This is a genomic window from Megasphaera jansseni, assembly GCF_047974155.1.
Classification (GTDB): domain Bacteria; phylum Bacillota; class Negativicutes; order Veillonellales; family Megasphaeraceae; genus Megasphaera.
Map to the genome: position 1 here is coordinate 1 of NZ_JBHYRR010000001.1, position 165,777 is coordinate 165,777.

General features: G+C 54.3%; 152 protein-coding genes, 2 tRNA genes, 1 other RNA gene, 1 riboswitch and 1 other annotated feature. Of the genes, 139 read left to right on the forward strand and 16 right to left on the reverse strand.

All coding sequences use genetic code 11. From position 1 onward, the window contains the following. Positions 1-241: 241 nt before the first annotated feature. Complete coding sequence (locus ACE418_RS00005) at positions 242-646, reverse strand: thioesterase family protein (RefSeq protein WP_014016087.1); 405 nt, start codon at positions 644-646, stop codon at positions 242-244. 161 nt (positions 647-807) lie between these two features. On the opposite strand from ACE418_RS00005, the gene ACE418_RS00010 reads away from it, so the two are divergent. After that, positions 808-1,485, forward strand: a complete 678-nt coding sequence (locus ACE418_RS00010) for a hypothetical protein (RefSeq protein WP_416448558.1) — start codon at positions 808-810, stop codon at positions 1,483-1,485. A 45-nt stretch (positions 1,486-1,530) separates the two neighbouring features. On the opposite strand, the gene ACE418_RS00015 is transcribed toward ACE418_RS00010, so the two are convergent. Further along, positions 1,531-3,186, reverse strand: a complete 1,656-nt coding sequence (locus ACE418_RS00015; RefSeq protein WP_416448559.1) for an acetolactate synthase large subunit — start codon at positions 3,184-3,186, stop codon at positions 1,531-1,533. Positions 3,187-3,470: 284 nt separating this feature from the next. On the opposite strand from ACE418_RS00015, the gene ACE418_RS00020 reads away from it, so the two are divergent. The 5 genes from ACE418_RS00020 (at position 3,471) to ACE418_RS00040 (ending at position 6,111) form a co-directional block, all read left to right on the forward strand. After that, entirely contained in the window at positions 3,471-3,896 is a 426-nt protein-coding gene (locus ACE418_RS00020; protein WP_416448560.1) for a 2-thiouracil desulfurase family protein, read from the forward strand. 62 nt (positions 3,897-3,958) lie between these two features. Next, positions 3,959-4,519, forward strand: coding sequence for a signal peptidase I (gene lepB, locus ACE418_RS00025; protein ID WP_298588287.1), 561 nt, complete (start codon positions 3,959-3,961; stop codon positions 4,517-4,519). A gap of 145 nt (positions 4,520-4,664) precedes the next feature. Beyond that, entirely contained in the window at positions 4,665-5,156 is a 492-nt protein-coding gene (locus ACE418_RS00030; RefSeq protein ID WP_416448561.1) for a QueT transporter family protein, read from the forward strand. 1 nt (position 5,157) lies between these two features. Continuing rightward, on the forward strand, positions 5,158-5,652 hold the full coding sequence (queF, locus tag ACE418_RS00035) for a preQ(1) synthase (RefSeq protein WP_416448562.1): 495 nt from the start codon (positions 5,158-5,160) through the stop codon (positions 5,650-5,652). A gap of 72 nt (positions 5,653-5,724) precedes the next feature. After that, on the forward strand, positions 5,725-6,111 hold the full coding sequence (locus tag ACE418_RS00040; RefSeq protein ID WP_416448563.1) for a hypothetical protein: 387 nt from the start codon (positions 5,725-5,727) through the stop codon (positions 6,109-6,111). Between the two features lie 124 nt (positions 6,112-6,235). On the opposite strand, the gene ACE418_RS00045 is transcribed toward ACE418_RS00040, so the two are convergent. Further along, positions 6,236-7,342, reverse strand: a complete 1,107-nt coding sequence (locus ACE418_RS00045; RefSeq protein ID WP_416448564.1) for an acyltransferase — start codon at positions 7,340-7,342, stop codon at positions 6,236-6,238. Between the two features lie 88 nt (positions 7,343-7,430). Here ACE418_RS00045 and ACE418_RS00050 point away from each other — a divergent pair, with 88 nt between their 5' ends. Genes ACE418_RS00050 through ACE418_RS00080 form a run of 7 tightly spaced genes read left to right on the forward strand, consistent with a single transcriptional unit; the run spans position 7,431 to position 12,010 of the window. Then, positions 7,431-7,943, forward strand: coding sequence for a hypothetical protein (locus tag ACE418_RS00050; RefSeq protein WP_416448565.1), 513 nt, complete (start codon positions 7,431-7,433; stop codon positions 7,941-7,943). Positions 7,944-7,957: 14 nt separating this feature from the next. Continuing rightward, a complete protein-coding gene (locus ACE418_RS00055) occupies positions 7,958-8,365 on the forward strand; it encodes a DUF3592 domain-containing protein (protein ID WP_416448566.1) in 408 nt (135 codons plus the stop codon). Between the two features lie 21 nt (positions 8,366-8,386). Then, positions 8,387-8,962: a GTP cyclohydrolase I gene (gene folE, locus ACE418_RS00060; protein ID WP_416448567.1), complete on the forward strand. Its 576-nt coding sequence runs from the start codon at positions 8,387-8,389 to the stop codon at positions 8,960-8,962. Further along, positions 8,955-9,320: a dihydroneopterin aldolase gene (gene folB / locus ACE418_RS00065; protein WP_416448568.1), complete on the forward strand. Its 366-nt coding sequence runs from the start codon at positions 8,955-8,957 to the stop codon at positions 9,318-9,320. Before folE ends, folB begins: the two co-directional genes overlap by 8 nt. Further along, the gene (gene folK, locus ACE418_RS00070; protein WP_416448569.1) at positions 9,313-9,795 is read left to right on the forward strand and encodes a 2-amino-4-hydroxy-6-hydroxymethyldihydropteridine diphosphokinase; all 483 of its coding nucleotides are present in this window, start codon (positions 9,313-9,315) and stop codon (positions 9,793-9,795) included. The genes folB and folK overlap by 8 nt, the downstream gene beginning before the upstream one ends. Before the next feature lie 2 nt (positions 9,796-9,797). Continuing rightward, a complete protein-coding gene (locus tag ACE418_RS00075; RefSeq protein ID WP_298588271.1) occupies positions 9,798-10,463 on the forward strand; it encodes a response regulator transcription factor in 666 nt (221 codons plus the stop codon). Further along, positions 10,460-12,010, forward strand: a complete 1,551-nt coding sequence (locus ACE418_RS00080; RefSeq protein WP_416448570.1) for a sensor histidine kinase — start codon at positions 10,460-10,462, stop codon at positions 12,008-12,010. The genes ACE418_RS00075 and ACE418_RS00080 overlap by 4 nt, the downstream gene beginning before the upstream one ends. A 346-nt stretch (positions 12,011-12,356) precedes the next feature. On the opposite strand, the gene ACE418_RS00085 is transcribed toward ACE418_RS00080, so the two are convergent. From ACE418_RS00085 to ACE418_RS00095, 3 genes are read right to left on the reverse strand one after another with little or no spacing between them, the layout of a single operon-like run. Next, entirely contained in the window at positions 12,357-12,587 is a 231-nt protein-coding gene (locus ACE418_RS00085) for a hypothetical protein (protein ID WP_416448571.1), read from the reverse strand. Next, a complete protein-coding gene (locus ACE418_RS00090) occupies positions 12,584-13,312 on the reverse strand; it encodes a metallophosphoesterase (protein WP_416448572.1) in 729 nt (242 codons plus the stop codon). Before ACE418_RS00090 ends, ACE418_RS00085 begins: the two co-directional genes overlap by 4 nt. Before the next feature lie 23 nt (positions 13,313-13,335). Next, positions 13,336-14,124, reverse strand: a complete 789-nt coding sequence (locus ACE418_RS00095) for a DUF4931 domain-containing protein (RefSeq protein ID WP_416448573.1) — start codon at positions 14,122-14,124, stop codon at positions 13,336-13,338. A gap of 105 nt (positions 14,125-14,229) precedes the next feature. Here ACE418_RS00095 and deoD point away from each other — a divergent pair, with 105 nt between their 5' ends. Genes deoD through ACE418_RS00115 form a run of 4 tightly spaced genes read left to right on the forward strand, consistent with a single transcriptional unit; the run spans position 14,230 to position 16,751 of the window. Beyond that, positions 14,230-14,937: a purine-nucleoside phosphorylase gene (gene deoD / locus ACE418_RS00100; RefSeq protein ID WP_416448574.1), complete on the forward strand. Its 708-nt coding sequence runs from the start codon at positions 14,230-14,232 to the stop codon at positions 14,935-14,937. 6 nt (positions 14,938-14,943) lie between these two features. Continuing rightward, complete coding sequence (locus tag ACE418_RS00105) at positions 14,944-15,768, forward strand: amidohydrolase family protein (protein WP_416448575.1); 825 nt, start codon at positions 14,944-14,946, stop codon at positions 15,766-15,768. A gap of 31 nt (positions 15,769-15,799) precedes the next feature. Further along, positions 15,800-16,129 carry a 6-carboxytetrahydropterin synthase QueD gene (gene queD, locus ACE418_RS00110; protein ID WP_416448576.1) on the forward strand — a complete coding sequence of 110 codons (330 nt, stop codon included), beginning with the start codon at positions 15,800-15,802 and terminating at the stop codon, positions 16,127-16,129. Then, complete coding sequence (locus tag ACE418_RS00115) at positions 16,119-16,751, forward strand: radical SAM protein (protein WP_370836014.1); 633 nt, start codon at positions 16,119-16,121, stop codon at positions 16,749-16,751. The genes queD and ACE418_RS00115 overlap by 11 nt, the downstream gene beginning before the upstream one ends. A gap of 19 nt (positions 16,752-16,770) precedes the next feature. Here ACE418_RS00115 and ACE418_RS00120 read toward each other — a convergent pair whose 3' ends face one another. From ACE418_RS00120 to ACE418_RS00130, 3 genes are all read right to left on the reverse strand, one after another. After that, positions 16,771-17,403: a 3'-5' exonuclease gene (locus ACE418_RS00120; RefSeq protein WP_416448577.1), complete on the reverse strand. Its 633-nt coding sequence runs from the start codon at positions 17,401-17,403 to the stop codon at positions 16,771-16,773. Between the two features lie 65 nt (positions 17,404-17,468). Further along, entirely contained in the window at positions 17,469-17,597 is a 129-nt protein-coding gene (locus ACE418_RS00125) for a hypothetical protein (RefSeq protein ID WP_416448578.1), read from the reverse strand. A 26-nt stretch (positions 17,598-17,623) separates the two neighbouring features. Continuing rightward, positions 17,624-19,102 (reverse strand): aldehyde dehydrogenase family protein, encoded by a 1,479-nt coding sequence (locus ACE418_RS00130; RefSeq protein ID WP_416448579.1) that lies wholly within the window; start codon positions 19,100-19,102, stop codon positions 17,624-17,626. Positions 19,103-19,305: 203 nt separating this feature from the next. On the opposite strand from ACE418_RS00130, the gene ACE418_RS00135 reads away from it, so the two are divergent. From ACE418_RS00135 to ACE418_RS00345, 43 genes are all read left to right on the forward strand, one after another. Continuing rightward, positions 19,306-19,953 (forward strand): HAD hydrolase-like protein, encoded by a 648-nt coding sequence (locus ACE418_RS00135; protein ID WP_416448580.1) that lies wholly within the window; start codon positions 19,306-19,308, stop codon positions 19,951-19,953. A gap of 46 nt (positions 19,954-19,999) precedes the next feature. Then, on the forward strand, positions 20,000-22,921 hold the full coding sequence (locus ACE418_RS00140) for an insulinase family protein (RefSeq protein ID WP_416448581.1): 2,922 nt from the start codon (positions 20,000-20,002) through the stop codon (positions 22,919-22,921). Positions 22,922-22,933: 12 nt separating this feature from the next. After that, positions 22,934-23,857, forward strand: coding sequence for a tRNA glutamyl-Q(34) synthetase GluQRS (gluQRS, locus tag ACE418_RS00145; RefSeq protein ID WP_416448582.1), 924 nt, complete (start codon positions 22,934-22,936; stop codon positions 23,855-23,857). A gap of 297 nt (positions 23,858-24,154) precedes the next feature. Beyond that, positions 24,155-24,595, forward strand: a complete 441-nt coding sequence (gene mraZ / locus ACE418_RS00150) for a division/cell wall cluster transcriptional repressor MraZ (protein WP_416448583.1) — start codon at positions 24,155-24,157, stop codon at positions 24,593-24,595. Positions 24,596-24,603: 8 nt separating this feature from the next. Further along, positions 24,604-25,536, forward strand: coding sequence for a 16S rRNA (cytosine(1402)-N(4))-methyltransferase RsmH (gene rsmH, locus ACE418_RS00155; protein ID WP_416448584.1), 933 nt, complete (start codon positions 24,604-24,606; stop codon positions 25,534-25,536). Positions 25,537-25,575: 39 nt separating this feature from the next. Next, positions 25,576-25,944 (forward strand): cell division protein FtsL, encoded by a 369-nt coding sequence (gene ftsL / locus ACE418_RS00160; protein ID WP_416448585.1) that lies wholly within the window; start codon positions 25,576-25,578, stop codon positions 25,942-25,944. 101 nt (positions 25,945-26,045) lie between these two features. Continuing rightward, complete coding sequence (locus ACE418_RS00165) at positions 26,046-27,551, forward strand: UDP-N-acetylmuramoyl-L-alanyl-D-glutamate--2,6-diaminopimelate ligase (protein ID WP_416448684.1); 1,506 nt, start codon at positions 26,046-26,048, stop codon at positions 27,549-27,551. After that, positions 27,551-28,921: a UDP-N-acetylmuramoyl-tripeptide--D-alanyl-D-alanine ligase gene (locus tag ACE418_RS00170; RefSeq protein WP_416448586.1), complete on the forward strand. Its 1,371-nt coding sequence runs from the start codon at positions 27,551-27,553 to the stop codon at positions 28,919-28,921. The genes ACE418_RS00165 and ACE418_RS00170 overlap by 1 nt, the downstream gene beginning before the upstream one ends. Before the next feature lie 5 nt (positions 28,922-28,926). Beyond that, positions 28,927-29,892, forward strand: a complete 966-nt coding sequence (mraY, locus tag ACE418_RS00175) for a phospho-N-acetylmuramoyl-pentapeptide-transferase (protein WP_416448587.1) — start codon at positions 28,927-28,929, stop codon at positions 29,890-29,892. 57 nt (positions 29,893-29,949) lie between these two features. Continuing rightward, positions 29,950-31,317 carry a UDP-N-acetylmuramoyl-L-alanine--D-glutamate ligase gene (murD, locus tag ACE418_RS00180; protein WP_416448588.1) on the forward strand — a complete coding sequence of 456 codons (1,368 nt, stop codon included), beginning with the start codon at positions 29,950-29,952 and terminating at the stop codon, positions 31,315-31,317. 33 nt (positions 31,318-31,350) lie between these two features. Continuing rightward, positions 31,351-32,472 (forward strand): undecaprenyldiphospho-muramoylpentapeptide beta-N-acetylglucosaminyltransferase, encoded by a 1,122-nt coding sequence (gene murG / locus ACE418_RS00185; protein WP_416448589.1) that lies wholly within the window; start codon positions 31,351-31,353, stop codon positions 32,470-32,472. Between the two features lie 28 nt (positions 32,473-32,500). Next, entirely contained in the window at positions 32,501-33,889 is a 1,389-nt protein-coding gene (murC, locus tag ACE418_RS00190) for a UDP-N-acetylmuramate--L-alanine ligase (RefSeq protein WP_416448590.1), read from the forward strand. 4 nt (positions 33,890-33,893) lie between these two features. Then, complete coding sequence (locus tag ACE418_RS00195) at positions 33,894-34,832, forward strand: D-alanine--D-alanine ligase (RefSeq protein ID WP_416448591.1); 939 nt, start codon at positions 33,894-33,896, stop codon at positions 34,830-34,832. Then, on the forward strand, positions 34,832-35,743 hold the full coding sequence (locus tag ACE418_RS00200) for a cell division protein FtsQ/DivIB (RefSeq protein ID WP_416448592.1): 912 nt from the start codon (positions 34,832-34,834) through the stop codon (positions 35,741-35,743). Before ACE418_RS00195 ends, ACE418_RS00200 begins: the two co-directional genes overlap by 1 nt. A gap of 119 nt (positions 35,744-35,862) precedes the next feature. Further along, positions 35,863-36,900, forward strand: a complete 1,038-nt coding sequence (gene ftsZ, locus ACE418_RS00205) for a cell division protein FtsZ (protein WP_416448593.1) — start codon at positions 35,863-35,865, stop codon at positions 36,898-36,900. 78 nt (positions 36,901-36,978) lie between these two features. Further along, positions 36,979-37,443 carry a transcriptional regulator NrdR gene (nrdR, locus tag ACE418_RS00210; RefSeq protein WP_416448594.1) on the forward strand — a complete coding sequence of 155 codons (465 nt, stop codon included), beginning with the start codon at positions 36,979-36,981 and terminating at the stop codon, positions 37,441-37,443. 22 nt (positions 37,444-37,465) lie between these two features. Next, on the forward strand, positions 37,466-38,947 hold the full coding sequence (rfaE1, locus tag ACE418_RS00215) for a D-glycero-beta-D-manno-heptose-7-phosphate kinase (protein ID WP_416448595.1): 1,482 nt from the start codon (positions 37,466-37,468) through the stop codon (positions 38,945-38,947). Next, positions 38,944-39,909 carry an ADP-glyceromanno-heptose 6-epimerase gene (gene rfaD / locus ACE418_RS00220; RefSeq protein WP_416448596.1) on the forward strand — a complete coding sequence of 322 codons (966 nt, stop codon included), beginning with the start codon at positions 38,944-38,946 and terminating at the stop codon, positions 39,907-39,909. Before rfaE1 ends, rfaD begins: the two co-directional genes overlap by 4 nt. Then, positions 39,906-40,427 carry a D-glycero-alpha-D-manno-heptose-1,7-bisphosphate 7-phosphatase gene (locus ACE418_RS00225; RefSeq protein WP_416448597.1) on the forward strand — a complete coding sequence of 174 codons (522 nt, stop codon included), beginning with the start codon at positions 39,906-39,908 and terminating at the stop codon, positions 40,425-40,427. Before rfaD ends, ACE418_RS00225 begins: the two co-directional genes overlap by 4 nt. Then, on the forward strand, positions 40,414-41,445 hold the full coding sequence (locus ACE418_RS00230) for a glycosyltransferase family 9 protein (RefSeq protein ID WP_416448598.1): 1,032 nt from the start codon (positions 40,414-40,416) through the stop codon (positions 41,443-41,445). The genes ACE418_RS00225 and ACE418_RS00230 overlap by 14 nt, the downstream gene beginning before the upstream one ends. After that, positions 41,442-42,491 carry a glycosyltransferase family 9 protein gene (locus ACE418_RS00235; RefSeq protein ID WP_416448599.1) on the forward strand — a complete coding sequence of 350 codons (1,050 nt, stop codon included), beginning with the start codon at positions 41,442-41,444 and terminating at the stop codon, positions 42,489-42,491. Before ACE418_RS00230 ends, ACE418_RS00235 begins: the two co-directional genes overlap by 4 nt. 26 nt (positions 42,492-42,517) lie before the next feature. Further along, a complete protein-coding gene (locus ACE418_RS00240) occupies positions 42,518-43,096 on the forward strand; it encodes a porin (protein ID WP_416448600.1) in 579 nt (192 codons plus the stop codon). Between the two features lie 545 nt (positions 43,097-43,641). Continuing rightward, on the forward strand, positions 43,642-44,022 hold the full coding sequence (locus ACE418_RS00245) for a PaaI family thioesterase (protein WP_416448601.1): 381 nt from the start codon (positions 43,642-43,644) through the stop codon (positions 44,020-44,022). Beyond that, on the forward strand, positions 44,015-44,458 hold the full coding sequence (locus ACE418_RS00250) for a PaaI family thioesterase (protein ID WP_416448602.1): 444 nt from the start codon (positions 44,015-44,017) through the stop codon (positions 44,456-44,458). Before ACE418_RS00245 ends, ACE418_RS00250 begins: the two co-directional genes overlap by 8 nt. A 42-nt stretch (positions 44,459-44,500) precedes the next feature. After that, positions 44,501-45,640 (forward strand): acyl-CoA dehydrogenase family protein, encoded by a 1,140-nt coding sequence (locus ACE418_RS00255; protein WP_416448603.1) that lies wholly within the window; start codon positions 44,501-44,503, stop codon positions 45,638-45,640. Between the two features lie 277 nt (positions 45,641-45,917). Further along, complete coding sequence (pheS, locus tag ACE418_RS00260; RefSeq protein WP_292295930.1) at positions 45,918-46,943, forward strand: phenylalanine--tRNA ligase subunit alpha; 1,026 nt, start codon at positions 45,918-45,920, stop codon at positions 46,941-46,943. Positions 46,944-46,956: 13 nt separating this feature from the next. Beyond that, complete coding sequence (gene pheT, locus ACE418_RS00265; RefSeq protein WP_416448604.1) at positions 46,957-49,383, forward strand: phenylalanine--tRNA ligase subunit beta; 2,427 nt, start codon at positions 46,957-46,959, stop codon at positions 49,381-49,383. Between the two features lie 181 nt (positions 49,384-49,564). Beyond that, positions 49,565-50,908: a trigger factor gene (gene tig, locus ACE418_RS00270; RefSeq protein WP_416448605.1), complete on the forward strand. Its 1,344-nt coding sequence runs from the start codon at positions 49,565-49,567 to the stop codon at positions 50,906-50,908. A gap of 41 nt (positions 50,909-50,949) precedes the next feature. Beyond that, on the forward strand, positions 50,950-51,546 hold the full coding sequence (gene clpP, locus ACE418_RS00275; RefSeq protein ID WP_416448685.1) for an ATP-dependent Clp endopeptidase proteolytic subunit ClpP: 597 nt from the start codon (positions 50,950-50,952) through the stop codon (positions 51,544-51,546). A gap of 17 nt (positions 51,547-51,563) precedes the next feature. Further along, positions 51,564-52,802: an ATP-dependent Clp protease ATP-binding subunit ClpX gene (gene clpX / locus ACE418_RS00280; protein ID WP_020310508.1), complete on the forward strand. Its 1,239-nt coding sequence runs from the start codon at positions 51,564-51,566 to the stop codon at positions 52,800-52,802. A gap of 72 nt (positions 52,803-52,874) precedes the next feature. Then, on the forward strand, positions 52,875-55,208 hold the full coding sequence (gene lon / locus ACE418_RS00285) for an endopeptidase La (RefSeq protein WP_416448606.1): 2,334 nt from the start codon (positions 52,875-52,877) through the stop codon (positions 55,206-55,208). Beyond that, complete coding sequence (yihA, locus tag ACE418_RS00290; protein WP_416448607.1) at positions 55,208-55,843, forward strand: ribosome biogenesis GTP-binding protein YihA/YsxC; 636 nt, start codon at positions 55,208-55,210, stop codon at positions 55,841-55,843. The genes lon and yihA overlap by 1 nt, the downstream gene beginning before the upstream one ends. Positions 55,844-56,107: 264 nt before the next feature. Beyond that, positions 56,108-56,479 (forward strand): thioredoxin family protein, encoded by a 372-nt coding sequence (locus ACE418_RS00295; RefSeq protein WP_416448608.1) that lies wholly within the window; start codon positions 56,108-56,110, stop codon positions 56,477-56,479. Positions 56,480-56,515: 36 nt separating this feature from the next. Further along, a complete protein-coding gene (locus tag ACE418_RS00300) occupies positions 56,516-57,442 on the forward strand; it encodes a glycosyltransferase family 2 protein (protein WP_416448686.1) in 927 nt (308 codons plus the stop codon). A gap of 41 nt (positions 57,443-57,483) precedes the next feature. After that, positions 57,484-58,227, forward strand: a complete 744-nt coding sequence (locus ACE418_RS00305) for a C40 family peptidase (protein ID WP_416448609.1) — start codon at positions 57,484-57,486, stop codon at positions 58,225-58,227. Between the two features lie 158 nt (positions 58,228-58,385). Continuing rightward, complete coding sequence (gene alaS, locus ACE418_RS00310) at positions 58,386-60,986, forward strand: alanine--tRNA ligase (protein ID WP_416448610.1); 2,601 nt, start codon at positions 58,386-58,388, stop codon at positions 60,984-60,986. Positions 60,987-61,030: 44 nt separating this feature from the next. After that, positions 61,031-61,291, forward strand: coding sequence for an IreB family regulatory phosphoprotein (locus ACE418_RS00315; RefSeq protein ID WP_020310502.1), 261 nt, complete (start codon positions 61,031-61,033; stop codon positions 61,289-61,291). A 7-nt stretch (positions 61,292-61,298) separates the two neighbouring features. Then, complete coding sequence (gene ruvX, locus ACE418_RS00320; protein ID WP_020310501.1) at positions 61,299-61,715, forward strand: Holliday junction resolvase RuvX; 417 nt, start codon at positions 61,299-61,301, stop codon at positions 61,713-61,715. Positions 61,716-61,726: 11 nt separating this feature from the next. Next, positions 61,727-61,999 carry a DUF1292 domain-containing protein gene (locus ACE418_RS00325; RefSeq protein WP_416448611.1) on the forward strand — a complete coding sequence of 91 codons (273 nt, stop codon included), beginning with the start codon at positions 61,727-61,729 and terminating at the stop codon, positions 61,997-61,999. 152 nt (positions 62,000-62,151) lie between these two features. Then, a complete protein-coding gene (locus tag ACE418_RS00330; protein WP_416448612.1) occupies positions 62,152-63,045 on the forward strand; it encodes a LysR family transcriptional regulator in 894 nt (297 codons plus the stop codon). Between the two features lie 119 nt (positions 63,046-63,164). After that, complete coding sequence (locus tag ACE418_RS00335) at positions 63,165-64,370, forward strand: MFS transporter (RefSeq protein ID WP_416448613.1); 1,206 nt, start codon at positions 63,165-63,167, stop codon at positions 64,368-64,370. Positions 64,371-64,684: 314 nt separating this feature from the next. Beyond that, positions 64,685-65,233, forward strand: a complete 549-nt coding sequence (locus tag ACE418_RS00340) for a TlpA family protein disulfide reductase (protein ID WP_416448614.1) — start codon at positions 64,685-64,687, stop codon at positions 65,231-65,233. A gap of 73 nt (positions 65,234-65,306) precedes the next feature. Continuing rightward, positions 65,307-65,383: transfer RNA gene (locus ACE418_RS00345), tRNA-Val, on the forward strand. A 209-nt stretch (positions 65,384-65,592) separates the two neighbouring features. On the opposite strand, the gene ACE418_RS00350 is transcribed toward ACE418_RS00345, so the two are convergent. Continuing rightward, the gene (locus tag ACE418_RS00350; protein WP_416448615.1) at positions 65,593-65,946 is read right to left on the reverse strand and encodes a MerR family transcriptional regulator; all 354 of its coding nucleotides are present in this window, start codon (positions 65,944-65,946) and stop codon (positions 65,593-65,595) included. A gap of 136 nt (positions 65,947-66,082) precedes the next feature. On the opposite strand from ACE418_RS00350, the gene ACE418_RS00355 reads away from it, so the two are divergent. The 36 genes from ACE418_RS00355 (at position 66,083) to sufU (ending at position 104,382) form a co-directional block, all read left to right on the forward strand. Continuing rightward, positions 66,083-66,159: transfer RNA gene (locus ACE418_RS00355), tRNA-Val, on the forward strand. A gap of 479 nt (positions 66,160-66,638) precedes the next feature. Beyond that, complete coding sequence (locus tag ACE418_RS00360; protein WP_416448616.1) at positions 66,639-67,535, forward strand: Rossmann-like and DUF2520 domain-containing protein; 897 nt, start codon at positions 66,639-66,641, stop codon at positions 67,533-67,535. Further along, entirely contained in the window at positions 67,504-68,343 is an 840-nt protein-coding gene (gene panB, locus ACE418_RS00365; RefSeq protein WP_416448617.1) for a 3-methyl-2-oxobutanoate hydroxymethyltransferase, read from the forward strand. Before ACE418_RS00360 ends, panB begins: the two co-directional genes overlap by 32 nt. A 289-nt stretch (positions 68,344-68,632) precedes the next feature. Next, positions 68,633-69,454 carry a transketolase gene (locus ACE418_RS00370; protein ID WP_416448618.1) on the forward strand — a complete coding sequence of 274 codons (822 nt, stop codon included), beginning with the start codon at positions 68,633-68,635 and terminating at the stop codon, positions 69,452-69,454. After that, entirely contained in the window at positions 69,454-70,389 is a 936-nt protein-coding gene (locus tag ACE418_RS00375) for a transketolase family protein (protein ID WP_416448619.1), read from the forward strand. Before ACE418_RS00370 ends, ACE418_RS00375 begins: the two co-directional genes overlap by 1 nt. A 430-nt stretch (positions 70,390-70,819) precedes the next feature. Further along, complete coding sequence (locus tag ACE418_RS00380) at positions 70,820-72,271, forward strand: nicotinate phosphoribosyltransferase (RefSeq protein WP_416448620.1); 1,452 nt, start codon at positions 70,820-70,822, stop codon at positions 72,269-72,271. Between the two features lie 12 nt (positions 72,272-72,283). Further along, complete coding sequence (locus ACE418_RS00385) at positions 72,284-73,123, forward strand: ADP-ribosylglycohydrolase family protein (RefSeq protein WP_416448621.1); 840 nt, start codon at positions 72,284-72,286, stop codon at positions 73,121-73,123. After that, positions 73,092-73,925 carry an ATP-dependent sacrificial sulfur transferase LarE gene (gene larE, locus ACE418_RS00390; RefSeq protein WP_416448622.1) on the forward strand — a complete coding sequence of 278 codons (834 nt, stop codon included), beginning with the start codon at positions 73,092-73,094 and terminating at the stop codon, positions 73,923-73,925. The genes ACE418_RS00385 and larE overlap by 32 nt, the downstream gene beginning before the upstream one ends. 1 nt (position 73,926) lies before the next feature. Next, entirely contained in the window at positions 73,927-74,559 is a 633-nt protein-coding gene (gene nth, locus ACE418_RS00395; RefSeq protein WP_416448623.1) for an endonuclease III, read from the forward strand. A gap of 79 nt (positions 74,560-74,638) precedes the next feature. Next, positions 74,639-74,737, forward strand: a riboswitch (SAM riboswitch). Positions 74,738-74,834: 97 nt separating this feature from the next. After that, positions 74,835-76,157, forward strand: a complete 1,323-nt coding sequence (locus ACE418_RS00400; protein ID WP_416448624.1) for a branched-chain amino acid transport system II carrier protein — start codon at positions 74,835-74,837, stop codon at positions 76,155-76,157. 155 nt (positions 76,158-76,312) lie between these two features. Beyond that, complete coding sequence (locus ACE418_RS00405; RefSeq protein WP_416448625.1) at positions 76,313-77,725, forward strand: aldehyde dehydrogenase family protein; 1,413 nt, start codon at positions 76,313-76,315, stop codon at positions 77,723-77,725. Between the two features lie 26 nt (positions 77,726-77,751). Continuing rightward, positions 77,752-79,005, forward strand: coding sequence for an NAD(P)-dependent malic enzyme (locus tag ACE418_RS00410; RefSeq protein ID WP_416448626.1), 1,254 nt, complete (start codon positions 77,752-77,754; stop codon positions 79,003-79,005). Between the two features lie 336 nt (positions 79,006-79,341). Then, positions 79,342-80,064 carry a glycerophosphodiester phosphodiesterase gene (locus ACE418_RS00415; protein WP_416448627.1) on the forward strand — a complete coding sequence of 241 codons (723 nt, stop codon included), beginning with the start codon at positions 79,342-79,344 and terminating at the stop codon, positions 80,062-80,064. 1 nt (position 80,065) lies between these two features. After that, positions 80,066-81,433, forward strand: a complete 1,368-nt coding sequence (locus ACE418_RS00420) for an alanine/glycine:cation symporter family protein (protein ID WP_298590998.1) — start codon at positions 80,066-80,068, stop codon at positions 81,431-81,433. A gap of 322 nt (positions 81,434-81,755) precedes the next feature. Next, entirely contained in the window at positions 81,756-82,661 is a 906-nt protein-coding gene (gene nadA / locus ACE418_RS00425; RefSeq protein ID WP_416448628.1) for a quinolinate synthase NadA, read from the forward strand. A gap of 15 nt (positions 82,662-82,676) precedes the next feature. Beyond that, complete coding sequence (locus ACE418_RS00430) at positions 82,677-84,020, forward strand: L-aspartate oxidase (RefSeq protein WP_416448629.1); 1,344 nt, start codon at positions 82,677-82,679, stop codon at positions 84,018-84,020. Further along, positions 83,989-84,840 (forward strand): carboxylating nicotinate-nucleotide diphosphorylase, encoded by an 852-nt coding sequence (nadC, locus tag ACE418_RS00435; RefSeq protein WP_416448687.1) that lies wholly within the window; start codon positions 83,989-83,991, stop codon positions 84,838-84,840. Before ACE418_RS00430 ends, nadC begins: the two co-directional genes overlap by 32 nt. Before the next feature lie 131 nt (positions 84,841-84,971). After that, a complete protein-coding gene (locus tag ACE418_RS00440; RefSeq protein ID WP_416448630.1) occupies positions 84,972-85,124 on the forward strand; it encodes a hypothetical protein in 153 nt (50 codons plus the stop codon). A gap of 89 nt (positions 85,125-85,213) precedes the next feature. Beyond that, a complete protein-coding gene (gene mutY, locus ACE418_RS00445; protein ID WP_416448631.1) occupies positions 85,214-86,272 on the forward strand; it encodes an A/G-specific adenine glycosylase in 1,059 nt (352 codons plus the stop codon). Between the two features lie 30 nt (positions 86,273-86,302). Beyond that, entirely contained in the window at positions 86,303-87,505 is a 1,203-nt protein-coding gene (locus ACE418_RS00450) for a metallophosphoesterase (RefSeq protein ID WP_416448632.1), read from the forward strand. A 16-nt stretch (positions 87,506-87,521) separates the two neighbouring features. Beyond that, the gene (locus tag ACE418_RS00455; protein WP_416448633.1) at positions 87,522-88,523 is read left to right on the forward strand and encodes a nucleoid-associated protein; all 1,002 of its coding nucleotides are present in this window, start codon (positions 87,522-87,524) and stop codon (positions 88,521-88,523) included. An 11-nt stretch (positions 88,524-88,534) separates the two neighbouring features. Further along, entirely contained in the window at positions 88,535-88,816 is a 282-nt protein-coding gene (locus ACE418_RS00460) for a hypothetical protein (protein ID WP_416448634.1), read from the forward strand. Positions 88,817-88,827: 11 nt separating this feature from the next. After that, positions 88,828-90,945, forward strand: coding sequence for an excinuclease ABC subunit UvrB (gene uvrB, locus ACE418_RS00465; protein WP_416448688.1), 2,118 nt, complete (start codon positions 88,828-88,830; stop codon positions 90,943-90,945). A gap of 96 nt (positions 90,946-91,041) precedes the next feature. After that, positions 91,042-93,897, forward strand: a complete 2,856-nt coding sequence (gene uvrA / locus ACE418_RS00470) for an excinuclease ABC subunit UvrA (protein WP_416448635.1) — start codon at positions 91,042-91,044, stop codon at positions 93,895-93,897. A 3-nt stretch (positions 93,898-93,900) separates the two neighbouring features. Beyond that, the gene (uvrC, locus tag ACE418_RS00475; RefSeq protein WP_416448636.1) at positions 93,901-95,727 is read left to right on the forward strand and encodes an excinuclease ABC subunit UvrC; all 1,827 of its coding nucleotides are present in this window, start codon (positions 93,901-93,903) and stop codon (positions 95,725-95,727) included. A gap of 36 nt (positions 95,728-95,763) precedes the next feature. After that, on the forward strand, positions 95,764-96,417 hold the full coding sequence (locus tag ACE418_RS00480; protein ID WP_416448637.1) for an RsiV family protein: 654 nt from the start codon (positions 95,764-95,766) through the stop codon (positions 96,415-96,417). A gap of 106 nt (positions 96,418-96,523) precedes the next feature. After that, positions 96,524-96,685 carry a rubredoxin gene (gene rd, locus ACE418_RS00485; protein ID WP_298590966.1) on the forward strand — a complete coding sequence of 54 codons (162 nt, stop codon included), beginning with the start codon at positions 96,524-96,526 and terminating at the stop codon, positions 96,683-96,685. 200 nt (positions 96,686-96,885) lie between these two features. After that, on the forward strand, positions 96,886-97,281 hold the full coding sequence (locus ACE418_RS00490; RefSeq protein ID WP_416448638.1) for a hypothetical protein: 396 nt from the start codon (positions 96,886-96,888) through the stop codon (positions 97,279-97,281). Positions 97,282-97,353: 72 nt separating this feature from the next. Continuing rightward, a complete protein-coding gene (gene scfA / locus ACE418_RS00495; protein ID WP_014017076.1) occupies positions 97,354-97,494 on the forward strand; it encodes a six-cysteine ranthipeptide SCIFF in 141 nt (46 codons plus the stop codon). A 69-nt stretch (positions 97,495-97,563) separates the two neighbouring features. Further along, entirely contained in the window at positions 97,564-98,997 is a 1,434-nt protein-coding gene (gene scfB / locus ACE418_RS00500) for a thioether cross-link-forming SCIFF peptide maturase (protein WP_416448639.1), read from the forward strand. Then, the gene (locus ACE418_RS00505; protein ID WP_416448640.1) at positions 98,990-99,196 is read left to right on the forward strand and encodes a hypothetical protein; all 207 of its coding nucleotides are present in this window, start codon (positions 98,990-98,992) and stop codon (positions 99,194-99,196) included. The genes scfB and ACE418_RS00505 overlap by 8 nt, the downstream gene beginning before the upstream one ends. A 165-nt stretch (positions 99,197-99,361) precedes the next feature. Then, a complete protein-coding gene (gene sufC, locus ACE418_RS00510; protein WP_298590960.1) occupies positions 99,362-100,099 on the forward strand; it encodes a Fe-S cluster assembly ATPase SufC in 738 nt (245 codons plus the stop codon). A 131-nt stretch (positions 100,100-100,230) separates the two neighbouring features. Further along, positions 100,231-101,595: a Fe-S cluster assembly protein SufB gene (gene sufB, locus ACE418_RS00515; RefSeq protein WP_416448689.1), complete on the forward strand. Its 1,365-nt coding sequence runs from the start codon at positions 100,231-100,233 to the stop codon at positions 101,593-101,595. A 15-nt stretch (positions 101,596-101,610) separates the two neighbouring features. After that, positions 101,611-102,747: a SufB/SufD family protein gene (locus tag ACE418_RS00520; RefSeq protein ID WP_416448641.1), complete on the forward strand. Its 1,137-nt coding sequence runs from the start codon at positions 101,611-101,613 to the stop codon at positions 102,745-102,747. Then, the gene (locus ACE418_RS00525; RefSeq protein ID WP_416448642.1) at positions 102,710-103,930 is read left to right on the forward strand and encodes an aminotransferase class V-fold PLP-dependent enzyme; all 1,221 of its coding nucleotides are present in this window, start codon (positions 102,710-102,712) and stop codon (positions 103,928-103,930) included. Before ACE418_RS00520 ends, ACE418_RS00525 begins: the two co-directional genes overlap by 38 nt. 14 nt (positions 103,931-103,944) lie before the next feature. Continuing rightward, positions 103,945-104,382: a Fe-S cluster assembly sulfur transfer protein SufU gene (gene sufU, locus ACE418_RS00530; protein WP_020310466.1), complete on the forward strand. Its 438-nt coding sequence runs from the start codon at positions 103,945-103,947 to the stop codon at positions 104,380-104,382. A 362-nt stretch (positions 104,383-104,744) separates the two neighbouring features. On the opposite strand, the gene lgt is transcribed toward sufU, so the two are convergent. Beyond that, positions 104,745-105,533, reverse strand: a complete 789-nt coding sequence (gene lgt, locus ACE418_RS00535) for a prolipoprotein diacylglyceryl transferase (protein ID WP_416448643.1) — start codon at positions 105,531-105,533, stop codon at positions 104,745-104,747. 126 nt (positions 105,534-105,659) lie between these two features. On the opposite strand from lgt, the gene ACE418_RS00540 reads away from it, so the two are divergent. From ACE418_RS00540 to ACE418_RS00580, 9 genes are all read left to right on the forward strand, one after another. Then, positions 105,660-107,414, forward strand: coding sequence for a glycosyl hydrolase family 18 protein (locus tag ACE418_RS00540; RefSeq protein ID WP_416448644.1), 1,755 nt, complete (start codon positions 105,660-105,662; stop codon positions 107,412-107,414). 87 nt (positions 107,415-107,501) lie between these two features. Continuing rightward, positions 107,502-109,982 carry a leucine--tRNA ligase gene (leuS, locus tag ACE418_RS00545; protein WP_416448645.1) on the forward strand — a complete coding sequence of 827 codons (2,481 nt, stop codon included), beginning with the start codon at positions 107,502-107,504 and terminating at the stop codon, positions 109,980-109,982. 259 nt (positions 109,983-110,241) lie between these two features. After that, on the forward strand, positions 110,242-110,856 hold the full coding sequence (locus tag ACE418_RS00550; RefSeq protein ID WP_416448646.1) for an NUDIX hydrolase: 615 nt from the start codon (positions 110,242-110,244) through the stop codon (positions 110,854-110,856). A gap of 349 nt (positions 110,857-111,205) precedes the next feature. Beyond that, positions 111,206-112,357: an acyl-CoA dehydrogenase gene (locus tag ACE418_RS00555; protein WP_416448647.1), complete on the forward strand. Its 1,152-nt coding sequence runs from the start codon at positions 111,206-111,208 to the stop codon at positions 112,355-112,357. Between the two features lie 73 nt (positions 112,358-112,430). Then, a complete protein-coding gene (locus ACE418_RS00560; RefSeq protein WP_292260351.1) occupies positions 112,431-113,243 on the forward strand; it encodes an electron transfer flavoprotein subunit beta/FixA family protein in 813 nt (270 codons plus the stop codon). A gap of 20 nt (positions 113,244-113,263) precedes the next feature. Next, positions 113,264-114,280, forward strand: a complete 1,017-nt coding sequence (locus ACE418_RS00565; protein ID WP_292260348.1) for an electron transfer flavoprotein subunit alpha/FixB family protein — start codon at positions 113,264-113,266, stop codon at positions 114,278-114,280. Positions 114,281-114,616: 336 nt separating this feature from the next. Next, positions 114,617-114,836 (forward strand) — a binding site (T-box leader). A gap of 35 nt (positions 114,837-114,871) precedes the next feature. Continuing rightward, the gene (thrS, locus tag ACE418_RS00570) at positions 114,872-116,779 is read left to right on the forward strand and encodes a threonine--tRNA ligase (RefSeq protein WP_416448648.1); all 1,908 of its coding nucleotides are present in this window, start codon (positions 114,872-114,874) and stop codon (positions 116,777-116,779) included. A 151-nt stretch (positions 116,780-116,930) separates the two neighbouring features. After that, entirely contained in the window at positions 116,931-117,794 is an 864-nt protein-coding gene (gene ylqF, locus ACE418_RS00575) for a ribosome biogenesis GTPase YlqF (RefSeq protein ID WP_416448649.1), read from the forward strand. A gap of 2 nt (positions 117,795-117,796) precedes the next feature. Beyond that, a complete protein-coding gene (locus ACE418_RS00580) occupies positions 117,797-118,585 on the forward strand; it encodes a ribonuclease HII (protein ID WP_416448650.1) in 789 nt (262 codons plus the stop codon). On the opposite strand, the gene ACE418_RS00585 is transcribed toward ACE418_RS00580, so the two are convergent. Then, a complete protein-coding gene (locus tag ACE418_RS00585; protein WP_298590507.1) occupies positions 118,577-119,530 on the reverse strand; it encodes a magnesium transporter CorA family protein in 954 nt (317 codons plus the stop codon). The two genes, ACE418_RS00580 and ACE418_RS00585, sit on opposite strands and share 9 nt — an antisense overlap. Before the next feature lie 247 nt (positions 119,531-119,777). Between ACE418_RS00585 and smc the strand changes: the two genes are divergently transcribed. The 8 genes from smc (at position 119,778) to ACE418_RS00625 (ending at position 131,129) form a co-directional block, all read left to right on the forward strand. Further along, a complete protein-coding gene (smc, locus tag ACE418_RS00590; RefSeq protein ID WP_416448651.1) occupies positions 119,778-123,332 on the forward strand; it encodes a chromosome segregation protein SMC in 3,555 nt (1,184 codons plus the stop codon). 2 nt (positions 123,333-123,334) lie between these two features. Continuing rightward, complete coding sequence (gene ftsY / locus ACE418_RS00595; protein ID WP_020310457.1) at positions 123,335-124,279, forward strand: signal recognition particle-docking protein FtsY; 945 nt, start codon at positions 123,335-123,337, stop codon at positions 124,277-124,279. Between the two features lie 12 nt (positions 124,280-124,291). Further along, entirely contained in the window at positions 124,292-124,756 is a 465-nt protein-coding gene (locus tag ACE418_RS00600) for a YhcH/YjgK/YiaL family protein (RefSeq protein WP_416448652.1), read from the forward strand. A 7-nt stretch (positions 124,757-124,763) separates the two neighbouring features. Beyond that, complete coding sequence (gene thiM / locus ACE418_RS00605) at positions 124,764-125,582, forward strand: hydroxyethylthiazole kinase (protein ID WP_416448653.1); 819 nt, start codon at positions 124,764-124,766, stop codon at positions 125,580-125,582. Next, complete coding sequence (thiW, locus tag ACE418_RS00610; RefSeq protein ID WP_416448654.1) at positions 125,575-126,078, forward strand: energy coupling factor transporter S component ThiW; 504 nt, start codon at positions 125,575-125,577, stop codon at positions 126,076-126,078. The genes thiM and thiW overlap by 8 nt, the downstream gene beginning before the upstream one ends. A gap of 121 nt (positions 126,079-126,199) precedes the next feature. Next, a complete protein-coding gene (locus ACE418_RS00615; RefSeq protein ID WP_416448655.1) occupies positions 126,200-126,790 on the forward strand; it encodes a TetR/AcrR family transcriptional regulator in 591 nt (196 codons plus the stop codon). A 2-nt stretch (positions 126,791-126,792) separates the two neighbouring features. After that, on the forward strand, positions 126,793-127,965 hold the full coding sequence (locus ACE418_RS00620; RefSeq protein ID WP_298590524.1) for an efflux RND transporter periplasmic adaptor subunit: 1,173 nt from the start codon (positions 126,793-126,795) through the stop codon (positions 127,963-127,965). 11 nt (positions 127,966-127,976) lie between these two features. After that, positions 127,977-131,129 carry an efflux RND transporter permease subunit gene (locus tag ACE418_RS00625; protein WP_416448656.1) on the forward strand — a complete coding sequence of 1,051 codons (3,153 nt, stop codon included), beginning with the start codon at positions 127,977-127,979 and terminating at the stop codon, positions 131,127-131,129. Between the two features lie 287 nt (positions 131,130-131,416). Here ACE418_RS00625 and nadE read toward each other — a convergent pair whose 3' ends face one another. Continuing rightward, positions 131,417-133,318 (reverse strand): NAD(+) synthase, encoded by a 1,902-nt coding sequence (gene nadE, locus ACE418_RS00630; RefSeq protein WP_416448657.1) that lies wholly within the window; start codon positions 133,316-133,318, stop codon positions 131,417-131,419. Positions 133,319-133,483: 165 nt separating this feature from the next. Here nadE and ACE418_RS00635 point away from each other — a divergent pair, with 165 nt between their 5' ends. The 7 genes from ACE418_RS00635 to recO are packed head-to-tail and all read left to right on the forward strand — an operon-like array spanning position 133,484 to position 140,652. Then, positions 133,484-135,235, forward strand: coding sequence for a B12-binding domain-containing radical SAM protein (locus tag ACE418_RS00635; protein WP_416448658.1), 1,752 nt, complete (start codon positions 133,484-133,486; stop codon positions 135,233-135,235). Next, positions 135,232-136,182, forward strand: a complete 951-nt coding sequence (locus ACE418_RS00640; RefSeq protein ID WP_416448659.1) for a TIGR01212 family radical SAM protein — start codon at positions 135,232-135,234, stop codon at positions 136,180-136,182. The genes ACE418_RS00635 and ACE418_RS00640 overlap by 4 nt, the downstream gene beginning before the upstream one ends. 14 nt (positions 136,183-136,196) lie before the next feature. Beyond that, the gene (locus ACE418_RS00645; protein ID WP_416448660.1) at positions 136,197-137,159 is read left to right on the forward strand and encodes a PhoH family protein; all 963 of its coding nucleotides are present in this window, start codon (positions 136,197-136,199) and stop codon (positions 137,157-137,159) included. 15 nt (positions 137,160-137,174) lie between these two features. Next, positions 137,175-137,648 carry an rRNA maturation RNase YbeY gene (gene ybeY, locus ACE418_RS00650; protein ID WP_416448661.1) on the forward strand — a complete coding sequence of 158 codons (474 nt, stop codon included), beginning with the start codon at positions 137,175-137,177 and terminating at the stop codon, positions 137,646-137,648. A gap of 19 nt (positions 137,649-137,667) precedes the next feature. Then, positions 137,668-138,561, forward strand: coding sequence for a GTPase Era (era, locus tag ACE418_RS00655; protein ID WP_020310928.1), 894 nt, complete (start codon positions 137,668-137,670; stop codon positions 138,559-138,561). A gap of 11 nt (positions 138,562-138,572) precedes the next feature. Beyond that, positions 138,573-139,919, forward strand: a complete 1,347-nt coding sequence (locus ACE418_RS00660) for a hemolysin family protein (protein WP_416448662.1) — start codon at positions 138,573-138,575, stop codon at positions 139,917-139,919. Next, a complete protein-coding gene (gene recO / locus ACE418_RS00665; protein WP_416448663.1) occupies positions 139,909-140,652 on the forward strand; it encodes a DNA repair protein RecO in 744 nt (247 codons plus the stop codon). The genes ACE418_RS00660 and recO overlap by 11 nt, the downstream gene beginning before the upstream one ends. 279 nt (positions 140,653-140,931) lie before the next feature. On the opposite strand, the gene ACE418_RS00670 is transcribed toward recO, so the two are convergent. Next, on the reverse strand, positions 140,932-141,414 hold the full coding sequence (locus ACE418_RS00670) for a hypothetical protein (RefSeq protein WP_416448664.1): 483 nt from the start codon (positions 141,412-141,414) through the stop codon (positions 140,932-140,934). A gap of 189 nt (positions 141,415-141,603) precedes the next feature. On the opposite strand from ACE418_RS00670, the gene ACE418_RS00675 reads away from it, so the two are divergent. Then, on the forward strand, positions 141,604-142,941 hold the full coding sequence (locus ACE418_RS00675) for an MATE family efflux transporter (protein ID WP_416448665.1): 1,338 nt from the start codon (positions 141,604-141,606) through the stop codon (positions 142,939-142,941). A 45-nt stretch (positions 142,942-142,986) separates the two neighbouring features. Here the strand turns inward: ACE418_RS00675 and ACE418_RS00680 are convergent, their stop codons facing one another. Further along, positions 142,987-143,472 (reverse strand): MarR family winged helix-turn-helix transcriptional regulator, encoded by a 486-nt coding sequence (locus ACE418_RS00680; RefSeq protein ID WP_416448666.1) that lies wholly within the window; start codon positions 143,470-143,472, stop codon positions 142,987-142,989. Between the two features lie 296 nt (positions 143,473-143,768). On the opposite strand from ACE418_RS00680, the gene ACE418_RS00685 reads away from it, so the two are divergent. The 3 genes from ACE418_RS00685 to ACE418_RS00695 all read left to right on the forward strand — a co-directional run bounded on the left by ACE418_RS00685 (position 143,769) and on the right by ACE418_RS00695 (position 147,701). Further along, a complete protein-coding gene (locus tag ACE418_RS00685) occupies positions 143,769-144,980 on the forward strand; it encodes a MalY/PatB family protein (RefSeq protein WP_416448667.1) in 1,212 nt (403 codons plus the stop codon). 6 nt (positions 144,981-144,986) lie between these two features. Then, positions 144,987-146,411 carry an amino acid permease gene (locus ACE418_RS00690; RefSeq protein ID WP_416448668.1) on the forward strand — a complete coding sequence of 475 codons (1,425 nt, stop codon included), beginning with the start codon at positions 144,987-144,989 and terminating at the stop codon, positions 146,409-146,411. A gap of 66 nt (positions 146,412-146,477) precedes the next feature. Further along, on the forward strand, positions 146,478-147,701 hold the full coding sequence (locus tag ACE418_RS00695; RefSeq protein WP_416448669.1) for a MalY/PatB family protein: 1,224 nt from the start codon (positions 146,478-146,480) through the stop codon (positions 147,699-147,701). A 502-nt stretch (positions 147,702-148,203) separates the two neighbouring features. On the opposite strand, the gene ACE418_RS00700 is transcribed toward ACE418_RS00695, so the two are convergent. Beyond that, positions 148,204-149,766, reverse strand: a complete 1,563-nt coding sequence (locus ACE418_RS00700) for a nitrite/sulfite reductase (RefSeq protein ID WP_416448670.1) — start codon at positions 149,764-149,766, stop codon at positions 148,204-148,206. Positions 149,767-149,944: 178 nt separating this feature from the next. Between ACE418_RS00700 and ACE418_RS00705 the strand changes: the two genes are divergently transcribed. From ACE418_RS00705 to ACE418_RS00775, 15 genes are all read left to right on the forward strand, one after another. After that, positions 149,945-151,426: a sensor histidine kinase gene (locus ACE418_RS00705; RefSeq protein ID WP_416448671.1), complete on the forward strand. Its 1,482-nt coding sequence runs from the start codon at positions 149,945-149,947 to the stop codon at positions 151,424-151,426. After that, a complete protein-coding gene (locus ACE418_RS00710) occupies positions 151,423-152,109 on the forward strand; it encodes a response regulator transcription factor (RefSeq protein ID WP_416448672.1) in 687 nt (228 codons plus the stop codon). Before ACE418_RS00705 ends, ACE418_RS00710 begins: the two co-directional genes overlap by 4 nt. A gap of 118 nt (positions 152,110-152,227) precedes the next feature. Continuing rightward, on the forward strand, positions 152,228-153,766 hold the full coding sequence (locus ACE418_RS00715; RefSeq protein WP_416448673.1) for an ArnT family glycosyltransferase: 1,539 nt from the start codon (positions 152,228-152,230) through the stop codon (positions 153,764-153,766). An 81-nt stretch (positions 153,767-153,847) separates the two neighbouring features. Then, positions 153,848-154,144, forward strand: coding sequence for a hypothetical protein (locus ACE418_RS00720; RefSeq protein ID WP_416448674.1), 297 nt, complete (start codon positions 153,848-153,850; stop codon positions 154,142-154,144). A 416-nt stretch (positions 154,145-154,560) separates the two neighbouring features. Then, positions 154,561-155,250 (forward strand): tRNA (adenine(22)-N(1))-methyltransferase, encoded by a 690-nt coding sequence (locus tag ACE418_RS00725; protein WP_416448675.1) that lies wholly within the window; start codon positions 154,561-154,563, stop codon positions 155,248-155,250. After that, entirely contained in the window at positions 155,235-156,353 is a 1,119-nt protein-coding gene (locus tag ACE418_RS00730) for a Nif3-like dinuclear metal center hexameric protein (protein ID WP_416448676.1), read from the forward strand. The genes ACE418_RS00725 and ACE418_RS00730 overlap by 16 nt, the downstream gene beginning before the upstream one ends. Before the next feature lie 322 nt (positions 156,354-156,675). Then, positions 156,676-157,320, forward strand: coding sequence for a thiamine phosphate synthase (thiE, locus tag ACE418_RS00735; RefSeq protein WP_416448677.1), 645 nt, complete (start codon positions 156,676-156,678; stop codon positions 157,318-157,320). A 790-nt stretch (positions 157,321-158,110) separates the two neighbouring features. After that, an RNA gene (gene rnpB, locus ACE418_RS00740) (RNase P RNA component class A) lies at positions 158,111-158,458 on the forward strand. 253 nt (positions 158,459-158,711) lie between these two features. Beyond that, positions 158,712-159,935 (forward strand): aspartate kinase, encoded by a 1,224-nt coding sequence (locus ACE418_RS00745; RefSeq protein WP_416448678.1) that lies wholly within the window; start codon positions 158,712-158,714, stop codon positions 159,933-159,935. 9 nt (positions 159,936-159,944) lie between these two features. Continuing rightward, positions 159,945-160,244: a hypothetical protein gene (locus ACE418_RS00750; protein WP_020723737.1), complete on the forward strand. Its 300-nt coding sequence runs from the start codon at positions 159,945-159,947 to the stop codon at positions 160,242-160,244. A 342-nt stretch (positions 160,245-160,586) separates the two neighbouring features. Further along, positions 160,587-160,952 (forward strand): holo-ACP synthase, encoded by a 366-nt coding sequence (gene acpS, locus ACE418_RS00755; RefSeq protein ID WP_416448679.1) that lies wholly within the window; start codon positions 160,587-160,589, stop codon positions 160,950-160,952. A gap of 333 nt (positions 160,953-161,285) precedes the next feature. Beyond that, entirely contained in the window at positions 161,286-162,938 is a 1,653-nt protein-coding gene (locus ACE418_RS00760; RefSeq protein WP_416448680.1) for an NAD(P)H-hydrate dehydratase, read from the forward strand. 1 nt (position 162,939) lies between these two features. Next, the gene (locus tag ACE418_RS00765) at positions 162,940-163,872 is read left to right on the forward strand and encodes a ComEC/Rec2 family competence protein (RefSeq protein WP_416448681.1); all 933 of its coding nucleotides are present in this window, start codon (positions 162,940-162,942) and stop codon (positions 163,870-163,872) included. 1 nt (position 163,873) lies between these two features. Then, positions 163,874-164,095, forward strand: coding sequence for a DUF3006 family protein (locus ACE418_RS00770; RefSeq protein ID WP_416448682.1), 222 nt, complete (start codon positions 163,874-163,876; stop codon positions 164,093-164,095). Between the two features lie 549 nt (positions 164,096-164,644). Beyond that, positions 164,645-165,777, forward strand: a 1,133-nt coding sequence (locus ACE418_RS00775; RefSeq protein ID WP_416448683.1) for a transposase, incomplete at its 3' end; no start/stop codon positions are given.

Below are 165,777 nucleotides of genomic sequence, written 5' to 3' on the forward strand. Positions count from 1 at the left end.
AATCCCATACGACAAACGATGAACGACCTACGATCAACGTAAAAAGAGGCTGTCTTAATGCGACAGCCTCTTTTTTAAGCTTGCAGTTGCAAGTTTGATGTGGGTGGAGCAAAAATTTAAAAGCCCGCCGCTAACTGCTAATCCCTAGCTGCTAACAGCTTAAACGCGTCGGCGGGCCGCCTTGGCAGGACGGCCCCTACTAGCCACGAGCCACTAGCCACTAGCCACGAGCCACGAGCCACTACTTCGCTGCAGCTTTTTTGGCTTCGGCTTTGGCGAGGAACGGTGCCGATTCGATGATGAAGCGGTCGTGGGTGGCTTCGCCTACGAGGCCGGCTTCGTCGTGGGCTTCGATTTTGAAGGTCAGTTTTTTGCGGTCCTGTTCGACCAGGGTGGCTTTGGCCGTAACGGTCAGGCCAATCGGGGTAGCGGCGACGTGTTTGACGTTCATGGCGATGCCGACGGTGTTATAGCCTTCCGGGAGCTGGGGGTCGCAGGCGTTGATGGCTGCGTTTTCCATGAGAGCTACCAGAGCCGGTGTGGCATAGACCGGGGATTTGCCGCTGCCTAATTTAATAGCGGTGTTGTTTTCCGTGCATTTTTCAGAAACTTCTGCTGTCGAGTTGGCTTTGATGTTGAATTCCATAGTGGTATAACCTCCTAAGTAAGTGGAAATATGCCTGAACCTTATAGATTGAGGCGATTTACATAACTATATCATATCATACTTTCCTCTTTTTTGACAGAAAAAGCACCATGAGATACAATGAACATGTTACTGTTTGAGAAAAAACGAGGAGTGAAACCATGAAAATCAAAGCTATTTTACTGATGGCAGCCGCGGTCCTGTCGATTGGGACGGCCGCGCTGGCCAAGGATAAAGGGACGCTGACCAAATTCCCTAACTGGGGTGTCATCACCGTGCCCGACGATATCTATATGCAGTCCGGGCAGCAGCCCATGCTGACGGCTGCCGACGAAGGCAACGATGTCATCGCCCTGTTTGAGCAGATCTTTCCCCTTCAGCCGGAAACGTATCAGGTCGTCAAGAAGGACGATGCCGATTTCCAGTACGCGTACCTGCTGCATTATACGGCGACCATCTGGGACGTCAAGGCCGCTGTCTACGGCGAGAACCGGGAAAATTCTTACCTGCGCGACATTGGCAGCCGGCCGGATATGCGGATCCTCATGAACCGGCTGAACCAGAATATGCCCGGACGCCTGCCGCAGGGCTTCCGCGTCGTCTCGCCGGTGACGGCAAAAAAGACCAATGGCCATCTCTTCTATGAATGGACCATTGCCAAATCCCTGGTCATCAACGGTAATCCCTTCACGGAAACCATCCACTGCCTGGCCTGGCAGCACGGCGATACGATGGAAGTCGCCGCCATCCTGGGCAACATCGCCAAAGAAGGCGATGACGACATCATCAGCGCCGTCACGGATATGTTGAAAAACGCAGAAAAAATGCCTAAGAAATAGTTTATAAGAAAAAGGGCTTGTCGCACATGCGACAAGCCCTTTTTCTTATAACGTTTTCATCAGTTCTTCCAGATGTGCGGTGAGTTTCATGTTTTCATCGTAGTCGATGGGGCAGTCGATGATGACTGGTTTGTCCTGCTGGAAGGCTTTTTTCAGTGTCGGCAGGAGGTCTTCAGTCTTTTCGATGCGGTAGCCGATGGCGTGGAAGCTTTCGGCCATCTTCACGAAGTCCGGGTTGGTGAAGTCGACGTACTGGTGATGGCCGTACTGCATGTCCTGTTTCCATTTGATTAGGCCGTAGCTGCAGTCGTTAAAGATGAGGGTGACGAAGTTCGTGCCCAGGCGGTACGCCGTTTCGAATTCCTGGACGTTCATCAGGAAGCCGGCGTCGCCGGTGATGGCCAGGACTTTCTTGTCCGGATGGACGAGTTTGGCCGAGATGGCGCCGGGGACGGCGATGCCCATGGTGGCGAAGCCGTTGGAGATGAGGCACGTATTCGGTTCGTAGCAGTTGTAATGGCGGGCAATCCAGACTTTATTGGCGCCGACGTCGGAAATGACGATGTCGTCCTTGCCCATGATGCGGCGGCAGTCGATGAGGGCTTTCTGCGGTTTGACCGGGAAGGACAGATCCTTGGCATAGCTTTCGTGTTCGTCGACCATCTTCTTGCGGATGTCCAGGAACTGTTTCGGTTCAGCCAGGCGGGCGGCTTTGGCCATGATGCGTTCCAGCGAGTTGGGGATGTTGCCGACGACTTCGACTTCGGGCTGGTAGTTCTTGTTGATGTCGGCCGGCATGGTGTCGATGTGGATGATATCGGCATTGGTCAGGTGCCATTTAGCCGGGGCATATTCGATGATGTCATAGCCGACGGCGATGACCAGGCTGGCCTTTTCCAGTATTTTTGTCTGATAGTCGTCCATGGGGATGCCGACGGTCCACATGGAATATTTATTGTCAAAGGGGATGGCGCCCTTGGCCATCATGGTGTTGATGACGGGGAGCTTCAATTTTTCGGCAAAGGCCGTGAGCTGTTTGGCCGCTTTGCTGCGGATGACGCCGCTGCCGGCCAGGATGACCGGGTTCTTGGCGTAGGAAATCATGGAAGCCGCTGCTTCGATTTGCGATTCCAGGGCTGTTTCCGGCTGGATGGTCTTATGCTGCAACGGTTTTTCATCGTCGGCGACGGGCATCTTGCTGATGTTGACCGGCAGGTCGATGAAAGTAGCGCCGGGCTTTTCCCGTTCGGCATATTTGAAGGCCAGGCGGGTGATTTCAGCCATCGTGTCCGGGCGGACGACGGTGTAGGCCCGGCGGGTGATCGGTTCGAACATGGCCCGCAGGTCGAGGTACTGATGGGCTGTGATGTGCATTTTATCGGTGCCGACTTGGCCGGAAATAGCGACCAGCGGGGCGCCGTCACAGTCAGCATCGGCGACGCCGGTAATCAGGTTGGTGGCCCCAGGGCCGAGGGTAGCCATGCAGACGCCGGCCTTGCCGGTCAGACGGCCATAGACGTCGGCCATGAAAGCGGCACCCTGTTCGTGGCGGACTGTGATGAATTCAATCTTTGAATGTTCCAGGGCATCCATGACGGCGAGGTTTTCTTCACCGGGGATACCGAAAATATAATGGACGCCTTCTTCTTCCAGACATTCGACGAGAAGGTCGGCTGTGTTGCGCGTCTTCTTTTGTTCCATGGTGTGCACTCCTTTGACGATAGATGGATGAGTTAAAATTCGTGTTGCAACCTGTATTATAATATGGTATAGCTTGTTTTTCAATATATTTACGGGAGCCGATGAGCTTGCCTTTTTTTGAATTTCACGTTATACTAAAAACAGAGATAGTCCGATGGCTGCACATCGGCTCTCCTCTAGGTTAACGATGTTGAAGAAGGCCGTGTACCGCATTGGTATACGGTTTTTTTCAGATATCGTACTTATTAAAAATTTCAATGACTCTCTTTGACTAAGGTGAAATTATGAACGTTCTGATCAGTGCCTGCCTGCTCGGCCAGTACTGCCGCTATGATGGTCAGGTGAAGGGCTATCGCCAGGTGCAGGCCCTGCTCGGGCGGGACGACATCCACTTGATCCCCATCTGTCCGGAACAGGCCGGCGGCCTGGCGACGCCGCGGCCGCCGGCGGAACGGAAAGGGGACCGGGTCGTCACGGCGGATGGCAGCGATGTGACGGCGCAATACCGGCGCGGTGCCGAAGCGGCCCTATACTTGGCCCGCTTGTTCCACTGCAGCCGGGCCATCTTAAAAGAGAAAAGCCCGTCTTGTGGGCACGGACAGATTTATGATGGCACTTTTTCACGGACCCTGACGGCTGGCGACGGCGTGACGGCGGCGTTATTGAAGGCTGAAGGCATAGACATCATCGGCGAAAGCGACCTGCTCTGACTCTTGCTTTTATACCCCTGGTTTGCTACAATATACGAGTACGCAAGTGAGGAGGTTTCAGCGTGAATACGTTTTTACATGAAGTTTACGAATGGATTTATTCCATCATCATCGCGTTGGCCATTGCCATGGTCATCCATATCTTCTTCTTCCAGCCGACCCGCGTTTCCGGTGAATCGATGATGCCGACCCTGCACAACGGGGAATACCTCATCGTATCCAAATGGAATCACGTCCTGGGGGAAGTCCCGAATTATGGGGATATTGTCATCATCGACAGCCGCGTCCAGTATCCGCGTACGTGGAAAGATGACGTCGCAGAACCGATGAACAATTACATGGCTTTCTTTAATCATGATCTGCAGACCAAGAACATCTGGGTCAAGCGAGTCATCGGCCGTCCCGGCGACACGCTGGCTTTCCATGACGGCAAGGTATGGCGCAACGGCCAGCCTTTAGATGAACCGTACATCAATGAACCGATGGAATACAGCCGCAAAGGGGAAATCAAGGTCCCTGAAGGCTATGTCTTCTGCATGGGCGACAACCGCAACCACAGCAGTGATAGCCGCTTCATCGGCCCGGTCCCCATCGACCACGTCCTGGGCCACGTCATCTGGTAGGCTTCAAAAAAAGCATACGACAGTTCGCAATCCATCCTGTCGGTAAACAAAACTAGGAAGCATTACAATGGTATCTTGCAATGCAGACGGGATTGTTTCGGCAACCCCGTCTTTTTTTTGCTCTCAGTTGAAAGGAGGAACGCCTATGTATAATTTTCTAGCGAATACGAAACGCATGACCGTCGCTGCGATGGTCATGGCCTTGTACATCGTCATCTTGTATGTCACCCAGGGGATTTCCTTTGGTCCCTATCAGATTCGCATCGCCACGTCGCTCTATGCATTGGCCTTTGTATATCCTTTCCTGGTGGTCCCCCTGGGGCTTGCGAACTTCATTGCCAATTTCCTCTTTGGCGGCCTGGGTTTCATCGACATGATCGGTGGCTGCTTCGTCGGCATCGTTACGACATGGCTCATCGTCCAGGTCCGTCAGCGTCAGTATCCTCTCTGGCTGGCCGCCCTGCCCATCTGGTGGGTGCCGGCCCTCTGCGTCAGCGCCTGGCTGTCGTACCTGCTCCACTTGCCGTATGCCGTCCTGGTCAGCAGCCTGGCTGTCGGTCAGCTGCCGCCGGCCATCTGCGGCGTCCTGCTCATCCAGGCCCTGAGCCATCGTTATGTCTTGAAAAAGGAGTTTTGATATGAGCCGAAGTAAAGAAGAACTACAGGGTGTGACCCAGCTGGGCAGTCAGCACACGACGTACGCCCAGGACTACGACCCGTCCCTTTTGGAAACGTTCGTCAACAAGCATCCCGACCGGGATTATTTCGTCAAGTTCAACTGCCCGGAATTCACCAGCCTCTGCCCCATGACGGGCCAGCCGGACTATGCGACGATTTATATTTCCTATGTCCCTGGAGAACGCATGGTAGAAAGCAAGTCGCTGAAACTCTATCTGTTCAGTTTCCGCAACCACGGCGATTTCCATGAAGATTGCGTCAATATCATCATGGACGACCTGATCCAGGCGATGGACCCGAAATACATCGAAGTATGGGGGAAATTCCTGCCCCGCGGCGGCATCAGCATCGACCCGTACTGCAACTACGGCCGGCCCGGTACGCCCTGGGCTGACGTGGCCTGGCAGCGCTTGTCCCAGCACGATTTATATCCTGAAAAGGTAGATAATCGCTAAATCTTATTACCTTTTACGGCTGTTTCATGATATAATAGACCTAAAAAACAACAGAAGTAAGGGGTGTTACCTGTGAAATTCAAAAAAATGCTTTTGGCCCTGGGGTTCTCCCTGGCCTTGTCGGCATCGGTCTTCGCAGCGGATAATATGTGGCAATATAACCAGTATACATCGATCGACATGAACTCGGCCAAGCTCTATTACGATATGGGCCGCCAGATCCTGTCCTTCGATACGGTGGAACAATCCGGCGAAACGACGGACTACTGTACCTACGTGTACAACATCGATGACCAGACGATCCAGCTGAAAAAGATGATTACCAAGACGAAGAAGCATAAGTATAAGAGCAGCTTCTATCCGGAATCCATCAAAGACGGCAACGCCGTCATCAAGGCCAGAGCCCGCATGGCCAATGATGTACTGGCCAAAGTAAAGGAAAAGGATGAGAAAAAATAGTGTTAGGAGTTTGTAGTTTTCAGAGAAAACCTTTAAATTTAAAGCCATCCGCTAACAACTAACTGCTAGCCGCTAACAACTTAAAAGGGCTTGTCGTCGTGCGACAAGCCCTTTTTATACGATGTTATTTCCCTTTGACGCAGATGCTGAGCCATTTCGGCAGCCTGTGTTCGACGACGACCCAGGAATAGGCCGCGGCGCAGGCGGTGACGATGACGTAGATGGCGATGATGTGGACGGCCCGCAGGTAGATGTGCCAGTGGGCGGCCAGTCCCGTGCAGGCACTGAGGAAGACGGGATGGACTAGGTAGATGGGATACGAGTAATCGCCCAGGAGGGAGAAGACTTTGTGGATTACCTGCGGGACAGGCCGGCATTCCCACCAGTAGAGGAGGAAGAGCATCGTCGACAAGGTATAGGCCATGCCGATGGGGCTGAGCTGATGGATGGTGAAGACCGCTGATAAGGGGTCATAGCCCAGGTAATGCATGACGCCGTAGTAGGCGGCCAGCATGCCTGCCGTCGTCGCTGCCTGGAAGACGTTGACCACGATGCCGTGTCGTTTCAGCCAGGCCGTCACGGCGGTGAAGTGTTCTGCCGTAAAGGCGCCGAACATGAAGATGAACAGGTAGTGCAGGACGACGTAGTTCAGGCGGAAATTGAAGGCGTCCTGGATGAGGGGATTGTCGGAATGGACGGTCCAGATATAGCTGGAATAGAAGTTAAAGACCATATTGGCAAAGAAGAGAAGCGTAAAGGACAGCCATGGTGCCTTGTCCATGAAGCGCAGCAGCGGCCGCCAAAGCGGCATGAGGAAGTAGAACCATAAGAGGATGACCAGAAAGTAAATGTGATACATGGCCAGGCCGTACCATAAGGTGCGGAAAAAGGCGTAAGGCTGGAAGACACTGAAGTTGTGGCTGATGACCGATACGTAGACCATGTAGAACAAAGACCAGGCCAGGTAGGGGACGAAGACCGTCCGCAGGCGGCGCCGCAAATAGTCTTTATAGACGAAGGGCTGATCCAGGGGCTGGCTGTAGAACATGCCGAAGGCCGACAGGAAGAAGAAGGCCGGTACGGAAAAGCGGGATAGGATTTCCAGGATGGCCACCAGCCCCAGATTGGGCGACGGGTTGACGATAGCGACGGATCCGACGTGGATGGCAATGACGCCGAGCATGCAGAGACCGCGCATATAATTGATGGAATGAATGAATCGTTTTGACATCTGACACCTCGAAAGATACAATAAAGATAATTAGGATAATGACATATCCTATTATAACAAATTTTTCCAGCTTGGACAGGGAGGCTTTATGACAGAAGAGATAAAAAACGTGACCCGCACGGGGCTCATCTTGGCCGTGACCTTGATTTTGCAGGGCCTGCGCCTGGTCATCCCCATACCGCCGCAGATCAGTATGTTCGTCGTCGGATCCCTGGTCAATGCCTGCCTCATGGTGGCCGTCCTCACTATCGGCCGCCGCGCCGGACTGGTCGTCGCCGCCTGTACGCCCGTCTTTGCCTGGCTCGAAGGGATGCTTCCTTTTTTCCCTTTTGTCTTTCCCGTAGCCTTGGGCAACAGTTTCTACGTCTGGGCGGCCTGGCGCTGGCAGCGCTTCGGCCTGCCGGCCTTCTGCGGCGGTGCCCTGGGCAAGGCGGCTATCCTCTATGGTTCTTTTTACCTGCTCTTTGCCTGTATCGCCTTTCCGCCGGCTGTGCGGCATATGCTCTTGTTTGCCATGAGCTGGCCTCAAATCGTGACGGGCATCGTCGGGGCTGTCCTCGGCATGGAAGTGAGCCGCTTCCTGGGTTCTCGTCCTGAATAGAAAGGAAGGTATGTATGTTATTGCAGATCTTTTATTATCTCCCGGCCATCCTCGGCGTGCTGTTCATCGCCGTCGGGACCTATCACGGCTGGAAATTCCGCGGCATGACGCGGCGCTGTAAGGTGGCCGCCGTGGGGACGCTCTTGGGATTTGAAGAAAAGAAGATGAAGAGCGGGACCTTGTATTATCCCGTCGTCCGTTTCCAGACGAAAGAGGGCCAGACCTATGAAGCACGCTACGCCTTTGGCGATGCCGAATGGGACTATACGGCCGGCGATGAACTGGATCTTCGCTATAATCCGGCGGATCCCCAGGAAATCTATCTCGATCATGTACAGAGTGTCTGGCAGCAGTATGCCAGTCCTTTTTTCATCATCATCGGCGGCCTTATCTTTATCGCTGCGTATTACTTCATTTTATAAATAAAGGAGGAGCTAGTTACGTTGGAAGAAAATGAAAAAGCCGTGGCTGCGATGCGGCAGTTTTTAGAAGCCCTGGGACTGGATCTCCAGGCCCTGGGGATGGAAAAGACGCCGCACCGCGTGGCCCGGGCTTTTGCTGAGTTTTTTTCAGGCCTCAAGGAAAATCCCGATGACGAGTGGCAGGCTCCCATTGCGACCCAGACCGATGGCCTGGTCGTTGTCCGCAACATCCGTTTCCATTCCATGTGTGAACACCACCTGCTGCCCTTTTTCGGTTCCGTCCATGTGGCGTATTACCCGAAAAAGGGGAATATTGCCGGCTTTGGTCATTTTGTCCGCGCCGTCGATATCCTGGCCCGGCGGCCCCAGCTCCAGGAACGGATGACAGAAGAACTGTGCCAGTCCATCGGACGCGGCCTCGACCCGGAAGGCATTCTGATCGTCGTCAAGGCGACTCATCTGTGCCTGACCATGCTCGACCGCCTGGCCATCGATTCCAATATCGTGACGACGGCGTCATCAGGCTGCCTGAAAGAAGGGACGGCCGCCTATGCTCAGGCTTGGAAGCTGCTCATGGAGGAGGAAAAAGATGGATAAGATTGTCCTGACGGGACTTCATTTTTATGGCTATCACGGCTGTCTGCCTGAAGAAAAACGCCATGGCCAGCCCTTTCACATCGACCTGGTGCTGGAAACGGAGCTGGAACGGGCGGGACAGACCGATGATTTGACGCAGACCGTCGATTACAGTGCTGTCTATGGCGTCGTCAAGGCCGTCGTCGAAGGGCCGTCGTATGACCTCATCGAACGGGTAGGCCAGGTCATTGCCGACCGCATCCTGGCACAGTTCCCGCTGGTCCAGGCGCTGACCGTGACCGTCCATAAGCCGCAGGCGCCGATTGGCGGGCCTTTTGAAGACGCTGCCGTCGTCCTGGAAAGGCGGCGCCATGGCTAAGTTCTATCTCAGCATCGGCGCCAATCTGGGCGACCGGATGGCGACGCTGCACCAGGCCGTCCGGCTCCTGGCCGATACGCCGGGCGTGACGGTCACGGCCGTTTCTCCTTTTTATGAAACACCGCCCTGGGGCAAGACCGATCAGCCAGCCTTCATCAACGGGGCTGTCGCTGTCGACACGGAATTGTCCGGACAGGAGCTGCTCGATGCCTGTCTGGCCATTGAACAGCGTTTAGGCCGCGTGCGCCATGAAAAATGGGGCGCCCGGACTATCGATATCGACCTCGTCTACAGCCCGGACGAGACGTGTCAAACGGAAACGCTGACCCTGCCCCATCCCTATGTAACACAAAGGGCTTTCGTCCTGGTCCCCCTGCGGGACCTGGCGCCGGACCTCATCCTTTGCGGCCGGCCGATTGGCGACTGGCTGGACCGGTTGCCGGATACAGACTCTATCAGAAAGAAGGATAACTAACTATGGAAAAAATACTCATTGCAGATGATGAACAGCTCATGCGCCAATTGGTCATTGACTTCTTGAAGCCCGAAGGGTATGAAATCCTGGAAGCATCGGACGGCAAGGAAGCCCTGGACATTTATGACAAGGAACATCCGGACCTCATCCTCCTGGACGTCATGATGCCCGGCTATGACGGCTGGACGGTGTGCCGCGAAATCCGCCGCGAATCGACGGTCCCCATCATGATGCTGACGGCCAAAGGGGAAGAAATCGACCAGCTCTTCGCCTATGACCTCGGCGCCGATGAATACATCACCAAGCCCTTCAGCCCGAAGATCCTGGTCGCCAAGATCAAGGCCCTCCTGCGCCGTTCCCAGAATGAACAGGAAACACACGAAGCCGACGATGGTGTCGCTATCGACCGCGATGCCCGCCAGGTCGTCCTCGACGGCAAGAACGTCGACCTGAGCCCGACGGAATATAAGCTCCTCAACTACCTCATGAGCAATACCGGCAAAGCCCTGAGCCGCCGCCAGATCCTCAACCAGGTATGGAATTACGATTACTACGGCGATCTGCGTACCGTCGACACGCACATCAACCGCCTGCGCATCAAACTGGGTGACAAAGGCCGCTATATCCGCACGGTCCGCGGCTACGGTTACCGCTATGATGGCAAATGAGACAGGGACGCTGGTCGTTAAAATTTAAGGCCGGCCTCTATGTCGGCTGCTTTACGATTTTCTTCATCATCACCCTCATGGCCGCCGTCGGCTTTGGCTTCGACCGCTACTATTATTCCATGAAGAAAGATGCCATGGTCGAAGCGAGCCAGAAAATCAGTGCCATTTATCGGGAAAAAGGCGGTTCTGATGAAAGTTCCCTGGATAACCTGAGCCAGCAGTACGCCTTGGACGTGCTCATCGTCGACCATGGCCAGCTGGCTTACTCGTCCCGGCCGGGACGGAAAGTCCATCTGCCGTCGGGGAAAAATATCAAGGATGAAGAGGTCATCGTTACGGGAAAAGAACACGAAGCCAACGAGGCAGATCCCGGTTTCCGCCTGCCCATGCATATTGAAGAGCTGCGGAACCTGCTCGATGGCAAAGAGCCTGAAGAAGATATATTGGGCAAAGTCCAACTCTATAAGGATATGCCTGATTTCGAGCATTTCAACCTCATCGACCGCATCCAGGACGGGGCGTACGTCATCATCAGCCAGTCCGTCGCGCCCATGCGGGAGAATATCTACATCGTCCAGCGCTTCATCATCGTCTGCGGCCTCATCTGGATGATCCTGGCCATTATCGGTACGATCCTTTTGACAAAACGCATGACCGAGCCCCTGCTGGAATTGAAGGACCTGGCTGTCGCCATGGCGCATCTTGATTTTTCCAAGCGCTGGAAAGGGGATTTCAATGATGAAATCGGCGAGCTCGGCGACAGTATCAATACCTTGGCCAACCAGCTCAACGTCGCCCTGACGGCGCTGCAGCAGTCCAACACAGAACTGCAGAAACAGCTCGACAAAGCCAAGGAAGTGGAACACATGCGCAAATCCTTCTTGTCGGCGGTCTCCCATGAGCTGAAGACGCCCCTGGCCATCATCCAGGGCTATGCCGAAGGGCTGGACACCCTGGAAATCGACAAGGAGACGCAGCAGCGCTATTGTGCCGTCATCCGCAGTGAAACCCAGAAAATGGACAAACTCGTCAAGGACCTGCTCAATTTGTCGCGTCTGGAAACGGGGTCCTTCAAACTGGAACAGACGGTCTTCGATTTCACGGCCCTGGCTGAAGAAAGCAAGGCCCGCTTTGCCAAGGTCATTGCCGATAAAGGCATCACAGCGGATTGGGAACTGCCGGCTGAAATGAACGTTTATGGCGACCCGGAACGGATCGATATGATCCTGACCAATTACCTGAACAATGCCATCGACTATACGCCGGCCGGCAAGGCTATCCGCGTCTTTGCCGATGACTTGGGGATGCGGTACCGTGTCTGTGTCTACAACGAAGGCAGCCACATCGACGAAGAGTACCAGCAGCGCATCTGGGAGCCGTTCTATAAGGTCGACTCGTCCCGGGCCCGCAGCCCGAAACGCATCTTCGGCGGCCACGGCCTGGGCCTTGGCACCGTCGCGGCCCTGGTGAAGCTCCACGGCGAACAATACGGCGTCCGCAACGAAAAAGACGGCGTCACCTTCTGGTTCACCATTAAAAAGAGTTAGTTCGGCGTTTATCGTAGGTCGTTCGTCGTTGTAAGGGATAAAAAAAGGGATCTCGCATGAAGGTTTTTGCCATCATGCGAAGTCCCTTTTGCTTTATAGTTTGTAGTACGGAGTTTGTAAAAAATGGCTTTAAATTTGAAACCATCGGCTAGCCACTAACCACTCAAAAGGGCCTGTCGCACGAAGTCTTTTGCTTTCATGCTAGGCCCCTTAAACTTAAAAGTTTTTCGTTCATAGTTCATCGTTCATCGCGATGGATTGATATTTTTAATCCCATACGACAAACGATGAACGACCTACGATCAACGTAAAAAGAGGCTGTCTTAATGCGACAGCCTCTTTTACATCAGAACGACCGCTTGCCCAAGGTAGGGTGGCTGCATTTTTTCAGGGTCAGGTGATCGACGAGGTAGCCGGCCTGTTCGAGGTCGATATCTTCTTTCTGGCCGTCGTGTTCAAAGACGCAGAGCGGCTGGTCGGTACCGACTTCGCCGCCAGGGAGATAGATGTATTCGCCCGTTTCGGCGTCGCCGAAGATGATGCCGGCTAAGAGGTGTTTTTTAGCTATTTGACTCATCGCAGGGCCTCCTGTCCGTCGAATTTGATTTCTAAGAGCTTGCAGTCCCGGTAGTCTGCCGAGACGAGCTGGAGCAGCGTGCCGTTATAGCGGCGCGGGAACATGGTCCCAGGCTGCATGCCGTGGAGATGGCCGAAGACGCAGAGCGGGACGTGGTATTTTTCCAGGAGGTCCGTAAAGCCGCTGGGCTTGGTCAAATCGCAGACCGGCGGGTAGTGGAGCAGGAGGATGGTGTGTCTGCACTGCAAGGCTTCGGCTTCCTGCAAGGTCCGTTCGACGCGCAGGAGTTCCCGCCGGTAGGGCTTGGCGTCGCGGTCTTCCTGGTAGTGGATGTCGCCCGGGCAGACCCAGCCGTGGGTACCGCAGATGGCGATATCCTTGTCACCCAGGACGGCCGTCGAGCCGTAGAGGTACTGCATATTATTCTCGGCGTCCATCCGGTTCAGCTTGCCGGCACTTTCCCACCAGTAATCGTGGTTGCCGCGGATTATGATTTTTTTACCCGGCATGGCCCGTATCTGGTCCAGGTCTTCTTGGGCCTCCTTGAGGTGCATGGCCCATGACGTATCGCCGGCGATGAGGACGACGTCGTCGTCTGTGACGCGGCTCTTCCAGTCGGCGGCGATGCGCTGCCAATGGTTCTTCCAGCGGCTGCCGAAGACTTCCATCGGCTTTTTGGGAGGATTGCCTGATAAATGTAGATCACCGATTGCAAATAAACGCATAGAGTTGTAATAACCGTCCTTTCTTATTCTTCATGCAGGCGCTGCTGCAAGGCATGAATGAAGCGCGCTGAATGGCCTCCATTGGCTATCTGGGGAATCATATAGCCTACGTAGAGGGGGTTGGTCAGAAAGCGCGGGATAATTTTGACATACAAGGCATCGTCAGCCGGGAAGTCATAGAAGAAGATATTATAACTGTCGTTGAAGCTGACAAAGGAGTGCATGAAATAATCTGCCGTCAGCTGCATATAGCGGACGAATTTCCCCAGCTTTCCCTGGTCTTTGAGGATGAGGTTCACTTCATAAAAACCGATGATCGGCCGCTGGGATAAGTTGACCGTCAGGCCGTCTTCTTCGACGATGGAAGGGCCGACGAAGTGGAAGGGCTTGATGTCGTCGTGATAGTCGTAGTCCTTGAAGCCGACAATCTGCGAATGGGGGTGGTGGATTGTGCCGCCGGCCATGTAACCGTGGTTGCGATAGAAGACGACGGACCGGAATTTTCCCATGTCTTTGACTTGCTGCCATTTTTCCAGGCCGAATTCGATGAGCTTCAAGGCGTATTCCGGCGTATACGATGAAAATTCGCCATCGCAGTCATCGCTTTCGATGATCAGCGTCTGCCACGAATCCTTGAGGACGGGGTAGGCATTTTCCAGCCAGATCATAGATCCCCGTTTTTCCATGACGTTCTTCAAGTGGGCTACGTCGCAAAAGGGACAATACTTTTCATCGCGATGGACCGTGTCGGGCTTCGTCTTGCCCAGGTCCAGATTATATTCCAAAATGTGAGATAAGGGATTTTCATTCATGATGACCGCTCCTTTTGATACCTACTATACATTGTAGCATAGAGATAGCCATTTTCAAACCATGTGGTATAATACAGATATGCTATTTTTAAGGAGGAATTTATCATGAGTCTTCATATTGCAGCTCGCAATGGTGAAATCGCCGACCGCATCCTGCTTCCCGGCGATCCGCTGCGGGCCAAATATATTGCTGAAACTTTTTTGGACGATGCCGTCTGCTACACGGATATCCGCAATATCCTCGGCTATACGGGGACCTATAAAGGCGTCCGCCTGTCTGTCCAGGGGACGGGTATGGGCATCCCGTCCATTTCCATTTATGCGACGGAACTCATGCGCGATTACGGCGTGAAGAAGCTCATCCGCGTCGGTACCTGCGGGGCCATGCGCAAAGATATCAAGCTCCGCGACGTCATCATCGCCCAGGGGGCTACGACGGACTCGTCGATTATCCGCAACATCTTCGGCGGTTCCATCAACTATGCGCCGCTGGCCGATTTCACACTCCTGCGCCAGGCCTACGAACAGTCGGTCCAGCAGGGCATCCCGGCACGGGTCGGCAATATCGTCTCTGTCGACCGCTTCTATGATGACGAAATCGACAACGACAAGCTGACCCAGTACGGCATCATGGCCGTCGAAATGGAAACGGCCGGCCTCTACACGCTGGCTGCCAAGTACGGCGCCCAGGCCCTGGGATTGTTCACGGTCAGCGACCACCTGCTGACGGGCGAAGCCTGCACGCCGGAAGAACGGCAGACGTCCTTCGACGATATGATCCACATTGCCCTGGAAACGGCCATTCAGGAGTGATTGCCTATGAAAGCCAAAGAATTACGGGTCATTGACAGCCATTTCCATTTCTGTGACTACGTCGGCTTCAACCAGATCGCCCTGGCTGCCGGCTATACCAATACGGAAGAATGCCTGCACAAGGCCTTTCAGGATAACAACATCGTCCATGGCGTCGTCATGGGCAACAAGACCCTCGACCCGGCAGGTCATCACTATCCCGACTATATGAGCTACTGCATCGGCCTGGACAGCAACGTCTTTTACGATGACATGGACCTCATGACGGCCCAGGTCGAAGAGAACCTCAAGCGCAGGCAGTGCTGCGGCATCAAGCTCTATCCGGGCTATAACCACGTCTACGTCTACGATGAGCTCTACGACCCCATCTACGAGCTGGCCCGGAAGTATAACAAGCCCGTCGCCATCCACACGGGCCTGACGGCGACGGCCAATGCCCTCTTGAAGTACAGCCATCCCATGACCCTTGATGAAGCGGCCGTCAAATATCCCGACGTCCAGTTCGTCATGTGCCATATCGGCAATCCCTTCCTGCAGGATGCCATCGCCGTCCTGGAAAAGAACCACAACGTCGCCGTCGACTTGTCAGGCCTCCTGGAAGGGAAGATCCCCGACATGGTCACGTTCCTGCGGGATAAACAGGGCTACATCTCCATGCTCCGGGACTGGCTGAACTATCTTGGCTCCTATGACCGGGTCATGTTCGGGACGGACTGGCCCCTGGCTAATTTTGCCGATTATATTACCTTTGTCAAAGATTTCATCCCGGAAACGTATTGGGATGACGTCTTCTTTAACAATGCCAACCGCATCTACCAGCTGGGCTTATAGCCGGTCTGGCGCGGCAAGGGAGGAACGCTTTTTGTATACTGTAACCAAGCGGATGGAAATATCCGCTGCCCATCATCTGGTCCTTGATTATGAGAGCAAGTGCGAACATCTCCACGGCCATAACTGGATCATCTCGGTGACCTGCCAGGCCGAAACACTGGACCGCAACGGCATGGTCGTCGATTTCAAGAAAATCAAGGAACTGGTCCACGCCAAGATGGACCACCAGAATCTGAACGATGTCTTCGACTTCAATCCGACGGCGGAAAATATCGCCAAGTGGATCTGCGATACCGTTCCGCATTGTGTCAAAGTGACGGTCCAGGAAAGCGAAGGGAACGTGGCCACTTATGAATTATAGCCTCTGTGTCAATGAAATTTTCGACAGCATCGACGGCGAAGGTAAGAAAGCCGGCCAGCTGGCGACGTTCATCCGCCTCTGCGGCTGTAACCTGCGCTGCTCCTACTGCGATACGGCCTATGCCTTTAACGAAGGCCAGCACATGGATATTGCCGATATCATCGCCCAGGTTTCGTATCCCAACGTCACCCTGACCGGCGGTGAGCCGCTGTGCCAGGATATCCACGCCCTCTTGGAAGGGCTCAAAGGGCACAGCGTCAATATCGAGACCAATGGCAGTATGGACATCGAACCGTATTTCAAGTACGATCACGTCTGGTTCACGGTCGACTATAAGAGCCTGTCTTCGGACATGGCCAACCGCATGCTGCCGGAGAACTTCGAAAAGCTCCGGCCCCAGGACGTCCTGAAGTTCGTCGTCGGCGATGAAGCCGACCTGCGCCAGGCCCTGGGTGTCTATCAATTATACCGGCCTAAGTGTGCCGTCTATGTCGGCGCCGTCTTCGGTAAGATCGAGCCGCGGCGCATCGTCGAGTTCATGAAGGAACATCGCCTGACGGACTGGCACATGCAGCTCCAGCTCCACAAGATCATCTGGAACCCTGACGACCGGGGCGTCTAGCTGAGACGACGAAACGCCGTTATCCGCTGATTTGCGGGTAACGGCGTTTTTTGAAGATGGCCTGGTCGTCGTCGAGCATCTGTTGGAAACAGAAGAGCGTCGCGTCCGTATCGGTCAGGCTGTCGTGCCAGTTACGGCCGTGGTAGCCGTAGTGGGCGGCGCAGTTCATGAGCTTTTCATAGGTAATGGTCTTCGTTTCCTGATAGTGGATGAGGGAGAAGGCTTCGGCCAGGTCGAGATAGATGTCCTTGTCCGGCAGGACGACACCAGAAGCATGGAGCTTGGCGATGTCGTTGAAGGTACTGTATCCGACGATGAGGTCTGCGTCCATGAAAAGGTTGCTGACCGTGTCGGCCCAGAGGATGAACGGGTCTTCCTGGGCGACCTGTTCCGGCGTGATGTGATTGACTTCCATCGCTTCGTCCCAGCGCTCCGTATAGAGGGGCTTGAAGTAGCGGTTCATGAGGACGTCGCCGCAGCCGTTCATGATGGACAGCTGGATGATTTCGGCGTCGGCTGTGAGGCCCGTCGTCTCCAGGTCCAGCGTCAGGATGCGGGCCGGGTCGAGGCGGCGGATGGCCTGTTTGATCTTCGGAGACCGGCGGATGCTCTGGCGCCGGGCTTTTTCTTTTTTCGACAGTAACTTTTTCATGGAAAAACCTCCTTTCTTCTCTGCAATGGTTTCATTATAGGAAGAAAGGAGGCCCTTGTCAATCGTTATTTCTTGGTGCTGGCACTCGTCGTGGCCTGCGGCGCTGCCGGCCGGTCGACGGTAGTAAAGCCGTAGACGGCCGTACAGGCCAGGAGGAGCATGAGCAGGAGAGAGAGGATTTTTTTAGCTGTCATAGGGAACGCTTCCTTTTAGGTTGGGATTATTCGTATAAGCCGCTCGGCTTTTCCGAGAGGTTGATGAAGATGTTCTTGGTCTGCATGTAATGACGCATGGTCGTCTTGTCCGTTTCGCGGCCGATGCCGGACAGTTTGTAGCCGCCGAAGGGGGCGCCGGCAGGCAGGGCGTTGTAGGTATTGACCCACATGCGGCCCGTTTCGACGCCTTTGGCTACGCGCAGGGCCCGGTTGATGTCGCGCGTCCAGACGGCACCGCCTAAGCCGTATTCGCTGGCGTTGGCCAGGGCGATGACTTCGTCTTCCGTTTCAAAAGGCAGGATGCAGACGACAGGGCCGAAGATTTCTTCCTGGGCGATGCGCATGTCGTTGGTGACGTCGGCGAAGATCGTCGGCTTGATGAAGTTGCCCTTATCGAGGCCGCCTGTCATAATCTTTTCGCCGCCGCAGACCAGGCGGGCCCCTTCCTGTTTACCGATTTCGATATAGCTGAGAATCTTTTCGACCTGGCGGCCGTCGATCTGGGCGCCCATCTGCGTGTCTTCCAGCCAGGGCAGGCCGACTTTGACGCGGTTGAAGCGTTCAGCCAGTTCGTTTACGAACTTGTCGTAGATCCCTTTCTGGACGAAGATACGGGAGCCGGCGCAGCAGACCTGGCCCTGGTTGAAGAGGATGCCCAGCTGGGCGCCGTCCATGGCCATGTCCCAGTCGCAGTCGTCGAAGAAGATGTTCGCCGACTTGCCGCCCAGTTCCAGCGTCGCCGGAATGAGTTTTTCCTGGGCTGCTTTGTAGACGTCGCGGCCGATTTCCGTAGAGCCTGTGAAGGCCAGTTTCTGGATATCCGGATGGTCGAGGATGTACTGGCCGGAACGAGAGCCCTTGCCGGTGATGATGTTGACGACGCCGTCAGGCAGGACGCCTTCTAAGAGGTGCATCAGTTCCAGGACGCTGAGGGACGTCGTGCTCGATGGCTTGAGGATGATCGTACAGCCGGCAGCCAGGGCCGGTGCCAGTTTCCAGGCGGCCATGAGGAAGGGGAAGTTCCACGGGATGATTTGGCCGACGACGCCGATTGGTTCGTGGATGACCAGGCTCAGCGTGTGGTCGTCCAGCGTCGAGGCCCGGCCGTCTTCGCTGCGGACGACGCCGGCGAAGTAGCGGAAATGGTCGGCAGCTGCCGGGATGTCGACGGCCTTCGTTTCCCGGATGGGCTTGCCGTTGTCCAGGGTTTCGATGAGGGCCAGTGTGTCGGCATTCTCTTCGATGATGTCAGCGATTTTCAGGAGGATGGCCTGCCGTTTGATGGGCGATACGTTCTTCCAGGCCGGGAAGGCAGCCTGGGCGGCGCGGACGGCGGCATTGACATCGTCCTGCGTCGCTTCGGCACAGACCGACAGGACTTCACCGTTAGCGGGATTGATGGCTTTGAAGGTAGAACCGTCGCTGGACGGGACCCAGCGGCCGTTGATATATAAATCGTAAGAGGGGCGGATGATATTTTTCATCAGGACACTTCCTTTCTACGCAATGAATATAATAGAAAATGATTCTTTGTTAATGTGGATTCATTATACCACAAGTATACTAAAAGGGTCAACAATGGGAAAAATTTCACGGTCTCTGTGCGAGTCAAATGATTGCAAATATCGGCAAAGCAGGCTAAAATAGATAGGGTACACAATAAGTATAGTTTTACAGGAGAAGTTACATGTATAAATACGTTTTATTCGATCTCGACGGGACCTTGACCGATTCCAAAGAAGGCATCATCAAGTCCGTAGCCTATGCCCTGGAACAGATGGGCGAATCGACGGAAGGCCGTCTGGATCAGCATACTATCGTTGGGCCGCCGCTGCTGACGACCTTTGAAGAGGTCTACGGTTTTTCGCCGGAAAAAGCACGGCAGACCTATGCCTATTTCCAGGAACGCTATAGTACCATCGGCAAGTTCGAGAACCGGGCTTTCGATGGCATCGTCCCCATGCTCAAAGCCATGAAGGAAGCGGGCATCCGCTCTTTTGTCGCGACCTCCAAGCCTCAGGTCCACGCCGAAGCAATCTGCCAGAAATTCGGCATCGCCCCTTATGTGGAAGCCATTGCCGGCCCGGCCGTCGGTGGCACCGATACCAAGGCCGACGTCATGCGGCGCATCCTGGCGGGCCTGGGTCCTGTGGAAAAGGGCGATGCCGTCATGGTCGGCGACCGCCGTTTCGATATTATCGGCGCCCACGAACTGGGCCTGCCCGTCATTTATGTCACTTATGGCTATGGCGACGAAGCCGAACGGAAAGCCTTCCAGCCCGATTATACGGCAGCGACCGTCGCTGAATTGGGCCGATTACTTTTGCAAGCATGATACTAGTTATAATACATTATATACTATGAAATGAAGGAGCGTTTTTATGAAGTTACAAGAGAAACAGATGATTCACGGCTTTGCTGTCGACCGGTCCCGCTACGTACCGGAACTGCACAGCCAGGCCTATGAGCTGCACCACGTCCAGTCCGGTGCCCGCCTGTTATATATCCAGAATGACGATGACAACAAAGTCTTTTCTATTTCGTTCCGGACGACGCCGTCGGACAGCACCGGCGTACCCCATATCTGCGAACACTCGACCCTCTGCGGTTCCCGGAAGTTCCCTCTCAAGGAACCCTTTGTCGAACTGGTGAAGGGCTCGCTCAATACTTTCCTCAACGCCATGACCTTCCCGGATAAGACCATGTATCCCGTAGCCAGCCGCAATGCAGCCGATTTCAAGAACCTCATGGATGTCTATCTCGATGCCGTCTTCTTCCCGAACATGATCAGGGACAAACAGGTCCTCATGCAGGAAGGCTGGCATTACCATCTCGATTCGGCCGATGGCGAACTGACTTATCGCGGCGTCGTTTATAACGAAATGAAAGGCGTCTTCTCGTCGCCGGACTCGCAGATGGAACGGCACGTCATGGATGCCCTCTTCCCGGATACGACGTACGGTGTCGAATCGGGCGGCAATCCCGATGACATCCCGAACTTGACGCAGGAAGCCTTTGCCGCTTTCCACGCTAAATATTACCATCCGTCGAACAGCTATATTTTCCTCTACGGCGATATGGATATCGACCAGACCCTGGCTTTCATCGATGGCGAATATTTGAGCCAGTTCCATGTCGAAACGATTGATTCGGCCATCGGCCGCCAGTCCTGCCCGGGGAGCCAGGTCAAGACTTATCCCTACGGCATTGCGACGGGAGAAAAGACGGACCATAAGACGCTGCACAGCCTGACCTATGTCATCGACGATGCCCTGGACCCGACGGTAGCCATGGCCTTCAAGGTCCTGACCTACGTCCTCCTGCAGTCGCCGGCGGCGCCGCTGAAGAAAGCCCTGGTCGACGCCGGCCTGGGCAAGGATATTTCCGGCGACTTCCAGGACGGCCTCTTGCAGCCCTTGTGGGGCATTTCCGTCAATGGCTCGGACCCGGATAAACAGGACAAAATCCTGCCCATCGTCCGCGACGTCCTCAGCGGTATGGTCCGCGACGGCCTGGACAAGACCCTGCTCACAGGGGCCCTGAACCGGACGGAATTCATCCTGCGCGAAGCCGATTTCGTCGGCCGCCCGAAGGGCCTCATCTACGGCATCCGCTGCATGGATACGTGGCTCTACGATATGGATCCTCTGGCTGCCCTGTCCTATGAAGGGCCGCTGGACGTGTTGCGCCGCGGTATCGACAACGGCTATTTTGAAGGCCTCATCCAGAAGTATATCCTCGACAACCCCTATTATGCCCTGGTCTCCTTAGTCCCGGAACCGGGCCTGACCGAAAAGCACGATAAGGCCCTGGCCGACAAGCTGGCAGCCTATAAGGCTTCACTCTCTCAAGAAGAAATCGATGCCATCGTAGCCGATTCCCAGGCCCTTCAGAAGCGGCAGGCCACGCCGGATTCGCCGGAAGCCCTGGAAACGATTCCGACCCTGACCCGGGACGACCTGGAAAAGAAGGTCGATACGATTGTCATGGAACAGCAGGCTATGGACGGCGTCACCGTCTGCTATGTCCCGGATGAAACCAATGGCATTACCTATGTCAATGCCTACTTCGACCTCCACGGCCTGACGCGGGAAGAAATTTCCTATGTCTACCTGCTGAGCGACCTTATCGGCGATATGGATACGACCGATCATACGTATGGGGAAATCGCGTCGCTCATCGACTTGTACACCGGCGGCATCGACTACAGTGTGTCGGCCTTCTCGAACCGGACGGACAACAAGGACTACATGCCGGTCTTCCGTTTCAAGGCCAAAGGCTTGACGCAGAACCTGGACAAGCTCGTCGATTTATTGAAGGAAATCTCCCTGCACACGGTCTTCACCAATAAAGACCGCCTGATCGAACTCGTCGAAGAAACGAAGGCCGGCTGGGATATGGACGCCTTCCGCCGGGGCCATACCATCGTCATGCACCGCGTCTTGTCCTACGTTTCGCCGGTAGAAGCCTTCTGCGACGCCGGGGAACTGTCGTATTACGAATTCATTACCGACATCGCCGGCCGCATCCATACCGACGCCGAGGCCATCGCTGCCAAACTCGCTGCGGTTATGAAAAAAATCTTTACCCGTTCGGCCCTGACCCTGGAAGTGACGGCCAGCCGGGACGACTGGCAGACGGCGAAAGTCGTCGTACCGTCGTGGATCACGGCACTGCCCCAGGGCGAAAAGCCCCAGGGTCTGTGCGATTTCGGCCTGTCCCGGAAGAATGAAGGCATCATGACTAGCGGCACTGTCCAGTACGTCGCCAAAGGCGGCAACTTCCGCAGCCACGGCTATGACTATGACGGCTCGCTCATGGTCCTCGATACGATCCTCCAGTACGGGTACTTGTGGACGAAGATCCGCGTCCAGGGCGGAGCGTACGGCGCCTTTACCCGCTTCTATGACAACGGCGACATGGTCTTCTGCTCGTACCGCGACCCCAACCTCCGCTCCAGCGTCGAAGCCTACGATGCCCTGGCGGATTATCTGGAATCCTTCGACGTGTCCGACCGGGAAATGACGAAATACGTCATCGGGACCCTGAGCCGCGTCGACGTGCCTTTGACGCCATCCCTGCGGGGCGCCAAGACCATGACCCGGTATTTCACCGGGACGACCGATGCCATTGCCCAGCAGCGCCGGGACCAGCTGCTGGCGACGACGGCTGCCGACATCCGCGCCCTGGCTCCGCGCATCCGCGCCGTCATGGACGACAATAACCTCTGCGTTATGGGCAGTGAAGCGAAGATACGCGAAGCGAAGGACTTGTTCACCTGCCTCGTTTCGCTGCCTGATTAGGATGTGAGTGCCATGCGCGGACGTTTTGCGCCGAGCCCGACAGGGTATATCCATTTGGGCAACGTCTGGTCGGCCTTCCTGGCCTGGCTGCAGGTGCGCCAGGCCGGCGGGACGCTGGTCCTGCGTATCGAAGATATCGACGAACAGCGGTCGAAGCCCGTCTTTACCAAGGCCCTCATGGAAGACCTGCGCTGGCTGGGCCTGGATTGGGATGAAGGACCGGACATAGGCGGGCCTTATGGGCCATACATCCAGCAGGAACGGTATGACCGCTATGATGCGGCCCTGGAGAAGCTCCGCAAGGCGGGCCTCTTGTATCCCTGTTATTGCAGCCGCGCCCGATTGCAGGCCGTCGGCGCCCCTCATGCCGGTGAGCATACCGTCTACGACGGCCATTGTTACGGCCTGAGCGAAGCCCAGCGGAAACAGATGACCAAGAAGCCGTCGTGGCGGGTCCATGTGCCGGGACGGACCATTTCCTTTACAGACGGCGTTTACGGGACCTTCCACGAAGACCTGACGCGCTGCTGCGGTGACTTCGTCGTCCGCCGGGCAGATGATATGTATGCCTATCAACTGGCCGTTTCCGTCGACGACGGGGCCATGGCCATTACCCATGTCCTGCGTGGTGAAGACCTGTTATCGTCGACGGCCCAGCAGATATGGCTCATGGAGATATTAGGCTATACGCCGCCGGTGTACACCCACGTACCCATGCTCGTCGACAAAGACGGGAACCGCCTGTCCAAGCGTCAGCACGGCATCACCATCCGCTCCCTGCGGGAACGGGGCCTTACGGCAGAAGCCATCTTGTCCTATCTGGCCTATGTCGGCGGCCTGGTGCCGGAACCGCGCCGCTACAGCCGGGAAGAACTCGTCCAGCGCTGCGATTTCCATAAATTGCGGACCGAGCCCATCGTCATAAAAATGCTGTAGGGGCCGCCCCAAGGGCGGCCCGCAGACCGCAGTTCGCAGGTCGCAGACCGCTCCGTAGGGGCCGTCTTGTCAAGGCGGCCCGCCAATCGCAGGTCGTTAGCAGTTAGCGGTCAGCAGTTAGCCGTTAGCCGCTACGAACCACTACCCACGAGCCACTGACCACGAACCACGAACCCCCAAGAAGTTTTGCTTGAAAGAAGAAACTTTCATGCAAAACTTCTTTTTTTTACCATTGTGTTGTCACGGCGTGTGGAAATGTGGTAAAATGTGGTGAAAAGTGAAGGGAGTTGCGGCCTTATGTTTATGGGTGAATATGAACATACCATTGATGCAAAAGGTCGCGTTATTTTGCCTGTCAAATTTCGGGACGAACTGGGGCCAAAGTTCGTCGTTACCCGCGGTTTGGAAGGCTGCCTTTCTGTCTATACGATGGAGGCGTGGATGCGCTTGGCCGGCAGTTTGAAGAAACTGCGGGCTTCTAAGGAAAATGTCCGCGCCTTCAAGCGGTTTGTCTTCGGCAGTGCTGCCGAAGTAGAATTCGATAAACAAGGCCGCATCCTGATTCCGGCGACATTGAGGGCCTATGCCAAGCTGGTCAAGGATGTGACTGTCCTGGGGACAGGGGATAAAGTCGAAATCTGGAGCAAAGAAGCTTATGAAGCCTATGCGGCCAAGACTGTACCGGTCATGGAAGAAATTGCAGAAAGCCTCGACGATTCCCTGGACTTGGACTTTTAGGAGGAATTATGAATTTTCATCACGTCAGTGTGCTTCGTAAAGAAACCATAGATAATTTGATTACCGACCCTGACGGAATCTATGTCGACTGTACACTCGGCGGCGGCGGTCACTCCCGGGCGCTGGCTGAACGCTTGTCGTCCAAGGCGACGCTCATCGGCCTCGACCAGGACCGGGACGCCATTGCGGCTGCGACGGAACGGCTGAAAGATACGGCCTGCCGGCGCATCCTGGTACAGCGGAATTTCCGCTATCTGTCAGACGTGCTCGATGAATTGGGAATCGAAATGGTAGATGGCGTCATGTTCGACCTCGGCGTCTCCAGTTATCAGCTCGATACGCCGGAACGGGGCTTTTCCTACATGCAGGACGGCCCTCTGGACATGCGCATGGATCGGGATCAGAAGCGCAGTGCTTACGATATCGTCAATGGCTACAGCCAGGCCGACTTATACCGTATCATCAAGACCTACGGCGAAGAACGCTGGGCTAAGCGCATTGCCGCTTTCATCGTCGAGGCGCGGCGGGAAAAGCCCCTGGAACGGACGGAAGAGCTGGTCCAGGTCATCAAGAAGGCCATCCCGGCCGGTGCCCGCAAGGACGGCCCCCATCCGGCCAAGCGGACTTTCCAGGCCATCCGCATCGAAGTCAATGATGAACTGGGAATCCTTCACGATTCCCTGGAACAGGCCGCCCAGCGCCTGAAGCCGGGCGGACGGCTGTGCGTCATCACCTTCCATTCCCTGGAAGACCGCATTGCCAAACAGACGTTGAGGCTCTTGGCGACCGATTGTATCTGCCCGCCGGACATGCCAGTTTGTACGTGCCATCATCATGCCATCTTAAAAGTGAAGCGCCAGCCCATCCTGCCGTCGCAGGAAGAACTGGATACGAATCCGCGGGCCCGCAGTGCGAAGCTCCGCGTCGGCATCCGTAAATAACGGGGCCGGGCTATGATCATGGAAATGGATGTGTTGCGTATGCTGGTGAGGAAGGCCGGGAATATACATGGTGATAAGAGCATACCCTTATGGCGGACGGATGCTGTAAACGCGATCCGGCGGGGGGCGGCTTACGTCTTGCTGCCGATTGGAATGATTGCGGCTATCGTAATCATATCCAACCTGCTGACCTCCTGGGCATATCAGCAGAGTGGAGAACTCATGGAGGTGAAGCGCGAGACGCAGCAGTTGCAGCGTGAAAACGATGAATTGCGCGTCGAGATTTCCAAATTGGAAACACCGGAACGAATTTACACGACCGCGACGAAGCGACTGGGCATGGTAGCGCCGTCACGGATCCTTTATGGGAACCAGACGGACCAGGCCGCAAGGGGAAAACGTCGATAATTGCTTAAAACCGAGAGGTCGACGCACTTCGTGCGACGACCTCATTGTTGTTTCGCTTATAGAGAATACAAAAAAAGAATCATCAAGGAGGACCTATGATTATGACCAAAACGGTAGGAGAACTTTGTAAACAGATCAAGGGCATTTATAATCTCAATGGCAGTGCCGATACGGTGATCACCGGTATTTCATCGGACTCGCGCCAGATTGAAGCGGGCTATCTCTTCGTCTGCATTTCCGGTGTCCACGTCGATGGTGCCGCCTTTGCAGCCCAGGCTGTCGAAAAAGGGGCCGTCGCCGTCTTGACGACGAAACACCTCGACCTGCCTAAGAGCACGGTCCAGATCCAGGTGCCGGATATCCATCACGCCCTGGAAGACATGGTTCCGTTCTTTTACGATTATCCGGGCAAGAAGATGCGCATGATCGGCGTCACCGGCACCAACGGCAAGACGACGACGACCCACATCATCGCCCATATCCTGCGGGCAGCTGGCTATCATGTCGGCGTCATCGGCACCATTCACGCCCTCATTGACGATGAAGAACTGCCGATCCACAATACGACGCCCGATGTCGTCGAACTCCAGCGCTTCCTGGCCCTCATGCAGGAAAAAGGCATGACCCATGTCGTCATGGAAGTCTCCAGCCATGCCCTGGCCTTGAACCGCGTCGCCGGCATCGAATACGATACGGCGGTCTTCACCAACCTGACTCAGGACCACCTCGATTTCCACAAGACCATGGAAAATTACGTCGCCGCCAAGGCCAAGCTCTTCCAGAGCTTGACCGCTGCCGACCACGTCAAGGATAACAAGACGGCCGTCGTCAATATCGACGACCCCTGGTCCAAGGATATCCTCAAGGCCTGCCACTGCAAAGTCCTGACTTACGGTGTCGAAAAGGATGCCGACCTCAAAGGGTCCAACTTGAAAGTCGAATTGAAGAAATCCTCTTTCGACGTCGTCGGCCCTTTCGTCAACGTCCACCTCAACATGAACATCACGGGCTTGTTCAACGTTTACAATACGCTGGCCGCCATCGGGGCAGCCCATGCTGAAGGCGTCGATGAAGCGACAATCGATAAAGCCATCCAGACCTTCCATTCCGTACCGGGCCGTTTTGAACTCGTCGAAGCCGGCCAGGATTTCGCCATCGTCGTCGACTATTCCCATACGCCGGACAGCTTGCAGAAAGCCTTGGAAACGGCGCGGGCTATGAATCCGAACCGCATCATCGCCGTCTTCGGCTGTGGCGGCGACCGCGATAAGACCAAGCGCCCCATCATGGGCCGTATCGGTGCCGAACTGGCCGATATCCCTATCGTCACGTCGGACAATCCCCGCTCGGAAAATCCGGAAACCATCGTTTCTGAAGTCGAAGCCGGCGTCAAGGAAGGCTTGAAACCAGGCCAGCACCATGAAGTCATCGTCAACCGCCGCGACGCTATTTACCGCGCCGTCGAACTGGCTCAGACCAATGACATCATCGTTATTGCCGGCAAGGGCCATGAAACGTATCAGATCCTCAATGACGGGACCATTCATTTCGACGACCGCGAAGAAGCGCGCAACGCCGTCCATGCACTGCACAGAGGAGATAAATAATGGCTTCTTTTACGAGTGAAGAAATAATCCAGGCCACAGGCGCCCGGCTCCTGAAGCCGGCCGCCTCGGTGGCTTTCAGCGATGTCTGCACGGATACGCGGGCTATCGCCCAGGGCTCGTTGTTCGTCGCTTTCAAAGGGACGTCTTTCAACGGCCATGATTTCGTCGGCCAGGCTCTCTCTGCCGGCGCTGCCGGGGCTGTTGTGTCGGAAGTGCGTCCGGAATATGAAGGGCTGACGGCACCGATCTTCGTCGTCGCCGACACCCTCAAGGCTTATCAGGACCTGGCCCGCTTCCACCGCCGCCGTTTTGCCATTCCCGTCGTGGCCGTCACCGGCTCGGTCGGCAAGACGTCGACACGCAATATGATCGCCACCGTCCTCGGCGAAAAGTACCGTGTCTTGCAGACGGAAAAGAATTTCAATAACGAAATTGGCCTGCCCAAGACGCTGTTGCAGCTGACGCCGGAACACGAAGCCTGCGTCGTAGAAATGGGCATGCGCGGCTTAGGGCAGATTGCCGAACTGGCGGCTATCGGCGAACCGACTATCGGCGTCGTCACCAACGTTGGCAAGAGCCATATCGAACTGCTCGGCTCCCAGGAAAACATCGCCAAGGCGAAATCGGAACTCGTCCAGGCCCTGGATGAAAAGGGGACGGCCGTCCTCAACGGCGACGATCCCTTTGTCCGCCAGATGACGGATGTATGCAGGGGCACGAGTGTCCTCTATGGGACCACAGACGATGCAGCTGTCCGGGCCGATCATATCGTCTGTGATGAACAGGGCGTCCGCTTCCACTGCAGCGGCGCAGGCCAGGATTTCGACGTCTCCGTGCCCGTCATCGGCGGTCACAACGTCTACAATGCCCTGGCGGCCATTGCTGTCGGTCAGCTGACCGGACTGAGCGCCGCTGAGATACAGCGCGGCCTGGCGTCGTATCATGGCATGGCCATGCGCCAGGAACTGCTTCATATCGGGCCTTATACCTTCATCAATGATACGTATAATGCCAATCCGGCGTCCATGGCCGAAGCCATCCGCACGCTGGACCTGCTGACGAAAGGCCGCAAGATTGCCGTCCTCGGCGGCATGGGGGAACTGGGCGACTGGGCGAAAAGGGAACACGAAGCCATTGGCCGTCTCGTCGCCCAGACCGGCCTCGATGCCCTCATCACCATGGGTGATCTGGCCCAGGATATCGCCCAGGCGGCGAAAGCCGAAGGCATGACGGCCGTCTACACGACGGATACGCATGAACAGGCGGCTCGTCAGCTGAAAGACCTTCTCCATGATGGCGACACGGTCCTCTTGAAGGGCTCGCGGAGCTTTGCCATGGAAAAAATACTGCCCTATTTCGAAAGGAAGTAATGTGAATGTTTAAAATGCTGATTCTCAGCTTTGTCGTCAGCCTGGTCATCGGCCTCGTCTTTGGACCGCTGGTCATCAAGGAACTGAAAAAATTCCACGCCCGCCAGTCTGAAAGGGAAGAAGGGCCGCAGAGCCATAAATACAAGGCCGGGACGCCGACCATGGGGGGCATCCTCATCCTGGCGGCGCTGACCATATCGTGCCTCATCTTCGATCCTATGGATCTGCGCAAAGGGCTGGCCTTATTCCTGGCCCTGGGCCATGGTGTCATCGGTTTCCTCGACGATAGTATCAAGGCTATCAAGCACCGTAATCTGGGGCTTACGGCCAAACAGAAATTAGCTGGCCAGTTCGTCATGGCAGCCATTTTCTGCTATATCCTCGATGCCTTCCTCCATTTCCCGACGACCTTGTGGATTCCCTTTACTTCCACCACCGTTGATTTGGGCATGTTCTACTATCTCTTCGTCTTCGTCATGATCGTCGGCACGAGTAATGCCGTCAACCTGACCGACGGCCTCGACGGCCTGGCTGCCGGGTCCTGCGCCATTACGTCCGTGGCTTACGTCGTCATCGCCGTCGCCCTGGGCTATAGCCATTTCGCCATTTTCGGCACGGCCCTGACCGGGGCCTGCCTGGGCTTCCTCTTCTATAACCAGCATCCGGCCAAGATGTTCATGGGCGATACGGGGTCCCTGGCCCTGGGCGGTGCCCTGGCGGCTATGGCTATCCTGACCAAGACGGAACTGCTCCTCATCCTGGCTGGCGGCTTGTATGTCATCGAAGCCCTGTCGGTCATCATCCAGGTCATTTCCTTCAAGACCCGCGGTGTCCGCGTCTTCAAGATGAGCCCGATTCACCATCACTTTGAGCTGTCTGGCTGGAGTGAAGTCAAGGTCGTCACCGTATTCTGGAGCTTCTCGGCTATCATGGCGATCCTGTCCATTATCGTCGTATTGGCCTGCAAATAGGGCCTGCGGCTTTTCTGATTGAATTACGATATTTTTTATATAAAGCAGGTGTTGGCAATGAGCATCATGGATTTTTCTGGAAAACATTTCTTAGTTATCGGCGCAGGCATCAGCGGCCGCGCTGCCTCTTTGGCCCTGGCAGGCCATGGCGGGTCCGTTACGCTGAATGATATGAAGGCCATCGACACGGCCGAACAGCCGTGGCCAGATCTGGCGGCTGCCGGCGTCAAGCTGGTCTTTGGCAGCCAGGAAACGAACCTTCTCGACGGCATGGATGTCGTCGTCCCGTCGCCGGTCATTTCTCCGGAAATCCCAATCATGAAAGAAGCGGCCCGCCGCGGCCTGCCGATCTGGAGTGAAGTCGAAGTGGCCTGCCGGGTCACCGATGCCGATATGATCGGCATTACCGGGACCAATGGCAAGACGACGACGACGACCCTGGTCGGTGAAATCATGAAAGCCACGGGCCGTCAGACCGTCGTCGGCGGCAACATCGGCTACGGCCTGTCCGCTCAGGCCGACAACCTGCCTAAGGAAGCCGTCGTCGTCGCCGAATTGTCCAGTTTCCAGCTCGAATTCACGCACAGCATCAAAGCCAAAGCGGCCACCATCCTCAATATCACGCCGGACCATCTGGACCGCCACCATACGATGGAAGGCTATGCTGCCGCCAAGGAACGTATCTTCCTCAACCAGGATAAGGGCGATTACGCCGTCCTCAATTACGATGATGAACGGGTGCGGGCCATGGCTGCGGATATGACCGGTACGGTCGTCTATTTCTCGACGTGCGGCGAAGTCCCGGAAGGGGCCTTTTATCAGGACGGACAGCTTATCCTGCGCCTCCATGGCCAGGATACCGTCGTCTGTGCCGAAACGGACCTGCACCTCTTCGGCAAGCATAATATCCAGAATTGCCTGGCCGCGATTCTCCTGACCTATGCTGCCGGGGCGCCGCTCGACGTCATCCGCCAGGTCCTCAAAGATTTCAAGGGCGTCGAACACCGCCTGGAAAAAGTACGGACCATCCATGGCGTCACTTATTACAACGACTCCAAGGGGACCAACGTCGATGCGTCCATGAAGGCCCTGGAAGCTTTCCCGCAGGGACACCTCATCCTCATTGCCGGCGGCTATGACAAGAAGACGCCCCTCGATGATTTCATGGCCCTGGCGGCGAAACGCGTCGATACGCTGATCCTCATCGGCGATGCGGCAGAACGCTTCGAAGCCGCTGCCAAGAAGGCAGGCATCCAGGATATCCGCCGCACGGGCTACAGTATGGAAGGGGCCATCATGCTGGCCCGCAAGATCGCCAAGGCCCCGCAGGCCGTCCTTTTGTCACCGGCTTGCTCCAGCTTTGACATGTATGATAATTTTGAACAGCGCGGACGTGTCTTTAAAGGCATCGTCAACGCCATTTAACGATATTTAGAAGAAACAACAGGAGGCAGGAACATGCGTCGAGTCATTATTTCCGGAGGTGGCACAGGCGGCCATATCTACCCGGCGATTACCATTGCCCGGGCGATTGCCGACATCGAACCTACCGAATTTCTCTACGTCGGCTCCAAAATCGGCCTGGAAAATACATTGATCCCTAAAGAAGGCTTGCCTTTCGTCACCCTTGACGTGCGGGGCCTGGAACGGAAGATTTCCGTCCGCAACTTCGTCACCCTGGGCAAGACGGCAGCCAGCCTGATCAAGGCAGAAGGTATTATCCACAAATTCAAACCGGACGTCGTCATCGGGACGGGCGGTTTCGTCTGTGGGCCGGTCCTTTTGGCAGCCAGCCTGAGCGGTGTGCCGACACTGATCCAGGAACAGAACGTCATCCCCGGCGTTACCAATACGATTTTGAGCCGTTTCGTCAACCGCGTAGCCCTGGGCTACGAAGAAGCCGCTGCCCGTTTCAAGCGCAAGGACATCCTGGTCTATACGGGCAATCCCGTCCGCAAGGATATCCTCACGGTGACGCGGGAAGAAGGGCGCAAGGCCCTGGGACTGGACCCGGATAAATTTACGCTCCTCGTCGCCGGCGGCAGCCGCGGCGCCCGCAGCATCAACACGGCGATGATCGAAGTCCACAAGTATTTCCGTAACGACGACCGTATCCAGATCCTTCACGTCACAGGGGACCATGAATACGACCGCGTCGTCAAGCAGCTGCCGGGCATCGAATGCCGCGGCCGCTATGGCAAGGGAAGCCGCATCATCCCGTATCTGCACCATATGCCTGACGCCCTGGCCGCCTGCGACCTGGCCGTATACCGGGCCGGTGCCGTCGGCCTTGCCGAACTGACTGTCCGCGGCGTGCCGTCAATCCTCATTCCCTATCCCTATGCAGCCGAAGACCACCAGCGCTATAATGCCCAGGCCCTGGTCATGTGCGGCGCTGCCAAGATGATCCTCGACAAGATGCTGACAGGCCGGGAATTGTTAGAAGAAATCATTCATTTAAAAGACGATCCGAAGGCGCTGGCAGCGATGGCGAAAGCCAGCCGCTCCATGGGCAAGCCCGAGGCGGCACACGATATTGCCGAACTGGCCTTGTCGATTGCCCGCAAACGTCGTCCGTAACAGGAAAAGAAGGGTGTGGAATAAACCTATGGTTAATCTGAACGATGTCACAAACGTTCATTTTATCGGCATTGCCGGCGCCGGGATGCGGGCAATTGCCAATGTTTTCATTGAAAAAGGATATCATGTATCCGGTTCGGACCTCAAAGCCTCGCCGGTGACCGAACAGTTCGCCCAAAAAGGGGCCCGTATCTGTATCGGCCAGCGTCCGGAAAATCTGCAGGATGCCCAGGTCGTCGTCATTTCGTCGGCTATCCGCGACACCAACGTCGAGCTGGCCGAAGCACGCCGCCGCGGTATCCCTGTCATCCATCGGTCCGATGCCCTGGTCCACATCATGAGCTGGGGGAAGGGGATTTCCGTAGCCGGTGCCCACGGCAAGACGACGACATCGTCCATGCTGGGCCAGGTCTTTGAAGAATGTCATCAGGACCCGACCATCGTCATCGGCGGTGAAGTCGATTACCTGCATAGCAATTCCATCCTGGGGAAAGGCGCCTATGTCATTGCCGAAGCCGATGAAAGCGATGGGACTTTCCTCAAGCAGAACCCTTATATCGCCGTCGTCACCAATATTGACGCCGACCATATGGACCATTACGGCTCGCTGGAAAACGTCATCGCCGCGTTCAAGCAGTTCATCCAGAAACTCGATCCGGAAGAAGGCCTGGCTGTCCTGTGCTTTGAAAACGACAAGATCCGGGCCCTGGCCCCGCAGACCGGCCGCCGTTACGTATCGTACGGCATCGAACAGCCGGCGGACTACCAGGCCAAAGACCTGCATTACATCAAGGGCAGGCTCCATTTTTCCGTCTATAAACATGGCCAGAAGATGGGGGATATGGTCCTCAATGTACCGGGACGCCACAACGTCCTCAACGCCCTGGCGACGACGGCTGTTGCCGATGCCTGCGGACTCCCCTTTGACGGCATCGCTTCGGCGATGAGCCATTTCCACGGCGCCAAACGGCGTTTCCAGACCAAGGGCTTCGTTGGTGATGTCTGGGTTGTCGACGACTATGCCCATCATCCGACGGAAATCAATGCGACCTTGACGGCGGCCCGCGATATGGGGACGCACCGCGTCGTCTGCCTCTTCCAGCCACACCGCTATACGCGGACGAAACTGCTCCTCGACCAGTACGGCAGCGCCTTTGCCAAAGCCGATAAGCTCATCGTCACCGACGTCTACAGTGCCGGCGAAGATCCCATCCCCGGCGTATCGGGCGAACTCATTGCCAGGAAGGTCAGGGAAACGACGGGCCAGGATGTGACCTATATCCCGCATAAAGAAGATTTAGTGGCTTATTTGAAGGAAAATTCCCGTCCCCTCGACCTGGTCATCACTATGGGGGCCGGAGATATTTACAAAGTCGGCGAAGCCTATCTCGCTGAAGCTAAAGAAATGGAGAAATAAGGAAATGGAAGACATGAAAGATAAAAAAATTGCCGTCGTTGTCGGCGGTCCCTCGACAGAAGCAGAAGTATCGCGCCGCACTGGGGCTGCCATTGCGGAGGCGCTGACGAAAAAGGGATACCATATCGAAACGATCGAACTCGTACCGAAAGAATTCGCCAAGACCCTGACAGAAAAGGGTATCGATATCGTCTTCAATGCCCTTCATGGCCGCTACGGTGAAGATGGCGTCATCCAGGGCTTATGCGAAATGATGGGGATCCCTTACACCGGTCCAGGCGTCATGGCCAGTGCCGTCGGCATGAACAAGGTCATGAGCAAGGCCGCTTTCCAGGGGGCCGGCATTGCCACAGCGCCTTTTGCCTACTATTTCGCCACCCAGGACCGCGAAGCCATCGCTGCCGACATCGAACAGCGCTTCGACCTGCCCGTCGTCATCAAGTCGTCCGGCCAGGGCTCGAGCATCGGCACAGTCATCGTCCAGTCGAAGGAAGAACTCCGTCCGGCCCTGGACGAAGCCTTCAAGTACAGCGCCTCGCTGGTCGCCGAAGCCTTCATCGATGGCGATGAATTCACCGTCGCCGTCATGGACGACGTCGCCTTCCCGGTCATCCAGATCGTATCCAGTACGGGCAAATACGACTTCTATTCCAAGTATGCGCCTGGCGTAGCCAAGCATCTCTGCCCGGCGCCGATTTCGCCGGAACTGACCAAGGAAATGCAGGATTTGGCCTTGAACGTCTTCCATCTCTGCCACTGCAGCGGCGTATCCCGCGTCGATATCATGACCGACAAGGAAGGTCATCCCTTCGTCCTGGAAATCAACACCGTCCCGGGCATGACGGCGACCAGCCTGGTCCCCGATGCTGCCCGGGCTATGGGTATGTCCTTTGAAGATTTGTGTGAAAAGATTTTACTGGAAGCATCGGTAGGTAAGTTTTAATGGGAAAGAAATCATATCATACGGGGCAGCGACGGGTCGTGCTGCCTAACGATCCTCATGATGTGTTTGTTCCTCCTCATCTTGAGAACGACCCGCTGAACGAACCGGACCGGGAAGCCCTGGCTGCCAAGAAAGAAGCCCAGCGCCGCCGCAAGGCCCGCCAGGCGGCACGGCTGAAGAAGAAAAAGGCCCGGCAGAAACAGATTTGGGCCCGGCGCCGCCGCGTCGGCTGTATCTTTACGATCCTCGGTGTCTTCGTCATCTGGCTCTTCCTGCGCCTGGCGCCGGTATCTTTCGGAGCCATTATCGTCGATGGCAACGAGAACATGTCCTTTGAAGATGTCTATCGGGCCTGTGGGGCTTATTCCTATGTCAATGTCGTCCAGTTGTCGACGGACGATGTCGAAGAACGGCTGAAGAAGGACCTGCGCATTGCCGATGCGACGGTGACGCGGGAATTCCCAGCGACGATCCACGTCACACTGACGGAACGAAAGCCAGCTGCTGTCATTACGACGCTCTACGGGTTCGCCTATGTCGATAAGACCGGCCGGGTCATCGAACTGGGGCCGCAGATCAAAGGCGTATCTTTACCGATCATGACTGGCAAGAAAGTCGATAACCTGCTCTTAGGCGATACGGTGACGGACCCGACCCTCCATTCGGCTATGGTCTATCTCCAGAGCCTGCCGCCGGATATCCTCAAGAATATTGCCGAAATCAACGTCGGCAATCCGGAAAGCATCGTCGCCTACACGACCGATTCCATCCCCATCCATCTGGGCAGCGGCGATGAACCGGCAGAACGGGCGAAGCTGACGGAAACGCTGCTGGCCGAAGTCCAGGAAAATCATCTGGCCGTCCAGTACATCGACACGGATGTGCGCTCGCCCCTTGTCAAGACGAAATAAGGCGCATAGGGCCTTGATTTTCAAAAACAGGTAGATAAATTTTCTAAGATAGTGTAAAATAATAAGGAATCCTACTGCACAGGGTGTGCGTTATAGAGTCTGAAGGAGGAAAATGCGATATGGCAGAGTTTGCAAACATAAAAGTAATAGGTGTCGGTGGCGGCGGTAACAACGCTGTCAACCGTATGATAGAAAGCGGCTTGCAGGGCGTCCAGTTCATTTCGGTCAACACGGAAGACCAGGTCCTGGAAGTCTCGAAAGCCGATGTCAAGATCCAGATCGGCGAAAAATTGACGCGCGGCCTCGGTGCCGGTGCCAATCCCCAGGTCGGTGAACAGGCTGCCCTGGAAAGCAAAGAAGAAATCGTCAAAGCCCTGCAGGGTGCTGACATGGTCTTCGTCACAGCCGGCATGGGCGGCGGTACCGGTACCGGTGCAGCTCCTATCGTTGCCGAATGTGCCAAGGAAATGGGGGCCCTCACGGTCGCTGTCGTTACCAAGCCCTTCTCTTTTGAAGGGAAACGTCGCAAGGAAGTCGCTGATAAAGGGGCTGACTACTTGAAGGAAAAGGTCGACACGATCATCACCATCCCGAACGATAAACTGCTCCAGATCATCGACAAGAAGACGCCCTTGAAGGACGCATTCCTCGTCGCTGACGATGTCCTCCGCCAAGGCGTACAGGGCATCTCCGATTTGATTACGACGACAGGCCTCATCAACCTCGACTTCGCCGATGTCAAGACCATCATGTCCGACCAGGGTGAAGCTATCATGGGTATCGGCGTCGGCTCCGGTGAAAACCGTGCTGTCGAAGCTGTCGACGGCGCCATCCACAGCGCTCTCCTGGAAACGAGCATCGACGGTGCCCAGAGCATCTTGCTCAACGTTACCGGCGGCCCGGATATCAGCTTGTACGAAATCAACGAAGCAGCTGAAAAAGTGGCTGAAGCTGTCGATCCGGAAGCCAACATCATCTTTGGTTCCGTCATTGACCCGGATATGGAAGACTCCATCCGCATCACTGTCGTGGCTACAGGTTTTGGCAAAGAACCGTCTTCGATTCCCGCATTCGGCCAGGGCACTGGTACGGCAGCCAAACCCGGCGATACGAAAGACAATGCCGGTGGCGTAGAAATTCCTACGTGGATGAGATAATCAGCATGAAAAAAGCGGATCCCGGCGGACCCGCTTTTTTTTGAAAATATCGTCGAGAAGAAGGCAGGAGGAAGAAACATGAGATGCCCATTTTGCCAATGTGCAGATACAAAAGTAACGGATTCGCGGGCTACTGATGACGGCAAGGCCATCCGTCGCCGGCGAGAATGCCAGCAGTGCGGCCGCCGTTTCACGACTTACGAAATGGTCGAAGAAGTGCCGCTCATCGTCGTCAAGAAAGATGGCCGCCATGAATTATTCGACCGCAACAAATTATTGAACGGCCTGCTCCGGGCCTGCAACAAGCGGGAAGTCACGCGGCAGCAGCTGGAGGATATCGTCACCAAGGTCGAGCGCAATATCCGCAACACCCTGGCCCAGGAAGTGTCCAGCGAAAAGATAGGGGAAATGGTCCTCAGCGAGCTGCGTTCTGTCGATGAAGTCGCGTACATCCGCTTTGCTTCTGTATACCGCGAATTCGCCGATCTGGACAGTTTCATGGCTGAACTGCAGCATCTCATGGGTACGAAAGAAAAGAAATAAGAGACCGGAATCGAGGAACATTATGACAGAAAATTATATCGATCATTTTTTGAACCATGTCCTGCCGGAATTGCGTATCGCCGTCATCGGCGACATTATGGTCGACCGCTATGTGTTCGGCAAGGTAGAACGCATTTCACCGGAGGCACCGGTGCCTGTCAATAAAGTCGACCACATGACATCCGTCCTGGGCGGGGCTGCCAACGTAGCCTCGAACTTGGCCAATCTCGACTGTCACGTCTTTCTGGGCGGCCTCATCGGCGACGATGAAAACGCAGCGCTCCTACACCAGCTGTTGGAAGACGCCCATATCGACGGGTCGGGCCTGGTCGTGCGCCAGGACCACGCGACGACGACGAAAATGCGCATCCTCGGCGCCCGTCAGCAGATGGTACGCCTGGATTTTGAAGAAGTGACGCCCCTGGCTGTTACGGAAGAGGAAAAGCTCATGACCTGGCTGTATAACTGCGTGGCAGCCGGCCTGGACGGCATCATCCTGTCGGATTATCAGAAAGGCGTCCTCACCGATTCCCTGGCCCAGAGCATCATCAAAGAGGCCAATCGGGCCGGGATCCCCGTCCTGGTCGACCCCAAGGGCAGCGATTGGACAAAATACAACGGTGCCGATTTCGTGACGCCGAACATGAAAGAACTGAGCGACTGCCTGGGACGGCCCGTAGCCAATGAAGGTCAGGCTGTCGTAGCGGCAGCGGAACTCCTGCACGAACAGTACCAGTTCGCCCACCTCATGGTAACCCGGTCGGAAAAGGGCATCACCGTCATCGGCCGGGACGGCAAAGTCTGGAATAATCCGGCGACGGCACGGGAAGTCTTCGATGTATCCGGCGCCGGTGATACGGTCGCCGCCGCTTTCCTGTCGGCCATTGCCGGTCACTTGTCGATCCGCACGAGCCTGCAGATCGCCAATGCCGCTGCCGGCATCGTCGTCACCAAGGTCGGGACCTATCCCATCCATCGCCATGAACTGCTCAAGCTGTGGCAGGAATGGCAGCCGGCCCACTGGCATCCCTACCAGCCCCTGAGCCGGGAAGAGGCGGCTGAAAAGATACGTCAATGGCAGAAAAAGGGCGATACCGTCGTCTTTACCAACGGCTGCTTCGACATCCTCCATCGCGGCCATGTCCTCTACCTGCAGCAGGCGGCCATGCTGGGCCAGCACCTCGTCGTCGGCCTCAATTCCGATGCGTCCGTACGGCGCCTGAAAGGGGAGACGCGGCCTCTGGTCAAACAGGAAGACCGGGCTATCCTTTTGAGTGCCCTGGCCTGTGTCGATGAAGTCGTCATCTTCGAGGAAGATACACCGAAAGAACTTTTGCAGGTCCTGCGTCCGGATATCCTGGTCAAAGGCGGCGATTACAAAGCCGATGAAGTCGTTGGCCGAGAATCGGTCAAGCGCGTCGAAATCATTTCCTTTGAAGATGGCTATTCGACGACAGGCCTGATCCAGAAAATAGCTGATTTAGTAAAGAAGGGGAAACTATGAAAATTGTAACAGGTGGTGCCGGCTTTATCGGCAGCAATATCGTAAAACAGTTGAATAATCGGGGCATCAACGACATCCTCATCGTCGACGACCTGACGGACGGCCGCAAATGCCGCAACCTCCAGGGCCTCGATTTCTTTGATTATATGGACTATGCTGACTTTGATGAACAGATGGCTGACGATACCTTCGACTGCGGTTACATCGACGTCGTCTTCCATGAAGGGGCCTGCTCGGATACGATGAACTACGACGGCCGCTACATGATGAAGAACAACTACGAAGGCAGCAAGAATCTCCTGCGCTACTGCATGCAGCGCAAGATTCCCTTCCTCTATGCTTCGTCGGCGTCCACTTATGGCAGCGGCAGGCATGGCTTCCGCGAAGACCCGGCCTGCGAACAGGCTCTGAATCCCTATGCCTATTCCAAGCTCCAGTTCGACCGCTTCGTCCGCCGCGTCCTGCCCCTGGCCAAGAGCCAGATCGTCGGCTTCCGCTATTTCAATGTCTTCGGGCCCCAGGAAAACCACAAGGACCGCATGGCATCACTCATCTTCCAGAAGTATCATGAACTCCAGAAAACAGGGAAAGTTACCCTCTTCGAAGGGACGGCAGGCTATGAAAACGGCGGCCAGATCCGCGACTTCATCTACGTCAATGACGTAGTCAATGTCATCTTCTATTTCTGGGAACATCCGGACCTGTCGGGCATCTACAACTGCGGTACCGGCATCGGCCATACGTTCAATGAATTCGTCCAGGGCGTCATCGATTACTGCGGCAAAGGCCATATCGAATACGTCCCCTTCCCGGACATCCTCAAGGGCAAGTACCAGAGCTATACCCAGGCCGATACGACGAAGCTCATGGAAGCCGGCTATGACCGCGGCTTTACGCTGCTCCCGGAAGCTGTCAAGGAATACTGCAGCATCCTGGAAAAGAGCGACGGGTATTACGAATGAGGAAGGCCGTCTTTTTCGACCGCGACGGCGTCCTCAACGTTGACAAATCCTACTTGGGCTTCATCAAGGATTTTGAGTGGATGGACGGGGCCAAAGAGGCCCTGGCCTATCTGACGGAGGAAGGCTATGCCATCATCGTCGTCACCAACCAGAGCGGCGTCGCCCGCGGCTATTATACGGAAGACGATGTCAAGGCCCTCCACGACTGGATGTGTCAGGAAGCGGCCAAAGCCGGCGGCATCATTACGGCTGTCTATTACTGTCCTTATCTCGAAGGGGCACCGGTCAAGGCCTATGACAAGAAGAGCGACTGGCGTAAGCCGGCACCGGGCATGGTCCTGCAGGCGGCGAAAGATTATGATATCGATTTGAAACGTTCCTTCATGATCGGTGATATGCCCCGCGATGTAGAGTGCGGGCAGCGGGCCGGCATGGATGGCTATTTATTTACCGGCGGCAGACTGGACGACTTCGTCCGGGCCATTGTCGCAGAAAGGAAGGGCCGTGAAAGCATATAAGAACATACTGGTCATCAAGATGAGCTCTCTCGGCGACGTCCTCCATGCCCTGCCGACGCTCTACGCCCTGCGCCAGAACTGCCCGGACGCCCGTATCGTCTGGGCCGTCCATGAACAGTTTGCGTCGGTCCTGCCGGGCAAGCCTTACATCGACGAAGTCATCTATATCGACAAGAAACGGCTGAAATCCCTGTCGTACTGGAAAGAGCTGCGCCAGACGCTCCATGCCTATCATTTCGACGTATCCTTTGATCTCCAGGGCCTGGCCAAGAGTGCCATCGTCGCCTTCTTGAGCGGTGCCAAAGAGCGCTATGGCTACTGGGAAATGCGCGAAGGCAGTTTCCTCGTCAGCAAAGGCCTTACAGGACCTCATAAGTACGACCACGTCATCGAACGCTATCTCGATACGGTCCGCGTCCTCGGCGGCCGTGTCGATGCCATCGAATTCCCGCTGCCCGATATTACCGGCGAAAGACAGGCCTGGCGCCAGCGGCTGGCAGCAGACGGCCTGACCGGTCCCTATGTGGCTATCGTGCCCGGTGCCCGCTGGAGCGTCAAGGAATGGCCCTTGTCCCACTGGCAGGCTTTCCTGCAGCGCCTGACGGATTCGGGCATGGCCGCCGTCCTCTTGGGGAGCGGCGACGACGTGCCCAAGGGAAAGGTCCTGAAAGGCCACGATACGTCGGGCCGGGTCTTCGATTATACCGGCCGTACCGATTTACGGCAGCTCATGGCAGCCATTGCCGAGAGCACGCTCTATATCAGTGCCGATACGGGGCCGCTGCACATGGCCAATGCCTTGAAAAAAGAACTCATCGCCCTCTTTGGGCCGACGTGTCCCCAACGGACCGGCCCTTACGGCGGAAACGACGACGCCTATATCCACATGGTCCTGTCGCCGACGTCCCAGGCGACGCCGGAGCAGCCCCTGGTCGATGATCCGGACTGCATGGCCCAGATCACGCCCGATGCGCTGTGGCAGGTCTATGAAGGCGTCCTGAAGAAGGTGGAACTATGATTAATCTGCGCAACAAAAAAATAATCGTCACCTTTCTCATGCATCTAGGCGACCTCATCCTCATCACCCCGTTCCTGCAGGTCCTGCGCCGTCATGCCCAGGGCTCGGAAATCACCCTTGTCGTCGATGAGAAAGTGGCCGACGTCGTCCGCTACAATCCGAATATCGATCACCTGGTCACGGTCGATAAGAAGGGCAAAGACAACTCCGTCCGTGCCCTGTGGCATATCGGCCGGCGTCTGCATCAGCATCACTACGATACCCTCATCAACCTGCATCCCAATGAACGGACGTCGTTCCTGGCGGCGGTCATCCATGCCAAGCAGTTCGTCGGCATGAGCCATTTCCTGGTGCGTCCCTTGATGGACCGCTATACCCGCCTGGACCGCATCCATCTCCATGCAGCTGATATGTACATCAACGTCCTGGCCCAGCTGGGCATCGACGACTATCGCAGCGACGGCCTGCAGTTCTTCACCTGTAAGGCCTGGGACGACAAGGCGACGGAATTCTACCGTTCCCAGGGCGTCCACAACAGCGATGCCCTCATCGGTTTCAATATCGGCAGTGCCGTCCCGCAGAAGCGCTGGCCGGCCAAGCGCTTTGCCGCCGTCGCCGACTATTTTGCCCGCCGCGGCTTCAAATGCGTTTTCTTTGGCGGCCCCATGGATGAAGACATGGTCAAAGAAGCGACGTCCCAGATGGAATCGGACCCGATCATCGCGACGGGGAAATTCACGATCGGCGAACTGGCATCGGCTATCCGCTGTTGTTCGCTCTTCATCACCAATGACAGCGGCCCCATGCATGTCGCCGTCAGCCAGGGCGTTCCCCTGGTCGCCCTCTACGGGCCGAGCAACCCGAAACTCTACGGCCCCTATACGGATCGGGCCATCGTCCTGGAATCGACGAACCACTATGAAGTGGGCAAGAGCATGAAACAGATCATCCGAGAAGGTAACTACAAAGGTATTTCGGTTATTCCCATGAGCCAGGTCATCGCCGCCGGCGAAGAACTCCTGAGCCGTTATTATGGAAGAAAATAACCCGTATTATATGGAGGTGGAAGGTTATGAAAAAACTTATTATTGCAGCGACCCTGGCCGCACTGGCTATGACTTCGGCTGCCATGGCAGCTCCCTTGCGGGATCCCCAGCCCGGTGACTTGAAGGCCAATGCCAACTATGGTTTCGACCAGAAAGAAGGGGGACGCAGTGCCAAGAGCCGCCTGACCGGCGGCGATGTCACCTACGTCTTGAACAACCGCTGGGATATCCAGTACGTCAACAACTACACCAAGGGCGACAACGACAACAAGATCAACGAAAACTATCTTATCGGCAATTACCGCTTTACGCCGTACCTGTCGGCCTTTGCCGGCGGGTCCTATGTCAAGACCGAAACGTATAATACGACCAAGTCCTACGGTTATCAGGTCGGCCTCAAAGGCCAGATCCCCCTGGCAGCCCGCTGGCAGGGATTTGCGTCGGTCGGTGTCGGCGATGACGTCAATACCTATGAAGTCGGCGTCGGCTACGACATCACGCCGAACTGGGATGCCCACATCAAATACCGCAGCAGCAGCGTCGACGTCGATAACTACGACGACGATGTCAAAGGCTGGCAGGTCGGTATGGGCTATAAGTTCTGATATTGACAAGGGGCGGATCCGTCCCGTATAATGTATCAATGACATGTGCTGTGGTTGAAAGTCGATGTCAGTCGCAGACCAAGCGATCCACGTAAGGCACCCAAAGCGGTGCTGATCATAGTGCGGCCTAGAAGTAAGACCTGCCGCGCAGCAAGCGCGAGAGGGCTAGTAGTGGGGGACAGACGTCTATGAGCAAACGTCCCAGCAGGCGAGTGTGGGGGTAAAGACCAGGTCAGGCATGTCAGGAAAGGGGCTGTCGCATGAAGGTTTCTGCCATCATGCGAGGCCCCTTTCTCTTTATAGTTTGTAGTATAGAGTTTGTAGAAGATGGCCATAAATTTCAAACCATCCCCTAGCCCCTAGCCCCTAACCCCTTAAAAGAGGCTGTCTTGATGTGACAGCCTCTTTTTTGCATTTTCGTTTGACGGATGATTGTTCGTATAGTAAAATGTAAGGGTATTTATGTTATTGGCCTAAGGAGTGGAGTCATCATGGATGTTGAGCAGTTGGAACGAGAAATTCACAGGAATCCTTTTGATACCTTTATGGATTTCCACGTTGAAAAGGCTGAACCAGAGAGCACGATCCTCACTTTTGAGAATCAAGGCGCGAAATGGGATAACCCTAATGGGACCATGTACGGCGGTGTCCTCTATTCTATGGCCGACTCGGCGATGGAGGCTGCCTGCGCTGTCTGCGGCAAAGCCGTCCTCACCTTGGACTTGGGTATGAATTACCTGCGCCCGGCTTTTGCCAACACGACGATCCGGGCCGAAGCCAGGGTCATCCATAACGGCCGTACGACGATGGTAGCCCTCTGTGATTTTTACGATAATGACCAACGCTATTTAGCTCATGGCAAGGGCACCTTCTTTGTGACAGGGACCTATGTCTTTGATGAAGAAAGGGGGCATACGGATGAATGAACCAGAAAAAACAGTGAGCCCGGAAGTGGCAGAGCGGCTGCACCGTATGCTGGATAGTATTTATTCTCAGACACCTTATTTCCAGAGTATGCCCTGCACGGTAGAAAAACTCGATGTCGGCCGCGTCCGCGTCGGCTTCGACATCAGCCGTCATTCCTGCAATTACCGGGGCATTGCTTCCGGCGGTGTCCTGGCTGCTTTCTGCGATACCCTCATGGGCATGGCCAGCCGGACCTTGGGCTTCCAGGTGACGACGCTGGAAATCAACATGAATTATATCCGCAGTGTCAAAGGCGGCGAGCATATTACCGGCATCGGTCAGGTCATTCACCACGGCAGGAAGACCATTGTCGTCGAATGTGAATGTTACGATGCCAGCGGCAGTGTTATCGTAAAAGGGCGGTCGTCTTTTTATATTTTGAAAAAACTCGATTGATAGGATAATCACGTAATTCTAGGGAAGGTTGGTTAATACAAGATGGATTTTGCTTATAACGACGAACAGAAAGAAATCATCAAGGTTGTCCGCGACTTGGTGGAAAAAGAAATCGTCCCCTACGCTTCAGAAATGGATGAAACGGGAAAGCTCCATGAAGGGCTCCTCGACAAATTGGCAGCCCAGGGCCTGCTGGGCGTCGCCATTCCGGAAGAATTCGGCGGTGCCGGCCTTGACGCTATCACCATTGCCGCTATTTATGAAGAATTAGGCAAAGGCTGCGCCGGCGTCGCTACGACAGTCGCTGCCAATGCCTTGGCATCGTATCCGGTCATCATTGCCGGCAACGACGACCAGAAGAAACGCTATTTCGATATCATCAATGAAGACAACCTGGCCGCTTTCGCCCTGACCGAACCGGGAACGGGTTCCGATGCCGGCTCCGTTTCGACCCGTGCCATGAAGACGGAAGACGGCAAGGGCTATATCCTCAACGGTACGAAATGCTTCATCACCAACGGCGCTTTGGCTGAAGTCTTCGTCGTCTTCGCCAATACCCGCAAGAGCGGCGGCATCCGCGGCTTGACAGCCTTCATCGTCCGCAAGGGGACGCCGGGCTTCACCGTCGGCAAAGCCGAAAATAAAATGGGCATCCGCGCTTCCAACACGACGGAACTCATCTTCCAGGACTGCTTCGTCCCTGTCGAAGACCGTCTCGGCCGCGAAGGCCATGGCTTCCGCATTGCCATGGATACCCTGGACGCAGCCCGTCCCTTCGTCGGTGCCGTTTCTGTCGGTATCGCCGAAGCCGCTTTCCGTGCCTGCTGCGACTATGCCAAGGTCCGTGTACAGTTCGGCAAACCCATCGCTTCCTTTGAAATGGTCCAGGCTATGATTGCCGATATGGCCATGAAAGTCGAAGGCGCCCGTCTCCTCGTCCACCGTGCCTGCTGGATGAAAGACCAGGGTATGGACTTCAGCCGTGAAGCCGCTATCGCCAAGTGCAACGCCTCCGACGTCGCCATGCAGGTCACGACCGACGCTGTCCAGGTCATGGGCGGCTATGGCTACATCAAGGAATATCCTGTCGAAAAATACATGCGTGACGCAAAAATCATGCAGATTTACGAAGGCACGAACCAAATTCAGCGCTTAGTTATTGCAAATAAGACACTTTACTGATACAATAGATAACAAATCCATAGAGGGATTTATGGCAATGATAAAGAGGGGATGGGACTGACTCCGCCTACAGGGAATCGAGGCCGCAGATTGAGAGCCTCGTGCCGGATGTTCCATGCGTTCACTTTAGAGCCTCCTGCTGAACGGAGTAGGCAGGACGGGGGTTCCCGTTACAGGACAATCGAGAATCAAGTAGGGTGGTACCGCGAATCAGACTTTCGCCCCTTAGGGGGCGGGAGTCTATTTTTTTTGTACTTGCCAGTAGGAGGAAGAAAGTATGATCAGTGATAAGATCGAGGCCATTAAAGCGGCCGTCAATGAACAGCTCGCCAAGAGCGAACATCTTCAGGACGTACAGGATATCCGCGTCAAGTTCCTGGGTAAAAAAGGGGAACTGACGGCGATCATGAAGGAAATGAAGAATTTTTCCAAGGAAGAACGGCCTAAGATCGGCCAGCTCGTCAATACGGCCCGCAATGCCATCGAAGAACAGCTCAAGGCCAAGATGGAAGAAGTCAAGGCCCAGGAACTGGCTGCCAAGATTGAATCGGAAAAAATCGACATTACCCTGCCGGGGCGCAAACCGGTCATGGGGCATGAACATCCCCTTCATCAGACGTTGCGCCTCATGGAAGATTCCTTCCTGCGCATGGGGTTCTCCATCGTCGAAGGGACGGATATCGAATCGGACTACTATAACTTCCAGTGCCTGAACCTGCCGGAAGACCATCCGGCCCGGGATATGCAGGACTCCATGTACATTACAGATAACATCCTCCTGCGGACCCATACATCGGGCATGCAGGCTCGTACCTTGCAGGCCCATAAGCCCAATGAACCGTTCAAGATCATCGCACCGGGCAAGGTATACCGCTGCGACTACGATGCGACCCATTCGCCGGTCTTCCATCAAATGGAAGGCATGATCATCGACAAAGACATCCGCTTCTCCGACCTTAAAGGGATGCTGGAAGACTTCCTGCGTGATATCTTCGGACCCCAGACGAAAGTCCGTTTCCGCGCCAGCTACTTCCCCTTTACGGAACCGAGCGCTGAAGTCGATATTTCCTGCGTCATGTGCGGCGGCAAGGGCTGCCGTGTCTGCTCCCACACGGGCTGGCTGGAAATCCTCGGCTGCGGCATGGTCAACCCCAGTGTCCTGCGCCTGAATGGCTATGACCCGGACGTCGTCACGGGCTTTGCCTTCGGCATGGGCGTCGAACGCATTGCCATGCTGAAATACGGCATCGATGATTTGCGCTTGTTCTATGAAAACGATATGCGGTTCTTGAACCAGTTCTAGGAGGGTATGAATAATGAAAAGTTCTTTAACTTGGATGCAGGATTATGTCGACGTCGACATGAACCAGGACATGCAGGCATTTGCCGATAAATTGACCATCGCAGGTATCCCTGTCGAACAGGTGGAATACTGGGGTACAGAAGTCAAGAAAGTAAAGACCGGGAAGATCCTTCAGATCGACAAGCATCCCGATGCCGATAAACTTGTCGTCTGCCAGGTCGATATGGGCGACGAACAGCTCCAGATCGTCACGGCTGCGACCAACGTCCGCGTCGGCCAGATCGTCCCCGTCGCCGTCCACGGCGCTCATCTGCCGGGCGGTACGAAAATCAAGCGCTCGAAACTGCGCGGCGTCTTGTCCAACGGCATGTTCTGCTCGGCCCATGAATTCGGCTTCGATGACAGCCTGCTCCTGCCGGAAGAACGGGAAGGCATCTGGATTTTGCCGCCCGATACGCCCCTCGGCGTCGATGCCGCCGACTATCTCCAGGTCCGCGACGTCGTCTATGAATATGAACTGACGGCCAACCGCGCCGACTGCTTCTCCATGGTCGGCCTGTCCCGTGAATTTGCCGTCCTCAGCGGCAAAGAAGCCCGTTACCCGTCCATTTCCGTCAAAGAATGTGACACGCCCATCGACGGCAGAGTCAAGGTATCTATTGACGATGACGAACTGTGCAGCCGTTATACGGCCCGCCTGCTCCTGAACGTCAAGATCGGCAAGTCGCCCATGTGGATGCAGCAGCGCCTGCGCAAGTCCGGCGTCCGTCCTATCAACAACGTCGTCGATGCCACCAACTACACGATGATCGAACTGGGCATCCCTCTTCATGCCTATGACTATGATAAAGTGGCCGGCCATCATCTCATCGCCCGCCGGGCCAAGGCCGATGAAACCATGAAGACGCTGGACGATGTGGACCGCCAATTGAACGATAACATGCTGGTCATTGCCGATGAAGAAAAAGCCTGCTGCATCGCCGGCATCATGGGCGGCATGGACTCGGAAGTCACGGACCAGACGACGACGGTCATCCTCGAATGTGCTTCCTTCAAAGGTTCCAACATCCGTCATACGGGCCGCATGCTCGGCCTGCGTTCCGAAGCCTCGGGCCGTTTCGAACGGGGCCTCGATTCCGACAGCTGCATCCATTCTATCGACCGCTGTGCCCAGCTCCTCCAGGAAATGGGCGCCTGCGACGTAGCTAAAGGCGTCGTCGATGTCTACCCCAAACCGGCAGCTACGACGCGCATTGCCTTCACGGCAGCACAGGTCAATAAATTCCTGGGCACGGAAATCCCCGAAGCCGACATGGTCCATATCCTGGAAACGCTGCAGTTCGGCGTGGAAAAAGACGGCGAAACTTTGACGGCTGTCGTTCCCAGCTATCGCGGCGACTGCACGGAAATGCCGGATATCGCCGAAGAAGTGGCCCGCGTCTATGGCTATGAAAATATCCCGTCTACGCGCCCGTCTGCGCCTATTTCCAAAGGCGAAGCCGGCTTCCACCACGACGTAGGCGAAAAGATTTCGTCCATCCTCAGCAGCAGCGGCCTCAACGAAACGGTCACCTTCAGCTTCATGCATCCGGACCAGCTGAAGAAGCTCCTCTTTAAGGACGGCGATCCCGTATACAATGCCGTACCTATCCTCAACCCGATTACAGAAGACTTCCCGCTCATGCGGACGACGCTGGTACCGACTTTGATGGATGTCCTGGTCCGCAACCAGGCCGTCAAGAACCCGTCTGTCGGCATCTACGAAATCGCACCGGTCTATCGGCCGAAACAGCTGCCGCTGACGGAACTGCCGGAACAGGAATTCTACGTTACCGGCCTCCTCTATGGCCAGCGCACGGCTGCTGAATGGCCGGCTAAGGCAGAAAACTATGATTTCTATGACGTCAAGGGCCTCGTCGAAGCCGTCCTCCAGGGACTGGGCATCCAGGCCGACCTGGAAGTTTCCGACTGGGCACCGCTCCATCCGGGCAAAGCCGCCCGCTACGTCAAAGACGGCAAAGTCCTCTGCGACTTCGGCGAACTCCATCCCAAGGCCATCGACAATTACGACGTCGCCGGCCCGGTCTACATCTTTGAAATGCACATGGACGCCATCCTGCCCCTGGTCAATCTCCTGCCGGACTACCATAAAGTTGCCAAATTCCCGGCATCGAGCCGTGACCTGGCCTTCCTGGCACCGCTGGCTACGACCAATGCCGACATCGTCGATGTCATCAAAGAAGACGGCGGCGACAACCTGGAAGCGGTCCACCTCTTCGACATGTACACAGGCAAACAGGTCCCGCAGGGCTACAAGAGCCTGGCTTATTCCCTGGTCTTCCGTTCCGAAGAAGGGACCCTGACCGATGCCGACATCCAGGCCCCGGTCGACGCCATCGTCAAAGACCTGAAAGAAAAATTCGGCTGCGAATTGCGGTAAATTTCAAACCATCCGCTAACCACTAACTGCTAGCCACTAGCTACTTAAAGAGGCTGTCTTCATAGGCAGCCTCTTTATCCCATATTGTAAAAAAAGTAAAGTTGTGGTATGATGTAGAGCGTAATATGGTATTTTAGAGATATTCAGGGCTCTACCGGCCCATAAGGAGGACATACTTAGAATGAACGTAACAGTGAATGAAGTAGACCAGCACAAAGTAACCCTGCACATTGAAGTGCCTGCTAAAGACGCTTCCAAACAGGCTGCAGCAGCTTGCAAGAACTTGGCAAGCCGTGTCAATATCCCGGGCTTCCGTAAAGGGAAGGCACCGCGCATGGTACTGGAAAGCTTCTTGGGCAAAGATGCTGTCAAACAGGAAGTCTTTGAAGCTATTGCCAATAAAGCTTACAGCGACGCTCTCGATCAGGAAGGCATCGTCCCTGTAACGGAACCGGAATTGAACGTCATTACTGACGAAAAAGGCAAAGACGTCGTATTTGAAGCTACGGTCACCAAGAAACCGGAAGTCAAACTCGGCGAATACAAAGGCATTACCGTTGCCAAAGACAAAGTCAACGTAACTGACGAAGACGTATCTAAAGAACTGGCTAACCTCCAGAAACAGCATGCGAAACTCGTCGTAGCTCCGGAAGGCACGGAAATCGCAAAAGATGACTTCGCTGTCATCGATTTCAAAGGCACTGTCGACGGCGTCGCATTCGAAGGCGGCGAAGGCAAATCCTATCCGCTCCAGATCGGTTCCGGCAGCTTCATTCCGGGCTTTGAAGATCAGCTCATCGGCTGCAAAGCTGGCGACGAAAAAGACGTCAAAGTCACGTTCCCGGAAGATTACTTTGAAAAATCCCTGGCTGGCAAAGAAGCTGTCTTCGCCGTCAAAGTCAATGACGTAAAACGCAGCGAACTCCCGGCCATCGACGATGAATTCGCTAAAGAAGCCGGTAAATTCGACAGCGTCGACGACCTCAAAGCCGACATCCGCAAACGCCTCGAATCGAAGGCATCTTTCCAGGCTTTGGAAAAATTCAACTCTGAAGTCTTGAAGACGGCTGTCAACAATGCCGAAGTCGATATCCCGCAGGTCATGATTGATGACAAGATCGACCAGATGATCGAAGAATTGTCCATGAAATTGGAAACACAGCGCATGAGCCTCGACGATTACCTCAAATACATGAACCAGGATATGGACAAACTCAAAGAACATTATGCTGACCCGGCTAAAGAAAACGTAAAGATGGACCTCGTTCTCGAAGCTATCGCCAAAGCTGAAAACATCGAAGTCAAAGACATCGATCTCCAGGCTGAAATCATCACGATGGCTCAGAACTTCGGCGCAGACCCGAAAGAAGTCTACAAGATTATTTTGAAAGAACATCGCGTTCCCATGCTTGTACAGTCTGTCGGCCGTAAAAAAGCAGCCAGCTTCATCCTGAAAAATGCCATCGACCCGAACGAAGACAAAAAAGAAGAAGCTAAAGCTGAAGAAGTTAAGGCTGAAGACTAATCCCGGAAACGCATTCTCCGGAGGTGTTAGTTTTGACAAATATGTATGTACCGATCGTCGTCGAACAGACGGCGCAAGGTGAACGGAGCTATGATATTTATTCCCGCCTCTTGAAAGACCGTATCGTCTTCCTCGGCGGCCCCATCGATGATACCGTTGCCAACAGCATCATCGCCCAGCTCCTTTTCCTGGAAGCAGAAAATCCTGACAAGGATATCCATTTATATATCAACAGTCCTGGCGGCGTCGTCACGGCAGGCATGGCCATCTACGATACCATGCAGTACATCAAGCCGGATGTCTCGACCATCTGTGTCGGCTCCGCTGCCAGCATGGCGTCGGTACTCCTGACGGCCGGTGCCAAGGGCAAACGTTTCGCCCTGCCGCACTCCCAGGTCATGATTCACCAGCCTCTCGGCGGTGTCCAGGGCCAGGCCACGGAAATCGAAATCCATGCCCGCGAAATCCTGCGCATGCGCAAGGAATTGAACGGTATCTTGTCTGAACACACAGGACAGCCCATTGACGTCATCCAGAAGGATACGGAACGGGATAATTTCATGACCGCTGAAGAAGCCAAGAAATATGGCCTCATCGATGAAATCCTGACCCGTCCGCTGCCGGATGAAACGAAATAGGACAGGAGGAAGACAAGATGAACGATAGGAATGACGAACCGCGCTGCAGTTTCTGCGGCCGGCCCCAGAGCGAAGTCCAGAAGCTTATTGCCGGCCCGGGTGTCTACATCTGCGACGAATGTGTTGCCGTAGCACAGCACATCATGGAAGAAGAAAAGGCGGAAGAAACGCCGGACTTTCAGCTGAAAGACCTGCCGACACCGCATGAAATCAAGGCTACCCTTGATGAATACGTCATCGGCCAGGAAGCAGCCAAGAAGACCCTTTCCGTTGCGGTGTACAACCACTACAAGCGTCTCCAGACCAATTTCAGCGCCTCTGATGATGATGTAGAGCTCCAGAAATCGAATATCGTCATGGTCGGCCCGACCGGGAGCGGCAAGACCCTCCTGGCCCAGACACTGGCCCGTCTCCTCGATGTGCCCTTTGCCATCGCCGATGCGACAAGCCTGACCGAAGCCGGCTATGTCGGCGAAGACGTCGAAAACTGCCTGCTCAAGCTCATTCAGGCTGCTGATTACGATATTGCCAAAGCGGAACGGGGCATCATCTACATCGACGAAATCGATAAGATTGCCCGCAAATCGGAAAATCCGTCCATTACCCGCGACGTTTCCGGTGAAGGTGTCCAGCAGGCCCTTTTGAAGATCCTCGAAGGGACCGTTGCCGGCGTTCCGCCTCAGGGCGGCCGCAAGCATCCTCATCAGGAAATGCTCCAGATCGACACGACGAACATCCTGTTCATCTGCGGCGGCGCTTTCGATGGCATTGACAAGACGATCCTCAACCGTACGACGGATAAGAATATGGGCTTCGGTGCGGACATCCATTCCAAGTCCGAACACTCCATGGAATCGCTCCTCAAGGAAATCATCCCGACGGACCTCCAGAAGTTCGGCCTCATCCCGGAATTGATCGGCCGCCTGCCCGTATTGGTTACCCTCAATCCTCTCGATGAAGATGCGATGGTACACATCCTGACAGAACCGAAGAACGCCCTGGTCAAACAGTATCAGAAGATGCTGTCCATGGACGACGTAGATCTCGAATTTACGCCGGAAGCTCTTCAGGCCATTGCCAAGGAAGCGCTGCGGCGCAATACCGGTGCCCGCGGGCTTCGCTCCATCATCGAACGGATCATGCTCGACGTCATGTTTGATGTACCGAGCCGCGACGACGTCGCCAAGTGCATCGTCACGGAAAAATGCGTCAAAGAAGGCGCTGAGCCCGACCTCGTATTGAAAGAGGCAAAATGATATAATGTACAATAAAACTCATTTCTCAAACCGGAAATGAGTTTTATTTTTCCATAGAAGAAGGTGAAATGTATGAACGAAAACGTTGTGCTCAACGAACAAGATATCCTGGCCCTGCCTTTTGTCCCGCTCCGGGGCATCGTCGTCTATCCGAAACTGGTAAGCCACATCGACATCGGCCGCGATACGTCCCTGGCTGCCGTCGATTACGCCATGGAACACGACCGCCAGCTCCTGGTAGCGACCCAGGTCGATGAAAATGAAGATAATCCGGGTTTTGATGATGTCTATACCATCGGCTGCCTGGTCAAAATCGAGCAGCTCCTGCGCATGCCTGGCGGCCTGGTCCGCATCCTGGTCAACGGCATTTCCCGCGTCCGCATGCAGGGCTTTTCCCAGAAAGCTGATTACCTCGAAGGGGCTGCCGTCAAAGTGGCTGAAATCAGCCGCAACGAAGTCGAAGAAGAAGCCCTGCGCCGGGTCGTCCTCAAGCGGCTCCTGGACTGGCTGGGCAATCTCCGCGATGGCGAAGAAGCCAGCGAAAATGCCAAGAACATCGATGAACCGGGTGTCCTGGCTGACTTTGCTGCGTCCCAGCTGCCCCTGCGTCTGGTCATCCGCCAGCAGCTCCTGGAAACGGCCGATGTCGAAGCCCGTTTGCGCCGCATCGCGTCGCTCCTGGATACGGAAGTCGACATTGCCAACCTGGAATCGAAGCTGAACATGGAAGTCCGCGGCAAGATGGACCAGCAGCAGAAAGAATACTACCTGCGGGAAAAGATCAAGGCCATCCATGAAGAATTGGGCGATAAAGTCGATAAGGATACGGAAGTCCAGGAACTCCGCGACAAGATTAAGAAGATGAAGCTTGATAAAGATATCGAAACGGCCCTGCTCAAAGAAGTGGACCGCCTCGACTCCATGCCGCCTATGATGGCGGAATCGGCCATCATCCGCACCTATCTCGACTGGGCCATGGCCCTTCCCTGGAAGAAGGAAACCAAGGACCGGCTGGACCTCAATGAAGCACAGCGGGTCCTTGATGAAGACCATTATGGCCTGAAAAAAGTCAAAGACCGCATTATCGAATATTTAGCCGTCAAACAGCTGACGCACAGCCTGAAAGGGCCGATTCTCTGTTTCGTCGGACCTCCTGGCACGGGCAAGACGAGTATTGCCAAATCCATTGCCCGGGCCATGAACCGCAAGTACGTCCGCGTATCCCTGGGCGGCGTCCGCGATGAAGCTGAAATCCGCGGCCATCGCCGGACCTATATCGGTGCCCTGCCGGGCCGCATCCTGGCTGGCATGAAACAGGCCGGCGTCAAGAACCCGGTCTTCCTCCTCGATGAAATCGACAAGATGACTTCCGACATGCGTGGCGACCCGTCGTCGGCCCTGTTGGAAGTCCTCGACCCGGAACAGAATAATACTTTCAGCGACCATTTCCTGGAACTGCCTTTTGACTTGTCGAAAGTCTTCTGGATTACGACAGCCAACGTCCTCAGCGATATTCCCCGGCCCCTCCTGGACCGCATGGAAATCATCGACTTCACGAGTTATACCGAAGAAGAGAAGGTCCAGATCGCCAAGCGTTACCTGGTACCGAAACAGATTAAAGAAAATGGCCTCAAACCGAGTCAGGCCAAGTTCTCCGACGCTGTCCTGCGCCATATCATCGAAGGCTATACGCGCGAATCCGGCGTCCGCAGCCTGGAAAAGACTATCGGCACGGTCTGCCGCCGTATCGGCAAATCCCTGCTCATGAACGACGAAGTCCCGCTCAGCGTCTCCGTCAAGAACCTGGAAAAACTGCTCGGCCCGGTCAAATTCCTGCCGGAAACGGTCCACAAGGATGATGAAGTCGGTATCGTCACCGGTATGGCCTGGACCCAGGTCGGCGGTGAAGTCCTGGAAACAGAAGCCGTTGCCGTCAAGGGCAAAGGCCGCCTGCTGCTCACGGGGCAGCTCGGCGATGTCATGAAGGAATCGGCAGAAGCCGGCGTGACCTATGTCCGCAGCCGCGCCGATGTCCTGGGCATCGACGCCGATTTCTACGCCAATATGGACTTGCACATCCACCTGCCTGAAGGGGCTATCCCCAAAGACGGTCCGTCGGCAGGCATCACGATGGCCACGGCCATTACGTCGGCCCTGACGGGTAAAGCCGTCCGCCACGACGTGGCTATGACCGGTGAAATCACGCTGCGCGGCACTGTCCTGCCCGTAGGGGGCATCAAGGAAAAGGTCATCGCTGCCCATCGGGCTGGCATCAAGAAAATCCTCCTGCCTGAAGAAAACAAGCGCGACATGGATGAAGTGCCGCAGTCGGTCAAAAAAGACGTCAAATTCGTCTTCGTTCACCATATGGATGAAGTGCTGGCTCAGGCACTGGTGAAGTCCTGATGGCTTCGTATGATATCATCAAGGCGGCCTATGCTACGACGGCTGTCCGCCGCGACCAGTACCCGGAAGGGGATGTGCCGGAAGTCGCCTTTCTCGGCCGTTCCAACGTCGGCAAATCGAGCCTGATCAATTCCCTGTGCAACCACCGCGGCCTGGCCCGCGTCAGCGGCGCACCGGGGAAGACCCAGACTATCAACTACTTCAGCGCGGCCCTGCGGCGGCGCGATGAAGTAGAAGGGGAGCAGCGCCTGCCGTTCTACTTAGTCGACCTGCCAGGCTATGGCTTTGCCAAGACTGGCGGCAAGAACCGCGACATGTGGAGCGCCTTCATCGGCGAATACGTCACGCAGTCGCCGAACCTCTGCGTCCTCTGTCTGCTCGTCGACCTGCGTCATCCGGGCCTGGCCATCGACCAACAGGCCTATGACTGGCTGGCCAGTGCCGGCGTTCCCTTGCAGATCGTAGGGACCAAGGCGGACAAGCTCAAAGCCAGTGAAAAGAATCGCAACCTGGCCCAGCTCAATAAACTTTTCCCGTCGGACCGGCCGGCCATGGCCTACTCGTCGCTCAAGCGCGACGGCTTCGGCCCCCTGGCCAAGAACCTCTTCGAACGGGTGCTGGCCGTCAGCGGCTAGCTGTCATGGGGGATTCTCTCAACAAACAGGTTAGGGAATCGTACATTTCTTAAGCGGGCCGCCCTGTGGGACGGCCCTTACGAACCACGAGCCACGAGCCACGAACCCCTAACCACTAACCCCTAACCCCCAAAAGGGGCTGTCTTCAAAGGACAGCCCCTTTTTTGCGCCCTTTACAAAGAACAATCTTTCTGGTTGGCTTCATTAAGCGAAAGTGGTATAATGAATTTGATTTACATCGGCCAGATAGGAGGTTGTATAATCATGGCAGTAGTTTCGATTGACAGTGATGCCGATTTTTCTGTGAAAGTCCTTCACCAGCCGGGCATTGTCATCGCAGACTTCTGGGCTCCCTGGTGCGAGCCGTGCAAGATGGTTCATTCAGAAATCAGCCAGGCTGCCGCGAATTTTGGCGATGCTGTGAAAGTGGTACGCATCAATGTTGATACGATGCGGAATATTGCCGAAAAATATGAAATCATGGCAGTTCCGACATTATTGTTCTTTAAAGGCGGTAAGCCACTCAAACGCATTATCGGCTATGCTTCGCAGACAGAAATCAGTAAGTTCCTGGCGTCTGTCGTAGCAGAAAACAAGGCTGCCGGTTTTGACAACAAAAATATTGGGATGATATAATTGAATTTAGAAACAAGAGGGACGGGACGACAATTATTGTCTATTGTCGTTCCTGTATACAATGAACAGCCGAACATTGAGAAATTCTATGAAGAGGCGACGAAAGCCGCAGCGACACTCGATATGGATTATGAAATCATCTTTGTCGACGACGGTTCTAAAGATGCAACGCCCCTCATCCTCAGCCGCCTGACCCAGCAGGATGAACACGTACGGGCTTTTATCCTGGCCCGCAACTTCGGTCATCAGCTGGCCATTACCTGCGGCATGGATCATGCTCTTGGCGACGCCGTGATTACCATGGATGGCGATCTGCAGCACCCGCCGTCGATGATCCCCGAATTGGTCCAGAAATGGCGTGAAGGCAATGACGTCGTCCAGACCGTACGGGAAGCGACCGATGATGCCGGTTTCCTCAAGCGCATGACATCGAAATGGTATTACCGTATCCTGAATGCCGTATCCCCAGTCCACATCACACCGGGCGGTTCTGATTTCCGCCTCATCGATAAGAGGGTCCTGGAAACGTTCAAGCGGTTCCGGGAACACGACCGTTTTATCCGCGGCATGATCGGTGATATCGGTTATACCCAGACATTCATTCATTTCGTAGCGCCGAAGCGTTATGCCGGGAAATCGAAGTTTTCCGTGCGCAAGATGCTTCATTTTGCCCTGGACGGGATCATGGCCTATTCCAAGATCCCTCTGCGGGTTTCCTTTTATGTCGGCATGTTGAGCGGCTTGTTGAGCCTGCTCATGATTTTGCATGTCATTTATTGTAATATAATGGGCGAAGCCGTGCCGGGATGGACGACGACGATGATCGTCGATTGCCTGTTCAGCGGGTTCCAGCTCATTTTTATTGGTGTCATCGGAGAGTATATAGGACGTATATTTGAAGAGGTGAAACACAGGCCTCTGTATTGGCTGCGGGCTGAACTCGGCCAGCATAAAGACAGGTAAGGACTTGCGTTGTATGGCCTTCGAGACAGAGAGGAGTATTTATGTGGAAAAAAATCAGTAAAGTTTGGATATTTGCCGCACTTTTCGTTTTTGCCGCACTGCCGGCACTGGCAGCTTCTCCGCTAACCATCGGCAGCCGGGGCGATGAAGTCCGTTCTATTCAGCAGATCTTGCGTAACAAGGGCTACCGGGTCAATGTCAACGGCGTTTACACCAACGATACGGCACGGGCTGTATCGCAGTACCAGAAGGATAAGAAAATCCAGGTCAGCGGTAAAGTCGGCGGCTGGACCTATTATCTCCTGACAGGCAATCGCTCCATGCTGCCGCCCAAGCCGGTCATGAAGAGTGGCCAGGGCACGCGCTTCAACAATGGGGCTATCAGCAAATACCGTCATTTCAGCGGCGGCGATGCTTTCGGCAACCAGCTGGTCAATTCAGCCTATAAGTATCTGGGTGTCCCCTATGTATTCGGCGGGAATACACCGGCTGAAGGCTTCGACTGCTCGGGCTTTACGAAATATGTCTTTTCCCATAATGGCATCAATCTGCCGCGCCTGGCCGATGAACAATACGAAGTGGGCCAGCGGGTCCGCCGCAGCGAACTCATGCCGGGCGACCTGGTCTTCTTTACGACGTATGAACCGGGCGTATCCCACACGGGAATCTATGTCGGCAACAACAATTTCATCAGTGCCACCAGTAGTGGCGGCATCCGCGTAGACAGCCTCGACAGCGGCTATTGGTCGCCGCGCTATGTCGGTGCTACACGGGTCCGGAGATAGGCAAACTGGCTAGGGAACAGTCGTCCTCTAGCCTTTCCTTATACAACCGGTCTGTGAGATAAAAAATAACAAGAAAAGGTTGCCGAACAGGGGGAAATGAGCGTATAATTTTCCCATGTAGAAAGATATTTAGAGGGAGTGTTTACTATATGAAGTACATGACGGGTAATGAAATCCGCAAAGCCTATTTACAGTTCTTTAAGAGCAAGGAGCATTTGATCCTGCACAGCTTTCCGCTCATTCCGGAAAACGACCCCAGCCTGCTCCTCATCGGCGCCGGCATGGCACCGCTCAAACCGTATTTCACGGGTAAGCTCGTACCACCGTCGTACCGCGTCACGACGAGTCAGAAGTGTATCCGCACCGACGATATCGACAACGTAGGCCGTACAGCCCGTCACCATACGTTCTTTGAAATGCTGGGCAATTTCTCCTTTGGCAATTATTTCAAGAAAGAAGCCATTTCCTGGGCTTGGGAATTTTTGACCAAGGTCTTGGAACTGGATACGGATAAATTGTATGTCACCATCTATCCCGATGACAAAGAAGCCTATGACTACTGGCATAATATGATCGGCCTGGCTGATGAACGGATTTTCAAATTCGACGATAACTTCTGGGAAATCGGTGAAGGCCCGTGCGGTCCGGACAGCGAAATCTTCTATGACCTCGGCCCGGAACGGGGCTGCGGCAAACCGACGTGCACCGTCGGCTGCGACTGCGACCGCTACCTGGAAATCTGGAACCTCGTCTTCACCCAGTACAACCGTACCAAAGACGGCAAGTATGAACCGCTGGCCAAGAAGAACATCGATACGGGCTGCGGCCTGGAACGACTGGCTTCGGTCATCCAGCAGAAAGAATCGAACTTTGAAACGGACCTCATCTTCCCGATCATCGAAAAGGTCATCGCCATTTCCGGCGGCGACTACAACGATCCCCGTCAGAAGATGGCCATGAAGGTCATTGCCGACCATATCCGCGCCATTACCTTCATGATTTCTGATGGTATCCTGCCGTCTAATGAAGGCCGCGGCTACGTTTTGCGCCGTATCCTGCGCCGTGCTGTCCGCTTCGGCCGCCTCTTGGGCATCAAGGACCTCTTCCTGGCAGACCTTGTCGATACGGTATTGGACATCCTCGGCGATGAATATCCGGAAACGCGGGAACACGAAGCCCTCATCAAACAGATCATCAATACAGAAGAAAAGCAGTTCAGCGCTACCCTGGCACAGGGCATGGAACTGCTCAACGATATGATGGCCCATGTCGGTGATGATAAAGTCCTCACCGGGGCTGAAGTCTTCAAGCTCTACGATACGTATGGCTTCCCCATGGAACTGACCGAAGAAATCGCCGGCGAACAGGGCTTCACCGTCGATAAGGACGGCTTCCAGGAAGCTATGAAGGAACAACAGGAACGGGCCCGTGCTGCTCATACCAAAGTATCGGCCAAAGTCGCTACGCCGGATACGACGAAACTGGATCAGTCGAAACTGGTCAATGATGAATCGGCTGTCAAAGCGACGATTGCCATGCTCGGCAAGGAAGGCGTCGAAATCAGCGAAGCCCGCGATGGTCAGGAAGTGACGATCATCCTCGACGACAATCCCTTCCATGCAGAAGGTGGCGGCCAGCTCAGCGATACGGGCGTCCTCTGTGCAGCAGAAGGCAAGGCCCAAGTCACCGATGCCCAGGCACTTCCGAATGGCCTGGTATACCTCATTGCGGAAATCACAGAAGGCGTCCTGCGTACGGGTGATGCCGTCGACATCGCTGTCGACAAGCAGCGCCATATGAACCTGGCCCGCAACCACACGGCAACGCACCTCTTGCAGGCAGCACTGCGCAAGGTCCTGGGCAATCACGTCAACCAGGCCGGTTCGCTGGTCACGCCGGACCACTTGCGTTTCGACTTCACCCATTTCTCGCCGGTTACCCAGGATGAACTGGATAAGATCGAAAACTTGGTCAATGAAGAAATCCTCAAGGCCGTTCCCGTCACTATCGAAGAAATGGCCCTTGATGCGGCTAAAGAAAAGGGCGCTATGGCCTTGTTCGGTGAAAAATACGGCGACATCGTCCGCGTCGTCTCCGTTGACGACTTCAGCTGCGAACTCTGCGGCGGCTCCCATGTGGCCAACACGTCGGTCATCGGCACCTTCCGCATCACCAGCGAAACCGGGACGGGTTCCGGCGTCCGCCGCATCGAAGCTGTTACCGGTCCGGCAGCCCTCAAGCTGGCAAAGGATGAATCGCAGGAACTGCAGCAGCTGGCAGGCCTCATGAAAGCCAAGGTCAGCGATGCGCCGGCCAAACTGGAAGCCCTCCTGGCCCAGCTCAAGGATACGGAAAAAGAATTGGCCCAGCTCAAGAAAGATGCAGCCCTGTCCGATATGGACAGCATCCTGGCAGCCAAAGAAGATATTGGCGGCGTTCCCGTCGTCGCAGCTGTTGCTCAGGCTGATTCCATGGATAACCTGCGCGACCTGGCCGATACGGTCCTCGACAAGCTCGGCAGCGGCGTCGTCCTCTTGGGTATGACGAATGGCGATAAAGTCAACTTCGTCTGCAAAGTCGCCAAGAGCGATACCAAGAAAGGCCTCCATGCCGGCAAGATCATCAAAGCAGCCGCTCAGGCAGCTGGCGGCAATGGCGGCGGCCGTCCCGATATGGCCCAGGCCGGCGGCAAGGAACCGGAAAAACTGGGCGATGCCCTCAAAGCCGGTGCTGCAGCGGTACGCGATATGTTAGCATAAATTTTGGCAGTCATGCCAGTTGAATAAAAAGGATGTGAGTGAACATGGCAGTAAGCGACGAAACGATGATTATGCAAAACCGAAGTGAAGAACAGACCGTTGCATCCATGATTCTGGAAGATGTATATCATGCATTGGAAGAAAAAGGATACAACCCGATTAATCAGATCGTAGGCTATCTCCTGTCCGGTGACCCGACGTATATCACGAGCCACAACAATGCTCGCAGCAATATCCGGCGCATCGAACGGGACGAACTCATCGAAGAATTAGTCCGTTCGTACGTCAAACAACACAATTTATAGGAGACATATGAGAATTTTAGGACTCGATGTCGGTTCCAAGACCATCGGTGTCGCCTGCAGCGATGCCTTGCTGATTACGGCACAGGGCGTAGAAACGATCCGCCGTAAATCCGATGAAGCAGACTTTGCCCGTCTGCGCGAACTGATCAAAGAAAAAGAAGTACACCGCATCGTCGTAGGCAAGCCGCGTCATATGAACGGCGACTACAGCGATAATATGAAGAAAATCGAAGAATTCGTCGAACGATTCCAGCAAACCGTCCCGGATATAGACATTGTCTATTGGGATGAACGCCTGACGACCGTTATGGCCCAGAATGTATTAAAGGAAGGCAATGTGCGGCGCGAAAAGCGCAAGCAGTTTGTCGATAAAATGGCAGCAATCCTTATCTTACAGAATTATTTAGACGCTCATGCTCATTAAGGAGGACTACTATGTCGGAAGAAATGAACAACGAATTGGAAGAAGTCATCATTGTCACTGCAACCGATGACGAAGGCAACGAAGTGGAATATCAGGAAGTGCAGCGCATCGACCTCGATGGTAAAGTCTTCGCCCTGCTCGTCGAAGTCACAGAAGACGAAGAAGGCGGCGATGCCATCATCGCCCGCGTCGACCAGGAAGACGGAGAAGACGTCTACGTCGCACCGACGGATGAAGAATTCGACGCAGCCAATGCGAAATTCGATGAACTCTTAGATGAATAAGTAATTGAAGGGGCCCTGCATGAAGGTTTCGGCCATCATGCAGGGCCTTTTTGCTTTATCGTTCATAGTTCATCGTTCGTCGTTCATCGTGATGGGATGTTTTTTTCGACCTACGATGAACGACCTACGAGGAACGAAAAAAAGGAGGCCCCATGGATTTACCGTCGATACAGCAGCTGCGGAATTTCGTCATTTATGGGAAGTATGGCAATTTCACGACGGCTGCCCATGCTGCCAACATCACCCAGTCGGCTTTCAGTGCACAGATGAAGAAATTGGAAGACCTCGTCGGCGTCCGCCTCATCGAGCGATCGAACCGGGGAAGTCACCTGACGCCGGCTGGCAAGATGTTCTACACGAAAATAGCCCACATTTTAGGTGAATTAGAAGAGGCCATGAGCGAACTGCCCGGCCAGACGGGGAAGACCCAGCCCTTGGCTGTAGGTATCATGCTGTCCTTAGGCGACGTCCACATGAACCGCCATCTCGCTTATTTCCAGGAGCACCACAGCGGCGCTTCTTTCCGGGTCTATAACCTGGAAGTCCGGGAGATGATCCAATGGCTGAAAGACGATAAACTGGATATTATATCCCTTTTTTATCTGCCTGACCTGCACCTGGAAGACTATGAGAAGGTCTTTTTTGGCATCGAAAACCTCGTCTATTACGGACCGAACCTGGATCTGCCGGAACATTCCCTGACGCCGCAATATGTGGCGTCCCAGCCTTTGGCGCAGTATTCTCCGCAATATGAGATGAATAATTACATCAATCATTATTTTACGGCCCATGCCTGTCCATCTCAGGAGACGCAGGCCTGGTTCTCCACGCCCTATGCCATGATGAATTATTGCCAGCAGAACCGCATCGGGGCTATCCTGCCGGAACGCTTCCTGCAGGCCATGGGCATTGATGAGGGTTATGGCGAGCTGGACCCGCCTATGCGCCTGCCGTGCTATCTGGTTTATAAGAAAGACAACCCGAAATACGCGACGATCCAGGTCTTCGTCGACTATATCCGCCGCGTGTATCATATCAAAAAATAATGATAAAGGTATCTGCCATCGTAAAAAACGATGACAGGTATCTTTTTTTTGCGTTATACAAGATAGGGGAGATGGTGTAGAATCTAGCTTGCAAATACGAAAGGAGCAGTGAATACACAATGTCGAATCAATCCCTTTGGAACAAAGACTTCCTTCTCGACACAGGTATCAATTTTGTAGTCTATCTCATTTATTATTTATTGATGGTCATCATTGCCGTCGTCGCCAAAGACCAGCTGCACGCCTCTCTCGGTGAAGCCGGGCTGGCTTCGGGCATCTTCATCGTTGGCACCTTGCTGGCGCGCTTGCAGTTCGGCAAGGCCATTGAAGTCTATGGCCGCCGCAAATCGCTATATGGCGGGATCCTCTTTTATTTCGTAACGACGTTATTATACTTTTATATCCCGAATCTCGCTATCCTCTACGGCATCCGCTTCCTCAACGGCATGGCCTACGGCATCGTCTCGACGGCGACCAACACCATCGTAGCCTCCTGCATCCCAGCAGAAAAGCGGGGCGAAGGCATCAACTACTACGGTCTGAGCACTAGCCTGGCTGCGGCTGTCGGTCCTTTCTTGGGCATGTTCCTCATCGTCGTCACGAATTTCACAATCATCATCACCCTCTGTGCCGTCCTCGTCGGCTTGTGTATGCTCGGCTGCATTGCCCTCCACATCGACGAAATCAGCCTGACATCGGAACAGGTGGCTCGCATGAAGGCCATGACCCTCGACAATTACGTCGAATACCGCGTCCTGGTCATCTCCGTCATCGGTTTCTTCATGGGCTTCGCTTATTCCAGCGTCTTGACCTTCCTGGCCGCCTATGCCCGTGAAATCAACCTGGTCCAGGCCGGCACGTTCTTCTTCGTTGTTTATGCCGTCGTCATTACGCTTACCCGTCCGATGACGGGCGTCATCTTCGACCATAAAGGCGAAAATTACGTCCTCTATCCCTGCTACATCTGCCTGGCCATCGGCTTGTTCCTCCTCAGCATCACCGGTGCTTCGTGGCAGCTGCTCTTATCGGGCGTCTTCGTCGGCCTCGGCTATGGCACGTTCATGTCCAACGGCCAGGCCGTCTGCATCAAGCTGACGCCGTCGTACCGCATCAGCGTCGCCTTGTCGACGTACTTCGTCGCTCTGGACCTCGGCATCGGCGTAGGCCCCTATGTCCTCGGCAGCCTCCACGGCCTGCTCACCTTCCCCCAGCTCTATGCCGTCGCTGCCATCGTCGCCGTAGCCTGCTTCATCATGTACCATGCCTTCTACGGTCGCAAAATCGACCTCATCAACCGGGCCGTCCGCATCTACATCCACGCATAATACGCAATTACAATAGATCCTATCCCCAGATTCGAGGGCTTGTCGCACGACGACAAGCCCTCTTTTAGGTTCATCCCTAAGAGGAATTAAGCGGGCCGCCCATCCTCAGCTGTCCGTTCCAGCAACCGTCTTGCGCCTTCCGTCGGTCGGCACCTGACGGGCTGGAAAGGCTTTGGGACGGCCCCTACAAACCGCTAACCCCTGGCCACTAACCCCTGACCCCTAACCCCTAGCCCCTAGCCCCTAGCCCCTAGCCCCTAGCCACGAGCTACTTTTTTCAGTTATAATGGATAGGAAAAAGGGAAAGGGGAGAGATGATGAGCATCAAGACGAGAATCCTGGCTGGCCTGGCCTGTATCTGTCTGATACTGACGGCCTTTTTCTGGCCAGGGAAAGAAGAAGATGCCTATAGTTCCGATGTGGTTAGGGAAGCGGAGGAAGTGAGCGAGCGGGAGACGGAAATGATGGCTCCTGATGAAGTCTTGCAGGCACCTGACGGGGACATACGACTTCAGGCTTTATATAACCAGAAACCGGTCTGTCTCTTTTTCTGGGCGTCCTGGAGCGGCGACAGCCTGCGCCAGCTGGCCATTTTGGAAAAGGCCTGCGACCAGTACGGCCAGGACGTCTATTTCGTGACCATCCCCGTCGGACCAGATACGGCAGAGAGCCAGGCCTATGTCCGCCAGCAGGAGTATAGCCTGCCGGTTTACGGCGCCCAGGAACAGATGCTCCGTGAATACGGCGTCCATCAGGTTCCGCAGCTTATCTTCATCGCTCGCGGCGGTCAGATGACGCGCCCCTTTAATACCGTATTGAATGAGCGCCAGGTAACTTATGAAATCAAAAAAATATTAAAATAATTTTTCCATACCCCTTGCCAAAAAAGAGAAAGTAGGTTATAATAAACAAGTCGCACAGAGATGTACAAAATATGGGCGGTTAGCTCAGTTGGTTAGAGTATCTCGTTGACATCGAGGGGGTCGATGGTTCGAATCCATTATCGCCCACCATATTGTGCGGAAAAGAGGCTGTCGTATTAAGACAGCCTCTTTTTGAGTTTTAAGTTTATAGTTTTTAGTTTGCAGTAAGTGGTAAAAAAATTAAAACCATCTTCTACAAACTATAAAGCAACCTCTCAGACCGCCTGAGGCGGCCAGCTCCCCTAAAAAGGGGAGCCTTTGCGAACTGCTACCTGCGAACTGCTACCTGCGAACTGCTATTAGAACTTCCCTTCATCGTACATCTTGATTTTCCAATTCAAGTGCTGCAAGGCTTCTTGGATATCTTTTATGCGGCTTTCCAGGTGGTTCCGTTCGTCTACCAGGATTTGACGGCGCGCTGCGCGGGTCGCATCGCCCTGCTGGAAGAGTTCCATGTAGCGTGACAGGCCATCGATGGAAACACTGGCTGCGCGCATACATTTGATGAAGGCGATGGTGTCGCAGTTATCTTCGGTATAATCGCGGATGCCGTTCTTATCGCGCGGGACATTGCGGATGAGTCCGATTTTTTCGTAGTAGCGCAGCGTATCTGGCGAAATCTGAAATTTTTCACTCACATCTTTTATCTTCAAAGCAATCCCTCCTCGCCTTTATTATACGAGCTGGAGTGGAGTTCAAGTCAATAGGGTAAAAATATTTAAAAATAGACTTGCCAAAACAGGCGAAGTAAGTTATAATAAACAAGTCGCACAAAGAAATACAAAATATGGGCGGTTAGCTCAGTTGGTTAGAGTATCTCGTTGACATCGAGGGGGTCGATGGTTCGAATCCATTACCGCCCACCATATTGTGCGTGAAAAGGGGCTGTAGCATGAAGGCTTTTGCTTTCATGCTAGGCCCCATTTACTTTATAGTTTGTAGCAACAGAGTTTGTAGTTTGCAGAGAAAACCTTCAAATTTAAAGCCATCCGCTAACAACTAACTGCTAGCCACTAACAACTTTAAAGGGCTTGTCGTCGTGCGACAAGCCATTTTTTGTGGCTAGTACTTAGTGTTTTTACGAATCACGAGCCACGAACTACGAACCACTATCATACTCTATTCCCAAATGTTATTGGTAAAAGTTTCACAATTGTAGTATCCTGTAGATGTGATTCGGGTTGGACGGAATCTTTTGGGATCCGTACCGTAGAGAATCTGGGTCACCTATCATCATAATTTTATAGCATATCGCTTGGATCGAAAGACCGGGACGAATTCTTGTAAACGTAGGCTTTTTACGCGCATTCCCGGGAGGAGTGCGCTTTTTTTTGAGGGAGTTATCATGCGTTTAGGTATTATCGGCGCCGGCAGAGTCGGCGCTTCTTTTGTTTTAGCTTTTCCTTCGGATGTCGAAGGAATCCTTTGTTCCACAGAAGAACATACACGACAAATGGCCTGCCGTCTCCACGTCAACGCCTATACCGACGGCGCCGAACTCGTACGGCACTGCGATGTCCTGCTGCTCACGGTGCGCGACGATGCCCTGGCTCCGGTGAGCCGGGACTTGGCCGCGTCCCTGGCAAAGGATGCGCTGCCGCCTCGGACCTGTATTTTTCACTGCAGCGGTGCTATGGATTTGTCGCCTCTTCAGCCCCTTTCACGGTTGGGATATCCTGTTGGCAGCCTTCATCCGCTGCAAAGTTTCGCCGAACCGTCGGCAGACCGCCTGAAAGGAATCTATATGGCCGTCGATGGCGATGAACCGGCAAAGGCTGTTGCGGCAGAATTAGTCCGTACATTGGGGAGTACGCCTTTTTTCGTACCCCCTGAAGACCGCATGCTCTACCATGCCGCAGCCTGCTTCTGCTCTAACTACGTCGTGACAGCCCTGGCTATCGCCCAGAAGCTCATGAGCCGCTGGACCGGCAGTGCCGGCGATGCAGCCCAGGCGCTGCGGCCCCTCGTCGAAGGGACGATGGAAAATGTGCGCCAGCATCCGCTGTGGCAGACGGCTTTGACTGGACCCGTGTCCCGCGGAGATGCCGGGACCGTTGCCAAACATCTGGCCGTCATGCCTGAGGAATGGGTACAGCCTTATTGTGCTTTTGGCTGCGCCGCTGCAGAATTAGCCTTAGAAAACGGAACGATTACAGAGAAACAGCACGACACGCTGACAAGAATCCTTGCGATGGCGGAAGGAGTTCACCATGAACAAGAAAGTAACCAATCTGACCATTAAGAAAATGAAACAGGAAGGCACGCCGATTTCCATGATTACGGCTTATGATTATATCATGGCCCAGAACGTCGATGAAGCCGGTATTGACATGATCCTCGTCGGCGATTCCCTGGGCAATGTCGTCATGGGCCATACGTCGACGCTGCCTGTAACCATGGAAGATATGATCCATCATACGGCCGCTGTCGTCCGCGGTGTCAAGCGGGCCCTGGTCGTCGGCGACATGCCCTTTATGAGCTATCAGGAAAGCACCCAGCAGGCCCTGCATAATGCCGGCCGCCTTATGAAAGAAACGGGCTGTGACGCGGTCAAGCTCGAAGGCGGTGCCAGTGTCTGCGAAGCGGTCAAGGCCATGACGACAGCCGGTATCCCCGTCGTCGGCCACATCGGTCTGACGCCGCAGTCCGTCCATCAGCTCGGCGGCTTCCGCGTTCAGGGCAAGAACAGCGAAACGGCCAAGAAATTGATTGCTGATGCCTTGAAACTGGAAGAAGCCGGCGCTTTTGCCATCACCTTGGAATGTGTCCCGACGGACATTGCTACGGAAATCACCAAAGCCCTGCACACGGCGGCCACTATCGGCATCGGTGCTGGCAATGGCTGCGATGGCCAGGTCCTGGTCTGCACGGACCTTTTGGGCATGAGCAGCGGCTTCCGCCCGAAATTCGTCAAGACCTATGCCGATCTCCATCAGACCATCGTCGATGCCGTAGGCCAGTACATCCACGACGTCAAAGACCGCAGCTTCCCCGACGAAGCTCACAGCTTCGCCGTAGACCCGGAAGTCGTCAAAGCCATGAAAGAATAGGGGAAGGCAGCCGTCAGCAGTTAGCGTTGTAGGGGCTTGTCGTCGTGCGACAAGCCCTTTTTTATACCATTTATTTATATCACGAAAGCACGTCTTGCTATACAGTCATGAAGCATATCCAGATGGTATATTCTGTTTGACTTGTGTGTATAATCATTGTACAATAAACTCAAGAAATGGAAACGAACAAAAGAGGTCGTATGTCCGAACGCACGCGTATCGCCGCCAGACATAAACGGGGGTATGCGGCGTTTTTTTCTTGACGGCCTGACATAGGAGGCTATGCTTCATGAAGCATGATCTACATGACGTGTGTACGCAAATACGGCGGGACACGGTGCGCTCTATTTACCGTGCCGGTTCCGGTCATCCTGGCAGTTCGCTATCAGCTGTCGAAATCATGGCCACACTTTATTTTACAGATGTCTTTACGTGTTTTCCTGACCGGCCTCATGCGCCGGAACGGGACCGTTTTGTCTTGTCCAAGGGCCATGCTGCCCCGGCTTATTACAGCATCCTGGCCCATAAGGGCTATTTTTCCCTGGCCTTGCTCGATACGCTGCGGACGGTCGGCAGTGCCCTCCAGGGCCATCCTAATTTAGAAAAACTGCCCTGTCTCGACTGTGCTGTCGGTTCATTGGGCCAAGGCCTGTCCATTGCCAACGGCATTGCCCTGGCCTTGAAAATGCGCCATGAAACACCGGAAGTCTTCTGCCTCATCGGCGATGGGGAACAGCAGGAAGGCCAGATTTGGGAAGCTGCCGCTTTTGCGTCGCAGCACCATTTGGATAATGTTTGTCTGATTGTCGATTGTAACGGCCTGCAGCTCGTCGATTCCCTGGTGTCGATCAAGAATATGGAACCGATGGATGCCAAATGGGAAAGCTTCGGCTGGCATGTCCTCCGCGTAGACGGCCACGATACGGATGCCTTGTATGATGCGTATGGCGCGGCCAAGGCCTATCGCGGCAAGCCGACGGTCATCCTGGCCCATACCGTCAAGGGGAAGGGTGTATCATATATGGAAAATCAAGCGAAATGGCATGGTGCAGCACCGGATGAAGCCCAGTACCGCCTGGCCATGGATGAATTGACAACGGAGGTGCCGTAATGGAACGAGTACCGATGCGCGACGGCTATGGGAAAGCCCTGCTGGAACTGTGCCGCCTTCATGACGATGTCCTCGTCCTCGACGCGGACGTCGCCAAATCGACGCGGACCGAATGGATCCGCCAGGAATACCCTGAAAAATATATCAATGTCGGCATATCGGAACAGGACCTGGTCGGTACGGCAGCCGGCCTGTCGCTGACGGGGTTCGTCCCCTTCATTTCGACATACGGCGTCTTTTTGACCGGCCGGGCGTGGGGACAGATACGCAATACCGTCTGCTATAACAATCTCAACGTCAAGCTCGGCGGCGCCCATGCCGGCATTTCCGTCGGCCCTGATGGCGCTACCCATCAGGCCTTGGAAGATATTGCCCTCATGCGGGTCATTCCCCATATGATGGTCATTACGCCGTGTGACTGGTGGGAAACGTATAAGGCGACATTGGCCGTCTACGATATAAAAGGGCCGTCGTATGTCCGCTTCGGCCGCAATCCGGCCCCGGTCGTCACCGATAAGGATACGCCTTTTGACCTCTATAAGGCGGCTATCTTCCGGGATGGGAACGATGTGACCCTCTTTGCCAACGGCCTCATGGTCCATGAAGCCCTGACGGCAGCCGATGAGCTGGCTAGGGAAGGCATTTCGGCCCGTGTCGTCAACATCCATACCGTCAAACCGCTGGACCTGGATACGGTCTGTACCTGTGCGGCTGAAACGGGAGCCGTCGTCGTCTGCGAAGAACATCAGGTCATGGGCGGCCTGGGTGGCGCCATCTGCGAAGCCCTGGCCCAGCACTGCTGCGTCCCAGTAGAACTCGTCGGCATCCAGGACCGCTTTGGCGAATCAGGGAAACCGGATGACCTCCTGAAAGCCTATAACCTCTCAGCCAACGACGTCATCCAGGCCGTCCACCAGGTGCTGAAACGGAAGTAGGGGCATGGCTAGTGGTTCGTGGCTCGTAGCCTCCCCTTGATAGGGGAGGTGGCCTGAAAGGCCGGAGAGGTTGAATCTAAAACCATCCGCTAGCAAGGGACTAGAACGGGCCGCCCTTTGGGACGGCCCCTACGATAAAAAAGGGGTTGTCGCACGAAGGTTTTTGCCATCATGCGAGGCCCCTTCAACTTAAAAGTTTTTCGTTCGTAGTTCATCGTTCATCGCGATGGATTGATATTTTTAATCCCATACGACAAACGATGAACGACCTACGATCAACGTAAAAAGAGGCTGTCTTAATGCGACAGCCTCTTTTTGCCATGCCAAGTCCGTATAGAATTTTGTGATGTATGCAAAATCGGTAATTCGTTGTTCCTTTATCGTTAACTGATGTATAATAGGAATAACTACTTTTTGGAGGCGAGTTATCTTGTATACGAAAGCATTATTGACAGACCTGTACCAATTGACCATGATGCAGGGCTTATTTTTTGAAGGCAAGCACGAACAGCAATGCGTGTTTGACCGTTATTACCGGACCAATCCCTTCCGAGGGGGCTATACGGTCGTCGCCGGGCTGGAACATCTCATCGATTATGTACACAATATACATTTTAGTGAAGATGACCTGGCTTATCTGAAGAGCACTGGCTTCTTCCAGGACGAATTCCTCGACTACCTGAAGGACCTGCGCTTTACCGGCGACATCTATGCCATGCCCGAAGGGACCGTCGCCTTTCCCCAGGAAGTGCTCCTGCGCGTCCAGACCAAGAAGGACGAAGCGTTATTGTTAGAAACGTGCATGTCCATGATCATGAACCATGAAAGCCTTATCGCCACCAAGGCTCGCCGCGTCCGGACGGTGGCAGGCAAGGATAATCTCATGGAATTCGGCCTGCGCCGGGCCCAGGGGAAATCGGCCGGTGTCTACGGTGCCCGCTCAGCCATGATTGGCGGTTTTAACGGGACCAGCAACGTCCTGGCTGGCGCCAAGTTCGGCATGCCCGTTTTAGGGACTATGGCCCACAGCTGGGTCATGAGCTTCTCGTCGGAATTGGAAGCTTTCCGCGCCTATGCCCGACAGTACCCGAACAACCTCATCCTCCTGGCCGATACGTATAACACGCTGAAACAGGGCGTCCCCGATGCCATCACGATTTTCAAGGAAATGAAAGCCGCCGGCACCCTGCCCAAGGCTTATGGTATCCGCCTGGACAGCGGCGACCTGGCGTATTTATCGAAAGAAGCGCACAAGATGTTTGCCGACGCAGGCTTCCCGGATGCCATCATTGCGGCCTCGAACGACCTCGATGAAAACCTCATTTCTGAATTGAAAGCCCAGGGCTGTGCCATCAATTCCTGGGGCGTCGGCACCAACCTGATTACGGCCAAGGACAGCCCGTCCCTGGGTGGCGTCTTCAAACTCGTCGGTCAGTATGACGATGGCAAATTCGTACCGAAGATCAAGATGAGCGACAATGCGGAAAAGATTTCCAATCCGGGCTTGAAGAATGTCCTGCGCATTTACGATAAAGATACGGGCAAGATGAAGGCCGATATCATCATCCTCGAAGGCGAAAGCATCGACGAATCGAAAGATTTGCTCCTGCAAAGCGACAAGGCACCCTGGCGCTCGCGGACGATTCCCGGTGGGACGTACCGGGTTCAGAAAATGCTCGTCCCTATTTTCCAGAAAGGCGAACTGGTCTATCAGAAGCCGGCTCTCAAAGACATCATGACCTATGCAGACCAGCAGATCCAGACTTTGTGGCCCGAATACCTGCGCCTGGTCAACCCCGAAGAAATGTGGGTCCAGCGCAGCCGCAAGCTGTCGGCTCTGCGCGATAAAGTATTGAAAGAAGAATCGGCGCATTTCTTTTAGGGAGATGATTCCATGAAAGGTGCCATCATCGGCGATATCGCCGGCTCCGTCTATGAATTCGATGAAACCGCACAATCCCTGGATTTCCCTTTGTTCGCCAAAGGAAGCCGCTTTACGGATGATACGGTGACGACCGTGGCCGTGGCAGCGGCATTGATGGAGGGGAAGGCGTCCCATTGCGGTTATATCGACCCCTTGCGGCGCCAGCTCCGATACTGGTGCCGTAAATATCCCGATGCCGGGTTTGGCGGCATGTTCCGCCGCTGGTTCCTGGCCGACGAGGCTCCGGCTTATGGCAGTTATGGCAATGGGGCGGCTATGCGCGTCAGCCCGGCCGGCTGGGTCGCGGATACGCTCGATGAAGCCCAGGAACTGGCGGAACTGACGGCTGTCATCAGCCATGACCATCCTCAGGCCATCAAAGGGGCCATTGCCGTGGCCTCGGCTATCTTCCTGGCCCGGCAGGGGACGGGGAAAGAGGCGATTGCCGCTTATATGCGGACGCATTTCTATGATCTGTCCCGGACACTGGCGCAGATACGCCCGGCTTATGGCTTTACCTGCACGACCGAGGGCAGTGTGCCCGAAGCCATCGAGTGTTTCCTGGAAGGGACCGATTATGAAGATACGATCCGCAAAGCGATTTGGCTCAACGGTGATACAGATACACAGGCTGCCATTGCCGGCAGCATCGCCGAAGCCTATTACGGCGTGCCGGATGCTTTGTGGCAGCAGGCCCTGCCGTATGTCGATGACGAAGAAATGAAGGGCGTCATCCGACAATTCTACGAAAACTATATTCGTTCGAGGGGGAACTCTTTTGATTTCAACAGAGACAAGCAAGAAATATGAAAAACTCCAGCAGATATTAAAGGACATGGGCAGCGTCGTCGTCGGCTTTTCCGGTGGCGTCGACAGTACTTTCCTGACCTATGCGGCCCATCAGGCTCTGGGGGACAAGGTCCTGGCCGTGACGGCCGTTTCGGCGACCCTGCCGGGCAGTGAAGCGGCTGATGCCAAGGCGATGGCCAAGGTCATCGGCGTCGAACACCGCCTGGTCCATTCGACGGAATTCGAGGACCCGGAATTCGTCCAGAATCCGCCAGAACGCTGTTATATCTGCAAAAAAATACGCTTTACGTCGCTCGTAGCGCTGGCCAAGGCCGAAGGCTATCAGTGGGTCGTCGACGGGGGAAATGTCGATGACCTTGGTGATTACCGGCCGGGCATGAAAGCTTTGCAGGAACTGTCAGACTCCGTCCGCAGCCCCATGATCGAAGCCGGGCTGGCCAAAGCGGATATCCGGACCTTGTCGAAAGAATTCGGCTTGCAGACCTGGAATAAGCAGAGTGCGGCCTGCCTGGCCAGCCGCGTCCCGTATGGTGTGGAACTGACACCGCACCGCCTGGCCCAGATCGATGCGGCTGAAGCCGCCGTAGCGCCTTACGTCCAGGGTTCCCTGCGCGTCCGCTATCACGGCGATGTAGCCCGCATCGAAGTGGCTGTCGATGAAATCCCATCCATCCTGGCCCATCGGGACGAAATCGTCCGGGCCATCAAGGATACGGGCTTCACCTATGTCACCCTCGATTTGGGTGGCTATGAAATGGGCAGCCTGAACGACGTGATCCATACCAATGAGGAAGTAAAATAATATGGCTATTTCCAAGAAAGTAAAAGATGAAATGCTGCAGCGGTTCCAGGACCAATATGGTATCATGAAACCGGCCCTGCACTATAATTCGCCTTTTGAACTGATGATTGCCGTCATTTTGTCGGCTCAGTGCACGGACGAACGGGTCAATATCGTGACGGCCGGCATGTTCCCGGAATACAATACGCCGGAAAAGATGCTGACCCTGGGAACGGCCGGGCTGGAAGAAAAGATACGGACCTGCGGCCTCTATCGCAGCAAGGCCAAGAATATCCTGGCCAACTGTGCCATCCTTTGTGAGAAGTACCATGGCGAAGTGCCGCAGACTTTCGATGAACTGGTGAAACTGCCCGGCGTCGGCCGCAAGACGGCTAACGTCCTGGTCAGTATCTTGTTCCATACGCCGGCCATTGCCGTCGATACCCATGTCTTCCGCGTATCCAACCGCCTGCAGCTGGCCGAAGGGACGACGCCGCTGGAAGTCGAAAAGGGCCTGCAAAAAGCCATCCCCAAGGAATGGTGGAGCCGGGCCCATCATTGGCTTATCTGGCATGGCCGCCGGGTCTGCAAAGCCCGCAAGCCTTTATGTGACAACTGCTTTTTGGCCGATCTTTGTCCGAGTTGTCAGAAGTAAAACGTTAAAATAAAATAATAGTATTGACAAACCGCTAAAAATTTTATAGAATGTTGCCAATACATACAAAATTTCATAAGTTATATCAAGAGCAGCTGAGGGACGGGCCCGATGACGCTGCGGCAACCTGCCGATGGTAAGGTGCCAATTCCTACAGGCTAATCCTGAAAGATATCATTATGACTGAGGCGCAGCTTGGAGGCAGCGCCTCTTTTATTTTGGCGTATTATGTACTTATTTTCACATCATTTACATCATTCTTAGGGGGTATTTTCATGAACAACAACTCTTCTGGCGGCAAGGCTATCCGGGGGCTGGATGTACTCATCCTGGGGTTTGCCTTCTTTGCCACCTATTTTGGCGCCGGCAACTTGATTTTCCCGCCCCAGCTCGGTTTGAACAGCGGCAGCGATTTCCTGTCCGGCCTGGCTGGCCTGACCCTGTCCGGTATCTTTCTTCCTATCTTTACGCTCATCGTCATCGGCCTCAACGGCGACGTCCACTCCATTACCGAACGGGTAGGGAAGAATACGTATAATGTCCTCCTGGCCGCCCTCATGCTGGTCTGTACGTTCGTTTCCATTCCCCGTACCTGTGCGACGGCTATCCAGCTCGGCATCCAGGGCAACCTGCCGTCGGCCCCGTTCATTCCCTTAGTCATCGCATATTTCATCATCAGTTTCTTTTTCGTCGCCGACCAGAATAACGTCATGGACCGCATGGGGAAATACCTGACGCCGCTCCTGGCCCTGATTTTGGTCATCATCGCCTTCGTCGGCATCTTTAATCCCCTTGGGACGCCTGTAGCTCCGGCTGTGGATCATCCTTTTGTCAATGCCTTCCTCGGCGGTTATAATACCGGCGACGTCCTGGTCAGCTTCATCATGGCTGCTGTCTTTATCAGCTCCATTTACGGCAAAGGCTATACGGCGGTAGGCCAGCGCAATAAAGTGCTCATCTATTGTGGCATCGTATCCTTTGTCCTGCTGCTCATCATCTACGGAAGTCTGCTCTATATGGGGGCCTGCGTCAGTGGCGATTATCCTCAGAGTATCGGCCGTGCTGAACTTTTGGTTGCCATCATCCAGCGCGTCGGCACCTGGGTCATGGTCCCCATGGGGATTGCCGTCGTCCTGGCCTGCCTGACGACCGCTATCGGACAGATTGCCGCTGTTGCTGAATTCACCAGCTCGGCTACGGGCCATCGCGTCAGCTATAAACAAGTTGCCATTGGCTGCTGCATCTTGTCGGCTTTGACGGCACTCCTCGGCGTCGACGGCATCGTCACCTATATCGGCTGGATCTTCGGTGTCTGCTATCCGCCGTGCCTGGCCCTCCTGGTCCTGGGCATCATCGGCCGCTTCATGCCCAACAACGGCGCTTATAAAGGCTCTGTTTACCTGGTCACGCTCTTTGCTCTCCTGGAATCCCTGCCGGGCCTGAGCAGCCTGGGCTTTGCTAAAGCCATCGTCGCCGCTACGCCGCTGTCGACATACGGCTTCGGCTGGATCGTTCCTTTCATCGTCGGCCTCATCGGCGGCTCTATCATCGGCCATTTCGTATCCGCCTCGGAACCGGTAGAAGCCGAAGCGAAATAACACTAGCCGCTAGCCACTAGCCACTAACCACTAACCACTAGCCACTAGCCACTAAAAACAGACTACCTTTTAGGTAGTCTGTTTTTTTCGACTTGCATAATCCATGACTTCTCTCTATAATTAAAGAATAATCTCGAGTAAAAGGGGGTAATTTCATGGATTTGAAAAAATTATACATCGATGGCCAGTGGGTTGCGCCGTTATCTGGTCAATATATTGACGTAGAAAATCCGGCGACGAAAGAAATCTTCGCTACTGTCGCTGCGGCTGGTGCTGATGATGTCGCAGCCGCTGCCAAGGCGGCTGCCAAGGCTTTCCCGGCCTGGGCCGCGATGCCGCTGGAAGACCGCATTACTTTTATGAAGAATTTGCTGGTCCAGATGATCAGACTGGAACCGCAGTTCGTTGACGCTGTCGTCAAGGAATTAGGGGCACCCGTGGCTTTTGCCCGGACCAACCATATTGGGTATCAGTTCGTGCGGACCCAGTCGTACATCGACTTGGCACCGGAATTGCCACTGGTCGAACATCTGTCCCAATCCGTCGTTTACCGCCGGCCTTTGGGCGTCATCGGCTGCATTACGCCATGGAATTATCCTTTAGGGCAGATTATCCAGAAAGTCGTGCCGGCCTTGCTCGTCGGTGCGACAGTCGTCCTCAAGCCGAGCCAGCATACGCCGGTGACGGCCTACTATCTGGCCGAAGCTTTCGACCGGGCCGGTTTCCCGAATGGCGTCTTCAATCTCGTCGCCGGCCGGGGCAGCCAGGTGGGCAATGCCATCTGTGACGATCCGAATATCGCCATGGTATCCTTTACGGGTTCGACAGCAGCCGGCATCAAGGTATCCCAACGCGCTTTAGGCTCTATGAAGCGCATCAGCATGGAACTGGGCGGTAAGTCGCCTTTCATCCTCTTGAAAGGGGCGGATTACGAAAAAGCCATCCGCATGTGCTTCAACTCCATCTTCCTCAACAGCGGCCAGACCTGTACGGCTTTGTCGCGCCTGATTATCCCGCGGGAAGAAAAGGAAAAGATCGAACAGCTCATGCTGCAGATATTGCCGGAATATACCGTCGGCGACCCGGCTTTGGAAACGACGAAAATCGGTCCTGTCGCTTCGTATGACCAGTGGCAGACCGTCGATGCCTACATTGCCAAAGGGCTGGAAGAAGGGGCGACCCTCTTGGCGGGCAGCCGTCCGGCGGTACCGGAACATGGCTATTATGTCCAGCCCGTCATCTTTACCGATGTGACCAATGACATGACCATTGCCCGCGAAGAAATATTCGGCCCTGTCCTCAGCGTCCTCGCTTATGACAGTGTCGAACAGGCCCTGTCCATCGCCAACGATACCCCTTACGGCCTCAATGCGGCTGTCTGGGGCCCCGATAAGGCAGAAGCCTCGAAGGTGGCGGCTGCCATTTTGTCGGGCAACGTCTATGTCAACGACAGCCCGCGCGACGTCACAGCGCCTTTCGGCGGCTTTAAGGACAGCGGTATCGGCCGCGAAGGCGGCAAGGATGGAATGCTGGAATTTACAGAACCCCAGGCCATTTTCAATGCATAATCAGTTATAGGAGGAGTTTGAGCACTATGAATTTCGATGAAGAAGCCATGAAAATCCGCCGCGGCAAACACGGCATTATTGAAACGATTCCCCGGGAAGTCCTCAAGACCCACGACGACCTGAGTATCCTCTATACGCCTGGTGTTGCCCAGCCGTGCCGGGAAATCACCAAGGACCCGGATTTATCTTTTGATCTGACCTGCCGCGGCAACATGATTGCCGTCGTATCCGATGGGACCCGTGTCCTCGGCTTGGGCGACATCGGTCCGGAAGCGGCCATGCCGGTCATGGAAGGGAAATCCATCTTGTTCAAGGTCTTTGGCGGTGTCAATGCCGTTCCTATCTGCCTGGATACGAAGGACCCGAAAGAATTCATCGAAACGGTGAAACGCCTGCAGCCGTCTTTTGCCGGCATCAATCTGGAAGATATTTCTTCGCCGAAATGCTATGAAATCGAACAGACGTTGAAGAAAGAAATGGACATCCCGGTTTTCCATGACGATCAGCACGGCACGGCTATCGCTGCCCTGGCCGGCGTCATCGGCGCTTTCCGCTATGTCCATAAGGACTTGAAGACGGCCCGTATCGTCATCAATGGCGCCGGTGCTGCCGGAGCTTCTATTGGCCGTCTCCTGGTCCGCGCTGGGGCTCAGAACGTTACTATGGTCGACCGTCCGGGGATTCTCTATGATGGCATGGAAGGGCTGAACCCGATTCAGGCAGAATTGGCTTCTTTGACCAATCCGTCCCATGCTCATGGGACGCTGGCTGATGCCGTCAAAGGCGCCGACCTTCTCCTGGGCGTATCGGCTCCGCATATCTTCACCAAAGAAATCATCCAGTCCATGGCCAGCGATGCCGTCGTCTTCGCCATGGCCAACCCTATTCCGGAAACGGATTACGCTTCGGCCAAAGCGGCTGGAGCTAAAGTCGTCGGCACGGGCCGGTCGGATGCACCGAACCAGATCAACAACGTCATGGTCTTCCCGGGCATCTTCCGCGGCGCCCTGTCTGTCCGGGCCCGCAGCATCAACGAAGACATGAAACTGGCTGCATCTTATGCCATCGCGTCTCTCGTCAGTGATGATGAACTGGCAGAAGACCACGTCATTCCCGATGCCTTCGACAAACGCGTCGCTCCGGCTGTCGCCGCAGCCGTCGCCAAAGCCGCCATGGAAAGCGGCGTCGCCCGTATCACCCGCGACCCGGAAGAAGTACGCCAGGAAGCGGCAGAAACCATTGACAAACTCCACGCCATGCTCGACTTGATCCATGGATGAGGGTAGCCGTTAGCAGTTAGCAGCTAGCGGTTAGCAGTTAGCGGTTAGCAGTTAGCAGTTAGTGGTTAGTGGTTAGTGGTTAGTGGTTAGTGGTTAGTGGTTAGTGGCTAGTGGCTCGGTGACATTATAAGCTGAAAAAATAACATTATTGTGAAACAGGGTATTGTGTGAATTTTTTTATTATCATGCAACACCCTGCTTTTATTTATTGCAAAAAATGATATAAATATTATAATTTGTAAAACATTGTAAATCATATTATGAAAATATTTTCTTGATTCACTGGGCCAATATACTCTATAATGAACACAGAATCATTATTCAGGAGGTTTTTTCATGAAGAATTTTGCACATCGCGGATTTAGCGGCAAGTACCCAGAAAATACGATGCTCGCTTTCCGCAAGGCCCGGGAATGTGGTGCCGATGGAATTGAAATGGATGTACAGCTGACCAAAGATGGCGAGCTCGTGGTCATCCATGATGAACGAGTCGACCGGACAACGAATGGTACCGGTTATGTCCGCGATTATACGCTGGATGAGTTACAGAAACTCGATGCATCGTATATCTATTCAGCCGAAGCGGGATTTCAGACCATCCCGACTTTTGACGAATATTGCCGGTGGGTAGCTGAAACTCCCTTGGTGACGAACATTGAATTGAAGACGGGCGTTTATCCCTACCCGGGGATTGAAGCCCAGGTATGGCCTGTTTTGCAGCGCTATCATTTGGAAGGTAAAGTCATTATTTCCAGCTTCAATCATGAAAGTGTCTTGCGCATGAAAGCTTTAGCGCCAGACTTAAAGTATGGATTGCTGACAGAAACGTGGCTCATCAACCCCGGTGCTTATACAGAAAGCGTCGGTGTTCAATGTTATCATCCTTATTATGGCAGTTTGACTGCCGAAACAGTAGCCGAAATCAAAGCCCATCATATCGAAATCAATACGTTTACCGTCAATGATGAAGCCAGTGTCAAGCAATTGCGTGACTATGGCGTCGATTGTGTCATCGGGAATTTCCCCGATATGGTAAAGCGCGTCCTGAAAGGAGATTGACATGGAAAATTTAGAAGCGATTATCCAATTGATTGATTCCTGGTTATGGGGGAGATGGCTGGTCTTCGTTTTGCTCGCCTTAGGGATTTTGTATACTATTTCTAACGGATTCATCCAGGTCCGCCATTTTGGTTTCATTATCCGCCGGACCCTTATTGATTCTTATAAGTCTCGTCACGAAGATAAGGGAAATGGTTCCATTTCCACGTTTAAGGCCATGATGGTCACGCTGGCTGGCAATGTCGGCGGCGGCAATGTCGTCGGCGTAGCTACGGCCATCCTTTCCGGCGGTATGGGTGCCGTTTTCTGGATGTGGGTAGCAGCCTTTTTCGGCATGGCCCTGAAATACGGGGAAATCGTCTTATCCCAGATGTATCGCGGTAAAGACGAAAATGGCAATCTCCTCAGCGGGCCTATGTATTACATCCGCGATGGCCTCAAGATGCCCTGGCTCGGTGTCGTCATTGCCGTACTGATGTGCACGAAGATGATGGGGGCTAACCTGGTACAGTCCAATACGATTTCCGGTATCCTTTATTCCAACTATGGTGTCCCGACGTACATGACCGGCGTCGTTCTCATCATCTTGCTGCTATGCATTACCCTGGGCGGCTTGAAGCGCCTGGCTAACCTGGCCATGAACCTCGTACCGGCCATGTCCATCTTTTATATCGTCATCGGCCTGTTGGTCGTCTTACTGAATATCCAGCAGCTGCCGCATGTATTTGCCGAAATCTTCACACAGGCCTGGTCTTTTGATTCTGTCGCTGGAGGCACGGGCGGCTATGTCATTGCCAAAGCGATGCAGTATGGGATTGCCCGTGGTATGTATTCCAACGAAGCTGGGGAAGGCACTGCGCCTTTTGCTCACGGCTGCTCTATTGTACCGCATCCTGTTGACGAAGGGATTACCGGCGTTACAGAAGTCTTTGTCGATACCATCGTCATCTGCAGTATTACAGCCCTGGTCGTTGGCGTCACGGATATGCAGAATTCTGGCCATTCGGCGACCGTTCTGGCCCTCAATGCCTTCGGTACGGTTTGGGAACCGTTGAAACATGCCGGGACATTGGCTCTGCTCATCTTCTGCTTTACGACGTTGATGGGCCAGTGGTGGAACGCCGCCAAGAGCTTTACCTATGCTTTTGGAAATAAAGTCACCAATGTCGTAAAATACATTTTCCCCTTCTTGTGCCTCATCGGATCCTTAGGCAAAATCAACCTCGTCTGGGGCATCCAGGACGTCGCCATGGGCTTAGTCGTCATCCCTAACATGATTGCCCTGCTCATCCTCTTCCCGCAGGTACGGGCTAAGACGAAAGAATATTTCAGCGACCCGAAATACTACGACCACACCACTAAAAACTAGCTGCGAACGTCTTTATAGTTTGTAGTACGGAGTTTGTAGTTTGCAGCAGATGGCTTTAAATTTAAAACCATTCGCTAACCACTAGCCACTAGCTACTAACCACTTAAAAGGAGCTGTCGCATGGGCGACAACTCCTTTTTCACACCTCACACTGTCTTGACAGTAGTATTGTCAAATCTTTACCGATACGGTATAATAGGGTAAACAAAAAAAACGGTCTATCTCGTAAGGGATGATGAGCCGCTATGTACTTTAAATAAAAGAGGTTGTCACATAAAGGGGGCTTTGTGGGGCAACCTCTTCACTGAAAGGATGAAGTTTGGTGTATATCGAAGATGAGATTGCAGCTCTGAAGAAAGAGAAGCAGGCTATTATCCTTGCTCATTATTATGTTCCTGATGAAGTGCAGGAATATGCTGATTTTGTCGGTGATTCTTTTGGCCTGGCCAAGAAGGCGATTGAAACGGATGCCAAGATCATCGTCTTTGCCGGTGTCGATTTTATGGGCGAAAGTGCCAAGATGCTGAACCCGGAAAAGAAAGTCCTCATGCCCGATGCGACGGCCAGCTGCCCTATGGCTCATATGGCGGATGTAGCGACGATTGAAAAGGTCCGTTCCCAGTACGATGATCTGGCCGTCGTCTGTTATGTCAATTCGACAGCGGCTGTCAAGGCCGTGTCTGATGTCTGCGTCACTTCGTCCAATGCCGTCAAGATTGTCCGGAAACTGCCGAATAAGCATATTTTCTTTACACCTGACAAGAATCTGGGTCATTACGTTTCGACACAGGTCCCGGACAAGCACTTCATCCTCAACCAAGGCTTCTGTCCGCGCCATGATACGGTCGACCCGGCTTATGTGAAAAAAGTCCAGGCAGCCCATCCGCAGGCTTTGTTCCTGGCTCATCCGGAATGCCGAAAAGAAGTCCTGGCCTTGGCCGATTATGTCGGCAGTACGTCGGGAATCATCGATTATGCCGGTCAGTCCGATGCCCAGGAATTCATCATTGGTACGGAAGGCGGCGTCTTCTATGAATTAGAGACGCGCAATCCGGATAAAACTTTTTATCCGGCTATGGAAGATGCGTACTGTATCAATATGAAAAAAGTGACGCTAGAAAAGGTCCGCAACTGTCTGCGCGATGAAACGAATGAAGTCTGCGTCGATCCGGACGTCGCCAGTAAAGCTGTCCGTTCGCTGGAACGGATGCTGGAATTAGCCAAATAGAAGAAGGTATACACTATGGAAACAGAAAAAACAGATATCGTCATCGTCGGTACCGGTGCCAGCGGCCTTTTTGCCGCCCTGCATCTGCCGCAGGATAAACGGATCCTGATGATTACCAAAGATGAAGTAGAAAACAGTGATTCTTTTTTAGCCCAAGGGGGCATCTGCGTCCTTCACGATAAGGATGATTACGACAGTTTCATGGAAGATACGCTCAAGGCCGGGCATTACGAAAACCGGCGCGAGTCCGTCGATATCATGATCCGCTCGTCACGGCCGGTCATCAATGAACTCATCGGCTACGGCGTCGATTTTGCCCGCAAAGCCGACGGATCCCTCGATTATACCCGCGAAGGCTGCCATTCGCGGGCTCGTATCTTGTTCCATGAAGACATTACGGGCAAGGAAATCACCAGTCATCTCTTAGCGGCTGTCCGCCAGCTGCCCAATGTGACTATCCGTGATTTTACGACCATGGTCGATATCGTTACCGACGGGAACCGCTGCCTGGGCATCATCGCCCGCGACAGCCACGGCCAGTACCGGGCCATCCAGGCCGATGAAACGATCCTGGCCAGCGGCGGTGTCGGCGGCTTGTATGACCATTCGACGAATTTCCCGCACCTTACCGGGGATGCCCTGGCCATTGCCATGCGCCACGGTGTCGAATTGGAACATATCGACTACGTCCAGATCCATCCGACGTCGCTCTATTCCAAACAGCCCGGACGGAGCTTTCTCATTTCTGAATCCGTCCGCGGTGAAGGCGCCAAGCTGCGCGGCAAAGATGGTCAGCGTTTTGCCAACGAAGTCCTGCCCCGCGATTTGATGACGGCAGAAATCCGTAAACAGATGAAGAAAGACGACCGCCCCTTTGTCTGGCTCGATATGACCGTCCTCGGCGAAGACGTCATCAAGCATCATTTCCCGCACATCTATGAACGCTGCCTTGAAGATGGCATCGATGCGACCAAAGACTGGGTCCCGGTCACGCCGGCCCAGCACTACTTCATGGGCGGCATCCATGTCGACAAGTACAGTAAGACGACGATGGACCATCTCTATGCCGTCGGCGAAACGAGCTGCAACGGCGTCCACGGCCGCAACCGCCTGGCCAGCAATTCGCTCCTGGAAAGTTTGGTCTTTGGCAAGCGCGCAGCCCAGCACATCGCAGCAGAAGAAAAGAAGCCGCAGCAGGTGGTCAGCGAAGCCGATTTTGCCCAAGCCTGTGCATCGTCAGAAGCCTTTATCTGCAGCCATGAAGATACGCTGGCTGAAGAATACCGCCGTCATGTCCTAGATGAAATGGAAAGGGAGCGTGAATGTGATGAACAGCGTAACCATGAAATTGCAGGCTGATCCCTTGATCCTGCAAGCCCTGCAGGAAGACATCACGGGAGAAGACGTGACGACCAATGCTATCTTGCCGGAAGACTGCCAGGGCGAAGCGGAACTCCTGTGCAAACAGGACGGTATCATTGCCGGCCTCGACGTCTTTGCCCGGCCTTTTACCCTGCTGGATGATAAAGTCTGGTTCGAATTCTTCGTCAAAGATGGCGATGAAGTCCATCGTGGCCAGAAGCTGGCCAAAGTCGTCGGCAGCATGCGGGCCATCTTGTCGGCCGAACGGGTAGGCCTGAACTATTTGCAGCGCATGAGCGGCATCGCAACCTATACTCATCAGGTTGTATCCCTGTTGGAAGGGACGGGGATCACCCTCGTCGATACGCGCAAGACGACGCCGAACATGCGGGTCTTTGAAAAATACGCCGTCACCGTCGGCGGCGGCAAGAACCATCGCTATAATCTGTCCGATGGTATCCTGCTCAAGGATAACCATATCAGTGCAGCCGGCGGCGTAGCCAAGGCCATTGCCCTGGCCAAAGCGTATGCGCCGTTTGTCCGTAAAATCGAAGTCGAAACGGAAACACTGGACATGGTCCGTGAAGCCGTCGAAGCCGGTGCCGATATCATCATGCTGGATAACATGAGCCATGACATGATGAAGCAGGCCGTAGCCCTCATCGATGGCCGGGCCGAAACGGAATGTTCCGGCAATGTGACCAAAGAAAATATCGCCGCCCTGGCCGATATCGGCGTCGATTACATCTCCAGCGGTGCCTTGACTCACTCCGCACCTATCTTGGATTTATCCCTGAAACACCTGCACCGGATATAGGGGTCCGGGGTTCTTGACAAGGGATGAATCCGCGATATAATAGAGTCAAAGAAAAAGACAACGAGGTCATGAACGATGTCGTTGTCTTTTTTGTTTTTTTTAACATCGTGTCTCGAGAGGGGGGCCTTCTTATGTATGTATGGCGAATGGAAAAGATTATGGCAGAAAATTTCCGCGAATGGAAAATGCTGCAGCAGTATGAAAAGTATCAGAAAGGACGCAAAGCCGTGCAGCCGAAGAAAGAGGACCTGCCTCTCCGGGATGGCGTCCATTCGGAAACGTGATGAAACTTGAGAGAACGAGTGTTTGACAAAAAGCCTCTGGATTCCTATACTAGTAGTGATACAGTGTAGAAAGAAAGAGGCTTATTTATATGGATATAAAGAAGGAACATTGGAGCCAGCTGCTCCTCGACTGGTTTGCCGCCCACGGCCGGGACCTGCCCTGGCGCGATGAATCGCCGCGGGATCCCTATAAGGTCTGGGTGTCGGAAATCATGCTGCAGCAGACGAAAGTCGAAACGGTCCGTCCCTATTATGACAGCTGGATGGCCCATTTCCCGACGATTCCCGCCTTGGCGGCAGCGTCCCAGGATGAGGTCCTGCGCCAGTGGCAGGGTTTGGGGTACTACTCGCGGGCCCGCAACCTGCATCAGGCCGTCCAGGAAGTGCAGGCTAAATATGGCGGTCATGTGCCGGAAAATAGAAAAGAGGTACAGTCCCTGAAAGGCGTTGGCGATTATACAGCCGGCGCCATTTTAAGCCTGGCTTATGGGCAGAAAGAAGCTGCTGTCGATGGCAATGTCCTGCGCATCTTTGCCCGGCTCTATGATATTGAAGAGAATATCTTGTCGACACCGGTCAAGAAAAAAATTACGGCCCTCGTAGAAGCACAGCTTCCCGATGAAACCCCAGGGGCTTTTAACGAAGCGCTTATGGACTTAGGGGCCATGGTCTGCATCCCTAAGCATCCCCGTTGTCAGGACTGTCCCCTGGAAAAACTCTGTCTGGCTCACCAGACTGGGAAAGAATGTGACTTACCCATCCGGCTGGTCAAGAAAAAATCGCCTGTCGAAGCGATTACGGTCGTCGTTGTCCGCCATGGAGACCAATGGCTTGTCCATCGCCGTCCCCCCAAGGGACTCCTGGCATCGATGTGGGAATTTCCCAATGCGCAGGGGAAGGGGGAAGCCGGTATGGCCGCCGTCTGTCAGCTCTTGGCGCAAAAGGGGCTGACCGTGGCTGTCGATGACCAGCCCGCAGGCTCACTGAAGAGCGTCTTTTCCCATAAGACCTGGCAGATGACCGTCTATGAAGGCCGTGTCACCCAGGGGAAACTCAGAGAAGAGGAGGATTGGCAGTGGATCGACTGCAAGGACTATGCATCTTTGCCCTGGGCCGGACCGCACGGCAAGATCACTGCCATGGTATAATTGATGAAAGGGCTTTTTTTTATTAACTTCATGATCATAACGTCCTGTATCTGCGTCGTGGCGGCGCTGTTATGGGACTACGTCGTCCGTACGGGTCATCGCTGGCTGCTGCTCCTGACGGCGTTGCTGCTGGCCCTCTTATCCGCAGCCGGTCTCTATCGTTATGAAGACCTCTTTCCCGGCCTCATCGCGTCGGGCTGGGATGGGCTCTATGACCGCAAGGCCATGGCCGGCCTGATTTGGCTGTTGGCCTGTCTCTTGGCCTTTCCCTGCCTGGTCGTCGTGGCCATTGCCCGCTTTTTTTGCCGTCCCAGGCGCCGGAAACAGCGTCGGCGGCGCTCATCGGGCGTGACGCGCCGGTCTTTCCTCAAAGGCTTGGCGGCGCTGATCCCCGTGGCCGCTTTCGCCACCAGCGGAGCCGGCAATTTCTTAGGCGAACGCGACTTGGATACGACCTATCATGTTTTGAAATACAAGAATCTGCCGGATTATCTCGACGGTTATAAAATCGGCCAGCTCTCCGATTTGCACATGGGGCTCTTTTTCAGTCCCCGAAGATTGCAGGAGGCCCTGGATGCCGTAGCCGAACAGGGCGTGAACCGCCTGGAAATCACAGGCGACCTCATTGACGAACTGGCCCTGCTGCCCAAGGCCCAGGCCATCATCGAAGCCAATGCCAGCCGCTTTCCTGACGGCATCGACTTCTGTTATGGCAATCACGAATATTACCGCAGTTTTGAAGCCATTACCACTATGCTCGATGAGACACCGGTCCGGGTCCTGCGCAATTCCGCTTTTCAGGCCAGCCGCGGCTGCGGACAGGGCCTGAAGGGCTGCAATGGCCGTGACGGCCGGGCTTTCTATATCGCCGCTGCCGATTATAGCTTTGCCAAGGGCGATGAAGCCTTTGCCAAAGAACGGGAGCAGTATGTCCGGGAAACGCTGGCCAAGGTTCCGGAAGACGCTTTCGTCGTCATGCTGGCCCATCATTCGGCTTTCATCGATGAAGGCTTTGCCCATCACATCCCCCTGACCTTGTGCGGCCATACGCACGGCGCCCAGTTTGCTCCTATTGGTCCCTTGGTCACGGCCCTGGGCTTCAAGTACCTCCGCGGCATGTTCCAGAAAGGGGACTGCCGGGGCTATGTCAACCGCGGCACGGGCCACTGGCTGCCTTTCCGCGTCCTCTGTTCCCGTGAGGCCAGCGTCTTTGAATTACGAAAACAAGCGTAAAGGATGAATATTCATTATGATGATCAATACAGCTGTACTCCATATTTTTGATTTCAATACCAATGTCTGCATCGTATCCCAGAAGGACCTCGATTTCAGCAGTGATGTCGTCTACGAATACGTTAGCAAGCGGTTGAACCGCATCATCGGCGACGCGGCCCAGAAGACAGGCGTCTTCTACGCGACCAGCGCCTTTCAGATGAAATTACAGGCCCTCGTCGACGGGGCGATGACCTTTGATGACCTGGCGTCCCAAATCGCCCGCGAGCTCTATCAGCTCGTGTCCCATTGCGATGAACCGGAATCGGCGGACCTTCTGGTCATCGACTTCCAGGATGATGACGATGTCCGCAATTTGGGCATCCTCATGCTGGACAACAAGACGGCCTATACCCATCAGATCCTCGATGACGAAGGGACCGTGTACAATAAGCTCATCAAACATTACGCCATCCTGCCTGGGACGGCGCAGAAAGCCGAGGCCTATGCCCTCATCCGGCTAAATGATTTTTCAATCCATTTCGTCGACAAGAAGCGGAAGATGGATGGCGAAGACGTCTATCTCCTGCCGGATAAGCTCCTGCAGTGCACGTCGGTCATTTCCAGCAAGGAAGCCGTCAAAGTCGTCAGCAAGATTGCCGAAAAGGTAGCGGAAGAACACGGGGCCAGCACGGTCGAAGCCTTATCCAAGGCCAAGACGTATCTGGTGGAAAACGCTGAAACAGCGGATTCCTTCTCGCCGCAGGATTTGGGCAGCGACGTCTTCGGTGATTCGCCGGTATTGCAGCGGGAATTTGAAGAACAGGTCAAAGAAGCGAAACTGCCGGAAGCCGTAGCCATTGAGAAGGAATATGCCCAGAAGGCCGGCCGCAGCCATAAGATCAAGACCGATACGGGCATCGAAATCACGTTTCCATCGGAATATATCGAAAATACCGACTTCATCCAGTTCATCAACAACCCCGATGGGACGCTGTCCATTGAGTTGAAGAATATCGGGAAAATCGTCAATAAATAAGGGGGAGTATTATGTCACGCAAGAATCGACGCAAAAAAGCTAAAAATATGGCAGCGGCTCCGGCCGGGATGGCTGGAACGGCAGCACCTAAAAAGAAGAAAGGCCCTGTCCACGGTCTGGATACGAAGACCTGGGTCTTGTATCTCGTCGGCTTTGCCGCCCTGGCCTGGTCGTATTTTGTCTTATTCACCCGTAACTGGTCGGATGTCGGCTTTGCCTTTACCGTCCTGGTTACGCTTCTCTGGCCCTGGTCCTTGTATAAGAACTGGAAGAAGGGCCTGAAAAAGAGGTAACGCTTATGGATATGTCCCATTACAATAAAGATTACGATACATCCCATCCCTTTCACGTCGTCGCTCCCTATGAACCCATGGGCGACCAGCCCGAGGCCATCGCCTCCCTGGCAGACGGCATCCGTTCCGGCCAGTGGGCCCAGGTCCTCCTCGGGGCTACCGGGACGGGCAAGACCTTCACTATGGCCAAGCTCATCGAAGCCGTCCAGAAGCCGACTCTGGTCATTGCTCACAATAAGACCTTGGCTGCCCAGCTGTGCAGTGAATTCAAATCGTTCTTTCCCGATAACGAAGTCGGCTATTTCGTCAGCTATTACGATTTCTATCAGCCTGAAGCCTATATTGCTTCGACGGATACATACATCGAGAAAGATGCGTCCATCAATGATGAAATCGATAAATTGCGCCACTCGGCGACGATGAGCCTCTTTGAACGGCGCGATGTCATCATCGTTGCCTCCGTTTCCTGCATCTATGGCTTGGGCGACCCGGAAGACTACAGTGAACTCGTCGTATCTCTGCGCCTGGGCCAGGAAAAATCACAGGAAGAGATACTCCACAAGCTCGTCGACATCCAGTACAGCCGCAACGACATGAACCTCGAACGCGGGACTTTCCGCGTCCACGGCGATACAATCGAAGTCTTCCCGGCTGCCTTTGACAACTCGATCATCCGTATCGAAATGTTCGGTGATGAAATCGACAGGCTTACCGAAGTCGACGTCCTGACGGGAGAAGTCATTGCCGAACGCAAGCACGTCGCCATTTATCCGGCCAGCCATTATGTCACGACTAAAGACAAGATGGAACGGGCCTTGGGGACGATCAGCCAGGAACTGGACGAACGGCTGAAAGTCTTGAAAGACGGCGGTCATTTGCTGGAAGCCCAGCGGCTGGAACAGCGCACGCGTTATGACATGGAAATGATGGAAGAAATGGGTTACTGTTCGGGCATCGAAAACTATTCGCGCCACCTGGCCGGCCGCAAACCGGGACAGGCTCCGTATACGCTCCTCGATTATTTCCCCGATGACTTCCTCATCCTCGTCGATGAATCGCACGTCACCCTGCCCCAGTTGCGGGCTATGTACGCCGGCGACCGGTCGCGCAAGGAAAACCTCATCGAATACGGCTTCCGCCTGCCGTCGGCCTTGGATAACCGGCCGTTGAAATTTGAAGAATTTGTCGAACGCATCAACCAGATTGTCTACGTCAGCGCTACGCCGGGGCCGTATGAAATGGAAGTCCAGACCAATCTGGCCCAGCAGATCATCCGGCCGACGGGCCTGTTGGACCCGAAAGTGGAAGTCCGTCCCATTGCCGGACAGATGGATGACCTGTTGGGTGAAATACGTAAGCGCGCGGAAAAGGACGAACGGGTCCTGGTGACGACACTGACCAAGAAGATGGCGGAAGACCTGACGGATTACCTGAAAGAAATGGGCGTCCGCGTGCGCTATCTCCATTCGGATATCGCCACCATCGAACGGGCCGACATCATCCGCGACCTGCGGGCCGGCGTCTTCGACGTCCTGGTCGGCATCAACCTTTTGCGTGAAGGTCTGGACATGCCGGAAGTCTCGCTGGTAGCCATCCTCGATGCCGATAAAGAAGGCTTCCTGCGGTCGGAAACGTCGCTCATCCAGACTATGGGCCGGGCGGCGCGCAACGTCGGCGGTACGGTCATCATGTACGCCGACAAGATTACCGATTCCATGGCTAAGGCTATGGAAGAAACGCAGCGGCGCCGGGAAATCCAGGATGCGTATAATAAAAAACATCATATTACGCCGAAATCAGTCAAAAAAGACGTCGTCGACCTCATCGAACTGACGAAAGTCGCAGAAACGGAAGCGGCTTATGGCAGCCAGAAGGGGAAGAAAGGCGGCAAGATGACCCGCGAGGCACTGAACAAGGTCATCAAGACCATGACCTTGCAGATGAAAGAGGCGTCGAAGAACCTGGAATTTGAAAAAGCCGCCGAACTGCGCGACCGCCTGGGCGAGTTGCGCCAGCAGCTGGCCGATATGAGCCATGACGACACGCTGCCTAAAGAGATGCAGGGCGAAGACATGCCCAAGCGCCGCTATCGCCGCAAGATAAAGCGGCCGGATGCGAAGAAGAAGTAAACGTAGTTCGTAGTTAGTGGGTCGTTCCTCGAAGCGGGTTTTAAATTTTAGCCCATCACGACGAACGATGAACGTTATGATAACGGGAGGCACGAAGTGCAAGATAAATATATTGTCATCAAAGGTGCGCGTCAGCACAATTTAAAGAATATCGACGTCAAGATTCCCCGGGATAAGCTCGTCGTCTTTACGGGTCTGTCCGGATCGGGGAAGTCGTCCCTGGCTTTTGATACGATTTATGCTGAAGGCCAGCGCCGCTACGTCGAATCGTTATCAGCCTATGCCCGGCAGTTCCTGGGACAGATGGACAAGCCCGATGTCGATTACATCGAAGGCTTGTCACCGGCCATTTCCATTGACCAGAAGACGACGAGCCGCAACCCCCGGTCGACAGTCGGGACGGTCACGGAAATCTACGATTACCTGCGCCTGCTCTACGCCCGCGTCGGCGAAGCGTACTGCCCGAAGTGCGGCAAGCCTATCCGCCAGCAGACTATCGAGCAGATGGCGGATGCCGTCATGGCCCTCGGCGAAGGCGAGAAGGTCATGGTCATGGCACCCGTCGTCGACGGGCGCAAGGGGACCCATCAGAAACTCCTGGCCCGGCTGGTCAAAGACGGCTATGTCCGCGTCCGCGTCGACGGTGAAGTCTATCTCCTGTCCGACGATATCCCCCTGGATAAGAATAAAAAGCACACCATCGACGTCATCATCGACCGCCTGGTCATCAAGGACAGCATCTTGACGCGCCTGACCGATTCGCTGGAAACGGCGGCTAAACTGGCCGATGGCATCGTCCATATTTTCCGCATGGCTACGAAGGAGGTCCTGACTTTCAGTCAGCACTTCGCCTGCCCGGACTGCCACGTCAGCCTGCCGGAAATCGAGCCGCACCTCTTTTCTTTCAACAGTCCCTTTGGGGCCTGCCCGGCCTGTTCGGGTATCGGCAGCACCATGGAAGTCGATGCCCATCTGGTCCTGCCGGACCACAAGAAGTCCTTTGCCGACGGCGCCGTAGCGGCCCTCAGCAGCAACCCTGATTCATGGTTCATGCGCCAGCTCGGCGGCTTATTGCGCCCGTATGGCTTTACCCTGGACAACTGCTACGATGACTTGCCGGAAGAACTGCAGGAAAAACTGATGAACGGCTCAGACGATACGTGCGTCTTTGAATACGAGAACCTGCGCGGTGAAGTGAAGCAGTTCTCGACATCTTTTGAAGGCGTCCTGCCCATGGTCCGCCGCCGTTACCGCGAAGCGTCGTCGGATATGATGCGTGACCAGTTCGGCCAGTTCATGACCGTCAAACCCTGCTCGACGTGTCATGGGACGCGCCTGCGCCATGAAGCGCTGGCCATCAAGCTCGGCGGCCTGAATATCGCCGAATTGACGGATTTGCCCGTCAGCGACATGATTCCCTTCTTCGACAATCTGAAATTGACGGAAAAACAGCAGCTCATTGGCAAACAGATTTTTAAAGAAATCAAAGCCCGCCTGAATTTCCTGCAGACCGTCGGCCTCGATTATCTGACCCTGTCGCGGACGGCCGGGACATTGTCCGGCGGCGAAGCGCAGCGCATCCGCCTGGCGACCCAGATCGGGTCGGGCCTGGTCGGCGTCCTCTATATCCTGGATGAACCGTCTATCGGCCTGCACCAGCGGGATAACGACAAGCTCCTGGAAGCTCTCAAGCGCCTTCGCGACCTGGGCAATACACTCATCGTCGTCGAACACGATGAAGACACCATGCGGGCTGCTGACTATATCGTCGATATCGGTCCGGAAGCGGGGGAACATGGCGGCAGGATTGTCGCCCAGGGGACGGCAGCCGACATCATGGCCTGCCCCCAGTCCTTGACGGGCCAGTATCTGAAGGGGACCAAGTACATCCCCATTCCGGCAGAACGGCGCAAGGGAAATGGCACCTTCTTGGAAATCATCGGGGCGGCCGAACATAATTTAAAACATATCAACGTGTCCATCCCTATCGGGACTCTGACGGTCGTCACCGGTGTGTCCGGTTCGGGTAAATCGACGCTAGTCAATGAGATACTCTACAAGGGCATGGCCGAAGCCGTCTACGGTACACCGCACCGGCCAGGCAAGTTCAAGGCTCTGAAAGGCATCGAATACATCGATAAGATCATCAACATCGACCAGTCGCCGATCGGCCGGACGCCGCGGTCCAATCCGGCGACATATACGGGCGTCTTCGACTCTATCCGCCAGCTATATAGCCAGACGGCAGAAGCCAAGGTACGCGGATACAAGGCAGGGCGGTTCAGTTTCAACATCAAAGGCGGCCGCTGCGAAGCCTGCAAGGGCGACGGCATCATCCGTATCGAAATGAACTTCCTGCCCGACGTCTACGTGCCCTGCGAAGTCTGCCACGGTGCCCGCTATAATCGGGAAACGCTGGAAGTCAAATACAAAGGCAAGAATATTTCCGACGTCCTCAACATGACGGTCGACGACGCCTGCCAGTTCTTTGAAAACATCCCGCGCATCGTCAATAAGCTGAAGACGCTGCAGCAGGTCGGCCTGGGGTATATCCGCCTGGGGCAGCCGGCGACGACGCTGTCCGGCGGTGAAGCCCAGCGCGTCAAGCTGGCGACGGAATTGTCTAAGCGCAGTACCGGCCGGACCTTGTATATCCTCGATGAACCGACGACGGGCCTGCATACGGCGGACATCCACAAGCTCATGGATGTCTTGCAGATGCTCGTCGACGGCGGCGATACCGTCGTCGTCATTGAACACAACCTGGACGTCATCAAGACAGCGGACTATCTCATCGACCTCGGCCCCGAAGGCGGTGCCGGCGGCGGCACCGTCGTCGCTACGGGGACGCCGGAAGAAATATGCCAGGTACCGGCTTCATATACGGGAAAATTCCTCAAGCCCGTCCTGGAACGGACTAAGGCCCTCATGGCCGGAAAGAAGGGGGTATAACCTATGGCCGTCAGCGATGCCGTCCGGGAAAAGGTACGCAATCTGCCGACTCAGCCTGGCGTCTATCTCTGGAAGGATGAAAAGGGCAAGATCATCTATGTCGGCAAAGCCGTCAACCTGCGCAACCGCGTGACCAGCTATGTCCGCCACGATGCCAATAGGGCGCCGAAAGTCGCGGCCATGGTCAGCCATGCCGTCGATTTGGAGACGATTGTCGTCGCTACGGAAATGGAAGCCCTGATCCTGGAAAATACGCTTATCAAGAAGTATCATCCTCATTACAATATTATGCTCCGCGATGACAAGACCTATCCCTATATCAAGGTCACCATCCAGGAGGATTATCCGCGCATCTTCATGACCCGCCGTGTAAGCCGCGACGGGGCCCGCTATTTCGGTCCCTTTGCCGATTCGACAGCCGTCCACCGCGTCTTGAAGCTTATGCAGCGGGCCTACCATATCCGCTCGTGCCGGATTATGCCGACAGACCGGCCTTGTCTGCAATATCACCTGCATCACTGTGATGCGCCGTGTGTCCATTATATTACCAAAGTCGATTACGGCGCGCTGGTCCGCCAGGCTCTGGATATCCTGGAAGGCCGGGACAGTGGCGTTTCCAAGTCGCTGCAGCAGAAGATGGAAGCGGCGGCGGAAGCCATGGAATTTGAAAAGGCCGCCATGTACCGCGACCAGCTCAAGGCCATTGCCGTCATCCAGGAACAGCAGAATATCGTCAATACGGCTGGTGGCGATATGGATGTCATCGGCCTGGCCCGTCAGGCCGGGCAGACTTGTGTCCAGATTTATACGGTCCGTATGGGCAGGCTCATGGGACGGGAAACATTCTCCCTGGACAACAGTAGTGATGAAGAGGTGCCGTCCCTGATGGAAGCCGTCGTCGACCAGTATTACAGCGACGGTACCTTTATTCCCACCGAAATCGTCGTCCCGGCACTGGCAGATAGAGAAGGCTGTGAGCGCCGCCTGAGCCAGCAAAAGGGGAAGAAAGTCGATATCGTCATCCCTCAGCGGGGGACGAAGAAACAGCTCCTGGACATGGCTGCTGAAAATGCAGCCGGCCTGTTGGAACAAAAGCGCCTGCAATGGCAGCACGATGTGGACAAGACGACAGGCGCCGTCGAAGGGCTGGCACGTATCCTCAACCTGCCCTGCCTGCCGGAACGGATGGAATGTTTCGATATTTCCCATACCCAGGGTATCGAGACCGTCGCTTCCATGGTCGTCTTCGAACACGGCCAGCCGGCTAAGAAGGAGTACCGCCGCTTCAAGTTGAAGACCGTCCAGGGCAAGCCCGATGACTTCAAGTCCATGGCAGAAATCATGGAACGGCGCTATGGTGAAAAAGACTGGCCCGTACCGGACCTGATCATCATCGACGGCGGCAAGGGACAGCTCCATGCGGCCCTGCCGGTCATCCGCCAGGCAGGCTGCGAAGCACCGGTCATCAGCCTGGCCAAGCGCATCGAAGAAGTTTTCGTCGAAGGGCGCAGCGATTCCATCATCCTCAGCCATCACACGCCGGAACTGCAGCTCTTGCAGGCCATCCGCGACGAAGCCCACCGCTTTGCCATTACCTATCACCGCCACTTGCGGGGCAAGCGCAGCCTCGTGTCCATCCTGGACCACGTCGAAGGTATCGGCCCCAAGCGGCGCAAGGCTTTATGGACGGCTTTCAAGACCTTGGCCGATATGAAGGCCGCTTCTATCGACGAACTGGCCGCCGTGCCGGGCATGAATCGTCAGGTTGCAGAAAATGTCTATTATTTCTTCCGCCTGGGAACGGATGAAAAGAGGAAAATGACCCAATGAATGTGATATAATAGAAAAAATGAAAGAGGAGGGATTATGATGATGAAAAAGAAAGTCCTCACCGTTTTATGCGGCGCCTGGCTCATGGGGGCCGCCGCCATGGCCGCTTCGCCGGCTGTCATCCAGGATGCGCCGAAAGCCGTGTATACCCATAGCGATGGCAGTGTCCTCAGTATCCAGTACCCGGCCATTACCATGACGAATAATGCCGGAGCGGCCCAGCTGATAGCGCAGTATTTTGCCGACGAACAGCAGCAGGCCAAGACCTTTTTCGACCAGCAGGGCGATAAGGGCGTCAAATTGACGGAAGAGAAAACCTATACCGTTACCTTGAACGACGGCAAGTATTTGTCCTTCCTCGATGAAGGCTATCTCTATTTCGACAGGGCTGCCCATCCGACGAGCTGGAAGACGGGCGTCGTCTTCGATATGGCGACGGGAAAGCGCATCACCAACTGGCGGGACCTGGTCAAACCGGGCGATGAAAAGTATTTCACCCTCAAGAAGATCACCAATAAACTGACCCTGAGCGGCCATGTCTTGTCGACATATTTCAATGGCCTGACCGAAGACCCGAAGAACTTCTACCTCGACAAGAGCCGCAATATCCACTTCGTCTTCGGCCAGTATGAAGTCGCACCGTATTCGTCGGGCATCATCGATATCAATATGGGCAGACAGGCAAAATAAGTCATAAAATAATCTTGCTTTTTTTGGCCCAATATGATATTATAAACGTGTCAAAAATAATTAATAAGAATTATTCGTTAATATGTCGATTCAGGAGGAAAAGAACATGGATAAGTATGAATGCAGCATTTGTGGTTACATTTATGACGAAGCTGAAGGCGATGCAGACAACGGTATCGCAGCAGGCACGAAATTCGCTGATCTCCCGGAAGATTGGGTATGTCCGACCTGCGGAGCTGACAAAGACTCCTTTGTAAAAATGGACTAATTAATGTTTGAGGTTTGAGGCGATAGCTTTAAATTTAAAACCATCCACTAACCACTAACAGCTAGCCACTAACAACTAAAAGGTCCTGTCGCGATGCGACAGGACCTTTTTATTGACAATCTCCCAGAAGCACGATACAATGATTACTGTTAGACATAAATATTCGTCATGTTTCACATGATTTTGCAGGGGGTGCTTCTGTGAATTTAAAATATGTCAAAGGCAGTTACATGGATGAAATCATGTTTGAAGGCCGGCCTGTCTTATTTACGCTTGATGGTCTCGATGAAGGCCATGACGAAGAAGCGCAGCAGTACGGTGAAGAGGTTTGGAACTGGGTTTTGGCGCACCGCTCCCGTGTCATCGCTCATGCGCCGCTGATTGCGAATTTCAAGAACAAGAAATGGCGTTCTGACGGCGAACCGGAAGTGACGGCAGAGGAGATCCGCAGTTATTTAAGTCGCATCACTTCGATTTATGCCACCTATAAGAAGGGCTTCGACGTATTCTTCGATACCAATGACGTATTTGACGAACGGTCCATCGTCATCAGCATGGGCAAGAATTTCTTCTTTGAAGGCTTTAAACTCTTATAATCCCTATCATATTGTAGAATCACCGAGAATATGGTAAAATAAGGAATAATCATTGATAGCGAGGTGAATATCATGGCAAAACACATCATTACGATCAATACAGAATCGATTCAGAAGACGGCACAGCACGCTGGCTGCAGCGAATGCCAGACGTCCTGCCAGTCCGCTTGCAAAACTTCTTGCACTGTTGGCAATCAGATCTGCACAAAATAAGTTACGTGAAGGAAAAGGGGCGTCGCTCGCGCGGCACCCCCTTCTTTTTGTATGGAGGAAACATTATTCATGGCTGAAATTAAACCAATGATTCATAAATACTGTCAGAATGGCACCTATATGCTCCTCGACGTCAACAGCGGCATCATCAACGTCATCGACAAGATGACCTACGATGTCCTCGATGTCTATGACGGTACGAATAAAGAGGCTGTCTATCAGGCTTTTGCCGGGACTTACGATAAAAAGGATTTAGACGAAACACTGGGCGAATTGGACGAACTCATCGAAAAGGAAATGCTCTTTGCGCCGATGACGGAAAACTTCAAGGTCGTTGCCGAAGAAGAACCGGTCATCAAATCGCTCTGCCTGAACATCGCCCACGATTGCAATTTGCGCTGTAAATACTGCTTTGCCTCCCAGGGCGATTACGATACGCACAAGCGCGAACTCATGAGTTTCGATGTAGCCAAACGCGCTGTCGACCTGCTCATCAAGAGCACCGAAGGCAAACGCCAGCACTGTGAAATCGACTTCTTCGGCGGCGAACCGCTGATGAATTTCGACGTCGTCAAACAGACCATCGAATATATCCGGGAACAGGAAAAGATCCACGATAAAGTCTTCAAGTTGTCCCTGACGACGAACGGCATGCTCCTCGACCCGGCCAAGGTCAAATATTTGACCGAAAACCATATCAGCCTCATCCTGAGCCTCGACGGCCGTCCGGAAGTCCACGACCGCATGCGCCCCGATGCCGGCGGCCACGGTTCGTATAAGACCTGTGCCAAGAACCTGGTCTATGCGGCGAAACACCGCAACGGCGAAGAATATTACGTCCGCGGAACGTATACAAAATACAACCTCGATTTCACCAAAGACGTAGAACACATGGCCGACCTCGGCTTTGAAGGCCTGTCTATGGAACCTGTCGTAGGCGACGACTTGTCCTATGCTATTACCGAAGAGGACCTGCCCCGCATTTATGAAGAATACGACCGCCTGACTGATTTTTACTTGAAACGCATGGATGAAGGCCGGCCGTTCATTTACTACCACTTCATCATGGACCTCTATCGCGGCCCTTGTATCGCCAAGCGCCTGCGCGGTTGTGGTGCCGGCCATGAATACATGTGTGTCGTCCCCAACGGCGATATCTATCCCTGTCATCAGTTCGTCGGCCAAGACGACTATGTCATCGGCAATGTCTATGACGGCGTGACCAATACGGTACTGCCGCCGCTCTTCCGCGACATGCACGTCCTCAACAAGCCCACCTGCTGCGACTGCTGGGCCAAGTTCTTCTGCAGCGGCGGCTGCCATGCCAATAACATCAAGTACGGCGGCGATATCCAGACGCCGTATGCACTGAGCTGCCAAATCCAGAAGAAGCGCATCGAATGTGCCATGTACATCCAGGCCGTCCTGGCTATGCGCGGTCAGAAAGCCCGCCTCTTCGGGGATCCGGAAGAAAATTGTGAAGGATGCGGCGCCTGTGAATAAGCTGACCAAGCTCATGAAGCTCAAGGTCTTCTTATGGATTGTCGTCTATGCCTATTTACTCTATGCCATCGTCGTCGACGGCCCGTCAGCCGGTCTCTTAGGCCTGCTGGCGGCAGCCATCGCCGTCTGTGTCATGCAGGTATGGATGCACAGCGAGGCCCGGGCCCGGTGGATGCATAATAAATTTGATAAAAAATAACCAGAAACGCTACTAAATAGGTTGACTTTGTGGCGTTTATGGAGTACATTAAGAACAGTCCAGTAAGTGTATCTAAATGGTACACTTTATCAATACAGAAATTCGCATTCTGCCCTGCCGTGCAGGGGAGAGGTGAAACGTATAACTTATGTAGGAGTGATACTGATGAGTGAATTATTAAGAGTAGAAGGCTTGCATATCGCTGTCGAAGGCAAAGAAATCCTCAAAGGCCTCGACCTGACGATCAACACAGGCGAAACACATGTCATCATGGGTTCCAACGGCGCCGGCAAATCGACGCTGTTCAATGCCATCATGGGCAACCCGAAATATGTCGTCACAGCCGGCAAGATCTTCTTTGAAGGCAAAGATATTACGGATGCTCCCGTCAATGAACGCGCCAAAGCGGGCATCTTCATGGCATTCCAGCAGCCCATCGCCGTCCAGGGCATTTCCGTCGAAAACTTCATCCGCAACGCCAAGAGCACCGTATCGGGCCAGCAGCAGCGCATCATGCCCTTCCGCAAGAAGCTCCACGCCCAGATGGAACAGCTGAAGATGGATAAGTCCTATGCCGAACGCTATGTCAACGATGGCTTCTCCGGCGGTGAACGCAAGAAGACGGAAATCCTTCAGATGTGCATGCTCGAACCGAAACTGACCATGCTCGATGAAATCGACTCGGGCCTCGACGTCGACGCCGTCCGTATCGTATCGGAAACGGTAGCCCAGTACCATAATGAAAACAATTCCATCCTGGTCATTACCCATCATAGTGAAATCTTGCAGCACTTGAAACCGGATTTCGTTCACATCCTCATCGACGGCAAGATCGTCAAGACCGGCGATGCATCGCTCATCCAGGCTATCGAAGCCAACGGCTACGACGCATACAAAGGATAGTAGGAGGTACAGCTATGGCTGATAATAAAGAAAAGCTGGTCGATCAGGAAAAAGAAAAACTGGTCGAACAGAAGGAAGAAAAAATCGCTGAAGAACGCCAGAAGATCGATACCTTCGCCGACTTCGGCAACATGTATAATTTTAAGAAAGATTTTACCTATTCGTATAAGACCGATGCCGGCCTGACGGAAGACATCGTCCGTGAAATTTCGGAAAAGAAACATGAACCGCAATGGATGCTCGATTTCCGCCTCAAATCGCTGGATATCTTCAATCACATGGAATATCCCGACTGGGGCCCGGACATCAGCGAACTCGATATGGACAACATCGTCACTTATGTCCGCCCGAACGCACAGATGAAAGCCGACTGGAACGACGTACCTGACGATATCAAAGACACCTTCGACCGCCTGGGTATCCCGGAAGCCGAAAAGACATCCCTCGCCGGCGTCGGCGCCCAGTACGACTCGGAAGTCGTTTACCACAGCATCCAGGACGAACTGGTCCAGCAAGGCGTCGTCTATACCGACTTCGACACGGCTCTTGAAAAATATGAAGACATCGTCAAAGCCCATTTCATGAAGCTCGTCCCGCCGACGGACCACAAGTTCGCCGCCCTTCACGGTGCTGTCTGGTCGGGTGGTTCCTTCGTCTATGTACCGGCTGGCGTCGACGTTTCCATCCCGCTGCAGAGCTATTTCCGCCTCAATGCACCGGGCGCAGGCCAGTTCGAACATACCATGATCATCGTCGAAAAGGGTGCGAAAGTCCACTTCATCGAAGGCTGTTCCGCTCCGAAATACAATGTCGCCAACCTCCATGCCGGCTGCGTCGAATTGTTCATCGGCGACGATGCATCCTTGACCTATTCGACCATCGAAAACTGGTCCAAGAATATGTACAACCTCAACACCAAGCGGGCCATCGTCGGCAAGCACGGCACCATCAACTGGGTCACCGGTTCTTTCGGCTCCCATACGTCGTGCCTCTATCCGATGAGTATCCTCAATGGCGAAGGCGCACACTGCGAATTCACGGGCGTTACCTTTGCCGGCAAGGGCCAGTACCTCGATACGGGCTCCAAAGTCGTCCACAATGCACCGAATACGACGAGCAATATCAATTCTAAATCCATCAGTAAGAGCGGCGGCGTCTGCATCTATCGCGGCAGTGTCGTCATCAATCCGCCGGCAGACGGGGCGAAAGCCAACGTCAGCTGCGAATCGCTCATGCTCGATGAAGAATCGCAGTCCGATACGATTCCGGCTATCGTCGTCAAGAACGACAATATCGACCTCGGTCATGAAGCTTCCATCGGCCGTATTTCCGACGAAGCTATCTTCTACCTCATGAGCCGCGGCCTCAGCGAAGATGAAGCGCGGGCTATGCTCGTCCGGGGCTTCGTCGAACCGGTATCCAAGGCTTTGCCGCTGGAATATGCCGTTGAAATGAATAACCTGATCAATCTCGAACTCAAAGGTTCGTTGAAATAGGGGAGGAGGAACACCATGGCAGCAAAGACAGAAAAAATCCAGTATAACCAACTCCCGCGTCCGACCTTCCGCTGGATGAAGGTCAATCACCTGGAATTAGATCCCCTGAAAGCCCAGGCCGCTCCGGCTTATACGCCGGAAGAACGCCACGACGGCGAAGCCGCTGTAGCCTTTTATGAAGGCAATCAGGTGCCGGACCTCGGCGATTTCCAGGGTTCCAATGCGGAAGAACTCCAGAAAGCCTTGAACCAGGCCAATTCCGGCTGCGCCGTCAGCGTCGGCGAAAGCCAGAAAGGATCGGTCCATTTGAAATACAGCCTCAGCGAAGGCATGCCTCAGCTCACGGCACAGCTCAAGATTGAAGCCGCAGCTCACAGCGACTTGACGGTCTTCCTGGAATTTGATGGCGATGCTGAAGACGGCGCCGTCAACTTCCTGACCTACGTCAAGACCGGCGAAGGCGCCCATGTCAAAGTCAGCAAGGTCCAGCTCAACGGCGAAAACGTCCGCCACGTCGAACACCGTTATGGCGATGCCGGCAAGGAAAGCACCATCGACTATGTCAGTGCTGAATTAGGTGGCAAGGCAGCCATCGTCTACTACAAGACGGACCTCATGCAGGACGAAAGCAATTTCAACAGCCAGGCCATGTACCTCGGCCATGACGACCAGATTGTCGATTTCTCTTATTGGGTCCCGACACAGGGTATCAAGACCAATACGGACATCTTGACGACCGGCGCCCTCCTCGATACGTCGAAGAAGTTCTTCCGCGGTACCATTGATTTCCTTCGCGGCGGCAAGAAAGCAGTCGGTTCCGAATCGGATACGTGCATCCTGCTCAGCCCTAAGGTCCATTCCATTTCCGTGCCGCTCCTCCTCTGCAAAGAAGACGACGTCGTCGGGAATCACGCTTCCAGTGCCGGCCAGATTGATAAGGACAAGCTCTTTTATCTCATGAGCCGCGGCTTTAACGAAACCGGCGCCCAGCTGATCATCGTCGAATCGAATATCCGCCCGGTCATCGATGCCCTGGGTGATAAAGATTTAGAAAATAAAGCGCTCCAGGCTGTACGCGAAAAGATGCAGTTCTGCCGCAAGAAAGGTGATTGCCATGCTAAATGTACGCAAAGATTTCCCCATCTTGACTAAAGTCCATAATGGACATCAGATCGTTTACTTCGATAACGCTGCGACGACGCAGAAACCGTACCAGGTCATCCACGCCATCGTAGACCTCTTGGAACACCACAACGGCAATCCCCATCGCGGAGCCCACATCCTCAGCATCGAAGCCGGCGAATTATATGATGAAGCCCGCGAAGCAGTCCGCAAATTCATCAACGCCGCTTCGACGGAAGAAATCATCTTCGTCCGCAATACGACGGAAGCGCTGAACCTCGTAGCCCGCAGCTATGCAGAACCGCGTCTGAAAAAAGGCGATAAGATCGTCATCCCCATTTCAGAACACCATTCCGACCTGGTCACATGGCAGCGCGTCTGCCAGAAGACTGGCGCTGAACTCGTTTACATGTACCTTGACGAAGAAGGCCATTTCACAGAAGAAGACCTGGCTAAGATCGACGACAAGACGAAAATCGTCGCTTTTGCCGCTGTCAGTAACGTCTTCGGCATGAAGCGTCCGGTCAAGGAAATCGTCGCCAAAGCCCACTCTGTCGGAGCTATTGCCATCGTCGACGGTGCCCAGTCCGTACCGCACATGAAGACGGACGTCCAGGATATGGACTGCGATTTCTTCGCCTTCTCCGGCCACAAGATGTGCGGCTCGGCCAGCACGGGCGTCCTATATGGCAAGAAAGCCATCCTGGAAGACATGGAACCGTTCCTCCTCGGCGGCGACATGATCGAATACGTCAAGGAACAGTCGACGACGTTCAACGAACTGCCTTTCAAATTTGAAGCCGGCTCCCAGAACGTTGAAGGCGCCGTCGCCCTGCACGCCGCCATCGACTACTTGGAAGACCTGGGCATGGACAACATCGAAGCCCATGAAGCAGCCCTGACCCGCCACTGCCTGGAAGGGATGAAGAAAATCCCTCACATCCACATCATCGGCAGCACCGACCCGGCTGAAAAGACGGGCGTCATCACCTTTACCATCGACGGCGTCCATCCCCATGATGCTGCGACCATCCTGGACAGCTTCGGCATCGCCATCCGTTCAGGCCACCACTGCGCACAGCCGCTGGGGGCTCACCTGGGCGTAGAAGCCTCCAACCGCGCCAGCTTCTATATCTACAATACCTTGGAAGAAGTCGACTACTTCCTGGAAAAACTGCCCCTCGTCCGCAAGCAGATGGGCTTTAAAGATTAAGGAGATAGAAAGTCATGGAAAATATGAACGAATTGTATTCCGACATCATTTTGGAACACAATCAGTGTCAGGAAAATAAACATCCCCTGGAAGATGCTAACCTCAGCGAACACGGCCACAACCCGAGCTGCGGTGACGACATCACGCTTCAGGCCGACATCCAGGATGGCGTCATCAAAGACGCTGCCTATACCGGTCACGGCTGTGCTATCAGCCAGGCTTCGGCCGACATCATGATCGACCTCATCAAAGGCAAGACCGTCAAAGAAGCCCTGCGCCTGGTCGACCTCTTCCTGGATATGATCAAGCGGGAAGTCACCGACGACGATCAGCTGGAAGAACTGGAAGACGCCATCGCCCTGAAGAACATCTCCAACATGCCGGCTCGTGTAAAATGCGCCGTCCTGGCATGGCATACCCTGAAAGATGCTCTGGAACGGGAAGAAAAGTAGGAGATAGCGGCTAGCAGTTAGCAGTTAGCAGTTAGCCGTTCGTAGGGGCCGTCCCAACGGGCGGCCCGCCTGAATCTTTGTATACATAAAAGAGGCTGTCGCACGAAGGTTTCTGCCATCATGTGATGCCCCGTTTACTTTATAGTTTGTAGCACAGAGTTTGTAGTTTACAGAGAAAAGCTTTAAATTTAAACCCATCTGCTAACAACTAACAACTAGCCACTAACAACTTGAAAGGAGCTGTCGCGATGCGACAGCTCCTTTTTGAATATTAAGTTTGTAGTTTTTAATGAATGGTTTTAAATTTAAAGCCATTTTTACGGGGTTCTCACAGCGGCTTGCGGCCTGCGAACCACGAGCCACTAGCCACTGATTTTTTCATCCACATTCCCCTTGAACTGGAGGATGATGAAGGCGACCAGAGCGATGGCAAAGGCGATGACGCTGGTCATCTGAGCCGATTTCAAGCCCAGGGTCAGGTTGACGTAGTCGCCGCGGAGAAATTCCAGGAAGAAGCGTTCGACGGCGTAGAGCATGACGTACAGGCAGAAGACCTGGCCTTTCTTATGGGGAAAGCAGCTGTAGAGGAGCAGGGCGACGAAGACCAGGATGTCAATCTGGCCTTCCCAGACTTCGGCCGGCCACAAGGGCTGATTGCCATAGGTGTGATAAGCCAGGGTCGTGTCGGGATAGACGATGCCGAAATCGCCGCCAGTCGGATGGCCGAAGGCGTCGCCGTTCATGAGGTTGGCCATGCGGCCGATGGACTGGCCCAGGATGATGGCTGGTGCCAGGAGATCGGCAAAAGCCCAGGTATCGATATGATGGTACTTCGTGTACAAGATGCCGGCGACGGCGCCGAAGAGCAGGCCGCCCTGGATGGCCATGCCGCCCTGCCAGACATAGGGGATTTCCGTCAGATGGTTGTGGTAGTACGCCCAGTCAAAGAAAAAGACATCCCACAGACGGCCGCCGACGATGCCCGCCAAGCCGCAGTACATGGTGAAATCAAAAATGTGGACGTGCCAACCCCGGCCGTCGCGTTTCATGATATAGTAAGCCGTAATGCCGGCAGAGACGATGCCCAGCATGAATAACAGCCCATAAGCCCGGATCGGGAAGGAGCCGATAAAAAATAGATATTGATGCAATATAAAACACCCCTTTGTTGTGGTATAATGGAACAATGTGAACGGAACATGAAAAGGTTCACGGTTACCATAGAATTATACAGGATTGAGGACTTTTTTTCCAATCCTCGTGAGGAGCAAATGACGATGAAATACAACCATGTTATGCGGACGTCCTGCCTGGCCGCCTTGATCTGCCTGTCCCTGAGTGCTGTTTCCTGGGCCAATGGGCCGGCTGCGGACAGTGCCAAGGCGTCGGACCCGGCTTTCAATGTACCTACTGTAGCCAATCCTATTCCTGATGAAGCCATCAAAGATCTGGAAATCGTCGAAGACCAGGGGCGCTGGCTCGTCTCCGACAAGGCGCTGGAACAATACGGCATCCGTGAAGCCGACCATGCCAAGGGAACGTACTGGTTCCGCCTGCCGAAAGCACAGGACGGCTCGACAGATTGGCAGAATGAAAATGTCCAGCTGACATTGCCGGGCCGGGCTGTCAGCGGTGGCCGGACTATCAATATCCGGAATGTCCGCCGTCCCTTGGGCATCAGCTATGTCCTGGGCAACGGGACGACGGAAAAGAACGAACTCCTGCCGCCAGCCCAGCCCATCCATACCGTACCGGAACTCCGCCAGGTCCAGGATACAGCACCGGCAGCCGCTAAAGAAGGGAAGATGGGGACCGTCCTCTTTTGGGACCCTGTTATGAAGGAAGACGACAGCCTGCCGTCTTTGCAGACCCATCAGCCCGTCATGTCGCCCTGTGCCTTCCGCCTGACGGAAAATGGCGTCGAACTGCGCAACCCCGACTTCGATATGCTGGCTTCGACGTATACCAGCAAGGGATACGCTATGTGGCCTTTGATCGACAATAATTTCAACCCCAAGCTGACCCATCAGGTCCTGAGCAACAGCCGCCTCCAGGATACCATGGTCCGCCAGCTCGTCGGCTATGCCTTATTATATGATTTCAAAGGCTATAATATCGACTTTGAAAACGTCAATTACAGCGATAAAGATGCGCTGACTGCCTTTGTAGCCAAGCTTTCAGCGGCCTGCCATGCGTATGGCATCAAGCTTTCCATGGATGTCACGCCCGTTTCGGACAGCCCGAACTGGTCGCTTGTCTATGACCGGGCCGCCCTGGCACCGCATCTCGATTACCTCATGGTCATGGCTTATGACCAGTTCGGCCGGGCCAGCGCGACGGCGGGACCGGTAGCTTCCTATCCCTGGGTCGAACGGGCTGTACAGAATACGATCGACCTCGTACCGCCGTCGAAAGTCCTGCTGGGCATGCCCTTGTACATGCGCTTGTGGTATGAATCCAGCGATGGCCGCGATTTGCCGAAGAACATCCACGACTGGCCGGCTGTCGTCGGTGCGCCGCCGGCAAAGGGCGTGAAATACAGCGAAGCCAGGGAAGAAGCTGCGGAAGAAGCGGCCGGGCCGATGCAGGTCCAGGTTGTGACGGCGGAACAGGAAAATGCCCGCCGGGCCAAACAGCCGGTCATCATGCCTGTCGAACTCGATGGGGAAATGTATAAGCGCCGTGTCCTGCCGCGCCGCATCAAGACGGCACCGAAAGCCGTTGCGACAGCTCCTGCGCGCAAGAGCAGCGGCAAGAGCAAGCTCTTCGTCCGCACCCTGACCATGGCCGACAGCGAAGATATCCTCAAGGCTTATAAGGATTATGTCGTCTGGAACGATGACCTCCAGCTCTATTACCTGGAACTGCCGCTGACGACGGGGACCGTCAAGATCTGGTTTGAAGATGAAAAATCCCTGAAAGCCAAGGCCGGACTGGTCCAGACCTATGGCTTGGGCGGCGCTGCCTTCTGGCGCAAAGGCTTTGAACCGGCACATTTTTGGCAGCGTTTTGCAAAACATGAATTGACTTGATGACGCCCTGCCACTATAATAATACTCAAGACGCTGTAGTACAGACTGTCTGTATTTTGACTGGGGCAGGATAGGAGGCTCTCACAATTGGAAAAGTATATTCCACAGGAAATAGAAAAGAAATGGCAGCACGTATGGGAAGAAAGTAAATGCGACTGCTGCACCGAAGACAACGGCAAGCCGCCGTACTACGTATTGGAAATGTTCCCGTATCCGTCGGGTAACCTGCACATGGGTCATGTCCGCAATTACACGATTGGTGACGTCATTGCCCGTTATCGCCGCATGAACGGCTATAACGTCTTGCATCCTATGGGCTATGATGCTTTCGGTATGCCTGCAGAAAACGCAGCTATCAAGCACAATATCCCGCCTGCAGAATGGACATACAGCAATATCGCAAACATGACACGCCAGCAGAAGGCGCTGGGCCTGTCTTATGACTGGGACCGCGAAGTCGCTACGTGCCACGAAAAATATTATAAATGGACGCAGTGGATCTTTGAACTGCTCTACAAACGGGGGCTGGCTTACCGCAAGGAAGCCAAAGTCAACTGGTGCGAAAAATGCAACACCGTATTGGCCAACGAACAGGTCATCGAAGGCAAATGCTGGCGCTGCGACACACCGGTCGTCAAAAAGGACCTGAAACAGTGGTTCTTCAAGATCACCGACTATGCAGACCGCCTGCTCGACGATCTGAAACTCCTGCCGGGCTGGCCGGAACGCGTCAAGACCATGCAGAAGAACTGGATCGGCCGCAGTGAAGGCCTGGAATTCAGCTTCGACATTCCCAGCCTGAATGAAAAAGTCGCCGTCTATACGACGCGTCCTGACACGATTTACGGTGTCACTTTCGTCGTCCTGCCGCCGGAACATCCGCTGGTCCACAAGATTTTGGAAAACAATCCCAAGAAAGCCGAATTGGAAGCATTCTGCGAAAAAGTACGCAATACCAGCGATATCGAACGGACGAGCACGGAATCGGAAAAACTCGGTATGTACACGGGTATCGATTGCGTCCATCCGCTGACGGGTAAGAGTGTCCAGATCTGGATCACCAACTACGTCCTCTATGATTATGGGACCGGCGCCGTCATGGGCGTACCGACCGGTGACCAGCGTGACTGGATGTTCGCTACGAAATACAACATTCCGAAGATCATCACTTTGCAGCCGAAAGACCATGAACTGAAGCTGGAAGAAATGGATCATGCCTATGAAGACAAGGACGGCGTCCTGGTCAATGCCGGTCCTTTCACGGGCATGGAAATGCATAAAGCCATGAAAGCCATCATCGACTACATGGAAGAAAAGGGATTGGGGAAACGCCGCGTCAACTATCGTCTGCGCGACTGGCTCATTTCCCGTCAGCGCTATTGGGGCGCTCCTATCCCTATCATCTACTGCCCGAAATGCGGCGAACAGCTCGTACCGGAAGACCAGCTGCCGGTCAAACTGCCGGAAGACGTCAAGTTCACGGCTGGCGCCGTATCGCCGCTGGCTACGAGTGAACACTTCGTCCACTGCACGTGCCCGAAATGCGGCGGCCCGGCTACGCGTGAAACGGATACCATCGATACCTTCGTCTGCTCGTCGTGGTACTATCTCCGCTATACCGATGCCCGCGATGATGAAAAAGCCTGGGATCCGAAGAAGGCTAACCATTGGATGAATGTCGACCAGTATATCGGCGGCATCGAACATGCTATCCTGCACCTCATGTATTCTCGTTTCTTCATGAAGGTCTTCTATGATGCCGGCTTGGTCAACAATGTCGAACCCTTTGAACGCCTCTTGACACAGGGCATGGTTCTCCTCGACGGCAGCAAGATGAGTAAGTCTAAGGGCAATATCGTATCGCCGGAAGAAATCATCGCCAAATACGGCGCCGATACGGCCCGCCTCTTCATCCTCTTCGCCGCTCCGCCGGAACGCGACCTGGCCTGGTCCGACCAGGGTGTCGAAGGCTCTTACCGCTTCCTCAACCGCGTATGGCGCATCGTCCATCAGTTCCAGGATCTGGTCAAAGACGGCCTCGATGGGACGGACTACACGGAAGCTGAAAAAGAACTGCGCTTCCAGGAATACAAAGCCATTGCCAAGGTCACGGAAGACGTCCGCGGCACAGATGGCAACTACGGCCTCAACACGGCTGTTAGCTCGATCATGGAATACGTCAACGCCATGCATGCCTATGTCGGCGCTAACAAGACCATCCATAAAGCGGTCGCTTTGGAAGCCAATAAGAACCTGCTCAAGATTTTGGCTCCGTTCACACCACACATTACAGAAGAACTCTGGCAGATCTGCGGCTTTGAAGGCAGCGTCCATGCCCAGGATTGGCCGGAAGTCGATAAATCGGCCCTTGTCGTCGATGAAATCGAACTGCCTGTCCAGATTAATGGCAAAGTACGCGACCGCCTGACCGTAGCCGTCGACATCGACAAAGATGCCTTGCAGGAAAAAGTCCTGGCATTACCGCACATCCAGGAATTCATCGGCGATAAGAAAGTCGTCAAGTTCATCGTCGTACCGAAGAAAATCATCAATATCGTCATAAAATAAGTAGGGGCTCGCACGTGGCGAGCCCGCCGGCCGCAGTCCGTAGTTCGCAGTTCGCGGTTCTGCCTCTCCTGATAGGGGAGGTGGCCTGAAAGGCCGGAGAGGTTGGATTTCGCTATAAGCTAACAACTAGCCACTAGCCACTAACAGATACGGGCGCCCCACGTGGCGCCCCTACAGCAAAAGGAGCTGACGCAATGCGACAGCTCCTTTTACTTTGTACTTTCTGTAACGTAGTCTTTTCACTAGAAAGGAGCCTTATATGAAAGCATTTAAGCCATGGCCGGACCGCATCGTCCGCCAGAATACCTGTATGAACACGCGGGCTTGTGCTGTCTTAGTGCCGATTATTTACAAAGATGGGCAAGAACAGGCCGTGTTTGAAGTGCGCAGCAGCAAGCTGGGCTGGCAGCCTGGCGACGTCTGCTTCCCGGGCGGACGCATCGACGATGGCGACGACAGCGCCCTGGAAGCTGCCCTCCGTGAGACGAAGGAAGAACTCGGCGTCGACCCGTCCCATATCCACGTCTGGGGCCCCCTGGACTACATGGAATCGCCCGTAGGCGTCACGGTATGGCCCTTTGCTGCCTATATGGATACGGATGACTTCGTCCTCAGCCGTGGCGAAGTGGACCATACTTTTTCGGTCCCCCTGTCCTGGTTCGATGACCATGAACCGGAAATCGGCCGCGTCGAACTGGCTACCCGGCCGGCACCGGGCTTCCCCAAAGGCCTGGATATCTCCGGTCAGAAGGAATGGAAACAGCGCCGGACGTATAACGTCAAGATTTATACGTATGAAAATTATAAAATTTGGGGAATCACAGCACATATCCTTGACAACTTCCGGGGTATCCGTGCTATAATACAACAGTAAGCTTTCCTTAATATTTGTAACCATCATAGTTAGGTATACGTACAAAAAGCGCATACTGAAAAGCAAGGCGTACTCTGTCAAGAAGATTTTAATCTTTTTGTCTCCATTAGTACAAAAAAGTCTTGTTAAAGTTTTAGGATGAGAAAATGGAATAGTGATATTGTGTTTTATAGGCTTTTTGCTATTGATTTAACATGTGAAAAGTTGTACAATGCATTTGTAAGCACTGAGGCGGTGTGAATATATATCCAGACAGAATTTACTGCCCGGAAATGTATCGCCTCGATGTTCAGGTTTTTATCTTATGGCTTTACTAAACTAACTATACACTAAGGAGAGTGGAAACATCATGGATTTTAACTTAACAGATATTCAACAGGACTTCTTGAAACTCGCTCATGATTTTGGTGAAAAGAAATTAGCTCCGACCATTACGGAACGCGACCACAAAGGTATCTATGACAAAGACCTTATCAACGAACTGCTCAGCCTCGGTATTACCGGCGCTTACTTCGATGAAAAATACGGCGGTTCCGGCGATGACGGCGGCGACGTTTTGAGCTACATCCTCGCTGTTGAAGAATTGGCTAAATATGATGCTGGTGTTGCTATCACCTTGTCGGCAACGGTTTCCCTTTGCGCTAACCCGATTTGGCAGTTCGGCACTGAAGCTCAGAAAGAAAAATTCCTCGTTCCTTTGGTTGAAGGCTCCAAACTCGGTGCTTTCGGCTTGACCGAACCGAACGCTGGTACTGATGCTTCCGGCCAGCAGACTGTTGCTGTTAAGAACGACGACGGCACTTACACGCTGAACGGCTCCAAGATCTTCATCACCAACGGCGGCGCTGCTGATATCTACATCGTCTTCGCTATGACCGACAAGAGCAAAGGCAACCACGGCATTACAGCCTTCATCCTCGAAGACGGCATGCCTGGCTTCACCTTCGGCAAGAAAGAAGACAAAATGGGCATCCATACTTCGCAGACCATGGAACTCGTATTCCAGGACGTCAAAGTTCCGGCTGAAAACATGCTCGGCGAAGAAGGCAAAGGCTTCAAGATTGCTATGATGACCTTGGACGGCGGCCGTATTGGCGTTGCTGCTCAGGCTCTCGGCATTGCAGAAGCTGCTTTGGCAGATGCTGTTGAATACTCCAAACAGCGTGTACAGTTCGGCAAACCGCTCTGCAAATTCCAGTCCATTTCCTTCAAACTGGCTGACATGAAGATGCAGATCGAAGCTGCTCGTAACCTCGTTTACAAAGCTGCTTGCAAGAAACAGGAAGGCAAACCCTTCACGGTTGACGCAGCTATCGCAAAACGCGTTGCTTCTGACGTCGCTATGCGCGTAACGACTGAAGCAGTCCAGATCTTCGGCGGCTATGGCTACAGCGAAGAATATCCGGTTGCTCGTCACATGCGCGATGCTAAGATCACTCAGATCTACGAAGGCACGAACGAAGTTCAGCTCATGGTTACAGGCGGTGCTCTGTTAAGATAAGTGAAGTTTATGATGCAGGCTTGGCATCAGCCAAGCCTGTTACATAAAAAAAGATTTTAGGAGGCAAACGTAAATGGAAATATTGGTATGTGTCAAACAAGTTCCGGACACAGCAGAAGTTAAGATTGACCCCGTAAAACATACCGTCATTCGTGCTGGTGTTCCTAACATTTTTAACCCCTTCGACCAGAATGCTTTGGAAGCAGCTCTTCAGATGAAAGATGCTGACAAAGACGTAAAGATTACATTACTCTCGATGGGTCCTGATCAGGCAAAAGACGTTCTTCGTGAAGGCCTCGCAATGGGCGCTGACGATGCATATCTTCTGTCCGACCGCAAACTCGGTGGTTCCGATACGTTAGCTACGGGCTATGCTTTGGCACAGGCTATTAAGAAATTGGCTGCTGACAAAGGTATCGAACAGTTCGATATCATCCTTTGCGGCAAACAGGCTATCGACGGCGATACCGCTCAGGTTGGCCCGCAGATTGCTTGCGAACTCGGTATTCCTCAGATTACGTATGCCCGCGACATCAAAGTCGAAGGCAACAAAGTTACTGTTCAGCAGGAAAACGAAGAAGGCTACATCGTAACAGAAGCTAACTTCCCGGTATTGATTACCGCTGTTAAAGACTTGAACGAACCGCGTTTCCCGACCATTCGTGGCACGATGAAAGCAAAACGCCGCGAAATCCCGAACTTGGACGCTGCTGCCGTTGCAGCTGATGACGCTCAGATCGGTTTGTCTGGCTCTCCGACTAAAGTCCGCAAGATTTTCACACCGCCTCAGAGATCCGGTGGTCTCGTTCTCAAAGTTGAAGATGACAACGAACAGGCAATCGTCGACCAGGTTATGGAAAAACTGGTTGCCCAGAAAATCATTTAATCTAAGGAGGAACAGTGAAAATGGATTTAGCAGAATATAAAGGCATTTATGTAATTGCTGAACAGTTCGAAGGCAAATTACGTGATGTATCTTTCGAATTGTTGGGCCAGGCTCGTATCTTGGCTGACACCATCGGCGACGAAGTCGGTGCTATCCTCATTGGTAAAGACGTAAAACCGTTGGCTCAGGAACTCATCGCTCACGGTGCTCATAAAGTATACGTTTATGATGATCCCCAGCTCGAACATTACAATACGACGGCTTATGCAAAAGTCATTTGCGATTTCTTCCATGAAGAAAAACCGAACGTATTCCTCGTTGGCGCTACCAACATCGGCCGTGACCTCGGCCCGCGTGTTGCTAACTCCTTGAAGACCGGCCTCACCGCTGACTGCACGCAGCTCGGCGTTGACGACGACAAGAAGACCATCGTATGGACCCGTCCGGCTCTCGGCGGCAACATCATGGCTGAAATCATCTGCCCGGACAACCGTCCGCAGATGGGTACAGTTCGTCCGCATGTCTTCAAAAAACCGGAAGCAGATCCTTCTGCAACTGGCGAAGTTATCGAAAAGAAAGCTAACCTCTCCGATGCTGACTTCATGACCAAATTCGTCGAACTCATCAAATTGGGCGGCGAAGGCGTTAAAATCGAAGACGCTGACGTTATCGTTGCTGGCGGCCGTGGCATGAATGGTGAAGAACCGTTCAAGACCGGTATCCTCAAAGAATGCGCAGACGTCCTCGGCGGCGCTGTTGGTGCATCTCGTGCAGCTGTTGACGCTGGCTGGATCGACGCTCTCCATCAGGTTGGCCAGACTGGTAAAACTGTTGGTCCGAAGATTTACATTGCATGCGCTATTTCCGGTGCTATCCAGCACTTGGCAGGCATGACTGGTTCTGACTGCATCATCGCTATCAACAAAGACGAAGATGCTCCGATCTTCAAAGTCTGCGACTATGGTATCGTAGGCGATGTCTTCAAAGTTCTCCCGCTCCTCACAGAAGCTATCAAGAAACAGAAAGGCATTGCATAAGTTATCTAACCGTGCATAATAAAAAGGGATTGTCGTCTATGCGACAATCCCTTTTTTTTGCAATTAGCAGTTAGCAGTTAGGGGTTAGCCGTTAGTGTCTGACCGCTAACCCCTAACCCCTAACCCCTAACCCGTAGGGGTTCGCACGTGGCGAACCCGTTTCAGCATATGTGTGATTTCCTATTCAAGTTGCTAGAAGCATCATACAAATACCTGGCGGGTCGCCCACGGGCGCCCCTACAAACTCAAAAAGAGGCTGTCGCTTTAAGACAGCCTCTTTTCTCCCTTGACAACCCCAATTTCCTGCCGTATAATTTACGCATACATAGAGATATGTAATAAGCTTTGAAAAGGACAATACTTGCTAGTTCCTTTATTCCAGAGAGAGGCACGATGGTGCGAGCGCCTTATAGAGTCTAACAAGTTACCGCCTTGGAGCTGAATCTCCGAACGGAGTAGGGGATTCCGGCCGCCCCGTTATCGCGCTTGAGTACATCGGATGTTTCTTTCCGGTGAACTAGGGTGGAACCACGTGAGTTATGCTCTCGTCCCTTGAGGACGAGAGCTTTTTTATTAAGGAGGATGTTTGTAATGGCAGAATTAGTGTTAAAAGACGGAAGCAAAAAACAGTTTCCCGATGGCATCTCTCTTGCCGAAGCTGTCAAACAGCTCAGCAACAGTCTTGCAAAGAAAGTTTTAGTCGCAAAGGTCAATGGTGAAGTCACGGACCTCCGTGAAGCCATCGTCGACGGTTCGACCGTTGAATTCCTCACCTTTGCAGATCAGGAAGGGAAAGATACGCTTCGCCATACAGCATCTCATGTCATGGCTCAGGCTATCCAGCACCTCTTCCCGGGCGTTAAATTCGCTATTGGCCCGTCTATTGAAAATGGCTTTTACTATGACCTCGATACGGAACACCGTTTCACACAGGAAGACTTTGCCGCTATTGAAGCTGAAATGGCTAAGATCGTCAAAGAAAACCTTCCCATCACTAAGGAAGTCGTTTCCCGTGCCGATGCGTTGAAACTCTTCAAAGACGCTGGCCAGGATTATAAAGTAGAACTCATTGAAGACCTTCCGGAAGATGCTGTCATCTCCCTTTATCGCCAGGGCGATTTCGTCGACCTCTGTGCCGGCCCGCACTGCGCTTCGACCGGTGCCGTCAAGGCCTTCAAGCTGCGTACGGTTGCCGGGGCTTACTGGCGCGGCGATGAACACAACAAGATGCTCCAGCGTATTTACGGTACCGCTTTTGAAAAGAAATCGGAACTCGATGAATACTTGAAGATGATGGAAGAAGCTGAAAAGCGCGACCATCGTAAATTGGGCAAACAGCTCGATCTGTTCAGCTTCCACGAAGAAGGTCCTGGCTTCCCGTTCTTCCATCCCAAGGGAATGATTTTGCGCAACAACCTGCTCAAATTCTGGCATGAACTTCATGACGAAGCTGATTATGATGAAATCATGACCCCGATGATCCTCAACCGTCATCTCTGGGAACAGTCGGGCCACTGGGATCACTATCGCGACAACATGTACTTCACCACGATTGATGACCAGCCCTATGCCATCAAACCGATGAACTGCCCGGGCGGCATCCTGGTCTATAAGAGCAACGTCCACAGCTACCGCGATTTCCCGATGCGTATGGCTGAACTCGGCCTGGTCCATCGTCATGAACTCCACGGGGCCCTCCACGGTCTGTTCCGTGTCCGCTGCTTCACTCAGGACGATGCGCACATCTTCATGCTGCCGAGCCAGATGAAAGAAGAAATTTCCGGAGTCATGGACCTCTTCGACAAAGCCTATAAACAGTTCGGACTGGAATACCACGTCGAATTGTCTACCCGCCCGGAAGATTCCATGGGTTCCGACGAAATCTGGGAACTGGCTACCAAGACCCTGCATGATGTCATCGAAGAACGCCACATCCCGTACGTCATCAACGAAGGCGACGGCGCATTCTACGGTCCGAAACTGGACTTCCACCTGAAAGACTCCATCGGCCGTACCTGGCAGTGTGGTACGATCCAGCTCGACATGCTCATGCCGGAACGCTTCGACATGACTTACATTGGCGAAGATGGCCAGAAACATCGCCCGGTCATGGTCCATCGTGCCTGCTTCGGCAGTATCGAACGCTTCCTGGGCATCATCACCGAAAACTATGCCGGTGCTTTCCCGGTATGGCTGGCTCCGGTACAGATCAAGTTCCTGCCGATTTCCGACAAACACCTGGCTTACTGCAAAGACCTGGCTAAGAAGTTCAAGAAATTGGGCATCCGCGTCGAAGTCGATGAAAGCAGTGAAAAGATCGGTTACAAGATCCGCAAGGCACAGATGGAAAAAGTACCGTACATGGCTGTCGTCGGCGATAAAGAAATGGAAAACGGCACCCTCGGCCTGCGTGACCGCTCCAAAGGCGATTTAGGTGCCAAACCGATCGACGAAGTCGTCGCCCACATCCAGAAACTTACCGAAACAAGAGAAGGTTAATATATCGTTCATTGTTTATCGTTCATCGTTCATCGCGATGAAGCGTTATTTCTAGAGCCCATACGAAAAACGATGAACGACCTACGACGAACGTAAAAAAGGGGCTGTCTTAATGTGACAGCCCCTTTTTTTATTACAAAGGAGATTCACTATGATAATCAACTGGTATCCCGGCCATATGGCCAAGGCTAAGCGCCTGATTCAGGAAAATCTCAAGGTCATCGATGTCGTCATCGAGCTCGTCGATGCCCGCATCCCTATGAGCAGTACCAATCCTATGATCAAGTCCCTCATCGGCGATAAGCCGTCCATCGTCGTCCTCAACAAGGCCGACCTGGCCGACCCGGCTATCCTCGACGAATGGGTCGCTCATTACAAACAACAGGGCCGCAAGGTCATGGCCCTGAACAGCAAAGGCGGCAAGGGCGTGAAACAGCTCATTTCCCTGGTCCGTTCCCTGGCTGCGCCGAAGCTGGCCCGCTGGAAGGCACGGGGCCTCAAGAACCGTGCCGTCCGCACCATGATCCTGGGTATCCCCAACGTCGGCAAATCGACGCTCATCAACAAGTTGTCCCGCCGCAGTGCCGCCAAGACCGCGGACAAGCCTGGCGAAACCAAGGGCAAGCAGTGGGTCCACATCGGCGACCAGCTCGACCTGTTGGATACGCCCGGTGTCTTGTGGCCGAAACTGGAAAATCAGGTCAGCGCCTACCGCCTGGCCGCTACCGGGGCTATTTCCGATACGGTCTTCGACATGGAAACGGTCATCATGCAGCTCATCGAACAGCTGTCGGCCCAGTACCCGGATGAATTGAAGGCCCGCTATAAACTGGAAGCCCTCTGTGAAAAGCCGATGGATACGATCGAAGCCATCGGCCGCAAGCGGGGCTGTATCGTTTCCGGCGGCGTCGTCGACCTGGAAAAGACGTATAAGCTCATCCTCAAAGAATTCCGCGAAGGCAAGATCGGCGCCATTTCCCTGGACCGGCTGGGCGAATGGGAAGGGGAGGACTGACCATGGACATCGAGAAACTCCGCGTCGCCGACCTCAAGGCCCGCCTGGCTGCTGGCGGTGACGTCCAGGACCTCCTGGCAGCCATGAAAGAAGACGGCCGCGTGTCAGTACGCAAACTAGCCGCCGCCTATATGCGCCAGAAAATCCGGGAAGAAGCCGAACGGGAACGGGTCCTGCACCTGTACGCCCAGGAAACGGCTTATTATAACGAAGGGCTGTACCACGTGGCCGGCATCGATGAAGCCGGCCGCGGTCCGGCTGCCGGCCCGGTCATGGTAGCCGCCGTCATCCTGCCTCCGTATTGGGAATGTCCCGGCCTCAATGACAGCAAAAAAGTCCCGCCAGCCAAGCGGGACGTACTCTACGATAAGATCATGGCCGAAGCCGTCGCCGTATCCTGCGTGGCCAAGTCGGAAAAGGAAATCGACGAACTCGATATTTACCACGCTACCATGCAGGGCATGTACGACGCCGTGCATGGCCTGGCCGTGCCGGCTGAAGCTGTCCTGGTCGATGCCATGCCGCTCCGGGCCCTGGCCGTACCTCATAAGTCCCTGGTCCACGGCGATGCCCTGAGTGCGTCCATCGCCGCGGCTTCGATCATCGCCAAAGTCACGCGTGACCGCCTCATGGTCGAATACGACAAAAAATATCCCCAGTACGGCTTTGCCGTACACAAGGGATATTTGACGAAAATGCATATGGAAGCGTTGCAGAAATACGGGCCCTGTCCTATTCACCGCCGTTCTTTCGAACCGATAAAGAGCATGGTGAAGGGCCTTTCAGAATAAATCTTTCCGCCAGAGCATGATGACAGCGACAATGGTACAGAACATGGCGATGCCTACGACATAGTAGAAGCCGGCTGTCGTGTCCTGGAAGGGGACGGGGACGTTGATGCCCCACAGACTGAAGATGATCGTCGGGACGGCCAGCATGATCGTAATGGAGGCCAGGAATTTCATGACCAGGTTCAGGTTGTTGGAAATGATGGACGCAAAGGTATCGGACATATTCATGAGGATATTGGAATACATCTCGACCATTTCGATAGCCTGCTTGTTCTCGATGATGACATCTTCCAGGAGGTCTTCGTCTTCTTCATACATCTTGATGAGATGGTGGAGCGACGTATTGCGGCGCAGGCGCATGAGCCGTTCCATGACGATGCCGTTGCTGCGCAGGGCCGACGTGAAGTACGTCAAGGATTTCTGTAACTCCAGGAGCAGGAAGAATTCCTTGTTGCGCATAGAATGGCGCAGGATTTCTTCGATGTCATCGGTCCGGCGGTTGATCTGCATTAAGTAGCGCAGGAACAGCGTCGCCGAACGGTACAGGATCTGGAATAAGAAACGCGTCTTCTTGAAAGTATAGAACAGGGGGTACTTGTTCTCCGTAAAGGCGCGCATGACTTCTGTTTCTTGAATACAGAGGGTGATGATGAAGTCCGGTGTAATGAAAATGCCCAGCGGCAGGGTGTCATAACTGTCCGTTTCCAGGATGATCGGGATGTTGATGACGACGAAGATGTAGTTGTCTTCGATTTCGACGTGGGAACGTTCTTCCGTGTCCAAGGCGGTTTTCAGCACATCAGTGGGGATTTCCGTGACCATGGATACGAGCTGTAAATCTTCGGAATCGGGATTTACGACGTGGATCCATGAACCTTTTTCAGCCGATGCCAAGGAAATATTGTCTTCCAGATGGCCGTTGCTGTGTTTATAAACTTGAATCATTACGGTACTCTCCCTTTCTGCAGAATGAGGGCCTTCAAACCCAAATTCTAATATAATCCATTAAGACAGGACTCGTCAAGGCTTTCCTGGAGATTTTACAGAAACTTTGCCCAGCGCCTGGCATGGCCCGTCATAGTAGCGGCAGGCCGGTAATTATGGTATGATTAACTGTACGAGTAAATAAGCAGGGCTGCCGCACAGACGGGAATGATGTCCGCCCCGGCAGTCCACAGAGAGAGTAGACATTATGCAATTATTGAAAATGGAACTGCGGGGATTCAAGTCCTTTGCAGATAAGACGACCCTGACCTTCGACAAGGGTATTACGGCCATCGTCGGGCCCAATGGCAGCGGCAAGAGCAATATTTCCGATGCCGTCCGCTGGGTCATGGGCGAACAGAATGTCCGCCAGCTGCGGGGGCAGAAGTCGGAAGACATCATCTTTGCCGGGACCCAGACCCGTCGGCCTCAGGGGGCAGCGGAAGTCTCGCTGTACTTCGACAACAGCGACCACGCACTGGATACGGAATTCACGGAAGTCGTCGTCACGCGGCGCCTCTTCCGCTCCGGCGACAGCGAATATTATATCAACCGCCGGCCGTGCCGCCTCAAGGACATCCACATTCTCTTTGCCGATACGGGCATCGGTCAGGATTCCATGGCCGTCATCGGTCAGAACCGCGTCGACCGCATCCTCAACAGCAAGCCTGAAGAACGGCGGGTCATCTTTGAAGAAGTGGCCGGTATCAGCCGCTTCAAAGGCCGCAAAGCCGATGGTCTGCGCAAGATTGCCGAAACCGAGCGCAACCTGGAACGTATCCGCGATCTCATGAGCGTCCTCGAAGAACGGCTGGAACCGTTGCAGGAACAGGCAGAGACACTACAGAAGTTCCGCTGCCTAGACAGCGAGCGCCTGGCCTATGAAGGCACGGTGACCTTGCAGGAGCTGCGCAACAGCGAACGCCTCCTGGCCAAAGCCGAAAACAATCGCATGACGGCGGCGGCAGAAGAAGAAAAAGCGGCTCAGGAATTAGCGGCTGCTGAAGGCAAACGCAAAGCCTTATTGGACGTCATGGCTGCGGGCGATGAAAAACTGCGCCGTCTCGATGAAGAAGCGATGGCCGTCCATAATGAGTTGGACAGCCTCATCCACCGCCGTGAAGCCTGCCGGCAGCGGCAGGCCGAACTGGCTGAGAATGAGTCCCAGGCCGCAGACGATGCGGCCCAGCTGCAGCAGCGCCAAGCCGCCTGGCAGGAACAGAAAGAGACCTTGCAGGCCCAGAAGGCCCAGAAAACGGCTGAACTGGCTGCGGCCCAGAAAGCCCTGGCCCTGACCCAGACCTTGTTCGGCCAGGCTGAAGCCAAGGCCGAAGCGGCGGCCAAAGCCCTGCAGGAGCGGGTCGATGCCAACTCCAAGCGCAGCCGTGACGCTTTCATGCTGCGCCGGGACAGCGAAGACCTGCGCCGCCGGCTGGAAGAAAATGCAGCCGCCTGCCAGCAGGCCCTGACGCAGTGGGAAGATAAGAAACAGGCCCTGAAAGAAGCAGAAATCCGCTATCATGAAGCCCTGTCGCAGCAGGAAGCGTGCCAGAAAAAAGCAGCTGATTTTGAACAGCAGGCCGCTTCGCTGCGGCAGACGGCCCAGGAAAAAGGCCAGCGCCTGAAAAAAGGGGAAGACGAATACCGCTGCCTGCGCGGCGATGTCGACGCCGCTTCCCAGCGCATGCGCGTCCTCCAGAGTATGGAACAGGAACATGAAGGCCTGGGACGGGCGGTCAAAGTCGTCCTGACGGCCAGCCAGCCCTGGCGCAGCCATCTGTGCGGTGCCGTCGGCGAGCTCTGCCAGATCCCGTCGCGCTTTGCTGTCGCCATCGACGTCGCCCTGGGCGGTGCCGTCCGCTACGTCGTCGCCGAAGACGAAAGGGCGGCCAAGCAGGCTATCTCTTATTTAAAAGAAAGGAAGGCAGGCCGGACGACGTTCCTGCCTCTCGATACGCTGCGCAGCCGGCCGCGGACAGCCGATGAAGAACGGGCTGCTGGCGAACCGGGCATGCTCGGCTTTGCCTCGGATGTCATTACATATGAGGCTAAATATGAAAAGGTCTTTTCGTCCCTCTTAGGGCGGACCCTCCTGGCCGATACCATGGATACGGGCTCGGCAGTGGCAAGGAAATACGGCCATCGCCTGCGCATCGTCTGCCTCGATGGGACGCAGTTCAACGCCGGCGGGTCCCTGACCGGCGGCAGCTCCCGCAATCAGGAAGGCTCCCTCATCAGCCGGCGGGCCCTGCTGCAGGAATTGCAGGAGACCTGCCGTCAAGGGCAGCAGCGCCTGGAAGCCCTGGTGGCCGAAGGAAAGGCATTGCGCCAGCAGGCCGAAGAGGCTGCCCGGAAACTGGCCCAGGCTGAAGATGCCTGGCGCAAAGCCGGCCAGGCCGCGGAACAGGCCCGCTGGCAGGGCGGCCAGGAAGAGAAGAACCTGGCCGATATCCGTCAGGCCCTGGCTGATTTTGACCAGCGTGTCGAAAGCTTAGAAAAGGACCGGGCCGATATGCAGGCCCGGCTGGTCGCCAAAGAAGCCGCCCTGGCGGATATGGAAACGGGGCCGGCTGCCGATGTCCAGCAATGGCAGGACGCCTGTGATGCCGCCAAGGCGGAAGCGGCCCAATGCCGCCAGACCCTGACGGAAAGGCAGATTGCCGTAGCCAAACTGACAGAACAAGTCAGCCATGGGGACGACCAGCTGCGCCAGCATGACAAATGGCAGCAGGAATTGACGGATCAGGAGCAGGCTCTGGCCCAGCGCCGCCGGGATTTGCGGCAGCGCCAGGAAGAGTCGGCCCGCCTGTTGACAGAACTGTCGAAAAATATTACTTTGAAAGAAGCCGATACGGTCCGCTGTGACCAGGCCAAAGAAGCTTTTTACCGGGCCCGCAATGAGTCCCTGAAACAGAGTCAGGACTTGGACCGCATCACAGGCGACCTGCGCCAGCGCCATCAGGATTGGCAGCAGCGCTGCAACGCTGCCGACATCCAGCGGGAAAAGTACAAGAATGATATCAGCCATCATGAAGAACGGCTGGCCATGCAGGGCTTGAGCCGCCAGGAAGCCATGGAGCGGCGCCGCGAAGGCTCGCTGAAAGAACTCCATGATAAGGTGGCTTCCCTGAAGGGACAGATTACGGCCCTGGGGACGATCAACCCGGCAGCCGAAGATGAATATAAGACGGCCCTGGAAAAGCGGGATTTCTACATCCGCCAGTGCGATGACCTGAAAGAATCGCGGGAAAAACTGCGGACTGTCGTCGCTGAAATCGATGCAGCCATGGCCGAACAATTCGCCAAGGCCTTCAAGGAAATCGGCGTCCATTTTCAGGATATCTTCAGCCGTCTCTTCGGCGGCGGCACGGCCCACCTGGCCCTGACCGACAAGGAACATATCCTGGAAGCCGGCGTAGAAATCTATATCCGTCCGCCTGGAAAGAAGCAGCAGTCCCTGACCCTGCTCTCCGGCGGCGAACGGGCCCTGACGGTCATCGCCCTGCTCCTGGCCTTTCTGGCCTATCATCCGGCGCCGTTCTGCCTGGTCGACGAAGTCGACGCCGCCCTGGACGAAGCCAATGTCGAACGCATGGCCCGATACCTGAAGAATTACAGCGGTGCCACGCAGTTCATCGTCATCACTCACCGCCGCAAGACCATGGAAGCGGCCAATACCCTCCTGGGCGTGACGATGGAAGAAAAAGGCGTGTCGCGTCTGCTGACTGTCAAAGTAGATGAATTGTTAAAGGAAGGAACATAACTATGGGATTTTTTTCAAAACTTCGCAAAGGCTTAGAAAAGACGAAACATTCGCTCATCCAGAATATCGAGACCGTCGTCCGCGGCTACGCCAAAATCGATGACGACATGTACGATGACCTGGAAGCGGTCATGCTCACCGGCGACATCGGTGTCGAAACGACGGAATACCTCCTGGACCAGATCCGGACCGGCGTCAAGTCGAAGGAAATCAAAGATGGCAACGACGTCGTCCCGTATTTGGAAAAGTGCATTGTCGCCCTGCTCAATGAAAACGATGAACCGCTCCCGGAAACAGACGGTCCGCGGGTCATCTTCATCGTCGGTGTCAACGGCGTCGGCAAGACGACGACTATCGGCAAGCTGGCCAAATATTATAAGCAGCAGGGGAAATCGGTCATGCTCGCCGCTGGCGATACCTTCCGTGCCGCTGCGTCGGAACAGCTGACCATCTGGGCGGACCGTGTCGGCGTACCTATCGTCAAGCATCAGGAAGGGGCCGATGCGGCAGCTGTCGTCTTCGATGCGACGGCGTCGGCCAAGGCCAAGGGCATGGACATCCTCCTCGTCGACACGGCCGGCCGCTTGCAGACCAAGTCCAACCTCATGGAAGAATTGCGGAAAATGGCCCGCGTTGCCAGCCGCAACATTGAAGGGGCTCCTCAGGAAACCCTTCTCGTCCTCGATGCCACGACGGGGCAGAATGCCGTCAGCCAGGCCAAACTCTTCGGCGACGTCGTCCCCCTGACGGGTGTCGTCCTGACCAAGCTCGACGGGACGGCCAAAGGCGGCGTCATCTTGTCGGTCAAACGGGAATTGGGCGTCCCCGTCCGCTGGGTTGGCGTCGGCGAAGGCGTCGACGACCTGCGTCCCTTCGATGCGGCCCAGTTCGCCGATGCCCTGTTCGATAAAAACGTCGCAGCCCGCGAAGCCAGCGACGAAGATTAGGAGGGAATCCCCATGTTCGTAGGTAATATTTCCCAATATGAAAAGGAAAGCCGGTTCCTGCCGGAATATATCCGGCCGTGGATCGAGAAACTGTCTTCCCTGGTCAAATCGGATTTGCAGCCTGGGCGCCACACCTTCGATACCGTGAATTACATGAACGTCGACGTCACGGAAACGGCTCCGGCCGGCCAGCGCCTGATGGAAGCCCACCGTGATTACATCGACATCCAGTACGTCCTCGAAGGCGAAGAGAACATCGGCTGGCAGCCCTTATGCCAGGCCGGACCCGTCGTCGACGACAGCCGGGCTGATAGCGATGCCTGGTTCTATAATCCCGACGTCGCTGCCGATACAGTCATTGCCATGGCGCCCGGGACGTATGCCATCTTTACGCCGGCTGACGGCCATCGCTGCCTCTGTGCACCTGACGGCCAGGGGAAGGCCATCAAGAAGGCCATCCTCAAGATCCATGTCTGAAGGAGGGATGATGATGGAACTCATTCCGGCCATTGCCAAGGCGCTTCAGGAACTGCGCCGTCAGCGGCCTCTCATCCACCATATCACCAATTTCGTCACCATGACTGACTGTGCCAATGCGACCTTGGCTATCGGTGCGTCGCCGACCATGACCAATGCCGTCGAAGAAGTCACTGAAATGGCAGCGGCTGCCAAGGCCCTGGTCCTCAATCTGGGGACACTCCAGCAGTGGACGCTGGAGGCCATGCTGGCAGCGGGGAAATCCGCTGCTGCCCACGGCGTGCCCATCGTCTTCGATCCCGTCGGCGCCGGCGGTACGACGTTCCGGACTCAGGCGGCCCTGCGCCTGCTGGATGAACTGCCTATGGCCGTCATCCGCGGCAACGCGTCGGAAATCACCTGCCTGGCAGCCCATAAGAGCGGCCAGGACTTCGGTGTCGACAGCCGTGTCCGTACTGCCGACCCGTCCCTGGCCTCGTCCCTGGCCCGTCATCTCGGGACGACCGTCGCCATTACCGGCGCTGTCGACGTCCTTTCCGATGGCCGCCAGACGGCCGAAATCCACAACGGCTGTCCCATGCTGACCTATGTGACCGGCACGGGCTGCATGACGACGTCCCTCATCGCTTCTTTTGCCGCCGTGGCCGATCCCTTCACAGCGGCTGCCGGTGGTATCCTGTCTATGGGCATCGGCGGCGAGCTGGCCCTGGCAGGGGGAGGGCAGGCCGGTCCTGGGACCTTTCATGCCCGCCTCTTCGATGCCTTTTATCAATTGAATGATGCTCTGTTACAACAATATGGAAAGGTTTTGGTACATCGTGAATAATGCTGAACTCAAGAAAATGACAGTAACGGCGATTTTCATCGCCATCGGCGTCCTCCTGGCGCCTTTCGTATCCTTTCCCTTCGGCGGTGCCCGGGTCTTCCCGCTGCAGCACCTCATCAATGTCCTCTTGTCGGTTCTCGTGGGCTGGCGCTATTCGACAGCCGGTGCTTTCTGCATTTCATCCATCCGCATTGCCATGGGCGTCGGTACTGTCCTGGCTTATCCCGGCAGTATGATCGGCGCCGCTTTATCCGGTGTTTTGTATAAAAAAACAAATTCCATCTGGGGCGCCGTCATCGGGGAAATCGTCGGGACCGGCCTTTTGGGCGGCCTCATCGCCTATCCTGTCGCCGCTTTCGTCCTCGATTCCAAAGTCGTCGCTTTATGGTTCTTCGTCGTTGCCTTTTTGCCCAATACCTGCATCGGTGCGGCTTGTGGTGCTGTTTTATACAAAATCCTGCCGATCCGGAAATTTGCCGAAGAATTGAGAAAATAATAATATGAAGTTGTTTATTGACTTATAAGGTGCTGTATATTAAACTATAAATTGGTACTGAGTTTTATAGTTTGAGTTTCAAGAACAGCACCTTGTATTTTTTTGAGTAGGACGTGTTTACATGACAGAAAATATCCGCGCCAGGATTCTGGCAGAGGCTCTCTGTGAAATCAACCGCCATGGTGCTGATTTCCATATGGATGACTTAGCCCGTAATCTGCGCATCAGTAAGCGGACTTTATATGAACATTTTTCGTCGAAACAGGAAATCGTCGAACAGGCCATCATCGACTTTACCGATAAAATCTATGCCTATCATCAGCGTATCGTCAGTAATCCGGATATGACCTGTGAAGCCAAGCTCATCGCTTATTTCGACGTCCCCAGTGACAACTGGCAGGTCCTGTCCGTGCGGAAAGCATCGGACCTGCTGACGAAAATGCCCGATGTTTGGGAACGCTTGCAGTCCCGCTACGAAAAAGACTGGCACCTCTTGGAACAGCTCCTCGATGAAGCTCAGGAAACAGGGGAATTCAAACCTTTTGATAAGTTCCTGTTCTTGCGCCTTTTGCATAGCGCAGCCGATGACATTATCGATTATTTTAATGATGTCAATCACGATTCCACTTTTAGTGACTATATGAAGCGCTGTATCAAGGTCTTGCTCTATGGCATTAAAAATCAGGAATCGAAAGAAATAGGAGGAAAGTGAAGATGATACAAAAACGCAAACTTGCGACGATGAGCGTGACGGTCCTGACCGTCGCCGCGCTCCTGGCCGGCTGTGGCGCCAACCAGAGCGCGACCAAGGCCCCCGTTGCGGTCAACACGTACAAAGTCGTCGCGACGGACACGCCGGTCAAGGCCGAGTACAGCGGTACCGTTACGGCCACGGATAAGGTACCGGTTCAGCCTAAGATTTCTGGACGCGTCGTAGAAAAATACGTCCAAGGCGGTCAGGAAGTCACACAGGGACAACCGCTGTTCCGCCTCGACAGCCGGACCTATGACGCCGCCCTGGCCCAGGCCAAGGCTACCCAGGCCCAGTCTGAAGCCAATCTGGCCAATCAGCAGCTGAACCTGCGCCGTTACCAGACCCTGGCCAGCCAGGACGCCATCCCGCAGCAGACCGTCACCGACCAGGAAGCGGCTACACAGCAGCAGCAGGCTGTCGTCGAAGCTAATGCCGCCCAGGTCGACGCCGCTCAGGATAACGTCGACGATACCATCGTCTATGCACCGTTCAGTGGCAAACTGAACGTCGATGACGTACCTATCGGTACCTTTGCGACGGCCGGCTCGACGGCATTGGTCACCATTTCTTCGACCAATCCGGTCTATGTGGAATTCTCCATCAGCGAATCGGAATACCTGCAGATGACCAAGCAAGCTGCGGACAATGCCGGGAGCTGGGGCGACCATCTCCTGCTCCGTCTGAGCGATGGCACCATGTATCCCTATGAAGGCCGCGTCACCCAGGTCAACCACGGCATGGATGGCAACTCCGGTTCCATCATCGTCAAGGCTGTCTTCGACAATCCGGATAATCTCCTCATCCCCGGCCTTTATGCGACGGTCGTTTCCGATACCCAGATCCAGCGCAATGCCCTGTCCGTACCGCAGCGCGCCGTCCAGCAGACATTGGGTAAATATTACGTTTCCGTCATCGATGGCGATGGCCAGGCTCAGAACCGCGAAGTCACGCCGGGCCAGAAAGTCGGCAAGTTCTGGATCATCACCGATGGCCTCCAGGACGGCGATACGATCATCGTCGACGGCTATCAGAAGGCCAAAGGCGCTACCCTGGACCAGCATTTGCTGACTAAAGCCGATATCGATAACGACAGCTCCGATACATCGTCTGACACATCGTCGTCAAATAGTTAGGAGGCAGGATTGTGATATCTAAGTTCTTTATCGACCGGCCTATCTTCGCCATCGTCATTTCGCTGATCATTTCTATCTTCGGCTTGTTGTCGATGGCTACCTTGCCGGTTGCTAAGTACCCGCAGGTTACGCCGCCGCAGGTCCGTGTATCGGCTACCTATACGGGTGCCAATGCCGAAGTCGTCGGCACGACTGTCGCCAGCGTCATCGAACGTCAGATGGTCGGGGTCGATGACCTGGTCAATATGGAAAGTTCTTCCAATGATACTGGGTCCTATTCCATGACGGCTCAGTTTGAAACGGGCAGTGACGACGACATGGACACGGTCAATACCCAGAACCGTGTCAGCCAGGTTTCGTCCACCCTGCCGGCCGAAGTCACCCAGACCGGCGTTACCATCCAGAAGTCGACGAGTTCGACGGCTATGGTCTTCGCCTTGATTTCGCCTAATGGCTCGTACGATGCGACGTTCATGAAGAACTATGCAACCCAGTACTTCATGGATGAATTGAAATCCGTCCCCGGTATCGGGAACGTCCAGGAATTCGGTTCTGACTACGCTATGCGTATCTGGCTCAATCCGATGAAGATGAGCATCCTGAAAGTCACGCCGACCGACGTCATCTCGGCTATCAGCGCCCAGAACCAGCAGGCTGCTGTCGGCACCATCGGCTCCCAGCCGTCGCCGAATAACCAGACTTACCAGTACACCATGCGTACGGACGGCCGTCTGCAGACTGCCGAACAGTTCAAGAACGTCATCGTCCGCACCAACTCCGACGGCACCATGGTCCGCGTCGGCGACATTGCCGATGTCAACCTTGGTTCCAAGGACTATACCGTTACCAGTAACCTCAATGGCGGCAACGCTGCCGGCTTCATGATCAGTCTGACGGCTGATGCCAACGCCATGCAGTCCGTCGAAGGGGCCCGTAAGGTATTGGAAAAAGCCAAGGCTTCTTTCCCGTCCGATATGGACTATGAAGTCGTCTACGATAGTACGACCTTCGTCAAGGCTTCCATCGAAGAAGTTATCAAGACCTTCATCGAAGCCCTGCTGCTGGTCGCCCTCATCGTTTACATCTTCCTCCAGAGCGGCCGGTCGACGCTGATTCCGCTCATCGCCGTCCCTGTCTCTTTGCTGGGTACCTTTGCCTGCTTTAAGGTCCTGGGCTTTTCCATCAACACACTGACCTTGTTCGCCATGGTCCTGGCCATCGGCCTTCTGGTCGACGATGCTATCGTCGTCATCGAAGCCGTCGAATACGAAATCAAGTATAACGCCCGAAGTCCGCGGGAGGCGACGATCATCGCCATGGAAAACGTACAGAACCCGGTTATCGGTGTCGCCTGTGTACTGGCGTCGGTTTTCATCCCGGTCGCTTTCATCAGCGGCATGAGCGGTATCCTCTACCGCCAGTTCGCCCTGACCATCGCCGTGTCGGTCCTCATTTCGGCTTTCGTCGCTTTGACCCTGACACCGGCTATGTGTGCATCTATCCTGAATATCCACAAGCCCAATGAAAATCCCAAGGGCATTTACAAGTATTTCCAGAAATTCAATAATGGCTTTGACCGGCTCATCGCCTGGTACGGCATCCGCCTGGCCCATTTGCAGCGGCATCTCAAATGGTGTGTCGCTTTCCTGCTCATCATCACCGCTGCCACGGCCGGCGTCTTCAAAGTCATGCCGACAGGCTTCGTCCCGTCGGAAGATAACGCCTTCGTCATGATGACCATGACCCTGCCGGAAGGTATTTCCCAGACGGAAACGAAAAAAGCCAGTGAATCCATGAGCAACTGGCTGCAGCAGCAGCCTGGCGTTTCCCAGGTCATGAACGTCGTCGGCTTCAGTATCCTTGCCGGCGGCCAGAAACCGAACGCAGCGACGGCCTTCATCGGCATGGATGACTGGGATGCCCGTCCGACGAAAGACTTGTCGGCTGATGCCCTGGTCGGTAAAATCATGGCCCGTGGCGCCCAGATGCCGCAGGCTACGGTCATCGCCATGAACCCGCCGCCAATCGACGGCATGGGCACGTCGTCAGGCTTTACGATGCAGCTGGAAAACCGCGGCAGCCATTCGACGGCTGAACTGTCGGATACAGCTAATAAATTCATCGCCGCTGCCCGTCAGCGTCCGGAAATCGGATCCATTTACACGGCTTTCGCCGCCGATACACCGGGTTATGAACTGGACATCGACCGCGACAAGGTAGCCCGTGAAGGCGTTACCCTGAGCAACTTATATTCGACGCTCCAGTCCTTCTATGGGTCCTATCAGGTCAATGACTTCACCATTTTTGGCCGTAACTTCAAGGTCATCATCCAGGCTTCGCCTGAATTCCGTGAAACTGTTGACGCCAATAATCACATTTACGTCCGCAATTCCAATAACGACCTCGTACCGGTATCGAACTTCGTCCGTCCGAAACCCATTGGATCGGCGTCGATCATCAACCGTTTCAATGACTATCCGGCCATCAAAATCCAAGGGGCTCCGGCCGATGGCTACAGCTCCGGCGATGCCATCAATGCCTTGAAAGAAGTCGCTGCCGACACCTTGGGGGAAGGCTATGCGTACGAATGGAGCGGCATGAGCCGTGAAGAAATCGAAGCCGGCAACAAGACGGTCTACGTCTTCGCCCTGGCTATCCTCTTCGTCTTCCTCGTTCTGGCTGCCTTGTATGAAAGCTGGAAAGTACCGTTCGCCGTACTCTTCAGCCTGCCGGCAGGCCTCTTCGGGGCATCGGCCTTTGCTTATCTCCTGAATCAGCAGAATAACTTGTACTTCCAGATCGGTATCCTGGCCGTCATCGGCCTGGCCGCCAAGAATGCCATCCTGATCATCGAATACGCCAAAGTCCGTGTCGATGAACGCGGTATGGATCCCGTATCAGCTGCTATCGAAGCCGCCAAGATCCGTCTCCGCCCGATCATCATGACGTCCCTGGCCTTCGTCGTCGGCTCCATCCCGCTGGCCATCGCCACCGGGGCAGGCGCCGCGTCGCGAGTCACCATGGGCATTACCGTCGTCTTTGGTACATCCATTGCGACCCTCTTTGGGGTATTCCTCATCCCCATGATGTTCATCATCGTAGAAACGTTCGGACATAAACGAGTCCGTCCCAGACAAGAAGTTGGAAGACTGAAAGATATGTAGTATGAAAAAGGCGCTGTCCCATGAAGACAGCGCCTTTTTCAGTGGTTAGCAGCTAGTGGCTAGTGGTTAGCGGTAAACTATGTTGAAAGAGCAACCTCTCAGTCAGCTTCGCTGACAGCTCTCCTATCAGGAGAGCCAGGCGGGCCTCTGACCACGAGCCACGAACCACGCGCCACGAACCACGAGCCACGGACCACGAGCCACGAGCCACAAGCCACGAACCACGAACCACGAACCACTAGCCACGAACCCCTAGCCCCTAGCCCCTAATCCCTAACCCCTAACGGCTAATCTCCCGCCAGCAGCCGTTCTTTCATTTCTAAATAGCGCGTCGTGTAGTACGGGGACAGCTGGGCTTCGCGCAGGTCGCTGCCGAAGGGGCGGCGGCTGATGGAGAGGATTGGCGGGCTCTGGATGCGCTTGGCGACGGCAAAGCCGGCGATGAGGCGCCACCACCGTTCTAAATCGTCGATGAAGGCTTTGGCCGTCGGGAAAATCTGATGGACGTCGACGCTGCAGCCGAGGTTCTTTTCCAGGGTGCCGTTGATGTACCATTCGAGGATGGTTTCCGGTGTTGCCCGCTGCCAGCGTTCGACGAAGGCGGCGAAGAGGTAGTCGTGATAGGGGTAGATGATCGGGTCGCCTTGGCCCTTGGTGATATCCTGTTTGTCCGACAGTTCGGCGCTGGGGACGATGTCGATGCTGCCCTGGGGGACGACTTCGCGCTGGAAGACTTCGTCATTGAGGTAGCGGGCCAGGTCGTAGACCTGATGCTTCCACAAATCCGCCGTGGCGGCCAGGTAGCCGGCGCTGTCGCCGTAGAGGGTGGCATAGCCGACGGACAGTTCAGCCTTGTTGGCATTGCAGGTAAAGACGCCGCCGAAGGCTGCGGCCGCTGCGGCCAGGATACGGCTCGACCGGTCGCGGGCCTGGATGTTTTCTTCGATAAAGCTGGTCAGTTCCAGATGGCCCTTGTCCTGGCCTTTCTGGCTGAGTCCGGCTTCTGCGAACTGATGCCGCGTCAATTCCAGGCTGTCCTGGACGGGGACGACGGTGTACAGGCAGCCGATGTTGTCGGCCAGGTCTTTGGCCAGGCTCTTGGTCATGTCCGAGTTATAGCAGCTGGGCATGTTGACCAGCAGGATGTTTTCCGGCGGCAGTACCGTCGCATAGAGGGCCGCGTTGACCGCCGAGTCGATGCCGCCAGAGACGCCGAGGACGACTTTGTGGACGCCGATGGCATCCATGAAGGATTTCAGGCCGTAATGGAGGCTGGCGTAAATATCTTCGATAGGGGACTTTTCCGGCTGCAAGTGCGACGGCGAGACGAAACGCTGTGCCTTTTCATCGAAGTCGACGATGACCATTTCTTCCGTAAAAGGCGTACATTCGACGTGCTGTGAGCCATCTTTCTGGTAAGTGCTGCTGGCGCCGTCGAAGGTGTAGATGTTCTTGCCGTTGTTCTGGATGCCCGTGCAGTTGACGTAGACAGCCGGGCAGTGGACCTTGTCGATGGCCTGGCCGAAGAGGCGGTGGCGGCGCTGGGTCTTGCCCAGGGTGAAGGGCGAATTGGAAATGTTGATGAACATGTCGATGTCATACATTTTTCCTAAATAGCTCATGGGCTTGAAAGGATAGTTTTCATCCCAGCTGTCTTCGCAGATGAGCGGTCCCATGCGGAATTTCCGGCCGTCGTCGAAGGGAATCTGGACGGGCGACAGAAAGTCTTCCGGGAAGGCATGGCGTTCCTGGGCGACTTCGATGAGCGACGTGAAGTAGCGGATATCGCTGAATTCCCGGTAATTGGGAAGGAGCGTCTTGATGTAGAAGGGATAGGGCGAGCGGGCCGGCGAGATCCAGCGGCCGTTGTAAGCGATGAACATGGCATTGTACTTCCGCGTCCGGCCGTCGAGGTTGACCCGGTCCGTTTCTTTGGCGACGTTGCCGAAGATGATGGCTATGCCATCCGACAGGGCTTTGATTTCTTCGCCGAAGCGGACGCAGTCATCGATGTAGTCGGGCTGGTCCCAAATATCACCGATGAGATAGCCCGGGATGGCGAGTTCCGGGAAGATGATCAGGTCACAGCCGGCCGCTTTGGCCTTGGCGATATGGTCTTTCATGACGGCTGTGTTCTGCCGTGGATTGCCAGGATGGACATTTGTCTGGGCAAGTGCTATTTTAAACAAGGAAAAGCCTCCTTTTCATAGGGGAAAAACTATATACTATCTCATCTTATCATAAAAAGGGGCAGGCGAAAAGGCTGTCTCCGGCCCGGGGCGGAAAAGACATGACAGAATGCCGCCCTTGCGGTATACTTATATATACATATAACAATTAAAAGAAGGGCTTCCATGAATACACTGCTTACCATCCTGAATTCCAAATTCATCCAGTCTTCCCTGGCCCTGCGCTGTCTGTCGACGGCGTGTGACCACCAGGGCGTCACTGTGTCCGTCGCCGAATATACGATCAACCAGAACAGCTATGACATCCTGCGCCACATCGCATCATTTCAGGCCGACGTCATCGGTTTTTCCTGCTATATCTGGAATATCGAAATGACCTGTCATCTCATCGACCTGGTGAAACAGGTCTTTCCCCAGACCAAGGTCTTCGTCGGTGGCCCGGAAGTGTCCTATACGGCCCGGCAGATACTGGAAGACTACGGGAATATCGATTATGTCCTGCAAGGCGAAGGGGAAGAGATGGTACCGGCCTTCCTGAAATCCCTGGCAGCCGGCCGCGATGGGACCGAAGTCCCCGGTGTCCTCGGCCGCGTCGGCGGCGTCATCCAGGGCGACGAGACCTTTCAGGAAGTGGAAGACCTGGACAGCCTGCCTTTTCCTTACGAACATCAGGACTTCCGTGAACTGGACCACCGCATCATGTATTATGAAAGTTCCCGGGGCTGCCCCTTCCACTGCCAGTACTGCCTGTCGGGTATGAATGACCGCGTCCGCTTCCGCTCGGTTCCGCTGGTCCTGAAGGAACTGCAGGCTTTCGTCGATGCCGGCGTCCATCAGGTCAAGTTCGTCGACCGCACCTTCAACTGCAGCCCGGCCCATCATCGGCCGCTCATCGAATACATGATCGGCGTCGATAAGCCCATCAATTTCCATCTGGAAATCGAGCCCGGCGTCCTTACCGATGACGACATCGACCTCCTGGCCCGGGCGCCGAAAGGGCGGATCCAGCTGGAAATGGGCATCCAGACGACGTATGAGCCGACGCTCCAGGCCATCCACCGCCATAATGACTGGCCACGCATCACGCATATCATGGAGCGCCTCGTCGCCTTGGGGACGATGCACCTCCATCTGGACCTCATCGTCGGCCTGCCTTATGAAGACTACGGCCATCTGCGCCAGTCCTTCAACGATATTTATGCTCTGCACCCCCATAAATTGCAGATCGGCTTCTTGAAGCTCCTCAAGGGCTCCGGCATCCGCCGCGACTACCCGGACGATTACCGTTACGACCCGCAGGGGCCCTATGAAGTCCTGGCGACGACGTGGCTGCCCTATGAGAAAGTCGCTTATCTGAAAGTCCTGGAAGACGTTTTTGAACGGACCTATAATTCCGGAAAATTCCAATATCTCTTTAACTGGCTCGGCCGCCTTTATGCCCCGGATTATATGAAACTCTACGAGGCCTTGACAGATGAGTGGCTCGTCCTGCATAATGACCAAAAGGCCCTGTCCGATGAGTCCTTGTGTCATTTCCTCTGCCACAGCATCGAAGAGGTCCTGCCGTTGACGGCAGATCAGAAGGCCTTGGCCAAAGAACTGCTGGCCCTGGATATGCTGACCTTTTTCCGCTTCCGCCTCCATCCCGACTTCCTCGGCTGGTGCGAAGCGCCGCGCAGCCAGACTGACGATATTTTCCGCGACGAAGCCTGGCTGCAGCCATATGCCAGAGGCTATCGCTTTACCAACTGGCGCGACATCAAGATGCGCTATCGTATCTGGCCGGCCAGCCCGGCCCTGAAGGAAGAACTGCGCCGTTACGGGCCCGTTCCCGATGGGGACGCCTATGTGCTGGCCGAAAAAAAGAAAGACCGGGCCGGCTGGTGCCTTATCCCGGTCAAAGGAGAAACACTGTGAACGAACGTTACCGCGTCTATTCGACGTATTTAAAAGAGACCTATGGCGAAAAGGTCTATAAACTGCCTATCAGCATTCCCGATACCTGTCCCAACCGCGACGGGACGCTGGGCGTCCGGGGCTGTGCCTTCTGCGGTTCCATCGGTGCCGGGTACGAGAACCTGCCGGCGACGGTGACCATCGGCCAGCAGATCGAGCAGAATATGGCCCACATCAAGCCCAAGTACAAGGCCAACAAGTTCATCGCCTACTTCCAGAATTTCACCAATACCTACCTGCCGCCGGAGCGCTTCCGGGACTACCTCATCGCCGCCTGCCAGCCCGACATTGTGGCCCTGGCCATTGCGACCCGGCCGGACTGCCTCAATGAGACCTATCTGGATATCATGGCCGAAGTCAAAGCAGCGTACGGCGTCGATATCCTCGTCGAACTGGGCCTGCAGACGGTCAACTACAAGACCCTGGCCAAGATCAACCGCGGCCATACGGTGGCGGAATATATCGACGCCATGGTCATGCTCCGGGCTTACCCTTTCCGGACCTGTACGCACGTCATCCTCGACCTGCCCTGGGATACCATGGAAGACACCGTCGAGACGGCCAAGATCATCGCCGCTCTCGGTTCGGACGAAGTCAAGCTCCACGCCTTGTACATCATCAAGCACACGGCCATGGCCGAATGGTATGCCCAAGGCCAGATTAAGCTCTGGACCTGTGAAGAATATGTTCGCCGCGTCGTGGCTTTCCTCGAATACAGCCGGCCCGATACGGTCTTCCAGCGCCTCATCGGCCGGGCGCCGAAGGAAGCGACAGACTTCGCCAACTGGGGCATGGGCTGGTGGCGCATCCGCGACATGATCGATGAAGAACTGGAAAGACGCGACACCTGCCAGGGAGCCCGCTGTGACTACCTGCACGGCAAGGCCGTCCGTAAATTCATGAAATAAAGGAGTATCTCACTTTGGTAGAAAAGAAACTGCAATTTTCCGATTTGCGTGAAGCCCGGGCCGTCCTGGGCATGAAAGACGAATTCCTCAAGACGATGCAGCGCGAATTCCCGGACTGCCGCATTGCCGTCCGCGGCGATACGGCCATGATTGCCGGCAGCGAAAGCGATGTAGCCTATGTGACCGAAGTCTTCCGCGTCCTGCGCTATTTGTTCCGGGAAAATACGTACCTGACGACACAGCACGTCCGCTATTCGGCGAAACTCATCAAAGAAGGTCAGTCAGAGGCCCTGCACAACCTCTATGAAGATACGGTCGGCATTTCTGCCCGGGGCCGGCTCATCAAGCCCAAGACGCTGGGCCAGAAACGCTACGTCGATTCCATCCGCAAGAACCTGGTCACCTTCGGCATCGGCCCGGCCGGGACGGGCAAGACCTACCTGGCTGTAGCCCTGGCGGCCTTTTATCTCAAGAACCGCGAAGTCGAACGCATCATCCTGACCCGGCCGGCTGTCGAAGCCGGTGAAAAACTGGGCTTTTTGCCCGGCGACCTGCAGGAAAAAATCGACCCGTACCTGCGTCCGCTGTACGACGCCCTGGCCGACATGTTCGGCTATGACCAGTTCCAGAAGATGATCGACCGCAACATCATCGAAGTGGCGCCGTTAGCTTACATGCGCGGCCGGACCCTGGAAGAATCGTTCATCATCCTCGACGAAGCCCAGAATACGACGCGGGAGCAGATGAAGATGTTCCTCACCCGGATGGGCAATCATTCACGGGTCGTCGTCAACGGCGATGCGACCCAGATCGACCTCGTCGACCGGCGCATGTCGGGCCTGACAGAAGCCGAAAAGATACTCAAAGACGTCCGCGGCGTCGGCATGGTCTACTTCAGCGATGAAGATGTCGTCCGTCACGATATGGTAGGCCGCATCATCAGGGCCTATGAAAATTATTATAATCACGATCACTAGATTGGGGGAATTGCCATGAATATCAACATCAATTACGAAGATCCATCGTTCCAGCATGATGAATATGAAAAAGTCATCGACCGCGTCTGTGAAGAAGCGGCCCTGGTCTACGGACTGGGACCGAAGGCTGAAATCAGTATCCTTTTGTGCCATAACGACTATATCCATAAATTGAACAAACAGTATCGCAACATCGACCGGCCGACGGACGTCCTGTCCTTTGCCCTCAACGAAGGGGAAGAAGACGGCTATGACGGTCCCGATACGGCTCTCTTGGGAGACATCATCATTTCCCTGGAAAAAGTCCAGGAACAGGCCGACGAATACGGCCATTCTTTTGAACGGGAACTGGCCTATCTGACCATCCACGGCATGCTGCACATCCTGGGCTATGACCACATGGAACCGGACGATAAAGCAGAAATGCGTAAAGAAGAAGAATTCATTTTACAGCGCCTGGGCTATGTCCGCGAAGGCGAAGCATTATAAGGGAGGAATCACTATATCTATGGAATCATTTAAATCGGGGTTCGTCGCCGTCGTCGGCCGCCCGAATGTCGGCAAGTCGACACTCATCAACCGCATCATCAAGCACAAAGTCTCGATTGTCTCGGATAAGGCTCAGACGACGCGCAACCGCATCCTCTGCATTCATACGGATGACGAATGTCAGATTGTCTTCCTCGATACGCCGGGCATCCACAAGCCGAAACATAAGTTAGGCGAATTCATGGATGAAGCGGCCTATCAGTCCCTGCGCGACATCGATGCCGTCTTATTCCTCATCTCCGGGAATGAAAAGAAAGGCCCTGGCGACCTCTTCGTCCTGGATAAATTGAAAGACGTCGGCGTCCCGGTCTTCTTGATCATCAACAAAGTCGATCTCATGACGAAAGAAGAGATATTGCACAAGATCACTGAATATGCCGAGCTCTATCCCTTCGCCCAGGTCATCCCCATTTCCGCCTTGAAAGGGGACAATGTCGATGCCGTCGTCGACGAACTGCGCAAGATTTTGCCGGAAGGGCCGAAGTATTTCCCGGATGACATGATCACGGACCAGCCGGAACGCCTCCTGGTCGCTGAAATCGTCCGGGAAAAGCTCTTCCGCTGCACCCGCGACGAAGTGCCCCATGCCATCGCCGTCTATGTCGAAGAAATGAAGGACCGCGGCCACAACAAGGTCTATATCCGGGTCACGGTCTACGTCGAACGGGATTCGCAGAAACGCATCGTCATCGGCAAGAACGGCACAGTCCTCAAAGAAGTCGGCAACCTGGCCCGTCAGGAAATCGAAAATCTCCTCGGTTCTTCGGTCTACCTGGACATCTGGGTCAAAGTCAAGCGGGACTGGCGCAATAAGTCGGGCGCTCTCAGCGAATTAGGCTATAAGAACGAGTAGGGGGCAGCACGATGGAAGTACAATCGATTGTCCAATGTTTGCTCGTCTTCCTCATCTGCCTGGCTGTCAGCGCCATCTGTGTCACGGGTAAATTCGCCTTTGCCCAGCTGCGCCGGGAATACCTGGAAGAACTCGTCCGCGATGGCGATACATCGCTGAAACCGCTCTTGTCCCTTTACGACAAGCCTATCGTCTTTTTAGGGACGGCCCAGCTCGGCATGGCCTTGTCCGGCCTCATCGCCGGAGCTGCCGGCTTCTGCGGCCTCTATGGCCTCTACGGCCTGCTGGCCCCGTATATTGGGCATACTTGGCTCATCTGGCTCATCGAAATCTGCGCCGCCATCGTCCTCTGTTTCATCCTCTGGGTCTTTGGCGAACTCATCCCCAAGTCCATCGGTCTCCAGTGCCCGGAAAAGAGCCTCAAGGCCCTGCGCCGCTTCATCCAGCCCTGGAGCCGGCCCTTCATGCCGTTCATCCTCTTCGGCAACTGGCTGGGACGGGCTATCCTGGCTGACCGCAACCTCGACGTGACCAACGAAATCGATATGGCCCATTCGGAAGATGAAATCCGCATGCTGGTCACGGCCAGCCACAAGGAAGGGAAAATCGACCAGGTCGAAAGCGAACTCATCGGCAACGTCTTCGATTTCGCCGACCGCCTGGCCAAGGAAATCATGGTGCCCCGCCAGGACATCGTCTGTCTCTATACAGAAGAGACCATGAACCAGCATTTGCAGACCATCCGCCAGTCGCGGCATACGCGCTATCCGCTCTGTGAAGACGATAAGGACCACGTCCTGGGCCTGGTCCACATCAAGGACATCATGGACCTTTATATCCACAAGCGCAGCAACCTTAACCTCATCAAGCGGCCGATCCTCATGGTACCGGAAATCATGCCGGCATCGAAGCTCCTGCAGCTCATGCGCATGCGCCGGACCTACCTGGCCATGGTCGTCGACGAATACGGCAGTACCGTCGGCCTCATCGGCCTGGAAGACATCCTGGAAGAACTGGTCGGCACGATCCAGAACGAACATACCCAGGAAAAAGAAGAAATCCAGCCCCTGCCTGACGGCGCCTATGAATTCGCCGGGACCGTCCTCCTCGACGACGTCGAAGAATTGCTGCACATCCCCGTCGAAGACGACGTCGATACCGATACCATCGGCGGCTACGTCTTCAATGCCCTGGGCCATACGCCGAAAGTCCACGACGAAGTCACTATCGGCTCCTACGGCTTTACGGTCCTGGAAATGCAGCGCTTCCGCATCGTCCGCCTGAAAGCCGTGCCCCTGCCGGAAGCGGCTGTCGATGGGGCAGACAGCGGGGAAGAAGATACAGCCCATGAATCGTAGCGGCTACTATGGACGCAAGCCGTCGCGGTCTTATGAAGGCATTATCCTGACCGTCCGCAAGACCAGCGCCAAACAGCTCGTCGTCACTGTCCTGACCCGGCAGGCCGGCATCCTCCACGTCCTGGCCCGCCGCAGCACTCAGGGCAAGATGGGTTACGGCGCCTTGGCGCCTCTGGCCGAGATGACCTTTGACGTCTTTGAAAAAGACGGCGTCTATACGCTGACGGAATACGACTGCCGCAGTAACCAGCGCCTCCGTGAGCTGACCTGGGACGGCTATGTCTACTCGCAGATCTTCGTCGAAATAGTCCTCTTCATGGCCGGCGGTGGAGCTGATGAGGTCCTGTACAACCTGGTCCGCCTCTATGGCCGGGCCATCGAACTCAAGGACATCCGCATCGTCACCATCATCGCCGGCTGGCAGCTCATGGCCTTGACCGGTTTCCTGCCGGACATCGACACGGCCCGCGTCTTCTATCAGGGCCAGGGCTATTGCCAGCAGCCCGTCTATTATATCGACGATGAAAGGCCGGAAAACATGAAAGAACTCCCCCTGACGCCGTCCGTGCGCCAGACCTGGAAGACCCTGGTCCACTATCCCTGGGGAACGAAGGAAACAGTGAGCCTGCGCATGGCCGACCTGAAATTCCTGGAAGCCCTGCTCTACAACTACGTCAACCAGTGCAGCGAACGCCAGATGAAGACGCCTGGGTTGTTAGTGGCTAGTGGTTAGTGGCTAGTGGTTCGTGGCTTGTGGTTAGTGGTTCGTGGCTCGTCGGGGCGGCCCGCCTGGCTCTCCTGATAGGAGAGCTGTCAGCGAAGCTGACTGAGAGGTTGCTCTTTTAAATAGTTTGTAGTTCGTAGGGGTCGCCACGTGGGCGACCCGTTAGGGATTTGCGTGATTTTTCTAGCAGACCGGTCGGGAAATCGTACATATTTCAGAGCGGGCGCCCCACGTGGACGCCCCTACAAAAAAGGGCTTGTCGCACTGCGACAAGCCCTTTTTGTCCCCTCACCGCTTATGCAGCGGGTCGTATTTCCAATGATGGGCGTATTCTTTTAGACTTTCGGCGACGGCGTATTGAGCCGTATCGGTGTAAATCATCTGCGTCTCGACGGCTTCTTCCCAGACGGGGACGGGCCGGTTGCAGGGCGGTTCGATGTAATAGAGCAGGAATTCTCTGGCTTTTTCGATGAACCATTCCGGCAGGCGGGGATGGAATTTCTTATAAAAGATGAACAAGTGGATGTGATTGGGCATGACCGTGAACTCTTTGATGATGGCAATCTGGTTATTCCGCTGCATGGCCTTGAGGGCTCGCGTCGCCGCCATGCCCCAATCGGTCGGCCGCCAGATATGCTGGCCCTGATAGCGCAGGACTTTCCCCAGTGTCTCTTCCTTATGATACGTACAGAAGGTGATGAGCTGGTACCGGGGAACGGTAGAGAAAGGTTCCTGCCAGGTCGGCATAGAGAAGAACGGTTTGCGATACATGGGCAACACCTCCGAAATAACAAAACGTTTAAAACAAGATGTGTGTTACACCTATTGTACCCTGGAAATATGAAAAGGCCATTAAAAAATCAGCAGCCTTGATTAAAAAATGATTAAAACTTGTTTTTGTGCCCTGGCATGCTATAATAAAGCTATTTCACTCCTCTTTATGAAAGAAAGGACGATTCTATGGTTCGCAGTATGACTTCGGGCAATCCCATCCGCCTCATCCTGGCATTTACCGTGCCGCTTTTGATCGGCAATGTTTTCCAGCAATTCTATAATATCGCCGACATCATCATCGTCGGCCGGACGATCGGCGTCAATGCCCTGGCGGCTGTCGGCGCCGTCGCTCCTGTCTTTATGGCCGTCTTTGGCCTGACTATCGGCTTATCTTCCGGCTTTTCCGTCATTACCGGTCAGCGTTTCGGCGCCGAAGATATGGACGGCGTGCGCCGGTCCGTAGCGACGTCAGCCATACTGGCCCTGATCATCACCTTGATGCTGACGGCCTGCGTCAGTCTGGCTATGCCGCTCATCATGCAGCTCATGAATATTTCCGACGTCTTGTATGACGATGCCTATCATTACATGCTCATCGTCGTCCTCGGCCTGGTGGCCATGATGAGCTATAATCTCCTGTCCTGTATCTGCCGGGCCCTCGGCGACAGCCGGACGCCGCTTTATTTCCTCATCGTGTCGTCTCTCTTGAATATCGCCCTGGCCCTGTTGTTCATCGTCGTCTTTGGCTGGGGCGTCCCCGGTTCGGCTATCGCCCTGGTCATCGCCCAGGCCGTATCGGCCGTGCTCTGCCTGTGCTTCATGCGCCGCCGCTTTCCCATGCTGCGCCTGACCCGGGCCGACTGGACTTTCGACTGGCCCTTTGCCTGGCAGCATCTGCGCCTGGGCCTGCCCATGGCTGTCCAGTTCCTCATCATTTCCATGGGCATCCTGGTACTGCAATCGGTCTGCAATACTTTCGGCCCGGAAACGATTGCCGGCTTCGTGTCGGCGACGAAAATCGAACAGCTGGCCTTGCAGCCCATGGTTTCTTTTGGTATCGCCATGGCCGTCTATTCGGCACAGAACTACGGCGCCAGCCAATACGGCCGTATCCGGCAGGGTGTCCGCCAGTGTTCCCTCGTATCCCTGGCTTTCTGCCTGGTCGCTGCCGTGGCTATGTACAGCTGTGGCCGGGAACTCATCGGCGTCTTCACGACCGATCACGATGAAGTCCTCATGGAACAGGCCTTCCTCTACTTGAAGATGTCCGTCCCGTTCTATCTCTTCCTGGGCCAGATTTTCGTCTACCGTAATGCTTTGCAGGGCATGGGCATTTCCAGCGTGCCTCTCATCAGCAGCATCCTGGAACTGGGCGGCCGCAGTATCTCGGCTCTGGTTCTGGCGGCCATGTGGGGCTATTTCGGCATCTGCTGTGCCAGCCCGATTTGCTGGGTCCTGGCCTGCCTGTTCACAGGCGGATCCTATTTCTGGGTCATGCATACGATGAAAGCCAAAGGTCGTTGATTTTTAGGGCAGCCCGTCTTTATGGGTCAGCAGAAGAAAGGGGAGCTATTCTTGAAGCAACAATTTAAGGTAGACGTCAATGACCTTATAAAAAGCGTCGATTTCTTCTGCAGAACATTCTTTCATCAGAGCCGCTGTTGTCGATGTGATATCATTGATATCAAAGATTTTATGAGCTCGGGAAATCTGCTTTCCTTTTTCTGTTGCGTAAAGAAGCTGGTTCTTTTTGTTGCCAGCTTCTTTTTCTTTATAGATATAGCCGCCTTTTTCGAGTACCTTTACCGCTTGGGATAAGGCCGATGTCGTGCGGTTGCGTCGGGCTGCCAATTCGGTAATGGTCAGGCCCGGCGTCTGTTCAATCGTCGTCAGGGTATGGACCAGGGGGGCTGTCAGGCAGTCACCCGTACCGTAATCCCTTGGTTCTTTCATATACTTATTATAATAATAGACAAAATCATAAAGCTTTTCAGCGCGGATATCGAGTTTTCGGAATAACGCATCGATGGATGTCAGTTCTTGGGCTATTTTCATGGTTAATAACTCCTTACATAGTTACTTGTATTAGACAAAGTTTTCAGTTTTTTTTATTATATCATAGGCGATAATAAAGTTAAACAACTTTATTATTATATAGGGAAAATATAATATGGTCGCATTATTATTAAGTAACTTAATAATAATTACAAAATCGAATAGACACAGAAAAAATCATGATTAAAGAGTATTTGATGAATGAATGAAGAAGTGCTATACTTTAATTAAAGTTAAACAAACTTAATAAACGCGCGTATTATAATTAAGCTACTTAATAAAAAGGAGAGAAGAACATGAAAGAAATAGGAGCTATGACAACGGAAGAATTTATTCAGGCATACAGTGTCGAACGCCATGGGACGGATTCGTTGAAATGGGACGATTTACAAGCTCGGTATGGCAATGCCGATTTATTATCCATGTGGGTAGCCGATATGGAATTCAAGACCTGCCCGGAAATCATCGAAGCCATGACTCAGCGGATCCAGCACGGTGTCTTTGGATATTCACGGATTGACGATGGCTATTTTGCAGCTTTTTCTCATTGGATGGAACGTCACTTCCACTGGCCCATCCAGAAAGAATGGGTCCGCTTTTCACCAGGCGTCGTTACGGCACTATATTGGATGGTCAACTGCTTTACTCAGCCAGGTGATGCCTGCCTGATTCTGACCCCGGTCTACTATCCGTTCCACAACGCCATCAAAGATACAGGCCGCAAGCTGGTTACGGTGGACCTGGCTTATGACCATGGCTATTTCACCATGGATTTTGATGCGATTGAAAAAGCTATCGTCGACAATGATGTTAAACTGTTCATTCAATGTTCGCCACACAACCCGGCCGGCCGCGTCTGGACGGAAGAAGAACTGGACCGGATTCTTGATATTTGCCAGCGCCATCACGTCCTCGTCGTCAGTGATGAAATCCACCAGGATATCGTGACGGGAGATAAGAAACAGATTCCTGCCGCCATCGTTCACGGTGGAAAATATCTCGATAATTTGATTGTCTGCTCGGCAGCGTCGAAAACCTTCAATCTGGCCGGTCTGCTTCATGCTCATATCGTCATTCCGGATAAAAAACTGCGCGATGCCTATGACGCTTATGCCAAGACGGTTAATCAGATCGAAGTCAATATCATGGGGGTCACGGCGACACGGGCTGGATATGAACATGGGGAAGCCTGGCTGGATCAGGTCCTGAAAGTGATTCGCCAGAACTACGATTACGTCAAAAAGACCCTGGCCGCAGGTGCCCCGAAGATTACCGTGACCGGCATGGAAGGAACGTACCTGTGCATGTTGGATTTACGGCCTTACGTAGCTATCGATGATATTAAAACCTTTGTTCAGGATAAATGTAACTTAGCCGTCGATTACGGAGAATGGTTCGGTGAACACTATAAAGGATTCATCCGGCTGAACCTGGCGACGGATCCAAAATATGTACACCAGGCAATGAAAAATATAGTGTCTGGGATTCAGTCACTGAATAGGGGGTAATGAACCATGGATAAGGAAAATCAGGCCATTACTTATGAAAAAGAAAACTTGAAGAGAGGATTAAAAAGCCGTCATCTGGAAATGATTGCTATCGGTGGTGCTATTGGGACCGGCCTTTTCTATGGGTCGTCCTGGGCTATACGTACGGCGGGTCCGGCTATCCTTTGTACTTATATTTTTGCCTCTATTGCCGTTTATTTAATTATGCGATTCCTGGGAGAAATGGCTATTGAGGAACCTGTTTCCGGATCGTTTATTTCTTATGCCAATCGGTATGTTCATCGATTTGCTGGTTTTCTCACCGGATGGAATGCCTTTGTTTTCTTATTAGCTACTTCGTCGGCTGAATTGAATGCCTTGGGACATTATATTCAATTTTGGTTTCCCGATGTTCCCGTTTGGATAACTGCAGCATCGGCTATTATCCTTTTATTTGTTGTTAATATCATCAGTGTTCGGATTTATGGTGAAGCTGAATTCTGGTTTTCCATGATAAAAGTCTTAGCTATCGTGGCTTTTATTATTTTTGGATTTATCATGATTCTTTGGGGGATAGGCGGATACGAACCGATTGGTTTTAGGAATTTATATGAACATGGTGGTTTTATGCCACATGGATGGAGTGGCTTGTTCTTGTGCTTAGTTATGGTCGCATTTTCCTTTGGCGGGATTGAAAACCTGGGTCAAGCAGCAGGCGAAGTTGAAGATGTCCAGAAGAACATGCGTAAAGCTGTTAATGCCACTTTTTGGAGATTACTTATTTTTTATGTTGGAGCCATCTTTGTTTTGGTCACGATTTTCCCGTGGGATCAATTGACCGGACATGGCAGTCCTTTTGTCGAAGTTTTTTCGATGATTGGGATTCCGGCAGCAGCGTCTATTATGAATGTTGTTGTTATTACTGCTGTATTATCTACCGTTAACTCTCAAATCTTTACCAATAGCCGTGCTTTTTACAATCTGTCGTTACAGCACAATGCACCGCATATTTTAAGTAAAGTCAATAAAGGGAATGTTCCAGCTTATGCCATTGCGTTGGTATTCATTCTTATGCTGTGTGGGGTATTGCTTAATTATATGATTCCAGAACGCGTTTTCGTCATTTTTTCATCGGTTACCGTTTTTGGCGAATTGTGTAACTGGACGGCTATTACCCTCAGCCATCTACGTTTCCGCAAACGCCGGATGGAGTTAGGGACTGCTGAAACAATCCATTTTAAGAGTCCGTTATATCCTTATGCCGATTATTTCGTATTATTTTTCATGGCGCTAATCGTATTGTGTATTGCGGTTTTGCCGGATATGCGCATTTCCTTAGTGATTTCTGCACTTTGGGTCTGTGTGGTATTCCTTGCCTATAAATTTTATACACGTAGACAGTCTGAATCTGAAACACGTACTGTAGTCGTATCTTCAGATAAGAAGTTATGAGTTAGGTATAGATGGAGTTTCCATATATATAGATTATGATTATATCATTGTAAAGGAGAGACTATCATGCAGTATAATTTTGATGAAATTGTTGAACGCAGACATACGAATGCCTTGAATACCGATGGCTTCCGTGGTTATATTTTTCACGATTTCGAAGGGAAAAAGAAATTCCCCTTTAAAGATGACGAATTCGTCCGCATGTGGGTGGCCGATATGGAATTTGCTATGTGCCCGGCTATTATCCAGGCCATCAAAGACCGGGCAGATAAGCGCATCATTGGCTACAGCCAGGTCTTTGAACCGGATTTCTATGAAGCCTATAACAAATGGAATGAAACGATGTACGGTTGGACGTATGCCAAAGAAGATATCTGCTTCTCCCTGGGCATCATCCCGGCATTGTATACGTTAGTCGATATCCTGCTCGGAGATCATGACTACGCAATCATCAATACGCCGGCTTATGGTTATTTCCAGCATCCAATCGACGAACGCCATAAACATGCTATCCATAATAAGTTAGTATGCGATCGGGATGGCCATTGGTCCATCGACTTTGACGCTTTGGAACGGGATGCAGCCAATCCCTTTACGAAGTTGCTCATCTGGTGCAATCCGCAGAACCCGACAGGCCGTGTCTGGACGCAGGAAGAATTAGAAAAGGTAGCAGCTATCGTCAAGAAGTATAATCTTTGGATTATCAGTGACGAAATCCACTGCGATATCCTCCGTCAGGGCGTTAAACACATTCCTATGGCCAAAGTCATGCCGGATTATGACAAACTCATCGTCTGCACTTCGGCGTCCAAATGCTTCAACATGGCAGGCATGATGTTTGCAGAAATCATCATCCGCAATAAAGAGCTTCGCGATTTGTATATCGCTTCGACGAATGCCTATGCCATGAATTTGAATCCGTTGTCCATTGCCGCCCATACGGCCGCTTATGAACAAGGCGGCGAATGGCTCGATCAGCTCAAAACATACCTTGATGGCAACTTCCGCCTTGTCCGCGATACGTTTGCTCATGAATTGCCGAAAATTAACTTCCAGATTCCAGAAGCCACCTATTTAGCTTGGGTCAACATGAATGAATATCTGGGCGATGTCGAAAATATTCCCGATTTTATGGCTAATAAAGCTGGCGTCCTCCTCGAAGGCGGCGATGCCCTCTTCGTCGATAATGCCAAAGGCTACATCCGCCTCAACCTGGCCATGCCGCGGTCTATCGTAAATAAAGGATTGCAGCGCATCGTCAAGGCCGTCAAGGATCATCAGAACCAGTAAAGCAACGTACCACCTTTCATACCTCTATTCATAAATAAAGCACTCTACTACAACATCTCACTAAAGCACTCTACATAGAAAAAAGGGACTGTCGCACGAAGGCTTTTGCCATCATGCGAGGTCCCTTTCGCTTTCTAGTTTGTAGTGCGTAGTACCGGGCATGTAGGGGTCGCCACGTGGGCGACCCGTTAGGAGTGTGAAGAATTTTTTTAGCAAGCTGATTGGGAAAACGTACATATTACAAAGCGGGCGCCCCGCGTGGCGCCCCTACAGAAAAAAGGGGCTGTCGCACGAAGGCTTTTGCTTTCATGCTAGGCCCCATTTACTTTCTAGTTTGTAGTGCGTAGTACCAGGCATGTAGGGGTCGCCACGTGGGCGACCCGTTAGGAGTGTGAAGAATTTTTTTAGCAAGCTGATTGGGAAAACGTACATATTACAAAGCGGGCGCCCCGCGTGGCGCCCCTACAGAAAAAAGCGCCGTCCGCGAGGACAGCGCTTTTTTCTATTCAAACTGATTGACTAATTCAACGAGTTCTTCTTTATGCTGGGGATACCATTCGTCATAGGACTGGTTGGCATCGAGGAGGGTCTGGTTGAGGGCCAGGAAGAAGTCCGGCAGGTGTTCGATGGTGATGACGCCAATCTGGTCACCCATGACGCCGGTGCCGATGGCGTAATTGCCGCCGGCGTAGATGTTGAAGGCCGGTTCCATCTTGTCGCCGACTTTCTTGCTGGCGCCGCGCAGACCCAGGGGAGCCAGCCGCTGGACTGTGCAGTTCGACGGACAGCCGGAGAAGTGGCATTTCGGCAGGAAGTGACTGTCGATACCGCGGTCTTTGAACATCTTGGCCAATTTAACGAAAGTGCCGTGGGAATCGCGCAGGCCCTGCTGGCAGACGGTGGCACCGATGCAGCTGACGGAATGTTCAAAGGCCGTCGTTGCCGTATCATCTGCCGTAAGGGCAGCGACTTTACGGGCTTCGTCGGCCGTGAGGTTGATGATATACGCCGTTTCGTCGGCGTTGAGGCGGATTTCTGCGCCTTCCATGGTCTGGAGGGCTTTCAGCAGTTCGTGGAAGACGGTGACTTTCGGCGTGCCGCCCAAGGGTTTGTATTCGACGTAATAGAGGCCGGCCTGCTTCTGTTTGCCGATGCGGCTATCTTCGAGGACACTGTCGTCAGCGCCGTTCTTAGCTAATGGCGTTTCTTCTTCGATGGTCAGGCGGTAATCGCCTTCGGCGCGGGCTTTGACGACGGCATCGCGGACGGCCTGGCGGAAGGCGTCATCGCCGAGTTTATTGAGGATGAAGCGCGAACGGTTCTGGCCGCGGTGTTCATAGTCGCCGTATTTCATGTAGACGTCCCGGCCATAGCCCAGGATGTAATAGGAAATGTCCAGCGGGTCGACGCCTTGGTCGATGAGGATGCCGAAACGCGAGCCATTGAGGCCGAAGCCGCCGCCGGCATAGACGTCGAATTTGTGATCCGGACGGGCGACGAAGCCCAGGTCCTTGAAGGTCGCATGGCCTTCATTGTCCAGGCCGCTGGAGAAGCTGATTTTATATTTACGTGGCAAGTTGAACTTGGGAATGCAGTTGATGACGAAATTGGCCGCTGCTTTGATGTACGGCGTCATGTCGAAATATTCGCCCGGAGCGACGCCGTGGAGCGGGCTGGCCGTGATGTTGCGCGGGTTGTCGCTGCCGGCGCCGACGCAGTAAATGCCGTGGTCGAAACATTCCTGGTAGAGAGCGAGGACTTCTTTTTCATTTAAGTGATGGAGCTGCAGGGCTTCACCGGTCGTGAAGTGGATGAGGTCGATGTCATAGCGGTCGAGGACATCCTTCAGGAACGCGATGTGTGCCGGTTCGATGGCACCGCCGGAAAAGCGCAGACGCAGCATGCTGCTATGGGCCCCCCGTTCGCCATAGCTGCCGAACTTGCCCGACGTACCCTTATATTTGGCCGGCGGTAATTCCTTGGCATAAAAAGCTTTTGTCGCTTCGACGAACTGCGGGAAGCGGCTGCGGATTTCTTCCTTGGTTTCTTCAGTGATTTGAGTCATTTCATAAACACCCCTTATTTAATCCTGGTTTTAAAACTATACTAGATTTGTGTCTTATTATAACAGACTTTTCTAGAGAGGGCAAAAAATATTCACTAGAAATTTGCTTTTTGTTTTACTTTTGGTTAAGCTTAGGGTGTACGCTAAGAAGAAAATTTAGAGAAACCAGGTGAGGACCATGCAACTCCGGGACTGGCCGCTGCGCAAGCGCCTCCTTTTTTCCAACTTCATCATGATTTTCATTCCCGTCCTGTTTACGGCTGTCGTCAGCATCGCCATCTTTTTGGCCCTGCAGTTCGGCAACATCAACCGGGCCAATATCATTTCCTTTATCTGGCCTGAGAGCGGCCAGAACATGTCCATCCAGTTCGAATTGAGCCGTCTCCGCGTCCGGGCCGACCAGTATAACGGCGACATGGACCGCCTCCTCCAGGCTGCCGACCATCTGGAAGACCAGGGACTCAATGTGTCCATCTGGCGCGATAAGGAAGACCTCTATGATACGGCTGGCATCGACCGGGACTATCTGCGCCAGCAGGTCACTGCCGGTCACCGCCAGGGCCATGCCGACTTCACCTGGACTGGCGAAGGCCTGCGCTTTTATTACGTCTCGCCCCATACGGACATCCATCTGGCCGTTGCCGGTGCCGTACCGAGTTATCCTGAAAACGAGTACATCGACTTGTCGTCGAAGGACATCTTGAAAGTCGCCTTCTACGTCCTGGCTGTCCTGACCATCTTGCTGACCATCCTCGTCGGCCTGAAACTGTCTCGCTGGATGGCCGGCCAGATTGTCGGCCCTGTCGAAAGGCTGCGCAATATGGCTGATGCCATCAGCCAGGGCGATTTGGACCATCCCGTCCCGGTTTTATCGCGTGACGAAATCGGCGATACCTGCCAGGCTTTTGAAAAGATGCGCCTCCAGCTGCGGGCGGCCCGGGATACGCGGGATAAATACGACCAGAACCGCAAGGAACTCCTGGCCGGCATCTCCCACGATTTGTCGACGCCGCTGACAAAAATCGAAGGCTATGCCAGCGGCATCCTCGACGGCATCGCCAATACGCCGGAAAAAGAACGGCACTACCTGGGCATGATCGTCGATACGTCGCGCCATATGGCCAGTCTGGTCCGCACGCTCTTCCTCTTTTCTAAACTCGACCTGGGCCAGGTGCCCTTCCATTGGGAAGACGTTGACGTGGCGGCCTATTTAAAGGACTACATCGGCGAACAGGCCGACCATTTCCATGGGCAGGGGCTGGACGTGACTTTCCAGTCGTCCCTGGATAAGGCCTTCATTTCTATGGACCGCCAGCAGTTCCAGCGGGTCATTGAAAACATCCTGGGCAACAGCCTGAAGTATAAAGACCAGGATGTCGGCCATCTGGACATTACCCTGACCGATGGCGGGGAAGGGGCGTACCTTCTTTCCTTTGCCGATGACGGCTGTGGTGTCGAAGAGAAAGAATTGCCAAAACTCTTTGAAAGTTTCTACCGCACCGACAAGGCCCGGACGAATGTCGCCAAGGGAAGCGGCCTGGGACTGGCCGTCGTCCAGCAGATTGTCCAGGCCATGAAGGGGAAAATCTGGGCCCAGGCGACGGTGCCTAAGGGCTTGACCATTTGCATTTCTTTACCGAAAGGGGAATCACATACATGAAACGTATCTTGATCATTGAAGACGACCAGGGCATTGCCGAATTGGAACGGGATTACTTAGAAGCCAATGGTTTTGCTGCCGACATCGCGACTGACGGGAAGACGGGCGAAAAGAAGGCTTTGGGAGAGGCCTATGACCTCATCCTGCTGGATATCATGCTGCCAGGCCGTGATGGCTTCCAGATTTGCCGGACTATCCGCGAGACTAAGGATATTCCCATCCTCATGGTATCGGCCCGGCAGGAAGACATCGACAAGATCCGCGGCCTCGGCCTCGGCGCCGACGACTACATCGTCAAGCCTTTCAGTCCCAACGAACTCGTAGCCCGCGTCAAAGGCCATCTGGCCCGGTACGAACAGCTCACGTCCCGCGAAGTCCATCGCGACGTCCTGCGCTATGGCGATTTGGAAATCGATGAGAGCGGCCACCGCGTCTTCGTCAAAGGGAAAGAAGTGGCCCTGCCCAATAAAGAATTCGAGCTCCTCTTGTTCTTTGCCAAGAACCCGGGCATCGTCTTCAGCAAGGAAACCCTCTTCGACCGCGTCTGGGGCAGTGAGGCCTTAGGGGAAACGGCGACCGTGTCGGTCCACGTCAACCGCATCCGTGAAAAAATCGAAGAGGATACGGCCAAACCCCGTTATATTGAAACGGTCTGGGGCGCCGGCTACCGTTTCCGGGGCTAGGATGGATTTTTTTACAGTCCTTTCTCGCTTTGTTATCGCTCTGTTTATCTTTTATTTAACTTCCCTTCCTATACTGATACCATCAAAACGGTAACGAATAGGAAGGGGAGTTTTTATTATGTGTGAATTTCATGCGAAACAGGAAGACGTAGCCCTGTCGGTCTGGCAGCGCCTCTGGCAGAAAATCATGGCTTCGCCAGCCGTGATCTTACTGGTTCTGGCAGCGATACTCTGTTTTGTGGCCAACCACCTGCTGGTCGTCACGGACCCTGTCGAATCGAACTATGTCCTGACGGCTAAGGAAATGCTCGCCTCTGGCGATTACTTCTCGCCGCGCATCTTCGGTAATTACTGGTACGATAAGCCGATTTTCTTCTATTGGGAACTCATTGCCGCTTTCAAGCTCTTCGGCATCGGCAATTTCGCGGCCCGCTTTTTCCCGGCCCTGTTTGGCATCGCCGGCATCCTCCTGGCCTATGGCTTCACGGCCCGCCTGTATGATAAGAAAACGGGTTTCCTGACCGGCCTCATCTTATTGACGACAGTGGAATACTTTTACCTCTCTAAGGCCATCATCACGGACATGACGCTCTTCGTCTTTTATTCGGCCTGCCTCATGGCCTTTTACATTGCCTACAGTGAAGGGAAGCCGCGCTGGTACTACCTGGCTTATGCTTTTGCCGGTCTGGCCGTCCTGACCAAGGGGCCTATCGGGCTCTTCCAGCCGGGACTGATTATCCTGCTCTTCCTCTTGTGGCGCCGGGACCTCAAGGCACTGCTGCACATCAAACTTATTTCGGGACTGGCCTTGTTTTTTGCCATTACCCTTATCTGGTACGGGCCGATGTATGCCATGCATGGCAGCGACTTCGTCAGCCAGTTCATCGGTGTCCATAACGTCCTGCGGGCTACCGTTTCTGAACATCCTCAGTTCAATGTCTGGTATTATTACAGCGCTATCTTCCTGGCTGGTTTCGTACCCTGGGTCTTTACCCTGCCCCTGGCCTGGCGCGACTATGGCCTGACCCGGAAAATCGCAGCGGCTTGGCGGGAAAAACGGCTGCACCTGCCTGTTTTGTCCATGAAGACCCAGTTCCTCATCGTCTGGGCGGCTACGATTTTCGTGACCTATCAGCTCATGGCGACGAAATACATGACCTATACCTTCCCGTATATGATTCCCCTGGCTATCGGCTTTGCTTCGTATCTGAAGAAATATGACCGCCTGGTCCTCAATATGGCCGGCATCGTCCTGGCCATTTATGTAGCCGTTACCTGTACGGTCGTCGTCCCTCAGTGCCAGCAGGCTTCGGCATATCAGGCCGCTCAGGTCGTCAGCGGCCTGTCCGATAATGAAACGACGGTCGTCGCCTATGGCGGCCGTTACCCCGTGTCCCTGACCTATTACTCCGGCCATACGGCCTATCGTCTGGCAGAGGCCAAGGACATTGCCCACATGCTGCCTGGCGGCATCAGCTGGAACGCCAAGAACGTCATGCCCTTCATGGCCATCGAAGACCTGCCGAACCATCCTAAAGTCCTGGCCGTCGTCCGCGACCGCGATGAAGCCCACTTCCTCCAGGAAGTACCGGGGAACTGGAAATGGCGCACCCAGAAAGGCGTCTGGGCCATATACCAAAAAGAATCGGATTTGTAGCCCTCTTGAAATGGCCTTGTGACTGAATTGTGACGGCTCATGAGTATACTATGAGTAACCTAAATAAGGAGAGTGATACTTATGAAGAAGTTCAACTATATAGTACGCATGATGCTGGTTTTGGTCGTTACCTTCATGACCTTCAGCGGTGCCGCCCTGACGGCCCAGGCCGCAGGCCCTAAAGATTATCCGCAGCGCTGGGAACAGCGCGATGACCGCGACTATCGTCGTGACGACCGCAACTGGGAAAAAGACCGGAAAAACTGGGAAAAGAACCATAAGACGTCAACTCAGAAAGACGTCGACAAAGCCAACCGCAAAGCCAACATCGCCATCGGCGTAGCCGCCGTAGCCACCATCATCGCCTTGACGAAATGAGGGAATATAGTGGCGAGCGGTTCGCGGCTCTCCTTATAGGAGAGCTGTCAGCGAAGCTGACTGAGAGGTTGATCTTTAAAGTTTGTAATACGGAGTTTGTAGTTTGGAGAAGATGGCTTTAAATTTAAAACCATTCGCTAGCCACGAACCACTTAAAAGGGGCTGTCGCACATGCGACAGCCCCTTTTTTTTCGACGAACGATGAACGACGAACGACCTACGACCTACGACGAACGATTTACGTACCCCTAACCGCTAACTGCTAACTGCTAGCCACGAACCACGAGCCACGAGCCACGAACCCCTAACCCCTAGCCCCTAACCCCTAACCCCTAGCCCCTAGCCCCTTTCAATTCTCCCCCTGTCTGTTATAATAGGGAGTGCAATTAGATTCTGTGATAAAGGAAGTGTGTATCATGAAATTAACGGACCGCCTGGCTGCGGCTGTGTCCCTGATTCCCCAGGGCACAGTCATTGCCGACATCGGGACCGACCATGCTTATATCCCGGTCGCTGTCTGTGGGAGCGGCCACTGCCCGTCGGCCATTGCGGCTGATATCGTCCCGGGACCGTTGGCTGCGGCTGTATCTCACGTCCGCGGTGCCGGCTTGACGGACCGCATCGACTGCCGCCTCGGTGACGGCCTGACCTGCGTCAAAGCAGGAGAAGTCGACGGCGCTGTCATCTGTGGCATGGGCGGCCCGCTGATGGTGCGGATACTCCAGGCTTCGTATGAAGTCTGGCAGTCTTTGAAATTCGTCGTCTTGCAGCCCCAGAGCGATGCCGGTGCCTTGCGCCGTTATCTCTACGAGCATGGCTGGCATATCGAAGACGAACGGCTGGTCATCGACGATGGCCGCCTTTACGAATTGATGCGGGCCGTGCCGGGCCAGGCCGAGGCCCTGCCGGATTGGATCTATGATATAGGTCCCGTGAACTGGCAGCGCCGCGACCCGTTATTGAGCCGCAAAATCGACATTCTCATGGAAACGAAAGGGCACATCATGGAAGGCTTGAAAAAAAGCCGTAAAGATGTGCACCAACGGATTGAAAAAATAGAAAGCGAATTGCGCTTCTGGAGGGAATTGAAATGGCAACTACAGTAGGTGAAATCGTCAAAGTCTTGAAAGATTGGGCGCCGTTGTCGCTCAAAGAATCTTGGGATAATCCAGGACTGCTCATCGGCAGCCCAGACGAACCAGTCGATAAACTCATGGTCACCCTGGACGTCATGATGGGGACCGTCGATTATGCCATCGAACACGGCATACAGATGATCGTCAGTCATCATCCGGTCATTTTCGATGGCTTGAAATCCTTGCGGACCGATACGTACAGCGGCCGCATGTACCAGAAACTCCTGGCCCATCACATTTCCGTCTACAGCGCCCATACCAACCTGGACAGCGCCGATGGCGGTGTCAACGATGTCCTGGCCCGGCTCCTGGGCTTGACCGATTTGAAGGGCCTCGTTCCTGTCGCTGAAGACAAACTTTATAAAATCGCCGTCTACGTCCCGGAAAGTCATGGTGACGCCGTCCGTCAGGCCCTGGCCGATGCTGGTGCCGGCTATATCGGCAACTACAGTGATTGTTCCTTCACGGCCCAAGGGGAAGGCCGTTTCAAGGCCCATGAAGGGACGCATCCCTTTATCGGTGAAATCGGAAAAATCGAAAAAACGGCAGAAGAACGGATTGAAACCATCGTCCCGGAAAGCAAGCTCCATCAGACCATACAAGCTATGCTGGCTGCCCATCCCTATGAAGAACCGGCCTATGACCTGTATCCGCTGAAAAATGAAGGCCATCCCTTCATGATGGGCCGCGTCGGGACCTGGCCGACGCCGGAACCGGCTGCGAAGGTCTTGAAGAAAATAAAAGAACTCCTTCATCGCGATGCCTTGTCCTATGCCGGCGATACAGACGTTGTCGTCCGCCGCGTCGCCCTCCTCGGAGGTGGCGGAGCTGGCTTCATCAAACTGGCTAAAGACGCTGGCGCCCAGCTCTACCTCACAGGCGATGTCAAATACCACGACGCCCAGGAAGCCATCCGTCAGGGCATCGTCGTCGCCGATGGTGGCCACTTCGGCACCGAATCGCCTGTCGTCGCCGACCTCTGCCAGCGCCTGGAAAAAGCAGCCGAAGAACGGCAGTGGCGCATTACCTGCGAAACCGACCCGACCAGCGCCGACATGCTGCATTATATGTAAGGCGCCTTACGGCGCGCCGTTCGCAATGGCTCCCCTGATAGGGGAGCTGTCAGCAAAGCTGACTGAGAGGTTGATTTCCTGTCAGATAGTGCCGCTGTGAGGTTTAACCACAGCCCATTCTTGTCCAATGGTGAGCTTTTACGAGCCACGAACCACGAGCCACGGCCTTTTCCACGGCAACCTACGGCCTGCGGGACCGTCAGACCCTAAACTCGATGAACGACGAACGACCTACGACGAACGAAAATGCGGCCTGCGAACGGCAACCTGCGACCGGCGGGGCCGTCAGGCCCCATTCATTCTCAATAGAAAGGAAATTATCATGACTAAAGAAGAACATGTAAAACATTTATTAGAAGACCCGGTATATGCCATTATGGGCAATGAAGAACTCTGCCTGGGCCGCAGCAATATGGACGTCGCCAAGGAATTGATTGCGGCTGGCGTCACGATTATCCAGTACCGGGAAAAACATAAGAAATGGCGTGCCAAGTACGAAGAAGCGAAAGCTATTGCCCAGCTCTGCCACGACCACGACGTGACCTTCATTATGAACGACTCGACGGACTTGGCCATCGCCTGCGGGGCCGACGGCATCCACGTCGGTCAGGATGATGCACCGGCCCAGATTGTCCGCCAGCTCGCCGGCCCGGATGTCTTCATCGGCGTATCGACCAATACGGTCGATGAAATGAAACAGGCCCTGGCTGACGGTGCCGATTACGTCGGCTTCGGCCCCATGTTCCCGACGCAGTCCAAAAAAGACGCTGATGAAGTCGTGACGCCGGAAGCCAAGGCCTATGCGCTGAAATTCGACTTGCCCGTTGTCACCATCGGCGGCATCAGCCTGGCCAACATCCGCAGCCTTTACGACGAAGGTTTCCGCTCCTTTGCCATGATTTCGGCCATCGTAGGCCAAAAAGACATCAAAGGTGCCGTAGAAGAAATCCGTCGGACCTTGCGTTAGCTATTAGCTATAAGCTAATATAGCTTATAGCGCCGGTCGCAGGCCGCAGATGGCCGTCCGCACTGGCTCCCCTGATAGGGGAGCTGTCAGCCAAGCTGACTGAGAGGTTGATTTCCTTTCAGATAGTGCCGCTGTGGGGTTTAACCACAGCCCATTCTTGTCCAATGGCGGGATTTTACGAGCCACGAACCACGAACCACGAGCCACGGCTCTTTCCTCGGATTTAGATGCGGCATTCCGCCGCGACAGACTCATAAAATAAACGCCGGTCGCAGTTCGCAGGCCGCAGTCCGCAATGGCTCCCCTGATAGGGGAGCTGTCAGCAAAGCTGACTGAGAGGTTGATTTCCTGTCAGATAGTGCCGCTTTGAGGTTCAACCACAGCCCATTCTTGTCCAATGGCGGGATTTTACGAGCCACGAACCACGAACCACGAGCCACGGCTCTTTCCTCGGATTTAGATACGGCATTCCGCCGCGACAGACTCATAAAATAAGCGCCGGTTGCCGTTCGCAGGCCGCCGACCGCAATGGCTCCCCTGATAGGGGAGCTGTCAGCGAAGCTGACTGAGAGGTTGATTTCCTGTCAGATAGTGCCGCTGTGAGGTTCAATCACAGCCCGTTCTTGTCCAATGGTGGGATTTTACGAGCCACGGCCTTTTCCACTGCGACCTGCGACCTGCGGGGCCATCAGGCCCCCGATTCGACGAACGACCTACGATGAACGGAACCGGCCTGCGGCCCACCAGGCCCTTGACTCTCATCTCCAAATATGCTATCCTATACGAATGATGAGTATGAAAAGCAATCGCTAGTGCTTTTGCATTAGAGGAAAGTCCGAGCTCCGTAGGGCAAGATGCCGGCTAACGGCCGGCGAAGGTGACTTTAGGGATAGTGCCACAGAAATGTGTACCGCCACGCAAGTGGTAAGGGTGGAACGGTGCGGTAAGAGCGCACCAGCGGTACAGTAATGTACCGGCTAGGTAAACCCCATCTGGAGCAAGACCGAATAGGGGAGGGATGAAGCGGCCCGCTGATCTTCCGGGTTGTGTCGCTTGAACATGCCGGCAACGGTATGTCTAGATAGATGATTGCTGCTGCGCAAGCAGAACAAAACTCGGCTTACTGATTACTCATCACCTTGTGAAGCTAAAGGGACTGTCACGCGAAGACATAGCATCGTGGACAGTCCTTTTTAAATTTAAAACCATCCGCTAACCACTAACTGCTAGCCACTAACCACTGTAAAGGGCTTGTCGCGCATGCGACAAGCCCTTTACATTTCCCCCTGTCCATGATATTATTTCAATAAGTGGTTTCAGATGGTAATGAACCATAATAATGAATTACCATGATAATGAATACTTAAACAAACAAAAGCGAGGGATTTAAGTTGGCATTAATCGTTAAGAAGTTCGGCGGCAGCTCCGTTGCGACACCGGACAAAATGCGGGCTATTGTACAACGAGTCTTGAAGGGCAAGAAGCCTGAAGACAAAATCGTCATCGTTGTTTCTGCAATGGGGGATACTACCGACGATTTAGTGGCATTAGCAAAGCAGATTACCTCTAAGACTTACGGCCGTGAAATGGACATGCTCCTGACGACGGGCGAACAGGTCTCCATCGCCCTCATGGCTATGGCTTTCCAGGAAGCCGGCCAGAAGGCTATTTCCTTTACCGGTGCTCAGGCCGGCATCAAGACCAGCGATGCCTTTAACAAAGGCCGTATCCTGGCATTGAAACCGGGCCGCATCATGAAAGCACTGGATCAGGGCAATATCGTCGTCGTCGCTGGTTTCCAGGGCATTACGGGCCATGGCGATATCACGACGCTGGGCCGCGGCGGTTCCGATACGACAGCCGTTGCCATTGCCGGTGCCATCCATGCTGATGTTTGTGAAATCTATACCGACGTTGACGGCGTATATACGTCCGATCCCCGTGTCGTTCCCAATGCAAGGAAAATCGAACAGATTACATACGGCGAAATGCTGGAAATGGCGAAACTCGGCGCCGGTGTCATGCAGCCCCGTGCCGTCGAAATGGGCAGCCGCTTCGGCGTCCCCATCCATGTACGCTCGACTTTTTCTGAAGATGAAGGAACTATGATACAGGAGGATTGCTCTATGGAAGTCAAACAGTATCTCATCCGCGGCGTCGCTTCGGATAAAAATGTTGCAAAAATCACCGTTTTAGGGATTCCCAATAAACCGGGCTTTGCTTATCGCGTTTTTGCTGAATTGGCAGAAAAACACGTCGACGTCGACATGATCGTCCAGAGTGTCCGCATTGCCAACGAAGGCGTAACGGATATCACCTTTACCATCGCCCGTACAGACCTCGAACAGGCTAAAGCCGTCTTTGCCGATCTCCGCAAGGAAATGCCCGTCGAAGATATCCTCATCGATGACAAGATGGCCAAAGTTTCCGTTGTCGGTGCTGGCATGGCCGGCCATCCGGGCATCGCTGCCGGCATGTTCGGTGTCCTCGGCGATAACGGCATCAATATCGAAATCATTTCCACTTCGGAAATCAGCATCACCTGCCTCATTGCAGAAGATGTCATCGATAAAGCTGTCAAAGCCATCCACGCACACTTCTTTGACGAAGACTGAGGGGGATACATGTCTGTATTGGATAGCTTTACAGAAGAGATGTTGCAGTCTGAACTGCCCAAACGAGTCATCCTCGAACGCCTGACCCATGGCCTGGAAGTAGAAAAGCCGCCGCAGTTTGCCATCCCGGCTCCCAAATACACCTTTGAGACCAACCTGCACGGCTTCCGTTACGACTATCAACATCAGACCGTCACCATTTCCTATAAAGTAGCCCACGGCCTTCATGACGATATGACCGTATCCTTTATGACCTTCCGGGTCATCCTGGAAGGATTGGGCGTTTGTATCCGAATGCAGAAGTGGTAATGAAAGACAGAGGGGGTTGTCGCTAGTGCGGCAGCCTCCTTTTTGTGGTGAAGGAGGGAAAACGCCGTTCGCAGGTCGCAGATGGCAGGCCGTAATGGCTCCCCTAATAGGGGAGCTGTCAGCAAAGCTGACTGAGAGGTTGATTTCCTGTCAGATAATGCCGCTGTGAGATTCAATCACAGCCCATTCTTGTCCAATGGCGGGATTTTACGAGCTACGGCTTTTTTTCGAGGCGATGTCGTCCATGTGAGTTTGGCGCCGCGTAGCGGCATCTGACTCCAAAGTGGCCTGCGAACTGCGGACAGCGGGGCCGTCAGGCCCAAAAAGGAGGGAGAAAGCGCGATGCATTGTGGAACCGATATTGTACAAATCAGCCGTATAGCGGACATGGCCGCCCGTCATGGCCGTTCCCTGGGGCGCTTTTTCACGGAACAGGAACGGGCCTATTGCCAGCGGGCCGATGGTACTTGGCAGTCTGAATCCCTGGCTGGCATCTTTGCCGCCAAAGAAGCCTTGTTCAAGGCCTTGGGGACCGGCTTCCGTCAGGGAAAATGGACCGACGTCGAAGTCTGCCACGATTCGCTGGGCGCCCCATATTACCAGCTCCATGGCTATTACGCCCAGGCCGTGGACCAGGGCAGCCAGCCGCCGTCCCTGTCCATCGCCCACGACGGCGATTACGCCATCGCCTTCACCGTATTAGGGTAGAAGAAAACGCAGTTCGCAGGCCGCAGATGGCAGGCCGCAATGGCTCCCCTAATAGGGGAGCTGTCAGCAAAGCTGACTGAGAGGTTGATTTCCTGTCAGATAGTGCCGCTGTGAGGTTTAACCACAGCCCATTCTTATCCAATGGCGGGATTTTACGATCCACGATTTTTTCTACGAGCCGAGGTGTTCCCGAGGCGATGTCGTTCCTTTGAGTTTGACGCCGCGCAGCGCTATTTGAGTCCATGGCGGCCTGCGAACGGCGAACTGCGGCCTGCGGGCCGTCAGGCCCCTCTACATGCGCCCCTTTTCAATAAAAATAGGAGAGAAAATACTATGCAAAAAGTCACTACTGCCGCTCAGATGCGGAATATGGATCGGATAGCTATGCATGGCATATATGCCATTGCGCCGGCTGTCCTCATGGAAAATGCCGGCCATGCCGTCGCCGAACGGGCCGGTGCCTGGCTGGAAGGCTGGGATGGTAAGGACGTCGTCCTCTTTTGCGGCAAAGGCAATAACGGCGGCGACGGCTTCGTCATCGCTCGCCATATCTTGGCCGCCGGAGCCAGAACCTATGTCTATATCCTCGGCGAAGAAGCCGACTATAGCGATGAAGCCCGCCAGCACTTGCATACCTTGCAGCAGTTGGCTGACGAAGAAACGTGCCTGCTCTTGCCGGCACCGCAGTCGGAAGCCGATTGGCAGCTTTTACGGAAACGTCTCCTCGCGTCTTCTGTCGTCATCGACGCCATGTTGGGGACGGGCTTCCACGGCAGCCTGCGCCAGCCCATTGCCTCTATCGTAGCCGAAGTCAACGCCGCTGCTGCCGCCGGTGCCGTAACGGTCATCGCTGTCGATATGCCGACGGGCGTCAATTCCGATACGGGCGCTGTCAGCAACGGCGACGACGATGAAGACGGTCCGCTCTTTGCCGATATGACTGTCACCTTCGGTGCCCTCAAACGGGGCCTGGTCCTCTATCCCGGCCGGGCCTGTGCCGGCCACGTCGAAGTCGATCCCATCGGTATGCCCGGCCCGCTGCTCATGCAGCTCGAAGAGGATCCGGCTTATTTGTTACAGGAATCGGATATCGCTGAAATCGTCGTGCCCCGCAGCCCGGACAGCCATAAAGGGACTCACGGCACCATCGCCATCGTCACCGGCAGCAGCCAGATGGCCGGAGCCGCTCTCATGGCCGCTCACGGAGCCGTCCGCAGCGGGGCTGGTAAGGTCTTCCTTCGCGTGCCCGGTGCGACGGCACCGTACTGCATCGGCGTCCAGCCGGAAATCATGGTCCGCGGTGTCGGTACTGGCGACCATTTCACTGCCGCTGATGCCGATGAAATCATTGCCGAAAGCAAGAACTGGTCTGTCCTGGCCATGGGACCCGGTATAGGCCGCGACGACGATACGAAGGCCTTTCTCCTGAAAGTCTTGCCGGCTGTGGATTGCCCGGTCGTTCTCGATGCCGATGCCCTCAACTTGCTGGCTGGAGAAAAGGCCCTCATCGCTTCACGGGGCAGCCGGATCATCATGACGCCGCACTTGGCGGAATTTTCGCGTATTAGCGGCTTGTCCATGACGGAAATCAAAGCGGATCCTATCGCTGCAGCCCGACAGTTTGCCTCGGAATGGAAAGTCAACCTCGTCCTCAAAGGGGCGCCGACGCTCATCGTTTCAGCCAGGACAGGGAACGTCTACATCAATTCCACCGGCAATGCCGGCATGGCCTGCGGCGGTATGGGCGATGTCCTGACCGGCATGATTGCCGCCATGACGGCCCATCAGGGCATGAGCGACTTGTGCAGTGCTGCCTGCGCCGGTGTCTATCTCCACGGAGCAGCCGGCGATGCCTGCCGCAAAGCGCACGGCCCGTATGGTTTTACACCGATGGAAACAGCCGATGCCCTTCCCGGCGTCCTGGCTTCTTTAGAAGATGATTTAGCCCTGCCTATTTTGCAGCAGCCCCTGATTGGAGGAAAATAAAGTGAAAAAAAGAAAACTCTTTACGGCCGCCCTGGCCCTGGTCATGAGCTTCATGCTCATCCTGACCGGCTGTGGCAACAGCGCGTCGTCCAGCTCATCTGGCGGAGCCAAGGCTGTCCAGTCCCTGAGTGCGTCCGACAAGGACCTGCGCGTATCCGTTCTCAATGTCGGCCAGGCCGATGCGACGCTCATCCAGTATAAAGGCAAGAATATGCTCATCGATACAGGCGAAGTCGATAGCCGGGCCGATTTGGTCAAACAGCTCAAAGAACGCAAGGTCAAGGACATCGACATCATCGTCATCACCCATCCCCACGGCGACCATCTGGGCGGCATGGCGGAACTGTTCAAGGACTTTAAGATCAAACAGATTTACGATAATGGACAGAGTGCCAATACGGCCATGTACCGCAATTATTTGAAGAACATCAAGGCCAAGAACATTGCCTATAAGACCTTGAAAAAGGGCGATACCTTCACCCTGGGCGATGACGTCACCTTTACCGTCCTGTCGCCGGGCACGCCTTTCACCAAGGAAAATACCCAGGGCGTTTCCGAAAGCGGCCTGACCAATGACAATTCCATCGTCTGCAAGATGACCTATGGCCAGTTCTCCATGATGTTTACCGGCGATGCCCAGAAAGAAGTCGAAGATAAGATTCTCAAGGACTATAAACCAGCGGACCTCAAATCGGACGTCCTCAAAGTCGGCCATCACGGCAGTAAGACCTCGTCGTCCGACGCCTTCGTCAAAGCCGTAGCGCCCAAGGCAGCCACCATTTCCTGCGCCGCCGGCAACCAGTACAAATTCCCGCACGAACCGACGCTGAAGACCTTGCAGAAATATAACGTCGAAGTCTATCGCACCGACCGCAACGGCGTCATCACCATCACCACTGATGGCTCGTCGTACAGCATCGAAAAGGAGCACTAACATGAAAAAAGAACTCGTCGGCAGCCTCGACCGCATTACCGAACAGACAGCGTACATCATCCTCAACGACGACGAACACGAACTCCAGTTCCCACTGGAACTCCTGCCGGATGGCGCCGATGAAGGCATGGCCTTCACCATCACCATCGAACGCAACGAAGAAGAAGAAAGACGCCTGGCCGAAGAAATCGCGGCCCTAAAAGAAAGGGCCTGTCGCACGTAATCGTGCACAGGCTCTTTTTATGTATGCAAAAATATCATAGCTTTATGGTCGTTCTTCATGGACTGTTTGCTCGGACTCAGAAGCGGCTTTGCCGCCATAGACTCTGGAAATCAGGCGCAGGAGCGCCAAAAGGCTCCCCTGTGAAGGGGAGCTGGCCGCCAACGGCGGTCTGAGGGGTTCTTCTGAAGAGGTTGGCATCGGCCACCTGGCCCCTGGCGGGTTCGCGTGCTCCACTCCTCTTGCCGAGAGTGCCATTTGCTGACGTGCTGAAACTCGCTGCGCTCAAACAAAGCAGCACGCCGGACGCAAATAGCACGCACGGCATCCGGCACGGCCTACAAGGACCGCGCCGGACCGAGGTCGTTCCCGCAATGTCACCCGTCAGGGGCCAGGCAGCCGTATCCATTAGGGCTGAACAAAAAAAATCTGAAAAAAACAAATCCCGGACTGTAAAAAGCCCGGGATTGCGCGTAAAATAGAGTTATGAAGACACTAAATACGCATGTCAATTATACAATATGGGAAGCTCCTTATCAACTGTCACTTCCCTTGAATATTTCATTTCAGATTCCAGATGACGATCCCGTGCGGTTAGTGAAGCTGCTCATAGAAAGGATGGATTTATCACCGCTGTACCAGACGTATTCTCGTATCGAGAAAAATCAGGCTTCACCACGCCAGTTACTGGCCATCGTCATTTATGCCAGCATGAACCAGATTTTCAGTTCCCGTCGTATTGAATCGGCCTGCCGGAGAGATTTGAATTTCCAATATCTGTTGGAAGGGAAACCCGTTCCCAATCATGCAACTATCGCCCGTTTCCGTTCTCATCATATGGCGGCATGCAGCCAAATCTTGTTTGCCGACATGGATGCCGTCTTGGCTCAGGCCGGGGCCTTATCTCTGAAGAACTTGTTCATCGATGGGACAAAAATCGAATCTGTCGCCAATAAATACACCTTTGTCTGGAAGAAGAGTGTCACGAAACGGCAGGCTAAAGTATTCGCAAAAATCCCGGGCTTTATTCTTCAGACCCAGGAACTCTTTGGCATCCAAGTGCTCCATACACACGCTGTCCATCGGTACCATTTACGGCGGCTGTTGGGAAAATTGAAACGGCTTCAACGAGAAGGGCACATCGTCTTCGTCCATGGCAAAGGGCATCGTAAGACGCCACTGCAAAAGGCCATTGAAAAAACCAAGGATTTCCTGCATAAGACAAAAGAGTACGCCGTCCAGCTTCATTACTGCGGGGACCGGAACAGCTATGCCAAGACCGATATCGATGCCACCTTCATGCATCTGAAAGAAGACGCCATGAAAAACGGCCAGGTCAAGCCTGCATATAATGTACAATATGGCGTGGACGCTGGATTCGTTACCTGGGTCACTGTCGGACCGCAGACTTCAGATTGTACCACCCTGTTGCCTTTCCTCGAAGATTTTCGCAAGCATTTCCCCTTCCAGTATGCCCGTATCATTGCAGATTCCGGCTATGAAAGCGAAGAAAATTACACGAAGCTCGCCAAACAGGGGTATGATGCTTACATCAAACCGTCCGACCATGAGCAGCGGAAAAAACGCCGTTTCAAGAAAGATATTGGCAAATTCCAGAATATGGACTATGACGCGAAAAATGATGTCTTTTATTGCCACAATCACCGTAAGCTGACCTGTGTTGG

Excerpts from the sequence above, each read along its gene's own strand:
- ACE418_RS00005 (WP_014016087.1), bottom strand. The coding sequence starts at position 646 with ATGGAATTCAACATCAAAGCCAACTCGACAGCAGAAGTTTCTGAAAAA.
- ACE418_RS00010 (WP_416448558.1), top strand. The coding sequence starts at position 808 with ATGAAAATCAAAGCTATTTTACTGATGGCAGCCGCGGTCCTGTCGATT.
- ACE418_RS00015 (WP_416448559.1), bottom strand. The coding sequence starts at position 3,186 with ATGGAACAAAAGAAGACGCGCAACACAGCCGACCTTCTCGTCGAATGT.
- ACE418_RS00020 (WP_416448560.1), top strand. The coding sequence starts at position 3,471 with ATGAACGTTCTGATCAGTGCCTGCCTGCTCGGCCAGTACTGCCGCTAT.
- ACE418_RS00030 (WP_416448561.1), top strand. The coding sequence starts at position 4,665 with ATGTATAATTTTCTAGCGAATACGAAACGCATGACCGTCGCTGCGATG.
- queF (WP_416448562.1), top strand. The coding sequence starts at position 5,158 with ATGAGCCGAAGTAAAGAAGAACTACAGGGTGTGACCCAGCTGGGCAGT.
- ACE418_RS00045 (WP_416448564.1), bottom strand. The coding sequence starts at position 7,342 with ATGTCAAAACGATTCATTCATTCCATCAATTATATGCGCGGTCTCTGC.
- ACE418_RS00050 (WP_416448565.1), top strand. The coding sequence starts at position 7,431 with ATGACAGAAGAGATAAAAAACGTGACCCGCACGGGGCTCATCTTGGCC.
- ACE418_RS00055 (WP_416448566.1), top strand. The coding sequence starts at position 7,958 with ATGTTATTGCAGATCTTTTATTATCTCCCGGCCATCCTCGGCGTGCTG.
- folB (WP_416448568.1), top strand. The coding sequence starts at position 8,955 with ATGGATAAGATTGTCCTGACGGGACTTCATTTTTATGGCTATCACGGC.
- folK (WP_416448569.1), top strand. The coding sequence starts at position 9,313 with ATGGCTAAGTTCTATCTCAGCATCGGCGCCAATCTGGGCGACCGGATG.
- ACE418_RS00075 (WP_298588271.1), top strand. The coding sequence starts at position 9,798 with ATGGAAAAAATACTCATTGCAGATGATGAACAGCTCATGCGCCAATTG.
- ACE418_RS00080 (WP_416448570.1), top strand. The coding sequence starts at position 10,460 with ATGAGACAGGGACGCTGGTCGTTAAAATTTAAGGCCGGCCTCTATGTC.
- ACE418_RS00085 (WP_416448571.1), bottom strand. The coding sequence starts at position 12,587 with ATGAGTCAAATAGCTAAAAAACACCTCTTAGCCGGCATCATCTTCGGC.
- ACE418_RS00090 (WP_416448572.1), bottom strand. The coding sequence starts at position 13,312 with ATGCGTTTATTTGCAATCGGTGATCTACATTTATCAGGCAATCCTCCC.
- ACE418_RS00095 (WP_416448573.1), bottom strand. The coding sequence starts at position 14,124 with ATGAATGAAAATCCCTTATCTCACATTTTGGAATATAATCTGGACCTG.
- deoD (WP_416448574.1), top strand. The coding sequence starts at position 14,230 with ATGAGTCTTCATATTGCAGCTCGCAATGGTGAAATCGCCGACCGCATC.
- ACE418_RS00105 (WP_416448575.1), top strand. The coding sequence starts at position 14,944 with ATGAAAGCCAAAGAATTACGGGTCATTGACAGCCATTTCCATTTCTGT.
- ACE418_RS00115 (WP_370836014.1), top strand. The coding sequence starts at position 16,119 with ATGAATTATAGCCTCTGTGTCAATGAAATTTTCGACAGCATCGACGGC.
- ACE418_RS00120 (WP_416448577.1), bottom strand. The coding sequence starts at position 17,403 with ATGAAAAAGTTACTGTCGAAAAAAGAAAAAGCCCGGCGCCAGAGCATC.
- ACE418_RS00125 (WP_416448578.1), bottom strand. The coding sequence starts at position 17,597 with ATGACAGCTAAAAAAATCCTCTCTCTCCTGCTCATGCTCCTCCTGGCC.
- ACE418_RS00130 (WP_416448579.1), bottom strand. The coding sequence starts at position 19,102 with ATGAAAAATATCATCCGCCCCTCTTACGATTTATATATCAACGGCCGC.
- ACE418_RS00135 (WP_416448580.1), top strand. The coding sequence starts at position 19,306 with ATGTATAAATACGTTTTATTCGATCTCGACGGGACCTTGACCGATTCC.
- ACE418_RS00140 (WP_416448581.1), top strand. The coding sequence starts at position 20,000 with ATGAAGTTACAAGAGAAACAGATGATTCACGGCTTTGCTGTCGACCGG.
- gluQRS (WP_416448582.1), top strand. The coding sequence starts at position 22,934 with ATGCGCGGACGTTTTGCGCCGAGCCCGACAGGGTATATCCATTTGGGC.
- mraZ (WP_416448583.1), top strand. The coding sequence starts at position 24,155 with ATGTTTATGGGTGAATATGAACATACCATTGATGCAAAAGGTCGCGTT.
- rsmH (WP_416448584.1), top strand. The coding sequence starts at position 24,604 with ATGAATTTTCATCACGTCAGTGTGCTTCGTAAAGAAACCATAGATAAT.
- ftsL (WP_416448585.1), top strand. The coding sequence starts at position 25,576 with ATGCTGGTGAGGAAGGCCGGGAATATACATGGTGATAAGAGCATACCC.
- ACE418_RS00165 (WP_416448684.1), top strand. The coding sequence starts at position 26,046 with ATGACCAAAACGGTAGGAGAACTTTGTAAACAGATCAAGGGCATTTAT.
- ACE418_RS00170 (WP_416448586.1), top strand. The coding sequence starts at position 27,551 with ATGGCTTCTTTTACGAGTGAAGAAATAATCCAGGCCACAGGCGCCCGG.
- mraY (WP_416448587.1), top strand. The coding sequence starts at position 28,927 with ATGTTTAAAATGCTGATTCTCAGCTTTGTCGTCAGCCTGGTCATCGGC.
- murD (WP_416448588.1), top strand. The coding sequence starts at position 29,950 with ATGAGCATCATGGATTTTTCTGGAAAACATTTCTTAGTTATCGGCGCA.
- murG (WP_416448589.1), top strand. The coding sequence starts at position 31,351 with ATGCGTCGAGTCATTATTTCCGGAGGTGGCACAGGCGGCCATATCTAC.
- murC (WP_416448590.1), top strand. The coding sequence starts at position 32,501 with ATGGTTAATCTGAACGATGTCACAAACGTTCATTTTATCGGCATTGCC.
- ACE418_RS00195 (WP_416448591.1), top strand. The coding sequence starts at position 33,894 with ATGGAAGACATGAAAGATAAAAAAATTGCCGTCGTTGTCGGCGGTCCC.
- ACE418_RS00200 (WP_416448592.1), top strand. The coding sequence starts at position 34,832 with ATGGGAAAGAAATCATATCATACGGGGCAGCGACGGGTCGTGCTGCCT.
- ftsZ (WP_416448593.1), top strand. The coding sequence starts at position 35,863 with ATGGCAGAGTTTGCAAACATAAAAGTAATAGGTGTCGGTGGCGGCGGT.
- nrdR (WP_416448594.1), top strand. The coding sequence starts at position 36,979 with ATGAGATGCCCATTTTGCCAATGTGCAGATACAAAAGTAACGGATTCG.
- rfaE1 (WP_416448595.1), top strand. The coding sequence starts at position 37,466 with ATGACAGAAAATTATATCGATCATTTTTTGAACCATGTCCTGCCGGAA.
- rfaD (WP_416448596.1), top strand. The coding sequence starts at position 38,944 with ATGAAAATTGTAACAGGTGGTGCCGGCTTTATCGGCAGCAATATCGTA.
- ACE418_RS00225 (WP_416448597.1), top strand. The coding sequence starts at position 39,906 with ATGAGGAAGGCCGTCTTTTTCGACCGCGACGGCGTCCTCAACGTTGAC.
- ACE418_RS00235 (WP_416448599.1), top strand. The coding sequence starts at position 41,442 with ATGATTAATCTGCGCAACAAAAAAATAATCGTCACCTTTCTCATGCAT.
- ACE418_RS00240 (WP_416448600.1), top strand. The coding sequence starts at position 42,518 with ATGAAAAAACTTATTATTGCAGCGACCCTGGCCGCACTGGCTATGACT.
- ACE418_RS00245 (WP_416448601.1), top strand. The coding sequence starts at position 43,642 with ATGGATTTCCACGTTGAAAAGGCTGAACCAGAGAGCACGATCCTCACT.
- ACE418_RS00250 (WP_416448602.1), top strand. The coding sequence starts at position 44,015 with ATGAATGAACCAGAAAAAACAGTGAGCCCGGAAGTGGCAGAGCGGCTG.
- ACE418_RS00255 (WP_416448603.1), top strand. The coding sequence starts at position 44,501 with ATGGATTTTGCTTATAACGACGAACAGAAAGAAATCATCAAGGTTGTC.
- pheS (WP_292295930.1), top strand. The coding sequence starts at position 45,918 with ATGATCAGTGATAAGATCGAGGCCATTAAAGCGGCCGTCAATGAACAG.
- pheT (WP_416448604.1), top strand. The coding sequence starts at position 46,957 with ATGAAAAGTTCTTTAACTTGGATGCAGGATTATGTCGACGTCGACATG.
- tig (WP_416448605.1), top strand. The coding sequence starts at position 49,565 with ATGAACGTAACAGTGAATGAAGTAGACCAGCACAAAGTAACCCTGCAC.
- clpP (WP_416448685.1), top strand. The coding sequence starts at position 50,950 with ATGTATGTACCGATCGTCGTCGAACAGACGGCGCAAGGTGAACGGAGC.
- clpX (WP_020310508.1), top strand. The coding sequence starts at position 51,564 with ATGAACGATAGGAATGACGAACCGCGCTGCAGTTTCTGCGGCCGGCCC.
- lon (WP_416448606.1), top strand. The coding sequence starts at position 52,875 with ATGAACGAAAACGTTGTGCTCAACGAACAAGATATCCTGGCCCTGCCT.
- yihA (WP_416448607.1), top strand. The coding sequence starts at position 55,208 with ATGGCTTCGTATGATATCATCAAGGCGGCCTATGCTACGACGGCTGTC.
- ACE418_RS00295 (WP_416448608.1), top strand. The coding sequence starts at position 56,108 with ATGGCAGTAGTTTCGATTGACAGTGATGCCGATTTTTCTGTGAAAGTC.
- ACE418_RS00305 (WP_416448609.1), top strand. The coding sequence starts at position 57,484 with ATGTGGAAAAAAATCAGTAAAGTTTGGATATTTGCCGCACTTTTCGTT.
- alaS (WP_416448610.1), top strand. The coding sequence starts at position 58,386 with ATGACGGGTAATGAAATCCGCAAAGCCTATTTACAGTTCTTTAAGAGC.
- ACE418_RS00315 (WP_020310502.1), top strand. The coding sequence starts at position 61,031 with ATGGCAGTAAGCGACGAAACGATGATTATGCAAAACCGAAGTGAAGAA.
- ruvX (WP_020310501.1), top strand. The coding sequence starts at position 61,299 with ATGAGAATTTTAGGACTCGATGTCGGTTCCAAGACCATCGGTGTCGCC.
- ACE418_RS00325 (WP_416448611.1), top strand. The coding sequence starts at position 61,727 with ATGTCGGAAGAAATGAACAACGAATTGGAAGAAGTCATCATTGTCACT.
- ACE418_RS00330 (WP_416448612.1), top strand. The coding sequence starts at position 62,152 with ATGGATTTACCGTCGATACAGCAGCTGCGGAATTTCGTCATTTATGGG.
- ACE418_RS00335 (WP_416448613.1), top strand. The coding sequence starts at position 63,165 with ATGTCGAATCAATCCCTTTGGAACAAAGACTTCCTTCTCGACACAGGT.
- ACE418_RS00340 (WP_416448614.1), top strand. The coding sequence starts at position 64,685 with ATGATGAGCATCAAGACGAGAATCCTGGCTGGCCTGGCCTGTATCTGT.
- ACE418_RS00360 (WP_416448616.1), top strand. The coding sequence starts at position 66,639 with ATGCGTTTAGGTATTATCGGCGCCGGCAGAGTCGGCGCTTCTTTTGTT.
- panB (WP_416448617.1), top strand. The coding sequence starts at position 67,504 with ATGAACAAGAAAGTAACCAATCTGACCATTAAGAAAATGAAACAGGAA.
- ACE418_RS00370 (WP_416448618.1), top strand. The coding sequence starts at position 68,633 with ATGAAGCATGATCTACATGACGTGTGTACGCAAATACGGCGGGACACG.
- ACE418_RS00375 (WP_416448619.1), top strand. The coding sequence starts at position 69,454 with ATGGAACGAGTACCGATGCGCGACGGCTATGGGAAAGCCCTGCTGGAA.
- ACE418_RS00385 (WP_416448621.1), top strand. The coding sequence starts at position 72,284 with ATGAAAGGTGCCATCATCGGCGATATCGCCGGCTCCGTCTATGAATTC.
- nth (WP_416448623.1), top strand. The coding sequence starts at position 73,927 with ATGGCTATTTCCAAGAAAGTAAAAGATGAAATGCTGCAGCGGTTCCAG.
- ACE418_RS00400 (WP_416448624.1), top strand. The coding sequence starts at position 74,835 with ATGAACAACAACTCTTCTGGCGGCAAGGCTATCCGGGGGCTGGATGTA.
- ACE418_RS00405 (WP_416448625.1), top strand. The coding sequence starts at position 76,313 with ATGGATTTGAAAAAATTATACATCGATGGCCAGTGGGTTGCGCCGTTA.
- ACE418_RS00410 (WP_416448626.1), top strand. The coding sequence starts at position 77,752 with ATGAATTTCGATGAAGAAGCCATGAAAATCCGCCGCGGCAAACACGGC.
- ACE418_RS00415 (WP_416448627.1), top strand. The coding sequence starts at position 79,342 with ATGAAGAATTTTGCACATCGCGGATTTAGCGGCAAGTACCCAGAAAAT.
- ACE418_RS00420 (WP_298590998.1), top strand. The coding sequence starts at position 80,066 with ATGGAAAATTTAGAAGCGATTATCCAATTGATTGATTCCTGGTTATGG.
- ACE418_RS00430 (WP_416448629.1), top strand. The coding sequence starts at position 82,677 with ATGGAAACAGAAAAAACAGATATCGTCATCGTCGGTACCGGTGCCAGC.
- nadC (WP_416448687.1), top strand. The coding sequence starts at position 83,989 with ATGAACAGCGTAACCATGAAATTGCAGGCTGATCCCTTGATCCTGCAA.
- ACE418_RS00440 (WP_416448630.1), top strand. The coding sequence starts at position 84,972 with ATGTATGTATGGCGAATGGAAAAGATTATGGCAGAAAATTTCCGCGAA.
- mutY (WP_416448631.1), top strand. The coding sequence starts at position 85,214 with ATGGATATAAAGAAGGAACATTGGAGCCAGCTGCTCCTCGACTGGTTT.
- ACE418_RS00450 (WP_416448632.1), top strand. The coding sequence starts at position 86,303 with ATGATCATAACGTCCTGTATCTGCGTCGTGGCGGCGCTGTTATGGGAC.
- ACE418_RS00455 (WP_416448633.1), top strand. The coding sequence starts at position 87,522 with ATGATGATCAATACAGCTGTACTCCATATTTTTGATTTCAATACCAAT.
- ACE418_RS00460 (WP_416448634.1), top strand. The coding sequence starts at position 88,535 with ATGTCACGCAAGAATCGACGCAAAAAAGCTAAAAATATGGCAGCGGCT.
- uvrB (WP_416448688.1), top strand. The coding sequence starts at position 88,828 with ATGTCCCATTACAATAAAGATTACGATACATCCCATCCCTTTCACGTC.
- uvrC (WP_416448636.1), top strand. The coding sequence starts at position 93,901 with ATGGCCGTCAGCGATGCCGTCCGGGAAAAGGTACGCAATCTGCCGACT.
- ACE418_RS00480 (WP_416448637.1), top strand. The coding sequence starts at position 95,764 with ATGATGATGAAAAAGAAAGTCCTCACCGTTTTATGCGGCGCCTGGCTC.
- rd (WP_298590966.1), top strand. The coding sequence starts at position 96,524 with ATGGATAAGTATGAATGCAGCATTTGTGGTTACATTTATGACGAAGCT.
- scfA (WP_014017076.1), top strand. The coding sequence starts at position 97,354 with ATGGCAAAACACATCATTACGATCAATACAGAATCGATTCAGAAGACG.
- scfB (WP_416448639.1), top strand. The coding sequence starts at position 97,564 with ATGGCTGAAATTAAACCAATGATTCATAAATACTGTCAGAATGGCACC.
- sufC (WP_298590960.1), top strand. The coding sequence starts at position 99,362 with ATGAGTGAATTATTAAGAGTAGAAGGCTTGCATATCGCTGTCGAAGGC.
- sufB (WP_416448689.1), top strand. The coding sequence starts at position 100,231 with ATGTATAATTTTAAGAAAGATTTTACCTATTCGTATAAGACCGATGCC.
- ACE418_RS00520 (WP_416448641.1), top strand. The coding sequence starts at position 101,611 with ATGGCAGCAAAGACAGAAAAAATCCAGTATAACCAACTCCCGCGTCCG.
- ACE418_RS00525 (WP_416448642.1), top strand. The coding sequence starts at position 102,710 with ATGCTAAATGTACGCAAAGATTTCCCCATCTTGACTAAAGTCCATAAT.
- sufU (WP_020310466.1), top strand. The coding sequence starts at position 103,945 with ATGGAAAATATGAACGAATTGTATTCCGACATCATTTTGGAACACAAT.
- ACE418_RS00540 (WP_416448644.1), top strand. The coding sequence starts at position 105,660 with ATGAAATACAACCATGTTATGCGGACGTCCTGCCTGGCCGCCTTGATC.
- ACE418_RS00550 (WP_416448646.1), top strand. The coding sequence starts at position 110,242 with ATGAAAGCATTTAAGCCATGGCCGGACCGCATCGTCCGCCAGAATACC.
- ACE418_RS00555 (WP_416448647.1), top strand. The coding sequence starts at position 111,206 with ATGGATTTTAACTTAACAGATATTCAACAGGACTTCTTGAAACTCGCT.
- ACE418_RS00560 (WP_292260351.1), top strand. The coding sequence starts at position 112,431 with ATGGAAATATTGGTATGTGTCAAACAAGTTCCGGACACAGCAGAAGTT.
- ACE418_RS00565 (WP_292260348.1), top strand. The coding sequence starts at position 113,264 with ATGGATTTAGCAGAATATAAAGGCATTTATGTAATTGCTGAACAGTTC.
- thrS (WP_416448648.1), top strand. The coding sequence starts at position 114,872 with ATGGCAGAATTAGTGTTAAAAGACGGAAGCAAAAAACAGTTTCCCGAT.
- ylqF (WP_416448649.1), top strand. The coding sequence starts at position 116,931 with ATGATAATCAACTGGTATCCCGGCCATATGGCCAAGGCTAAGCGCCTG.
- ACE418_RS00580 (WP_416448650.1), top strand. The coding sequence starts at position 117,797 with ATGGACATCGAGAAACTCCGCGTCGCCGACCTCAAGGCCCGCCTGGCT.
- ACE418_RS00585 (WP_298590507.1), bottom strand. The coding sequence starts at position 119,530 with ATGATTCAAGTTTATAAACACAGCAACGGCCATCTGGAAGACAATATT.
- smc (WP_416448651.1), top strand. The coding sequence starts at position 119,778 with ATGCAATTATTGAAAATGGAACTGCGGGGATTCAAGTCCTTTGCAGAT.
- ftsY (WP_020310457.1), top strand. The coding sequence starts at position 123,335 with ATGGGATTTTTTTCAAAACTTCGCAAAGGCTTAGAAAAGACGAAACAT.
- ACE418_RS00600 (WP_416448652.1), top strand. The coding sequence starts at position 124,292 with ATGTTCGTAGGTAATATTTCCCAATATGAAAAGGAAAGCCGGTTCCTG.
- thiM (WP_416448653.1), top strand. The coding sequence starts at position 124,764 with ATGATGATGGAACTCATTCCGGCCATTGCCAAGGCGCTTCAGGAACTG.
- ACE418_RS00615 (WP_416448655.1), top strand. The coding sequence starts at position 126,200 with ATGACAGAAAATATCCGCGCCAGGATTCTGGCAGAGGCTCTCTGTGAA.
- ACE418_RS00620 (WP_298590524.1), top strand. The coding sequence starts at position 126,793 with ATGATACAAAAACGCAAACTTGCGACGATGAGCGTGACGGTCCTGACC.
- ACE418_RS00635 (WP_416448658.1), top strand. The coding sequence starts at position 133,484 with ATGAATACACTGCTTACCATCCTGAATTCCAAATTCATCCAGTCTTCC.
- ybeY (WP_416448661.1), top strand. The coding sequence starts at position 137,175 with ATGAATATCAACATCAATTACGAAGATCCATCGTTCCAGCATGATGAA.
- era (WP_020310928.1), top strand. The coding sequence starts at position 137,668 with ATGGAATCATTTAAATCGGGGTTCGTCGCCGTCGTCGGCCGCCCGAAT.
- ACE418_RS00660 (WP_416448662.1), top strand. The coding sequence starts at position 138,573 with ATGGAAGTACAATCGATTGTCCAATGTTTGCTCGTCTTCCTCATCTGC.
- recO (WP_416448663.1), top strand. The coding sequence starts at position 139,909 with ATGAATCGTAGCGGCTACTATGGACGCAAGCCGTCGCGGTCTTATGAA.
- ACE418_RS00670 (WP_416448664.1), bottom strand. The coding sequence starts at position 141,414 with ATGTATCGCAAACCGTTCTTCTCTATGCCGACCTGGCAGGAACCTTTC.
- ACE418_RS00675 (WP_416448665.1), top strand. The coding sequence starts at position 141,604 with ATGGTTCGCAGTATGACTTCGGGCAATCCCATCCGCCTCATCCTGGCA.
- ACE418_RS00680 (WP_416448666.1), bottom strand. The coding sequence starts at position 143,472 with ATGAAAATAGCCCAAGAACTGACATCCATCGATGCGTTATTCCGAAAA.
- ACE418_RS00685 (WP_416448667.1), top strand. The coding sequence starts at position 143,769 with ATGAAAGAAATAGGAGCTATGACAACGGAAGAATTTATTCAGGCATAC.
- ACE418_RS00690 (WP_416448668.1), top strand. The coding sequence starts at position 144,987 with ATGGATAAGGAAAATCAGGCCATTACTTATGAAAAAGAAAACTTGAAG.
- ACE418_RS00695 (WP_416448669.1), top strand. The coding sequence starts at position 146,478 with ATGCAGTATAATTTTGATGAAATTGTTGAACGCAGACATACGAATGCC.
- ACE418_RS00700 (WP_416448670.1), bottom strand. The coding sequence starts at position 149,766 with ATGACTCAAATCACTGAAGAAACCAAGGAAGAAATCCGCAGCCGCTTC.
- ACE418_RS00705 (WP_416448671.1), top strand. The coding sequence starts at position 149,945 with ATGCAACTCCGGGACTGGCCGCTGCGCAAGCGCCTCCTTTTTTCCAAC.
- ACE418_RS00710 (WP_416448672.1), top strand. The coding sequence starts at position 151,423 with ATGAAACGTATCTTGATCATTGAAGACGACCAGGGCATTGCCGAATTG.
- ACE418_RS00715 (WP_416448673.1), top strand. The coding sequence starts at position 152,228 with ATGTGTGAATTTCATGCGAAACAGGAAGACGTAGCCCTGTCGGTCTGG.
- ACE418_RS00720 (WP_416448674.1), top strand. The coding sequence starts at position 153,848 with ATGAAGAAGTTCAACTATATAGTACGCATGATGCTGGTTTTGGTCGTT.
- ACE418_RS00725 (WP_416448675.1), top strand. The coding sequence starts at position 154,561 with ATGAAATTAACGGACCGCCTGGCTGCGGCTGTGTCCCTGATTCCCCAG.
- ACE418_RS00730 (WP_416448676.1), top strand. The coding sequence starts at position 155,235 with ATGGCAACTACAGTAGGTGAAATCGTCAAAGTCTTGAAAGATTGGGCG.
- thiE (WP_416448677.1), top strand. The coding sequence starts at position 156,676 with ATGACTAAAGAAGAACATGTAAAACATTTATTAGAAGACCCGGTATAT.
- ACE418_RS00750 (WP_020723737.1), top strand. The coding sequence starts at position 159,945 with ATGTCTGTATTGGATAGCTTTACAGAAGAGATGTTGCAGTCTGAACTG.
- acpS (WP_416448679.1), top strand. The coding sequence starts at position 160,587 with ATGCATTGTGGAACCGATATTGTACAAATCAGCCGTATAGCGGACATG.
- ACE418_RS00760 (WP_416448680.1), top strand. The coding sequence starts at position 161,286 with ATGCAAAAAGTCACTACTGCCGCTCAGATGCGGAATATGGATCGGATA.
- ACE418_RS00770 (WP_416448682.1), top strand. The coding sequence starts at position 163,874 with ATGAAAAAAGAACTCGTCGGCAGCCTCGACCGCATTACCGAACAGACA.